The organism is Sorangium sp. So ce1153 (assembly GCF_051521595.1).
Lineage (GTDB): Bacteria > Myxococcota_A > Polyangia > Polyangiales > Polyangiaceae > Sorangium.
Genome location: NZ_CP150361.1, coordinates 980,418 through 1,211,103, shown reverse-complemented (window position 1 = coordinate 1,211,103; position 230,686 = coordinate 980,418). Strand labels below are relative to the sequence as shown.

Annotated in this window: 135 protein-coding genes, 1 tRNA gene and 1 pseudogene (1 of these 137 running past the window's edge); 51 read left to right on the top strand and 86 right to left on the bottom strand. The window is 72.8% G+C overall.

The window, feature by feature from the left end:
- Positions 1-47 precede the first annotated feature (47 nt).
- From WME85_RS04190 to WME85_RS04175, 4 genes are all read right to left on the bottom strand, one after another.
- Positions 48-2,171 (bottom strand): ATP-binding protein, encoded by a 2,124-nt coding sequence (locus WME85_RS04190; protein WP_437835388.1) that lies wholly within the window; start codon positions 2,169-2,171, stop codon positions 48-50.
- Positions 2,172-2,292: 121 nt separating this feature from the next.
- A complete protein-coding gene (locus WME85_RS04185; protein WP_437835387.1) occupies positions 2,293-3,396 on the bottom strand; it encodes a MaoC family dehydratase in 1,104 nt (367 codons plus the stop codon).
- A 96-nt stretch (positions 3,397-3,492) separates the two neighbouring features.
- Positions 3,493-5,265: an acyl-CoA dehydrogenase family protein gene (locus WME85_RS04180; RefSeq protein WP_437835386.1), complete on the bottom strand. Its 1,773-nt coding sequence runs from the start codon at positions 5,263-5,265 to the stop codon at positions 3,493-3,495.
- A gap of 475 nt (positions 5,266-5,740) precedes the next feature.
- Positions 5,741-6,652: a polyprenyl synthetase family protein gene (locus tag WME85_RS04175; protein WP_437835385.1), complete on the bottom strand. Its 912-nt coding sequence runs from the start codon at positions 6,650-6,652 to the stop codon at positions 5,741-5,743.
- Between the two features lie 100 nt (positions 6,653-6,752).
- Here WME85_RS04175 and crtD point away from each other — a divergent pair, with 100 nt between their 5' ends.
- From crtD to WME85_RS04160, 3 genes are read left to right on the top strand one after another with little or no spacing between them, the layout of a single operon-like run.
- The gene (gene crtD / locus WME85_RS04170; RefSeq protein WP_437835384.1) at positions 6,753-8,339 is read left to right on the top strand and encodes a 1-hydroxycarotenoid 3,4-desaturase CrtD; all 1,587 of its coding nucleotides are present in this window, start codon (positions 6,753-6,755) and stop codon (positions 8,337-8,339) included.
- Positions 8,336-9,235 (top strand): carotenoid 1,2-hydratase, encoded by a 900-nt coding sequence (locus tag WME85_RS04165; protein ID WP_437835383.1) that lies wholly within the window; start codon positions 8,336-8,338, stop codon positions 9,233-9,235. The genes crtD and WME85_RS04165 overlap by 4 nt, the downstream gene beginning before the upstream one ends.
- A complete protein-coding gene (locus WME85_RS04160; RefSeq protein ID WP_437835382.1) occupies positions 9,232-10,431 on the top strand; it encodes a glycosyltransferase in 1,200 nt (399 codons plus the stop codon). Before WME85_RS04165 ends, WME85_RS04160 begins: the two co-directional genes overlap by 4 nt.
- Here WME85_RS04160 and WME85_RS04155 read toward each other — a convergent pair.
- Positions 10,388-11,272, bottom strand: coding sequence for a lysophospholipid acyltransferase family protein (locus WME85_RS04155; protein ID WP_437835381.1), 885 nt, complete (start codon positions 11,270-11,272; stop codon positions 10,388-10,390). The two genes, WME85_RS04160 and WME85_RS04155, sit on opposite strands and share 44 nt — an antisense overlap.
- A 62-nt stretch (positions 11,273-11,334) precedes the next feature.
- Here WME85_RS04155 and WME85_RS04150 point away from each other — a divergent pair, with 62 nt between their 5' ends.
- Positions 11,335-11,916 carry a beta-carotene hydroxylase gene (locus WME85_RS04150; protein ID WP_437835380.1) on the top strand — a complete coding sequence of 194 codons (582 nt, stop codon included), beginning with the start codon at positions 11,335-11,337 and terminating at the stop codon, positions 11,914-11,916.
- On the opposite strand, the gene WME85_RS04145 is transcribed toward WME85_RS04150, so the two are convergent.
- The 3 genes from WME85_RS04145 to WME85_RS04135 are packed head-to-tail and all read right to left on the bottom strand — an operon-like array spanning position 11,901 to position 15,923.
- Positions 11,901-13,388 carry a lycopene cyclase gene (locus tag WME85_RS04145; RefSeq protein ID WP_437835379.1) on the bottom strand — a complete coding sequence of 496 codons (1,488 nt, stop codon included), beginning with the start codon at positions 13,386-13,388 and terminating at the stop codon, positions 11,901-11,903. The two genes, WME85_RS04150 and WME85_RS04145, sit on opposite strands and share 16 nt — an antisense overlap.
- A complete protein-coding gene (locus tag WME85_RS04140; RefSeq protein ID WP_437835378.1) occupies positions 13,385-14,341 on the bottom strand; it encodes a phytoene/squalene synthase family protein in 957 nt (318 codons plus the stop codon). The genes WME85_RS04145 and WME85_RS04140 overlap by 4 nt, the downstream gene beginning before the upstream one ends.
- Positions 14,322-15,923, bottom strand: a complete 1,602-nt coding sequence (locus tag WME85_RS04135) for a phytoene desaturase (protein WP_437835377.1) — start codon at positions 15,921-15,923, stop codon at positions 14,322-14,324. Before WME85_RS04135 ends, WME85_RS04140 begins: the two co-directional genes overlap by 20 nt.
- Before the next feature lie 181 nt (positions 15,924-16,104).
- Here WME85_RS04135 and WME85_RS04130 point away from each other — a divergent pair, with 181 nt between their 5' ends.
- Positions 16,105-16,986, top strand: a complete 882-nt coding sequence (locus WME85_RS04130; RefSeq protein WP_437842232.1) for a MerR family transcriptional regulator — start codon at positions 16,105-16,107, stop codon at positions 16,984-16,986.
- A gap of 79 nt (positions 16,987-17,065) precedes the next feature.
- Here WME85_RS04130 and WME85_RS04125 read toward each other — a convergent pair whose 3' ends face one another.
- Entirely contained in the window at positions 17,066-17,647 is a 582-nt protein-coding gene (locus tag WME85_RS04125; RefSeq protein WP_437835376.1) for a YtfJ family protein, read from the bottom strand.
- 422 nt (positions 17,648-18,069) lie between these two features.
- Between WME85_RS04125 and WME85_RS04120 the strand changes: the two genes are divergently transcribed.
- The 3 genes from WME85_RS04120 (at position 18,070) to WME85_RS04110 (ending at position 20,853) form a co-directional block, all read left to right on the top strand.
- The gene (locus WME85_RS04120) at positions 18,070-18,534 is read left to right on the top strand and encodes an Hsp20/alpha crystallin family protein (RefSeq protein WP_437756781.1); all 465 of its coding nucleotides are present in this window, start codon (positions 18,070-18,072) and stop codon (positions 18,532-18,534) included.
- A gap of 85 nt (positions 18,535-18,619) precedes the next feature.
- The gene (locus tag WME85_RS04115; RefSeq protein WP_437835375.1) at positions 18,620-19,006 is read left to right on the top strand and encodes an Hsp20/alpha crystallin family protein; all 387 of its coding nucleotides are present in this window, start codon (positions 18,620-18,622) and stop codon (positions 19,004-19,006) included.
- 572 nt (positions 19,007-19,578) lie between these two features.
- A complete protein-coding gene (locus WME85_RS04110; RefSeq protein WP_437835374.1) occupies positions 19,579-20,853 on the top strand; it encodes a hypothetical protein in 1,275 nt (424 codons plus the stop codon).
- Between the two features lie 58 nt (positions 20,854-20,911).
- Here WME85_RS04110 and WME85_RS04105 read toward each other — a convergent pair whose 3' ends face one another.
- Complete coding sequence (locus tag WME85_RS04105) at positions 20,912-21,634, bottom strand: hypothetical protein (RefSeq protein WP_437835373.1); 723 nt, start codon at positions 21,632-21,634, stop codon at positions 20,912-20,914.
- Between the two features lie 384 nt (positions 21,635-22,018).
- Here WME85_RS04105 and WME85_RS04100 point away from each other — a divergent pair, with 384 nt between their 5' ends.
- The 3 genes from WME85_RS04100 (at position 22,019) to WME85_RS04090 (ending at position 26,907) form a co-directional block, all read left to right on the top strand.
- Positions 22,019-23,893 (top strand): adenylate/guanylate cyclase domain-containing protein, encoded by a 1,875-nt coding sequence (locus tag WME85_RS04100; protein WP_437835372.1) that lies wholly within the window; start codon positions 22,019-22,021, stop codon positions 23,891-23,893.
- Positions 23,894-24,030: 137 nt separating this feature from the next.
- Positions 24,031-25,893, top strand: coding sequence for a glutamate--tRNA ligase (locus WME85_RS04095; RefSeq protein ID WP_437835371.1), 1,863 nt, complete (start codon positions 24,031-24,033; stop codon positions 25,891-25,893).
- Positions 25,894-25,983: 90 nt separating this feature from the next.
- Positions 25,984-26,907 (top strand): glutamate--tRNA ligase family protein, encoded by a 924-nt coding sequence (locus WME85_RS04090; protein WP_437835370.1) that lies wholly within the window; start codon positions 25,984-25,986, stop codon positions 26,905-26,907.
- A gap of 64 nt (positions 26,908-26,971) precedes the next feature.
- Here WME85_RS04090 and WME85_RS04085 read toward each other — a convergent pair whose 3' ends face one another.
- The gene (locus tag WME85_RS04085) at positions 26,972-27,181 is read right to left on the bottom strand and encodes a hypothetical protein (RefSeq protein ID WP_437307708.1); all 210 of its coding nucleotides are present in this window, start codon (positions 27,179-27,181) and stop codon (positions 26,972-26,974) included.
- A gap of 209 nt (positions 27,182-27,390) precedes the next feature.
- On the opposite strand from WME85_RS04085, the gene WME85_RS04080 reads away from it, so the two are divergent.
- The 3 genes from WME85_RS04080 (at position 27,391) to WME85_RS04070 (ending at position 30,629) form a co-directional block, all read left to right on the top strand.
- Positions 27,391-28,674, top strand: coding sequence for an MFS transporter (locus tag WME85_RS04080; protein WP_437835369.1), 1,284 nt, complete (start codon positions 27,391-27,393; stop codon positions 28,672-28,674).
- Positions 28,675-29,015: 341 nt separating this feature from the next.
- Positions 29,016-29,651 (top strand): hypothetical protein, encoded by a 636-nt coding sequence (locus WME85_RS04075; RefSeq protein WP_437835368.1) that lies wholly within the window; start codon positions 29,016-29,018, stop codon positions 29,649-29,651.
- Between the two features lie 300 nt (positions 29,652-29,951).
- Positions 29,952-30,629: a glutathione S-transferase family protein gene (locus tag WME85_RS04070; protein WP_437835367.1), complete on the top strand. Its 678-nt coding sequence runs from the start codon at positions 29,952-29,954 to the stop codon at positions 30,627-30,629.
- 110 nt (positions 30,630-30,739) lie between these two features.
- On the opposite strand, the gene WME85_RS04065 is transcribed toward WME85_RS04070, so the two are convergent.
- From WME85_RS04065 to WME85_RS04050, 4 genes are all read right to left on the bottom strand, one after another.
- On the bottom strand, positions 30,740-32,623 hold the full coding sequence (locus tag WME85_RS04065) for a protein kinase domain-containing protein (protein WP_437835366.1): 1,884 nt from the start codon (positions 32,621-32,623) through the stop codon (positions 30,740-30,742).
- Positions 32,624-32,711: 88 nt separating this feature from the next.
- Complete coding sequence (locus WME85_RS04060) at positions 32,712-34,676, bottom strand: globin family protein (protein ID WP_437835365.1); 1,965 nt, start codon at positions 34,674-34,676, stop codon at positions 32,712-32,714.
- Positions 34,677-36,171: 1,495 nt separating this feature from the next.
- A tRNA-Met gene (locus tag WME85_RS04055) sits at positions 36,172-36,248 on the bottom strand.
- Between the two features lie 170 nt (positions 36,249-36,418).
- The gene (locus WME85_RS04050; protein ID WP_437835364.1) at positions 36,419-38,785 is read right to left on the bottom strand and encodes an ATP-binding domain-containing protein; all 2,367 of its coding nucleotides are present in this window, start codon (positions 38,783-38,785) and stop codon (positions 36,419-36,421) included.
- 281 nt (positions 38,786-39,066) lie between these two features.
- On the opposite strand from WME85_RS04050, the gene WME85_RS04045 reads away from it, so the two are divergent.
- Both WME85_RS04045 and WME85_RS04040 read left to right on the top strand, forming a co-directional pair.
- Positions 39,067-39,567 (top strand): hypothetical protein, encoded by a 501-nt coding sequence (locus tag WME85_RS04045; protein WP_437835363.1) that lies wholly within the window; start codon positions 39,067-39,069, stop codon positions 39,565-39,567.
- Positions 39,568-39,851: 284 nt separating this feature from the next.
- A complete protein-coding gene (locus WME85_RS04040; protein ID WP_437835362.1) occupies positions 39,852-40,907 on the top strand; it encodes a GHMP family kinase ATP-binding protein in 1,056 nt (351 codons plus the stop codon).
- A 147-nt stretch (positions 40,908-41,054) separates the two neighbouring features.
- On the opposite strand, the gene WME85_RS04035 is transcribed toward WME85_RS04040, so the two are convergent.
- Both WME85_RS04035 and WME85_RS04030 read right to left on the bottom strand, forming a co-directional pair.
- Complete coding sequence (locus tag WME85_RS04035) at positions 41,055-42,197, bottom strand: D-alanine--D-alanine ligase family protein (RefSeq protein ID WP_437835361.1); 1,143 nt, start codon at positions 42,195-42,197, stop codon at positions 41,055-41,057.
- Positions 42,198-42,267: 70 nt separating this feature from the next.
- Positions 42,268-42,600, bottom strand: coding sequence for a hypothetical protein (locus WME85_RS04030; RefSeq protein ID WP_437835360.1), 333 nt, complete (start codon positions 42,598-42,600; stop codon positions 42,268-42,270).
- A gap of 291 nt (positions 42,601-42,891) precedes the next feature.
- Here WME85_RS04030 and WME85_RS04025 point away from each other — a divergent pair, with 291 nt between their 5' ends.
- Positions 42,892-43,155 carry a hypothetical protein gene (locus tag WME85_RS04025; protein WP_437307697.1) on the top strand — a complete coding sequence of 88 codons (264 nt, stop codon included), beginning with the start codon at positions 42,892-42,894 and terminating at the stop codon, positions 43,153-43,155.
- Positions 43,156-43,222: 67 nt separating this feature from the next.
- Here the strand turns inward: WME85_RS04025 and WME85_RS04020 are convergent, their stop codons facing one another.
- Complete coding sequence (locus WME85_RS04020; RefSeq protein WP_437835359.1) at positions 43,223-44,209, bottom strand: hypothetical protein; 987 nt, start codon at positions 44,207-44,209, stop codon at positions 43,223-43,225.
- A gap of 264 nt (positions 44,210-44,473) precedes the next feature.
- Between WME85_RS04020 and WME85_RS04015 the strand changes: the two genes are divergently transcribed.
- The 6 genes from WME85_RS04015 to WME85_RS03990 all read left to right on the top strand — a co-directional run bounded on the left by WME85_RS04015 (position 44,474) and on the right by WME85_RS03990 (position 50,402).
- Positions 44,474-45,019: an RNA polymerase sigma factor gene (locus tag WME85_RS04015; RefSeq protein WP_437835358.1), complete on the top strand. Its 546-nt coding sequence runs from the start codon at positions 44,474-44,476 to the stop codon at positions 45,017-45,019.
- The gene (locus WME85_RS04010) at positions 45,019-45,762 is read left to right on the top strand and encodes a tetratricopeptide repeat protein (RefSeq protein ID WP_437835357.1); all 744 of its coding nucleotides are present in this window, start codon (positions 45,019-45,021) and stop codon (positions 45,760-45,762) included. The genes WME85_RS04015 and WME85_RS04010 overlap by 1 nt, the downstream gene beginning before the upstream one ends.
- Entirely contained in the window at positions 45,759-46,466 is a 708-nt protein-coding gene (locus tag WME85_RS04005) for a hypothetical protein (RefSeq protein ID WP_437835356.1), read from the top strand. The genes WME85_RS04010 and WME85_RS04005 overlap by 4 nt, the downstream gene beginning before the upstream one ends.
- 202 nt (positions 46,467-46,668) lie before the next feature.
- Entirely contained in the window at positions 46,669-48,366 is a 1,698-nt protein-coding gene (locus WME85_RS04000) for a DUF1592 domain-containing protein (RefSeq protein WP_437835355.1), read from the top strand.
- The gene (locus tag WME85_RS03995; RefSeq protein WP_437835354.1) at positions 48,363-49,754 is read left to right on the top strand and encodes a DUF1552 domain-containing protein; all 1,392 of its coding nucleotides are present in this window, start codon (positions 48,363-48,365) and stop codon (positions 49,752-49,754) included. Before WME85_RS04000 ends, WME85_RS03995 begins: the two co-directional genes overlap by 4 nt.
- A gap of 327 nt (positions 49,755-50,081) precedes the next feature.
- Complete coding sequence (locus tag WME85_RS03990) at positions 50,082-50,402, top strand: hypothetical protein (protein WP_437835353.1); 321 nt, start codon at positions 50,082-50,084, stop codon at positions 50,400-50,402.
- A 97-nt stretch (positions 50,403-50,499) separates the two neighbouring features.
- Here WME85_RS03990 and WME85_RS03985 read toward each other — a convergent pair whose 3' ends face one another.
- Together WME85_RS03985 and WME85_RS03980 are read right to left on the bottom strand one after the other, a co-directional pair.
- Positions 50,500-51,096 carry a hypothetical protein gene (locus WME85_RS03985; RefSeq protein WP_437835352.1) on the bottom strand — a complete coding sequence of 199 codons (597 nt, stop codon included), beginning with the start codon at positions 51,094-51,096 and terminating at the stop codon, positions 50,500-50,502.
- A 252-nt stretch (positions 51,097-51,348) separates the two neighbouring features.
- Positions 51,349-51,585, bottom strand: a complete 237-nt coding sequence (locus WME85_RS03980) for a hypothetical protein (protein WP_437835351.1) — start codon at positions 51,583-51,585, stop codon at positions 51,349-51,351.
- Positions 51,586-51,974: 389 nt separating this feature from the next.
- On the opposite strand from WME85_RS03980, the gene WME85_RS03975 reads away from it, so the two are divergent.
- Entirely contained in the window at positions 51,975-52,304 is a 330-nt protein-coding gene (locus WME85_RS03975) for a hypothetical protein (RefSeq protein ID WP_437835350.1), read from the top strand.
- Complete coding sequence (locus tag WME85_RS03970; RefSeq protein WP_437835349.1) at positions 52,301-52,840, top strand: hypothetical protein; 540 nt, start codon at positions 52,301-52,303, stop codon at positions 52,838-52,840. Before WME85_RS03975 ends, WME85_RS03970 begins: the two co-directional genes overlap by 4 nt.
- 33 nt (positions 52,841-52,873) lie before the next feature.
- Here WME85_RS03970 and WME85_RS03965 read toward each other — a convergent pair whose 3' ends face one another.
- The 3 genes from WME85_RS03965 to WME85_RS03955 are packed head-to-tail and all read right to left on the bottom strand — an operon-like array spanning position 52,874 to position 55,558.
- Positions 52,874-53,908, bottom strand: coding sequence for a hypothetical protein (locus WME85_RS03965; protein WP_437835348.1), 1,035 nt, complete (start codon positions 53,906-53,908; stop codon positions 52,874-52,876).
- Between the two features lie 23 nt (positions 53,909-53,931).
- The gene (locus tag WME85_RS03960) at positions 53,932-54,606 is read right to left on the bottom strand and encodes a hypothetical protein (protein WP_437835347.1); all 675 of its coding nucleotides are present in this window, start codon (positions 54,604-54,606) and stop codon (positions 53,932-53,934) included.
- The gene (locus WME85_RS03955) at positions 54,551-55,558 is read right to left on the bottom strand and encodes a hypothetical protein (protein WP_437835346.1); all 1,008 of its coding nucleotides are present in this window, start codon (positions 55,556-55,558) and stop codon (positions 54,551-54,553) included. The genes WME85_RS03960 and WME85_RS03955 overlap by 56 nt, the downstream gene beginning before the upstream one ends.
- Before the next feature lie 252 nt (positions 55,559-55,810).
- On the opposite strand from WME85_RS03955, the gene WME85_RS03950 reads away from it, so the two are divergent.
- Together WME85_RS03950 and WME85_RS03945 are read left to right on the top strand one after the other, a co-directional pair.
- On the top strand, positions 55,811-56,992 hold the full coding sequence (locus WME85_RS03950; protein WP_437835345.1) for a sigma-70 family RNA polymerase sigma factor: 1,182 nt from the start codon (positions 55,811-55,813) through the stop codon (positions 56,990-56,992).
- Positions 56,993-57,166: 174 nt separating this feature from the next.
- The gene (locus tag WME85_RS03945; RefSeq protein ID WP_437835344.1) at positions 57,167-57,766 is read left to right on the top strand and encodes an RNA polymerase sigma factor; all 600 of its coding nucleotides are present in this window, start codon (positions 57,167-57,169) and stop codon (positions 57,764-57,766) included.
- Positions 57,767-57,874: 108 nt separating this feature from the next.
- Here WME85_RS03945 and WME85_RS03940 read toward each other — a convergent pair whose 3' ends face one another.
- Entirely contained in the window at positions 57,875-58,465 is a 591-nt protein-coding gene (locus WME85_RS03940) for a Uma2 family endonuclease (RefSeq protein WP_437835343.1), read from the bottom strand.
- An 837-nt stretch (positions 58,466-59,302) separates the two neighbouring features.
- Here WME85_RS03940 and WME85_RS03935 point away from each other — a divergent pair.
- The 8 genes from WME85_RS03935 (at position 59,303) to WME85_RS03900 (ending at position 70,815) form a co-directional block, all read left to right on the top strand.
- Positions 59,303-59,569 carry a hypothetical protein gene (locus WME85_RS03935; RefSeq protein ID WP_437835342.1) on the top strand — a complete coding sequence of 89 codons (267 nt, stop codon included), beginning with the start codon at positions 59,303-59,305 and terminating at the stop codon, positions 59,567-59,569.
- 164 nt (positions 59,570-59,733) lie between these two features.
- Positions 59,734-60,972: a TolC family protein gene (locus WME85_RS03930; RefSeq protein WP_437835341.1), complete on the top strand. Its 1,239-nt coding sequence runs from the start codon at positions 59,734-59,736 to the stop codon at positions 60,970-60,972.
- Positions 60,969-62,324, top strand: coding sequence for an efflux RND transporter periplasmic adaptor subunit (locus WME85_RS03925; protein WP_437835340.1), 1,356 nt, complete (start codon positions 60,969-60,971; stop codon positions 62,322-62,324). Before WME85_RS03930 ends, WME85_RS03925 begins: the two co-directional genes overlap by 4 nt.
- 10 nt (positions 62,325-62,334) lie before the next feature.
- A complete protein-coding gene (locus WME85_RS03920) occupies positions 62,335-65,577 on the top strand; it encodes an efflux RND transporter permease subunit (protein ID WP_437835339.1) in 3,243 nt (1,080 codons plus the stop codon).
- Complete coding sequence (locus tag WME85_RS03915) at positions 65,570-65,764, top strand: hypothetical protein (protein ID WP_437835338.1); 195 nt, start codon at positions 65,570-65,572, stop codon at positions 65,762-65,764. Before WME85_RS03920 ends, WME85_RS03915 begins: the two co-directional genes overlap by 8 nt.
- A 210-nt stretch (positions 65,765-65,974) precedes the next feature.
- Complete coding sequence (locus tag WME85_RS03910) at positions 65,975-66,304, top strand: hypothetical protein (protein ID WP_437835337.1); 330 nt, start codon at positions 65,975-65,977, stop codon at positions 66,302-66,304.
- Position 66,305: 1 nt separating this feature from the next.
- Entirely contained in the window at positions 66,306-67,670 is a 1,365-nt protein-coding gene (locus WME85_RS03905; protein ID WP_437835336.1) for an efflux RND transporter periplasmic adaptor subunit, read from the top strand.
- A gap of 10 nt (positions 67,671-67,680) precedes the next feature.
- Complete coding sequence (locus WME85_RS03900) at positions 67,681-70,815, top strand: efflux RND transporter permease subunit (RefSeq protein ID WP_437835335.1); 3,135 nt, start codon at positions 67,681-67,683, stop codon at positions 70,813-70,815.
- A gap of 13 nt (positions 70,816-70,828) precedes the next feature.
- On the opposite strand, the gene WME85_RS03895 is transcribed toward WME85_RS03900, so the two are convergent.
- The 25 genes and pseudogenes from WME85_RS03895 to WME85_RS03775 form a co-directional block, all read right to left on the bottom strand.
- Positions 70,829-71,884: an AraC family transcriptional regulator gene (locus tag WME85_RS03895; RefSeq protein ID WP_437835334.1), complete on the bottom strand. Its 1,056-nt coding sequence runs from the start codon at positions 71,882-71,884 to the stop codon at positions 70,829-70,831.
- Between the two features lie 129 nt (positions 71,885-72,013).
- A complete protein-coding gene (locus tag WME85_RS03890) occupies positions 72,014-73,303 on the bottom strand; it encodes a hypothetical protein (RefSeq protein ID WP_437835333.1) in 1,290 nt (429 codons plus the stop codon).
- 635 nt (positions 73,304-73,938) lie between these two features.
- A complete protein-coding gene (locus WME85_RS03885) occupies positions 73,939-74,562 on the bottom strand; it encodes a hypothetical protein (protein ID WP_437835332.1) in 624 nt (207 codons plus the stop codon).
- A 171-nt stretch (positions 74,563-74,733) separates the two neighbouring features.
- Positions 74,734-79,824 (bottom strand): RHS repeat-associated core domain-containing protein, encoded by a 5,091-nt coding sequence (locus WME85_RS03880; protein ID WP_437835331.1) that lies wholly within the window; start codon positions 79,822-79,824, stop codon positions 74,734-74,736.
- A complete protein-coding gene (locus tag WME85_RS03875) occupies positions 79,721-81,403 on the bottom strand; it encodes a SpvB/TcaC N-terminal domain-containing protein (RefSeq protein ID WP_437835330.1) in 1,683 nt (560 codons plus the stop codon). Before WME85_RS03875 ends, WME85_RS03880 begins: the two co-directional genes overlap by 104 nt.
- 1,001 nt (positions 81,404-82,404) lie before the next feature.
- Complete coding sequence (locus WME85_RS03870; RefSeq protein WP_437835329.1) at positions 82,405-85,842, bottom strand: GAF domain-containing protein; 3,438 nt, start codon at positions 85,840-85,842, stop codon at positions 82,405-82,407.
- Between the two features lie 81 nt (positions 85,843-85,923).
- Complete coding sequence (locus WME85_RS03865; RefSeq protein ID WP_437835328.1) at positions 85,924-86,769, bottom strand: lysophospholipid acyltransferase family protein; 846 nt, start codon at positions 86,767-86,769, stop codon at positions 85,924-85,926.
- A gap of 28 nt (positions 86,770-86,797) precedes the next feature.
- Complete coding sequence (locus tag WME85_RS03860; RefSeq protein ID WP_437835327.1) at positions 86,798-87,490, bottom strand: hypothetical protein; 693 nt, start codon at positions 87,488-87,490, stop codon at positions 86,798-86,800.
- Between the two features lie 141 nt (positions 87,491-87,631).
- Complete coding sequence (gatB, locus tag WME85_RS03855) at positions 87,632-89,089, bottom strand: Asp-tRNA(Asn)/Glu-tRNA(Gln) amidotransferase subunit GatB (protein ID WP_437835326.1); 1,458 nt, start codon at positions 89,087-89,089, stop codon at positions 87,632-87,634.
- A gap of 186 nt (positions 89,090-89,275) precedes the next feature.
- Complete coding sequence (locus WME85_RS03850) at positions 89,276-89,950, bottom strand: NuoI/complex I 23 kDa subunit family protein (RefSeq protein ID WP_437307672.1); 675 nt, start codon at positions 89,948-89,950, stop codon at positions 89,276-89,278.
- An 11-nt stretch (positions 89,951-89,961) separates the two neighbouring features.
- Positions 89,962-91,728: a complex I subunit 1/NuoH family protein gene (locus WME85_RS03845; protein ID WP_437835325.1), complete on the bottom strand. Its 1,767-nt coding sequence runs from the start codon at positions 91,726-91,728 to the stop codon at positions 89,962-89,964.
- Positions 91,725-93,422, bottom strand: coding sequence for a 2Fe-2S iron-sulfur cluster-binding protein (locus WME85_RS03840; protein WP_437835324.1), 1,698 nt, complete (start codon positions 93,420-93,422; stop codon positions 91,725-91,727). Before WME85_RS03840 ends, WME85_RS03845 begins: the two co-directional genes overlap by 4 nt.
- Positions 93,423-93,509: 87 nt before the next feature.
- Complete coding sequence (locus WME85_RS03835; protein ID WP_437835323.1) at positions 93,510-94,724, bottom strand: NADH-quinone oxidoreductase subunit D; 1,215 nt, start codon at positions 94,722-94,724, stop codon at positions 93,510-93,512.
- Positions 94,725-94,727: 3 nt separating this feature from the next.
- Positions 94,728-95,408 carry an NADH-quinone oxidoreductase subunit C gene (locus WME85_RS03830; RefSeq protein WP_437835322.1) on the bottom strand — a complete coding sequence of 227 codons (681 nt, stop codon included), beginning with the start codon at positions 95,406-95,408 and terminating at the stop codon, positions 94,728-94,730.
- Positions 95,405-95,989, bottom strand: coding sequence for an NADH-quinone oxidoreductase subunit B (locus tag WME85_RS03825; protein WP_437307667.1), 585 nt, complete (start codon positions 95,987-95,989; stop codon positions 95,405-95,407). The genes WME85_RS03830 and WME85_RS03825 overlap by 4 nt, the downstream gene beginning before the upstream one ends.
- Positions 95,977-96,333 carry an NADH-quinone oxidoreductase subunit A gene (locus WME85_RS03820; protein ID WP_437835321.1) on the bottom strand — a complete coding sequence of 119 codons (357 nt, stop codon included), beginning with the start codon at positions 96,331-96,333 and terminating at the stop codon, positions 95,977-95,979. Before WME85_RS03820 ends, WME85_RS03825 begins: the two co-directional genes overlap by 13 nt.
- Positions 96,334-96,587: 254 nt before the next feature.
- The gene (locus tag WME85_RS03815; RefSeq protein WP_437756730.1) at positions 96,588-97,694 is read right to left on the bottom strand and encodes a hypothetical protein; all 1,107 of its coding nucleotides are present in this window, start codon (positions 97,692-97,694) and stop codon (positions 96,588-96,590) included.
- Between the two features lie 551 nt (positions 97,695-98,245).
- Positions 98,246-100,783: an MXAN_6577-like cysteine-rich protein gene (locus WME85_RS03810; protein ID WP_437835320.1), complete on the bottom strand. Its 2,538-nt coding sequence runs from the start codon at positions 100,781-100,783 to the stop codon at positions 98,246-98,248.
- A 256-nt stretch (positions 100,784-101,039) separates the two neighbouring features.
- Positions 101,040-103,955, bottom strand: coding sequence for an MXAN_6577-like cysteine-rich protein (locus WME85_RS03805; protein WP_437835319.1), 2,916 nt, complete (start codon positions 103,953-103,955; stop codon positions 101,040-101,042).
- Between the two features lie 259 nt (positions 103,956-104,214).
- Positions 104,215-105,414 (bottom strand): alpha/beta fold hydrolase, encoded by a 1,200-nt coding sequence (locus WME85_RS03800; RefSeq protein ID WP_437835318.1) that lies wholly within the window; start codon positions 105,412-105,414, stop codon positions 104,215-104,217.
- A gap of 819 nt (positions 105,415-106,233) precedes the next feature.
- Entirely contained in the window at positions 106,234-107,223 is a 990-nt protein-coding gene (locus WME85_RS03795) for a TIGR02757 family protein (protein ID WP_437835317.1), read from the bottom strand.
- A complete protein-coding gene (locus WME85_RS03790) occupies positions 107,220-108,911 on the bottom strand; it encodes a sensor histidine kinase (protein ID WP_437835316.1) in 1,692 nt (563 codons plus the stop codon). The genes WME85_RS03795 and WME85_RS03790 overlap by 4 nt, the downstream gene beginning before the upstream one ends.
- A gap of 12 nt (positions 108,912-108,923) precedes the next feature.
- A complete protein-coding gene (locus WME85_RS03785) occupies positions 108,924-110,972 on the bottom strand; it encodes a GAF domain-containing protein (protein WP_437835315.1) in 2,049 nt (682 codons plus the stop codon).
- Between the two features lie 410 nt (positions 110,973-111,382).
- Positions 111,383-112,975: a thioredoxin domain-containing protein gene (locus tag WME85_RS03780; protein ID WP_437835314.1), complete on the bottom strand. Its 1,593-nt coding sequence runs from the start codon at positions 112,973-112,975 to the stop codon at positions 111,383-111,385.
- A gap of 49 nt (positions 112,976-113,024) precedes the next feature.
- Positions 113,025-113,516: pseudogene (locus WME85_RS03775) on the bottom strand (DsbA family protein); the annotation flags it as partial.
- 477 nt (positions 113,517-113,993) lie between these two features.
- Between WME85_RS03775 and WME85_RS03770 the strand changes: the two are divergent.
- The 6 genes from WME85_RS03770 (at position 113,994) to WME85_RS03745 (ending at position 124,036) form a co-directional block, all read left to right on the top strand.
- Positions 113,994-116,555, top strand: coding sequence for a hypothetical protein (locus WME85_RS03770; protein ID WP_437835313.1), 2,562 nt, complete (start codon positions 113,994-113,996; stop codon positions 116,553-116,555).
- 1 nt (position 116,556) lies between these two features.
- Complete coding sequence (locus WME85_RS03765) at positions 116,557-119,016, top strand: hypothetical protein (protein ID WP_437835312.1); 2,460 nt, start codon at positions 116,557-116,559, stop codon at positions 119,014-119,016.
- A 138-nt stretch (positions 119,017-119,154) separates the two neighbouring features.
- Positions 119,155-119,499: an HU family DNA-binding protein gene (locus WME85_RS03760; protein WP_437756720.1), complete on the top strand. Its 345-nt coding sequence runs from the start codon at positions 119,155-119,157 to the stop codon at positions 119,497-119,499.
- Positions 119,500-119,578: 79 nt separating this feature from the next.
- A complete protein-coding gene (tyrS, locus tag WME85_RS03755; RefSeq protein ID WP_437835311.1) occupies positions 119,579-120,808 on the top strand; it encodes a tyrosine--tRNA ligase in 1,230 nt (409 codons plus the stop codon).
- Positions 120,801-121,841 (top strand): hypothetical protein, encoded by a 1,041-nt coding sequence (locus tag WME85_RS03750; protein WP_437835310.1) that lies wholly within the window; start codon positions 120,801-120,803, stop codon positions 121,839-121,841. Before tyrS ends, WME85_RS03750 begins: the two co-directional genes overlap by 8 nt.
- 38 nt (positions 121,842-121,879) lie before the next feature.
- The gene (locus WME85_RS03745) at positions 121,880-124,036 is read left to right on the top strand and encodes an alpha/beta hydrolase (protein WP_437835309.1); all 2,157 of its coding nucleotides are present in this window, start codon (positions 121,880-121,882) and stop codon (positions 124,034-124,036) included.
- A gap of 162 nt (positions 124,037-124,198) precedes the next feature.
- Here WME85_RS03745 and WME85_RS03740 read toward each other — a convergent pair whose 3' ends face one another.
- From WME85_RS03740 to WME85_RS03690, 11 genes are all read right to left on the bottom strand, one after another.
- Positions 124,199-124,435, bottom strand: coding sequence for an MbtH family protein (locus tag WME85_RS03740; RefSeq protein WP_437835308.1), 237 nt, complete (start codon positions 124,433-124,435; stop codon positions 124,199-124,201).
- A gap of 262 nt (positions 124,436-124,697) precedes the next feature.
- Positions 124,698-133,490, bottom strand: coding sequence for an amino acid adenylation domain-containing protein (locus tag WME85_RS03735; RefSeq protein ID WP_437835307.1), 8,793 nt, complete (start codon positions 133,488-133,490; stop codon positions 124,698-124,700).
- Positions 133,487-145,870: an amino acid adenylation domain-containing protein gene (locus WME85_RS03730; RefSeq protein WP_437835306.1), complete on the bottom strand. Its 12,384-nt coding sequence runs from the start codon at positions 145,868-145,870 to the stop codon at positions 133,487-133,489. Before WME85_RS03730 ends, WME85_RS03735 begins: the two co-directional genes overlap by 4 nt.
- Positions 145,871-145,885: 15 nt before the next feature.
- Positions 145,886-150,535 (bottom strand): beta-ketoacyl synthase N-terminal-like domain-containing protein, encoded by a 4,650-nt coding sequence (locus WME85_RS03725; RefSeq protein WP_437835305.1) that lies wholly within the window; start codon positions 150,533-150,535, stop codon positions 145,886-145,888.
- Between the two features lies 1 nt (position 150,536).
- The gene (locus WME85_RS03720) at positions 150,537-157,331 is read right to left on the bottom strand and encodes a MupA/Atu3671 family FMN-dependent luciferase-like monooxygenase (RefSeq protein ID WP_437842231.1); all 6,795 of its coding nucleotides are present in this window, start codon (positions 157,329-157,331) and stop codon (positions 150,537-150,539) included.
- A 363-nt stretch (positions 157,332-157,694) separates the two neighbouring features.
- Positions 157,695-158,846 (bottom strand): amidohydrolase family protein, encoded by a 1,152-nt coding sequence (locus tag WME85_RS03715; RefSeq protein WP_437835304.1) that lies wholly within the window; start codon positions 158,844-158,846, stop codon positions 157,695-157,697.
- Positions 158,847-159,018: 172 nt separating this feature from the next.
- Positions 159,019-161,724, bottom strand: a complete 2,706-nt coding sequence (locus WME85_RS03710; protein ID WP_437835303.1) for a type I polyketide synthase — start codon at positions 161,722-161,724, stop codon at positions 159,019-159,021.
- A 12-nt stretch (positions 161,725-161,736) separates the two neighbouring features.
- The gene (locus WME85_RS03705) at positions 161,737-166,407 is read right to left on the bottom strand and encodes a type I polyketide synthase (RefSeq protein ID WP_437835302.1); all 4,671 of its coding nucleotides are present in this window, start codon (positions 166,405-166,407) and stop codon (positions 161,737-161,739) included.
- Positions 166,404-169,112: a type I polyketide synthase gene (locus WME85_RS03700; RefSeq protein WP_437835301.1), complete on the bottom strand. Its 2,709-nt coding sequence runs from the start codon at positions 169,110-169,112 to the stop codon at positions 166,404-166,406. Before WME85_RS03700 ends, WME85_RS03705 begins: the two co-directional genes overlap by 4 nt.
- Positions 169,109-171,805 (bottom strand): type I polyketide synthase, encoded by a 2,697-nt coding sequence (locus tag WME85_RS03695; protein WP_437835300.1) that lies wholly within the window; start codon positions 171,803-171,805, stop codon positions 169,109-169,111. Before WME85_RS03695 ends, WME85_RS03700 begins: the two co-directional genes overlap by 4 nt.
- Positions 171,792-181,496, bottom strand: coding sequence for an SDR family oxidoreductase (locus tag WME85_RS03690; protein ID WP_437835299.1), 9,705 nt, complete (start codon positions 181,494-181,496; stop codon positions 171,792-171,794). Before WME85_RS03690 ends, WME85_RS03695 begins: the two co-directional genes overlap by 14 nt.
- A 1,809-nt stretch (positions 181,497-183,305) precedes the next feature.
- Between WME85_RS03690 and WME85_RS03685 the strand changes: the two genes are divergently transcribed.
- Positions 183,306-184,607, top strand: coding sequence for a metallophosphoesterase (locus tag WME85_RS03685; protein WP_437835298.1), 1,302 nt, complete (start codon positions 183,306-183,308; stop codon positions 184,605-184,607).
- Positions 184,608-184,747: 140 nt separating this feature from the next.
- Here the strand turns inward: WME85_RS03685 and WME85_RS03680 are convergent, their stop codons facing one another.
- Positions 184,748-185,524, bottom strand: a complete 777-nt coding sequence (locus WME85_RS03680) for a thioesterase II family protein (protein WP_437835297.1) — start codon at positions 185,522-185,524, stop codon at positions 184,748-184,750.
- 214 nt (positions 185,525-185,738) lie between these two features.
- Here WME85_RS03680 and WME85_RS03675 point away from each other — a divergent pair, with 214 nt between their 5' ends.
- The gene (locus WME85_RS03675) at positions 185,739-186,986 is read left to right on the top strand and encodes a TCR/Tet family MFS transporter (RefSeq protein WP_437835296.1); all 1,248 of its coding nucleotides are present in this window, start codon (positions 185,739-185,741) and stop codon (positions 186,984-186,986) included.
- 141 nt (positions 186,987-187,127) lie between these two features.
- On the opposite strand, the gene WME85_RS03670 is transcribed toward WME85_RS03675, so the two are convergent.
- From WME85_RS03670 to WME85_RS03620, 11 genes are all read right to left on the bottom strand, one after another.
- Positions 187,128-187,736, bottom strand: coding sequence for a DUF2914 domain-containing protein (locus tag WME85_RS03670; protein ID WP_437835295.1), 609 nt, complete (start codon positions 187,734-187,736; stop codon positions 187,128-187,130).
- Positions 187,737-187,978: 242 nt separating this feature from the next.
- Positions 187,979-191,407 (bottom strand): DNRLRE domain-containing protein, encoded by a 3,429-nt coding sequence (locus WME85_RS03665; RefSeq protein ID WP_437835294.1) that lies wholly within the window; start codon positions 191,405-191,407, stop codon positions 187,979-187,981.
- A gap of 286 nt (positions 191,408-191,693) precedes the next feature.
- On the bottom strand, positions 191,694-193,001 hold the full coding sequence (locus WME85_RS03660) for a multicopper oxidase family protein (protein WP_437835293.1): 1,308 nt from the start codon (positions 192,999-193,001) through the stop codon (positions 191,694-191,696).
- A gap of 1 nt (position 193,002) precedes the next feature.
- Positions 193,003-194,472, bottom strand: coding sequence for a TolC family protein (locus WME85_RS03655; RefSeq protein WP_437835292.1), 1,470 nt, complete (start codon positions 194,470-194,472; stop codon positions 193,003-193,005).
- Entirely contained in the window at positions 194,462-194,776 is a 315-nt protein-coding gene (locus WME85_RS03650; RefSeq protein ID WP_437835291.1) for a hypothetical protein, read from the bottom strand. The genes WME85_RS03655 and WME85_RS03650 overlap by 11 nt, the downstream gene beginning before the upstream one ends.
- A gap of 28 nt (positions 194,777-194,804) precedes the next feature.
- The gene (locus WME85_RS03645; RefSeq protein WP_437835290.1) at positions 194,805-195,191 is read right to left on the bottom strand and encodes a cupredoxin domain-containing protein; all 387 of its coding nucleotides are present in this window, start codon (positions 195,189-195,191) and stop codon (positions 194,805-194,807) included.
- Positions 195,192-195,357: 166 nt separating this feature from the next.
- Complete coding sequence (locus WME85_RS03640) at positions 195,358-195,993, bottom strand: RNA polymerase sigma factor (RefSeq protein ID WP_437835289.1); 636 nt, start codon at positions 195,991-195,993, stop codon at positions 195,358-195,360.
- 247 nt (positions 195,994-196,240) lie between these two features.
- A complete protein-coding gene (locus tag WME85_RS03635; protein WP_437835288.1) occupies positions 196,241-197,809 on the bottom strand; it encodes a L,D-transpeptidase in 1,569 nt (522 codons plus the stop codon).
- Positions 197,810-198,015: 206 nt separating this feature from the next.
- Positions 198,016-198,975 (bottom strand): hypothetical protein, encoded by a 960-nt coding sequence (locus tag WME85_RS03630; protein WP_437835287.1) that lies wholly within the window; start codon positions 198,973-198,975, stop codon positions 198,016-198,018.
- 77 nt (positions 198,976-199,052) lie between these two features.
- A complete protein-coding gene (locus WME85_RS03625) occupies positions 199,053-200,672 on the bottom strand; it encodes a S53 family peptidase (RefSeq protein WP_437835286.1) in 1,620 nt (539 codons plus the stop codon).
- A gap of 43 nt (positions 200,673-200,715) precedes the next feature.
- The gene (locus WME85_RS03620) at positions 200,716-201,333 is read right to left on the bottom strand and encodes a hypothetical protein (RefSeq protein WP_437835285.1); all 618 of its coding nucleotides are present in this window, start codon (positions 201,331-201,333) and stop codon (positions 200,716-200,718) included.
- A gap of 358 nt (positions 201,334-201,691) precedes the next feature.
- Between WME85_RS03620 and WME85_RS03615 the strand changes: the two genes are divergently transcribed.
- The 3 genes from WME85_RS03615 (at position 201,692) to WME85_RS03605 (ending at position 205,275) form a co-directional block, all read left to right on the top strand.
- A complete protein-coding gene (locus WME85_RS03615; RefSeq protein WP_437835284.1) occupies positions 201,692-202,639 on the top strand; it encodes a homocysteine S-methyltransferase family protein in 948 nt (315 codons plus the stop codon).
- A 160-nt stretch (positions 202,640-202,799) separates the two neighbouring features.
- Positions 202,800-203,492 carry a glutathione S-transferase N-terminal domain-containing protein gene (locus tag WME85_RS03610; protein ID WP_437835283.1) on the top strand — a complete coding sequence of 231 codons (693 nt, stop codon included), beginning with the start codon at positions 202,800-202,802 and terminating at the stop codon, positions 203,490-203,492.
- A gap of 673 nt (positions 203,493-204,165) precedes the next feature.
- Complete coding sequence (locus WME85_RS03605) at positions 204,166-205,275, top strand: hypothetical protein (protein WP_437835282.1); 1,110 nt, start codon at positions 204,166-204,168, stop codon at positions 205,273-205,275.
- 242 nt (positions 205,276-205,517) lie between these two features.
- Here WME85_RS03605 and purU read toward each other — a convergent pair whose 3' ends face one another.
- The 3 genes from purU to WME85_RS03590 all read right to left on the bottom strand — a co-directional run bounded on the left by purU (position 205,518) and on the right by WME85_RS03590 (position 207,947).
- Positions 205,518-206,414: a formyltetrahydrofolate deformylase gene (gene purU, locus WME85_RS03600; RefSeq protein WP_437307637.1), complete on the bottom strand. Its 897-nt coding sequence runs from the start codon at positions 206,412-206,414 to the stop codon at positions 205,518-205,520.
- 207 nt (positions 206,415-206,621) lie between these two features.
- Positions 206,622-207,353 (bottom strand): histidine phosphatase family protein, encoded by a 732-nt coding sequence (locus WME85_RS03595; protein ID WP_436624951.1) that lies wholly within the window; start codon positions 207,351-207,353, stop codon positions 206,622-206,624.
- Positions 207,354-207,644: 291 nt separating this feature from the next.
- Positions 207,645-207,947 (bottom strand): hypothetical protein, encoded by a 303-nt coding sequence (locus WME85_RS03590; RefSeq protein ID WP_437835281.1) that lies wholly within the window; start codon positions 207,945-207,947, stop codon positions 207,645-207,647.
- Between the two features lie 324 nt (positions 207,948-208,271).
- Between WME85_RS03590 and WME85_RS03585 the strand changes: the two genes are divergently transcribed.
- The gene (locus WME85_RS03585) at positions 208,272-208,877 is read left to right on the top strand and encodes a hypothetical protein (protein ID WP_437835280.1); all 606 of its coding nucleotides are present in this window, start codon (positions 208,272-208,274) and stop codon (positions 208,875-208,877) included.
- A gap of 17 nt (positions 208,878-208,894) precedes the next feature.
- Here the strand turns inward: WME85_RS03585 and mgtE are convergent, their stop codons facing one another.
- Together mgtE and WME85_RS03575 are read right to left on the bottom strand one after the other, a co-directional pair.
- Complete coding sequence (gene mgtE / locus WME85_RS03580; RefSeq protein ID WP_437835279.1) at positions 208,895-210,229, bottom strand: magnesium transporter; 1,335 nt, start codon at positions 210,227-210,229, stop codon at positions 208,895-208,897.
- A 367-nt stretch (positions 210,230-210,596) separates the two neighbouring features.
- On the bottom strand, positions 210,597-211,214 hold the full coding sequence (locus tag WME85_RS03575) for a Maf family protein (protein ID WP_437835278.1): 618 nt from the start codon (positions 211,212-211,214) through the stop codon (positions 210,597-210,599).
- Positions 211,215-211,732: 518 nt separating this feature from the next.
- Here WME85_RS03575 and WME85_RS03570 point away from each other — a divergent pair.
- A complete protein-coding gene (locus tag WME85_RS03570) occupies positions 211,733-213,340 on the top strand; it encodes a right-handed parallel beta-helix repeat-containing protein (RefSeq protein ID WP_437835277.1) in 1,608 nt (535 codons plus the stop codon).
- A gap of 76 nt (positions 213,341-213,416) precedes the next feature.
- Here WME85_RS03570 and WME85_RS03565 read toward each other — a convergent pair whose 3' ends face one another.
- Positions 213,417-215,606, bottom strand: coding sequence for a bifunctional alpha,alpha-trehalose-phosphate synthase (UDP-forming)/trehalose-phosphatase (locus WME85_RS03565; RefSeq protein WP_437835276.1), 2,190 nt, complete (start codon positions 215,604-215,606; stop codon positions 213,417-213,419).
- A 116-nt stretch (positions 215,607-215,722) separates the two neighbouring features.
- Positions 215,723-217,417, bottom strand: coding sequence for a serine/threonine protein kinase (locus tag WME85_RS03560; protein WP_437835275.1), 1,695 nt, complete (start codon positions 217,415-217,417; stop codon positions 215,723-215,725).
- Positions 217,418-217,883: 466 nt separating this feature from the next.
- Here WME85_RS03560 and WME85_RS03555 point away from each other — a divergent pair, with 466 nt between their 5' ends.
- Positions 217,884-218,855, top strand: coding sequence for a tetratricopeptide repeat protein (locus WME85_RS03555; protein ID WP_437835274.1), 972 nt, complete (start codon positions 217,884-217,886; stop codon positions 218,853-218,855).
- 30 nt (positions 218,856-218,885) lie between these two features.
- Here the strand turns inward: WME85_RS03555 and WME85_RS03550 are convergent, their stop codons facing one another.
- A complete protein-coding gene (locus WME85_RS03550) occupies positions 218,886-220,289 on the bottom strand; it encodes a hypothetical protein (RefSeq protein WP_437835273.1) in 1,404 nt (467 codons plus the stop codon).
- Positions 220,290-220,687: 398 nt separating this feature from the next.
- Between WME85_RS03550 and WME85_RS03545 the strand changes: the two genes are divergently transcribed.
- Entirely contained in the window at positions 220,688-221,671 is a 984-nt protein-coding gene (locus WME85_RS03545) for a hypothetical protein (protein ID WP_437835272.1), read from the top strand.
- Between the two features lie 52 nt (positions 221,672-221,723).
- Here WME85_RS03545 and WME85_RS03540 read toward each other — a convergent pair whose 3' ends face one another.
- A complete protein-coding gene (locus tag WME85_RS03540) occupies positions 221,724-222,506 on the bottom strand; it encodes a hypothetical protein (protein ID WP_437835271.1) in 783 nt (260 codons plus the stop codon).
- Positions 222,507-222,549: 43 nt separating this feature from the next.
- Positions 222,550-225,270, bottom strand: coding sequence for a hypothetical protein (locus WME85_RS03535; RefSeq protein WP_437835270.1), 2,721 nt, complete (start codon positions 225,268-225,270; stop codon positions 222,550-222,552).
- Between the two features lie 91 nt (positions 225,271-225,361).
- Between WME85_RS03535 and WME85_RS03530 the strand changes: the two genes are divergently transcribed.
- Positions 225,362-226,888 carry a WD40/YVTN/BNR-like repeat-containing protein gene (locus tag WME85_RS03530; RefSeq protein ID WP_437835269.1) on the top strand — a complete coding sequence of 509 codons (1,527 nt, stop codon included), beginning with the start codon at positions 225,362-225,364 and terminating at the stop codon, positions 226,886-226,888.
- A 23-nt stretch (positions 226,889-226,911) separates the two neighbouring features.
- On the opposite strand, the gene WME85_RS03525 is transcribed toward WME85_RS03530, so the two are convergent.
- The 4 genes from WME85_RS03525 to WME85_RS03510 all read right to left on the bottom strand — a co-directional run.
- On the bottom strand, positions 226,912-227,829 hold the full coding sequence (locus WME85_RS03525; RefSeq protein ID WP_437835268.1) for a hypothetical protein: 918 nt from the start codon (positions 227,827-227,829) through the stop codon (positions 226,912-226,914).
- A 10-nt stretch (positions 227,830-227,839) separates the two neighbouring features.
- Positions 227,840-228,688, bottom strand: coding sequence for a hypothetical protein (locus WME85_RS03520; RefSeq protein ID WP_437835267.1), 849 nt, complete (start codon positions 228,686-228,688; stop codon positions 227,840-227,842).
- Between the two features lie 218 nt (positions 228,689-228,906).
- The gene (locus WME85_RS03515) at positions 228,907-230,478 is read right to left on the bottom strand and encodes a vWA domain-containing protein (protein WP_437835266.1); all 1,572 of its coding nucleotides are present in this window, start codon (positions 230,476-230,478) and stop codon (positions 228,907-228,909) included.
- Between the two features lie 11 nt (positions 230,479-230,489).
- A protein-coding gene (locus WME85_RS03510; protein WP_437835265.1) for a hypothetical protein crosses the window boundary here: on the bottom strand, positions 230,490-230,686 show its 3' end. It continues 1,369 nt past the right edge of the window; only the last 197 of its 1,566 coding nucleotides appear in the window; its start codon lies off the right edge, out of view — the gene reads right to left on this strand; the stop codon is at positions 230,490-230,492.

Sequence of the window (230,686 nt, the reverse complement as noted above, 5' to 3'; positions counted from 1 at the left end):
GGCGCCGCCGCTGCTGCGCGCGCGCCCCCGCTCCCACACGAGCGCCCTCACTGCAGGCGCTCTGCGGCCGCGGGCGCGTCGCCGGCGCCCGGCGCCCGGCGCGCCAGCGCGGCCGCGTCCAGCACGTCGCGCACCGCCTGCGCGAGCTGCGTCGGCGTGTACGGCTTGGACAGGAAGTGGACGGACCCGTCGAGCAGATCGCCCGGGACGAGGGAGTCCTGGGTGTGGCCCGACGCGTAGAGGACGGGCAGCGCGGCGCGCACGCGGGCGAGCACGGCCGCGACCTCGGGGCCGCGCGCGTCCGGGAGGACCACGTCGCTGACGAGCAGGTGGATGGCGCCGGGGTAGGCGGCCGCGAGCGCGACCGCCTCCTTGCCGCTCCGCGCCGCGAGGACCGAGTAGCCGAACGACCGCAGCGAGGCCACGCAGAGCTCGCGCACCTGCGCCTCGTCCTCGACGACGAGCACGGTCTCCGTGCCCCCGACCACGGCCGCGTGCGCCCGCGCGGGCTGCTCGCACGGCGCGCCGTGCACGCGCGGGAAGCAGATCGTGAAGCGCGTCCCCTGCCCGGAGGCGCTGGAGAACCAGATGTGGCCGCCGTGCTGCTTGACGATGCCGTGGCACGTCGCGAGCCCGAGCCCCGACCCCTTGCCCGGCTCCTTGGTCGTGAAGAACGGCTCGAACACGTACTGCTGGATCGCGTCCTCCATCCCCTGCCCGGTGTCCGTGACCTTGAGCTCCACGTAGTCCCCGGGCTCGATCTCCGGCCTCCGCTCCGCGTCGTCGGGGCGGACCGTCGTGTTCGCGGTCTCGATCGTCAGGCGGCCCCCGGCGGGCATCGCGTCGCGCGCGTTCACGGCGAGGTTCATGAGCAGCTGCTCGAACTGGCCCCGATCGATGCGGATGGGCCAGATCTGGCTGCCCGGCAGCACGTCGAGCTCCACGTCCTCGCCGACGAGCGGGCGCAGGAGCGACTCCACCCCGAGGATGAGCGCGTTCGGGTCGACCACGGTGGGCTGGATGAGCTGCTTGCGCGCGAAGGCGAGCAGCTGCCGCGTGAGCGCCGCGGCGCGCTCCGCGGCGGTGCCGATCTGCGTGAGGTGCTCGAGGACGTTCGACGACGGCTGCACCTTGCGCACCGCGAGCTCCCTGTGCCCGAAGATCGCGGTGAGCATGTTGTTGAAGTCGTGCGCGACCCCGCCGGCGAGGCGGCCGATCGCCTCGAGCTTCTGGCTGTGCAGGAGCTGCTCCTCGAGGCGCCGGCGCTCGGTGATGTCGAGGCTCGTGCCGACCAGCCCGATGATCGCCCCGGTCTCGTCGGTGAGCAGCTGCGCCGCCATCTGCACGTGGCGCAGCTCGCCGGTCGAGGGGCGCACGACGCGGCACTCGACCGGGCTCGCGATCCCGAGCGGCGAGGCGCTCTCCGCGCCGCCGAGGACCCGGTGGCGGTCCTCGGGGTGGATGAGGCTCGCGAACAGCTCGAACGTCGGGCGCTTCGACGGGTCGACGCCGAGGATGTGGTAGAGCTGCTCGGACCAGCGGACGGTCCGCGAGGCGAGGTCGTAGGACCAGCTGCCCACGTGGGCGATGCGCTGCGCCTCGTTCAGCATGCGCTCGCTGCGGCGGAGCTCCTGCTCGGCGAGGCGGCGCTCGGTGAGGTCGACGACCACGCCGAAGTAGCGGGACGGCGGGCCCGCCCCGTCGACGATGGGCAGGCTGCTCAGGAGGCACTCCCGCACCGCGCCGTCCCGGCGGAGCACGCGGAACGCGCTCGCGCCCGAGCCCTCTCCGGTCTCGATCGCCCGCTGCAGGAGGGTCGTCATCCGCTCCCTGTCGTCCGGGTGGACGGCCGCGAGGAAGGCCTCCGTGCTCGGCCTGTCCTTCGCTGGATCGCAGCCCATGATCCGGAAGAGCTGCCGCGACCAGGCGACGCGGTTCTGCTCGACCTCCCAGATCCAGTTGCCCATCTGCGCCGCCTGCTCGGCCTCGTCGAGCTGCGCCTCCCACCCGGCGGGCGCGGGGCCTGGCGCGCCGCCCGGGCCCGCCTCCGGCGCGCCTGCGCCCGGGCCGGCGGCGGGCTGACCCGACGCGCGGACGCGGCCGAGCTCCCGCTCCAGCTCGTCGATGCGCGCGCGGAGGGCGTCCAGCTCACGGCTCGCCGCCGCGCTCATGGCCGTCCAGCTCCTCGTCGCGGCGCGGCGGTCGTCATGGCGCCGCATTGTATGCCGCGGCGGGCCCCTCGGGGGGTTCCTCTTCTGCGGGCGCCGGCGCGGCGCGACCAGGCGCCGCCGCTCAGCGTGGTGGCGCCTGGTCGCGCCGGCGCACGAGCAGCGTTCGCGTGATCTCCACGACCTTTTCCTTGACCCTTCCGTCCGTCTTCCCGAGCTCGGGGGTGAACAGGTCGGCCCCGTGCGCGAGCAGCGCGCGCGGCGGGGTGTTCTTCACGCCGATGATCCGGAGCGTGAGGCTCCCTGCGCCGGCGCCGGCTTCTTCCCGGGCGACCACCTTCGACGCGGCGAAGAGCGTGTCGCCCGCGAGCACGCCGCTCGGGTGGGCCCCGTCGTCGAGGCCGAGGTCCCAGACGGCGCGCCCGGCCGTGTCCCTGCTCGAGAGCGCGAGCACCCAGGACAGCACGAGCCCCCCGTGAACGACGCGCGTCTTCGCGAAGGAGCTCGAGCGGCAGTACTGCTCGTCGAGGTGCAGCGGGTGGGAGTTGCGCAGCAGGGTCGCGAGCTGCATGTGCTCGCTGTCGCCGACGGTCCGGCCGACCTCGTGGGTGATCACGTCGCCCACCTCGAAGTCGTCCCAGAAGCAGGCGAAGCCCCCGTGGCTCGGCGCCGGCGGCAGCGGGCCGTCGAGCTCCTTCGGCAAGCGCGCCGGCGGCTCGGCCGGCTGGGCGACGGCGTGCGGCGCGTCCGCGGGCCGCTCCGCGGCGGCGCCGCAGGGCACGAGCGCCTTGCGCTCGAAGGAGCAGACGAGCAGCCCTTCCTGGTTCACCACCTGCGTCCTGACGTGGACGACGCCCTTGTCGCCCGTCGAGACCGGCTTCTTGCCGATGACCATCGAGCTCGCGCGCAGCGTGTCCCCTGGATAGCAGGCGTCGGGGAACCGCACGTCGATGTACGCGAGGTGCGCGATCGCCTGCTCGCTCACGTCGTGGACGCTGAAGGAGATCCCGAGGTTGAGGAGCAGCAGCGGGTTCACCGGCCTGTCCCTGAGCCCGAGCGAGCGGGCCGCGACGCGGCTGGCGTAGGTCGGGATCGCGTCCTGGAACGAGGCCGCGAACAGGGCGAGCATCCCCTCGTCCACGGTGACGTCCCAGGGGTGCGCGTACACCGCGCCGACCGTGAAATCGTCGAGCTTGCGGCCGTAGCGAGGGGAGCGGACGCGGGCCATCGGTCCGCGCGATCATGTCACAGGCGCGGCGCTTTCGACAGCGCCGCCCGCGCGTCCGCGCTCCGCCCGCCCACGTACGCGGGCGGGCGGGCGCGCTCAGGGCAGCGAGCCCTCGAGCAGGGCGCGCGCGATGCCCTGCGCCAGCACCTCGCGCGTGCCCAGGTGGAAGGCGAGGCTGCGGGCGTCGAGCAGGAGCCGCGCCGGGACCGAGCTCTCGGCGTAGCCGTTCGCCCCGTGGATCTGCATGCAGGCGTCGGCGGCGTCCCAGGCCGCGCGGCTCGCGAACAGCGACGCCATCGCCGACGTGAGCTCGCACGGCTTGCCCGAGTCGGCCGCCTGCGCGGCGGCGCGCGTGAGCTGGCGCGCGGCCGCGACGCGGGCGATGAGCCCGCCGAGCCGGTGCGCCACGCGCGGGAAGGAGATGAGCTGCGCGCCGAACTGCACGCGCGTCTTCGCCCGCTCGAGCGCGAGCTCCAGGGCGGCCTGCGCGACCCCGACGCCGCACGCGGCCGCGTAGGTGCGGCCGACCAGGAGCGCCCGGCGGATCTGGCTTAACCCCTCGCCCTCGCGCTCGCCGAGCAGGGCCTCGCGGCCGACGTGGAGCCCCTCGATCCGGAGCTCGTAGTGCCCCATGCCCCGCTGCCCGAGCGCCCGCACCTCGGCCCCGGTGATCCCCGGGTCCGGGAAGTCGGCGCCCGGCGCGCCGCGCCGCTTGGCGACCGCGAAGAGGCTCGGCCCGAGCGGCTGCTGGCCCTGGCCGCCCGGCGTCGTGGTCCTCGCGAGGGTGAGCACGAGGTCGGCGCGGGACGCCCCGGTGACCCACGCCTTCTTGCCGGTGAGCAGGTAGCTGCCGTCGTCCTGCCGCTCGGCGCGCGTGACGACGCGCGCCAGGTCCGACCCGTACGCGGGCTCCGAGAGCGCGAGGGCGCAGCGCGCCTCGCCGCCCGCGATGCGGGGCAGCCAGGTCCGGCGTTGCGGCTCGGTGCCGGAGCGGACGAGGAGGTCCGCCGCGATCGACGCGGTCATGGTGAGCACGCCGAAGCCGAGCGACCCGCGCGCGAGCTCCTCGACGGCGGTGACCATGGCGACGACGCCGAGCCCGTCGCCCCCGTGCTCTGGCGCGATGGCCAGCCGGAACACCCCGAACTCCCCCATGCGGCGGATGATCGACTCCGGGATGAGCCCGTTGCGCCGGTGGATCTCCGGCGCGAGCGGCTCGACGAGGCGCTCGACGAAGTCGCGCATGTTGTGCCGTATCCAGCCGACGCGCTCGTCCTCCGCGCCGCCGCTGCCGGGGATGCCCTGCTCTGCCGCCGTGCGCGCGAGCGACGCCACGGCCGCGCCCGAGCCCGCGTCGCGCGCCCACGCCGTGACGGCGGGGTGTCCGATCGCCTTGGCCACCTCGTCCTCGCGCAGCTCGAGCTCTCCGAGCGGCGCGACCTCGCCGCCCCCCAGCTCGACGCCCCCGCGCAGGGCGAGCAGCAGCGCCCCTGCGTGCGCCTCGGCGACGGCCCTGGCCTCGCCGCCGCCCACCTCCCAGGCCCAGCCGGCGAGCGAGCGGCAGGCCTCGATCTCCGCGTAGAGGTGGGCGAGCGCGTGGGCTGCGAGCTGGTGCTGGTCGAGCAGCATCCGCGACACGTGCAGCGGCACGCCTGGAGCGCCGCTCGCCCTGGCGAGGCTCGCGCCCTTCGTCGCGCCCCGGAGCCCGGCGCTCGCCGCTCCGACGTCCACCACGCGGTCCCGGAGGCGCCCGCGCGCCATGCGCGCGAGCTGCTCGACGGACGTGATCGCCTCGCGCATGCCTCCCGGGCTGTCTGCCTCGAGCTTGCGAGAAACGATGGTGGCGTGCTGCTCCCGGATCGCCCTCATCCCCAATCCCCCCGATCGCGGACAAAGATCAAAGCCAGTCTGTCGGACGCAGGGCATAGCACCTCCGCGCCGCTCAGGGCCTTACCCCCACCGCGACAGGCGCGGAAAGGCTCCCGAGGATGTCACCCTGAAGAGCGTTCGTCGAGCCTGGGCGCAGCCCCTCTCGCTCACATGGACATCGCTTTAAGGCCTCCCCCGATCCCTCATCGCATTTCCGTCCGCCACCCCGCCGACATCGGTGTTCCCCCCGAGCTCATAAGTCCAGAACAGCCCTCGAGTCCGCCGACCGCCCCGCCGGCAACCACGGTAGGCCCCCTGAGGGAGTGCTCGTCGCGCGGGGCGGGCGCGGGCTGGTGTCTGAGCCCAATTGACGTCGTGTGTCCGGCGTGCGCAGCACGTCGGGCACACGACGTCCAAGGCGAGTTCAGCCCGCGCCCGCCCCGCGCGACGAGCACTCTCTCAGGGGGCCGGCCCGCTACATGGAGCTGAGGGTGCTAGGCGCCGCCGCCCGGATCCGGCACGCCCGGAGCAGCCTGTCCCCGAGCTCGACCGCCCACGACCGCACGTCGTCCGCCCGCGGGCACTGCGGCACCGCGTCGATCGCGTCCTGGATGAGCCGCTGCAAGAGCCGCGTCGTCCCGGAGAGCCCGAGCTCGAGCGCCGTGTTCGGCCGCCCGAGCGCCCCGTCGCGCCCCGCCGGCTTGCCCATGTCCTCCGGCTGCCCGATCAGGTCCAGCACGTCGTCCGCGACCTGGTACGCCTCGCCGATGCGCTGCCCGAGGTCGCCCCAGGCGGCCCCGTCCTGCCCCGCGGAGAGCGCCCCCAGCGTCGCCGCCGCCTCGAAGAGCGCCCCTGTCTTCGCGCGCCGGTAGGTCGAGAGCGGCACCTTCCCCTCCGACTCCCACGCCTGCCCCGCGATGATCCCCTGGGGCATCCCGACGCCGCCCGCGAGCACCTCGAAGAACCGCACCGCCCTCCGCGCGTCGGTGACGCCGCTCGCCACCGCGTGGAACGCGCCGCGCGCGAGCGCCTCGAACGCCAGCACGATCAGCTGGTCGCCGGCGAGCACCGCGGTCGGCTCGCCGAAGGCGCGGTGGACCGACGGCTGCCCGCGCCGGATCGGCGCGTCGTCGAAGCACGGCAGGTCGTCGTGGACCAGCGACGCGCAGTGCATGAGCTCCACCGCCGCCGCGGCCGCGTCGGCGACCTCCGGGGCGGGATCTCCGTAGGCCGAGGCGACAGCCAGGCAGAGCCGCGGCCGGACGCGGGCCCCCCCGGGGAAGACCGCGTGGTGCGTCGCCGCCAGGAGCCCGGGGGGCGACGCGGGCGAGGAGAGCGACTCAATCGCGACGAGAAGCACGCGCTCGATCCGGCGATCGGAATCCATGGCGAGCGAGTGTTGGCGACGTACCGAGGTTTGTCAATGGTTTGCACATCAGTTAAACAAAGCCTAGACAAAGGCGGCGCAACGGGTACACTCCGGAGCCATGGCGGACACGAGAGATCGCGTCGTGGTGATCGGCGGGGGCATCGGCGGGCTGACCGCGGCTGCGCTCCTTGCATCGAACGGGCTCGACGTCGTGTTACTCGAGCGGGCGGCGCGCGTCGGCGGAAAGATGCGCGAGGTGGTCCTCGGCGGCCGCCGCCTCGACGTGGGTCCGACGGTGCTCACGATGCGGTGGGTCCTCGACGAGATCTTCTCGTCGCTCGGGCTCCGCTTCGAGGACCACGTGCCGCTCCGCCCGGCCGAGACGCTCGCGCGCCACGCGTGGCCGGACGGCGCGCGGCTCGACCTCTTCGCCGACGTCGAGCGCACCGCGGAGGCGATCGGCGCGCTCGCGGGCCCGAGGGAGGCGGACGGGTACCGCCGGTTCTGCCGGTACGCGCGCGAGATCTTCGACGTCGTGGAGGGGCCGTTCCTGCGCGCCGAGCGGCCCACCCTGCGGACGATCCTGAGCACGGCGGGCAGCCTGGGCGTCGGCGGGCTCATGAAGATCGACGGCCACCGCACCCTCCACCGCGCGCTCGGCGACTTCTTCGCGGACGAGCGCCTGCGGCAGCTGTTCGGGCGCTACGCGACCTACTGCGGCTCGTCCCCGTACCTCGCGCCGGCGACGCTGAGCGTGATCGCGCACGTCGAGCGCGAGGGCGTCTGGTTCCCCGAGGGCGGCATGTACCGGGTGGCCGAGGCGCTCGCCGCGGCCGCGACCCGCGCCGGGGCGACCCTGCGCTGCGGCGCGCACGTCGCCGCCATCGAGGACGGCCGCGGCCGCGCGCGCGGCGTCGTGCTCGAGGGCGGCGAGCGCATCGAGGCCGACTTCGTCGTGATGAACGCCGATCCGGCGGCGCTGAGGAGCGGCCTGTTCGGCCAGCGCGCCGCCCGCAAGGCGCCGGCGGACGCCCCGCGGTCGCTCTCGGCGGTCACCTGGGCGCTCGTGGCCGAGGCGAGCGGCTTCCCGCTCCTCCGGCACAACGTCTTCTTCTCCGGCGACTACGAGGCCGAGTTCCGCGACATCTTCGAGCGCGACGCCCTGCCGCGCGACGGCACGGTCTACGTCTGCGCCGAGGACCGCTGGAACGATCCGTCGCCGGAGCTCGGCGGCGCCGGGCCCGGCGCGCCCGGCGATGGCGCCCCGGAGGCGCGCGCCGGGGAGCGCCTGTTCTTCATCCTCAACGCCCCTGCCACCGGTGATATCCACACCCCCTCATCCACGGAGATCCACGCATGCGAGCAGCGCGTCTTCCATCAACTGCAGCGGTTCGGCCTCTCGCTGAAGAGCGTCGGCCCCTCTCCGGTGGTGACGACGCCGGCGGACTTCGAATGTTTGTTCCCGGCGACGGGGGGGGCGCTGTACGGGCCGGCGTCGCACGGATGGAACTCCCCCTTCGCGCGTCCGGCCACGCGCTCGAAGCTCCGGGGCCTGTACTTCGCGGGCGGGAGCGTGCACCCGGGGGCGGGCGTGCCGATGGCGGCGCTGAGCGGCCGGCTCGCGGCGCAGAGCGTGATGGAGGACCTCGCTTCGACCTCGAGATCCCGCACGGCGGCTATGCCTGGTGGTACCTGGATGCGGTGAGCGACGACCGCCGGAGCGCGATCACGATCATCGCGCTGCTCGGGAGCGTCTTCTCGCCGTACTACGCCAGGGCCCGCGCGCGCGGCGCCGCGGATCCGCTCATGCACTGCTCGATGAACGTCGCGCTGTACGGCCCGCGCCCGCGCGACGACCGCTGGGCGCTGACCGAGCGGCCGCGGGCGGCTGTCTCCAGGTCGCCGTGCGCGCTCGCCATCGGCCCGAGCCGCATGGAGTGGTCCGGGGGCGAGCTCCGCGTCGCCTTCGACGAGACCACCGCGCCCATCCCCTCGCGCCTCGCCGGCACGGTGCGCCTCCGCCCGGCCGCGCCGGAGCCGGCGGCGCCGGGCCCGCGCGGCGCGCGCGCCGGGGTGACGCTCGACCGGTGGGGCCGGCACCGGTGGGCGCCGCTCGCGCCGATCGCGCGCGCCGAGGTCGAGCTCACGCACCCGTCGCTGCGCTTCACCGGCAGCGCCTACCTGGACACGAACGCCGGCGACGAGCCGCTCGACCGCGCCTTCGAGAGCTGGACCTGGTCGCGCGCGGTCGGGGCGGACGGGATCGCCCTCACCTACGACGTCCGGCGCCGCGACGGCACGCGCATGCTCCTCGCGCGCGCGTTCGACGCGGCCGGCGGCGCGCGCGAGCTCCCGCCGCTCGTCCCGCGGCCGCTCGGCGACACGCGCTGGGGCATGGAGCGGAGCATCGCGGCCGACCTCGGCTCGTCGCCGCGGCTGCTCCGCACCTACGAGGACACGCCGTTCTACGCGCGCTCCCTGGCGGCGGCGACGTTCGGCGGCAAGCCGGCGACGGTGGTCCACGAGGCGCTCTCGCTCGACCGCTTCGCCAGCCCCTGGGTGCAGTTCCTCCTGCCGTTCCGCATGCGGAGGGAGGCGTGAGCGCGCTGCTCGACGCGGCCGCCTGCCTGCCCCTCGCCTGGGCGTTCGCCGTCGCGAGCGTCTCCGCCGAGGCGGTCCGGCGCGCCTCGAGGCGGCTGTCGCCGGGCGCGCCGGCCGGCGGCGAGGCGCCCGCGCCGGGCGCCCTGCGCGTGCTCGTCGTGCGCCCCCTCGCCGGGCATGAGCCCCACCTGGAGCGCACCCTCGGCTCGCTGGCCGGCGCGCGCCTCTCTGCGGCGGTGCGCTGCGTCCTGGCCGTGGCGGACGCTGGCGACGGCGCGCTCCCCGCCGCGTCGGCCGCGGCGGCGGCCCTCTGCGCCGCCGGGATCCCCGCCGAGGTGGCGCTCACCGCGCCCGCCGGCCCGAACCGGAAGGCAGGCCAGATCGCCGCGGTCGTCGCCCGGGAACCGGCGCCGTTCGACGTCGTCCTCGTCGCGGACAGCGACGTCGACCTCGACGGCGTGGACCTCGACGCCCTCGTCGGTCCGCTCCGCGACGGCGCGCGCCCCGCTCCGCTCGACGCCGTGTGGGCGCCGCCCGTCGAGGTGGCGCCGGCGCGCTCGCTCGGCGACCGCGCCTCGGCCGCGGTGCTCGGCGGCTCCCTCCACGCCTTCCCGCTGCTCGCCGGGCTCGATCCGCGCGGGCTCGTCGGCAAGCTCTTCGCCGTCCGCGCCGCGTCGCTCGCCGGCGCGGGCGGGTTCGCGGCGCTCACCGCGTACCTCGGCGAGGACATGGAGCTCTCGCGCCGCCTCCTCGCCCGGCGCGGCGCCGTCGGCGCGGCGCCGATTGTCGCCCCCTCGCTCGCCTCGGGCCGGCCGCTCCGGTACGTCATCGCCCGCTACGCGCGCTGGATCACCGTCATCCGCGCGCAGCGCCCCGCGCTCCTCGCGAGCTACCCGGCGCTCTTCTTCGCGACGCCGCTCATCGTCGCGCTCGCCGCGCTCGCCGCCCCGATCGCGCCGGCCCCGGCGGCGGCAGCGGCCGCGCTCGCGGTGGCGAGCCGCGTCGCGGTCGCCGCGCTCGCCTCGCGGATGGCCGGCCGGCGCGCGCGGCTCCTCGCCGCGGCCGCCGACGCGTGCCTCGCCGACCTCGTCCTCGGCGCCGCCTTCGTCCGGGCGCTGTCGACCCGCACCGTCCTCTGGCGGACCAGCCGGTTCACGATCGATCGCCGCGGCGTCCTCCGGGAAGCCGGGGCGTGAGCGGCTCGCGGGGTCTCGTCCAGTGAGCGAGCAGCCGCTCCGCCGCCCGCCCGACGAGCGAGGGCCTGGCCCGGTGGATCCACCGGAAGCCGTCGACGTCGAGCGGCAGGCCCTCCACCCCGGCCGCCTTGCCGATCGCCCGGTGGATGCGGTCGAGCTCCGCGGTGACGGCGAGCTCCTGGGCGGCGCGCACCGCCTCCGCGTCGCGGGGCGCGCTAGCCGGACGCGACACGCGAGCCGCCGCGGCCTGCTCTGGCACGCGCGCCGCGTCCGTCTCGCGCGGCCCGAGCGGCGCGGCGACCGGCTCGCCGATCGCCAGGTAGAGGCGCGGCCGCTCCTCGCCGGCGAACTCGTACCGCAGCGCGACGGGCAGCACCCTGGCCCGCCGCGCCACGCGCGCGATCTGCGCCGCGCCGGCGCGGAAGCCGAGCGGCCGCTCGTCCGAGGGCCGCTCCTGCCCCTGGGCGAAGATCCACACCGCGCGGCCGGGGCGATCGAGCAGCCGCGCCGCGTACCGGATCGCCGCCGTGCCGTCCGAGGGCAGCTCGAGGTCGACGCCGAACGCCCCGACGAGCGCGAAGAACGGCAGCCGGCGGAGGTTGTCCGCGTTCATCATGGCGTAGCCGTCGGCGCCGAGCAGGTGCTGCGACACGTGCAGGACGACCAGCGGATCCCACCACGACGAGTGGTTCGCGACGAGCAGGAGCGGCGCCTCCGCCGAGAGGGCGCGCGCCGCCTCGACCCCCCGCGCCAGCACCGCGCCGAACGCGCCGTGGATCCGCGAGCGCGCGTGCGCCGCGAACCAGGCGTTGAACCACCGATGCTTGCGCGCTGGAATCACCCGGGCTCCCGGCGCGGAGCCTACACCGCCCCGCCTGCGCTTTTGCTCGAGGAGACCGCGCGATGACACTTTCGCACGCCATCTGGATCGTCACGGCGCTGGCCGCCTTCGCGGCCATGGAGGGGTGGGCCGCTCTCCTCCACGGCAAGGTCTGGCACCACGCCCTCTGGAGCATCCACCGCTCCCACCACGCCAGGCGGCGCGGCCTCTTCGAGCGGAACGACGCGCTCTCGTTCCTCCACGCCCCGGTCGCCGTCGCGCTCATCCTGTACGGCTGCATGGGCGCGCCCGGCTTCCTGCGCGAGGCCGCCTTCGGCTTCGGCCTCGGCATGACCGCCTTCGGCTTCGCCTACGTCGTGGTTCACGACGGCCTCGTCCACCGGCGGCTCCCGGTCTCGGGCCTCGCGCGCGTCCCCTACCTCGCGCGCGTCCGCGACGCGCACCGCGTCCACCACAGCACCGGGGGCGCGCCGTACGGCCTCTTCCTCGGCCCCCTCGTCCTCGCGCGCCGCGCGGCGTCCGCGGCGCCGGCCGCGACCGCCGCCGCGCCCTTCCAAGCCACCGCCGCCGCGCCCCATCCTCGGAGCGCCCGCCGCCGCGCCCCTCCAAGCGTCCGCCGCCGCGCCCCTCAGCGGGCCCGGTAGAGCTCCCTCGCGAGCCCCGCTCCCCAGCGGCCGATGGCCCGGATCGGCAGCGCGCTCACGACCTCGCGGTACACCTCGGGCCGCCGCGCCGCCGTCTCCCGCAGGAACCTCACGAAATCGGCCGGCTGCATCTCGTCGCGCAGCAGCGCCGCGTAGGTGTCGTTGCCCATCGCGTGGAGCACGGCGAACGCCGTGTTGAGGAGCGCGTTCATCTCCCCTCCCCTCGCCCCGCCCGGGGGCCTCGCCATGAGCGCCGCGAGCGCGCCCGTCCCCGCGTGCACCGGCGCGTCGCGGGCCCCGCTCGGCGCGCCCGGCTCCCGGACCGCCCGCGCCAGCTCGGCGGCCGTCGCCGCGAGCTCGCGCACGTTCGCGCCGAAGCCGCAGAAGGTCAGCGGCGAGTGCCGCGCCGCCGCGTCCCCCACGAGCCGCACCCGCCGCCCCGGCGCGCGCGGCGGCGCGGAGAGCCGCGACCAGCCCGGGATGAACCCGAACGTCGGCCGGACGAGCCGCGCGTCGCCGTCCTTGTACCGCGAGAGGAGCCGGAAGAACCGCGCGTAGAGCGACAGGAGCGCGCCCGGCCCGACGTCCCCGGAGCGCGCGTAATAGAAGAGGTACACCGTCGTCTCGCCCGGCCGCCCCGGGAACGCCTCCCAGAGGTGCTGCCTGCCCTCCTCGACGTCCTCCGTCGTCGCGAGGATCTCGCCGACGTCCGGCCGGATCTGCCGCTCGCCGTCGCCCTCCTCGAGCCCGGTGAGCACGCCGCCGACCGTGGGGCAGACGAGGTCCGCGGTCGCGTACGGGCTCGCCGCGCCCCGCGCGTCCACGAGGAGCCTCGCGGACAGCACGCGCGGCGCGGCGCTCGACCCCGCCTCGGCCATGGCGAGCGCGACGGTGTCCGGCCCCTCCGCGTGCCCGACGAGCGCGTGCCCGTCGAGCAGCGCGACCCCGAGCGCCTCGGCCCGCGCCCGCGCCGCCGCGAGCAGCCCTCCCGCGTCGATCGCGTGGTCGAGCACGCCGCGCACCGGGTACGTCCCGCCGCCGTGCCACCGGCACAGCCCCTCGGCGTAGCGAGCGACGATGAGCCGCTCGACCTCGTCCGCCGCGAGCAGCCCCGACGCCGACAGCGCGGCCACCTCGGCCGTCCCGGCGTTCCACTCGCGGTGCGCGGCGCCGATCCGCGCCCTGTCGAGCACCGCGACCCGCAGCCCGGCCGCCGCGAGCAGCGGCGCGAGCAGCAGCGACAGCCCGCCGCCCGCGATCGCCACGTCGTAGTCCGCGGCGGCGCCCCGGTCCGGCGGCCGCACCGCGGGGCCTCGCCGCGGCTCGCTCGGCCCGGGGGGCGCGGCCCGCGCCGCGTCGAGGTGCTCGAGCCGCGCGAGCAGCGCCTCGCCGCCCGCGTCGCGCACGCGCCCCCGCGCCGCGTCGAGCTCCCGCGCCGACGCGGCCTGCGGGCTGACGGCCCCGGCCCTCATCGCGCCGCCTCCACGAGGAAGCGGACCTCGTCGAGCGGCGGCGCGGCGCCGTGCTCGCGCTCCTCGTCGGGCGCGGCCGGCCTGGCGATCAGCGCCCGCAGCACGAGCCACGCCTTGCGGCCGGGCGACACGACCGCGCGCGTCGACACCGAGTCGAAGCCGCGGCGCGCGATGACGCGCCCGATGTCGGCGTAGATGAGCCGCGCCGCCTGGATCGCAGCCCGGCAGTCGCGCGGCAGCATCGGGATGCCGGCGCCCGCGCGGCGGTAGAGCACCTCCGCCTCGTCGAGCAGCCGCGCCACGATCCGCCCCAGCCGGTCGTCGAAGACGGGCCGCGCGAGCCAGCCCTCCGGATCGAGCCCGGCCTCCCGCATCCACGCGAGCGGCAGGTAGATCCTCCCGCGCCGGGCGTCCTCGCCGATATCGCGCGCGATGTTCGTGAGCTGCATGGCCACCCCCAGGTCGCACGCCCGCGCCAGCGCGTCGGGCCCGCGCGCCCCCATGAGCGCCGACATCGTCGCGCCCACCGCGCCCGCCACGCGCGCCGCGTAGGCGTTCAGCTCGGAGAGCGTCTCGTAGCGGCGCCCCTCCGCGTCCCACGCGAACCCCTCGAGCAGCGCCTCGATGAACGCGCGCGGCAGCGCGTGCTCCGCCATGACGTGGGCGAGCGCCCGGTCGACGGGGCTGTCGTCCGGCGCGCCCGCCGCCGCGCGCGCGAGCCGCTCCCGCAGCACGGCGACCGCCGCCGCGGCCGCCGCCGGCGGGGCTTGCTCCCCGAGCTCGTCGACCGCGTCGTCGGCGACCCGGCAGAACGCGTAGAAGGCCGCCGCCGGCTCCCTCACGCGCGCGGGCAGGAGGAGCGCCGCCGCGGCGAAGCTCTTCGACCCCTTGCGCAGGAGCGCCCTGCACGCGGCGAAGTCCGCCGCCGACGCCTCAACGGAACTTCGATGCATCCGGGACCACCTGATCCAGCACGCGGGCCGACGAGAGCACCCCGGGCAGACCGGCCCCCGGGTGCGTCCCTGCCCCGACCAGGTAGAGGTGCTCGACGTCCTCGCTCGCGTTGTGCGGCCGGAAGAAGGCGCTCTGCGTGAGCACCGGCTCCGGGCCGAACGCCGCGCCGCGGAACGAGAGCAGCCGGTCCTGGAAGTCCTGCGGCGTGAGGAGGCGCGAGCTCGCGAGCTCGCCCTCGAGCCCGGGCAGGAGCGTCGCCTCGAGCAGCTTCGAGATCGAGCGCCGGTAGCGCTCCTGGGTCGCGGGCCAGTCCGTGCCGCTGAGCAGGTTCGGCACCGGCGACAGCACGTAGAAGGCGTCGCACCCGGGCGGCGCGAGCGCCGGGTCGGTCGCCGTCGGCCGGTGGAGGTACAGGCTGAAGTCGTCTGCGAGCACGTGCCTCTGGAAGATGTCCTCGAGCAGCGCCTTGTACCGCGGGCCGAGGAGGATCGTGTGGTGCGCGACGTCCGGGTACTGCCGTCGCGTGCCGAAGTACCACACGAAGAGGCTCATCGAGTAGCGCTGCCGCTCGATCCGCCTGTCGGTCCAGCGCTTGCGCGCCTCGGGCGGCACGAGGTTCCTGTAGGTCCACGCCGAGTCCGCGTTCGAGACGACGACGTCGGCCGCGAGCCGCTCCCCGGACGCGAGCTCCACGCCGCGGGCGCGGCCGCCCTCCACCGCGATGCGCCGCACCTCGGCGCCGCACCGGACCGACCCGCCCTGCCCCTCGATGAGGGAGACGAGCCCGCGCACGAGCGCGCCCGTGCCGCCGATCGGGAAGTGCACGCCCCAGTTGCGCTCGAGGAACGCGATGAGGCTGTAGATCGAGGTGGTCGAGAACGGGTTCCCGCCCACGAGCAGCGGGTGGAAGCTCAGCACCTGGCGCAGGCGGTCGTCCTTCACGTACTTCGACACGAGCCCGTACACCGTGCGGTAGCTCTCGAGCTTCACCATGTCCGGCACGATGCGCGCCATGTCCTTCCACGACCCGAACGGCACGTGAGCGAGCTCCTCGAAGCCCACGCGGAAGATCGCCTCGCTCATCCTGACGAAGCGCTCGTATCCCTCGACGTCCCCGGGTGACAGGCGCGCCACCTCGGCGCGCATCGCGGCGGCGTCGCCCGTGTAGTCGAACGTCGCGCCGTCGTGGAACCGGATCCGGTAGAACGGCGTCACCGGCCGCAGGTCGATGTCGTCGGCCATGCGGCGGCCGCAGAGCTGCCAGAGCTCCTCGAAGAGGAACGGCGCCGTGATCACGGTCGGCCCCGCGTCGAAGGTGAAGCCGTCCTGGCGGTGCACGTACGCGCGCCCGCCCGGCTCGTCGAGCTTCTCGACGACGGTGACCTCGTAGCCCCGCACCCCGAGCCGCACGGCCGCGGCGAGGCCCCCGAACCCGCTGCCGATCACGACGGCGCGCGGCCTGCGCCCGCGGGCGCCACGGGCGTCTGACGACCGCGACCCCCCCTGGGGCGCGGCCCCCTCGTCGCCCGGCGGACGGCCGGGCCGCTCTTCATGCGCCGAAGAAGCGCTGGTCTTTTGCATGAAGGCGAGTATAATGTTTGTTCCAGCCTTTGACAAAGGCGAAAACATCTTCAGTAGCTGGTCTTTCTGGGCCCCGGTGCTCGTCGGTTCGGCGCTTCGAGCCGACGCTGGCGGCGGCGGCTCGGCGGGCCTCACCAAGGTTGTCCAGTTGAGCCGCTACAGAATTCATGCCGTCTCGAAGATGTGTGGCGTGTCCTCGGCGACGCTGCGGGCGTGGGAGCGCCGTTATGGGGTGCCTTCCCCGGCGCGCACGGCGTCGGCGTACCGCCTCTACAGCGAGGAGGACGTCGCGCTCATCAAGAAGATGCGCGACTACGTGAACGGCGGGATGGCCGCGGCCGAGGCGGCGCGCATGGTGATCGAGACGGCGGCGCCGCACCCGCTGGTGCACACGAACGGCGGCGACGCGTTCGCGGGCGCGAGCGAGCGCATCGTCGAGGCGGCGCTCCGGTTCGACCCTGACGGCCTCGAGGCCGAGGTGAACCGGGCGCTCTCGCTCGGCCCGGCGGTGACGATCTTCGAGCGCGCGCTCGGTCCGGCGCTGGAGCGCATCGGCGACCTCTGGCACGAGGGGAAGATCACGATCGCGCAGGAGCACCTCGCGTCGCAGGTGCTCGGCGCCACGCTGCTGCACCTCCTGCGCCTCGCGCAGCCGGGCGAGAGCGGGCGGCGCGTCCTGCTCGCCGCCTTCGCCGAGGAGGATCACGTGCTCGGGCTGATCGGCGTCGGCCTGCGCTTCTGCGCGTGGGGCTTCCGCTCGGTGGTGCTCGGCCCGCGCACCCCGCCCGCCGCGATCGCGCGCGCGGTCGAGTCGCTCTCGCCGGACATCGTCGCGCTGACGGTCGCGATCCCGCCGCCGCCGCCGACCGCGCGCGAGCTCATCGACGCCTACGCGGACGCCTGCCGGGACGCGGCGTGGATCGTGGGCGGCGCGGGCGCCGAGGCGCTCAGGCCGTTCATCGAGACGCGCGGCGGCCTGGTGGCGTCCGCCGACGTCTCGGAGGTCCGCGCGCAGGTCGAGTCCGCGCTGCTCTCGCGCCGGCGCCGCAGGGACGCGAGCTGAGCGGGCGCAGGCCCGGGCGCGCGCGCCGGCGCCGGGCCGGGCGCGCGCGATGGCGCCGGTCCGGGCGCGCGTGTCGGGCTCAGCCCTCGACTTCCTTGCGGAGCAGATCGAGGACCCTGGTCTGCGCCTCGGGCTTGAGCTTGCCTTCGGCCGCGAAGAGCACCTGGCCGTTCTTGCCGACGAGGATCACGTTGCTGATGCCGCGCCGGAGCCGGTAGGTCTCCCGGAAGGTGCCGTCCCAGTCGCAGTAGATGGTCGCGCCGACCTTCCTCGACTCCTCGCGGATGGCGTCCTTCACGAACCCTTTCACCGGCCAGAAGTCGTAGGAGCTCACGTCGGCGATCGCCGCGAGGGCGATGGCTCGCCGGTAGCGGTCGCCCTTCGCGAGCTTGGCGAGCGCGTCCTTGAACGCCTGGTTCTGCGTCGCCGAGTCCTTGTCCTCGTAGACGATGAGGATCGGCTTGCCCCGCAGCGCCTTCATCTGGAGCTCGCGGCCGTCGGCGTCCTCGAGGCGCGCGTTCGGCGCCCGGTCGCCCTCCGACGGCAGCGCCAGCGCGGCGCCCGAGATCAGCGCCAGGGACAGCGCTGCGGCGGAGGCGGCCGAGAAGAGGCGGGCGGGCCACGGGCGGCGGGGTACGGTCGGGCGGTTCTGCATGTCCATGGTTTGTAACATCTATCGGCCAGTCATCCTAGGGTTGTTCAACCTCGATCGTACCATCAAGCGGGCGCGGCTGTGGATGTCGTTGGGCGCTCTGGCGGCTGGGGGTGTCTCTGGGAGCTCTGGGAGCTCTGGGAGCTCTGGAGGTGTCCTCCTGGGGTTCTCTGGATGAGGTCGTCCGGGCTGCGCTGGCGGCCTTTCCGGGATCTTTTCCGGCCGCTGTGCGGCGCGAGGGGCGCGCGAGAGGACGGATGGCCCGGCTCTTGACAGGTCGGGCACCGTGCGAAGATTGGGCGGTGCGAAGAGACCGGCTCTCGGAGCCAAGGTCCCGTAACGCTACAACAAATCGGCCGTCCCGAGCAGGGTGACGGCGCCGCGGGCGAGGCCCCGGCGCGCGCCTGCGCGGGGGTCATGGAGGAGTCGCCATGCTGAACCGTTACACGGATTTCGATCGCACGTTTGCCATGATGGATGAGCTGCGCCGGCGGATGGATCGGGCGTTCGAGGAGTACGACGCGCCCCGCGCGTCGCTGCGCGGTGATTTCGACCAGTCGCCCCGGTACACGCCTGGCCCGCGCATCCACCTGTTCGACACGGGCAGCGCCCTCGTGGTCAAGGCCGATCTCCCTGGCCTGACGGAGAAGGATGTCCAGATCTCGCTGAATCAGGACGTCCTGACCGTGAGCGGCGAGCGCAAGTCGGACGCGCCGGAGGGCTACCTCGTTCACCGCAAGGAGCGGGGCGCGGTGCGCTTCAGCCGGAGCTTCACGCTGCCGAGCAAGGTCGACCCCGAGAAGACCTCTGCGGTCCTCAAGAACGGCGTGCTGACGCTGACGCTGAACAAGGCCGCCGAGGCGCAGCCGCGGCAGATCAGCGTGACGTCGCGCTGAGCGGCCGAGGGAAGTGGGGAGAGCTGAAGAGAAACGGAGCGAGAGACCGCGAGACGCGACACTGGAAAGGTTCGAGGAAGGAGCGATGAAGATGAACACCGAGCGCAACTTGACCAACCGTGCTGAGAGCAACCCTGAGAAGATCCAGCAGCGCCCTGCCGTGCCCCCGGCGGTCGACATCTACGAGAGCGCCGAGGAGCTCCTGGTCGTGGCGGATCTCCCGGGTGTGACGCAGGATCGCCTGGCGATCCGGCTGGAGAAGGGCGAGCTCAGCTTCGAGGGCCGGCGCACCGACGCGGCCGAGCGCGAGCAGAGCGCGGACAACCTGCCGGACTTTCGTCGCAGCTTCGTGGTCCCGCAGGGCATCGACGCGGAGAAGATCTCCGCGGAGCTCCAGGCTGGTGTCCTCCGGATTCACCTGCCGAAGAGCGCCTCGCTCAAGCCCCGTCAGATCCCGATCAGCGCGGGCTGACGTGGCGGGCGAACGGCCGAGGCACCGCGTCGCCGGCCACCGGTGGTCCCCTGGACGGGCCCGGTGCCGCGCGCGGTGCCTGACGCGCGCTGCGCGCTCGACATGCCCTCTGGGCTGGAGGGGCCCGCTTCGGTTACTGTTCCGGTGTGCCTCTCCTGCGTCCACGTCATTCCCTTCCCTCCCTTCCCCTCCTCGCCTCGATGACGCTGCTCGCCTCCGGGTGCAGCACGATCCTCGGCCTCGACGACTTCACCGACGCCGCGACGACCGGGGCCGGGGGCGACGGCACGGCGCCTTGCAAGCTGGGCGACGCGCGGGCGTGTTACGAAGGCGCGGACGAGACCGAGGGCGTCGGCCTCTGCGCGGCCGGCACGCAGCGCTGCGGCGCGGACGGGACGTGGGGGGACTGCGAGGAGCAGGTGCTCCCGGGCGAGGAGGACTGCGACCGGAGAGGGGATGAGGACTGCGACGGCGTGGGGTGCAGCGATGTCCTGTGGGCAAGGATGTTCGGCGCGGGGCCGTTCCAGTGGCCAACATCGATAGCGATAAGCCCGAAGGGAGATCGCATCGCGATGGCGGGTCTCTACCGGGGCGAGATCAACTTCGGCCCGGATGCCACGACGGCCCTGCCGGAGGATACGAGCGGCGCCGCCTTCCTCGCCGTGTTCGACGGCGACGGCGACCATGTGTACAGCCGCGGAATACCGCTCGGGGGAGATGGCTCTGCCGCGGTGGCGCTGGATGCCGAGGGCAATGTGCTGTTCGCGACCAAGTACGCGGGAACCGTGAACCTCGGCGGCGACGATCTCCCGGCCAGCGGTAGCAGCGACATGCTCGTCGTCAAGCTCGACAAGAACGGCGGGCACGTGTGGAGCGAGCAGTTCGGCGGCCCGGAAGGCCAGACCACACCAACCGATATCACCGTAACGCCGAACGGCGACCCCGTGCTCGTCGGCATCTTCACGAGAGCCGTGACCTTCGGCGGCCCGACGTTCGAGACCGCGGAGGCGTCGGACCTGGACAGTTTTCTGGTGCGCTTGAGCGGTGAGGACGGCGGCCACATTTACAGCGTCCAGATCGGGGATCACACGAGCGATACCCCGGGAGCTCAATGGGCCAAGGGCGTCGCCGTCGATGCGATGGGCCGTGCGGTGGCCGCCGGCACGTTCGTGAACTCCGTCGACTTTGGATCTGGACACACGCGAGACGCCGTCGACATGGGAGTCTTCGGCTGGGTGGCTCAGTATGACGCGGAGGGAACGCTGCGCTGGGATACGACTTTCGGCCATGACAACGACGGAAGCACGGTCGATATCAGCGGCGTCGACGTTGACCCTGCGGGCAATGCTGGCATTGTCGGGCTCTTCTCGGGCACCATCAGGTTTCCGGCCACGAGCGATGTCAAGGTCACGCGCAAGACGACCGGCGCTGACGATATGGATCTGTTCGCCGTCCGCCTTTCAGCGACCGGCACCCACTCGTGGTCGAAACGGTTCGGAGACGCTGCCGACCAGACCGGGCCCCTGCCGTTTCAGGGCGTCGCGTTCGACAGCGAGGGCGAGCTCGTGTTCGCCGGCAGCTTTCGCGGGAAGGTGGATTTCGGCGGCGGCGAGCTGACGGCCGACGACACCGACTGGTTCGTCGCCAAGTTCGATCCTTCCGGAACTCATCAGTGGAGTCATCGGTACGGCAGCGGCGCGGCTTTCCAGGGGGCGACCTCCGCGGCGATCCAGCCAGACGCGCGCGAGATTGTCGTAGCAGGCGTGAGCGATGGTGCGATCAACCTGATCGACCCACCGCTGACGACGGATACTGTCGGCGTGGTCATGACGCGGATATCCCCCTGAGCGCGTCGTTCAAGCGCATCCGATTCCAATCGGGCGGGCGGGCATGCCCCTCAAAGGATCAGTCATCCCCGTCTGCATTGCCTTTGATTTCCAATGTCCATCTCGCATCCTCGCCGCACGCGGTGCCCTCCACGTAGCGCACCTCGAGGACGAACCAGGTTGCATCTTCCTGGCCCCCCACATCATCCCAGATGGTCATGAACGACTCAGGCGTGCCTTGCGCCCTCACACCGGACGCGAAGCAGTCCGTCGCATCGACTCCGGGCATACCTTGGTACACGATAAGATCGAAGTTCATCCCCGGCGGGGAGGTGAGCGTGGCCCCGAAGCTCTCCGTGCTGGTAAATATCTGTGAGTCGTCGACGACATAGACCTTGAACCACTCCGACGTGGTCCCCGTCACTGCCCACGAATCGGTGCCCTCGTCGCCCGAGACCGAGCCGAGATCCTCTGCGCCAACGCACGTGTTCGGCGCCCCATAGTCGCATTCGGGAATCGTTCCTCCGCCGCCGCCCTCGCCGCTCCCGCCTTCGCCCTCGCCGCCCTCGCCCCCGGCGCCGCCCGCCCCGACGGAGCTCACGCTCGAGCTCGAGCTGGATGATCTCGAGCTCGAGGACGCGCTCACCCCTCGGTCGCCCCCCTCGCCGCCGGAGCCGCCCCCGCCGCCGCTTCCGCCGGCCTGCTCCTCGTAACCGGGCTGCAGGTTGTCGGTGCCGTTGGCGCACGCGGCGAGCGTGAGCAGGAGCGCGGGAACGAGGAGTGACCGTCCAGGCGTGTGCATTGACAGGATTCTATCCGGTCTCGCGAGAGCGGTCCAAGGAACCCATGGGGGTGGCGTGAGATGCCGTGGCGCTCCGCATCACGTGCACGTAATGCGTCAGCCAGTCGGGTTTTGCTGATTACCATAGGCCTGGATTTCCGAGGTGACGACCGGACACAGCACTGTCCAGAGCGACCGACGGCAACGTCATCGACACACGTCTGGAACTCGTTGCCTCCCCGCTCCCCGGGTCGACATGCCGTCTCGCCACCAGAGGCCCACCTCGACCCGTCCAGCGAGCACCGGTCATCCGGGAACCATCCTGCACCGCGTCGCCCCCCAGCCCCCGCCCCTCGTCGCCCTCCCCAGCGCCGCCCCGCGTCGCCGCCCCCCACCCCGCCCCGCGTGGCGCTGCCTCGCCCCCGCCAGCTCATCCGCTCCGGCCCCTCCCGCTCCAGCGCTTCCGCGCCGCCCCGCCTTTCGATAGGCTCGGCGTCGCTGACGCTGAAGCCCGCCCTCGACGCCCTGCTCTCGCTGCGCGCGAAGACGCTGCTGGCGATCACCGCCACGCTGCTCGGGCTCAGCTTTGCCCTGTACGGCGTTTCATCCAGGGCGCTCCTCGCCAACTCGATGGCCGCCGAGGCGCAGGACACGCGCCGCACCGCGCAGGTCGCGCTCAACCTCTTCCATCAGGCCAGCCGCGACTTCAACGCGCGCTGGACCGACTGGAGCCAGTGGGATGACGCGTACACGTTCGTGCAGGACGGCAATCAAGAGTTCGTCCGCTCGAACCTCGTCCCCGAGCTCTTCGACATCGCCCGGATCGACCTCGCGGTCTTCGCGGACGCGGACGGAGAGCCCGTGTACAGCGCCGGCTACGACCACGGCACGAAGCGCTGGGCGCCCCTCCCGCGCGGCATCGCGGAGCGGCTCCGCGTCGGCGACCTCCTCTTCGGACGGGACGCTCCGAACAACGCCGTCCGGGGCGGCATCATCCTGCTCCCGGACGGGCCGATGCTCCTCTGCTCTCAGCCCAGCGTCGGCAGCGCCGGGCGCGGTCCGGCGGCCGGCACCGTCACGTTCGGCCGCTTCCTGACCAGCGCCGAGATCGCGCGCCTCGCCGAGCCGGCCGGCCTCTCGCTCGCCGTGCGGCGCCTCGACGACCCCGAGCTGCCCGCCGACTTCCGCGAGGCGCGCGCCGCCATGTCGGACCACGACACGACCTTCGTCCACCCGCTCGGCGAGGACAGGATCGCCGGGTATGCCGTCCTCCGCGACATCGACGGCCGGCCGGCGCTGCTCGTGCGCGTGGACAACGACAGGGCCATCCTCAGCATGGGCCATGACACGTTGCGCTACCTCGTCCTCGTGACGGTGCTCGTGGGCCTCGTCTTCGGCGGCGTCACGCTGCTGCTGCTCGAGAAGCTGGTCCTCTACCGGCTCGCCCGCCTCAGTCGCGAGGTCACCGAGATCGGCGGCGTCGGCGACCTCTCGGCGCGCGTCGCCATGCCGGGCAACGACGAGCTGTCGCGCCTCACCAGCTCGATCAACGGCATGCTCTCGGCCCTCGAGGCGAACGCCCGGCGGCAGAGCCAGCAGAAGGCGGCGCTCGAGCAGGCCAAGGCGGCGGCGGAGCGGGCCCACGAGCGCTCCGACCGGCTCCTCCTCAACATCCTGCCGAGGTCCATCGCCGAGCAGCTCAAGGAGAACGAGCGGCTCATCGCCGAGCACTTCGACGAGGTGACCATCCTCTTCGCGGACATCGCCAGCTTCACCCCCCTCGCCGCGCGGCTGAACCCGACCGAGCTCGTCGGCCTGCTCAACCGGATGTTCTCCTCGTTCGATCAGCTCGCCGAGCAGCTCGGCCTGGAGAAGATCAAGACCATCGGAGACGCCTACATGGTCGTGGGCGGGCTGCCGGTGCAGCGCCCCGACCACGCCCGGGCGATCGCGCGGATGGCCCTCGCGATGGCGGACACCGTGAGCCAGTTCCTGGCCGACGACGGTCAGCCCTTCCAGCTCAGGATCGGCATCAACACCGGCCCTGTGATCGCCGGGGTGATCGGCAAGCGCAAGTTCAGCTACGATCTCTGGGGCGACGCGGTGAACGTGGCGAGCCGCATGGAGTCGAGCGGAGAGCCCGGCCGCATCCAGGTGAGCGAGGCGAGCTATGCGCTGCTCCGCGGGGACTTCGCCCTCGAGGAGCGAGGCCTCGTGGCGATCAAGGGCAAGGGCGCGATGAAGACCTATTGGCTCCTCGGCGAGAGCTCACCGCAGTAGCGCCTCCTCGGCGAGAACACACCGCAGCAGCGCCGCGCGGCGCGGCGCAAGGTGCCCAAGCCCGCGATTGACAAGCCATGGCGGGCGTGCAATGGCTGCGCCCCCGCCCGATGTCAGACCAGGAGCGACGCGCCCTCATGGACAAGCAGGCCCCGACCGAGACGACGCTTCCCGTCACCGTCCGCGAACCGGGCCCCGGAGAGGACCGCGACGAGCTCGTGCGCCTCCTGTTCGGCGACGCCGCCGCGTCGGCCAGGCGGCCCGAGGAGTACGAGGCGCGCTATCCCCGGCGCGCGCTGCCCAAGGGCGCGATGGTCACCCGGTTCGCGCCGAGCCCCACCGGGTTCATGCACATCGGCGGCGTCTTCGTGTCGCTCATCAACAAGCGGCTCTCCGTCCAGAGCGAGGGCGTCTTCTTCCTCCGCATCGAGGACACCGACGTGAAGCGCGCCATCCCCGGCGCGATCGACACCATCGTCGACTCGCTCGCTCGCTACGACCTCTCCCCGCAGGAGGGCGTGCTCCGCGCCCCGGCAAAGGGAGACGGGCCCTCGCCGCGGGGCGAGTTCGTGCAGCAGGGCGACTACGGCCCTTATGTCCAGACAGAGCGCGTCGCGATCTACCGCGATTACGCGATCGACCTCATCCGCCGCGGCTTCGCCTACCCCTGCTTCTGCACGGTCGAGGAGCTCGACGCCATCCGGCAGGAGCAGGAGGCGCTCCAGAAGAAAGCAGTCCAGGAGCAGAAGGCGCTCCAGGAGAAGGGGGTCCAGGAGCTGAGGGCCGTTGCGATCAAGACCGGTTATCACGGCCGGTGGGCGAAGTGGCGCGACGCGCCGCTCGCCCGGGTGAAGGAGGCGCTCGCGAGCGGCACGCCGTTCGTGCTCCGGCTGCGCGCCCCGGACGACGTCTCCGGCCGGGTCGAGTGGAAGGACGGCGTGAAGGGCGTCATCTCGATGCCCGTCAACGACCTGGACACCATCCTCCTCAAGTCGGACGGCATCCCGACCTACCACTTCGCCCACGCCGTGGACGATCACCTGATGCGGACGACGCACGTCATCCGCGGCGACGAGTGGATCTCGTCGATGCCGCTCCACCTGCAGCTCTTCCGCGTGCTCGGGTTCAGGCCGGTCGAGTACGCCCACGTCCCGCCGATCCAGAAGCTCGATCGCGTGGAAGAGGCGGATCCGGAGACGGGCGAGACGAAGGTGTCGGACGCCCGGCGCAAGCTGAGCAAGCGCAAGGACCCGGAGGCCAACATCGAGTACTACCGGGAGATAGGCGTCCCGGAGACGGCCACGATCGAGTACCTGCTCAACATCGCCAACTCCGCGTTCGAGGACTGGCGCAAGGCGAACCCGGACAAGCCGTATACCGCCTTCCCCCTCAAGCTGAACAAGCTCGCCCCCGGCGGCGCCCTGAGCGACCTCGTCAAGCTGAAGAGCGTCAGCCAGGCGGTCGTGAGCCGGATGAGCGCCGAGGACGTCTACACGCAGGGCCTCGACTGGGCGCGGACGTACGACAGGGAGCTCGCCGCGCTGATGGAGCGAGATCCGGAGTACACGAAGCGCGCCCTCGGCATCGAGCGAGGCGGCAAGAAGTCGAACAAGCGCATCGTCACCTGGCCCGATCTGCGGCCCCAGCTCTTCTTCTTCTACGACGAGCTCTACAGCGGCCTCGATTCGTTCGATTTCCCCGAGAACGTCCCGGAGGAGGACCGCAAGCCGCTGCTCCGGCAGATGCTCGACGTCTTCGATCCGGCCGACTCGAAGGAGGCCTGGTTCGAGAAGATCCGGCAGATCGCCGTGGCCTCCGGCTACGCCGGCGAGGTGAAGCAGTACAAGGCCGCTCCCGAGTCGTGGAAGGGCCATGTCGGCGACGTCTCGATGGTGCTCCGCGTCGCGGTCTGCGGGACCCGGAACAGCCCTGATCTCACCGAGGTCATGGCGGTGCTCGGGGAGCCGCGCGTGCGGGCGCGCATCGCGCGCTTCCTCTGAGCGGGGGCGCCGCGTGACGAGCCCGGCGGAGGCCGCGCGCCGAGGGCGCGGGCCGCGGCAGCTCCACGGCCCGCGGCGGCAGGAGGAGCGATGAGCGAGGTGTGCCGGTTCGCGCCGTCGACCACCGGGCCCGCCCACCTCGGTACGCTCGCCGCGGCGCTGCTCTCCTGGCTCGACGCGCGGTCGCGGGGCGCGCGGCTCGTCCTGCGGCTGGAGGACCTGGACCCCGACCGCTGCCGGCCCGAGTTCGCGCGCTCCATCGAGGAGGACCTCGCGTGGCTGGGGCTCGATTTCGACGAGCGCGTCGAGCAGCACACCCGGAGGGCGCACCACGAGGAGGCGATGGACCGGCTCGAGGCGCTCGGCGCGCTCTACCCCTGCGCCGCGACGCGCGAGGAGGTGCGCGCGATCGGCCGGCGCGCGCCCGACGGCGGCTGGGCGTACGACAACCGCGCGCGCGGCCGCGCGCTGCCGCCCGGCGGGTGGCGCGCGAGCGTCGAGCCGATCCGCGCGCGGCTGCCGGACGGGGTGTTCCGGCCCGTCGACGAGGGCGGGCTCGACCTGTCGCAGGAGCCGGCGCTCGCGATGGGCGACCCCGTGGTGCGCCGGCGCGACGGGGCCTTCTCGTACCAGCTCGCGGTGGTGGTCGACGACGGCGCGGCCGGCGTCACGCGCGTCGTCCGGGGGCGCGATATCGCGGCGAGCACGGCGACGCAGGCGGCGCTCCAGGCGCTGCTCGGGATGCCGGCGCCGGTCTACCGGCACCACCTGCTCCTCCTAGAGGAGCGCGGCGGCAAGCTCGCGAAGACGCACGGCGCGGCGCGCGGGGTGGCGCTCGCCCGGAGCGCGCCCGCGCTCTGCGGGGCGCTCGCCTGCTGCGTCGGGCTGCGGGATCGGCCGGAGCCGTGTACGCCGACGGAGCTGCTCGAGGACTTCAGCTGGGCGCGGGTCGCGACGGGGGACCGGGTGGTGAGCTGGAGCGGCGCGGGGCTCGAGGTGCGGACGGCGTCCTGAGGACGGGCTGCCAGGCTGCACGGCTCCCGGTGAGGGGGCTCGTCGCGCGGGACTGGGGCGTAGTTCAGGCGGGGAGCGGCAGCGCGGCGAGGCCCAGCAGCGGAAACAGGGTGACTATCGCGCTCGGCCGCGGCAGGTCGTCGTCGTCGTCGTCGTCGCGCCGACCATCACGCCCGCGGCGCGAACGGCTCCCGAACAGAACCCAGGCTCGCCGCGCCTGCTCGGCGAGGCTGCGCGCTCGTCCCGGAGAGATGTCGTTTCCAGAGGGCATCATGTCGGGCCGGCGCTTACCATGGGTGCAGGCCGGCGCGCCAGCATTCTGTGCCGAGCCACGCAAACGTCGCCGTCCCGAACCACCGTCGCAGGAGTGGAACGGGGTTTTTGCCGAACGGAACAGTCACACTGATTTTGGACGTGCGGGGCGTAACCGCGGTCCTGGCAGCCCACGCTGGAATGCGCCATGAACGTTGCCCGGACTCGTTCATGGCCACCGCCCCTGCCGCCCTGGAACCCTCGTCGCCGATCGCCGCCTTCAAGTCCCGCGATTTTCGCGTGTACGCTGCGGCCCGCCTGCTCGCCACGATGGCGTACCAGATGCAATCGGTCGCCGTGGGGTTCCAGATGTACGCCCTCACGCGCGACCCGCTCGCGCTCGGCTACGTGGGGCTCGCCCAGTTCCTCCCCGTGGCGGGGCTGTCCCTCGCGGCCGGACACACGGCCGATCGCTTCGATCGGCGCGGGATCCTCGTCCTCTGCTACCTCACGTCGTCGCTCGCGGCGCTCGCGCTCTTCCTCATCGCGCGCGCGCCAAGCCCGAACCTGTCGGCCATCTATGCCGTCCTCGTGCTCCTCGGCACGGTGCGCGCCTTCCAGGGGCCCGCAGGCTCGTCGCTGCTGCCCGCGCTCGTGCCGGCCGCGCACTTCCAGAACGCGGCGACGTGGCAGTCGACGCTCTGGCAGGTCGGGGCGATCGGCGGGCCGAGCGTGGGGGGGCTGCTCTACGGCCACTGGAAGGCGGCGGCGCCGGTCTACCTGACCGCGAGCCTCGCGCTCGCCGCGGCGTGCGCCGGCCTCCTGGCCGTGCAGGTGCGCACCGGCCGCATGGAGAAGAAGCCGCCGTCGCTCGCCACGGCGCTCGCGGGGCTGCGGTACGTCTACCGGAAGAAGGTCCTCCTCGCGTCCATCTCGCTCGACTTCGTGGCCGTGTTCCTGGGCGGCGCTGTCGCGCTCCTGCCCATCTACGCGACCGACGTGCTCCACGTCGGCCCGCAAGGGTTCGGCGTGCTGCGCGCGGCGCCCGCCGCGGGGGCCGGCGTCATGGCCGTGCTCCTCGCGTTCCGGCCGATCAGGCGCCACGCCGGGCGGAAGATGCTCCTCTGCGTCGGGCTGTTCGGGCTCGCCACGGTGGTGTTCGGCCTCTCGCAGAGCTTCCTCCTCTCGCTGGCCGCGCTCACCGTGATCGGCGCCACCGACATGGTGAGCGTCGTCGTGCGCATGACCCTGGAGCAGCTCGCCACACCGCCCGAGATGCGCGGCCGCGTGAGCGCCGTCAACATGGTGTTCGTCGGCGCCTCGAACGAGCTCGGAGAGCTCGAGTCAGGCACCCTCGCGAGGCTCGTCGGGACCGTCCCCACGGTGGTGATCGGCGGCCTCGGGACGATGGCCGTCGTGCTGCTCTGGGGCTGGCTGTTCCCCGAGCTGCGCGCCGTCGACCGGCTCGAGGACACGCAGGCGAGCTCCGAAGAGGGCGCCCTCGAACAGGCGTGATGATCGCGGCGCCGCGGCGGCTCACCCGCACACGAGCGCGCAGCACACCGCCGCTCCGCCCCGGGTGACCGCGAGCCCATCCCCGCAGATCGGAAGCGAGGACTCCATGGTTCAGCCCTCGCGCAAAGCCCACGAGATGACTCGTGGTGCGAACTCGTGGCGCGAACTCGTGGTGCGAAAATAATTGCGCACCGCGTACCGTCGTCTACACAATTGGCAATTTGACAAGGACGGTATAAATGCACGCTGGGCGGCGTGCGGTCGTACAACGCACGACGATAATCCCAGCCAGGCTGTCTGAATTGCTTGACGCAGCCAGAGACCAGGACCTTACATATGTCATGGATTCAGTCATCGCGTGGGCTGTCGGCATCATGGTTACATGGGCCCCACCCGGAACGAGCCTGATCAAGGACGCGATCGAGACGCCCGAGGCGGGCCGCGCGCGCTATCATGAGATCGCGAGCGCGGCGGCGAAGGTGGCGTATGATCCCGAATTGAAGCCGCTCTTCGGCGGCCCGCGCGGGCGAGCTGAGACGATGGCGCTGCTCCTGTCGATCGCCTATTACGAGAGCGGTTACCGTCGCGACGTCGATCTCGGCATCGGGAAGCTCTCGCGCGGCTCGGGGCTCGACTCCTGTCTGCTCCAGGTGCGGGTCGGCGCCGGCAGGACCCGGGAGGGCTGGTCGCACGAGGATCTCGTCGCGGATCGCGAGAAGTGCTTTCGCGCGGGGCTCGCGCTCATCAGGAGATCCTTCGGGGCCTGCCGCAAGCAGGACGCGCGCGACCGGCTCAGCGCGTACACGCGAGGCAGGTGCATCGACAATGACAAGCACTCGAGAGCACGTATCGGTCGGGCGCTGAACGTGCCGCGCTCCCCCATGACGGACGAGGCGGTGCTCGCCTCGACCCCGCGGCGCGACCCGATCCCCGCCGCCCCGCAGAGCGGGCCCCGCCCCCCAGGCAACGATAGCTAGGACACCGAGCAGGTTGAAACACCGAGAAAATGAACCACAGAGGCACAGAGGGCACAGAGTTTTTTGGTTGTTCCTCTGTGTCCTCTGTGCCTCTGTGGTTCAAACCTCTTCGTTCCCGGACGTTTCAAGCTGTTCGGTGCTCCAGAGCGGAGCTCGCCCGCTTCGGATACGGGCGAGTTCCGCTCTTCTTCCTTGTGGGAGAGCCGCCTACGATCGAGGCGCGATTCGTGGCCGAGGCGGCGTCCGTTGGAAGGGGGGGCGAGTTGCTGTAGAGTCGCCGCCGTCAACGGAGGACGAGAGATGAAGATCATCTATTTTGCGACGCGCGGGCGTGTCGAGGTGGCCAGGCTCATGTTGGCGCTCCGCGGCGCGCCGTACGAGGAGGAGTTCGTTCCCCTGGAGAGCTGGGTCCAGCCGCAGACCAAGGAGCGATTCCTGGGGTGTACGCCGTTCGGGCAGCTGCCCGTGCTGCAAGATGGAGAGTTCACCCTCTGCCAGTCACAGGCGATCAACCGCTATCTGGCGCGCAAGCTGGAGCTCTACGGCGACACGCTCGAGCAGAGCGCGCGAATCGATGAGGTGGCCGACACCGCCTGCGAGGTGCTCATGGATGTCGGCGCGCTCTTCTGGAACCCGCGCTTCCACGAGGTCCGCGCCGACCACCGCGCCGCCACCGCCAGGAAGCTGGAGCGCCTGGAAGACTACTTCATACGTACCCGCGCCGACGCCGACCACTGGGTCGTCCCGGGCCGCTACACCCTGGCCGACGCCGCCATGGCGTACACCCTCGAGTCCATCATGCCCCTGCACACAGGCCTCGTGAAAGAGCTGCCGGAGCTCTACCGCGCGATGACCGCGTTCTTCGCGGCAGACGGCGTCCGCGAGTACGTGCGCAGCGCCCGGCGGCTCCGCACGTGGACCGTCCCCCTCGCCTCGTTCGGCGGAAAACCCGAAGAGACGCACCAGTGGACCGACTGAGCGGCGGGCGGAAGCCGCGGAGCACGAGAGGACTCCGCGGCGCTCCCGCCAGCCCCATCGCCCGCCGCCTGGCGGAGCCCCATCGCCCGCCGCCTGGCGGGGGGCGCAGCTCAGCCGCGGATCAGGGCGACGGCCGCCTCGGCCGTGAGGTAGCTCTTGCTCTTCATCCCGAGGCGGATCGACGACAGGCTCACCTCGCTCTCGCCCTGCAGCGCGGCGATCGTCAGCGCGTTGTGGCAGAAGATGTTGATGAGCTTCGGGCTCCCGCCGCTCCTCGCGTGCAGCAGCTGCTGTGACGCGATGTCGAGGTTGATCCCCCGCCCGCTCCCGCCGACAGACCGCATCCTGAAATCGATGTACTCGATCATCTCCTGCTGCGTCATGCCGGGGAGCAGGAGCGACTGCGCGCCGGAGTAGAGCTCGCGCGGCACGCCGTTCGACGCGAGGGTCGCGGGGAGGTCGGGGGAACCCACCAGGATCATCGAGAGCCGGCCCACGGGGGCGCAGCGGAGGATGTCGTGGAGCTCCATCAGGAGATCGTGATCGTCCGGATCGACCCCGTCGATGACGAGGACCGCGATGGCGTCCGACCCGGCGCGCTGGAGCGCGTGCCCGAGGAACGTGTCGACGAGGACCTGCTGGCTCAGGGTGGGCGAGACGCCCGACGCCCCGATCTGCCGGCACAGCGCCACGAGCGGCCGCGTCCCGAAGAGCAGCTGCGGCTCGACCGAGAAGACCTGGATCCGGGGCACCTTGTTCTTGATCATCTCGCAGACGAACGTCCGGCCGCTCCCCGGCTCGCCCACGAGGATCGCCGGGCGCTGCCCGGCCACGATCTGCGACGCCAGCGTCCTCAGCACCCAGGCATACGGGCCCGCATCCCAGAAGAAGCTCGGCTGCCGGATGTCGCTGAACGGATACCCCGTCAGCCCGAAGTGGTTGCGGTAGCTGTACTGGCCGGTAAAGTGCCCGACGGCGCCGGCGCTGTTCACCATGATCGTGCCGGTCGGCGTGGCGAGCGCGCTCCGCGTCGCCACCGGGAGCTGGCTGATCCGCGTGTCGGCGAGATCGATCGAGGAGCCGCGCAGCGGGCCCGCGGCGTCCGGCAGCTCCCGCGGCCTGACGCTGCTGCGCCGGAGCATGAGCATGTCCTCGAGGAACGCCACGATGTGCCCGGCCGACGGCCGCTCCTGGGCCCTCTTCGACATGCAGCGGCGGAGGAGCTCCGCGAGGAGCGGATCGATGTCCGGCATCGCCAGCTTCGGATCCGGGACGGCCGCGTGGCAGTGCGCCTGGAAGCAGCCGGCGAGATCCCTCGCCGAGTACGGCGTCCTGCCCACGAGCAGGTGGTAGAAGGTGCAGCCGAGGCTGTAGATGTCCGACGGAGGCGCGATCTCCTGCCCGGTCCATTGCTCCGGGCTCATGTAGAAGGGCGTGCCCTCCAGCGTGCGGGCGGCGGAGGTGGTCCCGAGCGGGCCGCTCTCGGGGTGGGACGCCAGGCCGAAGTCCGCGATCTTGAGCGTGCCCGACGCGTTGAGCAGGAGGTTCGCGGGCTTGATGTCGCGGTGAGAGATGCCGAACGAGGCCGCGAGCTCCAGCGCCGCCGCGGCCTCGCGCATCTTCTCGATCCCGAACTGCTCCGGCACGCGACCGCCGTGCTGCTTGGCCGCCTGCGCCATGGTCAGGCCGTGGACGTACTCCATGGCGATGTAGCGGACCTCCGCGTCCTCGCCGACCTGGAAGATCTGCACCACGTTGGGGTGGAGCAGGCGCGCCGCCGCGCGCGCCTCGCGCAGGAAGCGGTCGCGCCGCTCGGGATCGGTGTCCGCGCTCCCCTTCGCGATGAGCTTCACGGCGACGTCGCGCTGGAGGACGGTGTCCCTGGCCAGGTACACGGCGCCCATGGCGCCGATGCCGAGCAGCTGGATGAGCTGGAATGGTCCCAGCCACTGTCCCGCCATGTGGGTCAGCGTCGCCGCAGGATCCGCCATCATCGGACTCTCATTCTCATGTTGCCACTAAACCCCTGCGCACGCCGGGCGAATGCGTCCGCCCGCGGTCACGAGCCGCGCGTCCACCTCGCTACTGCCCGCCGCCTGCGTCGCCCCGCGCCCGGCCCCGCCCGAGGATGTGCCCCATCGTGAACGCGGAGAGGACGAGCACCGTGACGATGATCGGCACGGCGTAGGTGGCGAGGGACGCGACGCTCGACGAGGCCCGGTCCGCCGCGGCGCCTGCCCCGGCCGCGGCCCGCTCCGGCCCGCCCACCGCGAGCAGGATGGCCGTGGCCATCGAGGCGGCGATGGAGAGCAGGCCGATCGCGAGCCCCGCGACGAGGCCGCTCGGCCCCGTCGACCCTGTCGGCTCCAGCGCGGCGGGCGCCGCGGGGACCACGACGGGCGCCGCCGCCGGGACCGTCACGAGCGGGCTGTCCAGCTTGACGTGAACGTTCACGACCATGTCCTGCCCCGCCCAGGGGATGACGATCCCCTGCGGGCTCGCCGCCGCGGCGGGCGCGGCCCGGTGCTCGTCGGGGCCCAGGCCGCTGCTCGACAGCGCCTCGTGGGCCGGGTTCGTCTGGTAGTGGAGCGTGTCGGCGTCCTCGTCGAGCGGGCCCTTCTGGCGCTTCTTCGGCGGCATCACCTCCGTGACGCTCTGGGGAGCGGGCGCCCGCGGCTCGGACATCGGCGGCCGCTGCGGGCGCTCGCGCGCGGGCGCGGGCGAAGGCGCAGCGCCGGGGGCCGCGCGGCCGACGTGCTCTGCGGCGGCCTTCTTCATGACGTCGGCGATGACGCCGTAGACCTCTGTCCACGCCGTCTCCACGTCGCGCGTGAAGCCGTCGCCCAGCCCCTCGCGCAGCGTCCAGAGCAGCGCCTCGCCCACCACGTCGTAATGGTGGTCCGTCACCATGTAGCCGTGGTGGCGCACGCCGAGCGACTGGAGCACGGGCACGAGCTTGCCGAGGTTGCTCAGCCCATCGACCGCCACGGCGAGCGTCTGCATGAGCTTCTTCTTCTGCTCGGCCATGTCGTTCTTGAACAGCGACCGCGTCGACGGGTCGAGCTCGAACAGGCGCTGGTAGAAGAGCGCCGCCGCGGCGTCCGAGATGGGCATCACCTTCGCCCACGAGCGCTGCACGAGCTCGATGGTGCGCGGGCTGACCGGCCCGCCAGCCGCCGCGGGCGCGGGCGCAGCCGCTGGCGCCGGCGGCGGCTCGCTCTGCTGCCAGGGAGGAACGACCCCGACGAGCGTCCGCGCGGCCACCTTGGCCGACGACGGCGGCGGCACCGACTTGGGCCGCTGCACCGCGTCCGCGCCGCCCGGCCGGCCGCCCGGCGGGGCGTTCAGCCGGGAGCCGCCGCTGAGCGCTGGCGCCGGCGACGTCGCGGCCGGGGGGAGCGCCTGCGTGGTGCCCACGGCCGCGTGCGCGGCGGCGGCCTTCTTCATGACGTCGGCGATGAGGCCGTAGACCTCTTTCCACGCCGTCTCGACGTCGCTCGAGAAGGCGTCGCCGAGCCCCTCGCGCAGCGTCCAGAGCAGCGCCTCGCCCACCACATCGTAATGGTGCTCGGCCACCATATAGCCCTGGTGCCGCACGCCGAGCGACTGGAGCACCGGCACGAGCTTCGGCAGGTTGTTGAGCCCGTCGACGGCCACGGCGAGCGTCTGCATGAGCTTCTTCTTCTGCTCGGCGATATCGTTCTTGAACAGCGGCCGCACCGACGGGTCGAGCGTGAACAGCCGCTCATAGAACAGCGCCGCCGCGGCGTCCGAGATGGGCATCACCTTCGCCCAGGACCACTGCACGAGCTCGATCGTGCGCTGGCTCGGGAGCTCGGACGACGGCGCCGGGCGCGCGGCCTTGCTCAGGAAATCGGGCGCGCCGTACGCCCCGGGCCCTCGCTGGGTGGCGGGCCCCGCCGTGGCGGGCACCGCGCGCGCGGGCGAGGGCGCGCTGATGCCGCGCTGCGGCTTGGCGGCATCCCCCGGCGTCGCGGAGCCGCGCGTATTGGTGGGGGGCGCAAAGGGATCGTTCGGTTTGGCCATCGTGAGTTGTCCGCTGGAGGTTACCGGGATTGCTTCGGTGAGGTGCGCGCCGTGACGCGCGTGTTCAGAGCACAGGAGCCGCCGCTATCGCCATCCTACATCACGGAGCCGGCGCCTGCCTACGCCACGGCGAGCGGGGCGCGAGGGTCGGCAGGGGCAACGGCGCACGGCCGGCAGGAGAGCCGTGGCAGCGCGCGGACCGCGCGCGGTAGGCGCGGCGAACGGTGGCCTGGCCAGCCTGGTGCGCGCGCGGCAGCGCGGCGACCTCGCCGGTGGAGCGAAGATCGCGCTGCCCCGCGGTGTCCACTCCGGCGACGCGGCGCGCTCTTCCCGGCGGCGAGGCCCTGGCGGGGCTTACTTATACAACCCGTCGCTCGCGCGGCGGGTGAGGCCATGGAGCGACACATCGGGGTGCTATTCTGCCAAGGGTTCCATGGGGCTGGACTGCCCGGGGTGCGGCCGCCGCCGCCTTCTCGCGGTCGATACCGCGGCAACGGACGCGGGCCTTGCGCCGCGGCGGCGACCTCCCTGTTGTCAGGAGGATCGCTCTTCGGGCGGCGGGCTGGCGCTCTCGGGGCGGCGCGGCCGCCCTTCCACGTCGGTTCCGCCGCGCCGCACCTCGTCGCCACTCCGCCTGACGTACGGGCGCTGTCCCGGGAAACGGAGGCGCACGAGCCGCTCGCGACAGAGGGAGCCGGCCACTTTGCCGGCCCGATCGAAGCGCGTCACAGGAGGGTCAATGCACGTGTCGCACGCCAAAGGACGTCGTGGGCGACATCGACGCCAGGCCCGGCGGCAAGAGGGATCGGGGATATCGCGGAGGCTCGCGGTGATCTCAGGAGGTGATGCGGTGCTCGGCAGCATCGGGTACAACGACCCGGATAGAGTCCACCGCAAGGACGCCAGGAGAAACCAGAGCTCCTTTCTCTTGGCGTCCTGGCGTTCACCCCCTTCTCGTCCGAGCAGCACACCAGGAGGCGCACGGAGACGCAGCCAGGACTGTTGCCAGGGACACGCGATGAGCTCGGGCGCGATCTAGCGCTTCATCGCCGACGCCCAGGCGCCTTCCCGCCCCCCGGCCGCTCGAGGCCGGCACCCAGGGAATCCCCTCATTCTGCAGCCCCTTTCAGCGGGGAAATTGAACAGGGAGGCGAGGAGACAGGGAGTATTCTGAAGATTTCCCTCCCCGTCTCCCCGTCTCCCCGCCTCCCTGTGATCTTTCCGAAGAATTCGAGGGGATCGCTCAGGGCCGGCACAGCAGAGGCCGGGCGCCACGGGTCTGCCTGGATCCGGTCGAGGAGGACGCTCGGGAGACGAGGCGCGACGAGGCGCGACGAACGACGCTCGCCGACATGGTGAGATGGGCGACGAACCTCGAGGGCCGCTCAGACGGCCCCTCCGGCACCGCGCTCGACGGAGAGGTCGACCCCAGAAACGAAAAACGCGAGGTGGCCAGTTTCGGCCAATCCTCGCGTCCTCAGTACTGCTTGGGTCGTGGTTGCGCGGGCGGGATTTGAACCCACGACCTTCGGGTTATGAGCCCGACGAGCTACCAGGCTGCTCCACCGCGCGAGAGGGAATCTACTCACGGCCCCCTGAAGGTCAAGGATTCTCTCAGGGCCCCCTGTCGATTGTGTCCATCGTCCCTGCCCTGCTGGTGGCGGCCTGCCGAGGACCGCGATCTCGGCTGAGCCCGCGCGGTCCCTTCGCTCGGGCCCTCAGCCCCTCAGCCCCTCAGCCCCTCAGCCCAGCCAGTCCGGCACGAGCGGTGATGGCGCCGCCGTCGAGATCACCCAGAGCTGGTGCGCCGCGCGCGTCGCCCCGATGTGGAGCAGGTGCCGCGACTCGTCGTCCGCCGAGTAGGTCGACGCGTTCACGTCGACCAGCACCACGTAGTCGTACTCCAGGCCCTTCACCTGCCGGATCTCCGTCACCTCGACGCCGGGGCGGAACGCGAACTCGTAGGCGCGCACGCGCCGGAGGTTCGGGATCTCCGCCATCTTCAGGGCGTCGTAGTACACGTCCGCCTGCTCGGGGTGGCGCGCCAGGATCGCCAGCGTGGCCCGGGGCTCGCGGGCGAACAGCGGGCGGATCGCGTCGGCCAGGAACGCGACGGCGGCGCCGGCGCTCGGGAAGTGGTGGTGCTCGACCGGCGCGCCGCTGCGCGGGGCGAGCGGCGGCGTCGGATCGGCCAGGGGGCCGAGCACCGCGCGGGCGAACGCGAGCACCTCGCGCGTCGACCGGTACGCGATGCGCAGCGGCTCGACGTCGACCCGCGACAGGCCAAGGTCGTCGAGCGTCGCTCGCCAGTCGCGGAAGCCGGAGTCCATGAACAGCCGCTGCGCCGTGTCGCCCGCCAGCGTCACGCTGCGCGGCTCCGCCACCACGCCGAGCAGCACCGCGAGGTCGATCGGCGCGAGATCCTGCGCCTCGTCGACGAAGAGGTGCTCGTAGACGAGCACGTTCTTCCCCTTCCGGAGCTCGCCGCGGAGGAGCTGGTACGCCCGCAGGAGCAGCGCGTCGTCCTCGGGGTCGAGCACCGCGCGGTCGTCGCTCGAGACCTCGCCCCTGTCCGCGCCGCGCTCGTCGTCGTCCGCCGGCTCGTCTGCAAGGGCCGCCTTGCGCTCGGCGCGATCGCCGGGGTCGAGATCGAGCACGGCGGGGCAGCGGTCCGCGCACCAGCGCCACGCCCGCTTCACCTGCTCGGGGCCGAACTCGGGGTCGGCCGCCGCCGCGAACGCGGCCGTCACCCGATCGAGGTCGGTGAGCACGTCCGCCCAGAAGGCGAGCGTGCCGCGCGAGTCGCGCCGCGCCCGCGCGTCGTCCTTGAGCTCCGCCGCGCGCTGCTCGAGGAGGTGCAGCATCGCCGGGTGGGTCTTGTAGCGGGTGACCACCGAGGGCGTGTTCTCCTCGACCGGCGCCTCGAGCCACGGGAACGCGCGCTTCCGGGCCGCGCGCGCCCACTCGGAGAACGTCTCGACCGCGATGCCGGCCAGGCCGAGCGCGGGGAGCGCCTCGCTGATGTACGCGCGGAGCGCGGGGCTGCCGACGATGACGAGCATCTTGTCGGCCGTGAAGCGGCGGCCGCCGTTGTAGGCGAGGAACGCCAGCCGGTGGACGCCGATCGTCGTCTTGCCGCTGCCGGCGCCGCCCTGGATGACCACGATGCCGGAGTCCGGCTTCGAGATGAGCTCGAACTGCCGCGGATCGAGGAGCGCGGCGATCTCGGGCAGGTGCCGGTCCTCGCGGGCGTGGAACGTCGCCCCGGTCCCGAGCCCGCCGCGCGCGGCGGCCGCGCCCGCGAGCGCGATGTCGCGCATGTCCTCGGGGCGCACCGCGCTGCCCTGACCGCCGGAGAGCTCGGTCGCCCGCGTCGCGATCTCGCGGAAGCCGCCCGAGGGCCCGCGCACGAGCGTCCCCTGCGGCGCCGAGATCCGGTAGAGCTCGCCCTCGTCGATGGTCACGGTGCGCCGCACGAGCACGGTGCCCTCGACCTCGCGCTCGCCGAAGGTCTCCTCGTAGTCCGCGCCCTCCTCGTAGCGGTAGTAGATCTGGCTGACGGGCGCGTGGCGCCAGTCGACGATCCGCACGCCCGCGCTCGCGTCGACGAGCGTCGTGCGCCCGATGAGCACGTCGCGCTCTGGACGGCCCTTCTCCCGCAGGCGCAGGTGGCCGAAATAGGGCGACTTCGGATCGACGGGCTCGACGACGTTCTCGTTCCGCCGCGCGGCGATCCCTTGCAGGCGCTCCATCTGCTGCACCAGCGCCGGCACGTCCTCCAGCCGGGCCGCCGCGATCTGATCGCGCAGCGAGAGGAGCTGCTCCTCGTAGTTCTCGACGGGCGGCGGACGCGACGGCTTGGTCGCGGCGGCGGCGAGGTGCGCGGTCACGCGGGCGAGCAGGGCCTCCTCCTCGCGCACGATGGCCTCGCCATGCTCGCTCAGCCGGGCGGCAGGTGCGCCGTCCGCGGGGCCAGGTTGACTGGCTTGGTTGACTTGGCTGACCTGGCTGACCTGGCTGACCGCGGCCGTGCTCGCGATGGTGGCCGAGGTCGGCTCGGTGGACTGCTCTTCGGTGTGCGTTGAGGTCGTGGAGCGATTCGCGGTCACGGGAATGCCGATGCGATGATCAGGTGACAGGCCGAGCAGGAGCGTCAGCGCGCCAGACATCCGTCGCGGCCCGCTGACGCAGGAGGGTCGGACCTATTGACCGATCCGCCACAGCTCCGCAACCGTCGCGTGGGGTCCCCCACGTCCGTGGCGCCTCGGCGAGGCGAGGTGCCACGCGGGCGCCCTCGATGCGTAACGCGCCCCGCGGCCGCCGGTCGATCCGCCGCGGGCGGTGGCGTTCTGGATTGAGGTCGCGAGGGTGAACGCCTTAAAAGGCGGCGATGCAAAATAGCGCGACCCGGTCCGACCGGCTCCTCGAGCTGATTCTCTTCTCGCTGCGGGATCGCGGGGCGCTCTGCGCGCTGGTCCTCGCGACCTACCGCGTCGAGCTCACCAGCCTGCTCGACCGCGTCTCTTCCGGCTCGGTCGGCGAGGACGACGATGATCGCGAGGTCGAGGCGTACGTCCAGAAGGAGCGCGCGGCCGGCTCCCCGGCGCGCGCGCGCGGGCGCCGCGCGGCGCCGAGGATCAGCGAGGAGGACGCGTTTCTCGTCTACGATCTCGCCGGGTGCATCGCCGAGGCGGCGGCCGCTGCCCGCCTGCCGGTCGTCCGCCGCGACGCGCTCACCCTCCGCGAGAGGGCGGCCGAGGTGCACGCCGGGGGCGAGCGCGCTGAGCGGGACATGCTCGCGGCCGGGCTCAGGGTGATCGATCGCATCCTCGACGCCGCGCGCGCGCAGCCCGCGCCGCGGAGCGAGCCCGCCAGCAAGGACCTGAACTGATCGCGGCCCGCGGGCGGCGCGCCGCTCGTCCCGCTCCGAGCCCGCGATCTCCGTCCGCGGCTCAATCACTAGGCTCAAGCACGAGGAAGGACGCGCGGCGCATGCACCTCCAGGATGACGGCGCGGTGGCGCTGCGGCGCGAGCCCTGGTCGTGAGCGGCGGTGCGTGCACGCCGGGCGCTCCATCGCTGGCTCGCTCCCTGCACGAGGTGCCGCCGCGGGGCGCGCCGCCTCGGTCCCTGGGATCACCTCGCCGCCCGGCTGGTCGCGCCCGCTGAGGACGACATGAGCACCCCTTGCGCCGGCTCTCTCTCTGCGCCGCGATCGCCGCGGAGCCCGCTCTGGCGCGCGGCCGCGAGCGCCCCGATGCGCGTCTCCTTCGCCGGAGGAGGCAGCGATCTGCCGGGCGTCGCCCGGCAGGACGGCGGGCGCGTCGTGGGCGCGGCGGTCGATCTGCGCATCCGCGTGATCGTGGAGCCGTTCGATCGAGGCTGGGTGCGGATGGAGCTCGCCGCGCGCGGCCAGGAGAGCGCGCTGCGCGTCATCACGAGGCGCCGCTCGGATCCACCGCGCGACGATCTCGCCTTCCGCCTGCTCGAGGCGACGCTCGCCGCGACGGGCGTGGGCGATGGGGTCGCCCTCCGGGTCGAGAGCGAGACATCGCCGGGCGCTGGCCTCGGCGGCAGCGCGTCCGCGGCGGTGGCCGCGCTGTTCGCGCTGCGCGCCGCGGTCGGCGAGGCGGCCGCGCCGGAGGAGCTGGCGCGCGAGGCGGTCGCGATCGAGCGCGAGCGCCTGCACAACGCGTGCGGCGCGCAGGACCAGGTGTTCGCTGCCTTCGGCGGGCTGCTCGATCTCGCCTTCGACGCCCGCGGCTGCTCGGGCGTGCGGCCGCTCGCGATCGGCTGTCCGGATCTCGTGCCCGCGCTCTCGGCCGGGCTGCTGCTCGTGGACACGGCGGTCCGGCGCGTGTCGGGCGAGGTGCTGGATCGGGTGGACGCCGGCGCGGCGTGCGACGCGCAGGCCGAGCTCGTCGCCGCGGCCGGGGAGGTCGCCCGCGGCTTCGAGCTCGGCTCGCTCGCGCTGGTGCTCTCGGGTATGCGCCGCGGCGCCGCCGCGAAGGTGCGCCTCTCGGCGGCGGGGAGCGCGATCGCGGTGTCCCTGCAGCGGCGGCTCGACGGGCTCGGGGTCGAGGTCCTCCGGATGTGCGGGGCCGGCGGCGGCGGGCACCTCGTGCTGTGGGCGCCCCCCGAGCGCCACGCGCGCATCCTGGACGCGCTCGGTCCGTGCCTCGTGCGGCGCCCTGCGCTCGGAGCGCCGGGCGTGCGGCTCGATCCCGGGTGAGCGCGGCGGGCAGCCGCACGCGCGAGGACAACTGGGTCGAGCATGGGGCCAGCCCGCGCCGCGCCCGGCAGCGGCTCCTCCGGCCGGGCAGCTCGGTCGACCTGACGCGCAACCAAGGAGCCAGGGACGAGCTCGAGCGACGAGGTGCTAGGCGCTCGTCCTGAGGCGGGACTTGCGCGCGCCGCGCTCGAGCGCGAGCGCGATGAGGCGCTCGATCAGCGTGCGCGGGGGGATGCCGCTCGCCTCCCAGAGCTTCGGGTACATCGAGATCGCCGTGAAGCCGGGGATGGTGTTGATCTCGTTGACGTAGAGCGAGCGGTCCGGGGCGAGGAAGAGGTCGACGCGGGCCATCCCCGACGCCTCCAGCGCGCGGAAGGTGCGGAGGGCGAGGAGCTGCACGGCGTTCGCCTCGGCCGGGGAGAGGTCGGCGGGGATGCGGATCGTGGCGCCGTCGGCGTCGATGTACTTCGCGGCGTACGAGTAGAAGCCGTCGGCGTGGCCGACGACGATCTCGCCGGGCACGGAGGCGATGGGGTCGTCGTCGCCGAGGACGGAGCACTCGATCTCGCGCACGCCCTCGATGCCCTGCTCGCAGACGATCTTCAGGTCGAACTCGAAGGCGTGCTCGACCGCCGCTTCGAGCTCGGAGCGCGCGGTCACGCGCCGGACCCCGACGGACGAGCCGAGGTTGGCGGGCTTGACGAAGATCGGCCCGAAGCCGCTCCGCCCGGCGGGGGACAGGCCGGCGATCTGCTCGAGGCACGCGCCGCGATCGCGCTCCCACGCGGCGCGGCGGAGCGCGACGTGGGGCACGATCGGGATCTCCGCCTCGCGGAGCAGGCGCTTCATCACGTCCTTGTCCATCCCCACGGCGGAGCCGAGCACGCCGGAGCCGACGTACGGGACGCCGGCGAGCTCGAGCAGGCCCTGGACGCACCCGTCCTCGCCCGTGGGGCCGTGCAGGACGGGGAAGACCACGTCGATCGGGGAGCGCGCGCCGCCGGGCACGGCGAGCGTGGCCTCGCCGCTGGGGCCCGGGTGCGCGTCGAGCGCGATCTCCGGCATCGCCTCGTTCAGCCGGGCGAGGCGGGGGTCGCGCGCCCCGCTGAGGAGCAGCGCCTCCTCCTGGAGGAGCCAGCGGCCGGACTTGTCGATGCCGACGAGCACCGGCTCGAAGCGATCGCGGTCGAGCGCCTCGACGACGAAGCGCGCGGACAGGAGGGAGATCTCGTGCTCGGCCGAGCGCCCGCCGAACAGCACGGCGACGCGCACCTTCGCGGGGTTCCGCATGGCCGCACCCTAGCCGCGATCGGGCGCGGGGGCGAAGAAGCCGGCTACTCGAAGGGGGCGAAGGAGCCGGCTACTCGGAGAGGACGCGGAACGACGTGCGGACCGTCGCCATCGCGACGCGCGCGATGTGGCCGTCGGCGAGCTCGACGTCGACGGCGGTGAGCTGGCCCTGGCGCTCGATCAGCCTGGCCACGCTCACCCTGGAGCCCCGGGCGACCTCGGCGCGCGCGACCTTCACGTCCGCGACCGCCTCCAGCTGAGCGCCGACGGCGATGCCGGTCGACATCTCCGCGGGCGCCTCCTCGGACGCGCCCGCCGCTCCGCCGGGGACGACCACGGCGAGCGCCGCGACGACCACAACGACGAGGCTGCCAGCCGTGCTCCTTCGAGTGCGGGTGAGCATCGGGGGCTGATTCTACGCGGGATGTGGGCGATGTCACCTGCGATGTCGCCGGATCCGACGGTCCGTCCAGGAGGCCATCCGCGACGACATCGAGCGCGCCTGTCGGCGCGGAACGCAGAGGCGCATCGTCCACCTGGCCCTGCTCGCTCGGGCGGCCCCCGGCGGGGAGCTCCGCGCGCGCTGGCCGAGGCCGCCCCGGCGAGCTCCGCGACGCGACGCCGGCGACATCGAGGGCCGCAAGAAGGGTCCCAATGCGCGGTCCTCGCTCGTGTCCGATAGAGGCGAGGAGGCATGATGAAGTCGCGATCGCTTGTTTCAGTCACAGCCGCGCTGCTGTTTCTCTGCGTCTCGATCCCCGAGGCCGCCGCACAGGACAAGACACCGACCAAGCAAGAGAATTACAGCTACACGTTCACTGACGATCTGCTGGATGCCTCGAACAGCTCCGCGACCGGCGCCATGCTCCAGGTCCGACAGCCCGGGCGCCACGACAGGCTGCTCCGGCCGAGACTCCACTTCGTGCCGGAGATGCTCAAATCGGTCGAAGCGATGTGATGGACCGACTCGGCTCCTCGACCACGGAGGAGCCGGAACGAGACGGGCGCGCGTCCTTCCGCTGCCCCTACTGGAGCACCCAGACGCCGAGGCCGCGGAGCGACACCAGCACGCCGACCGGCGCCGAGCGGTACGCGACACCCACACCATCCACCGAGAAATCGCTGCGGCGGAGCGGCAGCAGCCCGGCAGCGCCGACGTCCAGGCCGAGCGGACCTGCCAGGCTCGCCAGCGACAGCTCGAGCGGCACCGCCAGCCAAGGCTTCTCCGCGACGTCATTCCGCGTATAGCCGCTCGCCGCCACCGTCAGCTGGCCTGCGTGAATGCCGGAGCACACATCCAGGCGCAGCGCCGCCGAGCCCGCGACGGCGAAGCAGGCGCGCACGACGCCGCCGAGCATCGTCTCCCGGAGCTCGCCCGGTCCGTGCTTCAGCGTCTGAGGAACGAGCCAGAGCGCGCCAATCGCCGCTCGGAATCGCGCCCCGCCGATGCCGAGCTCCGCGGAGAGCGCGGGAGCGAAGGGGCGCACCACGCCGAACAGGCCGGTGGCGCCGGCCGCCAGCGTGAGCCGCGTGGCGGCGCCATGCTCCGAGCTCGATGCCTCGTCCTTCTGCTCGCCGCCGGCTCCCGTGGGCACGGGCCGCTCGAGCGACGTCTCCGCCAGAGCCGCTGGCGAAGGCGCCGGCGCTCCGGGGGCAGGCGCCGGTGCTTCCCGGGCAGGCGCCGGCGCTTCCCGGGCAGGCGCCGTCTCGTCGCGCGCGTCGGCCTCGGGCTCTTGCAAGGACGGCTCCCGCGCGTCGGAGTCGAGCAGCAGCGCGAGCGTCACCGCCGTCGCCTGCTCGAGCGCGGCGCAGCTGCGGCTGCCGCTGCGATCGCGCAGCTCGCGCGCGTCGCTCCCGCTGCGGATCGACGCGCGGAGGCCGTCAGCACCGCGGGTGAAGCTGACGAGGTAGACGCCGCTCGCACCCGTTTCCGGTCGACCGCGCAGCCGCTCGACGCGCTCGATGAGACGCGCGGCCTCCGGACAGCTCTCGGCGCCAGCGCCGCGCGTCACGCTCAGAAACGGCTCGGTCCCTGCCCTGGCGGCCCCCGAAGCGGCCAGCATCGCGCAAAGGCCGACAGGAAGAGCGCGACTGCTCCGCATAGGAGGGACGACGCGAGATTAGCCGCAGCGCGGTGCACGCGCATTTTTTTGTGATCGCCGCGGGCGGTCGTCCCCACGAGCAGGTTGGGTGGTATCGTTCCTGCACACTTCCGCGCCCGCTCTCGGAGCTCTCGTGGCTTTCGCTCGCTCGCAGGTCACCCGGACGTCACGGGCATGAGCACACCGGACCCGAAGTTCCGAGCGCTCTATGACGCGCATTTCAGCTTCGTCTGGTGCTCGCTCAGGCGTCTCGGAGCGCGCGAGGCGGACGTGCTCGACCTGGCGCAGAAGGTGTTCTTGACCGCGCACGTCAAGCTTCCCGAGTTCGAGGGTCGGTCGCTCGTCACGACCTGGCTCTTCGCCATCTGCCAGCGGGTGGCGAGCGACTACCGGCGCTCCGCGCGCTTCCGGCGCGAGGTCACGACCGACGCCGCGGAGATGGACCTCTATGGCGGCGCGTCCGAGGATCTCGCGCTGAGCGCGGAGTCGCGGCAGCGCGCGCAGGAGGCGGAGGCCATCTTGAACAAGCTGCCGGAGCCGCAGCGCCTCGTGTTCGTCCTGTTCGAGCTCGAGGAGATGTCGGGCCAGGACATCGCAGATCTGCTGGGGATCTCGGTCGGCACCGTGCGCTCGCGCCTTCGTCTGGCGCGCGAAGCGTTCTCGCGCGAGGTCAAGCGCCTCGCCCTGGCACAAGGCACGGCCCGAAAGGAGGCGGTGTGATGGGCGATCCGGAACGGCTGCTGAGCGCGAGGAGCGGAGCGGACCCGCTCGCGCGGGAGCTCCTGGGGAGCGTTCGCCACGTGGGTCCGCCCGAGGGCGCGAAGGAGCGCGCGTGGCGCGGTATCGCCAGCCAGCTGCCTGTCGTCGGCGTCGCGGCGGGCGCCAGCGCGGCTGCGGCTGCTACCAAGAAGGCGGGCGTCGGTTCGTTGTTGTCATCGGCGTTCGCGGTCAAGGCAGCGGCGGTGCTCGTGAGCGGCGGCGTCGCGCTCGGCGCCGGGTACTGGGCGCTCTCGTCGCCGGCCGGGTCGCCAGCGCCCACCCGTGCGCCGGGCCCGGAGGAAGCGCCGGCGGCGGCGCCCCAGGCGCCGGTGGCATCCGCCGCAGCGCCGGCGGCGCCTCCCGAGCCGCGGCCGGAGGTGTCGACCGAGGGGGAGCCGAGCCGGAAGCCGACCGGACCGAAGCCGACCGAGACCGATCTGCTGCGCGCGGAGAGCGCGCTGCTCATGGAGGCGCGCGCCGCGCTGCGCTCCGGGGATGTGGCGGCGGCGGCGGCGATCCTCGAGCGCCTGCGCGTGCAGTTCCCGAAGGGCGTGCTCCGGCAGGAGCGCGAGGTGCTGGCCATCGACGTGCTGGCCGCGCGCGGCAACGTGCAGGACGCGAGGCGGCGCGCCCAGGCCTTCGTCAAGCAGTATCCGAGGAGCCCCCACAGCGCGAAGCTGAAGCGGTTCCTTGATCAGCCGTGAAGCGCTGGTCCACCGCGCGCATCGCGGCGCTCGGCTACCTCGCGGCCTCCGGGTGTGACGCGGAGATCACCTCGGTCGGCGCCTGGGCGCCCGTCGTGCCCGGCTCTTCCTACGTCGAGGCGGAGCTCGGAGAGCTGACCGATGGCTTCACCGTGGGCGAAGATGGCCAAGCTTCCGCGGGCCGTTTCATCGTGCCCCCCGGCGGGATGATCTCGGACGAGGCGCCAGGGCCAGCGCGGGCGCGCTACAGCTTCGAGGCGCCGAGCCGGGCAGAGTACGTGATCTGGGGGCGGATCCACGCTCCGAGCGCCATCAACAACCGCTTCTGGTTCCAGGTGGACGGCGGGGAGTGGTACCTCTGGCGCATCAGCGTCGGCGAGATCTGGTTCTGGGACGATCTGCACGACGACGTGCGCTATGGCGAGCCGCTCCGCTTCTCCCTCGCCGCGGGGACTCACGAGCTCGTCATCGCGAACGCCGTCGACGGCGTCTGGCTCGATCGGCTGTACTTCACGCCGGACGGCGACGAGCCGCCGGGCAACGACACGCCGTGCGATCCACCGCATTCGATCGAGGTCGGCGGTGAATGCCTCCCGAGCTGCGGCGCCTTGAAGGGAACCGAGTGCGGCGCCGTCGCGTGCGCCGGGCGCGAGCCGCTCGAAGCCTACGATTGCTCGGTGTGCTGTCGCGTCGAAGCGCCGTGAGCCGAGGCGCTCCCGCACTCGGGTCGGAGCTCGCCGCCCGGAGGCGCACCTCTTCACACCGATCGAAGCTCCTCCGCGTCTCGACGACGCAAAAGAGTGATCGCGCCCGAGCGGCTCTGCCACCGACCCGGAGAGGCCGATAGCCGGAGCGGAGCCCTGAATGACTACACCATTGATTGATAAGTCCACCGCTCATGGAAGCGTGGTTTTGCTCGCCCTGGCGTTCGCGCTGTCGGCGTGCATCGGCAACCTGGGCGGCGGCGACGGCTCGCCGCCCGCGGACGACACGGGCGGCGGCAGCTCGAGCAGCGGTGGCCCGGGGTCGCCGGGCCCCGGCGAGGCGCTGGCGTGCGACGCGAACGTCGTCGATCCTGGGCCATCGCCGATGCGGCTGCTCTCGCGGGAGCAGTACCTGAACACCGTGCGCGACCTCGCCGGTGACGTGCCCGGCCTGGAGGAGGCGCTCGGTCCCGCGAGCGAGGCGTCGGCGTTCGGCCTCTTGCAGCCGGACGTGACGCAGGTCGAGCTCGAGCACTTCCAGGCCGCGGCGGACGCGATCGCCGCGGCGATCGCCCTGGACCCGACGGCGCTCGGCGAGGTGGCGCCGTGCGAGGGCGGGGCCGAGCCGCTCGAGTGCGCGCGCCGGATGGTCGTGGCCTTCGGCGCCCGCGCCTACCGCGCGCCGCTCACGGACGCGGCGGACATCGATCGACACCTGCAGCTCTTCAGCTTCGGCGCGGAGACGAGCTATGAGCACGGGATCGAGCTCCTGCTCCGCGGCATGCTGCAGTCGCCGCGCTTCCTGTACCGCGTCGAGATCGGCACCTCGGAGAAGGTGGGCGATCGGGCCGTGAAGCTCTCTCCGTACGAGGTGGCCGCCCGCCTCTCGTACATGCTGTGGGGCACCCTGCCGGACGCCAGGCTGAACGAGGCCATCGCCGATGGCAGCCTGGCCAGCAAGGAGGGCGTCGCGGCGCAGCTCGGCTGGATGCTCGAGGACGAGCGCGGCAAGGCGCTTGTCCATCGCTTCCTCGGCAGCTGGACGCACCTGAACGGCCTGTACAGCGTGGTGAAGGACGCGGAGGCCTTCCCCGAGTGGCAATCGCGGTCGTTCCGCGAGTCGCTGCGCGGGCAGGCCGATGCCTTCTTCGAGCACGTGCTCCACGACGAGGGCGGCAAGCTGAGCGCGCTCTTCACCTCGCCGACGGTCTTCTACAACAAGGACCTGGGCGGGTATTACGGCGTCACCGGCGACGACTCCTTCCAGGCGCTGGAGCGCACGGACGGCACCGCCTCGGGCATCCTGACGCTCCCGGCGCTGCTCGCCATTCAGGCGAAGCCCGCCGAGAGCTCGCCGATCTACCGCGGGAAGTTCGTGCGCGAGGTCCTGCTCTGCCAGCAGCTGCCGGCCCCGCCGGCCAACATCCCGAAGCCGCCCGAGGTCGACCAGAGCAGCTCGACCCGCGAGCGGCTGGCGCAGCACGAGGTGGACCCCGCCTGCGTCAGCTGTCACCAGCTGATCGACCCGATCGGCTTCGGCTTCGAGCACTACGACGCGCTCGGTCGCTACCGCGAGCTCGACGGCGGCGAGCCTGTCGACGCGAGCGGCAAGGTCATCGCCACCCGCGACATGGACGGCGAGTTCGTGGGCGTGAAGGAGCTCGGCGAGCGGCTCGCGCGCAGCGCCGAGGTGGAAGAGTGCGTGGCGCGCCAGTGGTTCCGCTTCGCGATCGCCCGCTTCGAGCAGGAGATGGACGGTTGCTCGATGGAGAGCTTGCTCGAGACCTTCAGGGCGGCAGGCCAGGACCTGAACGCGCTCCCCCGCGCCGTCGTGGAGACGGACGCTTTCCTTTACCGTCGCCCGGTGGACGTGCACACGGACGCGCAGGAGATGCCATGAAGCGAAGAGGCCCTATCGATCTCCGGACCCAGATCAGCCGCCGCAAGCTGCTCGGCGGGTTGAGCGCCCTGACGGTCGCGCTCACGAGCCCCATCTGGCGGACCTCGACGGTGTTCGGAAAGGACGAGAACCAGCCGGGCGCGAAGCGCTTCATCGGCATCTTCTCGGCCAATGGCACGGTGCAGTCGTCGTTCTTCCAGCCGGGGGACGCGCACGAGGCGCCGCTCTCGCTCGGCCCGATCCTGGCCCCGCTCGAGGAGCACAAGCAGAGGATGCTGGTGCTCAAGGGCGTGCACATGAACTCGACGGTCGAGGACGAGCTCGGCGTCGCGAGCGCGAACAAGCCAGGCGGCCCGCACATGAAGGGCCCTGGCGCGATGCTGACGGGCGGCTCGCTGCTCGCCGGCAGCTTCACCGGCGCGGGCGGCCCTGCCGGCTGGGCGGATCGGATCTCGGTCGATCAGGTGATCGCCAGTCGCATCGGCGGCGACACCCAGTTCCCGTCGCTGGAGTTCGGCGTGCGCATCGAGGGACAGGAGCCGCTGCGCGTCATCTCGTACCGCGGCCCGAACCAGCCGAACATCGCGGTCGACGACCCGTTCCAGATGTACTCGCGCATCTTCGCCAACGCGGACCTGTCCGACACGGAGCTGCAGCGGCTGATCGCCGAGCGCCAGAGCGTGCTCGACTTCCTCAAGGACGACATCGGCCGCCTGCAGAAGCGCGTCAGCTCCGAGGACAAGGGTCGGCTCGAGGCGCACCTCGGCGGGCTCCGCAACATCGAGCAGCGGCTGCAGAGCTCGGCGGTCTCGTGCACGCCGCTCGAGATGCCGGAGAAGTTCGACCCGCGAGCGATGGAGAACTATCCGAAGGTCGGCCGGCTGCAGACCGACCTGATGCTGCTCGCGCACATCTGCGGCATGACCCGGGTCTCCACGTTCATGTGGGCCAACGCCGATAGCTGGCAGTACTATCCCTGGATCGGCGTGAACGAGGAGCACCACGAGCTCTCCCACGCCGGCGACGAAGACGCGGTCGCGCGCGAGAAGCTCGTGAAGATCAACGCCTGGCACAGCGAGCAGGTGCAGTACATTCTGGATCAGCTGGCGCTCGCCAGGGAGGTGGACGGCAGCTCGGTGCTGGACAACACGCTCTTGCTCTGGGGCAACGAGCTCGGCGCCGGCAACACGCACACGTACAAGGACATCCCCTGGGTGCTCGCGGGCGGCGCGGGCGGCTACTTCAAGATGGGGCGCTACATGAAGTACGCCGATCTGCCGCACAACAACCTGCTCGTGTCGGTGTGCAATGCGATGGGGCTCGACGACGTGACCACCTTCGGCATCCCCGGCGTGTGCACCGGGGCGCTGCCGGGGCTGGTGGCCTGAGCTGGGGGGGCGGCCGGGGGGGACGTCCTTTGCCCCACCGCACGGCGGCGAAGCGTCTGCACGCCGCCGTCGGGCACGGCTTGCGACGCGCCGGCGCCCGCCTCGTCACCGGCGCGGCGTTTTTGTGATCAACGCCACAGCACGAACCAAAAATGGTCCGTCGTCTTCTGCCGCTGATGTTAAAGCTGTCGCTCGCGTGCCGGATTCACGCGCCGTGGCGGGCCCGAGACTGGTGTCCTTGCCTCGCCCACGGCGTGGGTCTCCGTGCGAAACTTTGTCATGATGTGCCTCGCTGGGTCGACGTCGGCGAGGTGCGGAGTGTAGCGGATGCGAAAGATTCACATTGCTCTGGGCGTGAGGTCATTGACGGATTCTATCGCGGATTACACGCAGCGCCTGGCGGCCCAACCGCAGGTGACGGTGCCGGACCAATACGCGCTTTGGCGCACCGACACGCTGAACTTCTCTATTCGTCAAGTCCCCGCTGGTGAAGCTATGGGATTGCGTCATCTGGGGTGGGAGGACGACGCCGCCAGCGCCTTTGGCGAAGCGCGGGATTGCAATGGCATCCTCTGGGAGGAGTTCAGCTCCGAACAACAGCTGCAAGAGATCCTCGGGCTCTGGCCCCACGCCCAGATCAAGCGCTGACGGCCGATGTCCTGAGATGTCCTGATACGGACAGACCTCGGGGATCCGGCGCACGCGGCCGGTGTGGCGGCGGAGCCCCGCCGCGCCCTCTCCGAGGCTACGCTTCGTCTACGAGGGGCAGCGCGCTCGGGGCCGGCGCCGTCTTGCGGCTCTTCCTCGTCGCGGCCGCGGCGGCGACGTTCTTCCGCATGAAATCGATGACCGGCGCCAGGACGTCCATCACCTTCCGGTCGGTCTGCGCGTGCGTCTTCGCGATCCGGTAGGCTGCATAGAGCGTCTCGCGGAACTTGGCGGCGGTGTAGAGCGTCGAGTCGCCGAGCTCCCCGCCGATCGGCGAGAGGCTCTCCGCGACCTTGCTGAAGAGCAGGTGCTTCTCGATGCGGTCCCGGAGCAGCGCGCTCTCGAAGCGATCCGGGTCCGTCCCTTCGTCCTGATCTGCCAGCGACTCGAACAGGGCGGGCTTCATCTCCACCACGTCGAGCACCTTGTGCAGCATCGCGTGCTCGCCGTCACGCAGCCGCGGCGCGGTCTGCCGCTGCTCCTTCGTCAGCGTCACGAGCCCCGGGAAGAGGCCGTCGAGCTTCTCGCCGAGCTCGGCGGCCAGCGCCTTCGCCTTCTCGGCGCGCGCCCGGAACTCGTCGATCGGCATGTCTTCCCACGTGGTCCAATTCGAATCCTTCTTCTTCGAGGGCATTGATCTCTCCTCTCGTGCTGCGGTTGCAAGCGCGTACCGTAAGATGGCGTATCTGGGCTCGCAAGCGTGGCTGGTCACCGGAGCACGAACTCCGCGCCAGGAGGAGAGCGGATGCGACGTGCGCCGGAGGCAGTTGCAGCACAATCGTAGAAGAGCAGAGCGAATACACACCGACGCGCGGGCCCCGCTCGATCGACGCCGGGACTGACCACGAGAAGCGCCTCCTCCCGTTGCCGCCACCTCCAGCCCAGGCTATTTCGCGGCGGCCTCGAAGATCCAGCTCGTCTCGTGCTCGCTCGGGAGCGAGCGCGAACGGCATGCGACCCAGGCGCGTCCGCCTTCGTTCGCCGGGATCCGCCGATGCTCCACGTCCCTGCCGACGACCTCCATCCGGAGCTTCCCGCGCTCCCACGAGAGCCGCGCTTCCGCCCAGCGCCTGGCGCTCGCGTCGCCTGCGCTGGTATCGGGCGGCCCGACGGGGATCTTCATGTTGACGAGGTTCGGGGACCTCTCGCGCGCGTACTTGCTCTACGTGGCGTGTACGCGGGCGCGGGAGCGGCTCGTGGTCACGTACTCGGGGACGCCGAGCCGGTAGGTGGTGGCGCCGGGCGGGTAGGTGGCTGCACCGCGTCGGCCAGGCGGGATGATCGAGGCACGCGCTCGGGCGGCTCGCTGAGTCGAGCATGATGCCGGGCGACCGGCCGGCCGGTGCCGCGACATGCTCGGTCGCGTGACGTGAGACTCTGCCGCCGACGATCGGCCTCCGAGCAGTGCGCGCCGCTGGGTAGGGACGACGCCTCGGGTGCACGCTTGCTCGACGCCCGCCAGCGCGACCACGTCGCGGTTGTCAGGACAACCCTTGGGGGGTATGATCGAGCATGCCCTCGAAGGATCAGGTAGCGCGGGAGCTCATTGCGGAGCACTTTGCGATCGAGCCGCATCTTCAAGCTGTCTATCGCATCGTCGCTGAGAACGAAGCCAGCGCGACGGAGCCTATCAAGCTGCTGGAGGTCAACGCCGCGACCGTGGCCACCGGAGGCGTCACTCCGTTCGAGTTCGCGCCGACCCAAGACGTTCCGTTCCCAACGGTCATCGCTGAAGTGACGCCCGCGGAGTTCGAGGCGATCCAGGCGGACGATTCGAAGCTCCCGAAGGGCTGGAGGCTCGACCGCGCGCAGCGGTTTACGCGCGACGAGCTGGCAGCGTGACGGATGCCGGAGCAAGGCGTCAGGCCTTTGCCGAAGCGTTCGCAGCACAAGGACGATCGGACTGGGGCGTCTACAAGCATCTCTCGGCGCTCACGAGACCCAGCTTTGCGCAATGTCACACGCTGCACTACCTTCAAATGGCGACCGAGAAGATCGCCAAGGCGTATCGCATCCGCGACACCGCCGCTGACGTGGACGAGCTGGTGAGATATCACACCGGGTTCGTCGAGTTCATCAATCAGTTCTTTCGCTGCGAGACGATTCGCGACGAATATCGAGGGCAGGATGCAGTGCTCCAGACTCTCCAGCGGAATGCGACAACCCTCGCTCGGGAAATCGAGAAGCTCGCACCGGCTACCGACCGATTGGCGTCGCCTGAGAACGCCGAGTACCCGTGGGAGCGCGACGGAAAAATCCTCATTCCGTGCACCTTTGATTTCCCGAACCTCACCATGCTGCGGCGGCCAGGCGGTCGGTCGGTGATGAATCTCGTCGAGCGGGCCTTTAACGATTTTGAACGGTTGCGCATCCAGTAGGTCGCCGGTAGCCGGCCGCGGCTCGTGCGAGATTCAACCGGCCGGCCCGCAGCAGTAGGTCACCACGTCTCCCGGCGCGAGCTCGCCCTCCTGCTCGCCGCCGACGGCCGTGCACGTGGCGGTGCGTTCGACGGTGAATGTCGCGCTGATGCTTCGCGGGACAGAGCCGTGGGGCAGGTCGAAGCATACATCGTCCTCCAGGCCAGTGGAGGGAATGGGCTGGGTACACCCCTCGTCCGCGTAGAACGTGAGCGTCTCCGTCGTCTCCCGTGAGCCCGTCTCCTCGACCTCGCACCTGGTGCACCCCTTCACGCCTCGGTGGGCCTGCACGAGATCGGGATGAGAGTCGGGACACCCCTTGAGCGCCTCATCGCCGTAATACGGCAGGCAGTCACGGAAGCCCGGCGCCAGATCCGGAGTACACTGGGTGCCCAGCGCCCCGCAGATCTGGTCCAGCTCCCAGGCACGCCAGCATGCCCGGACGAGGGTCCCCCAGGAGGCCACCACGTCCTCCGGCGAGAACGACACGTCGCAGGTCGGCTCGGATTCATCGTACGTGACGCCGCCCGCGGCGATGTCCACGTCCTCTACGGGGGGATTCAAGATCACCCTCTGGGATAGGCAGCTGCCATCCCACGCGACCGGCAGGACGAACCCGCCGACGTTCGAGGCGTCACCATCTGTCCCGTCGGCGCAGTGACCACCTTTCTCCGTGGTGATCCGCACGTAGGTCCTCTCTCGCCGCGGCTCGGTGACGCAGCGGGGGCAGCGGTCGAGGGATTTCGGATCCTGGTAGGAGTCCCGAGCGTGATAGGCGTTGACCGCCGTACAATCTGGCGCGTCGCGCGGGTCCCCGATCCAGACCATGTATGTATCACGGGCGTTGAAACGCTCGAAGAAGTCGTGGTCCTCGTCATACAGGGGTCGCGAGCAGCGCCAGGGGCAGGTGTGATCCCTGGCGTTCGGGCACGTCCCGTCGCCGCACGGCAAGCTAGTGCACGATGCCCCGACCAGGGCCGCGCAGGCGCCGAGCGAAAGGAGCGCCGCCGCCATCGATATCGTCTGCATACCCGTCCTCCCTGTCGCGCGCATCATGTTCCCTCCGGCATGCAGCACAGCGTCCTTCTCGCCAGGACCAGCTCGCCCACGAGCTCCCCGCCGCTCGACGCGCATTCCCCGGGCGCGTTGACCCGCCACTCCGCGCGCATGCTCCCGAGCGCTGAACCGGGATCGGCGTCATGACAGACGCGCTGTCGGATCACGGTGGAGTCCAGCAGGTCGGTGCACGCCTCGTCCTCGAACGTCGACACGAGCGCCTCGCACGTGCTCGGCGCCGTTTCGGTGCACGCGCACGGCGTGCAGTCGCGGCTGTCGTCGAGCACCTTCCAGAAGGTGAACCGCTCGGAGAACACGTGGCGCTCGGCGCCACCACCGGAGGGGCACTTCGCGTAGTCTCCCTCCATCTCGCAGCGGACAGGGCCATCCGGCTCGGCGACCAAACGCTCGTATTCCTCCAGCCCTACGCCATCGCCACCCGCCCCATCCAGCAAGGCGTCCTTGCAGGAGGGCTGCTCCGAAGCAGGCCCGATCCAGACGATGCGCGGCGGCGCGTCAAAATCAGGGATGTCGGCGTCGACGCACGTGCCCAAGCAGGCCGCGTTGTTCGTGCCGTCCTCGGTGATGTAATCGCACGCCATGAGCTCGTGGCAGTCATACCCGTCGACGGCCCCGCAGCCGCTCGCCGCCGCGATCGCCGCACCGCCCATGCCAGCCAGCACCGCCAGAATTCGCGCTGCATCGCACCGCCTCATCGCTGCTCCTCCTCGACGCCGGACCATCACCACGCGCCTTCGATCCGGATAGCGCCGCCTTGCGCCGTCGCCTGCGGGACCACGCGGACGCCGCCGCGGTGGTCCGGCGAGGGCGCCCACCAGAACGACGAGAGCGCCGCCGCGCCCACCACACCGCTCGCCACGAAGCTCGCGTTCCCCCCGTCGCGGGCCGCAACGCCGCCGACCCCGGCGCAGCCGCCGCGGCGCGCGGCGGTGCCGCCGGCCGCGACGCCGGCGGCTTCTCCTTCAAGGCCAGCCCGATCGCCGGCGTGTCCCCGCGCAGCGCCTCGAACCGCCCCACGCCGTCCTCGTGGCCGTGCAGCGCCGCCCGTGCCTCATGGCCGCCAGGCTCGACATAGACCACGTAGGTGGCGAGCCCCTGGCCGACGCGCCGGCCGTCCATGAACACCTCGGCCTCGGGCTTGCCCACCACGATCGCGACCGCGGCGACCTCGTGCGCGGCGCGCTCCAGCCCCTGCTGAAACCGAGCCCTCACACCGGGCGCGAGCGCGTCCCCTGCGTCGAGCGCCCGGCGCAGGTGCTCCGCGGCATCGCGGTACCGGCGCAGCGCGAGCTCCGCGAGCCCGAGCTCCCCGGCCCATCGAGGGTCGCCGGTCGACTCCCATGCCGCTCGATACGCCGCCGCTGCATCCTCCCAACGCCCCGCGCGCCGCGCCTGCTCCGCGCGGCGCAGCGTCTCCACGGTCGTCGCGGACGAGACGCCCGCGGGTGCAGCGGCGGAGCGCGAGGCTCCTGATGGCGAGACCGTCGAGGGTGAGCCCCCGGTCCCCGTACCGGGCGACTGCAGCGCCTCGGCCAGCGCGCCGCGGCTCCAGCCTGAAGCGCACAACAGGAGCGCAAGCCCCAGGCACCTCGTCAAGCGCATGGGCGGCGAGCCTATGCGGCGCACCGATCGCCCGCAAGCGCGCATCCCGAGCCCGGAGCGTGCGAGATTTTTGATGGCGAATCAGAATACGTCCACGTAATGCAGCGAGAAACCGCCCTCCGCTCACACCTCGCCACGTCGGCTCAGCGCCTGGCGGGGACCCGGAATCCACCAGGAACGCAACATCGTCAGCCCGGCGGCGCAGGAACGATTTCGAGCACCATCGGGTAACCGGCGGATAATGGATCGGGCATGGATGCAAAGGAGCCCCGCGGCGCGCCCGTCGGAGCGACGGTGCCCACCTGGGAGACCCTCGTCCGCGAGCACCTCCGCTACCTGCGCGGCTGCGTCGTCTCAGAGAGGATCCCAGAGGCCGACAGGGAGGATGTCCTTCAGGAGGTGCTGCACAGCATCTCGCGGGCCTTAGCCACCTTCGACCCAGCCCGGGGCGAGCTGCGCGCCTGGCTGAAGGCGATCGTTCGCAACCATGCATCCATGTACCGGCGCCGCGCCCAGCGACGGCGCGAGCAGCCGTGGCCGGACGAGCCGCTGGAGGTCGCCGACGAGGCGCCGAGCTCCGAGGAGCGCCAGATGGAGCACGAGCGGCGGCAGCTCCTGTCGGCGCTGCTCCTCGAGCTGCCGCCGGAGCGGCGCCAAGCGGTGATCGCCCACGAGCTCGACGAGGCGGGGATCGGGCATGTCGCGGAGCTTCTCTCGATACCTGCCACGACCGCGAAGAGCCGAGTCCGCCATGGCCGCGAGGAGCTCAAGGCGGCGGCGCGCCGGTGGCAGGCGCGCCATCACCGCCGCCTCGCCGCCTTGCTGCCGGTGCGCGCGGCCTGTTGCTCTGGGGAGCGTTCCCGCCGCGCGGCATCGTGGGAGCAGCTGCTGCAGCGCGCCGGGCGCGCGGTCCGTGACGCGGTACGCGGCGCGAGGGCACCGCAGGTATGGCCCATCGCTCACGCCTGCGCCTCGGTCGCGGTGAGCGCCTGGAGCGTGGTCCTGACAGCCGGTCTCCTGCTGGCCGGGCACGGCGGCCTCCTCGCTCCCGGAGGCGCGGCGCGGTCGGGCTCCTCTCTCGCGACGCGCGCTCACGCCCCGTCGACCGCGGCGCCGGCGGGAGTATCGAGCGAGCGCTCGTCTTCAGCCGAGGGCAACAAGCTGCCTTCGCCAGGAACGATGGTGGCCTCGCACGACCATGACAGCACGCCTCTTCGTCCTCGATCCATGCTCCGGCTACCGCAGCGCTCGCACGGCGCTCAGGGCGATGAGCAGGAGCGCCTGAGGATGGCCGCCGCCGCGCGCGCCATCGGGGATGACGCGCTGGCGCGGGCGCTGCTGGAGCGGCGCCGCCACGACCTGCCCGGCATCGCCTCCGCGCCCGACGGCGACGTGCCCCTGGCTCCCTCGACGCCAGCGGCGCCCGATCGCTGAGGAAGAGCGCCTCACCGACGAGGCATCACGAGCACTGACGCCCTGAGGGCCTCGACGTGGGCTGACTCGGCCGCGAGCGACGAAGTCCGCCTGCGCGCACGGCGCGGGCGCGGCCGCCACGGGCGCGCGACGGCGTGAGGGCTCCTCGACAGACACTTTTCCCCGAGATCCGGTATGCAGACTCGACGCCGCACGACAACCGCTGTCCACGAGCACAGCGCGCCCCGACGGGGCTATCCCTGCGTTGCGCAGCACCCCGCGGTCCGCATTCCTGTCGAGCGCATCGTCGCCGAACGCCGCTGGATCGCCGCGCTCGTCAGCGCCGGCGGCGTATCGCCCCGCGACCGTGAGGACGTGGTGCAGAACGTGATCCTGGCTGCATGGATGGCTGTCGAGGAGGGCAGGTACCGCCCGGACGCGTCGGTCGACCCGCGGCGAGCGCTCCTCGGCTGGCTGTACGGCATCGTCTGGCGCAAGGTGGGGCACCACCTCAAGCGCGCCTGGATCCGCCGGGAGATCCCGGTGGCTGATCCATGGAGCGTGCAGCCGGAGCCGCCGCGGGACGACGATCTCCTCGTCCAGGCGCGCGAGCGCATCCTCGCCGTGCGGCTCGCCGTATCCAGGCTGCCGCAGCGAGACCGGGAGATGCTCGCCCTCTGCGCCGTCGGCCATGGGCTCCGCGACGTCGCGCGCAGGCTCGGTATGCCGAGCTCGACGGCGGTTCGGCGGGTCGGCCGAGCTCGAAGCAGGCTTCGGGGTCTGCTCGGCCGTTAGGGACCGACGACTGGCAGCCTGCAGCGTGAGTCGCCCGTCCGCCATCGCGCCTGCGTGCGCCGGGAGAGCCCCGTAAAGCGTGCGGCCAGAGTCACCGTGATCACCGTGCTACGTCGCCCAGAGCACGGAGAGGTCGAGCTCGATGGCCTCGAAGGGCACGAGACGGACGCGCGCAGCGTCGCGGTAGACCGGGCCGCGCTCCCACTCCGGACCAGGAACGAGCGAGAAGGTCTCGAGCGTGCGCTTGACGGGATCAACGAGCCAGGCGTGCCGCACGTCTTCGCGTGCGTACACGGGCATCTTCTCCTCGCGATCGACCCGCTCCGTCGACGGGCTCAAGACATCGCAGATCCAATCCGGGGCGAGCGCGAAGTAGGCCGTCTCCGGCAGCTCGGGCATCCTCTCGCGCCGCCAGCCGGCAATGTCCGGCACGACCGCATCCACCTCACCCGGCGCGGCCGGGTCAGGGAAGCGCAGCTCGGGCTCGTCGAGGATCCACCAGCCACCAGGGCCTCCACGACCACGCTGGAAAGGGCCGCCGATCTCGATACCCAGGACCGAGCTCGCGTTCGCGTGTCGCGGCGCGGGTCGGGGCATGACGTGCAGCACGCCCCCGATGAGCTCCGCCACCTTGTTCGGCGGGACGGCCTCGAGGTCGGCGTAGGTGGCGCGGCGGGTCTTCGCGGCGGGCTGACCCATGGTCCAAGCCTGCCCGGGGGCACGCGGCGAGGCAAGACCACCGTGCTCGCGCGCGACGCAATACAGCACCTCCGCTCCGAAGCGAGAGGCTCAATCCGTCCATCAATCTGGAGGCCTTGCCCGGGCGGTTTGCGGCGAGGGTGACGCGCTCGGTCGCGGCGCTCGTGAGCGCCGAGGTCCCGGGTGCGCTCGTGAGCCTGCTCCCGAACCGCCCCACGGTTGCCCCGAACCGCCTCACCGTTGCCCCGAACCGCCTCACCGTTGCCCCGAACCGCCTCACCGTTGCCCCGAACCGCCTCACCGTTGCCCCGAACCGCCTCACCGTTGCCCCGAACCGCCCCACGGTTGCCCCGAACCGCCTCACCGTTGCCCCGAACCGCCTCACCGTTGCCCCGAACCGCCTCACCGTTGCCCCGAACCGCCTCACCGTTGCCCCGAACCGCCTCACCGTTGCCCCGAACCGCTCCACGGCTGCCCCGAACCGCTCCACAGGACCCTTTTTCGCTTCTGCCCCCCGGTGGCCCCCGGGTCTGCCGCCCTTCTCGCCTCTGCCCCCCGGTGGCCCCCGGGTCTGCCGCCCTTCTCGCCTCTGCCCCCCGGTGATCCCCCGGTCTGGCGCCCCTCGGCAATGCAGCGCATGGCTCGCGTGCCGTCCCCTCTCCCTCGGCCCGGCTTCCTTGACGCTCGCCCCGCCCTCCCGCATCCTCACGGCGGATGTCCCTTACCCGGCGACCCCACCGTCCACGCAGCGCGATCCTTCGCTGGATCTGCGCCGCGCTTCCGGTGTTCCTCGTCGTCGGGCTCCTCGCTCAGGGCCACACTCTCCAGGCGCTCGGCATGTCGGTCGCTTGCGAGCACCCGTTGCTCGTGTCCTCCTCCCCGGACGATCGCGATGACGGATCGCCGGACCGCTCGCACCACGACTGTCCACCGAGCTGCCAGGACTGCGCCTGCGGCCGCATCCCCATGATGCTGCCCCTGGACGAGGTGCTGCCCTACATCCTCCTCGAGGCTTACGAGATCGCCGTATCGACCCCGCCGGAGATGCCGGGGCGCTCCCTCACGTACCGCCTCGAACGGCCACCCCGACGCCCGCGCGCCTGAGGCGCCCACATCAGGTGTCGCGATCACGAGCACGGCAGCAGCGTCCAGGTGCATGAGCGCCTCTGCGCGACGCCGCCGGAGGCTCCGTCCCCTCGCGCGAACCTGACCGGGCACAACCGCGGTTCTTCGCGCGAGCGCTCGACGCGCTCGAGGGCTGTCCGTCCATGCTCCGCACGCAATCACGTCGTCTGCTCGTCATTACATCGACCGCTCTCCACCTCCTGATACCGAAGGCGGCGGTCGCCGCCGAGGCCCCGCTCACCCGCGCGCGGGTCGCCGAGCTCGCACGCGCTGCGCCGGCCGCGCGCGTCGCCTCTTCCGAGGCCGCCGTCGCCGGCGCCGCCGTCACCGCCGCGGGGGTCGTCTCGCTCGAAAACCCGGTCCTGTCCGGGATGGGAGGGATCCGCTTCAACCCCGATGGGGGCAGGCCGGCCGCCGCCACGGCCTCGCTGTCGTGGCCGATCGAGCTCGGCGGCCAGCGAGGCGCGCGCGTCGAGGCCGCCAGGGCGGAGCAGCGCGCCGCCCTGGCCACCGCCGAGGGGACCCAGCGGCGCCTGCTGCTGGCCGCGCTCCTCCAGCACGCGCTCGTGCTGCGCGACGAGGCGCAGGTCGCCCTCGCGACGGAGCGCCGCGCGCTCGCCCAGCGGCTCCTCGCCACCTCGGAGAAGCGCAAGAAGGCGGGGGAAGTGCCGGAGATCGACGTGACGCTCGCGAGGCTCCAGGAGGGGCGCGACGCCGCCGCCGAGGCGGCCGCCGTGGGGACGCGCGAGGCCGACACGCTGGGGCTCCTGTCGATGCTGGGCCTCCCCTCGAAGGACGGGAAGGTCACGGGGGCGCTGGTGCCTCCGGAAGCCCCACCTCCCCTGGCGACGCTGCTCCGCGGCGCCGATCAGCGGGCCGACGTGCGCGCCGCCCGCGCGGCGCTGGAGGCGGCCAGGGCCCGGTCCGGTCGAGAGCGGGCCGGACGATGGCCGACCGTCAGCGTGCTCGCCCAGTACGAGCGGGACGACCAGGCCAACATCGGGATGATCGGCCTCGCCGTGCCCGTGCCGATCCTGAACGCGAACCGGGCGGGGGTCGCGACGGCCGAGGCCGAGGTCGACGCCGCGACGGCCCGCCTCGCCGCGAGCCGGGCCAGCGCGGCGGGCGACATCCAGGGGCTCTACGCGCGCTACGAGGCGACGCGGAACGCGCTCGCACATCTCGCGCCTGCCGCGCGCCTCTCGATGCAGGCCGTGGCGCTGTCGACGAGGGGATACGAGCTCGGAGAGAACGACCTCGCGAGCGTCCTCCTCGTGCGCCGCGAGGCGCTCGACGCCCAGGCCGCGCTCCTCGACGCCGAGCACGCCCACGCGAACGCCAAGATCGAGCTGCTGGTCGCGGCGGGGAGGGCCCCGCAATGAGCGCTCCCAAGGTGAAGCCCAAGGTGAAGCCCAAGGTGAAGATCGAGCTGACGCGCGCGAAGATCGCCGCGCTGGTAGGGGGGCTCCTGCTCCTCATCGCCGCGGTGGCGACCGGGACCGTGCTCGTCGAGCACTCGGTTCACGATCACGACGCCGAGGAGCACGAGGGCCACGACCACGGCAAGCCCGGCGAGGCGGCCCACGACCACGGCGAGCCCGGAGAGGCGGCCCATGGCCACGGCGAGCACGCAGAGGGCGAGCACGGCCACGGCGAGCACGCAGAGGGCGAGCACGAGGAAGGCAAGGTCAAGCTGTCGCCCGAGGCGCTCGACAACGCGCGGCTCGAGCTCCTGACGGCCGGTCCGGGCAAGGTCGCGGACACCGTCTCGCTCCCGGGAGAGGTGGCGCTCAACGCCGAAGCCCTCGCCCACGTCACGCCTCGCGTGTCCGGCACGGCGCGCGAGGTGAGGAAGCAGCTCGGCGACACCGTGAAGAAGGGCGACGTGCTCGCGATCCTCGACAGCCGCGAGTTCGCGGAGCTCCAGCGGGAGCTCTTGACCGCGAAGGAGCGGCTCGAGCTCGCGGAGGCGAACTTCAACCGCGAAGAGGCGCTCTGGAAGGAGAAGATCGCCGCCGAGAAGGAGTACCTCTCGTCGAAGCAGGCGCTCGCCGAGGCGAAGATCGAGCATCGCAGCGCCGCCCAGAAGCTCCAGGCGTCGTCCGGCGCGGGCTCCGGCGCGAAGGGGGGCGCGTACGCGCTCATCGCCCCGATCGACGGCACGATCATCGAGAAGCACATCAACATCGGCGAGGTGCTCAAGGACGACACGCAGGCGTTCGTCATCGCCGATCTCTCGACGATCTGGGTCAACGTCACCGTGTACGCGAAGGACCTCGCGCGCGTCAGCGCCGGCCAGCCCGCCCGCGTGCGGGCCGAGGGCATCGAACAGCCCGCGGACGGCGAGATCGCCTATGTCGGCCCGGTCGTCGGGGAGCAGACGCGCTCGGCCACCGCGCGCGTCGTGCTGAAGAACCCCGGCGCCGCGTGGCGGCCCGGTCTGTTCGTGACCGCCGACGTGGCCGTCGCCGAGGTCGACGCGCCGGTCGTCGTCTCGTACGACGGGCTGCAGCGCGTCGAGGGGAAGGACGTCGTCTTCGTCCAGGAGGGCGACGCCTTCGAGGCCCGGGCCATCAAGCCGGGCCGCTACGGCAAGGCGCCAGGCGAGCAGGGCGCCGACCTCGTCGAGGTGCTGGACGGCATCGCCTCGGGGGAGCGCTACGTCGGCAAGAACAGCTTCCTCCTCAAGGCCGAGCTCGGGAAATCCGAGGCGGGCCACGACCACGCGCACTGAGGAGGAACCGATGCTCACCCTCCTTGCGAAGATCCTCGCGTTCTCCGTCCGCCATCGCTGGCTCGTCGTGGTCCTCACGCTCGCGGTCGGAGCGCTCGGCGTCTACAACTTCAACCGCCTGCCGATCGACGCGGTGCCCGACATCACCAACGTCCAGGTGCAGATCAACACCTCGGTCAAGGCGCTGTCGCCCGTCGAGGTCGAGCGGCGCGTCACCTTCCCGATCGAGTGGGCGATGGGCGGCATCCCCAGCGTCGAGCAGGTCCGGTCCCTGTCGCGCTACGGCCTGTCGCAGGTGACGGTCATCTTCAAGGACGGCACCGACATCTTCTGGGCGCGCCAGCTCGTGAGCGAGCGCCTCGCGGCGGCCAAGGAGAGCCTGCCGCCCGGCCTCGGCGAGCCGCAGATGGGCCCGATCGCGACCGGGCTCGGCGAGATCTACATGTGGACGCTCGAGGCCTCGCCCGAGGCCCGGCGGCCCGACGGCAAGCCGTACGAGCTCACCGATCTGCGCACCATCCAGGACTGGATCGTGCGCCCGCAGCTCCGCACGGTCCAGGGCGTCACGGAGATCAACTCGATCGGCGGCTATGAGCAGCTCTACCAGGTCTCGCCCGATCCCGCGAAGCTCGTCGGCTACGGCCTGTCGTTCCGCGACGTGCTCGAGGCCGTCGCGAAGAACAACGCCAACGCGGGCGGCGGCTACATCGAGCACAAGGGCGAGCAGTACCTGATCCGCGCGACCGGGCTCGTCCAGGGCCAGGACGACATCCGCCGCATCCTCGTCGGCCATCACGATGGGGTCCCGATCCGCGTCGGGGACGTCGCGGAGGTGGGCGTGGGCCGCGAGCTCCGCACCGGCGCCGCGACCGAGGACGGGCGCGAGGTCGTCATCGGCACCGCCATCATGCTCGTCGGCGAGAACAGCCGGTCCGTCTCGCAGCGCGTCAGCGAGCGGATGCAGTCGGTCAACAAGTCGCTCCCGGAGGGGGTCACGGCCAAGACCGTCTACGACCGCACCTACCTCGTCGATGCGACCCTGAGCACCGTGCAGCGGAGCCTCCTCGAGGGCGCGGCGCTGGTCGTCGTCGTGCTGTTCCTCCTGCTCGGCAACGTCCGCGCCGCGCTCATCGCCGCCCTCGCCATCCCGTTCTCGATGCTCATCGCCATCACCGGCATGGTCGAGGGCAAGATCAGCGGCAACCTGATGAGCCTCGGGGCGATCGACTTCGGCCTCATCGTCGACGGCTCGGTCATCATCGTCGAGAACTGCGTCCGGCGCTTCGCCGAGGAGCAGCACCGGCTCGGGCGGGTGCTCACCCGCGACGAGCGGATCGAGCTGGCCTACGAGGCCTCGCAGGAGGTCCGGAAAGCGACGATCTTCGGCGAGATCATCATCGCGATCGTCTACCTGCCGATCCTGACGCTCACGGGCATCGAGGGGAAGATGTTCAGGCCGATGGCGGAGACGGTGGTCCTCGCGCTCGCCGGCGCGACGATCCTGTCGATGACGTTCATCCCCGCGCTGGTGGCGCTCGTCCTGACCGGCAAGGTGGACGAGAAGGAGAACTTCCTCTTCCGGCGCGCCAAGCGCGGCTACGAGCGGGTCCTCGGCTGGGCCCTCGCCCACCGCGGCCCGGTGGTGATCGGCGCGCTCGCCCTGCTCGCGATCTCCGGGTTCGCCGCGACCCGGCTCGGCAGCGAGTTCGCGCCCAAGCTGAGCGAAGGCGCCCTGGCGCTCCAGCCGGCGAGGATCCCCTCGATCGGGATCACCACGAGCGTCGAGATGCAGATGCAGCTCGAGCGCGTGCTCAAGGAGCGGTTCCCGGACGAGATCGAGCACATCTTCGCCCGGACGGGGACGGCCGAGGTCGCGACCGATCCGATGGGCCCCAACGTCTCCGACACCTACCTGATGCTGAAGCCGCGAAGCGCGTGGAAGAAGGCGAAGACGCAGGAGGAGCTCGCGGAGGCGATCGAGGAGGTCGTCGAGGAGCTACCCGGGCAGAACTACGAGTTCAGCCAGCCCATCGAGCTCCGGTTCAACGAGCTCATCTCGGGCGTGCGGAGCGACGTCGCCGTGAAGGTCTTCGGCGACGACCTCGACGTCATGCTCAAGGAGGCGCAGAAGATCGGCGGCATCCTCGGAAAGACGCCGGGCGCCGCCGACGTCAAGGTCGAGCAGGTCACGGGGCTGCCGGTGCTCACGATCGACATCGACCGGGACGCCGCCGCCCGTTACGGGCTCAACATCGGTGACGTGCAGGCGGTGGTGGAGGCAGCGGTCGGGGGCATCAGCGCCGGCGAGGTGTTCGAGGGCGACAAGCGCTTCGACCTCGTCATCCGCCTGCCCGAGGCGATCCGCGGCGACATCCGCGCGCTCCAGAACCTGCCCGTCCCGCTGCCGGCGGCGGACGCCCCGGAAGGCGCCACGCGGACCGCCGCCATGACCGGGCGCGCCGGACAGCGCGCGGCGTTCGTCCCGCTCGGCTCGGTGGCCAAGATCTCCATCGAGGAGGGGCCGAACCAGGTGAGCCGGGAGAACGGAAAGCGCCGGGTCGTGGTGCAAGCGAACGTGCGCGGGCGGGACCTCGGGAGCTTCGTGGCCGACGCGCAGCAGCGGATCGACGCCGAGGTGAAGCTCCCGGCCGGCTACTGGACGGCCTGGGGAGGGCAGTTCGAGAACCTCATCGCCGCGCGCCAGCGGCTCGCCCTGGTCGTGCCGGCCGCGCTCGGGCTCATCTTCGGGTTGCTCTTCCTGTCCTTCGGGGCGCTCAAGAACGCCTTGTTGATCTTCACCGGCGTCCCGCTCGCGCTGACCGGGGGCATCTTCGCGCTCTGGATCCGCGGGCTGCCGGTCTCGATCTCGGCGGCCGTCGGGTTCATCGCGCTCTCGGGCGTCGCCGTGCTCAACGGCCTCGTGATGGTGACCTTCATCGAGAACATGCGCCATCAGGGCGAGTCGCTCGACGATGCCGTCTTCCACGGCTCGATCGCGCGGCTCCGCCCCGTGCTCATGACGGCGCTCGTCGCCGCCCTCGGCTTCGTCCCGATGGCGCTCGCGACCGGCACCGGCTCCGAGGTGCAGCGGCCGCTCGCGACCGTCGTGATCGGGGGCATCATCTCGTCGACGGCCCTCACGCTCCTGATCCTGCCGACGCTGTATCGCTTGTTTCATGCAAGAGAGGCGCAAGCCGCTTTGGCGCCTCCAGTCCCCGAACACACCATCGATGAAGGAGATCCCCATGCGTGAGCGACATCGTTATTTCCTCGTGCTTGCCGCCCTCGTCGCCATGGCGGCCGCCGCGAGCGCCGCCGGCTGCGGCGGCGACAACTGCCATGAAGGCGAGCATTGCGAGGAGGGCGAGGGAGGCGGGCCCGAGGGCGCGGGCGGGGCCGGCGGGGGCAGCGAGGCGGGGATGGCCCGCCCCGCACGCTAGCCGAGCGGAGGGCGTGTTCGCGACGCGCCGTCGCGCGCCCGCTCCGGCGCGGCCGTTCGGCTCTGCTCTATTCACCTCGCGCATCACGCTCGTGCGCAGGTCGGCGGGGGAGTGGCAGCGCCGAGCGGCGGTGCGCAGGCGCGCGACAGCGATGGCGTGCCCGAGGCTCATCCGTCACGTGACGTTGCGAACAACAAGGAGAAAAGGTCCATGAAGCTTCGTTCCATCTCGCTCGTGCTCTGTATCTTCGCCCTCGGCGCCGCGTCGTGCTCGAAGGAGGCGCCGAGCTCGGGCAAGGCCGCGCCCGAGCAGACGCAGGCGAAGGCGGCGCACGCGCCGACCGACGTGAAGCCCGGCTCCCACGAGGACTGGTGCGGGGAGCACGAGGTGCCCGAGTCGCAGTGCACCCGCTGCAACCCGGACCTGATCCCGGCCTTCAAGGCCACGAACGACTGGTGCGCGGAGCACGGAGTGCCCGAGTCGCAGTGCCTCAAGTGCAACCCCGACCTGAAGATCGTCAGGCCGCCGAAGGGGAGCTGACATGCCCGGCCGCGTTCACATCGCGATGCTCCTGCTCCTCGCCGCTCTTTCAGGGTGCGGGACCAGAGGGACCGACGACGCCGCGCCGAAGAAGGCCGAGGCGAAGCCCGGCGCGGCGTCGGCGGTCGAGGGCGCCATGTGCAAGGAGCACGGCGTGCTGGAAGCGCTCTGCACGAAGTGCAATCCGAAGCTCGTCCCGATCTTCCAGGCGAAGGGAGACTGGTGCAAAGAGCACGAGTTCCCGGAGTCCATCTGCCCCATCTGCCACCCCGAGCGCGGCGGCAAGCCGGCGGCCGACGTGGCGAGCGACGGCGCGCCGGCAGACGGGACGAAGGTCAAGTTCAAGACCAAGGACACGGCCCGGCTCGCCGGCATCCTCACCGCGAAGGCCGTCGAGCGGCAGGGCGGCGGCGGCATCCCCGCGACCGCCAGGATCGTTTACGACGCGCTCAAGGTGGCGGAGATCAACGCCCGCGCCGCGGGGGTCGTCCGGCAGCTTCACGTGGACGTGGGCGCGGAGGTCAAGAAGGGCGCGCCGCTGGCGATCGTCGACAGCGCCGACGTGGGGGCGGATCGATCGCGGCTGGCCAGCGCGCAGTCGCGCCTCAAGATCGCCGAGGAGAACCTGCAGCGCGAGGAGCAGCTCGAAAAGGAGGGGATCTCGTCGCGCCGGAGCGTCCTCGCCGCGCAGCAGGAGCTCGACGCTGCCCGTGCCGACCGCGCCTCCTTCGCGGCCTCCCTGGCCGTCGTGGGCGCGAGCGCGGGCGGGAGCGGGGGCTATACGCTCACCACCCCGCTCGCCGGCATCGTGACGCAGCGCAAGGCGACCGTGGGCAGGCTCGTCGGCGTCGAGGAGACCCTGTTCGAGGTGGTCGACGTCTCGAGCATGTGGGCCGAGCTCGACGTCCCCGAGACCGACCTTCCGTCCGTCTCGCTGAAGCAGCCGGTGGTCATCGAGGTCGACGGCATCGCGGGGCGCGAGCTCAAGGGGGAGATCACGTACGTGGCGCCGGCCATCGACCCGGCCACGCGCACGGCCAAGGCGCGCGTCCCGCTCGCGAACCCGGACGGCGCGCTGCGGGCCAACATGTTCGGCCGGGCGCGCATCCTCGCCCCCGCGCGCGCCGCGGTGATGGTGCCCCGCGCGGCGGTCCAGCGCGCGAAGACGGTGAAGCTCGTGTTCGTGCGGCTCGCGGAGGACCAGTTCGAGGCGCGGCGGGTCGAGATCGCGGCGACCGAGGGCGACCTGGTCGAGGTGACGAAGGGCGTGCGCCCGGGCGAGGAGGTCGCGACCGAAGGGAGCTTCCTGCTCAAGACCGAGACCCTCAAGGAGAGCATCGGCGCCGGCTGCTGCGCCGAGGATTGAGGCGCGGGTCATGCTGAACGCCGTCATCACCTGGTCGCTCCGCCACCGGTTCCTCGTGATCCTCGCGTCGATCGGCCTCTCCCTGGCGGGGGTCCTCGCGTTCCGCCAGCTGCCGATCGACGCCTTCCCGGACACGACGCCGGTGCAGGTGCAGATCAACACCGTCGCCCCTGCGCTCTCGCCCGTCGAGATCGAGCGCCAGATCACGGCGCCCGTCGAGCAGGCGATCTCGGGGCTACCCAGGCTCGAGGAGGTCCGCTCGCTCTCCCGCTTCGGCCTCTCGCAGGTCACCGCCCGCTTCGAGGACGACACGGACATCTACCTGGCCCGTCAGGTCATCATGGAGCGGCTCCAGACCGTGACGCTGCCGCCGGGCATCGATCGCCCGGAGCTCGGCCCGGTGGCCACGGGGCTCGGCGAGGTGTTCCACTACGTGGTCACCGGCAAGGGCAAGTCGCTGAGCGAGCTGCGCACGGTCCACGACTGGGTCATCGCGCCGCAGCTCCGCTCGGTGCGCGGCGTGGCCGAGGTCAACGCCTGGGGCGGCGACGAGCGGCAGATCCAGGTCCTCGTCGATCCGGCGGAGCTCACGGCGCGGGGGCTCTCGCTCCACGACCTGGCCGAGGCCCTGGAGCGGAACAACGCCAACGTGGGTGGGGGCACCCTGGACCAGGCCGGCGAGTCCAGCCTGATCCAGGGCATCGGCATCGCCACGCGCGTGAGCGACATCGAGGACATCGTGGTCGCCGCCAAGGGCGGGGCCCCCATCCGGGTGCGCGACGTCGCCCGGGTGGTCGAGGGGCGCGAGATCCGGCGGGGCGCGGTGACCGCGGACGGCCAGGGGGAGGTCGTGCTCGGCCTCGGCTTCATGCTGATGGGCGAGAACAGCCACGACGTCACGACCCGACTCAAGGCGCGCCTGGAGGAGGTCAAGAAGAGCCTCCCGCAAGGGATCGACGTCGCCGTCGTCTACGATCGCACCGAGCTCATCGACAAGGTGCTCGGCACCGTAAGGAAGAACCTGCTCGAGGGCGCGCTCCTCGTCATCGCGGTGCTCTTTGCCTTCCTCGGCAACCTCCGCGCGGGGCTCATCGTGGCCTCGGCCATCCCCCTGTCGATGCTCTTCGCCTTCGATCTGATGCTCCGCGCCGGCGTGGCGGGGAGCCTGATGAGCCTCGGGGCGATCGACTTCGGCCTCGTCGTCGACAGCTCGGTGATCATGGTCGAGAACTCGGTCCGGCGGCTCTCGGAGGACGCGAGCGACCGGAGCGCGACCGACGTCGTGCTGGATGCATCTATCGAGGTCCGAAGGCCAACGATGTTCGGCGAGCTCATCATCATGATCGTCTACCTGCCGATCCTCGCCCTCGAGGGGGCGGAGGGGAAGCTGTTCCGCCCGATGGCGCTCACCGTGATCTTCGCGCTCATCGGCTCGATGATCCTGTCGCTCACGCTCATGCCGGTGCTCGCGAGCCTGCTCCTGCCACGCCGCATGAAGGAGCGCGAGAACGTGCTCGTTCGCCTCCTCAAGCGGGCCTACCGGCCCGTGCTGCAGCTCGCGCTGCGCTGGCGCTGGGCGGTGCTCGCCGGCGCCGTGCTGCTGCTCGGCAACGCGGTCTTCCTGGCGACGCGGCTCGGCGCCGAGTTCGTGCCGCGGCTCCGTGAGGGCACCATCGTCGCCAACACCGTGCGGCTCTCGGGGGTCTCGGCGGGCGAGTCGATCCGATACGGCACCCGGCTCGAGCGGGTCCTGCTCGAGCGGTTCCCGGACGAGATCGAGCGCGTCTGGACCCGCACGGGCACCGCGGAGGTGGCGACGGACCCGATGGGGCTCGAGCTGTCCGACATGTTCGTCACGCTCAAGCCGCGGGAGGCATGGAAGCGCGCCGCGACGCAGGACGAGCTCGTCCAGGCGATGGAGTCGGAGCTCGCGGGGATGCCGGGCATGCGCGTCATCTACACGCAGCCGATCGAGATGCGGGTCAACGAGATGGTCGCCGGGATCCGGGCCGATCTGGGGGTGAAGCTGTTCGGCGACGACTTCGACACGCTGAAGCAGAAGGCGCGCGAGATCGAGGCGGTCCTCAAGCGGATCCCGGGCGCCGCGGACGTGGTGACCGAGCAGGTCACAGGGCAGCCTGTGCTCGAGATCGAGGTCGACCGCGGCGCCATCGCCCGGCACGGCATCGCCGCCGCCGAGGTCCTGGATGTCGTCGAGGCCCTCGGCGCGCGGGAAGTGGGGCAGCTCCAGGAGGGCGAGCGCCGCTTCCCCGTGATGCTGCGCATCGACGATCGCTACCGGGAGGACCCCGCCTCGATCGGCCGCATCCTCGTCACCGCGGCCGGTGGAGAGCGCATCCCCCTCTCCAGGCTCGCCAAGATCCGCACGGCCGAGGGGCCGACCGCGATCAACCGTGAGTGGGCGAAGCGCCGGATCGTGGTGCAGGCGAACGTCCGCGGCCGCGACGTGGGCACCTACGTCGAGGAGGCGCGAGCGAGGCTCGACAAGGAGGTCGAGCTCCCGCCCGGCTACTACGTCCGCTTCGGCGGGCAGTTCGAGCACCTCGAGCGGGCCCAGGCGCGCCTGCTCGTCGTCGTGCCCATCGCCCTGGGGCTGATCCTGCTCCTGCTCTACTTCACGTACGGGCGGTTGCTCGACGCGGTTCGCGTCTTCACCGGCGTTCCGTTCGCTGCGATCGGCGGCGTCGTCGCGCTCTGGATTCGCGACCTGCCCTTCAGCATCTCCGCGGGCGTCGGGTTCGTGGCGCTGTCGGGCGTCGCGGTGCTCGGGGACATGGTGCTCGTCTCCACCATCCGGCAGCTCACCTCGGCCGGGATGCCGGTACGGGAGGCCATCGAGCTCGCGGCTGAGCGGCGCCTCCGGCCGGTCCTCATGACGGCGCTGGTCGCTTCGCTGGGCTTCGTGCCGATGGCGCTGAACACGGGCGTCGGCGCCGAGGTCCAGCGCCCGCTCGCTACGGTCGTGATCGGCGGCGTGATCTCCTCCACGCTGCTCACGCTGCTCGTCCTGCCGGTGCTCTACAGCGTGGTGGGCGGGCGGCTCCGCGCCGACGCCGCCAGCGAGACGGACGCCTCCGATCACCCGCCGCGCTCTGGCCCGGTCTTATCGCCCGCCGCGGAGTAGGCGGGCGCGGAGGTCACCAGCGTGGCGAGGAAGGGCGCGGCTCCCGTGTGGCGCGGAGGCAACTCCGCAGCTCGCGCGGAGCGCAGCCGAACCATCGCTGGCATGCGTGGCTGAACGCGGTCGTGTCCGCGAAGCCGAGCTGCAGCGCGACCTCGGTCACGCTGGTCGTCGCCCTCTGGAGCAAGCTGCTGGCGCGCTCGCGGCGCACCTCCTCGACGAGGCGCCGGAAGCTCGTCCCCTCGACTTCCAGCCGCCGGCGCAAGGTCCGCTCCGTCGTACCGAGGGCGCGAGCCACGAGCGGAAGCGACGGGATACCGCCGCCCGCGCTCGTCAGCTCGCGGACGATCTGGTGCCGGACGGCGTCCACGATCGAGCGCGGAGTGAGCGGCTCTGACAGCGCTTCCGCGGACCTGCACAGGTACTCCCAGAGCGTCCGGTTTGCAGAGGGGGGCGCCGCGTCGAGGATCTCGCGGCGGAAGGAGAGCCCGTCGTGCGGAGCGTCAAAGTTCACGGGGCAATCGAAGAAGGCGCTGTGCCCGGCCCGGCGAGGCGGCGCGGGGTGGCGGAAGGTCACCTCGACCGGCGTGAGATCGGCGCCGGCGATCCGCCGCAGGCAGCCGAGTCCCTGCGCGACGGCCGTCTCGTTGGACAACCGGTGTCCGAGGGTGAGGGGCGCCGCGCGGTACCAGCGAACGTGGACGCGTTTCGCGGTCGTCGTCGACTCCCAGCGACCCGAGTCGGTGAGCAGCGCGCCGTAGCGAGCGATCGTGTCGAGCGCGTCGCTCACAGACGGCGCGGTCATCATCGCGAAGCCGAGCACGTGCAGATCTTCGATGGCCGCCCCTTGCGCCACCCGGATTGGCAACAACGGATCATCGAGCGTCTGACCCAGATACGTCCACAGGTCGAGCAGGCGGTCGAGCTCGACGCGTCTTTCGGGGTCCTCGGCGAGCGCCAGCGGCATGCGGGTGGCGCGGCGCATGGCGTCCAGCCGCACGCCAGCCCGCAGCGCGTGGTCCACGACGCGCTGGACCACGCCCGCCGCGACGGTCGGTCGGGGTCGCACCATGCGCTCGGCTCCAGCATTCGGCGTGCCAGATCCCGGTGCGCCTCGTGGACGGCGATTCGGGCGGCGGACGGCGTTCTGGGCGCGTCGGGCATGGCGCTGCGATCAGGGGAGCATGACTGTCGTGCGGGCTCAGGGGCTCGTGAAGCCCAGGATCCCGTGCCCGGCCAGCGCGTGGACGGTGTTCGGGGGGTCTGGCGCGGGGTTCGTGGCGCTCGCCACGCCCTCGCGCATGAACGCGGTCCGGATGCGCGTGATGGAGGATGCCTGATGCGCCTCCTGGAACAGCTGCATCGCCTCGGCCGGGACGGTGATTGAGCCGTCGCCTCCCACGGTGACGCACTGGACCTCGACCTGCTTGTCGGCGGGGGGCGGCATCGCGAACGACGACGCCCCCTGGACGTCGCCGTCGGTGCTGGTGATACGCACGATCGTGCCCTGCGCGGCTCCGCAGCTCCCGCCCTGGCCGCCGCAGCCCAGGGTCATCGGCGTGCCGTCGAGCGGCACTGCGCCGAGGAGGGTTTGCGACGCGTCGTCGAGCTCGAAAGCCTCTCCCGCCACGAGGGGTCCCAGATTGGCGGCCTTGAAGGCCGTCGAGCCGCCGGGCTCGATGGCAACGACGACCTCATCGCCGCTCGTGATCGGATCGTTGGGGTTGCCGGGGACGGGCCCAGCGCCGGCGAGCACGACATAGCTGGCCGCGAACGCTTCCTGGGTCGCGCTCGGATTGGCCACGATCGCCACCTCACTCGACTCCACGGCGACGATGGGGAACGCCCCGTTATTTCCGCTCATCGCCGCGCCGTCCACGCGCAGGGTGCGACCCACGTCAGCGGCCGAGAACATCGCGCCGCCGACCGCGTACGCTGCGGTTCCCATCTCCGCGGCGGTCACGCTCGCCTGGCCCGCTCCACTGTGGGTTGGGCAGACGTAGCTACTGCCTTGAAAGCGGCAATCGATAGGTCCGCCCGCGAGGCCGGAGATCGTGACGACGCCCTGATCGGTGAGCGGCGGCGGTGGATCGTCTTGCGCGTCGTAGACCCATCCCTTGCATCCGGTGGGCTGACCGGGCAGCTCCTCGTAGCGTGGGGGCTTTGCTGAGGTGAACAGGATCTGCACTGTGAGGCCGTGACCTGCCTGCGGCGCGCCGAGGATCGAGATATCCTGGATGGAGATGAGTCCGCTGTGCGTCGGGGCGAGGCCGCTGCCTGCGCCGCCGTCGCCACCCGAGGTGCCGCTGCTGCTCGAGGCGCCGCCGTCACCACCCGAGGTGCCGCTGCTGCCCGAGCCCGCGCTTGTCTGCGCGCCGCCGCTCCCTTCGTGGCCGTCATCTCCCGGGTTTTCGCAGCATCCTGCGACGGCGAACGCCGTGGTGATGAGCACGGCGGCGCGGCGGCTCACTGGGTTCCGCGAGAGTCCCATTCGATACATCATGAGTTACCTCCAGACATCGTGATGAAGCGCGTCCGCCACTACGGGCTGGACGCGTCAGAGGAGGTATAAGGGTGTTGCCGCGTATCGGCTTGGTCGCGCCGGCCACGAACCTGGTCGAAGCGGCCTCACCGCGTCGGGCGGAGCGCGCCGGATGTGCTCTCCGGGTCATGCATGCGCGCAGGCTCTCGCGCAGGTTGCCGTTGTTGCCCCGAACCGCTCCACGGTTGCCCCGAACCGCTTCACGGTTGCCCTGAACCGCTCCACGGTTGCCCTGAACCGCTCCACGGTTGCCCTGAACCGCTCCACGGTTGCCCTTTTCGCCTCGGACCCCCGGTACCCCCCGGGTCTGGCGCCCTGGTCGCCTCGGACCCCCGGGTCTGGCGCCCTTTTCGCCTCGAACCCCCGGTCCCCCCCCGGGTCTGGCGCCCTTTTCGTCTCAGGCCCATCGTACTTCCATTGCGTCAGCCCGTCACGTCCTGACGCACCGGCGGTCGGCCCACCTCATCGTGGCAGTACAGCGTCATCTGCTCCTGGTTGTCCATCTTCGACCGGACCTGTTCAAAAGCGGACCACTATCGCGCGTCTCCCGACGGGATTTGTCAGGTGCTCTTAGCTGGTTTCATTCAGCCTTTACGCCAGTCGAGGCTCGTCGAAGATGACTTTACCGCCCTGCCGACAATAGCAGCGATCTTTGTGGAACGTTCCTGGGCTTCTAGCGGATTGACATGCCGACCTTTCGGGTTGAACTCGGAAGACATTGATACATATATCCCACGCTTGCGCTTCTCGACGAATGCATCGTTGCCTGCCAATACTTCAGCCTGTTGAACTGCTACAGGACCGAGCGATTCCTCGCTCAGGAAGAAGTTGCGAAAAGCAAGACTCCTTGAATCTTGTCGAAGCACCCCAGGCTCCTCCAGAGAATATTCCACCAAGATAGCTCCATAGAAGCAGGGGATCGTATCCACAACCTCCACGAACCGCTCATACGCCTTACGTCCAAGCTTTTTCAGTCGTCCGGCCTTTGTTCGAGCCGCACCGCAGAAGGCCTCACCCTCGGTGCGCAAGACCACGACACCGCCAAGCACCTCAATCTCCTCTGCTTCCTCGATCAGCCCAACCATATTGGGTAGACGAAGCTTCCTGGGTAGAATCCCGGGTGGCAGGTTGGCGACCAGCGCCTCAAGCGCAGGCTTCACTCCTGCGGTTCCAACGTAAAATGACAGCTCTAGGAACGGAGCGTCCATGGATTTCTCACTTCATGGCTGACAGAATTGCACCAAGCTGACTCTGGTTGGGGATGAAAGCCGTTGCCAGTTCACCCGCGCGAGGTCCTCCCTCGTAAAACTGCACGAAGAAGTACTTCCCTTCAATGCGTGCGAGATGACCAACGGTCGCTGCATCGCCGGTACTCCAAGCTATTTGCTTACCGCTCGAGGCTGCTCGCTCCACCATGCCTGCCACTGTGACATGTAGGCGCTGGGCGATACCTCCCTGCCGAACCATTGAGCCGCATGGCGAGAGAATGAGTGTTGCAGCCCTGGTGTGCCCGCAATCTGGCGAACCACGGGCGCTCCCCTCGCTGCGACCCCGACCGACGCCTCCAGCGCCTCCGCGCCGACGCGCGCCGCGCTCCCTGCCTTGCTGGCGGCACCAACGGCCTTGGCGAACTTGATGATGGAGCCCACGGCGACCACGCTCAGCGCGTCGAGCGCGACCGCGATCGCCTTGTCGGTGGGCGTGGCACGCGGATTACTGAAAACCGCCAGGCTGCTCATGCCAGGGAGGGGCATCGCGCCTATCAATGTACGCGTCGTCTCCGGCGACATCGACCATGTAGCAACAGGTCTCTCTTCCCCGAACACGTCGCGCCCTACCTGCCCCAGCGAGCTGTACGGGTTCCATCGTGACCCGAGCGCGTAGCCCGGCTGCAGACCGGACAGATCCATGTTGAGACCCAATCCCAACCCTGGAGGACCAGGCTCGCGATGACCGAACGGCTCGCCCGACGCCGGATCGTTGTGGATGCCCGGCAAGCCAGTCTGCCCCACCTCCTGCCCCACCTCGATGTGAACGCATCCATCACCGAGGACACAGTTATCGAAGGTCAGCCCGGGAGACCCCTCACCGTCCATCCACTCGGAGATCTGCTCGCTTGTCGCCTGGTACCCCGTGGGATCCACGAAGCTCAGCGGATTGTTGAACGCGTAGCTGTAGCGGTTCAAGCTCTGCGAGAAGAATGGCGCCTGGACGAACGGATCCGCCGACAAGAACCTCCCCAGCGCCGGGTCGTAGACCCGACCTCGCATGTTGATGAGCGACAGCTCCTCCTCGTCCTCATGCCCGGTGAACCCGATCGTCTCGCTCGGAGGCACCGCGGCCGGTCCACCGTTCGCCCAATCGGGATTCCGGCGCTGCCCGAACGGGTCGTAGCTGCGCCGCTCCACCACCGTCCCCATCTCGTTCGTGATCACACCCGCGGACCCATCATGGCCTGGATGCAGGTAATGCTCGCTGCGCGTCGCGTTGCCCGCCGCGTCGACCGCGATCGTCACCACCGCGATCACGCCTTCAGGCCCCATCACGCGCATCTTGTGCGCCACGCCACCCGCCGTGTGCTCGTGCCGCTCGTACAGCCCGCCCACGTACGTCGTGCTCTGCGCCGGCGACACCTTGCGCGCGCGCTGCCGGTCGCCGTCGTACTCGTACGTCGTCGGTCCGTGCTCCGCCACGATCCGGCGCGGCTTGTCGAACGGCGTGTACGTGATCGCCGCCGACGCGCTGCTCGCGCCGCGCACGTCGACCGGGCGGGCCGTCTGGTTGCCGTTCTCGTCGTACTCGTACGTCTTGCCGTTCGCGTGCCGCACGGCGTGCGGCCGATCGCCGTCGTACTCGTAGCTGCCCACGTCCGACTTGTACGTGATGTTGCCGAAGTCGTCGTACTCGTAGTGATAGAGAGGCGTCGCTCCGTCTCCGAGGTAGACGTCCTCCAGGCGGTCCAGCTCGTCGTAGTCGAACGTCTCGGTCAGCCCCTGCAGATGGTCTGTCCGATGCTCGACGTTCCGGTTCCCGTCATACCCGTACGACAGCCGCTGCAGGGTGATCAGCGTCGACAGCGGCGCTGACGATGTCCGCCAGCTGGTCGTGCTCTGCTCCAGCATCCCGGTGGCCGGCACGTACTTCCGCGAGGTCATCACCCGGTTGGCGAAGTGCTCCCGGGTGATCCGATTCGCCGCATCGGCGTGGTCCCACCTCCATAGCTCACGGCTGGTCGCCGGTTCCTCCACGGCCGTCAGGTGGCCATAGTCGTCATAACGGTAGACCACGGCGAACGGCGCATCATCGTCCACGGCGGGATACGCCACCCGGCGGAGCTCGCCCCGCGCGTTGTACACCCGCCGGACCGCGAACGACTCGCTCCCCCCTGACGGGCTGGGCAGCTCGGTGGTCTCCCTCCAAGGCCGGCCGGCCTCGTCGTAGTCATGTTGCACGATGACGCCATCAGGGCTCGACATCCTCACCAGCTTGCCGACCGCGTGCGGACCGTCATCGTACGTCCATTGCGTCAGCCCGTCGACGTCCTGACGCACCGTCGGCCGGCCCACCTCATCGTGGCAGTGCAGCGTCGTCTGCTCCTTGTTGTCCGTCTCCGACCGGACCTGATCGAAGGCATCGTAGACGAAGCTCCGCACCCCCGAGTCCGGGTTCCACGCCTCCGTCACGCGCCCGTACGCATCGACCACGTGCGCGAGCGTGTCGCCCCGCGCGTCCGTGATCCGCAAAAGGCCGCCGAACGGCCCGTAGTGGTACGTCGTCGTCTCGTGGCGCGCGTCCTCCGCCCGCACCACCTGCCCTCGGCCGTTGCGGACCACGGTGCTCTGATGCGCCCGTCCGTTCGTGACCGTCGTCCTCGTCCCGGCGTACGTCATGGAGATCGTCACGCCATCCGGCTCGACCACCGAGGCGGGCCGCCCGCGGCGGTCGTAGGCATGCTCGGTCCACCCCGGAGTCGACTCACCTGCCTCGTACGGCAACGACTCCGCGCGCACGCCGCCAAACCCCCAGTAGCGCCGGCGTGTCTCGCTCACCTTCCCCCTCAAACCGTGGCGCTGCACCCAGAACGGGCGACCGAGCCGGTCGAGCCGCGTCGCCGACGTCGCGCCCGTCGTCTCCTGTGCGTGCGCCGTGACCAGCCACTCCGCGCCCACCAGATCGCGCGTCAGCCAGTGCGTCGTCGAGCTCCCGTCCGGGCGGTGCTCTCGTCGCAGATTGCCAAAGCCGTCGTAAACCGACCACGTCGTGTGGCCGTTCGGATCGACGACCGCAGCCAGCTCACCCAGGTAGGGATGATACTTGAAACGCGTCGTATGGCCGAGCCCGTCGCGCACGGCGTGAAGGAACGCGCCGTCGGGCTCGTACGTATACACGGTCTGGCGCGTGACACCATGGGCGTCGACCGTCGTCGAGCGCTCGACGTTCCCATAATCATCGTAGTCGAGCTGGGTGTCGAGCCAGTGCGCCTCCTCCTCTGGGTGGCCTTTTGTGATCCGCGTCGGCAGGCCCGTTGTGGTATCGTAGGTCGTCTCTCCCGTGCGGACTTGAGCGCCTTCGGCGCTGACATCGGTCGTCGTGACCACGCGGCGCAGGCCGATCAGCCACGAGTCGGTGTGGTTGTCGTAGGTCGCGACCGTCGTTGTCGAAGGAGTCACCACGTCGACGGAGGGAGCCCATGCTTGCGTCGCCTCGCTCGTCGGATTGCCGAAATCGTCCACGTCCCTCTCGAGGTCCATGGCCCGGAACGGAACGTTCTCGGCCTGCAAGATCTCGTCCGCGACGAGCAGCCGTCCTAGAGCCAAGGGTGTCGATTGCATGCACTCGTGGTCGCTGCCCTGCACACGGCTCTGGTAGACGAAGTATCTCTGGCCGCCGTTCGTCGCGCGCACCGCCCAGGTCGCCCGGTCCATTGACAGCCACATGCCCGACGGAGCGCTCGGGTCCGGTCCGCAGCTGTCATGCCCGAAGGTGAGCGTCAGGAGCGGCCGCCCCGCGTACGGATAGCTCCGCGTCGCCGCGTCGAAGGTCGTCGGGTCGTAGACCGTCCGCGTCCAGACGCCGCTCCTGCTGACAGGATACCCTTCGGCAGAGCCGCTGAGGTCGTCGGTGTGAGCTGTATGGCGAACGTGCGCGCGAAAGCCGAGCCACCCGCGCCCGTGTCGATCGACGAATGCGTCTTCGTACGAGTGAGCCGTGAGCCGTCGGTTCGTCGATCCCCTCGGGCTACCGGGCTCAGTGCCGACGTCCTCCTGGTGCTCGGCCACCACGTACTTCGGCCCGACGAACCGCTTGCACGGGTAGCTGCACAGTGCGCCAGCGCCCGCGCGGAGGAAGTAGACGGCATCTGGATCGGTCCCGTGCTCGAGCGGCACGCTCGGGCTGTAGGAGCGGATCAGCGGCGCATAGCGGATGGCGACGGTCGGTGGAGCCGCCCCATTGGTATGCACGGTCGGGATCGGAGCGAAGTCATTGCCGCCGTCGCGGATGCTGGCGACCGCATCCGGTCTCCCGCCAGCCTGAGCCCGGTGGAGCCGTACCCGGAAATTTCCCTGATGAACGGTCACCAGGTCATGAAGCCCGTCGCCGTTGATATCGGCGATCCGCGGGCCTCGCCGGCTCGGCCAGGAGGTGCTCGTCTGCTCGTCAGGAGCGGGTTCGTAGGGAAGCCCGGGGTCTTCGACCAGGAAGGCTCGTCCCGACGGCGCCGCCCGGAGAAGGAAGAACTTCTTGAGCTCATCACCCAAGGGCCAAGGTCCCTCGAGCGATGTCACAACGTCATCGAGTTCATAGGGGACCAGCAGATCCTCGCGCCCATCTCCGTCATGGTCAAGGACGAGGCTCGCCTGCAGGTTATGCCGGAGCGCCACGAATCCGCTGGTGGTCGCGGTCCCCTGGTGCACAAAGGATCCTCCATGATTGATCCAGAGAGACAAGCTGTGGTCGGCGGAGCCCACGTACGGTTTGCTCGCGACGATGTCCTTCAGGCCGTCCCCGTTGACGTCCACAGGCACCATCGCCTCCTTGTAGTCCAGGCTTCGATCGATGCCGCTGCTTGTCAGCGTGGTCAGTCCATCGCCGGAGTCTGGCTGCTTCCGCCACCGGAGGATCTGGTATTCCCGCGAGTCAAGAGGCTCGCAGCCTCCGATGGAGTATGCTCCATAATCCGTGCAACGAAACAGGAGAATCTCCTGTGCTCCGTCACCGTCGACGTCGAGCGAGACAACTGGCATCGCGATGCTGGTTCCATCGAGCTCTGGTATTATCACGCGCGGACCGAAGCCGTGGCCATCGTGCAGGCGGTAACCCCACTGACCACCACACACCTCCGGAGTGAAAGGAAGGCAATACTCCTCATCGCCGGGCCAGAAATCGAACTCGAAGAGATCTTTCGATCCCGTCCCCGTTAAGATCGACCAGGTAAATGCCCGCCGTGAGAAAGTCGTACACGGAATCACCGAGCAGGAGTGATCGCGGCGAGCGAGGTATTCCCGTATCCTGAATCGTGAACCCGGTCACCGTCGACTCGAGGACACGCCAGGTCGGCGACAGGTCCGCCAGGAGAAGGTCGGTCTTACCGTCTTGATTGTAGTCGATCGGAAACCCACGCTGATATTCGCCCGCCTGGTACTCGTCCGTGGACGGGGTGTCCGTCCTATACGTTTTGGGAAGATGCTCGTTCGGTGTTGCTTCCCAGCCAGGATCGACGCCGAGCGCGAAGTTCCACCGCTCCATGTCAGGGTAGACGACATCGTCCCTTCCGTCCCCGTTCATGTCCATCACGACGACCTGGGAGGCAAACGCGTCGGCGTTCGGTGTGGTAGCCGTCGCGTCGATGCCCTCCTCGAACCCTGCCTCTGCCTCGGACCATCCGAACCGCGTCGGGCGCTTGCACGCGCCCGCCGTGCACTCGGTCACGCTCTTCAGAAGGCTCTGGCCACTGCCTTCGCTCTGGGTGTACTTGAGCTCGTAGCGGCGAAACGATGTGGAGTCGGGATCCGCCGTGACCCTGATCTGCCACAGGCGCCGTTGCACCGTCGTCTCCAGCCCGTGCGTGTACCGCGTCAGCACGTCGGGGCGCGTCTCGTAATCGAACTGAACGCTCCTGCTGTGCGGGACCCCGCGCACATGGCCGCCGTAGCGGATCTCCTTCGGGTAGTGCTCGGCCGTACCGCCCTCGACCGAGATCCTCTCGTACTCGACCTCCATGAAGTCGCCGACGCGATCGTGAACAGTCCGCAGCGCCCAGCTCCGCGCAACGTTGCCCGTGAGCACCCTCGCGCTGGAGCTGCTGCCCCCATACCTGAGCTTCAGCCCGCTCTTGGTATACGCGGTGAACGACGCTGGCCCGGTGTACACGTCCGGATCTTTCGACCCGCCATGGGACACGACCTTCACGAAGGTGTCCGGGGAGGTGCGGTACTCGGTTCCGTCTGCTCCGTAGGCACCGCTCACAGCGACGAGGCGCTGGCCGTCGAGGCAGAAACGGTCATCGGGCGTGAGGGTGACCCCGTGCAGCGTGTCGTCGTCCGCATACGTGCGTCCGCAGCGGGCGATCGAGGAGAGACCCTGGAGCGAAAACCCGACGCCGAGGAGCCCGTTACCCTTGTCGCTATGATATAGAATCGCTAGCTCGGGTTGGATTCCTCCTCGACCTGGGATAACCTGGATGGGGATCGAATAGGTGGCCGCGCCGTCGCTATCCCCGACCGCGAAGCTTCCGGGCGTCTTGCCGAGCCCGTCGGCCGGCGACAGCGTGCGAAACGGCCAGTTCAGGGCGGTATGGGCAGTCGCCGGAGGGGTGACGCTGGGGGTGTTGTGCGGTCCTTCTTCATCTCCTGGGATCGGGGCACTGTAGGCCGGCACCGTCCCGAATACGGTGTCGTCATAGGGAGCCGCGTCGACCGGCGCATCGGCGAGAGGCGGGCAAAGGTCCGTGGACGCGCTCTGCGCGCGCCCGGTCTCGCCGTCGCTCGTCAGCGTGCAGCCGGCTCCGAGCACGACGATGGCCTGGAATGAAAGCGCCAGGCAGAGCACGGCGATCGCATGACAGCGTGATCTGTGAGTCCTGTCCTGCCGCAGGGACAGGTACTTGCGTGCGGTGTTCGTCGAGATGTTTCCCCTGGCGCTGCGCCGAGGTCGCTGGAGGCATGTGCAGCCTCAATCGTAGTAAAGTTCACTACGTTGGGGGAACTCTGCTGTCAATCATCCCGGAGCGTCGGCGTCGTGCTCATCAGAGCCCTTGAGGCGCAGCCGCGGAGGGCTCCGGGGGTGAACCGGTACAGCCCTTGGGCGCCGCGGCCCTCGAGGTGGCACGGGACGAGGATGACACAGAAGATGCAGTTCGGCGCGTCATCACGTGTGCGAGTCAGGCCGCGTATCTCCAAGTCAGGTATCGAAAGGAAAGACCATGGCTATGGTCATCGTCTCGCGGGCGAGTTCGCGCGCAAAGAGGTGCGTTATACGTTCCAGCACGCGGACGCGTGGGCTTCGATCACCCGCCGGGTGCTCGAGTGGCCGGTACCGCCCGCGGGCGGGTCATCTGCCGCCCCTGAAGCATCCCTCGAGCGAATTCGACCGCGGAACCGAGGGCACGACCGTGGGTAGGGCAGCGGACCACTGGCGCCAGTTCGCTCAACCGCTGGACGATACGAGCGCATTCTTCGCGTACCGCCCCCTTTTCCGTGGTGGCGGCGAACCGGGCCCTCCTTATTATCTTTTCTCAGGAGGCCCGGGGCGGTGAGCGCCGGGGTGGGGGTGTGCGCGGCAGCGCGCGGGGGGCGCGGTGGAGTACCGAACGAGGTGCCATAAGTCCCCCGGTATCTCCACGTCTCAGGCGCGCCTTGTGTGGCGCGCAACGAGACGTCTCAGAGGGCATGGCCCGAAGTGAGACATGCCGGGCGGTGGTCCATGCGTAAGCTCTCCCGCCCCCGTCTTGGCGGATGGCCGAGCGCCCCCCGCGCGCTGCCGCGCACACCCCCACCCCGGCGCGTGCCCCCTGGGAGCTCCGTCTCCGCACGCCCCCCTGGATCCCCCCGTCACTCCTCTCGGGACCACGGCAGCAGCCCGGTAGCCAGGCTCTTCACCGCCGCCGCCAGCTCGATCGGCTCGATCGGCTTGGGCACGTGCATCTGGTACCCCGCCGCCAGCGCCCTCACCCGGTCTTCGGTCCGCGCGTACGGCGTGAGCGCCAGCGCCGGAGTCCGCCCCACCTTGCGCGGCAAGAGATCCCGCACCTTCCGGATCAGCGAGTACCCGTCTTCCCCGGGCATCCCGATGTCGACCACGAGCAGCGCCGGCTCCGACGTCTCCAGCAGCTTCAGCGCCTCGGTGCTCGACGTCGCCGTGCTGACCTCGGCCCCGCAGCGCCGGAGCACCGACGAGAGCATCGCCAGCGTGTCCGGATCGTCGTCCGCGATCAGCACGCGCACCCCGGTGAGCCTCGGGAACGGATTGCGCGGATCCGGCGCGATCCCCGCGCTCGTCAGCGCCGTCGCCGTCGCGCCCGTCGACAGCGGCAGCTGCACCGTGCACGTCGTCCCGCGCCCCGGGCCGGCGCTCGTCATGCGCACCGTGCCGCCGTGCAGCCCGACGATGTGCCGCACGATCGACAGCCCCAGCCCGAGCCCCCCGTGCCGGCGCCCGCCGCTGCTGTCCTCGTGCCGGAAGCGCTCGAAGACGTGCGGCAGCTGATCCGCCGTGATGCCCTCCCCGTCGTCGCTCACCCGGATCTCGGCGAAGCGCTCGTCCTGCGACAGCTGCACCTGGACCAGGCCACCCGGCCGCGCGAACTTCACCGCGTTCGAGAGCAGGTGCCACACCACCTGCTGGAGCCGCGCCGGATCGCCCTCTACGAACACGCCCTCCGGGTCGAGCCGCGTCTCGATCGCCACGCCCTTGCCCGCCGCCGACGGCAGGACCGACTCGACCGCCGTCTGCACCGGCAGCGTCAGCTCCACCGCGAGCCGCTCGATCTTCAGCGTGCCCGTCACCACCTGCGAGGCGTCGAGCAGCTCGTCGATCAGCGTCACCTGGTGCTCGGCGTTGCGCTCGATCGCCGACAGCGCCCGCGTCTCCGCCACCCGGTCGAGCGAGCCCGCCTGCATCATCCTCGCCCAGCCGAGGATCGCGTTCAGCGGCGTGCGCAGCTCGTGCGACACGGTCCCGAGGAACTCGTCCTTGAGCCGGTTCGCGTCCTGCACCTCCCGGTAGAGGCGCGCGTTGTCGAGCGCGAGCGCGGCGCGGTGCGCGACCTCCTCCGCGAACGCGACGTCCGCCCGCTCGAAGAACCGGCCCGACTCCGACGACACGAGCGAGATCGCCCCGAGGATGCGCCCGCGCGCCCGGAGCGCCACGACGATGTACGAGAGCGGCGCGAGCGCGCGGTTCGCCGCGGCCTCCTCGCTCGTCATCGCCTCGTGCAGCAGCACGTCGCCGCGGACGTCCGCGTAGAGCTCCGACCGGCCGGTGCGCAGCACCCGCGCCACCGGGCCCGGCTCGCCGTCGACGCGGCTCGGGTGGAAGTACCGGAGCAGCGGCTCCTTCAGCGGGCTCACGTGCGCGACCGCGACGTGGCGCAGGCCGAGGCCGTCGTCGATGTCGATCAGGCAGAAATCGGCGAGCACCGGGAGGACCAGCCGCGCGAGCGACTGGAGCGTCGCCGTGAAGTCCAGCGACGCGGCGAGCGCGGTGCTGAGCTCGGCGAGGAACGCGAAGCGCCGCGCCGCCTCCTCCGCCTCGGCCCGCGCCGCCTGCACCCGGATGAGCCGCGCGCGCTCCTCCTCGGCCCGCTTGCGATCGGTGATGTCGCGGTGGATGCCGACGAGGAACAGCGGCCGGCCCTCCTGGTCGTGGACCGCGTAGGCCGTGATCTCGATCGGCACCTCGGAGCCGTCCCGCCGCACGCACGGGACCTCGCCCACGAACGTGCGCGCGTCCTCGATCTGCTGGAGGATCCGGCCCGTGCTCTCCTCCCGCACGTCCTCGCGGTGGAGCAGCGACATGCTCTTGCCGACGATCTCCTCCGAGAGGTAGCCGAAGATCGACTCGGCCTCGCCCATCCAGTAGCGGATGTTGCCCTCGACGTCCGTGACGAGGATCGCCTCCGGCATCTGCTTCAGCACCTCGTGCGAGAGGTGCATCGCCTCCTCCGTCTGCAGCGCGGAGAGGCGCGCCCGCTCGAGCGCCTGCGCGCTCTGCTGGACCAGCGCGAGCATGAACGCCCGGTCGTCCTCGGTGAACGACTGCGGCGTCGAGAAGCCGAAGCCCACGGCGCCGAGCACGCGCCCCTCCAGGAAGAGCGGGATCGCGGCGTACGCGTGCTCGCCCGTCGCGGCGCAGCAGGCCGCGAAGCTCGGATCGAACTCGCGGAAGCGCTCCTCCGACTCGAGGAAGATCGGCTGCCGCTCGCGGACCGCGCGCGCCAGCGGCAGCTCCGCGCTGAGGTCGAAGGTCTTGAAGCGCGCGATCTGCGCCTCGAGGTAGCCCGTGGAGCGCACCGTCTCGAGCTCGCCGCCGAGCCCGGCGCGCAGCGCCACCATGGCCGTCATCCCGCCGGCGGCCGCGACGACGTCGCTCGCGAGCACGCGGAGCACCGCGGGCGGCGTGATCGCGTCGGACAGCGCGGCCGTGACCGCGAAGAGCCACGCGGCGCGGTCCGCGCTCCGCTCCGCGGACTGCCGCGCCTCCTCCGCCTTCCGGTAGAGGTAGGCGTTGTCGAGCGCCAGCGCCACGCGGTGCGCGAGCTCGGCCGCGAGCACGAGGTCGTCGGCGGAGTAGATGCGGTTCGACTCGGAGACGCCGAACGACAGCACGCCGAGCTTGCGGCCGCGCGCGATGAGCGGCACCGCCATCGCCGAGCGCGTGCCGAGCTGCTCCAGCGCGGCGGCGCGCTCGGCGGCCTCGTCGCTCTGGCTGCCGTCGAGCTCGTGGAGCAGCTCGGACTCGCCGCTGTGCAGCACCTTGGCGATGCCGAGGCGCTCCTCGGCGTCGGGCGAGATCGCGCGCAGGAGCCCCTCGCGCTCGGGGTTCACGTGCCTCGCCGCGACCCGGCAGAACTTGTGCTTCGCGCCTCCCGCCTGGCCCGCGCGATCGGAGCCCGCCGCCTCGGCCGCGGCGCGCTGGCGCCGCGCCGCGTGGATCCCCGGCGGGGGCGTCAGATCGACCGCGCTCACCCCGGGCGCGAACGGCGGCCCGTCGTCGTCGTCGTCGCGCGGCGCCGGCGGCGGGACGGATCCGACCAGGCCCATGGTGTCCGCGGCGCCGCGCTCGATCAGATCGACCGTGCACCAGTCCGCGAGGAAGGGCACCGACAGACGCGCGAGCCGCTCGAGGATGGTGTGCGGATCCAGCGATCCGGTGAGCTGCTCGCTCGCGTCCGCCAGGAACATCAGCTCATTATGGATCGCTCCACCGCGTGGCTGCTTCAGGACCTGCCACGCCATGGCGGTCTCGCTCGGGTTGCCTTCACGCTCCATGATGGTCGACAGCCGGCCGCATGGTAGCGAGGGGCGATCGCAGAAGCCAGCGGCGCCGGCGCGCGAGCGAAGCGCGGCGCTCTATCCGTCGGAGGCGAGCCGCGCGCGGGCGCGGTGGACCAGCGCCTGGACGGCCTGGTGCGACTCATCACGGACGGCGTCGACGTCCTGGCCGGCGGTGGCGATGGGCGCGCCGACCTCGAGCGCCGCGGGGATACGTCGCGCACGGCTCACCCGGGCCATGTGCGCCGCGAACGTCTCGTCCACGTACGAGGAATCGGCGCCGCCATACGCGAGGCCGACGGGGACGATCTGCGCGCCGACGCGGCACGCCGCGGTGAAGGCGCCGGCGCGGAACGGCCGGACCTCGTCCCCGGAGAACGTGGTCCCCTCGGGGTAGACCATCACACCACGGCCGCGCTTGAGCGCCGCGCACATCGCCTGCACGACCGCGGAGCCGCTGCGCTTGCTCGATCGGTCGACGAAGAGCGTGCCGACGCGGCGCGCCGCCATGCCGACGACCGGCCAGCCGGCGAGATCCGAGCGGCTCACGACCGTCGCCTCGAAGAAGGCGAGCGTGACCATGATGTCGAGCGCGGAGCGGTGGTTCATCACGAACACCCGCCCGACGCCGGCCGGATCGCGGCCAGGGTAGTACTCCGCGCCGGCGGCGGGTCCACCGCGCCCGTGCGCGGGCTCTCCCTGGAAAAGACCGCTCAGACCGCTCACGCGCACGTCGAGGCCGTACAGCTTGAGGAGCGCGCGCCCGTACCGGCGCATCCATGTATGTAGGACCACCTCGCGGTCGGCCGCGCTGGAGAGCGCCGTGTCGACCTCGAGCAGGCCGTACATGCCGAAGGTGAGGCCGACGAAGCCGGCGGCGCGGAGGGGGAAGCGGAGGGCGTCGAGGGGATGTTCGCTGGCCATGCTTCAGGTGTCCGGGTCGCCGGGCTGATCAGGAGGCGAGGCGATCCTTGAAGAGGAGCTGCAGGGAGAGGAAGCCGCCGAGCGCGCCCATGGCGCTGTAGGCGATCGCATAGAACGGGATGTAGATGGCGGTGGCGAGGCTGCCGATCGCCAGGTTCTTGACGAGGTCCGGGGGGAGGCTCGCGTAGAGGCCCCCGAGGAGGGTGCCGAAGAGGACCTTGATGACCAGGTCGAAGACGCCGGCGATCAGGCCGGCCGCCGCGCCGGCGATGGCGCCGCAGAGCGCCGCGTCGTTGCCGGAGAGGCGCTCGTGCGGGTGCTCGTTGAGGTAGAGCGAGACAGCGACGGCGGCGCCGGCGACGTTGAGCAGGCAGAAGCAGCAGTTGAGCAGGTTGACCAGCGGCAGGCCGGACAGCACGCCGCCCACGACGCCCCCGATCAGGCCGGGCTTGAGGAACCGCTCGAGGTTCTGGCCGGTCCCGCCGCCAGGCGGCGCGCGGTAGGGCGACTGCATGCCTGGAGGCGGGCCGTAGCCGCCGCCGGGCGGGCCGTAGGCGCCCCCGGGCGGGCCGTAGCCGCCGCCGGGCGGGCCGTAGCCGCCGCCGGGCGGGCCGTAGCCGCCGCCGGTCGGCCCCTGACCACCTCCGCCGGGCGGGCCGTGGCCGCCCCCCGGAGGCTGTCCCCATCCGCCGCCGTCGCCGCCAGAGCCGCCCTGGTTCATCCCTCGCTCCCCTCCTCCGGCGCGCGCCGCGACCCGGACTCGCCTCGCCAGCGCGCCCCCGTGCAGCGCTGCGGCCGGGATCGGCGGCGAGATCGCCTGAGCGGCTACCCTATTTCACGCCACGGCGCGGAGAAAGCTCCTTCACGCGCCCGCGACGGGAGCGCCCTCGAGCAGCCGCTTCAGCACCTCGTTCACGACCGCGGGGTTCGCGCTGCCCCCCGTCTGCTTCATGATCTGCCCGACGAAGAAGCCGAGCAGCGCGGTCTTGCCGGCGCGGTACGCCGCCGCCTGCTTCGCGTTCGCGGCGATGACCGACGCGGCGATCGCCTCGATCGCGGACGCGTCGCTCATGACGGCCATCCCCTTGTCGCGGACGATGTCGCCGGGCGCCCGATCGGTGCCGGCCATCTCCGTGTACACCTCCTTGGCCTGCTTGCCGCTGATCGCCCCCTCGTCCACGAGGCGGAGCAGCGCGGCCACCTGCGCCGGGGAGACAGGGAACGTCGCCGACAACCCCGTCGTGCGGGTGTCGCGCAGCACCTCGCCCTGGACGAAGTTCGCGACCTTCACCGCGTCGCCGTGGAGGCGCGCCGCCTCCTCGAAGAACGCCGCGATCTGCGGGTGGCCCGTCAGCACCGACGCCGCGTACGGCGTGAGCCCGAGCGACTCGGTGAGGCGGCGCCGCTTGTCCACCGGCGGCTCGGGGAGCGCGGCGCGCACGCCGGCGAGGAACGCCTCGTCCACGACGAGCGGCGGCAGGTCCGGCTCGGGGAAGTAGCGGTAGCCGGACTCGTTCTCCTTGTCGCGGAGGAGGTACGTCTCCTTCTTCTCGGCGTTGTACCCGCGGGTCTGCTGCCGCACCCGGCCGCCCTGCTCGATGAGCGCGATCTGCCGCCGGATCTCGAGATCGATCGCCTCGGCGACGAAGCGGAACGAGTTGATGTTCTTGAGCTCCGTCCGCGTGCCGAGCTTCGCCTCCCCTGCCCTGCGGACCGAGACGTTGGCGTCGCAGCGGAAGCTGCCCTGCTCGAGGTTGCCGTCGTTCACGCCGATGAACATCAGGATCTCGCGCAGCCGCTTCAGGTACTCGGCCGCCTCGGCGCCCGAGCTCAGGTCGGGCTCGCCGACGATCTCGATGAGCGGGGTGCCGGCGCGGTTGAGATCGACGACCGACAGGCCGCCGATGCCGTGGAGGTTCTTGCCGGCGTCCTCCTCCATGTGCACGCGCGTGATCCCCGCCCGCTTCTTCCCCGCCTCGGTCTCGATCTCGAGCACGCCGCGGAGCGCGAGCGGCCGGTCGAACTGGCTGAGCTGAAAGCCCTTCGGCAGGTCCGGATAGAAGTAGTTCTTCCGCGCGAAGATGCTGCTCTCCTGGACGGCGCAGCCGAGCGCGAGCGCGGCGCTCACCGCCATCCGCACCGCCTCGCGGTTCAGGACCGGGAGCGCCCCGGGGAGCCCGAGGCAGACCGGGCACGTGTGCGTGTTCGGCGGGTCGCCGAAGCTCGTCGCACAGCCGCAGAACGCCTTGGTGCGGGTGAGGAGCTGCGCGTGGACCTCGAGCCCGATGACCGCCTCGAAGGAGCCGTACGTCGTCGCCATGGCCGGGTCTTCTAGCAGAACCTCGCCCGGGCGAGAGGCCCGCCGGGCTCCGCCGCCCGGACGAGAGGCGCGCCGGGCCCCGCCGCCCGGCGCCCGGACGAGAGGCGCGCCGGGCCCCGCCGCCCGCACGAGAGACGCGTGGGGCTCCGTCGCCCGGCAGGCCCAGAGCCCGCCGGGCGAACCAGGTCAGTGATCCGCGTGCTCGCGCGTCAGGCCGGGGTGCGTCGGGTCGCCCGGCTCGTGGCGCCGGTTCGCGGTGAGGCGCGAGCCCGAGCGGTCCGCGAGGGTCATGAGGAGGTCGCGCTTGTAGATGAACTGCTCGCGCGAGTCGTAGGGCACCGCGTGCAGGCCGGTGTCCATGCGGATGGCGTCGACGGGGCACGCCTCGACGCAGTAGCCGCAGAACACGCAGCGGAGCTCGTCGATGACGAAGCTGCCCGGGTACCGCTCGTAGCCGTGGCGCCGGTCGCCCTCGGGGTACTCGGCCGGCTCGATCGAGATGCACTGCGCCGGGCACGCCGTCGAGCAGCAGAGGCACGCGACGCAGCGGGGCGAGTTGTCCTCGCGCAGCGTGAGCCGGTGGATCCCCCGGAAGCGCTCCGGGTAGGGGCGCTTCTCCTCGGGGTAGCTGATCGTCGTGACCCCCGGCTGGAGCGAGTCGAGCACCGGGTCCGGCTTCTGGCCGAGCACCATCTCCTTCGTGTTCTTGAAGAAGTGCTTCATCGTGATCCCCAGCCCCTTGACCATCTCGGGGATGTAGGCCTGCACGTCGGCGCTCCGGACGGGACGCGGCACCGGCTTGCCGGTGATCGGCCTGCCGGCCGGCTTGGTCCAGGGGTTGCTGGGAGTAGCTCTCGCCATGGGACTCTCCTCTACGCCTGCTGCGGCGTTGCCTTGGTGCCCCCGGCCGCAGCGGCGAAGCGGGCCGAGGTGGAGTTGACGACGCGGTGACGCTCGACCGGCTCGAGGAGCCCGGCGATCAGCGCCACGACCGCCGCGAAGCCGCCGAGGGCGACGATTGCGTGGGAGACGTCGGCGGCGACCTGGAGGCCGCCGCGGAGCCCCTCGGGCGCCGAGTCGACCGCCAGCACCACGATGCCCGTCACCATCATGTTGACGAGCGTGAGCGGGAGGAGCTTCGTCCACCCGAGCCGCATCACCTGGTCGTAGCGGAAGCGCGGCAGCGTCCAGCGGAAGAAGACCTGCACCCACGTCATGAGGATCGTCTTGCCGAAGAACGCGAGGACGTACGTGAGGCTCACGGCGAAGTGCGTCATCTTGTACTGGAACAGCGTCGTGTCGCCGAAGGCGATGTTGATGCCGTCGCGGTCCAGGAAGGGCAGGTGGTAGCCGCCGAAGAAGAGCGTGACGAGGAGCGCGCTCGACGTGATGAGCTCCACGTACTCGCCCGTCATGAACATGCCGAACTTCATCCCGGAGTACTCGACGAAGTAGCCGGCGACGATCTCGCTCTCGCCCTCGGGCTGGTCGAACGGGATGCGCTTCGTCTCGGCCGCGAGCGCCGCGAGGAACAGGAAGAACGCGACCGGCTGGACGAAGATCCCCCACGCGTGCTCGGCCTGCCACTGCACCATGTCGCCGAGCCGGACGCTGCTGTAGATGATGAAGAGCCCGACGACGCTGAGGCCCATCGCGACCTCGTAGCTGACCATCTGGCTGGCGGCGCGCAGGCCGCCGAGCAGCGAGAACTTGTTGTCGCTGGCCCAGCCGGCGAGCGCGGCGCCGATGATGCCCGTGCCCGCCATCGCGAAGATGTAGAGGATGCCGACGTTGAGGTCGGCGACCTGCAGGTTCACGACGTGGCCGTTGCACGTGAACGCCTGGTCGACCGTGTTCTTGAGGAGCGGGAGGTCGCCGAAGCCGAAGACCCTGTCGCCGTTGTCCTCGAAGCAGAGCTTGTCGCCGAAGGGGATGACCGCGAACGTCACCAGCGCCGGGAACATCGCGAGCAGCGGCGCGAGCGAGTGGAGGAGCCGGTCGGCGTTCTTCGGGATGAAGTCCTCCTTCCAGATCATCTTGATCGCGTCGGCGGCGGCGTGGAGCGTGCCGAGGAGGCGCAGCGGCACCTTGCCCTCCGGCACGCTCAGGGCCGTGAGCGCGCCCGCCGCGAGGAGCAGCGCGCCGAGCAGCACGCACGCGACCCGCGCCGCGGTCGGCGCCGCCGAGAGCGGGATCGCCTGCGTGACGAAGAAGGCCAGCACGTGGGCCAGGACGCCGGCGTAGAAGACGCTGCGCGGGTCGAACCGGGAGAGCGCCTCCTCGACCGCGTTGCTCGGGCCGCTCCGGCGGGCCGACGCGCAGATGACGAGCAGGCTGAGCCAGGCCACGAACACGGCGAACTGCGCGCTGATCACCAGCGTCTCGACCGCGGACGGCCCGGACATCGGGCGGGTCGCGGTGAACACCGCGAGCGCCCCGAGCGCCGCCGGGGGGAGGAAGACGATGCCGCGCACGAGCAGCGACGGCAGGTAGACGACCGCCCGGTTCGGGCCGACGCGGTCCTGCACCATCGCGCCCTGACGCCGGTCGGCCCAGGTCGCGATCGCCGCCATGTTCAGCAGGAACATGACGACGATGAGGATCTTCACGATCGCGAGAGCGAGCTCGACAATGGTCATGCCGTGGCCTCCGTCTTCTTCGGCTCGACGCGCGACCCGTCGGCGAGCGCCGTCGCCGCCGCGGTGTGCGCGGGGGGCGCGGCGCCGAGCACCGCCTCGGGCGCGGCCGCCGCGCCGGCGACAGCGCCGGGCGGCATCGCGCGGCGCAGCTCGGCGAGGGTCTTCCACCCGGTCGCGTACCCGAGCGTGCGCCCGAGCCGGCCGATGAGCTCCCAGGCCGGGCGCGCGTCGCCGTGCGGGAGCAGCCCCCGCTCGCTCCGCTGCGCCAGGCCCTTCCTGTTCACGTACGTCCCCTCGGCCTCGGCCCAGGAGCACGCCGGCAGGGCTACGCGCGCCGCCGTCGCCAGCGGCCCCTCGTGGGCGGCGATCGTCACCACCCCCTTGAGCCGCGACAGCGCCCGCTGCGCCTCGCCCGCGTCGACCTCGAGGTCCGACCCGAGCGCGACGACGTACGCGTACTGCCCCGACGCGATGCCCTGGAGCAGCTCCGCGACAGGGCGCGGCGGGGTCGCCGCCGCGATCTGCACGGCGCCGCGGGTGTTCGGGTTCTTGTCCTCGCTGATCAGGATGTCGTCGCCCTGGCCGAGCGGCTTGCCCGACACGAAGAAGTCGGTGGCGCCGAGGTACGTCGTCGCGAGGTGGTAGAGCGCGAAGTTGTCCTCGTTCGAGTGCTGGGCCGACAGGACGACGGCGACCTTCGACGGGTCGTCGGCGTGGCCGCTGAGCTGCTCCTTGGCCGCGGCGAGCGCGTCCTCGAGGCTCGCGTCGTCGTTGCCGACGAGCGCCGTGAGCAGCCGCCCCTCGACCGCGCGCCGGTACGAGAGCATCCCCTCGTCGCACATCCAGTACGTGTTGACCGCCATGTTCTCGCGCGGGCGGTGCCGGTACGGCGTGTTGTTGCGCGGATCGTAGTCGAGGTACGCGTTGCAGCCCGTCGCGCAGCCCTGGCACACGGTCCGGGCGCTGCGGAGGAACCAGACCCGCGCCTTGAACCGGAAGTCGCGCGACGTGAGCGCGCCGACCGGGCACACGTGCTCGGTCATCAGCGTGTAGTTGTGGTCGAGCTCGCGCCCGGGCGAGACCGTGATCTCCCCGAGGTTGCCGCGCTCGCGGACGGAGAGCACCGGGTCGCGGGCGAGCTCGTTGCAGACGCGGATGCACCGCGTGCAGACGATGCAGCGCTCGGCGTCGTAGACGATGGTCGGCCCGAAGGTGACCGCCTTCGGCTTGTGCACCGGCTCCTGCTGCATCCGCTTGCCCTTGCGCTGGTGCTCGAGCCAGTAGTCCTGGAGGCGGCACTCGCCGGCCTGGTCGCAGATCGGGCAGTCGACCGGGTGGTTCAGGAGCAGGAGCTCCTGCACGGCCGAGCGCGCCTCGGACACGTGGTCGCTGCCCTCGGACAGCACCTCCATGCCGTTCGAGCACGCCATCTGGCAGGCCGGCTGGAGCTTCGGCTTCGCCGCTGGCACGTAGTCCTGCTTGGCCTCGTCCCAGCGGAGGATGTCGAGGCTCATCGCCGGCCGCCCCGGCGGCGGCAGCACCTCGACGAGGCACATCCTGCAGTTGGCGGCGACGCTGAGGCCGGGGTGCCAGCAGTAGTGGGGGATGTCGATCCCGGCGCGGTGCGCCGCCCGGATGATCGTGTCACCGCTCTCGAAGGGGATCTCCCTTCCGTCGATCTTGATCGTAGGCATCGTGATCTCGATTCCCGGCGGGGCCGCGCAGGGCCCCCGCTCCTTAACTCGATGACGGGAGCGCTTCTCTCGCCGTCGCCGCCGTCGCTAGTGGTCGCACTCTCCGCCGATCATGTTGAGGGAGCCGAACGTCGGCACAACGTCGGGGATCATCAGCCCGGTGATGAGCTGGGAGAGCCCCTGCGTCGTGGCGAAGCACGGCGGGCGGATGCGGACGCGGTAGGGCGTGCCGCTGCCGTCGGAGACCAGGTAGAAGCCGAGCTCGCCGTTGCCGGCCTCGGTGTACGAGTAGCACTCGCCGGCGGGCACCTTGATGCCCTCCATGACGATCTTGAAGTGCTGGATGGTCGCCTCGATGGTCGTGTAGACCTCCTCCTTCGGCGGCAGCACGATGCGCGGATCGTCGATGTTGATCGGCCCCTCGTCGGGCATCTGGTCGAGCGCCTGCTCGATGATCCTCGCCGCCTGGCGGATCTCCTCCTGGCGGCACATGAACCGGTCGTAGTTGTCGCCCCGCGTGCCGACCGGCACGTCGAACTCGAACCGGTCGTAGACCATGTACGGGTTCGCCCGGCGCACGTCGTACGGCACGCCCGTCGCCCGGAGCACGATGCCGGTCCAGCCGAGCGCGAGCGCGTCCTCCTTCGAGATCTGCCCGACGCCGTCGAGGCGATCGAGGAAGATGCGGTTCTTCAGGATCAGCTTCTCGGCGTCGTGGATGAGCGCGAGCACGCGCTGGAGGCCCACCCGGACCATCGACTTGAAGTCGGGCGTGGGCGGCCGCGCCATGCCGCCGACGCGGCCGAAGCTGTGCGTCAGGCGCGCCCCGGTCTCCTCCTCGAAGATCTCCCAGAAGATCTCGCGCGCGCGGCACAGGTAGAGGAACGGCGTGAACGCGCCGAGCTCCATGGCCATGGCGCCGCTGCAGATCATGTGATCGCAGATGCGCGCCATCTCGCCGAGGATCACGCGGTAGTACTGACAGCGCTCGGGGACCGTGACGCCGAGCATCTTCTCGACCGCCAGCGCGAAGCCGACGTTGTTGAGCATCGGCGAGACGTAGTTGAGCCGGTCGACGTAGGGGAAGACCTGCGTCCACGTGCCGCGCTCGCACATCTTCTCGAAGCCGCGGTGCAGGTAGCCGATCTGCACGTCGGCCTTGTTGATCGTCTCGCCGGACAGCTCGAGCACGATCCTCACCGTGCCGTGCATCGCCGGGTGGGACGGCCCCATGTTGAGGAGCATCGGCTCACTCGGCAGATCGAGGTGGGCCTCGTCCAGATCGCGATCCAGGGGTTCCATCGGTCAGCTTCGCTCCTGCAGCGCACCCACGCCGATGCCCTGCGGTTTGCCCTTGTCGGACGCCTCATCCCCGCCGGTCGACTCGAGCGACGCCCCCGCCCCGGCGTTGTGCAGCGCGAAGTCGTGCGACTGGCGGCCAAAGCTCATGCCCTCGTCGGGGCCGAACGGCGGCAGCTTGCCCGTGTTCGGCACGTCCCGGAACGGGATGAGCGGCTGGATGCGGTTGGCCGGGTAGTCCTTGCGCAGCGGGTGCCCCTCGAACTCCGGGTACATCAGGATGCGCCGGAGGTCCGGGTGCCCCCGGAACACGATGCCGAGCAGGTCGTAGCACTCGCGCTCGAACCAGTTCGCGCCCTTCCACACCGGGACGATCGAGTCGATCTCGGCGCCGTTGCCCTCCTCGTCGCCCACGCGCGCCTTGATGCGGATGCGGTGGTTCTTCTCGAACGAGCGCAGGTGGCAGACCACCTCGAAGCGGGGCACGTCGCCGCGCCAGAGGTAGTCGACCGCCGTGAGGTCGACGAACATGTTCATCAGCGTCCGCGGGTCGTTGCGGAGGAACAGGGCGACGTCGCGCCACGCGGCCGGGTCGAGCACCGCGGTGTCGTCGCCGAACTGCGAGTGCGTCTCCAGCACGGCGCCCGGGAACTGCGCCGTGAGGATCTCGAGCACCTTCTTGCTCATGTCTGGCTCCGCTCCTTGCGCTGGAGGGTCACGAGGCGCTCCGCCGTCTGCGCAGGGTCCTCGCGCGGCTTGACGATCGCCGGCGTGCGGTCGCCGCGCGCGATCTTGTCCTGGAGCAGCATGAGGCCGTCGAGCACCGCCTCGGGCCGCGGCGGGCAGCCAGGGACGTAGACGTCGCAGGGGATGATCTTGTCGATGCCGGCGACGGTCGTGTAGTTGTCGTAGAAGCCGCCGCACGAGGCGCACGTGCCGAAGGCGAGCACCCACTTCGGGTCCGCCATCTGCTCGTAGATGCGCCTGAGCGCGGGCGCCTGGCGCTGGCTGATGGTCCCCACCACCCAGAGCAGGTCGGCCTGGCGCGGCGAGAAGCGCGGCACCTCGGCGCCGAACCGCGCCATGTCGTAGCGCGGGCTCGCCATGGCCATGTACTCCATGCCGCAGCAGGCCGTCACGAACGGGTACTGGAACAGGGAGTACTTCTTCGCCCAGTTGAGCAACGCGTCCACGCGCGTGGTCGCGAAGCCGTGCTCGGAGCCCTCCATCACCCGCGTGGAGGGGCCTCCGCCCATCATTTCTCCCATTCCAGAGCTCCCTTCTTCCACACGTAAACGAGCGCGACGACGAGCAGCGCGATGAACGAGCTCATCGTCGCGAGGCCCGTCCAGCCGAGCGTTCGGAACTGGATCGTCCACGGGTAGATGAGCACCGCCTCGATGTCGAACACGACAAAGAGGATCGCCGTCAGGTAGAACTTCACGCTCGGCTTGACGAACCGCCCGCCCGTCGAGTCGCTGCCGCACTCGTAGGGCATCATCTTCTCGGCCGTCGGGTTCTTCGGGCCGAGCAGCGACGTCAGCGTGAACATGGCGAGCGCGATGACCGCGGCCACGAGAAACAGCAGGAACAAGGGGATGTAGGTGGCCATCGAGAGAGCACTCCTACGGGTTGGCCCCGGAGGGCCGACCGCCTCGCCGCAGCGCGCGGCTTCTCGGGCGAGACCTCGGGGCCCGCGGCCCCGAACCATGCAGTCCAACAAGGTGAGAGCGACGCGGCGATGCTGCGTTGAAACAGCAAAAATCCGAGCGATCTCGGCTTAATCCGCGCCGGATCTAGTCGGCCGCCGCGGGGGTGTCAATGGAGGCGGTCAGTCAACCGGTGGGCGACCGGCGGGCCGCGATCCTAGGAGCGGTTCGCCACGAGGACCAGCCCTCTCCAGGCGGTGAGCGCCGTCCCCAGGGTGGCCTCGATCTCCCGGATCTCCTCCACCATGTCGGCGTCCGGCACGCCGGCGCTCCGCGCCTCGCGGACGCAGGCGAGGGCGGCGACGAACTTCTTGCGCTGCACGAACGCCCGCGCGAGCAGCGGCCAGATCTGCTTCGGCGGGGCGCCGAGGTTCGCGGCGCGGCGGAGGGGGCCGATGGCCTCGCCCGCCCGGCCGTCGTCGAGCATGGCCTCGCCCAGCCGGCGGAAGATGTCGCCGGCCGCGGCCCCGTCGTGCGCGTACTGGACCGCGAGGCGCATGACCTCCTCGCCCTGGTGCTCCTCGCCGAGCTTGACGCACGCGGTGCCGAGCAGGCCGAGCCCCTTGGCGATGAGGCTGCGGGCGTCCGGGGTGAGCATCTGCCCCTCGGGCGTGCGCAGGAAGATGGCGAGCGGCGCCGGCCAGGTGCCGAGCAGCTGGATCACCTTCGGGAAGTCGCCGCGCTGCGAGGCGACCTCGGCCTCGGCGACCTTGGTGAGGTCGATGGCGGAGCGCGCGCCGGCGGAGGCGCGCTCCAGCTCGTCGCGGACGTGCGAGCGGATGCGGGCGCGGAACTCGTTGAGCTCGTGCGTCTCCTCGATGCCGTCGCGCAGGAGGAGGAGGCGCGAGGTCTTCCCCTCGACGGAGAGCTTGCGGAGGCTGTAGCCGTAGAGCGGGGCGAGCAGCAGGTAGCGGACGCCGATGTGGAGCTGGAGGCCCTCGAGGTCGGTGTCCCGCTCGGGGGCTTGCGGCGTCGTGTCCTCGGTGAGCAGGGCGCCGACGAGGCGGTGGCGGAAGTCCGCGAGCGTGAGCCGCTGGACGTCGCCGTCGATCTCCTCCTCGCCCGGCGGCGCGATCACGAAGTCGACCAGCGTGTTGTCCGGGTTGCGGCGGTCGACGGTGAGCGCCGTGATGCGGGCGCCCGTGATCATCGAGAAGGCAAAGAACGCCTCGCCCACGATCTCGCAGAGCGCCTGGAAGCTGCCGATGCCGTCGCCGATGCGCTCGAACCAGCCGTCGGTCCGGACGGCATCGAGGGAGAACACGCGTTCCTTTGGCATGGTTCGACCTGGATCACAGGGGCGCGTCCCGGATGGCGGACGCATGTCCCAGGGGGGCCGAGACTCGCACGGGCGCGCGCCGCCCTCAAGAAAACTCCTAGTAGGCGCGCGCGTCGCTCGCCGGATCGAAGCGCCGTCCGCCATCCATCGCGCCACGCCGGGCCACCTGCCCCCACGCGCCCCCGCCCTCCGGGGCGACGCGGCAGCGGCCGGCCCGACCCGGCCCTGCCACCGCTCCTCGGTCGCCCAGCCCCAGCCGACCAGCGCCTGCCCGCCGGCCACTGTTGCCCTGCACCTGAGGAACTCCCTCATTTTGCAGCCATTTTCAGCGGAGAAATTGAACAGGGAGGAGGGGAGACAGGGAGTATTTTGAAGTTTTCCCTCCCCGTCTCCCCGCCTCCCTGTGAATTTTTCCGAAGAATTCGAGGGGATGCCTCGGGCCCTGCACCACGGTTCTCCGCTACCGCGCAGCAGAGCGGCACTTCTCCACGCGCAGCGGAGCGCCCCCTCTCCACGCGCAGCGGAGCCGCCGCGCTCTACGGAGCGGCGGTGATGTGCAGCGTGAGGTTGCCGGAGGAGGAGGGGCGGCTGTCGGCGACGATCGTGATCACCTGCCCCGCGGTGAGGGGCACGTTCACCCGCGAGGCGACCCCGACCGCGTTGTCGTTGCACGCGAGCTCGGCGCCGGAGCAGCTGTCGCCTTCGTGCACGTGGAGGACCGTGTCGAAGGTCGAGGACACCGTGTCGATGACGTAGGTCCCGTCCGCCGGCGCGGTGAAGCGGTAGACCCTGTCGTTGCCGCTCGCGCCCGAGGTCGTGCAGCTCGGCGTCCCCGAGTTCGGCTGGAGCAAGGTCGAGCCCGTCACCGTCTGCGGGACCGTCGAGCCGAGGTCGACCGGGCTCACGCAGGTGGCGTTGCCCTCGAACAGGCTGATGTTGAGGTTGAACGCGCCCGAGGCCGCGGCCCCGGAGCCATCCACCACGACGACGGCCACCTGCCCCGCGACGAGCGGCACCGCGACCCGCGACTGGACGCCGGTCGTGTTGTCGTTGCAGCCGAGCGACGTGCCGCCGCACGTGGCGTCGTGCACGTGAACGACCGTGTCGAAGGCGGAGCCGAACGTGTCGAAGATGTACACGCCGTCGGAAGGCGCCGTGAAGCTGTAGGTCGCCTCGGCGCCGCCGGCCACGCCGCACGGCGCGCTCACGAAGTCGCCGAGCCCCGCGGTCGTGCCCGTCACCGTCTGCGGGACGACGGGCTCGAGGGGGATCGCCGGGCACGGGGGCGCGGGGATGCCGGTGACGTTGAGCGTGTAGGCGCCGGCGGCCCCGTACGCGCCGTCCACCACCACGTACGCCGTCTGCCCCGCCACGAGCGGCGTGACGACCTGCGACGCGGACCCGGACCCGTCGTTGCAGCCCAGCGAGGTCCCCGTGCAGCTGCCGTCGTGGACGTGGAGCACGGTGTCGAACGTCGAGCCGGTCGTGTTGAACGTGTACCTGCCGTCAGCCGGCGCCGTGAAGCTGTAGCTGACCTCGGGGGACTCGCCCGACGCGCAGGACGCCTGGAGGTAGTTGTCGAGGCCCGACGTGTTGCCCATGACCGTCTGCGGGTAGGTCGAGCCGAGATCGATCATCGGGCACGGGGGCGGCTCCCACTCGGAGATGTTCAGCGTGTAGGCCCCGCTCGCGCCCTCGAAGCCGTCGACCACGACAACGACCGTCTGACCGGCGCTGAGCTCCGCCGTGATGCGCGACTGCATTCCGCCTCGCGAGTCGTTGTTGCACTCGATCACATCGCCGTTGCACCCGCCGTCTTGCAGCTCCAGGACGGTGTTGTACTCGGAGCCGAACGTATCGAAGACGTACTTCCCGTCCGCCGGGGCCGTGAACGTATAGCTCACGTCGGGGCCGCCCGCGTGGCCGCAGCTCGGCGTGATCGCGTCGCCGAGCAGCTCGGTATTGCCGGTGAAGGTCTGCGGGAGCGCCTCGCTGACCTCCCCCGAAGGGCAGATGGGCGGCCCGGCCTTCGCCAGGTTGAGCGCGAAATCGCCCTCCGCGCCGTCGAAGCCGGTCACCACGATGAGGACCGACTGGCCCGCCTCGATGACCGCGCGGACCTTCGATTGAGCGCCGTCGTTGTCATCGTTGCAGCCGAGCTGAGCGCAGTTGGTCGCGCTCACGACGCCAATGGCCGTGTCGAAGGCGGACCCGACCGTATCCATCGTATACGTCCCCGCCTCGGAAGGCGTGAACAGATACACCCGCTCCGACGAGCCGGCGGCCACGCACGCCAGCCCGTAGTTCGTCTCGCCTCCGACGGTGGTCCCCGTCACCGTCTGCGGGAACGTGTCGCTCAGCTCCTCGTGGGTGCCGATGACGCAGGTGCACGCGCCTGCCTGGCAGAAGGCGCCTCGCTCGCACGCTGTCTCGCAGCTGCCGCAGTGCAGCTCGCTCGTCTGCAGGTTGGCGCACGAGCCGCCGCAGTCCGTGAGCTCGGCGGAGCAAGTGCAGGCGCCCTCGGCGCACAGCTGGGTGGGCGAGCAGCTCGCCTCGCAGCTGCCGCAGTGCGTCCTGTCGCTCTGCACGTCCACGCAGGCGCCGTCGCAGTCCGTGAGGCCGTCGGCGCAGCCGCAGGCGCCGTCCGTGCAGACCTGCCCCTCCGCGCACGGGTCGTCGCATTTGCCGCAGTGGCGCGGGTTGGTCTCGAGGTCCACGCAGCTCGTGCCGCAGGCGGTCTCGCCCTCGCCGCACTCCTCGACGCCCCCCATGTCGCCGCCGCCGCCGTCGCCCCCGCGGCCGCCCTCGCCCCCGCCGCCGCCGCCGCCGCCCCCGCCGCCGCAGAGGCCAGCCTCGCAGCGCTGCCCCTCCGCGCAGGCGTTGTCGCACGCGCCGCAATGCTCGGCGTTCGCCTGGGTGTCGACGCACTCTCCGTCGCACTGCGACTGTCCGTCCGCGCACGCGCTCGGCTCGTCGTCGCCCTCGGCGCAGGAAGCCGCGACGACGACGCCCGCGACGAGGAGCAGCGCGGCGGACGAGAGGGTGGGTCTGAGGCGCAATCCGGAATTGTTCATAGCCATCCTTGGGGGTATCTGGCCGTTTGAGGCGGGGCGGATAACGAGTCGCGCGCCAGGATACGCCCACGTCCGAGGGCTCCGCAACCGGCGGGGCGCTGGATGTGTGCCAGGTTCGCCCTGGCGGCGCGCGGGCGGAGCCTCGGTCGCGCGGCGGCCTCGCGGGCGCTCGCGGCGCCTCGAAGGCGCCGCGGCGACCTCGGTAGATCACGTGGCAGCATCGCCAACCGGGCTTCGGGGAACACGCGGCGTGGGCTCAAGGAGCGGCGATGTTCAGCGTGAAGTTGCCCGATGCCCCGCCATAACCATCGACGACGATGGTGATGACCTGACCGGCGGTGAGCGCAACCGTGAGCCGCGATGGCCCGGAGCCGCCCCCATCGTCGTTGCACGAGAGCGTGGCGCCGCCGCAGCCGCCCGTGTGAACGTGAACGACGGTATCGAACGTCGAGCCGATCGTGTCGATGACATACGAGTCGTCGGCCGGAGCGGTGTACGTGAACACCATCTCCGGAGCGGTCGACCCCGAGGTGCAGTTCGGCGTCACCGAGTTGGGCTGGCCCGCGGTGCTGCCGGTCCTGGTGAGCGGCAGCTCCGAGCCGAGATCGATCGCCGTCGAGCAGGTCCCCACGCCGGCGAACCGGTCCACCTGGAGCACGTACTCGCCGGAGCTCGTGCCGCGGCCGTCGACGGCGATGAGCGCTGTCTGCCCGGCGACCATGTCGACGGTGAGACGCGACTGCCGTCCCCCGCCCGCGTCATCGTTGCACCGGAGCGGCGTCGAGCAGCTCCCGTCGAAGACCTGGAGGACCGTGTCGAAGCTCGACCCGAACGTGTTGAAGATGTAGGTCCCGTCCTCCGCCGCGGTGAAGCTGTAGAGCATCTCCGGCGCGTTGGACGAGCCGCAGGTCGGGGTGACCGCCTCGGGCTGCTCCGCGGTGGACCCGGTGACGACCTGCGGGACTGCGGAGCCGAGATCGATCGGCGTCGAGCAGGTCCCGCCGCCGTTGAACCGCTGGGCGGTGAGCGTGAACTCGCCCGACGCGCTCGCGGAGCTGCCGTCCACGATCAGGATGATCGTCTGGCCCTCGGCGAGCTCCAGCGTCAGCCGCGACTGCGTGGTTCCACCCGCGTCGGTGTTGCACCCGAGCGTCTCTCCGGCGCACTGGCCGTCGCGCGCGAAGAGGGTCGTGTTGAAGCTCGATCCGAACGTATCGAAGATGTACGTGCCGGCGACGGGCGCGGTGAAGCTGTATGTCGCCTCGGCGCCGCCGGCGCTGCCGCAGGAGGGCGTCATGAGGTCGACCGCGCCCTCGGTCGTCCCGGTGACCGTCTGAGGCACCGTCGACCCGAGGTCGATGGCGGGGCACGGGGGGACGAAGGTCTGGCGCACGTTGAGCGTGTAGGCGCCGGAGGCCGATGAGCTGTAGCCGTCGAGGACGACGACGACGGTCTGTCCCTCGTCGAGCAGCAGCTTCACCTGCGATTGCAGGCCAGACGTGTCGTCGTTGCACCCCAGGCTCGACCCGCTGCACGTGCCGTCGTGCACATGCAGCACCGTGTCGAAGGAGGTGCCGAAGGAGTCGAAGGTGTAAAGCGCGTACGCTGGCGCGGTGAACGCATAGGTGGCCTCGGGGCCGCTGCCGCCCGCGCAGGGCGCCGATATCGCGCTCACGCGATCCATGACGGCGGTGTTGCCCGTCGCCGTCTGCGGGAAGGTCGAGCCGAGCGTGAACTCCGGGCACGGCGGCGGCACGTACTCGGTGACGTTCAGCGTGAACGGCCCGGCGGCGCCGTCGACGCCGTCGACGATCGCGACCACCGTCTGGCCCGCGGTGAGGTTCGCGATGGCGCGCGACTGATCGCCCGTCATGTCGTCGTCGCTGCAGGTGATCACCGAGCCCGAGCAGGTCCCGCTGCGCAGCTCGAGGATGGTGTCGAACGAGGAGCCGTACGTATCGAAGATGTACCTGCCCGCGCGCGGCGCGGTGAACGCGTAGCTCGAGTCGGGGGTGTCGATCGAGCCGCAGCTCGGCGCGACGGAGTCGCTGCGCAGGTGCGTGTCGCCGGTGATCGTCTGGGGGAGGGCCGGCTCGATGGTGCCCGACGGGCACTCCGGCGGGGCGAGCGGGTCGATGCTCAAAACGAAGTCGCCTTGCGCGCCGTTGTAGCCCGACACGACGACGAACACCGCCTGTCCCTCGTCGAGGCGCAGCGCGGCGCTCGCCTCGGGCCCCCCGCGATCGTCGTTGCACGCGAGCTCATCGCAGATGTCGGTGGTCAGGAGGCCGATGGCCGTGTCGTAGCTCGATCCTGCGGTGTCGAACCTGTACCCGCCGGCCTTCTCCGCCGTGAACCGGTAGACCATCTCGGTCGAGCCGGCGGCCACGCAGGCGAGCCCGAAATAGGTGTCGGCGCCGAGCGTGGTGCCCGTCACGACCTGCGGCGCCGTCGCGCCGATGTCCTCGTAGTCGCCGACGACGCAGAGGCACGCGCCCTCCTGGCAGACGAGCCCCGGGCCGCACGCGGCGTCGCACGCGCCGCAGTGCGCCGGGCTTCTCGTCAGGTCGACGCACCTGCCGCCGCAGTCCGTGAGCCCCTCGTTGCAGAGGCACGCCCCGTCCGTGCACGTCTGGTTGTCGCCGCACCGGGCCTCGCAGCCCCCGCAGTGCAGCGGATCGCTCGCCAGGTCCACGCAGGCGCCGCCGCAGGCCGCGAGGCCGGGGGCGCAGGCGCACTCGCCGTCCTCGCACAGCTGCTCTTCCGGACATTCGTTCCCGCAGCTCCCGCAATGGCGCGCGTCGATGTCGAGGTCGACGCAGTCGCCGTCGCACTCCTTGAGGCCGGGGGCGCACAGCTCGGCGCCGGTCCCGCTCGTGGCGTCGTCCGCGCCGCCCTGCGCGCCCCCGGCGCCGCCCTCGCCGCCGCCGACGCACTCGCCCGCCTCGCACCGCTGCCCGCTCGCGCAGACGACGTCGCAGTCGCCGCAGTTGTCGGGGTCGGCCTGCGCGTCGACGCAGGCGCTCGCGCACAGCAGCTGGCCCTCATCGCACGACGGGCTCGACACCTCTCCCTGCGCGCAGGACACAAGGGAGACCAGGAGGGCCGCTGCCGTCAGCCAGAGCGCTGTGGGCGACAGCTCGAATCTGGAGCGCAATCCGGGTTGACTCATGAACATCCTTTGGCGGACACGCCGGCCGCCTTGTGGCGCGAGAGACCCGTCCACGAGAATACGCCTCTTCGCTTTCGCTCTGCAATCACGGATCGGCGCGCGACGCCGCGGGATCGTTCGATTTCATCCGTTCATCCAGCTCCAGCTCCATGAACGCGACGAGACTGGATGAGATGGAACGCGCGGGAGCCGCGCGCGCGGCGCGTCGCTGCCGGGACGGTCTCGCCGGAAGATCGCTGAGGCGACCGCGCGCGGCGGCTCATGCGGCCGGGAGATCCGGCAGCGGATCGGCCTCCTCGGACGTCGGCTGGCGCGCCTTGATCGCCTCCAGCGCCGGGGCGCCCGCCTCGGGCCCGGGCGCGTCTTCGGGCTGCTCCTCCGGGCCGAGGAAGCGCGCGATCGGCTCGAAGAGCTCGGCGCCCGTATAGGCGCCGACCGCCAGGTCTCCGTGGCCGTAATCCTCCCGCGCGCCGAAGTCGCGCCCGAGCACGAGAAAGCGCTTCGGGGTCCCGGGGTGATCGCGTCCCCACGCGTCGAACGCCGCGCGCACCGAGGAGACCGGCGCTATCCTGTCCGCGCTTCCGGCGATGAAGAGGGCCGGCGCCGCGACGGACGCGAGGCCGTCCAGGACTCTCTCCCCGTCCACGCGGATCTCTCCGTCGCTCGTCATCCACGCGGCGAAGTCTGCGTTCAGCGCAGCGGGAATGTCCTCGATGCAGTTGACCAGCGCGAGCCGGGTGACGCCGGGAGGCACGTTGCGCGGATTGGCCACGGCGCGGTGAATCGGCGTCGGTAGCCACTCCGAGGCAAACGCGACGCTGCGTGCCATGAGGCGCAGCGGCACGCCCGGGAGCAGCCGGCCCGGCAGGAAGCGCATGAGGCGCGCCGGGCCGGAGACGCGGCCTGGAGAGCCGACGATGACGACGCGGCGGACCCGATCTTCCGGCACGCTCCGTCCCAGCGCGGCATAGAGGAGCATGCCGCCCATCGAGAACCCGACATAATCGAGCGACCGGGCGCCGGTGCGCTTCAGGATCGCGTCGAAGGCGCAGGGGAGATCGTACCGGACCATGGCCGAGAAGCGGACGCTGCGACGCTCGAGGCGGGTGAGGAGGCGGCCGCTCCGCAAGGTGAGCAGCCACACGTCGCGTCCGAGCGCGGCGAGGTGGCGGGCCAGCGAGTAATCGGGGTGGATGTCCTGGTTCCTGTGGTTCGCGGCGATCCCGTGCACCAGCACGATGGGCGGGAGATCCGGCTGCGCAGCCGCTCCGGGCGGGCACGGGACGCGGCGGATCTCGATCGGGGCGCCGTCCTCGGTCCGCAGCACCTCTTCCACGCTGTAGTCCAGCGGGAGGGTCAGCCGTTTGACCCAGTAATAGAGGTGCGCCCACAGCCCGACCGCCACCAGCACCGCGAGCGCCAGCGCGACCAGGAGGTAAGCCCCGAATGTCCAGACCATACGCCCAATCTACTCGCTGGCGCCGCTTCCGCATGCGAGCAGCCTCGACAGCTTGGCGTCTGGACGGAGCGCGGGCCAGCGGGTTGTTGAGACCGCTGTGGCCCGCTCGCCCCGGGGATCATCCGCGGATGCCGGCGACGCGAACTGGATGTTTCGAGATCATTTCTCCCTGCGCGCGAGAAAGACACACTGAGCTCAGGAAGTCACTCCGTCCTCATGAATCGGACTGCTGGCCTCGCGGACTGCCCTTGGCAGATACGCATGCTGACGGCCTCCTTTTCACCCGCGTCGCGTCCGGCGGCGGCACGGCCGTTGTGGCCATGCCCACGGCGGTGCGGCGGCGGAGACCTTCAGCAGGGGCGTGCACAAAGGTTCCACACGCGCCCCCCCGCGCCATGGCATGCGGATCGCATCAGGCCGGGACGAGAGAAGCGGTGAGGATCCCGTAAGCGCCCCGCCAAGAGGGTACGCACGTGAAAGCGCCGCAGCGGAGCTCGGGGGGGCTCCGCTGCGGCGCTCATTTGCGGTACCGGACGGACGCTCACGAGCGGTCCATCGGAAACAAAATGAAAAAAGCGCCTCGCGGACCTGGGGGGGGAAGGTCTCCGCGACGGCGCTCGCGATTCATTAGAGCAGGCTCTGTGCCGAGCTGCTTGAGATGAAGTTTCAAGCAGTTACCATCGATAGCCCCCTTCATCCTTGCACCCTTGCAAATCAAAATTGAAATCGGATGCAAATTCGAAGGCCTTTACGCCCCGAACGGCCTCAGACGGACAGAGGGGGTGCTTGTCCTGGTCGAAATGACCGTGCACGGAGTGCTCACGGCTCCCAGTGCCGGCAGACTGCCTTCACGCCGCAGCCCTCGCAGCGCACCGGATCGCGACGCGACGGGCACTGCTGGAGCATGCCGAGGTGGCAGAGGGCGAAGTCGTACTTGACCGGGTCGACCGGATCGAAGCCGCGGAGGGCGGCGGTGATCTCCTCTGCCGTCTTCCATGTGGCTCCCCTGCGATCGGTGAGGCCGATGTTGTAGCCGAGCTTCTGGATGTGGACGTCGACCGGGATCAGCAGGGCGGAGGGGGCTACCGGCCACAGGCCGAGATCCACGCCGTCGGCGGGGCGGATCATCCAGCGCAGCAGGAGCATGAGCCGCTTGGTCGCGCTGCCCTTCTCGGGGTCCGGGAGGATGTGCGCGGCCCCTCGGTCGCCGGGGCGCCGGTCGAGGCCGCCCGCGCGCCGGATCGCCCGCACCCATGCGCCCAGGGCCTGGCGCAGGTCGCGGCCCTGCGAGAGCTCGGCCGCGAAGGCGGCACCGAGCGAGCCGGAGGCGCGCTGCACGCGCCGCGCGCCGACGAGGAGCGCCGCGAGGTCGCGGTCGCGGTAGACCCGGTGCCGGAAGCCGCGCAGCCGCGCCGAGACGGCCCGGGGATCGTCCGCGGTGAGGGCGATCTCCGGCCCGAGCCGGTCGAGCGCCTCGGCGATCTTCGCGCGCAGCGCCTTCACGTTGCCGAAGGCGAGCGACGCGGCGATGAGCGCCACGAGCTCCTGGTCGGCCGGGTTCGTGTAGAGATGGACGAAATCGACAGGGTCCTGCGCGCGCCGCTCCGCGACGGCGCACCGCGCGCGCACCTCGTCGAGCGCCGCTTGCAGGGCGGCGCTCCTCGCGCCGCGCCGGGGAACCGCCTCGCCGGCACCGCGCCGGGGCGCCGCCGCGCCCGCCTCACCCTTCGCGCCGCCGCGCCGGGGCGCCGCCTCGCCGGCACCGCGCCCGGGCGCCGACTCGCCGGCACCGCGCCGGGGCGCCCTCACGGGACCCCCGCGCCCGACGCCGCGTCGGCCGTGCTCGGCGTGGGCCGCGCCGCCCGCTCCGGCGCCTCCCGGTCGGGCTCCAGCGCGGGGAGCGACACGACGAAGGCGCTGCCTCGCCCGTCTTCGGTGAGCGGGCTCTCGACCCGCACGGAGCCCCCGTGGCTCTCGGCGATGTGCTTCACCAGCGCGAGCCCGATCCCGCTGCCGCGCACCTGGCGCTCGCTCGCCCGCCGCCCGCGCGCGAAGCGCTCGAAGATGTGCTTCTGCTCGTCCGGATCGATGCCCGGCCCCCGGTCGCTCACCCGGATGGCGACGCGCCTCGCCGGGCGCGCCAGCTCGGAGAAGCGACCGCCACCGCCGCCCTCGGCCTCGACCGCGACCTCGACGCGCCCGCCGTCCTTCGCGTACTTGAGCGCGTTGTCGAGCAGGTTCACGATCGCGAGCTCGAGCGCGCGCGCGTCGATGAGCGCCTCCGGCAGCCCCTCGGCGATCGTCAGCTCGACGGTCATCTCCTCGCGCTCGGCGCGGTAGCGGTACATGTCGACCGCGTGCGTCGCCACCTCGGCGACGCTCCCGCGCGCGAACTCGTAGGCGGCCTTGCCCCGCTCGACCCGGGCGAAGTCGAGGACGTTCTCGATGAGCGCGGTCAGCCGCTCGCTCTCGCTCACGATGATCTGCAGGTACTGGCGGCGCTTCGCGTCGTTGGGGACGCGGTCGCCGAGGAGGAGCTCGCCGAACATGCGGACCAGCGACAGCGGCGTCTTGAGCTCGTGGGACACGTTCGCGACGAAGTCGCTCTTCAGCGCCGCGAGCCGCCGCTCGTTCACGGAGGCGAGCACCACGATCGCCAGCCCTGCCAGGGCGACGAGGGCGGAGAAGCCGACCATCAGGATCTCGATCAGGCGCTGCCGCTCCACCTTTTCCCCGAGCTCCTCGGCCGTGGTGAGCGCCATCTGGAGGCGCCAGTTGTAGAGGGTGGTCGGGAAAGGGCGCCCGACGGTGAACTCGCCGCCGATGATGGGCGGGCCGTACACGATGCGGCCCTCCTCGTCGATGACGTTCATCCGGCTCTTCTCTCGGTCGAGGTCGCGGAAGAGCCGGGGCATCACCTCGTGGACCAGGCGGGGGACCTCGTGCCACGCGACCACCAGGAACCGGCGGCCGAGGTGCTCGCGCTCCCAGTAGCTCACGAGCAGGCTCTGCTGATCGATGACGTGGTGGAGGTGACGCAGCTCGGTCGCGTCGCCCGAGAAGTTCATCTGCGGGAGCAGGCGCGCGAGCAGGAGCTTGCGGAACGCGTCGTCCTCCCGGCCGGACGCGCCGCGCGAGGCGAACGCGAGCACGTCGTGGGCCTCGTGGTCCATGTCGAGGACCAGGATGGCGCGCACGGTCGGCGTCTCGCGGGCCGCGGTGGGGAGCCACCGCCGCGCGATGACCGAGAGGTTCGCCACGTCGACGTGCGCGGCGACGACGTTGTCCTGCGCGATGATCAGCTTGTCGAGCCGGTCGACGCGCTCGTTGGCGAGGGTGAGCGTCGCGTCGAAGACGGTCTGCTGGCGGGCCTTCTCGATCTGCAGCGTCGTGCGCAGGGCGATGCCGCCGAGCACGAGCACGGCGACGACGATGGCCGGCACGAGGGCGAAGTACGGGACGCGATGGCGCTTCCCGACCGAGGGGAGGAGGTCCATCGCTGAGCTCCGCTAGCGGGCGGCCCTCTTCGTCCCCGCGGTCACGAGGCTCGGTTCGATGACCACGCCGCGGGCCCCGACGAACTCCGCGAACTGCTGGCCGATGTAGGTGAGCGCGTTGCCGTCGCTCTCGGAGAAGGGCTTGCCGTCGAGCGGGTTCCCGATCTCGAGGAGGCCGAGGTAGCGGCCCGCGAGCTCCACCGGCGCGCAGACGACGCTCCGGAGCTCGACGCCGGTCGCCTTCCACCGGTCGTCCAGGGCGCGCTCGTCCGTGGACACGTCGGGCACCACGACGGCGCGCCGCGACCGCATCGCGGCCAGCGGGAGCGGCGCCCGCTCGGACAGCCTGGCGAGGAGCGCGCTCTTGCCGCCGCGCTGCCGGACGACGACGAACTCGCCCCGGTTGATGTCGAACAGCGACACGAACCCGAGGGCGCACGGGATCTTGTCGAGCGTGAGCGCGAGGATGAAGTCCGCGCCCGCGAGCGTGTCCTGGAGGAAGTGCAGGTCGCTGCACGCCTCGAACAGCTCGGCGATGAGGTCGTCGCCGGAGAGGCGCCCGTTCCTGGGAGGGAAGGACGAGCGCCGCCGCACCGGCTGGCTCGGCGCGGGCGGAGGGATCTCGGCCGACTGCGGCGCGGCCTCGGCGCGAGCCGGCTCTTCGGGCGGCGAGGCGGCTGGCGACACGGCAGCAGGCGGCTCGGCGGCAGGAGGGGACGCGGCAGGCGGCTCGGCGGAAGGCGGCGCGACGGCTGGCGTTTCGACGGCGGCGGCGGGCGGCTCGGCGGCGGCAGCAGGCGTGACGGCCGGCTCGACGGCAGCAGCCGGCGTGACGGCCGGCTCGACGGCAGCAGGCGCGGCTTCAGCCGGCGTGACGGCCGGCGGCTCGGCAGCAGCAGGCGTGACGGCCGGCTCGGCGACAGCAGGCGCGGCTTCAGCAAGCGCGACGGCCGGCGGCTCGGCAGCAGCAGGCGCGGTTGCAGCCAGCGGCGCGACAGCAGCCGGCATGGGGGCAGGCGGCGGCGTGGTGGCGCCGGCGCGCGGGCGGAACTGGATCTCGGGCACGTCCGAGCGCCAGTCCTTCCATGCGAGGGTCGCGAGCGGACCGCGCTGAGGCCGGCCGTTGAAGACGTGGTCGAACACGGCGATGTGGATGAACTTGCCCGGGCGTGCGTCGTCGATGAGCGCCCGGGCCGCCTCGAGCCGTTCGAGCAGCAGCGCGTTGACGAGCTCGCGCGGGGTGCCCGTGGGGACCGCATAGACGAGCTCCCGGTAGGTGAGCGGCGAGCGCTCGGAAGGGTCCTCCCCGCGCTGCGACACGAGCTCGAACGGAGGGAGCACGCTGGGCGCTGGCTGCTCCGCGACGGCGCCAGCCAGCTGCACCGCGGCGCCCGCCGGCTGCGCGGCGCCATCCGGCTGCGCGGCGCCATCCGGCTGCGCGGCACGCTCCGGCTGCGCGGCGCCATCCGGCTGCGCGGCACGCTCCGGCTGCGCGGCGCCATCCGGCTGCGCGGCACGCTCCGGCTGCGCGTCACCAGCCGGCTGCGCGTCACCAGCCGGCTGCGCGTCACCAGCCGGCTGCGCCACGGCACCAGCCGACTTCTCCGGCCGCGCCACGGCGCCCGCCGGCTGCGCGGCGCCAGACGGCTGCGCGGCGGCGCTCGCCGGCTGCGCCACGACGCCCGCCGGCTCCGTCACGACAAGCGCAGCCCCCATCGAGATGAACGGGACCGTCGGCGCCGCCGGGCGCTTCCCCGGCAGGCGCGCCGCGGGCTCTGCGGCCCTGGAGGACGCCCCCGCGCCCGCCGGAGCCCCGGGCTCGTCCGTGAGCGCCTCGTCGTCCGGCGCGCGCTGCACGACGTACCTCACGCGCGTCGCCGGGTCGATCGCCCGGTAGCCGCTCTCCAGGAGATCCACGGAGAAATTGTTGAGCGGCCCGTGATCTCCGCGGAACGCCCGGGCCTTCTGCAGCGCGGGCTGCCACTGCGCGGCCTCGACGCACACCTTCCTGGTCGGCGGTGCGTTCTGGCCTAACGACGAGATCTCGACGAACCAACGCATCGTTTGCGGTTCCCATCCGCGCTGGCGCTGACCGGGTCGCGCGCTCGGGCGCGACGATCTTTCTACTCGACGCGTACGAGAGGGGTCAACGCGCAGGCAGCACAGAGGCAGCGCGCGGACGCCCTTGGAGGAATGCCTGAAATATTCTCAGCCCCGGGGACGGCGAGGAGTACCGGGTCTGCCCCGAGATCGCACCGCCCGCGCGGCGACATGCCGCAGGCGACCCGCTCGTTCACTGAACGGCCGCCGGGTGCTCCCGACCGCCCACGGCCACACGAGCAGGCCGCTGCGCGCGGGACAGCCCGTTCGCGAGGTCGGCGGCGATCCGGGCTCAGGAGACGATCTGGGATGCTCGACTCTGCATCTCCACGCGCGCGCTGATCCACCCTGATGAGATCCGCTCGTGATCCCTACTGTGTCCGCAGGATGACGTGGAAGCCGAACGGCGTCTCCACGACCCCGCTCAGGGCGCCGACAGCGACCTTCTCCAGCGCCTGCTCGAACTCGGACACCATCGCTCCTTTCGGGAATTTGCCGAGATCGCCGCCGCGCGTCCCGGCACCGGGCTCGTCGCTGTACCGGGCCACGAGGTCCTCGAATCTCGCCCCCTGCTGCGCTTCCCGGAGCGCCTGCTCGGTGAGCGCGCGTGCCTCATCCCGGGTGCGCGTGACATGCGGCGGGGCGCGGCGTGAGCCGGCATACATGACAAGCAGGTGCTTGGCCCCCAGGAACCCGGGCATCACGGGCGGCTGGGCTGCGGACGGCTGGGCTGCGGGCTTCTGCGCGCCGTGCAGCGACTCCATCGTGGGGGGCTCGTGCGGGCCGAGCGCCCTTTCCACGATCCGCTTGAAGCGCGCGGCCGGCTGCTCGCCATCGACGAAGTAGTCGTTGATCGCGAACGACGGCGTGCCGTTGATGTGGAGGCTCGCGGCGAGCTTCTGGTCCGCCTCGACCGCCGCGCGGTGCGCGCGCGAGTCGAGCGCGGCGACGAGCTTCGCCACGTCGAGGCCGATCGCGGCCGCGTGGCGCTCGGGCGCCTCACGGCTGAGCCCAGCCTCGGACTGGTCCTCCCACAGCCGCTGCGCCATCGCCCAGAAGCCAGCGTCGCCCTTCTGCCGGAACGCCTCGACGGACGCCTCGGCGGCGAGGGGCGCCAGCTTGTGGAAGGGGAGCGGCATGTGCCGGAAGACCACGCGGACCTTGCCCGGATAGGCGGCGATGATCTCGTCGAGCGTCGGCTGGACGCGCTTGCAGAACGGGCACTGGAAGTCGGCGAACATCTGGATCGTCACCTTCGCGCCGGCCTTCGCCCCCTTGCCCGGGCTGTCCCTGGTCGGCGCCGGGGCGAGGATCCGCTCGAGCGGCACGGCGGCCTTCGCGTCCTTCTGCAGCGCGTCGTAGACCTTCGCGGGCGGCGTGCCCGCGGCGACGAGCTTCGCGGCGCGCGCGAGCTGCTCGTCGATGAGGGACTCGAACACCTCCGCCGGCTGGTCGCCGACGAGCCGCCTGCCGTTGATGAAGAAGTGGGGCGTGCCGCTCGCCCCGATCTCCTCGGCGAGGCGCTGATCGCGCGCGATGCGCGCCGCGTGGCGCCGGGCGGCGATCGCCTTCTGCGCGCGCGCCACGTCGAGGCCCAGCGCCTTCGCGTGCGCCGCGAGGTCCGCGTCCTCCAGGCTCCCCGCCCGCAAGAGCTCGTACGCGCTCCAGAACGCCGCGTCGCCCTTCTGCGCCCTGGCCTCGAGCGCGAGTTCCGCGGCGGGCTCGGCGCGCAGGTGGAACGCGAGCGGGTTGTGCTTGAAGACGACGCGCAGCTGCTCGCCGTATTTCTTCGCGAGCCCGTCCACGACCGAGGCGGCCCTGCGGCAGAACCGACACTCCAGGTCGACGAACATCACCAGCGTGACCGGAGCGCTCGGGTTGCCCCGGGTCGGCGACCCGTCGACTGGCACCTTCCACACGGTCGTGTCCTCGAGGGCCGGCAGGGCCGGTGCGCGCGGCCGCACGGAACGCCGCCTGATCGACGCCCGCCTCGGCGGCCCACGCCTCGAACGACTCCGGTGCGAGCGAGCGCTGGTTGGCGAAGGCGAGCTGATGAAACCTCCAGAACGCCTCGGCCCCGCCGAGCCGGAACACCGTCTCGGCGGCGAGGTGCGCCGGGCGCGCGTTCTTGTGGAAGGACAGCGGGAAGTGCTTCCAGACGACGCGCAGCCGATCGGGCCCGTAGGCCTGCTTCAGCTGCTCCAGCGTCGCCATGTGCCTGGACGTGAAAGGACACTCGAAGTCGCCCCACACCACCACGGTCACCGGCGCGAGCGGCTCACCCCACCAGGGATCCGCGCGGGTGACGGGCACGGCCGTACCGGGCTCCGGCTCTGGCTCGGCCGCCACGACGTCGGCCGGGACGGCGGCCTGAGCCGTGATCTCCACCGTCCTCGGGCGCTCGACAGCCGCCGGCGCCGTCGCCGCGCCCGGCGCGCAGGCGGCCAGCAGGATCCAGAGCAACAGCAGCGGAAATGGCCGGAAAAGCGGCGCTCGCGCAGGCATGGCCCCCCTCGTGTGTCGTGATCCAGCGGCGGATCCTACACGGACGGGGATTGCTCAGGCCGCTGACTGGCGCCTCACCCAACGGCGGACACATCGCGCCGCGCCATGCTGGCTGCACAGCACAAAAAAACAGAGCGCCCATTCGACGGTGGGGGGGGAACCGTCACGGGCGCTCTGCCGTGAACAGTTAGCAGGACCCGGGCCACAACCCATTTTTCCTGATTTCGCGGAGATCTCCCCGGGAGAGAACCCGACACAGTTCAGTCCTGAAACGGGGCCTTGCAAAGCCGCTGGACGGACGCGGCAGGGACGCGCCTGTCATTGCCTGCGAGGCGACCCGTGCCGACGGCTTCTGCGTCAGCCCGCCCCACCGTGCTCATCGTCGCGGTCGGTGGACGGCTGGCGCTCGGCGCCGGCCTCCCCCTGGGATGCGGCTCCGCGGGCTCGGGTCGCGTGAAAGTCGTGTAAAAGAGCCGCGTGTCACCGTCCAGCGCCGACCCTGAGTCCTCCACGCCGCCTGGAGGAGCGGCGCCTCCGTCCCGGCCGAGCAGCTCCTCCCCTGGCGCGCCGGAGACCGCCGCCGCCAGGAGCGCCTTCTCTGGCGCGGAGGCCGCCTCCAGGAGCGCCTTCCCTGCCGCGGAGGCCGCCTCCAGGAGCGCCTTCCCTGCCGCGGAGGCCGCCGCCGCCAGGAGCGCCTTCCCTGCCGCGGAGCCCGCGGCCGTCGGGAGCGCCCCCCCAGGCGCGCCGGAGACCGCGACCGCCGGGGGTGCGAGCCCGAGAGCGCCCGGCGGCTGGCTCGATCGCCTCGTCGCCGCCTGGCCGCGGGTCGATCCGGTCCTGTTCGCCGCCTACGCGGGCGCCTGCGTGCTCTACGCCGCCGTCGCGTTCTACGGCGCGATGCACCAGCAGACGGGCGGCATGTGGTCAGCGCCGCTGGACGACGTGTTCATCCACTTCGACTACGCCCGCGCCACGGCGCGCGGGTACCCGTTCGAGTGGTCCGAGGGCAACGGCTTCTCGAGCGGGAACACCAGCCTGAGCTACCCGTTCGTCCTCGCGCTCGGCTACCTCATCGGCTTCCGCGGCCTGCTGCTGATGCAGTGGGCGGCGATCGTCGCGTGCGCCTCGACGCTCGGCTTCCTGTTCGTCGGCGCGCGGCTCCTCGACCCGATCGGGCGCTGGGCCAAGTACCTGCTGCCGCCCGTGGCGCTCTCGATCGGCGCGCTCGACTGGTCGCTGTTCAGCGGGATGGAGAACGCGTTCCACCTCGGCGTCTGGGCGCTCGCCACCCTCGCCGCGCTCGCGGTCGTCCGCGTGGTCGACGTTCCGCACGTTCCGCACGTCCCGCGCGCGCCGCTCGAGCCGCTCGAGCCGGGCGGCGCACGGGAGCGCGCCGCGGCGCCGCCGGGGCGCATCGCCCGCCTGGGCTGGGTCGCCGGCCTCGCCGGCGCGCTTCTCTACGTCACCCGGCCGGAGTCGGTCGTCTGCGTCGCGGTGCTGAGCGTGTACGCGGCCATCGCCGTGGGACGGGCTCACGGCGCGCGCGCCGCGATCGCGACCCTGCTCCGGACGTCGGTGCCCGGCGCCGTGGCGTGCGTCACCCAGGCGGTCGCCAACCGCGTGCTCACCGGCGAGTGGGCGGCGAGCGGCGCGATCGCCAAGCTGGCGCTCAACAACCCGTACATGACGTCCGAGGAGAAGTGGAACACCTACGAGTTCCTCGCGACGTACGTCGTCGCCCGCAACACCAACCACCACTTCTCGGACGCCCTCCCCTGGGGCTGGCTCGTCCCCGCCCTCGCGCTCGTCCCCCTCGCCTCCCGCAGGACCCGCGGCATCGCGGCGATGCTCTGGATCCAGGTCGTCGGCTGGCTCGCGCTCGTCGCGATGAACGGCCAGGTGCGCTGGCAGAACGAGCGCTACACGATGCCCGCGGTCGCCTGGCTGCTGGTGCTCGCGGCGATGGGGCTCGCCCTGCTCGTCGCGCGGGCCGCCTGGACGGCGCCGGACCGCGGCTACCGCGCTGCCAGCCGCGACCGCGCCGCCAGCCGCGACCGCGCCGCCACCGGCCTCTGGGTCGCGCGCGTCGCTGTCGCGCTCGCCCTCGCCGCGCTCTTCTGGGTCCACCAGCTGCCCAGGATGCGCGACCAGATCTGGTTCTTCGGCCGCGCCAGCCGCAACATCCGCGACCAGCACCTCGTCGCCGGCAAGGTGCTCGCCCAGCTCGACGTGCGCCGCGTCCTCGTCGGCGACGCGGGCGCGCTCCTCTACGCGTCGGACCGGCCCGGGCTCGATCTCATCGGGCTCGGCGGCTACCACGACCTCCCGTTCGCGCGCGCGGGCGTCCACGGCCTCGGCGCCTCGCTGGAGCTCATCGAGCGCATCCCCCCGGAGGACCGCCCCGACGCCCTGGCCATCTACCCGGGCTGGTGGGGCGAGCTCCCGGCCATCTTCGGCAAGCGGCTCCTCGGGGTCCCCGTCGTCGGGAACGTGATCTGCGGCGGCGCCGAGAAGGTCATCTACCGGGCCGACTGGAGCCCGCTCGCGCACGGCGAGCCGCCCGCCTCGCTGCGCGCGGACGAGCAGGTCCTCGACGAGCTCGACGTCGCCGACCTCGTGAGCGAGCGGGAGCACGGCTACGCGTTCCCGAGGCCTCAGGCCGGCTTCGTCAGCTTCAGCGTCCTCCCCGACCCGCGCGGATCCGGGCACGATCGGTTCGACGCCGGCCGCGTCATCCCGGGCGGCAGGAGCGAGACCGCCCGCCTGCGCGCGCCGCGCAACGGCCCGGGCAGGCTCGTGGTCCGCACCGCCTCGCCCCGCCCCGCCGTGGTCCGCGCGACGGCGGACGGCCGGGAGCTCGGCCAGCTCACGCTCCGCGGGAGCGGCGGCTGGACCGAGGCCTCGGTCGCGCTACCCGAGGGCCTGCCCGAGACGTTCACGCTCACGCTCACGCCCATCGAAGGGGAGTGGGTCGATCACCACGTCTGGGTCCTCGAGCGCGCCGCGCGCCCCGAGGCGCGCCCGCTCGCCGGGCCGTGACGTGCGCGCCGGCCTGCCCCGCGACCCGGCGCAATGGATCGCGCTCGCGCTCTCCGTGGCCGCGCTGCTCGCCGGCGCCTGGCTCCTCCGCCGCGGCCGCTCGCCCGCGCTCGCGCGCGCCGACCCGGCGCCCCGCCTCGTGTCCGGCGCGGCCCCGGGCCTCGCGATCGCCGCGGCCCTCGCGATCGTCGCGGCGCTGATCTCGGCCGCGTACGTCGCGGTGTACCTCCGGGGCGGCCCCCGCATCATCGACGCGACGAGCTACTGGCTCGAGGCGCGCGCGATGGCGGCGGGGTACCTCGCGTGGCCGCTCGACGAGCCCGCGGCCTCCGTGCTCGGCCGCTTCCTCGTCCGCAGCGGCGCGTCGGCCGGCGGCGCGGCCCCGGGCGGCGCGGCCCTGGGCGGCGCGGCCCTGGGCGGCGCGGACCAAGTCGCGGTCATCTTCCCCCCGGGCTACCCCGCGCTCCTCTCGCTGGGCTTCCTCGCGGGAGCGCCGCTCGCGGTCGGCCCCCTGCTCGCCGCCGCGCTCGCGCTCGCGACCTACGACCTCGCCGCGCGGTTCGCGCCGGAGGACCCGGACGCCGCGAAGGGCGCCGCGCGGCTGCGCGCCGCGCCGGTCCTCGCCGCGCTGTTCTCCGCGCTCTGCGCCGCGCTCCGCTACCACACGGCCGACACGATGTCGCACGGGCTCGCAGCCCTCTGCTTCACCGTCGCGCTCGCGTCGGCGCGGCGCGCGCTCGACGAGGCCCGCGCCGCCGCGGCGAGCGCGCCGAGGGGTCCGTTCGATCCCGCCGTCCGCGCCGCCGCCCTCGCCGGGCTCGCGGCCGGCTGGCTCGCGGCGACGCGCCCGCCCAGCGCGCTCGCCCTCGCCGCGGCGCTGCTGCTCGTGCTGCTGCCGGGGAGCGCGCCGGCGGGCGCCGCGGCCGGCCCTCGCGAGGGCGACCCCGCGCCCCGGCTCGGGCGGCTCGCCGTGGCCCTGGCGATCGGCGCGCTCCCCGGCCTCGCCCTGCTCGCGGCGCACCAGCGCGCCGCGACGGGCGCCTTCGCCTCGTCGCAGGCCGCCTACTACGCCGTCGCCGACGGCCCGCCCGGCTGCTTCCGCTACGGCTTCGGCGCCGGCGTCGGCTGCCTCGGCGAGCACGGCGACTTCGTCCGGCACAACCTCTCGGAAGGATACGGGTTTCTGGCCGCCGCCGGCACGACGCTGCGCCGCCTGAAGCTCCACCTCGTCGACGCGCTCAACGCCGAGCCGCTCGCGCTGCTCGTGGTCGCCGGCGCCGCGATCGCGCTCCGGAGGCCGCGCTCGCGCGCGCTCGCGGTCGCCCCGCTCTTCCAGATCGCCGCCTACGCCCCCTTCTACTTCGACGGCAACTACCCCGGCGGCGGCGCGCGCTTCTTCGCCGACGTGCTGCCGATCGAGCACGCCCTCGCCGCCATGGCCGCCGTCGCGATCGCGGAGCGCGCCCGGTCCTATGGCGCGGCCGGCGGCGCGGGCGGTGGCCTCTCGCGCCTCTCGCGCCTCTCGCGCCTCGCGCGCCGTCCTTTCGCGCCCCTCGCGGCGGCGCTCGTCGCGGCGGCGCTCCCGCTCGCGGGCTTCGCCTTCCGCGCGGGCTTCGACCACGCCGCGCTCCGCGATCGCGAGGGCGGCCTGCCCATGTTCGACCCGGCCGCCGTCGCGCGCGCGGGCGTCGCGCGCGGCCTCGTGTTCGTCGACACGGACCACGGCTTCAACCTCGGCTTCGACCCCGCCCCGGGCGACGTCGCGGTCCGGCGCTACCGCGGCGACGCGCTCGACCGCATGGCGTGGGAGGCCCGCGGCCGCCCGCCCGCCTACCGCTACGGCTTCGCGATCCCGGACGGCGGCGGCCTCGCCTCCGTCTCGCTCGCGCCGCTCGCCTTCGGCGCTGCCGCGCCCCCCGACGCCGTGATCGAGGGCGAGTCGCTGTGGCCGCCGCGCGCTCAGACCAACGCCTGGGCGCTGCCCGAGCACGCCGGCGGCACGTGCGCGTCAGGGGGGCGCCTCCTGGCCGTGCACGCGGCGGCGAGCGGCGACGCCGTCGTGCGCGTCAGCCTGCCCGCCCCGTGGCTCCGAGGCGCCGGGATCAGCCCGCGCGTGGCGATCGCGGGCGACGGCGGGGGCGAGGTGCGCCTCCTCGTCGACGGCGCCCTGCTCCACGTCTGGCAGGTCGAGCCCACCGCGCCGTCCTCTTCCACCACCCCGCCATCCCCCTCCGCCGCGCCGCTCACCTGCGCCGAGCTCCCGGCCCACCAGCTCCCCGAGCGCGCCGTCGAAATCGAGCTTTCCCTCGAGCGCAGGAGGCCCCTCGCGGCCGCCGCCGGCGCCGCGGCGAGCGCTCCGGAAGGCCCCGGCCGCGCCAAAATCGACAAAATCGACGGCGCCGAAGGCATTTTTGCGCTCGACGCGATCCGGGTCTCGGGCGGGAATTCGGTTGACCGCTAGTCCCGTAACATGCGAGCTTTTCATAGGAATCTGTTGTCATGCGGCTCCTGGACCGGCGCATCCTCCGGAGCCCAGCGGTGGGTGGAAGGCGGTAAGTCGAGCGCCGGCGGCGGTCCGCTCGGGTGGGGGAGGTGGACCATGACGAAAAGCGAGCTCATCGACGCGATCGCGGGACGGGGGGAGCTCACCAAAGCTCGGGCGGAGCTCGTGGTGAACTGCGTCTTCGACGCGATGACGCAGGCGCTCCAGCGCAACGAGGGCATCGAGATCCGCGGGTTCGGCAGCTTCACGGTCAGGCCGTACAAGCCCTACAGCGGCAGGAACCCGCGCACCGGCCAGCCGGTGCCTGTACCAGCCAAGCGGCTCCCGTTCTTCAAGGTCGGCAAGGAGCTCAAGGAGCTCGTCAACGCCAGCCGCGCCTACGCCATCTCGGGCGACGACGACGACGAGGATGACGACGACGAGGAGACGGACGACGAATGAGGTGACGCGCCGCCCGCCCGTCCGCGGGGCCCTCGCCCCTCTGGCGGGCGGTTGCGCAGCGCGGTAGAAGCGGGCCCCCATGGTCCCCGCCGAACGTCAGCTCGAGATTCTCTGCAAGGGTGCCGTCGACCTCCACGTCCGCGCCGAGCTCGAGGAGCGGCTGCGCGAGGGCAAGCCGCTGCGCGTGAAGGCCGGCTTCGACCCGACCCGCCCCGACCTCCACCTCGGCCACACGGTCGTGATGCAGAAGATGCGGGAGTTCCAGGACTTCGGGCACAAGGTCATCTTCGTGGTCGGCGATTTCACGGCCATGGTCGGCGACCCGACCGGCAAGAACGAGCTGCGCCCGCGGCTCTCGCGCGAGGAGGTCGTCGCCGCGGCCGAGACGTACCAGGCGCAGGCGTTCAAGGTCCTCGACCGGGACAGGACGGAGGTCCGTTACAACTCCGAGTGGCTGAACCGGCTCGACCCGGCGCAGATGATCGAGCTCTGCGCGAAGTACACGGTCGCCCGCATGCTCGAGCGCGACGACTTCAAGAAGCGCTACGAGGAGGCGCGGCCGATCTACGTGCACGAGTTCATGTACCCGCTCCTCCAGGCCTACGACTCGGTCGAGCTCGAGGCCGACATCGAGCTCGGCGGCACCGACCAGCTCTTCAACCTGCTCGTGGCGCGCGACCTGATGCCCCGCTACGGCAAGCGCGCCCAGATGGTCCTGACGATGCCGCTCCTCGAGGGCACGAACGCGCGCGTCGAGGACGGCAAGATCGTCGGCGCCAAGATGTCGAAGAGCGCGGACAACTACGTCGGCATCACCGAGCCGCCGTTCGACATGCTGCAGAAGCTGATGCTCGTCGATGACGGCGTCATCTGGCGGTACATGGAGCTCCTCTCATCGCGCTCGCCCGACAAGGTCGCTCGGCTGCGGGAGGCGGTGGTCCGCGGCGAGCAGAGCGTCATCGAGGTGAAGGAGCTCTTCGCGCAGGAGATCGTCACCCGCTTCCACTCGGCCGAGGACGCGCGCGCGGCCCTCGAGCGGCGCCGGAGCGTCGCGGCCGGCGGCCTGCCGGAGAACATCGAGGAGATCCAGGTGGCGAGCGACCGCGACACCCTCCCGATCGGCAACGCGCTCGCGCTGGCGGGGCTCGCCGAGTCGACCTCCGCGGCGCGGCGCCTCGTGAAGGGCGGCGCGGTGCACCTCGACGGCGAGGTCGTGAAGGACGAGCAGCTCAAGCTCGAGCGTGGGAAGCGATATCTGGTCCGCGTCGGCTCGAAGAACCGCCGCTTCGCCTACCTCGTCGTTGGCTGACGCGCCCGGGCGGGGGCTGCGCCGGCGCAGCGTGCTCGGCGGCGTCCTGGGCTGCGTCCTCGGCCTCGGGCTGCCCTCGTGCGGCGGCGCGCCGCGGCCGCCCGTCCGCTCGGCGCCGCCGCTGCCGCCGCTCGGCACGGCGGATCTGACGCGCCTCTTGCCGCAGGCCGGGCTGCGGTGGCTGGTCCTCGCCCGGCCCCGCGAGATCGCGGCGGTGCCGTGGCTCATCCCCTCGATCGGGCTCGTGGCGCCCGAGGAGAACCTGGCCCGGCACGCGCGCGCGACCGGCGTCGACCTGCGGCAGGTGCGCGAGGCGGCGATCGCGTCGTACGAGGGCGCGGCGGGCGAGGCCAGGTTCTACGTGGCGCGCCACAGCGGCGATCCGCGGGCGATCGAGCGGCTCTTCCGGCGGCGGCTCACGGGCAAGGAGCGGCGCGCGCTCGATCGCCCGGACGTCGTGCGCGTGACGGGCGACATCGGCAGGGCGCCGCACGCGCTGGTGCTGCTCGGCCAGGACGTGGTCGGCGTGCAGGAGGGCGGCAGCCCGCTGCGCGGGCCGGCGCGCGTCGCGTCGCTGTACGCGCTCGGCCGCCTCAAGCGCGCGCCGACGGCGCTCTCGGGCGGCCCGCTGGCCGCGCTCGCGGCCCGGTTCGGCCCGGCGCCGGTGCGCGCGTTCGCGCCGGGTCCGTTCGACGAGGAGCTCGCCCGCGGCGCGCGGGGGCTGCTCGCGGCGGCGACGGCCGTGGGCGCGGCGGCGAGGCCGAGCGCGCGCGAGGGGATCGCGCTCGCGATCGCGGTGTCGGGCGATTTCTCGACGAGCGGAGAGGCCGCCTCGGAGGAGCTGCTCCTCGCCTGGAACGAGCTCGCGCAAGGCTCGTTCGGCCACCTGCTCGGGCTCGACGCGCCCGTCGAGCCGCCGCTCGCCACGCACGCGCCGGACGCGGTGGCCGTCGCCGTCGAGCTGAACCCGCAGGCGCTCGCCAGGGGGCTCGCGGCGGCGACGGGCGAGCGGATCGAGGAGATGCTGCGGTAGGCGCGGCGGCGCCGCGCCGGTAAACCTCATCAGAGCCCATGCCCACCACGATCAGCGGCTTCTTCCTGCAATGCGCGCCGCGCGGCGCGCTCGAGCTCGTCGTTCCCGCCGTCGACGCGCCGTTCGGCGTCGAGCACCACCGCCGCGAGGAGGCCGCCGGGCCGTGGCGCCACGCGGCGACGTTCGGCAGAGATCTCGGCCCGGTCGGCGCCGTATCGCTGATCCAGAGCAACTTCGGCGATCCGGGCAACCTCGAGGCGGTCGCGCGCGCCGGAGACCGGCTGGCGGCCTTCTGGTGCGCGCCCGAGGGCGAGCCGTCGTGGAGCGAGCCGCGCTTCTTCGCGGAGGGCGCGGCCGGCGACCCCGCGCTGATCCAGGGCGGCTTCGGGGGCAGGGGCAACTTCGAGCTCGTGGTCCCGCACGCGGGCGGCGGGCTCGCGCACTACTTCCGCGACAATGACACCGCGGAGCTCGGCTGGCATGGCCCGGCGATCTTCGGCGCGGACCTCGGGCACTTCGAGGCGGTCGCGATGGTCCAGCGCGTGCTCCACGCACCGCACGCACCGGGCGCGCCGGCCGCGCCGGGCGACCTCGAGGTCGTCGCGCGCGCCGGCGATCGCCTGCTGATGTTCTGGCGCTCTCCCGGATCCGGGGCGGCGTGGCAGGGCCCCGAGGAGGTGGTCTCCGGGGTCCGGGGGACGCCGGCGCTCTTCCGGAGCGCGTCCAGCGGCGAGGGCGCGGTCGAGCTGTTCTCGCCGCTCGCGGGCGTGGGGCTCGCGCGGTGGTGCCGCGCCGACGGCGCCCGCGGGGCGCGCTTCCGCGGGCCGACGGTGTTCGCCACCGAGCTGGGCCGGTGCGAGGCCGTATCCGCGATCGAGAGCCGGCCGCTCGGGCGGCTCGAGCTCGCCGTGCGCGCAGCGGGGCAGGTCGCCCATGTCGTGCGCGACGGCGAGCTCTGGTCGCGGCGCGCGGTGCGCCCCAGCGGGTCCCCTCCCCTGCCGGCCGCCCCGTCTCCGACAGCACCGCCGCCGTCTTCTGCGCCGTCGACCGAGTCCTCGCCTGCTGCGGCGCCGGCCACGCCCGCGGCCGCGCCCTCGCCTGCTGCGGTGCCGCCCGCGGCCGCGGCCGCGCCCTCGCCTGCTGCGGTGCCGCCCGCGGCCGCCGCCGCGCCCTCGCCTTCTGCGGCGCCGCCCGCGACCGCGCCTTCCGCGCGGGCGCCGCTCCCCACCAGCGCTGCGCCGCGGCTGCGCGCCGGGCCGCACCGGGCGGGGTTCCGGCGCATTGGCGAGCTCTCACTGTCGGCGGACGCCGGCTACCCGGACGTCTGGTCGTTCGAGGGCGCGGTCTACCGCTGCCCCGCGCGCGGCGCTGCGCTGCTCTATTACCCGGCGTCGGCGGACGGCGAGGAGGCGCCGCTCTCGCCGGGAGGCCCGTTCCCCGCCATCGCGATCGCCCACGAGCGACGCCTCGCCACGAGCGCGGCCACCCCCGGGTCGCCCGCGGACATCGGCCAGGATCATCGCCAGCTCGCCGGCGTCATGGCGCACCTCGCGCGCTGGGGCTTCGTCGTCATCGCGCCGGATCTCTCGTGGCTCGCGCCGGACGACGCGCCCCAGCGCCGCGCCGCCGTGCTCCGGGACGCGCTCTCGCACCTCCGGGCCGGCTCGCGGGGCCCGCTCCTGGCCGACTTCGATCGGGTGGGGCTCCTCGGCCACGGGCTCGGCGCGCAGGCCGCCCTCGCGCTGGCGCTCGACGCCGCTTGCCCGTTTGACATCCGCGCCCTCGCGCTCCTCGCGCCGGCGGGCGAGCCCGAGCGAGCCCCGCCCATCGACGCGCTCGCGCCTCGCCCGGTGCTCCTCGTCCACGGCACCGCGGACCCGATCGCCGCCTCCGTCCCGGCGACGCTCTACCACCGCGCGCGCGCGCCGAAGCACCTCGTGACCCTGCCCGGCGCAAGCCACTTCGGCTACACGACGTCGATCGGCCTCGCCGAGCCGCTCGACGGCCCTGACGAGCTCTCGCGGCGCGAGCAGCAGGCGATCGCGATGGGCTACCTCGCCGCGTTCTTCAACGGCTACCTGCGGGACGCGCGCAGGTGCCTCGGCGCGCTCTCCGGCAAGGAGTCGCTCGAGGGGCTCGAAGCGAGGGAGATCGCGGTGAGCGCGGAGATGCCTGGCAGCGGCACCGAGCTCTAGGGCTCGGCCGCGCGACGCGCCGCCGGCCCGCTCGCTCCACCTCGAAAACGCCCCGGTCGAGCCCTGCGCTGATCCCGGAAGGCTGGGGATCGGAACGTCGGACGCCCGCGCGCCCGCGTCGCGGGCGCTCCAGAGGCAGCGGCGCTCGCGGCGCGCTGGCCGTCACCCGCCCTTCGAGGCGCCGTTGCCCTCGGCCTGCTCCATCTGCCGGCGCAAGCTGAGCGGGCGCATGTCGGTCCACGCCTGCTCGATGTGCGCCAGACACTCGTCCTTCGTGCCGGTCTTGCCGGCGTCTCGCCACCCGGGCGGGATCTCGCGGTCGGCCGCCCAGATGGAGTATTGCTCCTCGTGATTCACCACCACGCGATAGGTGAGGTTATCCTGTTCGTCGGTCGGCATGGCTTCTCCTGTTCTCTCTTCGGGTCAAAAGATGTCTTCGAGGAGCCCCGGGGTCGTGCGCTTGCCGCGCGTGAACCCGGGAGGAGCGAAGAGATCTCTCAGCAGATCAGGCCTGAAATCATCGAGTGTGAGCACAATGAGGCCTCGTCCTTTCGTTCTCGCGTTGTCTCGTCCTTTTGTTCTCGCGCTGTCTGGATAACGCGCGCAGAGCGCATAGCGGGTTGAGTTTCCGAGAAGGGACATAAAGCCCGAGCGGCAGCGGCTAACCTCGGCTCGCGAGGTGGTGTCGCAGGCGATCCGCGAGCACGCGCACGTGCGGGTGGCTCATGATCGTCAGGTGATCTCCGGGGACGAGCTCGAGGGAGACGGCCCCGCGCGCGTACGGCTGCCAGCCCCAGGTCGGATCGGCGCGCCGCGCCTCCGGGATCTCCTCGGCGCCCGGATTGAGCTCGGTCGCCCTGAAGAGCGCGATCGGCACCGGCCTACCCGGCGGACGCCGGTAATCCATCTGCGCCTGCGTGCGGTACACCTCGACAAGCCCCCGGGTCTGCTGCCGCTCGGCTCCGGCAGGGACCACCCCGGCCGACTGCAGGGCCTCGGACAGCCGATCGAGCTGCTCGTCCCAGGACAGCCGGGCCAGCGCGTCGCGCGACAGGCCGAACGACCGGTTCCACAGCTGCCCGATGATGTCCGCGATCGCCAGGATCCAGTCCGGCCCGGTCCAGGCCTGGAAGGCGGCGAGATCCCGCTCGCTCGGCGCCACGGTGTCGAGGACGGTGAGCAGCGCGACCTCCTCGCCGAGATCCATGAGCTGCTGCGCGAGCTCGTAGGCGACCCAGCTCCCGAAGGAGTGCCCGCCGAGGTAGTACGGGCCGCGGGGCTGGACGGCGCGGATCGGCTCGAGGTAGCCGGCGGCGATGTCGGCCACGCTCGCGCGGGGCGGCTCGAGCCCGTCGAGACCCACGGCCTGCAGGCCATAGAAGGGGCGGCCCGAGGGCTCGAGCAGGGTCGCCAGCGCGTGGAAGTAGAGGACGTGGCCGCCGGTGCCAGGGACGAAGAACAGCGGTCGCTCGCTGCCCCGCGGCTGGATGGGGACGACGGGCGACGCGACGACCGGCCGCTCAGGTCCCTCGAGGTGCTCCGCCAGCCGGGCCACCGTGGGGGCCTGCAGGAAGAGCGCCGGCGAGATCGGCTTCCCGAGCTCGGCGTGGATCGTGGCCGCCAGGCGGACGGCCAGCAGCGAGTCGCCGCCCAGATCGAAGAAGTCGTCCCGCACGCCGACCGCCTCGAACCCGAGGAGCGCGCCGAAGATGCTGGCCAGCCGGCCCTCGAGCTCGGTCCGGGGCGCGACGAACAGCGTGCTCATCTCGGGGCGGGGATGGAGCGCGCGGGCCTCGCCCGAGGGCTGGCTCGTCGTCGCCTCCTGCCGCCGCAGCCACTGCCCGATCCGGGCCTCCAGCGCGCCGACCGCGACGACGACCTGGCCCGCGCCGGCCCGACGGAGGGCGCGATCGAACGCCTCGGCGCCCTCGTCGGGGGTCATGGCGAGCTCGGTCGCACCAGGCGCCTCGTCGAAGCTCCAGGCGTCCCAGTTCATCGAGAGCCACCGCCCGCGGTGGGCGCGGCCGCGCATCTGGACAAACGCGTCCATGAACCGGTTCGCCGCGGCGTACGGGCCGAGCCCGAGGCCGCCGAGGATCGCCGACGTCGACGAGAGCAGGACGCAGAAGTCCAGGTCGCGATCGCGCAGCAGCGCGTCGAGCACGTAGGTCCCGAGCACCTTGGGCCGGAACTGGGCCTCGCACGCCGCCCGGTCGGCCTGGTCGAGCGGGACCATGAACGTGCCGTCCCCGCGGGTGCCGGCCGCGTGCACGACGCCGTGCAGAGCGCCGAAGCGCGCGTCCACGGCCTCGAGGGCCGCGCGCATCGCGCGCTCGTCGGCGACGTCGGCCTCCAGCACGAGGACCTCGCCGCCGAGCGCCTCGATCTCCCGGAGCGCGCGGATCCTGAGGCTCGTGGGGTCGGACGCGCCGCGCTCGGCGATCAGGCTGTCCCACCGGGACCGGTCCGGGAACGCGGTGCGCGCGACGAGCGCGAGCCGCGCGTTCGCCGCCTGCGCCAGGTGCCGCGCCAGGCAGAGGCCGATGCGGCCGAGGCCGCCCGTGATCAGGTAGACGCCGCGCGGGCGGAGCTCGCGAACCTCGGGATCGCTGGCCTGCAGGCGGACGGGCTCGTACGACGGGACGAGGCGCTGCCGGCCCCGGTACGCGACGGACGGCTCGAGATCGCCGCGCAGGATCTCCGCGAGCAGCGCGCCGGTGAGGTCCGCTTCGTCGCGGCTCCCCTCCTCGGGCAGCTCGACCTCGACGCTCTGGCAGAGCAGGTTCGGGTGCTCCTGGGGGATCACGTGGGCGAGCGCGAGGAGCGGCGCCTTCTCGGCGCACACCCGGTCGCCGCCCTGCGCGTCGAAGAGGCGATCGGCGACGACGGAGAGCCGGCACGAGGAGGCCCGCGCCGACGACGAGAGGGCCTGCGCGAGGGCGAGCAGGCTGTAGAAGCCCGCCTCCTGGCACGCCTCGAACAGCGCCGGGCCGGGGTCCGCCGCCGCGCCGCGCGAGCAGCTCCACAGGTGGAGGATCCGGTCCGGCGCCCGATCCCCGAGCGCCTCGAGCAGCCTCCGGTGGTCGTCGGGCGACGAGGGGCGGAGCGCGAACTCGCGGTCGCCGCGCTGCGCGAAGGACGCGCCGGCGAACGCCGTGAAGACCTCCTGGCCGGCCTCCTCGAGGCGCGCGGCGATGCGCCGGCCGAGCCCGGAGCCGTCCGCGAGGAGCAGCCAGCGGTGCGGCTCCGCCCGCAGCGCGTCGAGGCCGGGCGGCCTCGGCGCGAGGGCGGGCTTCCACGCGGGAAGGTAGAACCAGTCCTCGATCTCGAGGCTCTTCTGCGCGCCGCCCGCGCGCCGCTCCGCGCCGTGCCGGAGCACGGGCTTGTCGACCCAGTAGCGCTGGCGCTCGAAGGGGTACGTCGGCAGGGGGAGCCGGCGCCGGCCCTCGGCGGCGCGCGCCGTCCAGTCGATCTTGGCCCCCGAGAGCCACAGCCGGCCGAGGCTGCTCGCGACGAAGTGCGTCTCCGAGCCCGGATCGCCCGGCAGGGGGCGCTGGTCGCCGCGCCCCGGGAGCGATGCCAGGACGAGCGGCCGCTGCCCCTCGACCGGCAGCCGCCGGACGAGCCCGCCCAGCGCGCGCCCAGGGCCGACCTCGAGGAGGATCAGGTCAGGGACGGACATCACCGTCCGCAGGCCCTCGGCGAAATCGACCGTCTCGCGGAGGTGCCGCACCCAGTAGTCCACCGAGGTGGCCTCCTCGGCGGTGATCCAGCCGCCGGTCACGTTCGAGGCGAACGGGATCCGAGGCGCGCGGAGCGGGATCTTCCGGAGCTCCGCCGCGAACGCCGCGAGGACGGGGTCCATCATGCGGGAGTGGAAGGCGTGGGAGGTGCGGAGCTTGCGGCTCTCCACCCCGCGCGCGGCGAGATCGGCGTGGAGCCGATCGATCACCTCCGTGGGACCGGCGACCACGCACTGCGCCGGGCCGTTGATCGTCGCCAGCGAGAGCTCGGGGCCGAGGAGCGCGCGGCTCTCGACGTCGCGCGCGGCGAGCGACACGGCCAGCATGCTCCCCGGGGGCAACGACTGGATGAGGCGCCCGCGCGCGGCGACGAGGGCGAGGGCGTCCGCGAGCTCGATCACCCCGGCCAGCGTCGCGGCCACGTACTCGCCGATGCTGTGGCCGATCATCGCCTCCGGGCGGACGCCCCAGGACATCCAGAGCTGGGCGAGCGCGTACTCGATCGTGAACAGGGCCGGCTGGGTGAGGCGGGTCTCGGCGAGATCGAGGTCCGCCTGCGCGAGGCCGCCGGCGGGCGGGAAGAGGACCTGCCGGAGGTCGAGGCCGAGCAGCGGCGCGAGCGCCTCGGCGCAGCGATCCACGGCCTCGCGGAAGCGCGGCTCGGCGTCGTAGAGCTCCCTGCCCATCCCCGCGTACTGCGACCCCTGCCCCGGGAACAGGAACGCGACCGCCCGATCGGCGTGCTCCTGCGCCGCGCCCGGGAGCTGCGCGGGCTCCGCGAGCACGGCCGCCGCGCCGGCGAGGTCGCGGCAGACGACGACCTTGCGGTGCGGGTAGCTCCGCCGGCCCACCTGGAGCGTGAACGCGACGTCCGCGAGGTCGAGGTCGGGGCGCTCGCGCAGGTGCCGCGCGAGCGCCGCGGTGAGGCGCGAGAGGCCCGCCTCGGTGCGCGCGGAGAGCGGGAGCACGAAGCAGCCGGGGCCGCGCTCCGCGGGCGCGGGGGCCGGCTCGGGCGGCGGGGCCTCCTCGAGGACGACGTGGGCGTTGGTGCCGCCGATGCCGAACGAGCTCACGCCCGCGCGCCGCGGGGCTCCGCCGTCGACGTTCCAGTCGATGAGGCGGCTGTTCACGAAGAACGGGCTCGACTCGAGGTCGAGCTTCGGGTTCGGTCGCTCGAAGTGCACCGTCGGGGGGATCTCGCGGTGCTTCAGCGCGAGCACGGTCTTGAGGAGGCCCGCGATGCCCGCGCCGGCGTCGAGGTGGCCGATGTTCGTCTTGACCGAGCCGATCGCGCAGAAGCCGCGGCGGTCCGTGGCGGGGCGCGTGGCCTCGGTGAGCGCGGCGAGCTCGATCGGATCGCCGAGCGGCGTCCCGGTGCCGTGCGCCTCGACGTAGGTGATGCTGGCCGGGTCGACGCCGGCCGCGGCGCGGGCCGCGGCGATGACGGCCGCCTGGCCGCTCACGCTGGGCGCGGTGAAGCCGACCTTGCGCGCGCCGTCGTTGTTGACGGCCGAGCCGAGGATCACCGCGTGGATGGTGTCGCCGTCGCGCACGGCGTCCGAGAGCCGCTTGAGCGCGACCACGCCCGCGCCGCTGCCCCACACGGTGCCCTGCGCGCGCGCGTCGAACGCGCGGCAGCGCCCGTCGGGCGAGGCCACCATGCCGTCCTCGTACAGGTAGCCGATGCGGTCCTGCACGCACACGCCGCCGGCGAGGGCCATGTCGCACTCGCCGCCGATCAGGCTCCGGCAGGCCATGTGGACCGCCACGAGCGACGAGGAGCACGCCGTCTGCACGCTCACGCTCGGGCCGGTGAGGTTGAACGTGTAGGACACGCGCGTGGGCAGGTAGTCCTTGTCGCTGCCGATCATCGCGAGGTAATGGGCGTCGGCGCCGGCGCCCTCGGGCGCGACGGCGAGGTTCACGAGGTAGTAGACGCTCTGGCTCGCGCTCGCGAAGACGCCGACCGGGAACGGGAGCTGGCTCGAGCCGTACCCCGCGTCCTCGAGCGCGCCCCACGCGACCTCCAGGAAGATCCGCTGCTGCGGATCCATGAGCGCGGCCTCCCGCGGGGAGAAGCCGAAGAAGCCCGCGTCGAAGCTCCCGACGTCGTCGAGCACGCCGCGCGCGCGCACGTAGCGCGGGTCGCGGAGCAGCCGGCGCGGCACCCCCCCGGCGAGGAGCTCCTCGTCCGAGAAGACCTCGATGCAGTCGACCCCGTCCCGGAGGTTGCGCCAGAACTCGCCGAGGTCGCGCGACCTCGGGAACCGGCCAGCCATGCCCACGATGGCGATGCGCTCGTCGGAGGTGCCCACGGAGCGCGCTGGCGCGGCCGCCGGGGCCTTCGCCTCCTCGTCGCGGCGCAGGCGCTCGGCCAGGGTCCGGATGGTCGGGTAACGGAACAGGTCGACGAGGGCGAGCGACGGATCGAGCTCGCGCCGGAGCCGGGCGTGGAGCTGGGTCAGGAGCAGCGAGTGGCCGCCGAGGTCGAAGAAGCTGTCGTCGATGCCGACGCGCTCCACGCGCAGGAGCTCGCTCCAGATCTCGGCGAGCTGCTGCTCGATCTTCGTGCGCGTGGGCACGAACGCGGCCGCCCGGTCGGCCCTCTGGGCCGCGGGGGCCGGCAGGGCCTTGCGGTCGATCTTGCCGTTCGGCGTGAGCGGGAGCGCGGGGAGCTCGACGAAGAGCGACGGGGTCATCGCCTCGGGCAGGCGCTCCTTGAGCCAGCTCCGCAGCGCCTCGGGCGCGAGCGCGCCGTCTCGCGGCACGACGTAGGCCGTGAGGCGCGCGTCGTCGGCGTGGATCTGGCGGAGCGCGACGGCGCACTCGCGCACCCCGGGGTGCTTGGCGAGCACCGACTCGATCTCGCCGAGCTCGATGCGGTGGCCGCGCACCTTGACCTGCTGGTCGAGGCGGCCGAGGAACTCGAGGGTGCCGTCGGCCCGGTACCGCGCGAGATCCCCGGTGCGGTACATCCGGGCGCCGGGCGCCGGGCCGAACGGCTCGGGGACGAACCGCTCGGCGGTGAGCCCGGGGCGGCCGAGGTAGCCGCTCGCGACGCCGTCGCCGGCGATGCACAGCTCGCCGGCGACCCCGACGGGCACCGGCTCGCCGCGGCGGTCGATCACGTAGATACGCGTGTTGTCGATGGGCCGGCCGATGGGCTCGACGCCCTCGGCCTCCTCGCCGTCCTCGCGCCGGAGGACGCGGTGCACGGTCGACCAGATCGTGGTCTCGGTCGGGCCGTAGAGGTTCCACACCTCGAGGCCGCGCTGGAGGAGCTGCTCCGAGAGCGGGCGCGGCAGCGCCTCGCCGCCGCAGAGCGCGCGGCGGAGCGGGCCGAGATCGGCGTCCGCGGCGACCAGCATCCGGTAGGTCGCGGGCGTGGCCTGCACGACCGTCGCGCCCGCGTCGCGGATCGCCTGCGCCAGGCGGGAGGGGTCGCGGGCCGCCGCCTGGGACAGGAGGACGACGCGGCCGCCGGCCACGAGCGGCAGGTAGAGCTCGAGCCCCGCGATGTCGAACGAGATGGTGGTGACCGCGAGCAGCACCTCGCCCCGGGCGAGCCCGGGCCGCTCGCGCATCGCGATCAGGAAGTTGAGGAGCGCGCCGTGCGGCACCTCGACGCCCTTGGGGCGGCCCGTGGAGCCCGACGTGTAGAGCACGTAGGCGGGGTCCGCGCCGCCGAGCGCCCGCGGCGGCGCGTCCGCGCGGCGCCCGGCGATCTCGGCCCAGTCGCGGTCGATCAGGACCGCGGGGGCGCCGCTCTCTGGCAGGCCGGGCGCGAGGCGCGCCTCGGTCAGCACGAGCGCGGGCCGGCAGTCCTCGAGCATGAAGGCGAGGCGCTCGGAAGGGTACGCGGGGTCCATTGCCACGTAGGCGCCGGCGGCCTTGAGGACGCCGAGCAAGCCGACGAGCATCGCGAGCGAGCGGTCGACGCAGAAGGCGACCCGGGCGCCCGGCTTGACGCCGAGCTCCGCGAGGTGCCAGGCGAGCTGGTTCGCCCGCTCGTCGAGCGCGCGGTAGGTCAGCGACTCGCCCTCGAACTCGGCCGCGATCGCGTCCGGCTGGGCCTCGACCTGGGCCTCGAAGAGCGAGAGGAAGGTCGCGGCGCCCGGGGAGGCGCGCCCGGTCCGGTTCCACGCCGCGAGCAGCTCGGCGCGCTCCGCGGGCGCGAGCAGCGGGAGATCGTCGACGCGGCGGCCGGGATCGCGGGCCAGCGCCGAGAGGAGCGAGCGGTAGTGGCCGATGAGCCGCTCGATCGTGGCGTCGTCGAAGAGGTCGGTGTTGTACTCGATGGCGCCGGTGAGCTGGTCCCCCGCGGCCTCCATCGAGAGCGTGAGGTCCATGCGCGAGGTCGTCCACGTCGGCTTGAGCCATGACAGCTCGAGGTCCGGCAGGCGGAGCTCGGAAGCGGGGGCGTTCTGCAGGATGAACATCACCTGGAACACCGGGTTCCTGCCGAGGTCGCGGGCGGGCTGGAGCTTCTCGACGAGGTGCTCGAACGGCACGTCCTGGTGGGCGTAGGCGTCGAGGCTGGTCGTGCGCACGGCGGCGATGAGCTCGCGGGCCGTGAGGGCGCCGTGGGGCCGGACGCGCAGCGCGAGCGTGTTGACGAAGCAGCCGATGAGCGGCTCGAGCTCGGCGCGGGTGCGGTTCGCGATCGGCGTGCCGATCGCGAAGTCGTCCTGGCCGCTGTAGCGGTGGAGCAGCGCCGCGAAGCCGGACAGGAGCACCATGAACAGCGTCGCGCCGGCCTCCCGGCCGATCCGCTCGAGGTCGCCCGTGAGCCGCGCGTCGAGCACGAACGACCGGGAGTGCCCGCGGAAGGTCTGGAGCCGCGGCCGCGGCTTGTCCGTGGGGAGCTCCAGGGCGGCGGGCACCCCGGCGAGCTCCTTGCGCCAGTGCTCGAGCTGCGTCGCGAGCAGCGGCCCGGACAGGCGGCGGCGCTGCCACGCCGCGTAGTCGGCGTACCGGACCGGGAGCTCGGGGAGCGCCGCGGGCTGCCCGCTCCGGTGCGCCGCGTAGAGGGCCGACAGCTCGCGCAGGAACACGCCCGACGACCAGGCGTCGAACGCGATGTGGTGCGCCGTGGCGAGGACCGCGTGCCGCGTCGGGCTGATCCGGAGCAGCGTGATCCGGATGGGCGCCTCCCGCTCGAGGTCGAACGGCCGGGACACCTCGGCGGTCGCCTGGCGCGCGAGCTCGAGCTCCTCGTCCTCCTCGTCGGCTTGCGGCTCGAGCGAGCGCTCGACGACGGGGCAGCTGGGGTCGTCGGAGACGACCGGCGTCGGGCGGCCGCCCTCGGTGACGAACCGGGTCCGCAGCACCTCGTGGCGGCGCCAGAGGTCGTCGAGCGCCCGCCGGAGCGCGGCGACGTCGAGCGGACCGTCGAGGAGGACGGGGAGCGGCATGTTGTACGTGCTGCTCGGCCCCTCGAGCTGGTGCAGGAACCAGAGCCGCTGCTGCGAGAACGACAGGGGGATCTCATCGCCCTCCGGCACCCTCGCGATGGCGTCCTGGCTGGCCGCCCGGGCCTGCTGCTCCTCGCGGAGGCAGCGCAGGATCTCCTCCTTGCGCAGCGCGAGCTCGGACTTCAGCTCCGGGGTGAGCGCGCCCTTCGTGGCGCGCAGGCGCAGGCTGTCGCCCTCGATCCAGACGGCGATCTCACGCTTGCGGAGGTGAGAGATGATGTCGGACGCTTCTTTCACAGCGTGAAGTCCTCCTCGTCCTCGCCGGGCCCATCTGGCGGGGGCGATCCGGCGGCGACGATCCCGTCGATGTAGTCGGCGAGCTCCCGGATGGTCGGGTGGCCGAAGAAGTACGGCAGCGGGACGCTCACCTGGAGAGCGTCCTGGATCTTCGTGACGGCGCGGGTCGCGCGCAGCGAGTGCCCGCCGAGGTGGAAGAAGTCGTCCGTGACCGAGGGGCGCTCGACGCCGAGGATCTCCCGCCAGATGTCCGCGAGCCGCTGCTCGGTCGGCGTGCCGGGCGCGACGTACGAGGCCGCCGCGCCGGCCTCGAAGTCCGGCGCCGGCAGGGCGGCGCGGTCCACCTTGCGGTTCAGCGTGAGCGGGAACGACGGGAGCGAGACGTACGCCGCGGGGGCCATGTACGCGGGGAGCCGCTCGCCGAGCCAGGCCCGCAGCGCGTCGGCCTCGACGTCGGCGCCGGGCGCCGGGACGAGGTACGCGACGAGCTGGTCCTCGCCGGCCCGGTCGCGCCGGGCGACGACCACGGCGTCGCCGACGCGCTCGTGCTGCTTGAGGGCCGCCTCGACCTCGCCGAGCTCGATGCGGTGGCCGCGCAGCTTGACCTGGTTGTCGATGCGGCCGATGAACTCGAGCGCGCCGCGCTCGCCGTACCGGACCAGATCCCCGGTCCGGTACATCCGGGCTCCCGGCCGGTCGCCGAACGGATCGGGGACGAACCGCTCCGCCGTCAGCCCGGGCCGGCCCAGGTAGCCGCGCGCCACGCCGTCGCCCGCGATGAAGAGCTCCCCGGGGACGCCCGGCGGCACCGGCTCGAGGTTGCGGTCGAGCAGGTAGATCTCGGTGTTCGCGATCGGCCGGCCGATCGGGCAGACGGCGCCCGGCGCGGCCCCGGGCTCCGCGGCGCGCTCGATGCGCTGGACCGTCGACCAGATCGTCGTCTCCGTCGGACCGTACAGGTTCCAGACCTCGAGGCCCCGGCCGAGCAGCTGCTCGGCGAGGTCCCCCGGCAGCGCCTCGCCGCCGCACAGGGCGCGCTCGAGGCGGCCCGGCTCCCAGGTCTCCTCCAGCAGCATGCGCCACGTCGTGGGCGTCGCCTGCATGACGGTCGCGCCGGACGCGCGCAGCGCGGCCATGAGCTTGCGCGCGTCGCGGGCCGAATCCCGCCCGAGGATCTCGACCCGAGCGCCGGCCACGAGCGGCAGGTAGAGCTCCAGGCCCGCGATGTCGAACGAGATCGTCGTCACGGAGAGGAGCACGTCGCGCGCGGAGAGCCCCGGCGACTCGCGCATCGCGAGGAGGAAGTTGCGCAGGTTCGCGTGGGTGACGCTGACGCCCTTGGGGCGGCCGGTGGAGCCGGACGTGTAGAGCACGTAGGCCGTGTCGTCCGGGCCCGCCGCGCGGCCCGCGGAGGCCGGCGTGCGGACGGGGGCGCCCGGCGGGCCCGGGCGCGCGCCGTCGGCCTCCGAGGGCGCGCCCTCGGCTTCCGCGGGCCGCGCGGCGTCGAGGCACACGGCCTGCGCCCCGGTCTCGGGCAGCCGCTCGAGCAGGTGCGTCTGGGTCAGCACGAGCGGGGCGCCGGCGTCGCGCATCATGAAGGCCAGGCGCTCGGGCGGATAGTCCGTGTCGAGCGGCAGGTAGGCGCCGCCAGCCTCGAGGACGCCGAGCAGCCCGACGACGAGGTCGAGCGAGCGCTCCACGAACACGCCGACGACGACCTCGGGGCCGACGCCCATGCCGCGCAGGCGGTCCGAGAGCGCGCTCGAGCGGCGGCGGAGCTCGGCGTACGTGAGCGCGTCGCCGCCGCTGGAGACGGCCACCGCGTCCGGCGTGCGCCGCGCCTGGGCGGCGATCAGCGCGGGCACGAGGCCCTCGCCGGAGACGTCGCGCCGGGTCTGGTTCGGCGCGACGAGGACCTCGCGCCGCTCGGCCTCGGACAGGAGCGGCAGGCGCGCGAGCGGGGCGTCGGGCCCCCGCGCCATGCCCTCGAGCAGGCGCGCGAGGTGGCCGAGCAGGGCCGCGATGCGCGCGCCGTCGTAGCGCGCCTCGTCGTACGAGAGCCTGAGGAGCAGCGCGTCGCCCGGGGCCGCGAAGAGCGTGAGGGGGTAGTTGGTCCGCTCGAGCGCCTGCACGTCGGTCACCCGCAGGAGGCGCTGCTCGTCCGCCGCCGCCTGGCCCACGGGGTAGTTCTCGAAGACGACGAGGCTGTCGAACAGCGCCTCTCCCGGGGGCACGTCGCTCCAGCGCTGGATGTCGACGAGCGGGCAGTGGGCGTGCGGCTCGCGCGCGACCTGGCGCTCCTGGAGCTCGGCCAGGTACTCGACCACGCGGAGCGCCGGGCGCGGCGCCTCCCGGACCGGCACCGTCGCGATGAAGAGCCCGACCATCGACTCGACGCCGGCGAGGGCGGCGGGGCGGCCGGCGACGGTGGCGCCGAAGACCACGTCCGACTCGCCGCTGTAGCGCCCGAGCAGCACGGCCCAGGCCGCCTGCACGACCACGCTCATCGTGACGCGCGCCGCGCGCGAGAGGCCACGCAGCGCCTCGGTGGTCGCGGCGGAGAGCTGGATCTCCCGGGTGCCGTACGAGCGCCCGGCCGCGTGGGCGGCGCCGCCGGCGCGCTCGACGCCGAGGCGGGTCGGCGCCCGGAAGCCCGCGAGGGTCTCGCGCCAGTACCGCTCCGATGCGGCGGGGTCGCGCTCGGCGAGCCACGCCACGTAGTCGCGGAAGGGGCGAGGGCGGCGGAGATCCAGGTCGAGGCCCTGGACCAGGGCCTCGTAGGCGCGGATCGCCTCGCCGAGGACGATGGGCAGCGACCACCCGTCGAGCAGGAGATGGTGGTGGCTCCAGACGAACTGCCAGCCGTCCGCGAGCCGGAGGAGCGAGAAGCGCATGAGCGGCGGCCGCTCGGGGTCGAACCCGCGCCGGCGGTCGCGCTCGAGGAACCGCTCGAGGGCCGCCGGCTGCTCGGCCGCCGGGAGCTCGCGCCAGTCGAGGATCTCCCACGGCGGGGCGACCTCCCGGAGCACCACCTGGACGGGGTCGTCGTCCCCGAGCTGCAAGAACGCGGTCCGGAGCGCGGCGTGGCGCTCGATCACCGCGGCCCAGGCCTTCCGGAGCACGTCCGGGCTCAGGCCGCCGGAGAGGCGGCAGACGAGCTGCTGGCAGTACGCCCCGGACTCCCGGTCGTAGAGCGTGTGGAACAGCATGCCCTGCTGCACCGGCGAGAGCGGGTAAGCGTCCTCGATCCCCCGTCCCCACCGCGAGAAGAGCTGCGCGAGGACCGGCTCGCGGAGGCGCGCGAGCGGGAAGTCGGACGGCGTGTAGCCGCCCGCTCCCGGCGCGCGGCAGTGGGCGATCACCGCCTCCAGCTCGGCCGTGAAGCCGTCCGCCAGCGCCTCGACGGTGCTGTCGCGGTGCGCCTCGGGGCTGTAGACCCAGGAGACCTCGAGCCGCCCTCCGGTGACGACCGCGTTCACCTCGAGGAGGTAACGCCGCGCCTCGCGCGGGCTGATGCCCGGCCCCGACGGCTCGCGGGCCTCGCGCGCGAGCACCGCGCCGCTCGCGCTCCCGTCGAAGCGGCCGAGGTAGTTGAACGTGATCTGCGCCGGCGCGGCCTGCGCGAGCCGCGCGCGCGCGTCGTCCGGGCCGAGGTACCGGAGGAGCCCGTAGCCGACGCCGTGGCGCGGGATCGCGCGGAGGCGCTCCTTGACCGACCGGAGCGTGGTCGCGATCTCCGCGCCCGGGTCCGCCTCGAGCACGACCGGGAAGGCGGACGTGAACCAGCCGACGGTGCGGGAGGTGTCCACGTCGTCGAACAGGTCCTCGCGCCCGTGCCCCTCCAGGTCGATGCGGAGCGCGCTCCGGCCGACGTGACGCGCCAGGGTGCGCGCGAGCGCCGTGAGCAGGACGTCGTTGATCTGCGTCCGGTAGGCGGCGGCGCTCTCGGAGAGCAGCGCGCGGGTCGCCGCAGCGTCGAGCGAGGCGGTCACGGTCGCCGTCGTGCCGGTGCGCAGCGCGGCGACGTCGACGTCGAAGTCGAGGGGCAGCGCGGCGCTCTCGGCCGAGATCTCGAGCCAGCCCGGGAGCTCGGCGAGGAGGGCGTCCGAGCGCGCGTGCTCGACGAGCCGCGCCGCCCATTCCTGGAACGACGTCGTCTTGGGCCCGAGCTGGATCCGGCCGCCGCGGAGGCGCTGGAGGTAGGCGCTCTCCAGGTCGCCGACCAGGATGCGCCACGAGACGCCGTCCACGACCAGGTGGTGGACGACGAGCAGCAGCCGATCGGGCTCGCCGCCGCCGAGCCGGTAGAGCACCGCCCGGCAGAGCGAGCCCTCGGCCAGGGACAGCGCGGCCTGCGCGCGGGTCGCGCTCGCCTCGAGCGCCGTCCGCTTCGCGTCGAGCGAGGCGAGCTCGCCGAGGTCCTCGACCGCGAGCGGGAACGGCTCCTCCGCCGCGACGATCTCCTGGGTCCACGCCTCGGCCCCGTCCCGGCCGGGCCGGAAGCGGGCGCGCAGGATGTCGTGGTGGAGGCCGAGGTGGCGCAGGGCGTCCGCGAGCGCCGCCGGGTCGAGCGCGCCCACGGCCTCGATGAGGACCGACTGGTTGAAGTGGTGGGGCTCCCGCGGCTTGCCCTCCAGGAACCAGCGCTGGATCGGGGTGAGCGCCACCTGGCCCGTGAGCTCGCCCTGGTCGGCGCTCACGCGCCGGCCGGCGACGGCCACCGCGGCCAGCTCCGCCACGGTCTGGTGCTGGAACAGCTGCTTGACGGTGAGGCCGAGGCCCGCCTGCTTGGCGCGGCTCACGACCTGGATGCTGATGATCGAGTCGCCGCCGAGCGCGAAGAAGTTGTCGAGCACGCCGACGTCCGGGGCGCCCAGCACGTCGGCCCAGATGCGCGCGAGGATCGCCTCGTTCGGGGTGCGCGGCGCCACGTGGTCCGCCGCGCGCACGGCGTCGCCCGGGCTCGGCAGCGCCCCGCGGTCGACCTTGCCGTTCGGGGTGAGCGGCATGGCCCCGAGGACCACGCAGACGCCCGGCACCATGTGCGCGGGGAGGTGTCCCTGCAGGTGCCGCCGGAGCGCCTCGCCGTCGACGCTCGAGCCCCCGGCGAGCGCCGCGTACGCCACGAGGCGCCGCTGCCCCGGCCGGTCCTCCCGCACGACCACCACGGCCTGCGCCACGTCGGGGTGCCCGGAAAGCGCCGCCTCGATCTCGCCGAGCTCGATCCGGTTTCCGTGCAGCTTGATCTGGTGATCCGTGCGCCCGAGGAACTCGATGCGGCCGCGCTCGCGGTAGCGGGCGAGATCGCCGGTCCGGTACATGCGGGCGCCCGGCTCCTTCGCGTGCGGATCGGGGAGGAACCGCTCGGCCGTCACCCCGGGCTGCCCGAGGTAACCGCGCGCGACCTGGACGCCGCCTACGTAGATCTCGCCGGCGACGCCGGTCGGGACGGGCTCCAGGTGCTCGTCGAGGATGTACACGCGCGCGTTGGGGACCGGGCGGCCGATGTGCGCGACGATGTCGTCGGGGCCGATCTCGCCGATGGTGGCGGAGACCGTCGTCTCGGTCGGGCCGTACGCGTTGAAGAGGCGCCGGCCGCTCCGCCAGCGCTGGAGCACGTCCATCGGGCACGACTCGCCGCCGACGACGACCGCGCGGAGCTCCGGCAGCTCGCGGCGCGGCAGGCCGACGAGGAGCGAGGCCGGGATCTGGAGGTGGGTGATGCGCTGCGCGGCGAGCCGCTCGACGAGGCCTTCGCCCGGCGCGCGCTCCTCCTGGGAAGAGACGCAGAGCGCGGCGCCGCAGAGCAGCGCCATCACGACGTCCGAGGTCGCCACGTCGAAGCTGAGCGACACGAGCTGGAGGAGCCGGCTCCCGGCGTCGATCCCGTACTGCTCGAGCTGGGCCCGCGCGAGGTTGCAGATCGCCCGGTGCGAGACCCCGACCCCCTTGGGCCGGCCGGTGGACCCCGACGTGTAGATCACGTAGGCCAGGTTGTCCGGCAGCGCCGCCGCGCGCGGCGCGCCCGCGCCGCTGTCGCCGTCCGCGTCGATCAGCACGGCGTCCGCGTCGATCAGCACGGCGTCGCAGCGCGAGGGCAGGCCGTCCGCGAGGTGCCGCTCGGTGAGGACCACGGGCGCCCGGCTGTCGTCGAGCATGAACGCGATGCGCTCCGCCGGGTAGCGCGGGTCGATCGGCAGGTAGGCCCCGCCCGCCTTGAGGATCGCGAGGAGCCCGACCACCTGCTCCGTCGGGTCCTCGACGAACAGCCCGACCAGGACCTCCGGGCCGACCCCCGCCGCCTGCAGCCGCGCCGCGAGCCGGTCCGACCGCCGGTCGAGCTCGGCGTACGTCAGCGCGCCGCTCGTCGCGACGATCGCCGGCGCGTCCGGGGCGCGCCGCGCCTGACGCGAGAACAGCGCGTGCACCGTCTCCGGGCCGTCGTGAGCGCGCCGCTCGCCGCTGAGATCCCCGAGCAGCGCGCCTCGCTCGGCGTCCGCGATCATCGGGAGCCGGCTCACCGGGACGCCGGGGCGCGCGACCATGGCCGCGAGGAGCGCCGTGAGGTGCGAGACCATGCGCTCGGCGGTCGCGTCGTCGAAGAGGTCGGTGTTGTACTCCAGGCCCGCCCGCAGCGCGCGGTCGGTCTCTTCCATCGACAGCGTGAGGTCGAAGCGGGCGATCGGCGAGTCGATCTCGAAGTCCGCGACCTCCACGCCCGCCAGCCCGAGCTGCGACAGCGGGGCGTTCTGGAGGATGAACATCGCCTGGAAGAGCGGCGTGTGACGGAGGTCGCGCTCGATCTGGAGCTCCTCCACGAGGCTCTCGAAGGGGATGTCCTGGTGGTCGTGGGCCTCGAGGCTCGAGGCGCGGACCCGCGCGAGGAGCTCGGTCGTCGAGGGGTCGCCGCCGAGGTCGACCCTGAGGGCGAGCGTGTTGACGAAGAAGCCGATGAGCGGCTCCAGCTCGCTGCGGGTCCGGTTCGCGATGGGGGTGCCCACCACGAGATCCCGCTGGCCGCTGTAGCGCGACAGGAACGCCGCGAAGCCAGAGAGCAGGGTCATGAACAGCGTGGCGCCGCTCGCCCGCGACAGCTCGCGCAGGCCGCGCGTCAGCGCCGCGTCGAGCTCGAACTTCAGCGTCCGCCCGCGGAAGGTCTGGACCGCGGGCCGGGGCCGGTCGGTGCGCAGCTCGAGGACCCGCGGCGCGCCGGCCAGGCGGCCGCGCCAGTGATCGACCTGGCGCGCGCGCGCCTCGCCCTCGAGCCACGCGCGCTGCCAGCGGGCGTAGTCGGCGTACTGGACGGTGAGCTCGGGCAGGGGCGACGCCTCGCCGCGCGCGAAGACGCCGTAGAGCTCGCTGAGCTCCCGCAGGAAGATGCGGATCGACCACTCGTCCGTGGCGATGTGGTGCGCCGAGATCACGAGGACGTGGTCGCGCTCGCCGAGCCGCAGGAGGTGCGCCCGGATCGGCGGCTCCCCGGCCAGGTCGAAGGGGCGGTGCGCCAGCGCGACGGCCCGCGCGCGCGCCTCGTCCTCCCCGCCGGCGACGTCCTCGAGGGAGAAGGGGCAGCGCGCGTCGTCGGACACGACCTGCACCGCCTGCCCGTCCACCTCGACGATCCGGGTGCGCAGGACGTCGTGGCGCCGGACGATCTCGTCGAACGCCCGCCCGAGCGCGCCGGCGTCGAGCGCGCCGCGGAGCCGCAGGGAGCCGAACAGGTTGTAGGTCGCGCTCGGCCCCTCCAGCCGGTCCAGGAACCAGAGCCGCTGCTGCGAGAACGACAGCGGCGCGGCGCCGGGCGCCGCCGTGCGCCGCACGGGCAGCGCGGGGGCGGCCGCCGCGGGCTCCCGCGCGCGGAGCTCTCTCGCGAGCGCCTGCACCGTCCGCGCCTCGAACAGCGAGCGCAGCGGCAGCTCGATCCCGAAGGCGTCGCGGATCCGGGAGATGACCTGGGTCGCGAGCAGCGAGTGGCCGCCCAGATCGAAGAAGTCGGAGGTGACGCCGACGCTGCCCACGCCGAGCGCCTCGGCCCAGATCGTCGCGAGGCGCGCCTCGTCCTCGGTGCTGGGCGCGACCTGCTCGGCCGCGCGCGCCTTCTGGTCCGGCGCGGGCAGGGCCTTGCGATCGACCTTGCCGTTCGGGGTGAGCGGGAACGCGTCGAGGCGCACGTACCTGGACGGGACCATGTACGCGGGCAGGTGCCGCTCGAGGTGCGCGCGGAGGCCCTGCACGAGCGCGCGCTCCCGCCGCCCCGCCAGCGGATCGTTGGCGAGCGCCTCGGATCCGGCGGCCGCGCAGCGCGGCCAGCCGCCGAGGATAGACAGCGCGCTCGACGGCGCGCTTCCCCGGCGGAAGAGGGCGTCGAACCGCGCCCTCGGGTCCGACCCGGACCACGCGATCTCCACCGCGTACCCCAGCGACTCGCCCAGCCGGAAGACGTCCTCGGGGTCCACGCCGGGCGCCGGCTGGGCCGCGAGCGACGCCCGCAGGGCGCCGGCCGTGGGCTCGGCGCCCGCGCCCTCGAGCCACGCCATGACCCGGGCGTCGTCCGCGACGCGCGCGTTGGGGAGGCCCTCGACGATCACGGCGTCCGGCGCCTTCCCGGCGAGGAGGCTCTCCAGCCCGTCGCGCGGCGAGGCCCAGCGCGAGGCGTCGATGGCGTCGACGGTGGACGGCGCGCGCTGCGCGGCGCCCGGCCGGCCCTTGCGGAGCACGACGTCGTACCGGAACTTGCTCATCTCGTTCCAGCGCGCGCCGCGCCGGAGCTGGATCTCGACGCCCGCGAGCCCGCCCAGCCGCTCCGGCAGGGACGCGAAGAACGCGGGGTGGATGAGGAGCTCCTGCTCGTGGGCGACCTGGCGCTGCACCGCCGCGCGGATCTCGTCGCGCGACGCGCCCGGGCTCGCGCGGTGGAGCTGCACGGAGGCGTGCTGCATGCCGAGGTGCAGGAGGCTCCGCACGTCGCCGAGCACGATCGCGCCGCCGTCGTCGAGCAGCGCGAGCGCCTGCTCGATCACGTGCGCCAGGTAGTCGAGGCTCGGGAAGTACTGGATGACGGAGTTGAGGACGATCGCGTCGAACCCGCGCTCGCCCAGCTGGTCGAGCTCGGTGGCGGCGCCGCGCGCGAGGCGCACGTGCGCGAGGCCGCGCTCCTCGACCTTGGCCGCGAGCTGCTCGAGCACGACGGCCGAGAAGTCGACGCCGACGTAGCGCTGCGCGTGCGGCGCGACGCGGAGCAGGATCATGCCGGTCCCGCACCCCACCTCGAGCACCCGCGCCGGGCCGAGCGCGAGGATCCGCCCCGCGGTCGCCTCGGTCCACTCGCGCATTTCTTCGGCCGGCAAGAGCTCGCCGGTGTAGCTGCTCTTCCACCCGACGGTGTCGAGCGCCGCCGGCGCCGCCTCCCGGTCCTCCCGGTAGGTCTCGTTCCAGATGGTCTGCCACTCGCCGGTGAGCTGCTCGCGGAGCTCGGACCCCTGCTCGCTCCGGGCGACGAACGCCGGATCCTCGACGACGTAGGCGACGAGCTCCTTGTGCGCGAGGCCTGCGTCGCGGCAGACGACGGCGCTCGCCTTCACCGCGGGGTGCTGGTCGAGGACGGCCTCGATCTCCCCGGTCTCGATGCGGTAGCCGCGCAGCTTGATCTGGTTGTCCGCCCGGCCCAGGAAGTCCACCGCGCCGTCGGGGCGGAAGCGGGCGAGGTCGCCCGTGCGGTAGAGGCGCGCGCCGGGGACGCCGCCGAAGGGATCAGGGACGAACCGCTCGGCGGTCAGGGCGGGGCGGTTGAGGTAGCCGATCGAGAGCCCGTCGCCGCCGATGTAGAGCTCGCCGGGCACGCCGATCGGGACGGGGCGCCCGTCGCGATCGAGCAGGTAGATCTGCGTGTTGGCGATGGGCCGGCCGATGGGGCACGCGGCGTCGGCGCTCCGCCCGTCGCGGGGCGCCGGGCGCACGCGGGACGCGGCGGACCAGATGGTCGTCTCCGTCGGGCCGTAGAGGTTCCAGACCTCGGCGCCGGTGCGGAGCAGCCGCTCGGCGAGCTCGCGCGGCAGCGCCTCGCCGCCGCAGAGGATCTTCCGCAGCGCGCCCGGCGCGAGGCCCGCCTCGAGGAGCGACCACCACGTCGCCGGCGTCGCCTGCATGCACGTGGCGCCCGACCGCTTCAGGGTCGCGAGGAGCGCGACCCCGTCGGACGCCACCTCGCGCGACACGAGCTCCACGCTCGCGCCGACGCACAGGGGCAGGTAGAGCTCCAGGCCGGCGATGTCGAAGGAGACGGTCGTCACCGCGAGCAGCCGGTCCTCCGGCGACAGCCCCGGCTCGCGCGCCATCGACAGGAGGAAGTTGCCGAGGGCGCGGTGCGTGACCTGCACCCCCTTCGGCTTGCCGGTCGAGCCCGACGTGTAGAGGACGTAGGCGCGGTCGTCCGCCTGGGCGCCCCGCGGCCGCTCCGCCGGGGCAGCCTCGATCGCCGCCCGCTCGCGGTCGAGGACGACGAGGGTCGCCGCGCTCGGCGGCAGCGCCGAGGCCAGGCGCTCCTCGGTCAGGGCGACCGGGGCGCCGGAGTCCTCGAGCATGAACGAGAGCCGATCGTGCGGGTAGGAGGGGTCCATCGGCACGTAGGCCCCGCCTGCCTTCTGGATGGCGAGCAGCGCGACCAGGAGGTCGAGCGAGCGGTCGAGGAAGACCGCCACGAGCGTCCCCTGCCCCACGCCGAGCCCCGCGAGGTGCGCCGCGAGCTGGTTCGCGCGCGCGTCGAGCGCGCGGTAGGTCAGGCTCTGCCCCTCGAACCGGGCCGCGATCGCGTCGGGCGTCCGCTCGACCTGCGCCTCGAACAGCGCGGGCGCCGTCCCCGGCCCCGCGTGCTCGACGCGCGTCTCGTTCCACGCGACGAGGCACTGCGCCCGCTCTGCGGGATCGAGGATCGGGAGATCCGAGATGCGGCGGTCGGGCCCGGACCCGAGCGCCTCGAGGAGGGTCCGGTAGTGGACGACGAAGCGCGCGATCGTCGCCTCGTCGAACAGGTCCGTGTTGTATTCCACCGCCCCGGCGAGCCCGTCCTCCTTCTCCTGGATGAACAGCGTCATGTCGAACATCGACGTGCCCGTGTCCGGGTCGAAGATCGACAGCTTGAGGTCGGCGAGCTGCGTCTCGTCCGCCTGCGCGTTCTGCAGGACGAACATGACCTGGAAGACGGGCGAGTGGCTCAGGTTCCGCTCGGGCTTGATCTCCTCGACCAGGAGCTCGAAGGGCAGCTCCTGGTGGGCGTAGGCGCCGACGCACGCCTCGCGGACGCGCGCGAGCAGCTCGCGGACCGTGGGGCGCCCGGCGAGGTCGATCCGCATCGCGAGCGTGTTGACGAAGAAGCCGATGAGCGGCTCGAGCTCCTTGCGCGGGCGGTTGGCGCTCGGCGAGCCGATGACGACGTCCGCCTGGTGGCTGTAGCGGGACAGCACGACCGCGAACCCGGACAGGAGGGTCATGAACAGCGTCGCGCCGGTCTCCCGGCAGAGCGCCGAGAGCCGGTCGCGGAGGGCGCGATCGAGGTGGAACCGGAGCGTGCGCCCGTGGAAGGTCTGCGCCGGCGGGCGCGGCCGGTCGAACGGCAGGTCGAGGGTCGCCGGCGCGTCCTTCAGCTGGGCCTTCCAGTACGCGATCGCCGGCGCGAGCCGCTCGCGCGAGAGCGAGCCCTGCTGCCAGCAGGCGTAATCGGCGTACTGGATGGGCAGCGGCGGCAGCTCGGGCTGCCTGCCGTTCGCGTAGGCCTCGTAGAGCGCGCACAGCTCCCGGAAGAAGACCGCGATCGACCAGCCGTCCGAGACGATGTGGTGCACCGCGAGCAGGAGCACGTGGACGTCGTCGCGCAGGCGCAGCAGGGTCGTGCGGGAGAGCGTCCCCGCGAGGTCGAACGGGCTCCGGAGGTGCTCCGTCGCGAGCCGGCGCACCTCGGTCTCCTGCGTCTCCGCGGGGAGCGCCTCGAGCGAGACCCTCTCGAGCTCGCAGCGAGCGTCGGGGGAGATGAGCTGGACCGGCTTGCCGTCCCGCGCGACGAAGCGCGTGCGGAGCGCCTCGTGGCGCCGGACGATCTCGAGGAGCGCGCGCTCGAGCGCCGCCGCGTCCAGCGGCCCTTCCAGCCGCATGGCGCCGCCCATGTTGTAGGTGGCGCTCTTGCCGTCGAGCTGGTCGAGGAACCAGAGCCGCTGCTGCGACGCGGACAGCGGCGGCGCCTCGCCGGGCGGCCGGGGGCCGATCGCGTCCTGCGGGGCCGCGCTCGGCCGCGGCTTCGGCAGCGGCTTCTGCATCAGCTTCTGGAGCAGGGCTCGCTTCGCCGGAGAGAGGGCGTCGAGCCGCTCGCGCGCGTCTTGGTTGGTCTTCATCGAGGCACTCGGGTTTCAGGCCGGATCGAGCCGGGCGTCGTGCGCCCGGCCGTTCGTTCCATCGTTCATGCTCGGGTGGTTCGCCGACGCGCCCGCCGAGCCCTGCCCATCCAGGTCCAGCGCCGCCAGGGCCTCGTCGTCGGACATCCCCTCGACCTGGGCCAGCAGATCGGCGAGCTCGGCCGGGTCGACCTCGTCGGCCGCCGCGCCGCGCGCGAGGCCCGCGAGCGCCGCGATCGTCGGGTGCTGGAAGAAGTCGGTGATGGTGAGCTGCGTCCCGAGCTTCTCCTCCAGCCGCACCAGGAACCGCGTGGCCAGGAGGGAGTGGCCGCCGAGCTCGAAGAAGTCGTCCTCGACCCCGATCTGGGCGATACCGAGCAGCTCCCGCCAGACCTCCGCGATCGCCGCCTCGGCCTCGTCGCGCGGGGCCACGTAGCGCGTCGACAGGTCGGGGCGGTCGCCCCCCTCCGCCGCGGGGCGCGCGTCGCCGTCCGTGCGCCGCGCCGGCGCCGCCGCGTCGCGCTCGGCGCGGCGGCCCTGCTCGAGGCGCGCCACGAGATCGCCGGAGCAGACGGCGACCTGGTCGAGCTCGGGGCCCGCGAGGAGGCGCTCGAGCGCGCGCAGCGCCTGCGCCGGGTCGAGGCCCTGGGAGGGCCCCGCGGGCGTGCCGTCGAGCCAGCGGTCCCAGTTCACGGCGATCCACCGCTGCGGGGACCGCTGGTTGTGCCGCCGGACGAACGCGTCGCGGATCAGGTGGCACGCCGCATAGGCGGCGAGCCCGCGCCCGCCCAGGATGGCCGAGAGCGACGAGCTCACGGCGCATAAGTCGAGCGAGCGCCCCTCGAGCGCGGCCTCCAGCGCGGCGAGCCCGCGGCCGTGGCGGGCCAGCCGCGCGACGACGTCCGGAGCCCGGAGATCGCCGATCCCGCCGAACAGCGCGGCGTCCTCGATCCCCGCCGCGTACACGACGCCGTCGAGCCCGCCGAGCCGCGCCTCCGCCTCGCGCACGCAGCGCGAGAGCTCCCCGGGGTCGTCGAGCCGCGCGCGGATCACCTTCACCGAGGCGGCGCGCGGATCGGCCGGCGCCGGGGCGTCGGGGTCCTCGGCGAGGAGCAGCTCCGCGGCGAAGGCGCCGGCGAGGTGCAGCGCGATCGCGAGCCCGGCGCCGCCCAGCCCTCCGAGGACGAGGTAGCGGCCTCGCTGCCGGAGCCCGCCCCCGGCCTGGCCTTCCTCGTCGACCGCGACCGGCTCGTACGAGGCCTCCCACCGGTGCTTGCCGCGGTACGCCACGAGCTGCGCCGGCGAGCCCGAGAGCGCCTCCGCGACCAGCCGGTCCGGGAGCCACGCGGCGCGTCCGAGCTCGCGGTCGCTCACGTCGACGCTGCGGCAGGTGAGCCACGCGTGCTCCTGCCCCGCCGCCCGGACCAGCGCGAGCAGCGCCGCGCCGCCCGGGTCGAGGTCCTCCTCGCCCGTGACGGACTGGGCGCCGTTCGAGACGACCGTGAGCTCGATCGGCTGGCCGTGACCGCCGCCGGCCGGCTCGCGCCGCCCCAGCGCGCCGATCAGCGAGGCCAGGCTGGCGAACGCCGTGAGCTGCGCGGCGTCGCCGCCGTCCCCGCTCGCCGCCCGCTCGACCCCGACCAGGTGGACGATGCGCCGGGGCACGCCCGCGCCCTGATCGAGCGCCTCGAGGAGCTGCCGGTGGTGCTCGGCGCTCGCGGGGTCGACGACGAAGTCGCGGCCGCCGTCTGCCTTGAACGCGGCGCCGGGGCGCACGACCACGACGTCGCCCTCCCCCTGGCGGAGCCGCTCCGCGAGCGCCTCTCCCCACCCGCCCCGGTCGAGGAAGACGAGCCAGCGCCGGTCGCTCGCCCCGCCCGCCGCGCGTCCCGCCGCGCGGCGGACCCACGACGGCGCGTAGACCGTGGCGCCCGCCCGGGAGCTCCCCGGCGCGCGGCCTCCCTCGGCGGAGCTCCCCGGCGCGAGCGCGCGGCCTCCCTCCGATCGCGCGGGGTCGACCCAGCACCGCTGGTGGTCGAACGCGTAGGTGGGCAGCGGCACCCGCCGCAGCTTCTCCTCGGCGTGCACGGCCTTCCACGCGATGTCATGGCCGCGCACCCACAGCTTGCCGAGCGCCTCGGCCAGCGTCCGCTCGTCGCCCGCCTTGGTCCGCGGGTGCGGCAGGCTCGGCACGATCGCGCCCGCCCCGCTCCGCCCGGCGTTCCGCTTGAGCATCGAGCTCAGGGCCTGCGCCGGGCCGACCTCGATGAAGGTGCGCCCCGGCTCCTCGGCGAGCAGCGCGTCGATGCCGTCGGCGAACCGCACCGTCTGCCGGAGGTGCTTGCCCCAGTAGGCCGGCGACGCCGCCGTCGCGGGCTCGATCCAGGTGCCGGTGACGTTGGAGATGTACCGCTTCTGCGCCGGCCGCGGCGCGCAGCGCGCGACCTCCTTCACGAACGCCTCGACGACCGGATCCATCGTCGTCGAGTGGAACGCGTGGGACGTGTGGAGCCGGCGGTGCGAGATCCCCCGCGGCTCCAGCGTCCGCTCGAACGCCGCCATCGCGGCCTCGGGCCCGGAGACCACGCAAGAGCTCGGCTCGTTGACCACGCCGACCGACAGATCGGCCGGGAGGATCGCCCGGAGCTCGCCCTCCGGCAGGTTGACGGCGAGCATCGAGCCGGGCGCCGTGCTCGCCATGAGCCGCCCGCGCAGCGCCACGAGGCGCAGCGCGTCCGGAAGATCGAAGACGCCGGCCAGGCAGGCGGCGACGAGCTCGCCGATGCTGTGGCCGATCATCGCGTCCGGCGTGACGCCCCACGACGCCCAGAGCTGCGCGAGCGCGTACTCGACCACGAACAGCGCCGGCTGCGCGATCGCCGTGTCGCGCAGCCGCGCCTCGTCGTCCGGGTGGGTCGAGAACATGAGCGCCCGGAGGTCGAGGTCGAGCGCCGGCCGCAGGATCTGCGCGCACCGGTCCACCTCCGCGCGGTAGGTGGGCTCCGCCTCGTAGAGCTCGCGCGACATGCCGAGGTGCTGCGAGCCTTGCCCCGGGAACATGAACACGACCGACGGCGGGCGCTCGGCGGCGGCCCCCGTGAAGCCCTGCCCCTCGCGGAGCGCCGCGACGAGCTCCTCGCGGGCCTGCCCGACGAGCCCGACGACCGCCGCGCGGTGCTCGAACGCGCGCCGGCCGAGCTGCAGGGTGTGGGCGACGTCCGCGACCCCGTCCTGCGTCCCCTCGAGGTGACGCGCGAGGCGCTCCCGCGCCTGCCCGAGCGCCGCCTCGCTCTTCGCCGAGAGCGGGAGCACGTGGACGCGGCGCCGGCTCTCCGACGGCTCGGGCCGCGGCGGCTCCTCGACGATGACGTGGGCGTTGGTGCCGCCGATGCCGAGCGAGCTCACGCCCGCCCGGCGCGGCGTCGCGCCGGCGGGCCAGTCGCGGGTCTCCGTGCACACGTAGAAGGGGCTGCTCGCGAAGTCGATGTTGGGGTTCGGCTTCTCGAAGTGCAGCGACGGGACGAGCTGCCCGTGCTTGAGGCACAGCGCCGTCTTGATGAGCCCGGCGACCCCGGCCGCCGTGTCGAGGTGGCCCAGGTTCGACTTCACCGAGCCGAGGCCGCAGAAGCCCTTCCTCGAGGTCGTCTCGCGGAAGGCCTGCGTGAGCGCGGCGACCTCGATCGGGTCCCCGAGCACCGTCGAGGTGCCGTGGGCCTCGACGTACCCGATCGAGTCCGCGTCGCACCCGGCCATCGCGAGCGCCTGGCGGACGACGTCGGTCTGCCCCTCGATGCTCGGCGCCGTGTAGCCGACCCTGGCCGCGCCGTCGTTGTTGATGGCCGACCCCAGGATGACGGCCCAGATCGTGTCGCGGTCCCGGAGGGCGTCGTCGAGCCGCTTCAGCACGACGATGCCCACGCCGTTGCCGTCGACGATGCCGCGCCCCGCGGCGTCGAAGGGCCGGCAGCGGCCGTCGGGCGCGTAGACCATCCCCTCGCGGTAGAGCATGCCCTCGTGCTGCGGGAACTCGACGGTCACGCCGCCCGCCAGGGCCATGTCGCACTCGTAGGTGAGCAGGCTCTGGCAGGCCATGTGGACGGCCACGAGGGACGCCGAGCAGGCCGTGTTGACGCTGACGCTCGGCCCCCGGAGGTCGAGGTGGTACGAGGCCCGCGTCGGGACGAAGTCCTTGTCGTTCAGGATCGACGCCTGCCAGCCGCCGAGGAGGCTCATGAGCCGCGCGTCCCGCGTGACGTACCGCAGCCAGTAGGTGTTGAGCCCGACCCCGCCGTAGACGCCCACGCGCCCGCCCCGGTCGTCGCCGCCGTAGCCCGCGCTCTCGAGCGCCTCCCAGGAGCACTCGAGGAACATGCGGTGCTGCGGGTCCATGACGCGCGCCTCGAGCGGCGGGATGCCGAAGAAGCGCGGGTCGAACTGATCCGCGATGTCGAGGATGCCCTTGCGCCGGACGTAGCGGGGGTCCCGGTGCTCCTCCGGCGAGACGCCGGCCGCCTCGAGCTCCTCGTCGGAGAGCGTGCGCACCGACTCGACGCCGCCGCTGAGGTTCCGCCAGTACTCGTCCGGCGTGCGGGCCCCGGGGAAGCGGAGCGCCGCGCCGACGATCGCGATCCGGTTCTGCTCCACGCTGGTCTCCTCCGTCGTCATCTCAGCTCCTCCCCTTCTGGGCGCGCTGGCGCTGCCCCTCCAGCGCGAGCTTCCGCGCGCGCGCCCGCGCGTCCTTGTCCTCGCCGGCCGCCCTCTCGCGCGCGCCCTCTGCGCCGGTGTCCCCGAACAGCGTGGCCAGGGTCGCGACCGTCGGGTGGCGGAACATCTCCACGACGGGGACGCTCCGCCCCGTCTCCTCGACGAGGCGCCGGTGCGCGCGCACGACCAGGTGCGAGTGCCCTCCCAGGTCGAAGAAGTTCTGGTGGATGCCGACGCGATCGAGCCCGAGCAGGTCGCGCCACACGGCCGCGATGCGCGCCTCCAGCTCGCTCCGCGGCGCCCGGTCCGCCTCCGCCGCGTCGGGGTTCTCGCGGCTCGGCTCGGGCAGCCGCGCCGCGTCGACCTTCCCGTTCACGGTGAGCGGGAGCGACGCGAGGACCACGATGTCGCCCGGGACCATGTGCGCCGGCAGGGCCTCGCGCAGCCGCTCCCGCAGCGCGCTCCGCAGCGGCGCCTCGTCGCCGGTGCCGGCCGCGTCCGAGCCGACGTAGGCGACGAGGTGCTCGCCGCGCACGACCGCCACGGCGCCCTGGACCCGCGGGTGCTGGCCGACGACGGCGGTGATCTCCCCGAGCTCGACGCGGAAGCCGCGGATCTTGACCTGGTCGTCGCGCCGGCCGAGGAACTCGAGGGTCCCGTCCGGGAGGAAGCGCGCGCGGTCGCCGGTCCGGTAGAGCCGGCTGCCGGGCGCCGCGCCGGGCGAGCGGCCGGCGAACGGGTTCGGCACGAACCGCTGCGCGGTCAGCGCGGGCGCCTGGTTGTAGCCGCGGGCGAGGCAGATCCCGCCGATGTAGAGCTCGCCGATGACCCCCGGCGGGAGCAGCCGCATGTGCTCGTCGAGCACGTAGAGCTGCGTGTTCGCCGCCGGCCGTCCGATCGACGCGCCGCCGGACAGGGGGAGCACCTCCCAGCCCTCGTGGAGGGCGCAGCCCACGACGGCCTCGGTGGGCCCGTACTCGTTCAAGACGCGGAGGTGCGGCGCGCGCTCCTTCCACGGGGCCAGCGGCGCCTCGGTGAGCGCCTCGCCCCCGAGGATGACCGCCCCGGTGCGCTCCAGGAGGTTCGCCCCGCCCGAGAGCTCCGCGAGCAGCCCGAGGTGGGACGGCGTCAGCTTGACGAAGCCGAACCGGCGCCCGCCGCGCAGGGCGCGCACGAGGCCCTCGATCTCGTGGTCGTCCGGGACCACGAAGACGGAGCGCCCGGCGCACAGCGCGGGGAAGATGCTCGTGAGGGTCGCGTCGAAGGCGATCGAGCCGTGGAGCGGCGTCCCCTCGCCCTCGGTCACCGGGTAGACGTCGCGGCACCAGCGGAGGTAGTCCGCGAGCCCCTCGTGCGAGATCATGACGCCCTTGGGCCGGCCGGTGGATCCGGAGGTGTACATGAGGTACGCGAGGTTCTCCGGCAGCACGCCCGCGCCGGGCTCCGCCGCGGTCGGGGCGCCCGCCGCGCCGGCGGCGATCTCGTCGACGAGCACGCGCTCGGCGGTGGCGCCGGGGAGCGCGCCCGCGTGCGAGCGGACGGTGACGAGGAGCCGCGCGCCCGCGTCCTCGAGCATCCACGTGAGGCGGTTCGCCGGGTAGGCCGGGTCGAGCGGCAGGAACGCGGCCCCGGCCTTGAGGATGCCGAGGAGCCCGACGATCAGGTCGGGGGACCGCGGCGCCAGGATCGCCACGCGCGACTCCGGCCCTGCGCCCTTCGCGCGCAGCGCCGCGGCGAGGCGGCTCGCGCGCCGATCCAGCTCGGCGTAGGTGAGCGCCTGGGCGGGGACGCTGCTGCCGTCCGCGAGGTCGGCCTCGACGGTGATCGCGATCGCGTCCGGGGTCTCCTTCGCCCGGGCCTCGATCTGCCGGTGGACCGGGAGCCAGGCCGGGGCGTCCTTCGCGGTCGCGTTCCACGCGACGAGCAGCCGCTGCTCGTCCTCGCCGGCCACGACGCCGTACTCCGAGAGGCGGCCGCGGGGGTCCTCGCAGATCTGCTCGAGCAGACCGGCGTAGGCCTCGAGGTAGCGGCGGATGGAGGCCGGATCGAAGAGGTCGGTGCTGTAGTCGCACTCGAGCTCGACCTCGCCGCCGACGGTCATGACGTTGAGGTAGAGGTCGTACCGCGCGTACCCGATGTCGCGGGGCAGCGCGCGGGCCTCGAGGTCCGCGAAGCCGGGGACCGAGAGCGGCCGGTCGTAGTTGAAGACGGCGCTGACGATCGGCGCGCGGCTCAGGTCCTGGCCGGCCCCGAGCTTCTGGACGAGCCGGGCGTACGGGTACGCCTGGTGCTCGAACGCCTCGAGCAGCGCGCCGCGCGCCGCGCGGAGCAGGTCGGCGAACGCGCCGTCCCGCGGCCCGTCGAGCCGGATCGGGAGGAGCTGGCTCATCGAGCCGACGAGCCCCTCGCCGAGCTCCGCGGGCCGCCCGCCCACCGCGACGCCGACGAGCAGGTCGCGCTGCTGGCAGAGCCGCCGCAGGAGGAGCGCGTACGCGGCGAAGAAGAACATGAACGGCGTGCAGCCGTGCTTGCGGGACACCTCGCCGGCGAGGCGCACGAGGCGGGCGTCGAGGTGGAGCGTCTGGCGCTCGCCGCGGAACGACATGACCGCGGGGCGCGGCCGGTCGGCGGGGAGCTGCGGGGTCGGCAGGGGCCCGGACAGGCGCGACAGCCAGTAGGCCTCGTCCTCGGCCCAGCGCTCGCTGCCCTCGAGCGCCGCCTGCCATCGCGTGAACTCGGAGAACTGCGCCGCCGGCGGCAGCTCCGCGGGGCGCCCCGCGCGCCCTTCCGTGTAGAGGTGCCCGAGCTCGCCCACGAGGTTGCCGAGCGACCAGCCGTCGACGAGCACGTGGTGGGCGCGCAGGACGAGGACGTGCCGGCGATCGCCGAGCGCGAGGAGGTGCACCTGGAGCACGGGGGCGCGGTGCAGATCGATCGGGGCGGCGCTGTGCGACCGGAGCCACGCGCGGGCGGCCTCGTCGTCCGGCAGCGCGACGACCGGCACGTCCAGCGTGACCTCGTCCTCGCCGGCGATGAGCAGCGTGAGGCCGTCGTCGCTGACCCAGGAGCGGAGCGCCTCGTGCCGGCGGACGAGCGCGTTCAGGGCGGCCTTGAGGGCGGGCACGTCGAGCGCGCCGCGGAGCTCGATGGCCGCGAGGTCCGTGTAGGAGATCGCGCCCTCCGGGCTGATCTGAGAGAGGACCCACATCTGCTGCTGCGAGGCGAGGAGCGGCTGTCGCCGGGGCGCCCGGCCGATCTCCGGCGCGGCGCCGCTCGCGCGCGGCGCGGGCTCCGCGCGCTCGCAGCGCCGCCGCACCTCGTCGAGGAGCGGCAGGCTGTCCATGACCTTCTGGCCGCCGACGCCGAAGTCGATGAACGCGGCGACCTCATCGACGCCGAGGGCCGAGAGCCCGCGGGCGACGGCCTCGCACGAGGCCGGCGAGCCGACCAGGAGGGAGCCGTCGAGGTAGCGCGCGAACGCCCTGTCGCAGATGTACTCGCGATCGTCGGCGGTCAGGTCGTCGAAGTCGATGTCGAGCTGCTCGCTCTTCACGAGGTTGCGGAACAGCCCGATCGACGACTGCAGGTACTCGTTGAAGGGCCGCCGCGCGGCCGCGCGGGCGGCGTCGTCGGTCTCGGCGACGAAGGTGTGGACGAGGACGGTGACGTGGCCTCGCTCGGGGGCCCACCCGTTCTCGGCGAGCGCCTTGCGGTAGAGGCTGATGTTGCGCGCGAGGTCCTCGTGGCTCTGCCCCATGAGGTTGGTCAGCACGCCGAGGCCGAGCTGCCCGGCCTTCACGTAGGTCTCGGGGTTGTTGACGATGGTGAGCCAGAGCGGCAGCTCGGCCTGCATGGGCCTCGGGTGGATGCGGACCTCCACGGGCTTGCCCGTCCCGCCGGGGAAGCTGACGGGCTCGCCGCGCCAGAGCTTCCGGAGGACCTCGGCGTCGCGGAACGTGATCTCCCGCTGGCTGCCGTAGTTCCCTGGCGCGAAGACGAAGTCGTCGGGGTGCCACCCCGACGCGAGCGCCACGTCGACCCGGCCGCCCGAGAGGTTGTCGACGACGGCCCACTCCTCCGCGACGCGGATCGGGCTGTGGAGCGGGAGCACGACGCTGCCCGCGCGGAGGCGCAGGTTCTTGGTCGTGCGCGCGAGCGCCGCCGCGAGCACGGAGGGGTTGGGCGACAGGCCGCCGAAGGAGTGGAAGTGCCGCTCGGGCAGCCATACGGCGGGGAACCCGCGCTGATCTGCCCACTGGCAGCTCTCGAACAGGAGGTCGTACTTGTCGCGGCGGAAGTCGGCGTCGTACTTGCCGAAGAACGAGAGGCTGAGCTCCACCGGCCGGCCGGTGGTGCGCGGGGCGACGATGGCGCCCTCGCCGGCCATCGCGGCGCTCTCGCCGCGGCGGCGCTCGACGAACCGGGGGATCCCCCGCGCGGAGGGCTCGACGATCGTCACGGCAGCAGCCGTCGTCACGGCAGCGGCCGTCGTCGCGGCAGCGGCCGTCGTCGCGGCAGCGGCCGTCGTCGCGGCAGCGGCCGTCGTCGCCGCGGCCGTCGTCGCGGCGGCCGAAGCGGAGCCGCTCTTCAGCGCTGCGGGCGAGGTCTTCGCCCGGAGGGGCGAGTCGATGGGGACCGGGCCCACGCTGTCCAGGAAGCCGCCGCTCCGGAGGTCCTCGAGGCTGCTCCGGAGCGCGCCGAGCACGAAGGACATGTCCTCGGCCGTGTGGGCGGTGGACAGGAAGCAGTTCCGCCACTCCCAGATGTAAACGCCCCTCTCCAGCAGGTGGTAGAAGAGGAGGTCCATGTTGCCCGTGGTACCGAACCGGAACTGGGACCCGAAGTGCTCGATCCGGACGGGCGCCGCGAACTCGCTGAAGATCTGGTTCGCATCGCGCGCGAAGTCCGAGGTCATCCGGCTCACGCGCTGCTGGAGGCTCGGCCCTTCGTCGCGGAGGCGCTGGAGCACGGCGCGCGCGGCGACCATCGCGAGCGGGTGCTGGCAGAAGGTCCCGCCGAAGAACGTCATGTCCTCCTTGGGGTACGACCGGTCGCCGTACTGCCAGGGCCCGCCGTCGATCCCGTTCAGGTACTCGGCGCGGCCCGCGACGACGCCGATCGGCATCCCGCCGCCGACGATCTTGCCGTAGGTCGCGATGTCCGCCTGGACGCCGAAGTGCCCCTGCGCGCCGGCGGGGTGCACCCGGAAGCCGGAGATCATCTCGTCGAAGAACAGGGCGGTGCCGGTCTCGCGCGTGACCTGCCGTAGCTCGCGCAGGAACTCGCCCGGCTGGAGATCCAGGTGCCGGCTCTGCACCGGCTCGACGAGCACGGCCGCGATCTCCTTGCCGTGCGCTCGCAAGAGCTCGATGGACGCCGGCGCGCCGTAGTCGAGCACGACGACGTCGGAGGCCACGCCGCGCGGGATCCCGGGCGCGACCGGGGACGAGTCGAGGGGGCCGCCCGTGGTGTCGCGCTCGGCGAGGGTGCCGTCGGAGTGGCCGTGGTACGAGCCCGAGAAGATCGCGATGCGCGAGCGGCCCGTGCGCGCCCGGACCAGCCGGATCGCGGACATGATCGCCTCGGTGCCCGAGTTGCAGAACACCGCGCGCTCGTGCCCCGTGAGCTGGCAGACGAGCTCTGCCACCTCGCCGGCGGCGGGCGACCGGGGCCCGAGGTCCACGCCGTTCTCGAGCTGCTGCCGGATCGCCTCGCTGATGAACTCCGGGCGGTTCCCGAACAGGTGGACGCCGAAGCCCATGGTCAGGTCGACGTACTCGTTGCCGTCGACGTCCCAGATCCGCGTGCCGGCGGCGCGCTCGCCGACGATCGGGTAGAGCATCTCCTTCGTCGAGAAGCGGAAGCCCACGGTCGCGCGGCTGTCCGCCAGGTGCGCGCGGTGGCGCTGCGTCAGCTCCTTGGAGCGGCGGGTGCGCCGGTTGTAGCGCTCGACCAGCGCCTCGAGGTGCTGCTGCTGCCGCGCGCCGAGGCCGCGCGATGTGACCAGGGGGGCTGCCTGCGCCGCGCCGTTGGTCGACGCGCCCTGGCTCGCCGCGCCGTTGGTCGGCGCGCCGTTGGTCGGCGCGCCGTTGGTCGACGCGCCGTTGGTCGACGCGCCGTTGCTGTGGCCCGGCGCCGATCCCTGGGATGGCGGCGCCGGCCGAGGCGGCTCGGCGGTCGAGGCGGGCGCAGGCGCGAGCGCGGGCACCTGGGGATCGGCGCTCAGCGTCACCGCGCGGCCGCTGAGCAGCGCGAGCTGGCGGGAAACGAGCTGGGAGACGACCTGCAGTTGCTGTCCGAGGAGCGCCGCGATCTCGCTGCGCGGGAGCTGCAGCCCGCCCGGAGAGGAGGATGGGGGGGCGAAGACGACCGGCGCGAGCGCCATCGCGGGTGCCACAGCCGGCAGGACCGCGGGCAACGGCGCCTGCGCGACGGGCAACGGCGCCTGCGCGACGGGCAACGGCGCCTGCGCGACGGGCAACGGCGCCTGCGCGACGGGCTTCTCTGGGCTCGGCCCCGACTCCGCCGGAGCAGAAGCGAGCTTTGTCCACCCGTCCGGCAGCCGCTCGTCGATGTAGCGGGCGAGAGCCGCCAGCGTCGTCGTCTCCTCGAAGAACTGCCGAATGCTCAGCTTGAGACCGTACGTCGTCTGGATGATGCGCACGATCTCGGTGAGGGCCAGCGAGTCTGCGCCCATCTCGAGGAACGGCGCGCGTGGATCGATTTCGTCGATTCCCGTGCGGAACATGCGGGCCATGGTGCTCCGCATGTCATGAAGCAACATCTCGCGCCTGCCGCCCGACGCAGACGGCGTAGAGCCACCAGCGGGAGCCCCAATCTCGTGCTTTTGCATCACAATCCCGGAGTTACGGGCGCCTGAGCAGCCACGTGAAACTTCAGCGCACGAGAGCCCGCCCTGGCGACCACCAGGCTGACAAGCCGTGACGCTACATTCAACGATAGCTGACTCAACCGCCCATGTTCAATAGCATTCCCCAACCGACTTCACACGGCCAGCATGACACCAGTAGATATCAGTCGACGCCAGTCGGCCAGTCGACCAGTCAAGCTGCCGATCTGCCGACACCGAATCGACGCTGAGAGGGTATTCTTCATCGGATCAGCTGAGCGCGGGGAGCACCCATTCGGCGTTCTTGACGAACAGCCTCTCGGCGGCGCCCTGGCCGAGCCGCTCGATGTTCCGGCTGAACTCCTTCAGCGGCTCGACGCCGCCCTCGGGGTGGGGGAAATCGCTGGAGAAGCAGTAGCACTCCTCGAATCCGTAACGATCGATGTAGGTCGCCACCGGCTCGAAGCGGAACGGCGTGACTCGGACGTTCCTGCGAATGTAGTCGGACGGCTTCATCGACAGCACCGGCGCGAGCCGCCGCGCGTACAGGTTCGCCACGTGGTCGAGGCGCTCTGCCATCGGCGCGAGCCAGCCTGCGCCGACCTCGATGGCCCCGAACCGGAGCTCGGGGAAGCGCTCGAACACGCCCCCCAGCACCAGCGTCGAGATGAAGTGCTGCGGCGCGTAGTGGAACGCGGAGAAGGTGTAGGTGTTGATCTGCTCGGTCTCGGAGGTGAAATCGTGCGGCTGGAACTCCAGGTGATCCACGCCGCGGGCCCAGGCGTCCGAGGCCATGAATCCGTGCTCGCCGCCGATATGGAGGAGCGCCGTCGCGCGCGCCTCCGAGAGCATCCCCCAGATGCGGTCCATCTTCTGGTGGGCCGGGGAGAGCTGCCCCGGGGGGACCGAGCTGGCGAACACGAACGCCCGCCCGCCCGCCGCGAGCACCCGCTCCACCTCGGCGGTCGCGATGTCGACGTCGTGGGTGTTGACGAGCGCGGCCACGCGCAGGCGATCCGGATCGTGACTCCCGAACCGCACGACGAACTCGTTCCAGTGGCGCATCGTGGCGAGGCCGATCTCGCCCGGAGAGAACGCGACCCCCTGGATGCCTGGATCCGAGAAGATGAGCGCGCGGCGGACGCCCATGATGTCCAGGGTCTTGAGGCGCCCCTCGGGAGAGAACGCCCCTGGCGCCGAGGCGCCCTTGATCTTCCACACGGTCTCCTCGTTGAACTCGGAGCTCTCGTCTCCGATGAGCACCGCCAGCTTCTGCGCCGCCTCCGGGGGGAGCGACTGGAGCGCATTGCGGATACCGTTCACGAAGTTGCGGCCGGTCTCCCCGGCGGCCAGCTCGTAGTTGGTGAGCGACGGCTGGATGTGAGAGTCGAGGTCATTGAGGCGGCCGTGAAATTGTTTCATGTCGAGCATTGCACCCTCCGCAAGATAGGTATTTGGGACACGGTATGAACTTGAATTGAAACGCGCTACCTCTCCGGCGCGCGGACCATCACCACGATCCGCGCGCTTTGCATCTCGACAAAAGCGATCTCCGTCGCGCCCGCGCGCGGAGGAGGCCCGAGCGGCGGCGCGATCAACGGCTGTCCAGCGGGACACCCGCCATCTGCTCGAGGAAGCCGAGCTGCTCGGCGAGCACGTGCGACAGCGTCCGCAGCTGCTCCGCCATGATCCTCTCGATCTCGCCCCCGGGAGACGCCAGCACACCGGCCTGCACGATGCTCAGCTCAGCCGGCAAGGGCAGCATGTCATGGCTGGATGAGCGGCTGTCGACTCCCAACTCGGCAGCCTGGGGTGCGGCGCCGTTCACCGCGACGCCGTTCACCGCGACGCCGTTCACCGCGGCGCCGTTCACCGCGGCGCCATTCACCGCGGCGCCGTTCACCGCAGCAACGTTCACCACGGTATCGTTCACCACGGCGCCGTTCACCGCCGCGCTGATCTCCAGCGGAGCTTCACGGAAGACCGCATCTTCAACCCAGCATCGCCGTCGCTCGAAAGGATATGTAGGCAAACCTACACGCTTCCCCTCCGCGCCGCGGGCGAACGCCTCCCAGTCGATCGGGCACCCCTCGACGTGCAGGGCAGCCAGGCGGTCGCAGAGCAGCTGCCATTCGTCCCGCCCCGGGCCTACCGGCCCGACCTCGAGTAGATGCGCGCTCCCCTCGAGATCCTTCGGGCCAACGCACAGGGTCGTCCGCGGGGCGCGGTCCCCGGCGGGGAGCACCGGCGCGCCGCTCGCGTCCGCGGCGCGCGCGAGCGCTTCGTCCAGCGGGATCACGCCCGCGACGCACGCCGCCGCGAGCTCGCCGACGTCGTGCCCCGCCACGGCCCGCGGCGCGACGCCGAAGCTCCGCCAGGTCTCGGCGAGCGCGACCTCGAGCGCGAGGAGCGCGGGGCCTGCGAGCCGGGCGTCGATGCGCCCCCCCGCGGCCTCCTCGCCCCACAGGAGGCGCGGCAGCGGGTGCGGCAGGCGCGGGCGCAGGAGCTCGCCGCAGCGGTCGAGGGTCTCGCGGAAGACCGGCGCGCCCTCGTAGAGCGCCCGGCCCATGCCCGCGTGCTCCGCGCCGCGGCCCTGGAACAGGAACGCCGCCCGGGGGAGCGGATCCGCGACCCGCCCCACGTGGAGCGCCGGATCGGCGCGGCCCTCGATGAGGGCGTCGAGCGCCGCGATCGCCCCGCGCGCGTCGGCCGCGCGCACGACAGCGCGACGGGCAAAGTGAGCGCGGCCGACGCTGGTCGTGTACGCCACGTCGGCGAGCCGCTGCTCCGGGCGCGCCGCGAGGTGCGCGCGCAGGCGGCGCGCCTGCTCGACCAGCGCCGCCTCCGACCGCGCCGACAGGCAGAGCAGGTGCCAGGGGCGAGGCGCCGCGGACGGCGCCTCCGCGGGCGCCGCGGACGGCGCCTCCGCGAGGAGCACGTGGGTGTTCGTCCCCCCGAGGCCGAACGCGCTGACCGCCGCCACCCGGCGCCTGTCGCCCCGCGGCCACGGCGTGCGCTCGCGCGGCACGCGCACCGGGATCTCGTCCCAGGGAATGTGCGGGGACGGCCGCTCGACGTGCAGGTGGGCCGGGATCTCGCCGTGCTCCAGGGCCAGCACGACCTTCATCACCCCCGCCATGCCCGCCGCCGACTCGCAGTGACCGAGGTTCGTCTTGGCCGAGCCGACGAGCAGCGGGCGATCGGCCGGCCGCGCCTGCCCGAGGGCGCCGACCAGGGCGCGCATCTCGACCGGATCGCCGAGCTCGGTCCCGGTGCCGTGCGCCTCGACGTAGTCGACCTCCGAGGGCTCGACGCGCCCCTCCTGCCAGACCTTCCGGATGAGCGACTCCTGCGCGCGCCCGTTCGGGACCGTGAAGCCGCTGCTCGCGCCGTCGTGGTTGACCCCGGAGCTGCACACGATCGCGCGCACGCGGCACCCGTCGGCGAGGGCGTCCTCGAGGCGCATCAGCACGAGCACCCCGCAGCCCTCCCCGCGGGCGAACCCGTCGGCCGACGCGTCGAACGTCTTGCACCGGCCGTCCGGGGCCAGCGCGCCGGTGCGGCACAGCGCCGTGGTCATCTCCGGCACCATCAGGAGGTTGACCCCCGCGGCCAGCGCCCACCGGCACTCGCCGTTGCGCAGGCTCTGGCACGCGAGGTGGAGGGCCGTCAGCGACGACGAGCACGCGGTGTCGACGCTCATGCTCGGCCCGTGCAGGCCGAGCGTGTAGGAGAGCCGCCCGGCGGCGGAGTAGAGCGGCGTGCCCATGAGGCACTGGCCGTCGAAGCCCGCCGGCCCGCCGTGCCGGAGGAGCAGCGTCCCGTACTCGCCCGACGTGATCCCGACGAAGACGCCGGTGCTGCTGCCCCGCAGCGCCTGCGGCGCGAGGGCCGCGTCCTCGAGCGCCTCCCAGCCGACCTCGAGCAGCAGGCGGTGCTGCGGGTCCATGGCCGCGGCCGCGCGCGGCGAGACGCCGAAGAAGCCGGGGTCGAACGACGCGATGTCGTCGAGGAAGCCGCCGCGCCGGACGTTCATCTTCCCGGGGGCGTCCGGGTCGTCCGAGTACCAGGCCTCCACGTCCCACCGCGCGCGCGGGACGTCCCGGGTCGCGTCCCGCCCCTCGCGCAGGAGCTCCCAGAGCGCGGCCGGGCTGTCGGCCCCGCCCGGGAAGCGGCACCCCATGCCGACGATCGCGAGCGGCGCGCGCGCCGCGGACTCGGCGCGCCGGACGCGCGCCTCGAGGCGCTCGATGGCGAGCAACGCTTGCTTGAGGGGAGAGAGGGTGGCGTCGTTGGACATGGGTTCGCCTCGTCAGGGGCTGTCGCCGAGGGAGGAGAGCTTCGCGAGGAGGAGCGCCTCGGCCTCGTCCTCGGACATGTTCCGCACCGCCTCGGCGCGGCGCGCGTCGTCGGCGCCGCCCCGCGGCGCGCCGGGCTTCGGCGCGAGATCGAGGACGTCCGCGAGCACGTGATCCGCGAGCGCGCCGAGGCGCGGGTAGTCGAAGATCACGGTGGTCGGGAGCTTCCTGCCGAGCGCCGCCGCGATCCGCTTGCGGAGCTCGACCGCCATCAGCGAGTCGAACCCCATCTCGAACAGGCCCTGATCGATGTCCGGGAGGTCCTCGGTCTCGAGGATCCGCCGGGCCTCGGCGCGCAGGAACCCGAGGATCTCCGGCCGCCGGTCGGCCTCGGGCAGCTCGGCGAGCCGCCGGGCGAGCGGCCCGATCCCGCCGTCCTCCGGCGCGCCCGCGCCCTCTGCGCCGCCATCCATGTAGGCGAGGAAGGGGCGCGGGCCGCGCGCCTCGTAGTTGGCCTTGAACGTGGGCCAGTCGACGTCCGCGACGGCGATGCACGCCGAGGCGCTGCCGAGCGCCCGGTCGAGGCAGGCGAGCGCCGCGCGCGGCGGCAGCACGGACACGCCGATGCCCTCGATCGCCTTCCTGGCCTCGGCCCCCGTCATGCCGCCGCCCTCCCAGGGTCCCCACTGGACGCTCACGCCGGGCTCGCCCCGGGCGCGCCGGTAGGCGGCGAGCCCGTCCAGGAACGCGTTGGCCGCCGCGTAATGGGCCTGCCCGCGTGACCCCCAGAGCGACGCGATCGACGAGGTGCAGACGAAGTGATCCAGCGCGCGGCCCTCGCAGGCCTCGTGCAGGTTCCACGCGCCCCGCCACTTCGGCGCCAGCGCCTCGACGAGGGCGCCTTCGTCGAGCGACAGGAGGTCGCGCGCGCCGCCCACGCCGGCCGCGTGGAAGACCCCGCGGAGCGGCCGGCCGGCGCGATCGATGCTCTCGAGCACGCGCGCGACGTCCTCGGGGCGCGCGACGTCGGCCTGCGCGACCACGCACGCGACGCCGCGCTCCTCGAGCTCCTGGCGCACGGCGTCGGCCTCCGCGCCGCCGCCGCCGCGGGAGACCAGGACGAGGTGCCGGGCGCCGCGGTCGGCGAGGTGCCGCGACAGGTGCAGGCCGATGGCGCCGGTCCCGCCGGTCACGAGGTAGACGCCGTCCTCCCGCAGGCGGGGCGCGCCGTCCGGCGCCTCCGCCCGCGTCAGGCGGCAGACGAGCGTCTTGCCGTCGCGGATCGCGATCTGGCCCTCGCCGTGCGGCGCCGAGAGCAGCGCGTGGAGCTCGCGGCCGAGCGCGACGCCCGGGCGATCGACGTCGACGAGGGTGTGGCGCAGCTCGGGCAGCTCGAGCGCCACGGCGCGGGCGAAGCCCCAGAGCGGGCTCTGCGAGGGCTCGATCGGGCCCGCGCCGGCCGCCACGGCGCCGCAGGTGACGAAGGCGAGGTGGGCCCGGAGGCCGCCCCGGCGCGCGAGGGCCTGCCCGAGATCGAGCGCGCTCGCGCACCCGAGCTCGACCGCCCGCGCGATCGATGTGTCCGCGGAGCGCGCAGCCTCGCCGTCGAGCAGGGCGTCGAGGCTCCACAGGTGGACCACGTGGGTCGGCGGCCCCGACGCCGCCTCCATCGCCGCGAGCGCGCGCTCGAGCGGCTCCCGCTCCCCGGCGGAGGGCCCAGGCGCATGGACCACGCGGGCGGAGCCGCCGCGCTCCCGGACGACCTCGGCGAGCGCCTCGCCGACGCCCCCGCGGTCGCCCAGGATGAGCCAGCGGGCCTCCGCCGCGGCGCCGGCCGAGGCCTTCCCGGCGAGCTCCGGCGCGGGCTCCCAGCGCGCCTCGTAGAACCAGGGCGGCGCCTCGGCGGCCGCGGGGCGGGACGGGTCGGGCCAGCGCCGGGCGGGGTTCGGCACGGGGTGCCGCTTGCGCTCGAACGGGTAGGTCGGCAGCGTCACCCGGCGCCGCGGGTAGTCGCGCTCGAACCCGGCCCAGTCGATCGCCACCCCGGCCCGGTACAGCGCGGCGACGGCGCCGAGCAGAACGCGCCAGTCGTCCCGGCCGGCGGCGAGGCTCGGGACCCAGCTGAGGCGGCTGTCCTCGTCGAGGCACTCCTGCCCCAGCGCGAGGAGCATCGGGCGCGGGCCCACCTCCAGGAAGACGCTGCAGCCGAGGTCGCGCAGCGCGCGCACGCCGTCGGCGAACCGGACCGCCTCGCGCGCGTGGCGCGCCCAGTACGCGCCCCGGGTGATCGAGGCGTCCACGAGCGCGCCGGTGACGTTGGACACCAGCGGGATCGCCGGCTCTCGCAGCCGCGCCGCGCCCGCGGCGCGCGACAGATCGTCGAGGATCGGGGCCATGAGCGGCGAGTGGAACGCGTGCGACACGCGGAGCCGCTTGCTCGAGACCCCCTGGCGCGCGAGCTCCGCCACGACCGCGTCGACGGCCTTCCGGGCCCCGGCGAGCACGGTGCTGCGGGGCGCGTTGATGGCGGCGATGGAGACCTGGTCCCGCCGTGCCCCGAGGGCGGCGGCCGCCTGCTGCGCGTCCGTGGCGACGGTGACCATCGCCGGCTCCAGCTCGGGATCGCCGCTGCCCGCGGCCGGCAGCGACTGCATGAGGCGCCCGCGCTCCGCGACGAGCCGCAGGGCGTCCTCCAGCGGCATGGCGCCCGCCACGCACGCCGCCACGTACTCGCCGATGCTGTGGCCGAGCACCGCCGTCGGCTTGACGCCCCACTGCCGCCACAGCTCCGCGAGCGCGTACTCGACGATGAACAGCGCCGGCTGCGTGAAGACGGTCTGCCCCACGGCGTCGCCCGCGCCCTCGTCGAACAGGACCTCGCGGATCGGCCGGGGGAGGAGCGGGTCGACGACCTCAGCGCAGCGGTCGACGCAGCGCCGGAACGACGGCTGCGCCTCGTACAGCCCGCGCGCCATCCCCGCCTGCTGCGAGCCCTGCCCGGTGAAGAGGAACGCGATCTTCGGGGGCGCGGCCGGCGCGACGGCGGCCTCCGCGAGCGCCCGGTCGAGGTCCTCACGCAGCTCCTCGGCCGTCCGCCCGATCGCGCAGGCGCGGTGCCGGAGCTGCGCCCGGCCCGTGTTCGCCGTCGAGCACACGTCCCCCACCGGCGCGTCCCCCGCGCCCAGCCGCTGCTGGTACGCGGCCGCGAGCGCACGCAGCGCCCCGTCCGACTTCGCCGACAGCGCCAAGAGGTGCAGCGGCCGCTCCACCGGCGCCTCGGCGGGCGCCGCCTCGGGCGCCTCCTCGAGCACCACGTGCACGTTCGTCCCCGAGAACCCGAACGAGCTCACGCCCGCCGCGCGGGGCTCCCCGTCGCTCGCCCAGGGCTGCGCCGCCGCCGGGATCTCCACCGGCAGCCGGTCCCAGAGGATGTACGGGTTGCGCTCGCCCACGAGCGGGTGGGGCGGCACCACCTTGTGCAGCAGCGCGAGGACCACCTTGATGAGCCCGGAGATGCCCGCGGCCGACTCGAGGTGGCCGATGTTGGCCTTCACCGAGCCGAGCAGCAGCGGCCTCTCGCGCGAGTGGCTCTTCCCGAAGACCTCGCCGAGCGCGTTCACCTCGATCGGGTCGCCGAGCGAGGTGCCCGTCCCGTGCGCCTCCACGTAGCCCACGCGCGCCGGCTCGATGCCCGCCTGCCGGAGCGCGTCGCGGATGACCTTCACCTGCGCGACGGCGTTCGGGACCGTCAGCCCGCTCGACGGGCCGTCGTGGTTGACCGCGGAGCCGCGCACCACCGCCAGCACGCGCTCGCCGCGCGCCAGCGCGTCCGACAGGCGCCGCAGCACCACGACCCCGCACCCCTCGCTCCGCCCGTAGCCGTCGGCGCTCGCCGCGAACGTCTTGCAGCGCCCATCCGCCGAGAGCATCCGCGCCTTCGAGAAGCTCACGCTGACCTGCGGGCCGAGCAGCAGGTTCACGCCGCCGGCCAGCGCCAGCTCGCACTCCCCCGCCCGCAGGGCCTGGCACGCCAGGTGGAGCGTGACGAGCGACGACGAGCACGCCGTGTCCACCGCCAGCGAGGGCCCCATCAGGCCAAGGAAGTGGGAGAGGCGCCCCGCGGCCACGGCGAACGTGCTGCCCGTGCCGTGGTACGCGTCGATGCGCTCGACGCTCGTCGAGTCGAACACGTTGCCCCCGTGCTGGCCGCTGCAGATGCCCACGTAGACGCCGACGGCGCGCTCCACGAGCGCGTCCGTCGCGATCCCCGCGTGCTCCAGCGCCTCCCACGCCACCTCCAGGAGCAGCCGCTGCTGCGGATCCATGCCGCGCGCCTCCCGCGGCGACACCCCGAAGAAGGCCGCGTCGAACGCGTCGACCCCCTCGATGAACCCGCCGCGGCGCGACGTCATCTTCCCCGGCGCGTCCGGATCCGGGTCGTAGTAGTCGCTCGCGTCCCAGCGCGACGCCGGCACCTCGGTGATGGCGTCGCGGCCCTCCCGCACGAGCTCCCAGAACGACGCGGGGTCGTCCGCGCCGCCCGGGAACCGGCAGCCTATCCCCACGATCGCTATCGGCGCGTCCCGCGCGGTCTCAAGCTCCTTCACCCGCGCCCGCAGCTCGCGCAGCTCCTTCACCGCCTTCGCCATCAGCTGGCGCGGGTCGTTCGCGTCGATCGTGGTCAAGGGCTCCCTCCATTGACGCTGCAATGCGGATCCGCCGCGCCATGCTCGACGGTGAGCGCGCGGACCTCGCTGACGCTGTGCGCGCCGGCCTCGCCGGCGCTGTGCGCGCCGGCACCGCTGGATCGGGCGGACCGCCGCCGAGCGGGGATCGGCGCCGGGTAGTCCTTGCGCTCGAACGGGTAGGTCGGCAGCGTCACCCGGCGCCGCGGGTAGTCGCGCTCGAACCCGGCCCAGTCGATCGCCACCCCAGCCCGGTACAGCGCAGAAACGGCGCCGAGCAGCGCGCCCCAGTCGTCCTTGCCGGCGACAAGGCTCGGGACCCAGCGCGCTTTGCCGCTGTCCTCGAGCTCTCGCTGCCCGCGCTCGCTCAGCGCCGCGCCCGGGCCCACCTCCACGAACACGCCGCAGCCAAGCTCGCGCAGCGTGCGCAGCCCGCCCGCGAGCCGGTCCACCTCGCGCCCGGCGCGCGCCCAGTACGCGCCCCGCGTGATCGCCTCGTCCGCGAGCGCGCCCGTCACGCTCGACACCAGCGGGAGCGCCGGCGCACGCAGCCGCGCCGCGCCCGCAACGCGCGACAGCTCGTCGGGGCTGCCCGCGACCGGCGGCGACTGCATCGAGCGCCCGCGCGCCACGACCAGCCGCAGCGCGTCCTCCAGCGGCATGACCCCCGCCACGCACGCCGCCACGTGCTCGCCTACCCCGTGGCCGAGCACCGCCGTCGGCTTGACGCCCCACTGCCGCCACAGCTCCGCGAGCGCGTACTCGACGATGAACAGCGCCGGCTGCGCGAAGGCGGCCTGCCCCGCGGCGTCGCCCGCGCCCTCGTCGAACAGGACCTCGCGGATCGGCCGGCTCAGCAGCGCGTCGACGACCTCAGCGCAGCGGTCGACGCAGCGCCGGAACGACGGCTGCGCCTCGTACAGCCCGCGCGCCGCACCCGCCTGCACCGGGCCCTCTCCGGTGAAGAGCAACGCCACCTTCGGGACCGAGGGCGGCGCGACGGCGGCCTCCGCGAGCGCCCGGTCAAGGTCCTCGCGCAGCTCCTCGGCCGTCCGTCCGATCGCGCACGCGCGGTGCCGGAACTGCGCCCGGCCTGTGTTCGCCGTCGAGCACACGTCCCCCACCGGCGTGCCCCCCACCGGCGTGCCCCCCACCGGCGTGCCCCCCACCGGCGTGCCCCCCACCGGCGCGTCGCCCGCGCCCAGCCGCTGCTGGTACGCGGCCACGAGCGCACGCAGCGCCCCGTCCGACTTCGCCGACAGCGCCAGCAGGTGCAGCGGCCGCTCCACCGGTGTCTCGACGGGCGCTGCCTCGGGCGCCTCCTCGAGCACCACGTGCACGTTCGTCCCCGAGAACCCGAACGAGCTCACGCCCCCCACGCGGGGCTCCCCGTCGCTCGCCCAGGGCTGCGCCGCCGCCGGGATCTCCACCGGCAGCCGGCTCCAGGGGATGTACGGGTTGCGCTCGCCCATGAGCGGGTGGGGCGGCACGGTCTTGTGCTGGAGCGACAGGACCAGCTTGATGAGCCCGGAGATGCCCGCGGCCGCCTCGAGGTGGCCGATGTTGGCCTTCGTCGAGCCGAGCAGCAGCGGCCTCTGCCGCGTGTGGCTCTTCCCGAACACCTCGCCGAGCGCGTTCACCTCGATCGGATCGCCGAGCAGGGTGCCCGTCCCGTGCGCCTCCACGTAGCCCACGCGCGCCGGGTCGACGCCTCCCTGCCGGAGCGCGTCGCGGATGACGTCCACCTGCGCGTGACCGTTCGGAGCGATGAGCCCGCTCGACGGGCCGTCGTGGTTGACCGCGGAGCCGCGCACCACCGCCAGCACGCGCTCGCCGCGCGCCAGCGCGTCCGACAGGCGCCGCAGCACCACGACCCCGCACCCCTCGCCTCGCCCGTAGCCGTCGGCGCTCGCCGCGAACGTCTTGCAGCGCCCATCCGCCGAGAGCATCCGCGCCTTCGAGAAGCTCACGCTGATCTGCGGGCCGAGCAGCAGGTTCACCCCGCCCACCAGCGCCAGCTCGCACTCCCCCGACCGCAGGGCCTGGCACGCCAGGTGGAGCGCCACCAGCGACGACGAGCACGCCGTGTCCACCGCCAGCGAGGGTCCCTTGACACCGAGGAAGTGGGAGAGGCGCCCCGCGGTCACGGCGAACGTGCTGCCCGTGCCGTGGTGGGCGTCGATCTGCTCGATGATCGACACGTCGAACACATTGCACGCGTGCTGACTGCTGCAGATGCCCGCGTAGACGCCGACCGCGCGCTCCACGAGCGCGTCGGCCGCGATCCCCGCGTGCTCCAGCGCCTCCCACGCCACCTCCAGGAACAGGCGCTGCTGCGGATCCATGCCGCGCGCCTCCGGCGGCGACACCCCGAAGAAGGCCGCGTCGAACGCGTCGATGTCCCCGATGAACCCGCCGCGGCGCGTCGCCATCTTCCCCGGCGCCTCGCGATCCGGGTCGTAGTAGTCGCTCGCGTCCCAGCGCGACGCCGGCACCTCGCTGATGGCGTCGCGGCCCTCCCGCACGAGCTCCCAGAACGACGCAGGGTCGTCCGCGCCGCCCGGGAACCGGCAGCCCATCCCCACGATCGCTATCGGCGCGTCCCGCGCGGTCTCAAGCTCCTTCACCCGCGCCCGCAGCTCGCGCAGCTCCTTCACCGCCTTCGCCATCAGCTGGCGCGGGTCGTTCGCGTCAATTGTGGTCAAGGGCTCCCTCCATTGACGCTGCAATGCGGATCCGCCGAGCCATGCTCGACGGTGAGCGCGCCGACCTCGCTGATGCTGAGCGTGCGGACCTCGCTGACGCTGAGCGCGCGGACCTCGCTGATGCTGTGCGCGCCGGCCTCGCTGACGCTGTGCGCGCCGGCACCGCTGGAGCGGGCGGACCGCCGCCGAGCGGGGATCGGCGCCGGGTAGTCCTTGCGCTCGAACGGGTAGGTCGGCAGCGTCACCCGGCGCCGCGGGTAGTCGCGCTCGAACCCGGCCCAGTCGATCGCCACCCCAGCCCGGTACAGCGCCGCGACGGCGCCGAGCAGCGCCCCCCAGGCGTCCTTGCCGGCGACAAGGCTCGGGACCCAGCGCGCTTTGCCGCTGTCCTCGAGCTCTCGCTGCCCGCGCTCGCTCAGCGCCGCGCCCGGGCCCACCTCCACGAACACGCCGCAGCCGAGCTCGCGCAGCGCGCGCAGCCCGCCCGCGAGCCGGTCCGCCTCACGCCCGGCGCGCGCCCAGTAAGCGCCCCGCGTGATCGCCTCGTCCGCGAGCGCGCCCGTCACGCTCGACACCAGCGGGAGCGCCGGCGCACGCAGCCGCGCCGCGCCCGCAACGCGCGACAGCTCGTCGGGGCTGCCCGCGACCGGCGGCGACTGCACCGAGCGCCCGCGCGCCACGACCAGCCGCAGCCCGTCCTCCAGCGGCATGACCCCCGCCACGCACGCCGCCACGTGCTCGCCTACCCCGTGGCCGAGCACCGCCGTCGGCTTGACGCCCCACTGCCGCCACAGCTCCGCGAGCGCGTACTCGACGATGAACAGCGCCGGCTGCGCGAAGGCGGCCTGCCCCGCGGCGTCGCCCGCGCCCTCGTCGAACAGGACCTCGCGGATCGGCCGGCTCAGCAGCGCGTCGACGACCTCAGCGCAGCGGTCGACGCAGCGCCGGAACGACGGCTGCGCCTCGTACAGCCCGCGCGCCATCCCTGGCTGCAGCGGGCCCTCTCCGCTGAAGAGCAAGGCCACCTTCGGGTCCGAAGGCGGCGTGGCGGCCGCCTCCGCGAGCGCCCGGTCGAGGTCCTCGCGCAGCTCCTCGGCCGTCCGCCCGATCGCGCAGGCGCGGTGCCGGAACTGCGCCCGGCCCGTGTTCGCCGTGAAGCACACGTCCCCCACCGGCGCGTCCCCCGCGACGAGCCGCCGCTGGTACGCGGCCGCCAGCGCCCGCAGCGCCCCCTCCGACTTCGCCGACAACGCCAGGAGGTGCAGCGGCCGCTCCACCGGCACCTCGGCGGGCGCCGCCTCGGGCGCCTCTTCGAGCACCACGTGCACGTTCGTCCCCGAGAACCCGAACGAGCTCACGCCCCCCACGCGCGGCGCCCCGTCGCTCGCCCAGGGCTGCGCTGCCGCCGGGATCTCCACCGGCAACCGGCTCCAGGGGATGTGCGGGTTGCGCTCGCCCACGAGCGGGTGGGGCGGCACGGTCTTGTGCTGGAGCGACAGGACCAGCTTGATGAGCCCGGAGATGCCCGCGGCCGCCTCGAGGTGGCCGATGTTGGCCTTCGTCGAGCCGAGCAGCAGCGGCCTCTGCCGCGTGTGGCTCTTCCCGAACACCTCGCCGAGCGCGTTCACCTCGATCGGATCGCCGAGCAGGGTGCCCGTCCCGTGCGCCTCCACGTAGCCCACGCGCGCCGGGTCGACGCCTCCCTGCCGGAGCGCGTCGCGGATGACCTTCACCTGCGCGTGGCCGTTCGGGGCGATGAGCCCGCTCGACGGACCGTCGTGGTTGACCGCGGAGCCGCGCACCACCGCCAGCACGCGCTCGCCGCGCGCCAGCGCGTCCGACAGACGCCGCAGCACCACGACCCCGCACCCCTCGCCTCGCCCGTAGCCGTCGGCGCTCGCCGCGAACGTCTTGCAGCGCCCATCCGCCGAGAGCATCCGCGCCTTCGAGAAGCTCACGCTGATCTGCGGGCCGAGCAGCAGGTTCACCCCGCCCACCAGCGCCAGCTCGCACTCCCCCGACCGCAGGCCCTGGCACGCCAGGTGGAGCGCCAGCAGCGACGACGAGCACGCCGTGTCCACCGCCAGCGAGGGCCCCATCACGCCGAGCAGATGGGAGAGGCGCCCCGCGGCCATCGAGAACGCGATGCCCGTGCCGTGGTGGGCGTCGATCTGGTCGATGCTCGACGCGTCGAACACGTTGCTCGTGTGCAGGGTGCTGCAGATGCCCACGTAGACGCCGACGGCGCGCTCCACGAGCGCGTCCGCCGCGATCCCCGCGTGCTCCAGCGCCTCCCACGCCACCTCCAGGAGCAGCCGCTGCTGCGGATCCATGCCGCGCGCCTCCGGCGGCGACACCCCGAAGAAGGCCGCGTCGAACGCGTCGACCCCCTCGATGAACCCGCCGCGGCGCGTCGCCATCTTCCCCGGCGCCTCGCGATCCGGGTCGTAGTAGTCGCTCGCGTCCCAGCGCGACGCCGGCACCTCGCTGATGGCGTCGCGGCCCTCCCGCACGAGCTCCCAGAACGACGCGGGGTCGTCCGCGCCGCCCGGGAACCGGCAGCCCATCCCCACGATCGCTATCGGCGCGTCCCGCGCGGTCTCAAGCTCCTTCACCCGCGCCCGCAGCTCGCGCAGCTCCTTCACCGCCTTCGCCATCAGCTGGCGCGGGTCGTTCGCGTCAATTGTGGTCAAAGCTGCCTCCACTGCGCCGCGGTTCCGAAGACTCGAGCTCACCGGCGAGGAGCCCGAGCAGCTCTTCCTCCGAGAGATTTTCCAGCTCGTTTGCAGGGGCATCCCGCTCGATGGCCGCCTCCTCCACCGGCGCCGACACAGGGACGAACAGGTCGCCCAGCGTCGACGTCAGGTAGGTCGTGAGGTGCTGGACCGTCGGGTTGTCGAAGATCAGCGTGAAGGGCAGCGTCGTCCCGAGGCCCGAGCCGAAGCGGTTCTTGAGGTCGATGGCCTGCAAGGAGTCGAGCCCCAGCTCCGACAGCCGCTGGTTGTCGCTGAGCTCGTTCGCCGCGGCGCTCCCGAGCACCTTGACGACCTCCGCGCGCACCAGCTTCTGCAAGACGAGGGTGCGGGCCGCGGCCGGGGTGACCGTGAGCTCGTCGCGCATCCACGCCCGCCGCACCGGAGCGGCCGCGCGGCTCGCGAAGGCGCGGAGCAACGACGGCAGGACGCCGCCGGGCGCCGACCGCTGGAAGGCGCTCCAGTCGGCGGAGAGCACCGTCCGCTGGGCCGCGTCGCCGCCGACGAGCGCGTCGAGCGCCGCCAGCGCGGCGTCGGGCTCGATGACGAGGAGCCCCTGGGCCGCGATCCGCTCGCGGTCCCGCTCGGAGATCGACGCCGCCATGCCCGAGCCCGCCCAGGGGCCCCAGTTGATGCTGAGCCCCGGCCGGCCCTCCGCGCGGCGCAGGTGGCACAGCGCGTCCTCGAAGGCGTTCGCGGCGGCGTAGTTGCCCTGCGCGGCCGAGCCGATGACCGACGCGATCGACGAGAAGCAGACAAAGAAGTCGAGCGGCAGGTCCCGGGTCGCGTGGTGCAGGTTGAGGGACCCGTCGATCTTCGGGGCCATCACGCCGCGGAAGCGCTCCCAGGTCTGCTGGAGGAGCACGCCGTCGTCGAGGCCGCCGGCGAGGTGCAGGACGCCCTTGATCGGCGGCATGGAGGCCTGCGCCCCGGCGAGCAGCTCCGCCACGTGACCCGGCTGCGCGACGTCGGCCGCCACGATCCGCACCTCGCAGCCCCGCGCCTCGAGCTGCGCGAGCTCGGGGATGGGTTGCTCCGGCGCGCGGCGGCTCGTCAGGATCAGGTGGCGCGCGCCCTTGTCGCAGAGCCAGCCAGCGACCCGCCGGCCGAGCGCGCCGAGCCCGCCCGTGACGAGGTAGGCCGCGTCCGGATCGATCGCGACGCCCTGGCGCGGCCCCCGCGCGGCGGACCGCACGAGCCGGTGCACGTAGCGCCGGCCGGCGCGCCAGAGGACCTCGCTCTCGTCGCCCGGGCGCGCGAGCTCGCCGAGGAGCCGCTCGGCGTTGTCGTCCGCCCCGGGATCGAGGTCCACGCGGACGCAGGGCAGGTCGGGCTGCTCCACCGACAGCGCGCGCCCAAGGCCCCAGACGGGCGCCTGCGCGACCTCGATCCGCTCGCTCCCGAGCGACTGCGCGCCGCGGGTCGCGATCCACAGGCTCGGCATCTGCTTCCAGCCGGCGCGCCGGATCGCCTGCACGAGGTGGAGGAGGCCGCCGCACGCGCGCTCCTGCGCGGCGGTGACGTCGTCGAGGAGGACCCCCGCGGCGGGCAGCGGTTCGGCCGCCCAGAGGTGGACCACGCCGACGACCGGCTCCTCGACGCGACGGAGGAGCCCGGCGAAGCCCTCTGCGTCCAGCGGATCGACGCGGTGGTGGTCTTCGTCGACGTGGCCGGCGCCGTGGCCGTTCACGCCGTTCTGGCCGGGCTTCCTGGGCGTGACGAGGTGGCACCGGAGGCCCTGGGCGCGCAGACGCGCCGCGAGCTCCGCGCCCGTGACGTCCTCGCCGCCGAGGACGATCCAGCTCCCGCGGGCCACGCTGCCGTCGCCCGGGGCGGCCTCGTCCGGCTGCCACGCGAGCTCATAGAGGAGATCGCGCGCGCTCGCGCCGACGTCGGGCACGAGGGCGCTCTTCGCGATCTTCCGCGCCGCGAGCCCCTCGATCTCGAGCACCGGGCGGCCCGCCGCGTCGAGCAGGCTCATGCTGCCGGAGAAGCCCTCGCTCCCCGCGATGTCGACGCGCGCGTGCGCCTGGAACGAACGGTCCTCGGGCATCCGGCGCGCGCGGACGCGGGCCACCTGGAACGGCACCTGGGTCTCGTCGCCCTCGAGATCGCCGCAGGTGAGCATGAGGCCGAAGCAGGCGTCGATGATCCCCGGGTGCAGGTGGCCGAACCAGCCGTCGCGGAGCTTCGGCGGGACGTCGAGCCGGCCGAGCGCCTCGCCCTGCCGCCGCTGGACAGCGGTGAGCCACTGGTAGCTGTCGCCGAGGTGGATGCGGCGCCGCTCCTGCAGGGCGTAGAAATCCTCGGCGGGGATCTCCTGCGTGCACCGGCCCCGGATCTCGTCGACGCTCCTCGCGCCGTCGACCATCGGCTCCGGGCGGGCCACGAGGATCCCCTCCGCGTGGCCGGTCCAGCTGTCCGGCCGGTCGCCGTTCAGGCTGATCAGCTTGAAGGCATAGCGGTCGTTGCCCTGCGGCTCGAGCACGAGCTGGACGCGGACCTCGCGGCCCTCGGGGATGACGAGGACGCGGGTGAACACGACGTCCGAGAGCTCGCAGACCTCCGTACCGAAGTACCGGGTGGCCGCGTCGATCACCATGGCGACGTGGCACGCGCCCGAGATGACGACCTGCTCGAACACGAGGTGGTCGCCGAGGAAGGGCGCGGTCCGGACCGAGAGCTCCCCGTTGAAGAGCAGGTGCGGGATGACAGGCGAGAGCGGCACCGGGTCGAGCAGCGAGGCCGCCCCGCGCCGCCCGCGGAGCGCGCGGGCCGGCTTCTGCTCGGCGCGCGGCTCGATCCAGTGGCGCTTGCGCTGGAACGGGTAGGTCGGCAGGACGACGCGCCGGCGGTCCGCCCCCGCGTGGAACCGCGCCCAGTCGATCGGCTGGCCGGCCTCGTACAGGCGAGCCGCGGCCTCGCTGACCGTCTTCCAGTCGTCCTCTCCGGGGCGGAGCGTCGGGATCGAGGCCACGGCGCCCGCTTCGAGGACCGACTGCGAGAGGCCGAGCAGCGACGGCCGCGGGCCGAGCTCGACGAAGTGATCGCACCCCGCCCGCCACGCGGCCTCCGCGCAGTCGGCGAAGCGCACGGGCTCCCGGAGGTGGCGCGACCAGTAGCCCGGCTCGGTGATCTCGCTCCCCGCCGCCTTCCCATCGAGGTTCGACAGGAGCAAGAGCTTCGGCGCCGATCGGACGCGCCGCGCGACGAAGCGCTCGAGCGGCTCGCGCGCGCCGTCCATGAGCGGCGAGTGGAACGCGTGCGAGACGCGCAGCGCCTGGTGCTTGATGCCCGCGGCGGCGAGCTCGTCGAGCACCGCCTGGACCGCGGCCGCGTCGCCCGAGATGACGGTGTTCGCGGGGCCGTTGACCGCCGCCACCGAGACCCGCTGCCGGTGCCGCTCGAGGCGCGCCGCCACCTCGCGCTCGGGGGCGAACACCGCGGCCATGGCGCCGTGGCCGGGCTGCGCCGCCATGAGGCGCGCGCGCTCGGCGATGAGCTCGAGGCCGTCCTCGAGCGAGAACACCCCGGCCGCGCAGGCGGCGACGTACTCGCCGACGCTGTGACCGACGACCGCGGCGGGCTCGACGCCGAACGAGCGCCACATCTCGTAGAGCGCGTGCTCGATCGCGAACAGCGCCGGCTGCGTGTACTCGGTCCGATCGATGGGCGAGGCCTGCCCCGCCTTCGGATAGAGGACATCGAGCAGGCCCACCTCCAGGCGGCCGCGGAGCAGCTCGTGGCAGCGCTCGAGCGCCGCCCGGAAGGCCGGCTGGGTCTCGAACAGGACGCGGCCCATGCCCGCCTGCTGCGATCCCTGCCCCGAGAAGAGGAACAGGATCTTCGGCCGCGCGCCGGCGGGCCGCGCCGCCGCGCCCTCGGCCGACCGCGCCGCGAGGCCCTCCCGCAGCGCCTCGATGGACCCGGCGGCGAGGGCCAGGCGGTGCTCGAAGTGGCTGCGCCCGACGTTCGACGTGTAGCAGACGTCCGCCAGCGCCGGCGCCTCGCCGCCGCGGCGGTCGAGGAACGAGACGTAGCGCGCCGCGAGATCCCCGAGCGCCGCCGGGCTCCGGGCCGAGAGCGAGAGGACGTGGGTGGATCGGGCGACCTCGTCGCCGCGCGGGGCCGGCGCGGGCGCTTCCTCGAGGATGGCGTGGGCGTTGGTCCCCCCGATGCCGAGCGAGTTCACGCCCGCCCGGCGGGGCCCCTCGCTCTTCCAGGGGAGCGCCTCGGTGTTCACGAAGAACGGGCTCGACGCGAAGTCGATCGCGGGGTTGGGCCGCTCGAAGTGCAGGGTCGGTGGGATCACCTTGTGGTGCAGGGCGAGCACCGCCTTCATGAAGCCGGCGGTCCCCGACGTGATCTGCAGGTGACCCACGTTGGTCTTCACCGAGCCGACCGCGCAGAAGCTCTTGCGATCGGTGCCCTTGCGGAAGGCCTCGGCGAGCCCGGAGATCTCGATGGGGTCGCCCATCTCGGTCCCGGTCCCGTGCGCCTCCACGAAGCCCACGGTGTCAGGCGTGACGTCCGCCACCGCCATCGCCTCCGCGACGACGGCGGCCTGACCGTCGCCGCTCGGCGCCATGTAGCCGACCTTCACGCCGCCGTCGTTGTTGACGGCCGAGCCCTTGATGACGGCGAAGATCGGGTCGCGATCCCGGATCGCGTCCTCGAGGGGCTTGAGCAGCACGGCGCCGGCCCCGCTGCCGAAGATCGTGCCGCGCGCCTTCTCGTCGAAGGCGCGGCAGTGCCCGTCGGGGGAGACGATCATGCCCTCCTGGTAGAGGTGCCCCGCGTGCACCGGCGCCTTGACGGACGCGCCGCCCGCGAGGGCCATGTCGCACTCGCCGGCGAGGATCGCCTGGCAGGCCATGTGGATCGCGACGACGCCCGTGGAGCAGGCCGTCTGCACGTTGATGCTCGGGCCGGTGAGGTTGAGCCTGTAGGAGACGCGCGTCGGCAAGTAGTCCTTGTCGCCCGCGACCATCAGCTGGAAGCCGCCCATCGAGTCGAGGGTCATCGCGGAGAGATCGTCGTTCGCGTCGACGTCGCCGCGGCTCGGCAGGACGTTGTTGATGAAGTACGTGTTCATCGCGGCGCCCGCGTAGACGCCGACCGGCCCCTCGTGCGCGACCGGGTCGTACCCGGCGACCTCGAAGGCCTCCCACGCGCACTCCAGGAACAGCCGGTGCTGCGGATCCATGAGCTCCGCCTCGCGGGCCGTCAGGCCGAAGAACTCGGCGTCGAAGCGCTCGACGTCGGCGAGCATGGGGCTCGCCTTGACGTAGCTCGGGCTCTTCGCCGAGGTCGGGTCGACGCCCGCGGCGAGCGCCTCCGCTTCGGTGAACGACGAGATGGTCTCCCGGCCCTCGACGAGGTTCTTCCAGAACGTCTCCAGGTCGCTGGCGCCGGGGAAGCGGCAGGCCATGCCGATGACGGCGATGTCGCTCCCTGCGGCCGCGCGGCGCCGGCTCCTCACCTCCGCGCGCGCCACTCCCCGGTCGGAGGCGGTCTCGCGCGGCTTCCCCTCGCCGATGAAGCGAGCGAGGGACTCGATGGTCGGGTACTTGAAGAGATCGACCAGCGTGACGCGCGATCCGAAGATCGTGCTCAGGCGGTGCTGGGCCTGGGTGAGGAGCAGCGAGTGCCCGCCCAGCTCGAAGAAATTGTCCTGCACGCCGACCGCGTCGAGCCCCAGCACGTCCTTCCAGACCTCCGCGATCTGGAGCTCGATCGAGGACATCGACGTCTGGTCCGGCGCGGCCTGCCGCTCGACCCCCTGGGCGACGGCGCGCAGGCGGTCCCGGTCGGGCGCGCCCGACGGCGACAGCGGCAGCTCGGGCAGGTGCTGCAGCGGGCTCCCCGGCGCGTGGCTGGAGCCGGCGCGCTCGGGCTCCCGCATGGGCACGAGGTCGAGGCGCGCCGGCGTGCCGTACCGGTCTACCAGCGCGAGCGCGCGCAGGTGCTCCGAGGGCGCCTCGTCGAGCGCGCCCACGAAGAGCCTTGTCCGCTCCACCTCTGGCGACTCGCCCGCGAGCCGCGCGCGCAGGCGCGGCGCGTCGCCGTCCGCGAGCGCCACCACGCGGCCGCCGAGCAGCAGGGCGCCGAGCGCGAGGTCGAGCGCGGCGCGCCCTGACGGGGCCCCGGCGAGCTCCACCGCGTGCACGGGCCGGTCGCCGCGCTGCTCGAAGTGCGCCGCGAGCCCGTGCTGGAGCGACGCCGCGGCGCCGAGGGCGCCCGCGCCCGCGCCCGTGACGCCGACGGCGACGAACGCTGCCCCCGGGTGCTCGAGCGCGATCTCCGCCAGGGCCGCCGCGGCGGTCGCCTCCTGGCCCAGCGCCGCCGCGAAGCCCTCGGGGGTCTCCTCGGCGAGCGCGCGCTGCGCCGCCGGCTCGGCCACGTGGATGCAGCCGTCGAGCACGCCGCCGCGGTCGACGACGTGCTCCCGCACGGCGCAGAGCAGCGCCGCCGGCTCCCCGATGTCGGCGTCGAGCAGCGAGAGCTCGCCGCCCAGCTGCCCCAGCCGCTGCAGCGCGTCCTGCGCCGCGCCGTCGTCGCGCCGCGCGCCCGCGCCGGCGAGGAGCACGTGCGCCTCGAACCGGCCGAGGAGCACCTCGAGCAGCTGGAGGCTCACCCCGCCGAGGTCCCCGTGGACCACGTACGTCCCGCCCTTCCGGAAGGGGAGCTCGCGCTTGCTCTCCGGGGCGACGGCGGCGCGCCGGTAGCCGCGCACCCAGCGCTCCCCGTCGCGGTACGAGACCTCCTCGTCGGCCGACGAGCCGAGGACCTCGGCAGCGATGACCCGCGCCTGGTCCTCGGCGCTCGCGGTGTCGAGGTCCAGGTGCATGCACTGGATCCAGGGGACCTCGCGCTGGACGGCCTCGAGCAGCCCCCGCACGCCGGCGCACGCGAGCGCGACCTCGTCGCCCGGCGGGAGCGCGTGGTCGTGGCTGGACACCACCAGCAGCCGGATCGGCTTTCGCGTCTCACGCCTGCCCTGGAGGGCGTGCACGAGCTGGAGCAGGCTCCCGGGTCTCCGGGTCGGCCCGCGCCCGCTCGCCGGCTCGTTCGAGAGCGCGTGGACGATGGTGCTCACCTCCGTCCCGGACTCGTCGAGCCACCGCGCGAGCGCCCGGTGGTCCTCCGCCTCGCCGAGGCGCATCTCGATCGCCGCTGGGCCGCGCTGCGCGAAGCTCGCCCCGTCCGTCACGGTCACGCACGGCGCGCCGCGCCGGGCGAGCACGTCCACCGCGCGCTGACCGAGCCCTTGCGGGTCGAGCAGCACCAGCGTCACCCCGCCGCGCCGCCGGTCCGCGTGCACCAGGTCCTTGCGCTGCCATGCCTCCCGGTAGAAGCCGTCCGGCAGCGTGTTCTGGTTGCCGAGCAGGAGGTCGACCTGCCGGATCAGCGCGTCGAAGCCGCCCTGGTTGAACTGCGCGGTCAGCTTCTTGTGCTGGATCTTGCCGATCTCGGTCTTCGGGATGGCCGAGCGCTCGACGGGCAGGAGGAAGTCCGCCTTGATGCCGAACCGCTTCGCGAGCCGCAGCTGGACGGCGCCGAGCAGCGCCGGCAGGAGCGCCTCGTCCTGGCTCGCCGGGTGGAAGAACACCGCGAGCTTCTGCTCCGCGCTGTCCGCGGGCCGCACCGCGCAGGCGGCCACGAACGACGGCGCGACGCCGCCCGTGCCCTCGACGACCGCCTCGATCTCGCTGTTGCTGAAGTTCGCGCCGTTGATGATGATGCCGGCGTCGGCGCGCCCGGTGAGCACGAGCTCCCCGTCGGCGAGGAAGCCCATGTCGCCGGTGTCGAACCAGCCGTCGTCGCCGAAGGCCCGGTTGGCCTCGGCGTTCTGGTAGTACCCGGGGGAGAGCGCGGCGCCCTTGAACTGGAGGCGCCCGCACACGCGCTCGGGGAGCACGCGGCGCTCCGGGTCCACGATGCGCATCGACACGCCGGGGATCACCGTCCCGAGGCTCGCGAAGGCGATGCCGGCCGGATCGGCCGCGTCGACGTAGCGCACCGCCTCGCCCACGGAGCCGCGGTCGATGGTGTGGAAGCGGAGGGAGCTGCCTTCGGTGGGCTGGTGGTAGGTGACCCCGGAGCAGAGCTCGGCCATGCCGAAGGCGGACTGCACCGCGGAGGGCCGCAGGCCGAACCGCGAGAGGTCGGCGATGAACCGCTGCACGGCGGCGGTGGTGATGAGCTCCCCGGCGTTGAGGAGCATGCGCACGCACGACAGGTCCCACTGCGCGGCGCGCTCGCGCTCGAGGGCCGCGCTCACGAGCGAGTACGAGAAGTTCGGGGCCCAGGTGTGGGTGATGCGGTGCCGGTCGATGAGCTCCAGCAGCCGCAGCGGCCGGCCGAGGATGTGCTCCTTGGGGGCGTAGACGAGCTTGCAACCGAGCACGACAGGGCGGAGGTGCCCCTCGGAGATGCTGCCGATGTGATCGAACGGCAGCCAGTTCAGGACCACGTCCTCGGCCGAGTAGCACTTCGCGTTGACCCCGCGCGCGCGCGCGATGAGGTTCCGGTTGGTGAGGGCGATCGCCTTGGAAACGCCCGTGCTGCCCGAGGTGAGGGCGTAGAAGGCGACGTCGTCGGGGGAGACGTCGTGCTGCCGCGCATCGCGCGGGCCCTCGCGGAGCTCCTCGACGGTGGCGACGCGCGCGCCGGCGAGCGGCGTCTTGCGGGTGCCGGACCGGAAGGCCTCGATGCGGGAGGCGTCGGTGACGATGGCGGGCCGGTCGAAGAGCTCGTAGACGTGGGCGAGCTGGGCGCCGGCGCGGCTCTCCTCGTCATAGGAGACCGGGCACGGCGCGATGATCACCTCGAAGCCCCCCAGCATCGACGCCCAGAAGAGCGGGACGATGTCCTCCGATCGCTCTAGCTGAAAGACGATGCGGTCGCGCGGCGCGAGGCCGAGCCGCCGCAGGCCGCCGAGCAGCCGCTCCGCGTCTGCGAGCTGCGAGCCGTACGTCTCGGCGCGCTCGGCGCCGTCGGCGCCGACGTAGAGGATCTCCTGGTCGGCCGGCGCGGCGTGGAGCACCTGCCCGATGACCCACGGCTCACCGGCGCGCTCCGGCAGCGGCGCGCCGTGGCGGAGCGCCGGCGGCGCCTCGGGCGCGCTCGCCGCCGCGTCGCCGTCCGACGCCGCCGCGGCGCCATCCGGGGCCGGGCGCGCCTCGGGGCGGGCCCTGGGCGCGGCGACCGGCGCGGAGCGGAACAGATCGGCGCGGTGGAGCCGCCGCTCCGGCGCGCGCCACGGCCCCGAGATGGCCGCGGCGCGCCCGATCCCCGGCAGCGCGGCGACCTGGCCTTCCCATTCGGCCTCGATCTGGCGCTCCCGCACCGGGATCTGGGCGAGCGCGTCGACATCGACGGCGCCGCGGTCCGTGACGGGAACGCGATGGACCGGCACGAACGCCGCGAGCCGGTCCTTGTGGGCGTCGGACAGCCGCCTCCGGAGCTCCTCGGGGTCGTCGCCCGGCGCGACGACGACATAGGCGACGTGCTCGTGGCTGCCGTCCTGACGCTCCCGCTCCAGGACCACGCACTCTTCGAGCGCCGGGTCTCCGAGCAGCTCGGCCTCGAGCGCCGTGATGCGCACCGGGGTCGCGGACGCCGTCATTGCATGATCGGCCGAAAACCCGTCCTGCGCTCGAGTCGATTCGTGACGCTTGTCCCGCACGAGTCCTCCTTCAAATGCTGAGCCGACCCGCGAAGCCAATCGATCTGCGCGCGGGCCACGCCCGCGCCATCGAGTCATCGGCGACGACGATGGCCAGGCAAACCTGAATTTCGAGCCGCGCAAACGGCGGACTTGCGCCGCCGCCGGCGTACTCAGGGGCGCTGCGCCCCCGTACAGAACGGAGCTCTCCGGCGCGCCGCCCAGATCAAAGGGATCGGCGGCCGTGGCACCGGTTAGGTGCCGTGATCGTCAGACATGCTGCCCCATATCACCGGGTGATCCGGGACAATGGCGCCCAACAGAATGTAAGTCCCAACGCTTCCCAAAAAAAAGAAAAATCTTCGAGAACCGATATGTCCTCTACCCCCTCCTCCTGACATCCGGTCTCACGAGGCCACCAGCTCGGCGGCCGGCACGCGTTCGCGGCAAAGATTCTCAAATGCAACAGAGACGTAACAGTTCGAGATCACGCGCCGGTTGCTTTTGAAAGAACTCTTACATCGCACTTCGCCCGCCCTTCCCTGAATGCCCCCAGTGGCGCGGCCCTTCGCCAAATCGTACGTGAGCTGCCTGCTGTTCTTCCCGGCGGCTCTCGCGAGAAGCGCGGATGACCTGGGGAGGCCACGCCGGCGGAGCTCTCCCACGGCCCGCAAAACCAGGGGATGCACAGGCCCGAGGAGCGTCGCCGCCCTGCGACCTTCGGGCAGGGCACGGGACCGTTCGCCGTCCGTGAACGGAACGGTGGCAGCAGCGATCGAGGGGACCGTCGCGGAGATGACGGTATGAACGGATGAAAACTGAGCCGGCTAATATAGCCTGGACGTTCAGAGGCTTGTTCTCGGGCGAGGTATCCAAAATCTGCAATCCCATGGCAATGGATTCCAGGAAGGAGATCTTCGCAGCCAGCAGGGGCCTGAAGCGCGCGCCCGATTCGTGCGCGCGAGTTGCGGCTCCCGGAGCCTCGGAGATCGGCGTCGTCGATAGCGGCTCCCGCGCCTCCGCGGATCGCGATGGGGAAGGGACGCCGCACCGGTCGCACGACGCCTGGAATCGCGCCCGGAATATGCGATGCCGCCCGGGGCGGCGCCAGACGACGCCGTGGAACGGCCGTGTTCGAGGAGTGGAACATTGAGAGAGCTCGATGATCTGGCCAGTTTGTCGATGTTCTGCGCATCGTCGAGGAAGGCTCGCTCAGCCGGCCGGCAGGGCGCTCGGCCTGCCGAGATCAAGAGCCACAGTGCGGCTCCCTCCGGGCTGCTGCGTATCGCCGCGTCGGTCGCCTAGGGCCAGGCGGCGATCGCGCCTCGCCTGCTCTCGTTCATGAGGCGTTGTCCTGCCGTTCGCATCGACCTGCACCTCCAGGAGGTCGCGTCAACCTGATCAGCGGCGGCGATGATCTGGCCATCTGCACGGGCACGATCGTCCGGCGCTTCGCCCGCCCGCGGCCTCGCCCATCGGCGAATCACTACGGCCAGCGTGGTTCGCGGTTTCTCCGGAATCGATGGCGCGGGCTCGGGCGGGCACCGCCGCTCAGGTGGGCGCGGCCGCCCCTCTCCTCTCGTTCATCTCTTCCAAGGAGGAGCGATATATAAGTAGGAGCCATCGATCTTATAAGGAGCCGTTTATAAGGAGGAGCCATCGCTCTTATAAGGAGGAGCCATCCATGAGGAGGAGCCATGCCCACCTGCCCCCTCCGGCGTGCGCCCGCGGCCGGCCGCACGAGCAACGGGATGCTAGGGTTCCCGGCACGTGTTCCAGCTCGGCGGAATCGTCGTCACGCTCGTCAACGGGCTGCTCGGTCTGATCTTCTGGCGGCGGCTCCGGGCAACGTTCCCGCGGCACGGCGCGTGGATCGACCTTGCGTGCCCTGCGGGCCTGCTGCTGCTCGGGCACCCGGCGCTGCTCATGGCCGTGGCGAGCTGGCCGGGGCTGAGGGCCGCCCAGCGTCACTTGCCCGACCCGCTGTCGATGATCGCCATGGGCGCCCAGGTGAGCTTGCTCCTCTCCGGCCTGCTCCTCGGCGTCGCCGCGACCGCGCGCGCGCTCGTCCGGGCGCTCCGCAGGCGCCGGCCGCCCATGGTCGTCCGGCCGCCCACGGACGGCCCTCCTGCCACGCACGCCGGGGCCGGCCCGGCTCCCGGCATCGTCGAGGCCGAGCCGGAGGCCGTCGACGCGAGCCGCCGGCGGCTCGTCGTCGGGGCGACATGGGCGCTGCCCGCGGCGGCGGTCGCCGCGTCGATGGGCGGCGTGCTCGCCTCGCGGCAGCGGCCCGTCGTGGTGCGGCTCGCGCTGCCGGTGCGGCGCGGGCTGACGAGCCTGCACGGCGTCACCATCGCGCAGCTCAGCGACATCCACGTCGGCAGCTTCATGGACGCGGAGCGGCTCGACGAGCTCCGCGACGCCATGAACGCGCTCCGCGCCGACATCCACGTCATCACCGGCGATCTGCTCGATCACCACGTCTCCCAGCTCGATCTGTCCGCGCGGCTGGTCCGGGGCCTGCGCCCCGCCCGGGGACAGCTCTTCTTCTGCATGGGCAACCACGAGTACATCGCCGCGCGGTCGGCGGACGTCGGGACGATCGTGAAGGGCCTCGAGGAAGCAGGCGCCCAGGTGCTCGTCGACGAGGCGCGGGAGGTCCGCCTCGGCGGCGATCGCCTGTGGATGGGCGCCATCGACTACCCCAGCCGCGCGCGGCCAGGCGAGCCAGCCCGGCGCCCGACGGCCGACGGGCTGGCGCGCGCGCTCGCGCAGATGCGGGACGACGGCGCGCCGCGGGTCCTGCTCAGCCACCACCCGGGCACGTTCCGCGCCGCGCGCGAGCTGCCGATCGATCTGATGCTCTCCGGCCACACGCACGGCGGGCAGATCTCGCTGGGCCGGATCGGCGATGTCGCCCTCACGCCGATGTTGGCCGCCGGGCTCTACCACAACGGGCTCTACGAGCACCGCGGCCGGCGCCTTCACGTCAACGCCGGCGCGGGCGGCTGGCTGCCAGTCCGCATCAACTGCCCGCCGGAGATCACGCTCGTCGAGCTCGTGCCCGCCTGACGCGGCGGCGCGACCGCCGCCGTGCCGCGCGGCCAGGTGTCTCCGGGCAGGGCCGGTAGCGGGCGGCGGTCGTCAGCGCCGCGCGCCGCGAGCGCACGGCCGCCGCTCCACGCTCCGCGCGTTCTGTCCTCGCGCGGCCATCACGCCGGGAGCTCGCGCACCACATCGTCGAGGAGGGCCGACAGCGACCGGAGGAGCGGCTCCCGGGCGCTCTGCACGAAGAAATGGCCGCCGGGGAACATCTCTACCCGGAACGGCCCTCGCGTGTACTGGCGCCAGGCTTCGAGATCGGCGCGGCTCGCGCGCTCGTCCTCGAGCCCCCCGAACGCCGAGATCGGGCAATCGAGCGGGTCCTCCTCGACGAACGGCCCGCACTCGTTGACGCCGATGTCGGCGCGCAGGACCGGCAGGATCATCGCCAGCAGCTCCGGCTCGCGCAGCACCTCGTCGGGCGTGCCCCCGGTACGGCGGAGCCACGCCACGAGCTCCCGATCCGACACGCCGTGGAGCCGCTCGGGGCCGGGGGACATATGAGGCGGGCGCCTGCCAGAGACGAAGAGATGGCGCGGGAGCGGAGCGCCCCGGCGGCGCAGCTCGCGCGTGAGCTCGAGGCTCACCAGCGCGCCGAGGCTGTGGCCGTAGAAGCCGAACGGCTTCGTCAGCCAGGGAGCGATCCCGTTCGCGAGGGCCTGGACGAGCGGCGTGAGGCGGTCGAAGGGCGGCTCGCGCACGCGCGCCTCTCGGCCGGGGAGCTTGATCGCGCAGAGCTCCACGTGCGCAGGGAGCTGGCGCTGCCAGGAGTTGTAGGCGATCGCGCCCCCGCCCGCGTAAGGTAGGCAGAAGAGCCGAAGCCGGGCCGCGGGATTCGCTCGCGGACAGTTGACCCACGTATCGGAGGAGGAACCTGTGCTCGTCACCTGATGTGCAGCATAGCTCGCCTGGACCGGATTCGCTCGGTCTCCTTGCTCCCCGTGGGCTGCCCAGGGCGACGCGAAACGAGAACGATGAGAGTGGCGATCGGCCGCGAGCGCCAAGGGCCGCGCGCCCCCTCGCGGGCTGGCGGCGCGATGCTGTCATCCGATCGTCGTAGACGCGCGCGGCCGCGCGCGTCACACTGCGCGACACCCTTCGATGAGCTTTCCGCGGAGCGCGAGCACCTTTTTCATTCTGGTCACCCTGCTGCTCGACACGCTGGGCATCGGCCTGCTCATCCCGGTCCTGCCGACGCTCGTCAGCAGCTTCACCGGGGACGACGTCGGCGCCGTGTCTCGGTATTACGGCGCATGGGTGGCGGTCTACTCGGTGATGCAGCTCGTGTTCGCGCCGATCCTCGGCGCGCTGAGCGACCGATTTGGCCGGCGCACGGTGATCCTGCTGTCGCTGCTCGGCGCGACGCTCGATTACCTGCTCCTTGCCTTCGCGCCGAGCCTCACGTGGCTCTTCGTGGGGCGCATGCTCGCGGGCATCACGGGCGCCAGCTTCTCGGCGGCGAGCGCGTACATCGCCGACGTCTCTCCGCCGGAGAAGCGGGCCCAGAGCTTCGGGCTCATGGGCGCCGCGCTCGGGCTCGGGTTCATCCTCGGACCCGCCGCTGGCGGACTGCTCGGCAGCGTCCACCTGCGGCTCCCGTTCTTCGTGGCGGCGGGGCTCAATCTGCTGAATTTGCTTTATGGCGTGCTCATCCTCCCCGAGTCGCTCCCGCGCGAGCACCGCCGCGCGTTCTCCCTGCGCCGCGCGAACCCGCTCGCATCGCTGCGCAACCTCGGCCGCCACCCGTTCGTCTTCGGGCTCGCCGGCGTCATCGTCTGCAACTCCATGTCCCAGGGCATCCTCCAGAGCGTCTGGGCGCTCCACACCGAACAGCGCTTCGGATGGCAATCGCTGGATATCGGCATGTCGCTCGCCCTGGTGGGCATCTGCAACGCGGTCGTCCTCGGAGGGCTCGTCCGCGTGGTGATCCCGCGGCTCGGAGAGCGCCGGTCGCTCGCGGTAGGGCTCGGGCTCAGCGCCATGAGCTTCGTGGCTTTCGGGCTGGCCCACCGGGGCTGGCTCGCGTACGCGCTCATCGTGCCATTTTCGCTCGGCGGCATCGCTGGTCCAGCGGGGCAAGCGCTCCTCTCCCGGGAGGTCGGCCCGTCCGAGCAGGGCGAGCTCCAGGGCTCGCTGGCCAGCCTGCAGAGCCTGATCTCCATCGTCGCCCCGCTCCTCGGCACGAGCCTCTTCGCGCGCTTCGCCTCGCCGACCGCCGCCCCGTACATCCCCGGCGCGGCCTTCTTCGCGGCCGCCGGCTTCTGCGCGCTCGGGCTCCTGCTCGCGCTCCGCCTCTTCGCGCGCGGAGGCGGCGCCGTGGTCGTGGACCGCTCCGTCACCGACGCCTGAGGCACGACGCCTGAGGCACCGACGCCTGAGGCACGACGCCTGAGGCACCGACGCCTGCCTTCATGCTCAAGTGACTGCACCACCCTCGCTCGCCGGTTCACCCGCCCCCGACAGCGTCTCTCGCCCCCAGCCCATGCTGGCTTACAGCGTCACCTCGAACGGCGCGCGCGCGAGCTCCTCGCCCGTCTCCGACCGCACGACCGCCGTCCACTCCCCCGCCTTGCGCGCCCCGCGCGTGAACGCCCACGTGCGCCACCGCGGCGACGGACCGACCCCGAGCGTCACGTTCCCGACCGGCGCGCCGCCGTCCGGCGGGACGAACGCGACGGTGATCTCCCCCTCGCCCTCGCTCCGGTTCTCGAGCTCGATGAAGGCATAGAGTCGCTCCGTCTCCGGCGCGCGGAACGTGGTCCCCGGCGCCACCGGCTCGCGGTCCTTCACGCCCGCGGCGACGACGAGCCGCTTCACCTTCAGCTCCGCCGCGCCCCTCGCCTTCTCCTTGCGCTCCCTGATCCCCGCGGCGCCCGCGGCCGGCGGGGGCGCCGTCATGGGCGCGGCCGCAGTCACCGTCGCAGCAGGCGCCGCCGCGGGCGCCGCCGCGACGGCGACAGGCTCGGGGCACTGCGCCGCCGTAGGGCTCGCGGCGGCGGCAGGCGCCGGGGGCCGCGCGTCGTGCCGCTCACCGCAGCCAGCGAGCGAAACCGTGCAGAGCGCCAGAAACATCATCCGTCGAGCCATCTTCGTCGCCATGGAAGCACTCCTCCGTGAGCCGGGGCGTCCCCGTAGGGCGGTGTTCTGGCAAGGCGCGGACCGCTTCTGCGACTTTGAAATCGTTGAGGATTTTGCCGGGGCCTGTGGTCGCCCGACCGCGCCCCGTGTGTCCGGCGCGACGAACGACCACGCTGCCGTCTCGACCTGACCCGAGGCGCCGAGGAGAACCGCCTGCGCGTCAGGCCGCGCGCCGCGATCGGCGCCGCGTCGCGCGGCGACGGTCACTCCGCTGCGTAGTAGCAGACATCGAGCTTCGGCCGGCGCGCGACGTCATGATACTCGCTCGCGCGGAAATCGGTCCTGTTCACCGCGTCGATCAGCGCGACACCATGGTTCGGGAGCGCGCCGTCGACCCAGGCCTGGACGAGCGAGGTCAGGCCGACGGAGGCCCACGCGTCGGTCTGCGAGAGCGTGGTGAGCGAGGCCTCGACAGCAGGGCTGTAGCCGCTGAAGTTGCCGGCGTTGACGGTGGGCTCGCCCCAGGCGCCGCTCACGCGGTGCACGGTGACGGCGCTGCCCGCGGGCTTCCAGCCGTAGGAAAGGGAGAGGACCGCTGACGCCACCCTCGAGCCCGCGGGGATGAACGACAGATCGTGGGCGATGAGCGCCGTCAGCGGGCGCGCCGCGCCCGCGCTGGTGAGGAGATAGGGATATCCGCCGTACGACCAGCCCGTCACGCCGCCCTCGACGATGGAGTCCTGCGCGCCGCCGAAGGTGCCCCGTTGCACGCTGACGCACTCGAGGTCGCAGACATCGCCGAGGCCGTCGCCGTCCGAGTCCGCCTGGAGCGGGTTGCGCACCGTGGGGCAGCTGTCGAGCGCGTCAGGGACGCCGTCGCCATCCATATCCGGCGCGACGCGGAACCGCGCCACGCCGGGATCGTGATCGCTGGCCTGGTCAGCGAACTCCGCGTTGACGTGCACGACGTCGAAGCCCACGAGCTTCGGTCCAGCCAGGCTCGCGCTGACCAGCACGTGATCGAGCACCTGGCCATTGCCGTCGTACACGTACGAGTAGCGCTCCTCCGGCGGGAGCGTCTCGATGAGCGTGGTCAGCCCCGCGTCCTTGAGGATCCCGAGGGGCGACGAGAACTGGAAGTCGTTCAGGTCGCCGAGGACGACCACGTTCGCGGAGGGGTCGCGATCGAGGATCTGCCGCACGAAGCCGGCCACCACGGTGGCCTGCTGCAGCCGCTGCGCCTCGCTGGAGAGGATCGGGGGCTGAAAGCGCCCGTTCAGCGGCTGATCGCCGCCCTTGGAGTTCCAGTGGTTGGCCACCACGAACAGCGGCTGGCCGTTCCAGCGGAACTCGCCCGCGAGCGGCTTGCGGCTGCTGTCGAAGGCCGGGTTGCCCGGATCGACGCGGCCCGGGCTGTAGCGGAGCGACACGCCGCCCGCGTCGCCGACGACCTCGTTGGGCGTCAGCGCCGATGCGCCCGGGCGGTCGACGAACTGGAGCCCGCGATCGGTCCGGAACAGGAAGCCGACGCGGATGTTGCCGCCCGGCTCGCCGCCGTCCGCGCCGTCCACCGGGTCGACGCTCCGGAACGCATAGGTCGGCGCGCCCGGCACGGCCGCGATCGCGCCGATGAGCCGCGCGAACGTCGCGGAGGCGTCCACCACGGCGTCGTTGGTCGCACCGCTGTTGTCCTGGACCTCCTCGAGGGCCAGGAGGTCAGGGCTGCCGAGGTTGTCGGCGATGATCCGGGCGAGTCGTTCGAACTTCTCCTGCGGATCGCCGGCGTCGAGGTTCTCGACGTTGAACGCGGCGATGTCGAGCTCGTCGGTGCTCCGCGCTCCGAGCGACACGGTCTCGCGCGCGAGCGCCGAGGTCGCCGCGGGGATCGCGTCGTCGACCGGAAGGAGCTTGTAGTTGGCGAAGTTGTAGTCGATCGTGCCCAGGACGGGCCCGGCGAACGTCGCGCCGACGTCGAGCATCGGCGGTGAGGCCCGCAGAGGGAGCTGGAGCAGGATCCGCTCCGGGTTGAAGTCGCCGGGGCTGAGGACGATGGCGCCTCGCGCGCTGCGCACGCCGGCCGCGGCGCCGGTGACCTCGTCGCGATCGCCGGGGATCAGCGCGATCTCCGCGGTGCCCGAGCTCGCGAACGTGCGGGTCGGGCCCACGACGACAGGACGGCTCAGGCTCACCCGCATGCCCTCGAGGCTCTCCCAGAAATCGATGCCGTCGGCCTCGGGATCGAAGTCGCCCGACGTCTCCACGTTGCCAGCGGTGTCGTCCTCGATGACCTGCGCAGGGGGCCTCCGCGCGCCGGGCGCGAAGCCGATCGAGACCGGAGCCGGCAGCGTATGGCCGCTCGAGAGGACGAGGATCTGCGGTCGGCTGAGCTCGGTGACGGTCAGGTTGTTGTACCCGCTGCCTCGGGAGGGCGTGCACGGGTCGGCGCAGCCGCCGCGGAACTCGACCACCTCGCCCGAGAGCTCGACAAGGTCGCCGGTCCTCACCGCCGGGGCGGAGCCGGTGAACACGAGCAGCCCCTCGGATGTCGCCGGATCGCCGTCAGGCGCAGGCGATTCGACGGTGAAGCCATTGCCGCGCAGGCTCGTCACGATGCCCGTCGTCTTCACGACGGTGCCCGAGAGCGGCGAGAGGTGCGCGCGCCCCTGGATGTCGTGGATCGCGACCGCCGTCGCCTCGCGCGCCGTCGTGAACGAGATCGAGACGTCGGCCGGCAAGGGGTCGAACGTGCCGTCGAGCCCCGCGTCGCGCTCCACGACGCCGCTCGCGCGGATGGTGAGGGTGCACGAGGCGCTCGCGGGGAGGGCCTCGGTGGGCGCGAGCGTGAAGCCGACGGGGCCGCCGCTGACCGTGATGGGGCGCGCGGCGCCCGCGCAGGAGAGCTCGAATGCGTCGCTCGCGACCACCGGCTCGCTGAACGCCACGCTCAGGTCCGCGGCCGGGTCCACGCCGGTCACGCCGTCGCTGGGCGTCGTCGCGGCGACCCCCGGCGGGGTATCGGCGCCGCACGGGGACGTTGCGGTCGAGGTGCTGCGCGGGGCGGGCGTCCCCGTCGAGAGGTCCTCGGCATTGCTGGACGTGTCCTGGCAGCCGGCGCCTCGCCGGATCGAGGCCGTCGCGTTGGCCGTCGCCGGAGCCGGCGCGGAGCCCTCGAAATAGTTGGCTCCGCCGTAGCCGACGAGGTCCTCGAGCGACGCCTCCTGCGCCGCCGAGCACGGCGAAGACCCGCCGTTGCAGCCGAGGCCTGCGGCCTGCCGGACCAGCGCGATCTTCCCCGCCGAACCGCTCAGGTTGATGGGGGTCGCGTCGGCGACGTCGACGGCGGGGAGCGGCGCGCCGCTCCCCGACCCCGCGGCCCCCTGCACGAGCAGGTACCGGCCAGGCTGCAAGGTGACCGCAGGCAGCTCCGTGAGCTGCGCGGTCGTGGCCCCGAAGGCGCCCGTGCCGGTGGCGCTCGCGTACTGGATGGACCACCCCGCGAGCGACACGGGGCCGCTCGAGCGATTGAACAGCTCGACGAAATCATGGGTGTACGCGGCGCCGGCGTTGCCGCCGCCGCCGTACACCTGGCTGATGACCACGCGCCCGCCCGGGAGCGAGACGGCCTGCTGGGCGCGCCCGAGCTCGTCGGGAGCCGTCGAGTCGCCGCAGCCGCAGGCGGTGGCAAGCGCCATTGCGGCGGTCCACCGGGCAGGGTGACTCCGGAGAAGAAAATTCCACACGCATGAGTCCGCGCGCGCGGACGAGGAGAGGTTTCGCACGATGACACCTACTGGCGTTGGAGCGAGGAGGAGGAAGCGGGCACTGCAGGCAGCAGTGGTCACGATGACACTACACCGCCTCAGACATCGTGCGTGCGACGTCTTCATGGAGCATTCATGACCCGAGCGATCGATTCCTCTTCGGGGACGAGGAACGCCGGTCAACCCACCTGCGCGCTCACCGCGGCTCGCGTCGAGTTCAGCCGCCGCGCTTCACGCCCGCCGCCGGGTCGATCCCGTCCGCCCGCATCCGCTCCGCGCTCGCCGGGCCGGCCACCGTGCCGGCCGGGTGCGCGTACCAGCCGTTCGGGTCCGCCTTGTCCGGGTCATCGCGGACCTTGAGCACCGTGAACATGCCGCCCATGTCGATGTACGAGAACGGGCCGGCACCCCCGCGCATCGGCAGGCTGTTCGCGGGCATCGCCATCTGCATCTCGCCCATGCCGCCCATTCCCGTGGTCCCCATCGTCATGTAGCCAGGCATCACGCGGCTCATCCGCCGATCGAGCGCGCGGGTGTCGGCGCCGACCATGTTCGGCAGGCCGTGGCCCATCTGCATCATCGTGTGGTGGGTCATGTGACAGTGCACCGCCCAGTCGCCCGCCTCCTCGGGGACGAACTCGATGACCCGCGTGCTCCCCACCGGCACGAGGACCGTGGTCTCCGGGTACTGCGCGGACTCGGGGACATACCCGCCGTCCGTCGCCGTGAGCTGGAACGACAGGCCATGAAGGTGGATCGGATGGTGATCCATCGGGCCGAGGTTCCCGAGGCGGACGCGCACGCGCTCGCCGCGGCCGACGAGCAGCGGCGCCGTCGCGGGGAACGACTTGCCGTTGAACGTGAGGACGTTGAAATCGCTCATCGCGTTCGGATCCGGCCGGCGCGCGCCCGCGTTGATCTTCCACTCGTGCGTCATCAGCACGAAATCCCGGTCCACGCGCGGGCCGCGAGGCCGCTTCGGGTGCACGACGAACATCCCCACCGCGCCCAGCGCGATCTGGGTCATCTCGTCGAAATGCGAGTGATACATGTACGTCCCCGGATACCGGAGGACGAACTCGTAAACATACGTCTCCCCGGGCAGGATCGGGCGCTGGTTGAGCCCGGAGACCCCATCCATGCCGTTCGGCAGCACCAGGCCGTGCCAGTGGACGGTCGTGGCCTCGGGCAGGGAGTTCGTCACGTAGATGCGCAGCCGATCGCCCTCGACCGCCTCGATCGTCGGGCCCGGCGTGCTCCCGTTGTAGCCCCACACCTCGCACTTCAGGCCAGGCGCGAACTCGTGCTCGAGCGGGCCCGCGACGAGGTGGCCGACCTTCACGCCGTCCACCACCCGGAGCGGGAGCGTGCTGCCGTTCGGCGTCACCACCGCAGGCTGCGCCCCGGGCGCCGACGTCCGGCGAGGCGGGGCGCCCGGGCGCTCCTGCGCATGGGCGATGCCGCGCGTGATCAGGGCGGCGCCGGCCGCCAGGCCGCCCGCGTGGATGAAAGAACGTCGATCCATGTCAGTGCCCTCCTTCGCCGGTGCCCGAGGCCCTCGGCATCGCAGCGGGGGCCTCCGCCCCCCCAGCCTCGACGCGGCGCCCTGAAAGGAGCGCGTCGAACGCAGCCTTCGCCGTCCAGTACTCGCGCAGCGCCTCGACCGCCGCGAGCTCGGCGTCGAGCTGCTGGCGGTGCGCCTCCAGCAGCTGGAAGACGCCGACCTGCATCGCGTTGTACTGGAGCAGCGCCTGCTCCAGCACCCGCCGGCGCGCGGGGACGATGACCCGCTCGTGCTGCCGCGCCCGCGCGTGCGCGGAAACGAGCCGGCTGCGCGCCTCGCGGAGCGCCGAGCGGATGTCGATCGCGCGCCCGTGGTAGCGCTCGAGCAGGCCGTCGAACTCCGCCGTCTGCGCCGCCTCGGCGCCCCGCTGGCGGTTGAAGATCGGGAGCGACAGGCGGAGCCCCGCGCCGAAGACCCAGGGGTGGTCTGCCCCCACCTCGCCGCTCCCGGGGAGCTCCCGCTCGCCGTGGACGCCGACCGACATGTCCGGCACCCAGCCCTCGGCCCGGAGCGCGCCGGCGCGGTCGGCCGCCGCGTCGAGCCGGCTGCGCAGCTCCGCGAGCTCGAGGCTCGCCCGCAAGGCCCGCGCCTCCGCGCCCGACGGCGTCGAGGGCGCCGCGGGCGGCCGCGGGAGCGCGCCGGCCATCGTCCAGGCGGTCGACGGGCCGGAGAGGCCGAGCAGCCGGTTCAGCCGCTCGCGCTGCGAGAGGAGCTCCAGCTCGATCTGGGCGGCCGTGACGCGGGCCTCCTCGTAGCCCGCCTCCTGCGTCGCCACGTCGAGCTCCGGGACGTTGCCCGCCGCGAACAGCGCGCGCGCGGCGTCGCGGGCGGCGGCGAGCGCGTCGAGCGCGCGGTTCGCGATGCCGAGCCGCTGCTCCGCGGCCTGCGCGGCGTAGAACGCGGCGCGCACCTGGTAGCCGAGCTCGACGACCGCGCCGGCCGCGCGGTAGCGCGCCGCCTCGTGCTCCGACCGCGCCGCCCGCGCGCGGAGCGGCGCCAGGAGCGCCGAGGTCAGGTCGATCTCGACCGAGAGCTCGACGTGCGCGTGCTCGAGCCCCTCCTGCCGGGGCGTCACCTCGACCTCGATCTCCGGGTTCGGCAGCGCGCCCGCCTGCTCGATGTTGCCCCGGGTCACGCCGATCTCCTTGAGCGTGGCGCGCAGCTCGCGGTTGTTGAGCAGCGCGACGCGCACCGCGGCGTCCGCGGTGAGCGGCCGCTGCGCGAGCGCCCGCGCGTCGCCAGCCGACTCCGGATCGACCTCGGCCGACGTGGCGCTCGGCGGGAGAGTCGCGCCGGAGAGGCGGCGGACCCGCGCCATGTCGGTGGCCGCCGAGGGGACGGCGCAGCCGGCCGAGAGGGAGAGCGCGACGCCCGCCGCGAGCGGCAGGAGGCGCGCGGCGAGGGAGCGCGATCGCGGGCGTTCAGTGCGCATGGACGGGCTCCGGGGTCTGCGGCGGCGCGTGGCCTTGATGGTGGTGGTGCTGGTGAGGATCGGCGCCGGCGCCCGGCGCCTTGGCCGGCTCCAGGCCGACCCAGCCGGCGGCGGGCGCGCCCGGCAGCGGAGGGTCCTCCGAGAGGGCGACGCCGATCCGCGGCGTGGGGGCCTCCGCGGCCTCTGGCGAGGCGGCGGACGACGCGGGGAAGCTCGCGGGGCGGCTGCGCGGGGCGCAGCTGGCCAGCGCGGCGACGACGACGAGCAGCAGGGCGTTCAGCCCGGGGGGGTGAGGTGCATTCATGGGAGCCGCTCCAGCGTGGGCAGTGCGATCACTTGCGAGGCTCGACGACGATCACGCCCCGCAGCATGTTCATGCCGCATTTGAACTCGACCTCTCCAGCGCTCAGCGCCGGGAGGTCGATCACCACCGGCACGTCCGTCGGCAGCTCGCGCCGGATGTTGAGGGAAGCGAAGACGATCTCCCGCGAGCAAGGCGAGTAGTCCCGCCGGATCAGCTTCAGGCGGACCCGCTCGCCCTCGGCGACGACGATGCGGCTCGGCTTGTAGCCGCCGTCCACCACGATCTCGATCTCCCGGACCGCCTGCGGCGAAGGGGCGGGGGCCCCCTCGGCCGCGGCACGCGAGACGAGCAGCGAGGGGGCGAGGAGCGAGGCGGCAGCGAGACCAGAGGCGACGAGGAGACGCGTCATGAGCATGGGACACCTTCCGTTCGGGGTTCTGCACGGCCGACGCGCGCGGCGCGGCGGTATTACACGCCTCGCGCAGCGGGTGGATCACACGCCGCCGCCCGGGCTGGCCGATCGCCTGATGAGGGGGTGGCTCGGCTCGCCGGTCGGCTCCGCCCGGCTGCCGCGGGGCTGGTCAGCGCCCGGCGCCGTGAGAGCAGCCGCCGGCCGGCGCGGGCGCCGCGTCCGCCGGGAGCGGCCCGCAGGAGCAGTCGAGGCACCCCTCGGCAGCGCAGGCGCCGCACGTCGCGGCCACGCGCTTGCGGAGCGCCTCGCGCGCGCGGAAGAGCCGCACCGCCGCGTTGTTCGGGGTGATCGACGCCTCCTCGGCGAAGGCCTGCACCGAGAGGCCGTCGATCTCCACGCGCTGGAGCGCGGCGGCGTACTCGGGCTTCAGCACGCCGGCGAGCCCCCGGACGCACTGGCACACGGCGCGCTGCATCTCGACGTCGGGCTCGACCGCCTCGTCGAGCTCGGCGGCCAGCGCGGCCATCGCGCGCTCCGACGCCCCGCGGCGCCGGTAGTGGTCGATCACGGCGTTCCGGAGCGCGCGGTAGAACCAGGCCGTGACGGACTCGTCGCTGCGCAGCGCGCCGATGCGGTCGATGCCGCGCGCGAAGGCCTCCTGAAGGATGTCCTCGGCGACGGCCTGGCTGCCCACCCGGCGCTCCAGGAAGCGGCGAAACTCGCTGTACCCCTGGACGAGGGTGGCGATGGCGTCGCCCGACATCGCGCGCTCGACGTCGCTGTCGGGACGCTCCGGATCGCTCATCGCCCGAAGCTAACCTCGCTCCCGGTCCGGCGCTACACGCCCCGGGCCAGCGCGTCCCGCCGGGCGCCCCTGGGCCGCGGTCGCGTCCGGCGTCCGGCGTCCGGCGAGCGGTGCGCCGGCGCCCGCGCGCGCCGCGGACGCGCTCCGGCGGCTCCCCTCCGGCCTCCTGGCGGTTCACCTCTCTCTCGCCTGACGAACCGCGCTGCAGCTGCCCTGCCTGTGGCCTCCGGCTGAGCCCGCACGCCGGTCAGGCGTGGATGTACACGAGCGTCCCGCCCTTGTTGTCGTTGAACGCCGCGTGCCACCCCTCGGGCACGGCGGGGTCGGTCCACTCGAACAGCCACGCGGCGTCGGCGGGCGCGAGGTTCACGCAGCCGCTGCTCCGCACCTTGCCGAACGCGTCGTGCCAGTAGACGCCGTGCAGCGCGTAGCTGTTGTGGAAGTACTGGACATAGGGCACGTCGCGCAGGTCGACGGAGGTCTCGCTGAGATCGTCGCCGTCCATCGTCGCGGTGACGTGCTTCTCGCGGATGAAGAACGTGCCCTGCACGGTGGCGCTCGTCGTCGCCGGGTCGCCGAGCTCGCCGCGGCCCGTCGAGACGAGCGTGGCGAACACGGGGCGCGTGCCCTCGTAGGCGACCAGCATCTGGAGCTCGATCGAGATGTCGATCCACTTCCTGCCGCGCGCGGCGTGCCCCCAGAAGTCGCGGCCCAGCCGGGCGACGCGCAGCGCGGACGCGGGGATCCACACGCCCGCGTCGGTCTCGGCATAGGCGCCGCCGGCGGCCGTCTTGCCGGTGAGCACCCAGCCGGAGCGGTGCGCCGCCCAGCCGTCCGGCTTGAGCTCGCCCGAGGCGTCCGGCTTCAGCGTGCGCACGCCGTGGTGCATGACGAACGCGGGGGTGCCCTCGGTCTTCACCTCCACGCCGCGCATCGCCGTGGGAACGACGGCCGAGGTGCGATCGATCGGGATGAGATCGAGCTCGGTCGTCAGGCCGAAGCGCCGACCGGTCCACTCGAACGTGGAGATCAAGCCGAACGCCGAGTCGGCTCGCGCGCGCCCGCGGTGCGCGGGGAACCGGACCTTCTCGGCGGCGCCGAACGGCTTCGGCAGGTCGCGGCGGCTCGCGAAGAAGGGCGTGAGCGGGTCCGGCTCGCCGAGGAGCGCCTCGTCGCGGCGGGACCAGGCAGGGGTGCCCTGGCTGCGCGAGCGCCCCTCGACGCGCCGCTGCTCCGCCTCGCTCGGGAGGTGCACATAGAGGTGCGGCGGCGGCTTGCGCGAGACGACGTAGCGGTACGGGTACGGCTCGCCGCGGCGCGGGCCGGCCGGCGTGGCGGCGACGATCTCGTGGCCGAGCTCCAGCGAGGCGCCCCGGCCGACGCACACGAAGCCGCGCGGGTGCACGGCGTACCAGCCGCCGGGACAGCCGTCGTCGCCCGACGGCGCCGCGGCGCGCTCGACCAGCGCGCCGGCCCTCAGGTAGCCCAGCTTGGCCGCGCGACGCTCGGGCGCGGCGTACACGAACGTGCGCATCGCGATGCTCGCGAGCCTCTCGCCGCGCCCCGGCCGCAGCGCCTCCCGCGCCGCCGCGGGCTCGGCCTCGCCATCGGGGCCGCCGTCCAGCGGCTCCGCCACGACCGTGGCGGCGGGCGCCGGCTCCGGGGCCATCGCCTGCACGGCGGCCGAGCGCCCCGGCGGCTCCTCGCCTGGGCCGCAGCCCGCCACGAGCGCCGACGCAGCGAGCGCCGACGCGCGCAGCAGCCGATCCAGGCCACCGCGGCGCCGCGCGCGCGCATCCGGGAAAGAGCAAGCCATGACGAGCAAGGACCCCTCGTCTAGCTCAGAGCCCGCCCGCCGGCCAGACCGCGCCGGCGCGCCGCCGCGTCGGCGCGCCGCCGCGTCGGCGCGTCGGCGCGTCGGCGCGTCGGCGCGTCGGCGCGTCGGCGCGTCGGCGCGTCGGCGCGTCGGCGCGTCGGCGCGGCGGCCAATCAAGCAGACGCGGCAGTCCGTCGCGCGCCCCCTCACCCCCCGTCGGCGAGCCAGCGCGGATCTCCTTCGAGGATCCAGCCGAGCGCCCGCTGGGTCTCCTCGGCGACCGGCCCGTCATAGCGGTGTCCGGCCTCCTTGCCGCGCACCACGCGCGTGAGCACCCCCGCCCTCTCGAGGCGCGCGGCGGCCGCCGACGCGGCCGCGCCGCAGCCGGCCTGCGCGCACACGAAGAGGACGCGCTGCCCGCCGCCTTCCGCGAACGCCTTCGCGGTCGCCGGGGTCCACTTGTCGTGCCCGCCCTCGACCAGCACGAGGCGCGGGAAGAGCGCCGCCCGGCGCGCGGCGATCGCGGAGCCCATGATCGCGCCCAGCGAGAAGCCCGTATAGAGCACCGCCCCGGGGTCCACGTGCTCGGGGAAGCGCGCCCGCAGCGCCGCGAGGCCCGCGTCGATCTCCTGCTCCAGGCGGGCGTTGCTCTCGTACGTGAAGCGGACGTCGCTCGCCGACGGCGAGTCGGAGCGCGCGACGCCGCGCGGACACAGGATGAACGCGCCGTCCCCCGCGATGCCGCGCCACACCTGACACTGCCACTCGGGCCGGTCGTAGTTGCCGTGCGACGCGATGAGCACGGGGCGCCGCGCCGTCGCGCCGATCGGCACCGACACGACCGCGCTCGGGAACCCCTCGACGGCGAGCTCCACGAACGGCCCCTCCGCGCGGAGCGGCGCGATCTGCGCGGCGAGCGCCGCCGCGCCCGCGGCCGGCGGCGCGGCATCCGCGGCCGGCGCCGTCACGCCGCCGTCTGCGGCAGGGGCCGCCGCCGTCGCGCCGCCCGCGGCCTGCTCCGCGCCGCCGCGCGCCGGGGCCGACGACGCGCCAGGCGGCGCGGGCGCGGTGCCGGCGGCGCGGCCCGGGCGATCGCAGCCGGGCGCCGCCGCGAGGAGCGAGAGGCATGCGAGCGAGCGGTAGAGGAGCGCGGCGGGGAGCGTCATCCAGCGCAGGATGACGCATCCGCGCCGCCGGGACGACGAGCAGGGCGCTACCGCAGCGACCGCTCTCTAACCGCTCTCTATGGGAGCGCCTCGGCGAGCTTGTCCGCGAGCGGCGCGCCCCAGCCGGTCGGGTAGTCCCAGCCAGGCCCCGCGCTGAACCCAGGGGCGTACTCGTTGCTGGGGGTCTTCCCTTCGGTGATGTCGCGGAACGCGGCCTGCACGTCCTTGCGCTCGTAGAGGGTCTTGTTCAGCCACCCCGCGACTGGCTTGCCCTCCGCGAGCCGGTAGCTGTTCACCGACGCCATCATGCCGGCGAACACCGGGGCAGCGAACGAGGTGCCGCTGCGGCGGTCCCACTCGCCCAGAAAGTAGAGCCAGTACGTCGAGTCCGGCGATGCGTTCAGCGCCACATCGGAGACGGCGCGCTGGCCCTGCGCGTCCGTCACGACGTCCTTCTGCCAGCTGGGCGTCTTGAAGGAGCGGGACCGGCCCGACCCCGAGCCGCTCCACGCCACCTCGCGCGCGACCTCGCCGTCGTCGCCGAGCTCGAGCACCGTCCCGCCGACGCACGTCACGTACGGGCTCGACGACGGCACGTCGGGCCTGCTCGAGTCGCCGCTCGCGACGACGATCGTCATCCCGAGCGCCGCGCCCATCCGCGCCGCCTCGTTGTACTGCTGCCGGATCACCTCGGCTTCGGTCTCCTCGCGGTGCGCGAACGAGGTCGAGAGCACCGACACCTCGCCGGCCGCGATCGCCTCGTTCCACGCGTAGAGGATGGAGAGGGTGCGCGCGTCCGGCCCCTCGTACGCGATGACCTGCGCCTCGGGCGCCATCACGCCCGACCACTGCGTGTCGAGCGTCGTCTCCACGTAGCGCGTCGAGACGGGATCCGCCGTGAGCACGACCTCCGGGTTGTCGCGCGAGACGCCGAACGTTCGCCAGAACGACTGGAGATCCCTGGTCTTGAACGTCGCCCCGACCACGACGCCGAGCTTCACGCCCTGCCCGAGGTGCCCGCCCTCGTGCAGCCTGTCGACCTCGTAGGCGCGCGCGATCTGCGCGGGCGTGAACCCCTGCTCCACTTGCTCCGGGAGCTCCGTCTCGATCGAGCCGCCCTCCTGCGAGAGCGGATCGGTGTCCGCGGGGACGTCGACGGCGATCACGCCCGACGTCAGATCGATGATCTTCTGCGGCGGCCTGAGCGGGTCGAGCGCGCCGAAGGTGCGGAGCGGCCGACCGCCCGCCGACGGGTTCTCCCGCTCGAAGTCGCGGAGCTCGACGTCAAAGGCGGTGTTGAACTGCTCGACCGTGCCCGAGAACTCGAGCAGGAGCCGGTTCCGGGACCGGCGCCTGATCTCCATTCCCTGCTCGGTGAGCCACGCCTCGACGGCCGCTATATCGCTCTCGGCAGGGGCGTGGCGCTCCATCCAGGCCTCGACCGACATGTACTTCCGGAAGCTGTCGGGCTTGTCGGGATCGTACATGGCGTCGATCGCGCCCTCGAGCCCGGAGACGTCCCGGGTCGGGAAGCCGATCAACGCGCGGAAGCGATCTCCCTCCGGCGCCGGGCCGAAGTCCAGGTAGATGCCCTGGACCGGCCCGGGAAGGCCGCTCGGGAGCACCGGTCCATCGTCTCCGCACGCCGCGCTCGCCAGGGCGAGCGACGCAACGCACCAAACCGAGAGCGAACGCATCGACGAGGCCTTGCCGGGGGGATGGGTGAACGTCAGGCCAGACTCAGCACCACACGTGCTCGATGTAGTAGCAGGTGTACGTGCCCGGGTACCAGGTCTCCGGCCAGCCGCCGGTCTCGTTGTCCACGCAGATCTCGCAGTACGCGTGGATGCAGTCGGGGTCCTCGGTCTGCGGATTGGCGCTCGGGGCCGTCGCGGGCTTCTCCGAGTAGAAGAACCCGTTGGCCTTCAGCTCGCCGAGCTCGCTGTCCGACAGCTTGCCGAAGGCGGTCTCATCCGAGGAGATGCTGAACCGCTGGTCCGACGCGTCGGTCAGGACGGGCTTCGGGTAGTCGCCGTAGTCGGCGCTCTCGATCGCGCGCATCTGGTCCTCGAGCAGGACCTCCTTGCCGCTGGGGGCAGAGAGCTTGATGCGGCTGTAGTCGATCGGCGCCGCCGCGTAGTCGAGGGCGTAGACCGTGCTCTGGCTCAGGTCGAGGCTCAGGAACTCCCCGGCCTGGAGGGCGGCCACATCGGACTGCGTGATGCGCTCGTTCTCCACCACCGGTTCATCGGCGACGGGCTCCGACGCGTTGCATCCGGTGAAACCGGCCGCTGCGACGACGCCGAGCGCAACACAGAGAGCGAGCGACTTGGAAGAACGGATGGACTGTCGGATCATGATGGCGTTCCTTTCTATAGTCTCACTGACGGAGGTCACCTGGCCCCGCGCTGGCCAGAGGGAGCTCCACCCCTGTCGGTCCTTCGAGCGATCGCTGCTAGTTGGACCCCCACGACTCCCGCGAGTTGAGTGGAATGAGGGGAAGAAGATTCATATCAAACGGTGCCGCAGCACCCCCATACCTGGCAAGTAAATTCCCGGCGCGGAAGAGAATTCCATCGTTCTTTCTGCGGCGCAGTGGTCTGGACGGTGCGCTGTGCGGGTGCCGCTCACCTGCGACGATACAGCGGGGCCAGGGCAGCAATCAGGGATTGCCTTGAGCGCTGGCCGCGGACATACCGGAGCCTACATGGAGGACATGCTCAAAGAGCCGTCCGGGCCAGCCACGCAGGCCGCGCAGGCCGCACCGGCCGTGGTGGCTGACGTCGTGGTCCTTGACGGCCCGCTCGGGACCGAGCTCGCCGCGCGCGGGATCGAGACGCCGTCGCCGCTCTGGAGCGCCGCGGCCCTGCTCGACGCGCGCGGCTGCGACGCGGTCCGCGCGATCCACCGCGACTACGCGCGCGCGGGCGCGGCGGTGCACACGGCGAACACGTTCCGCGCCAGGCGGCGGCAGGCGGGCGCCGCGTGGGCCGAGCTCGCGGCGCGCGCCGTGTCCCTCGCGCGCGAGGCCTCGCGCGATGCGGGCTCGGGGCGCCGGGTCGCCGGGAGCATCGCGCCGCTCGAGGACTGCTACCGGCCGGATCTGAGCCCCGCCAGCGCGCGGCAGGAGCACCGCGAGCTCGCGCAGGCGCTCGCGTCGGCCGGGGTCGACGTCCTGCTCTGCGAGACGTTCCCGCACGTGGGCGAGGCGCTCGTGGCGCTCGAGGAGGCGGTCGCCACGGGCGTCGAAGCGTGGGTGTCGTTCACGGCGGGCCCGGAGGCGGACCTGCTCTCGCCCGAGGACATCGGGGTCGCCGCGCGGGAGGCCGCCGCTCGCGGCGCGCGGGCGGTGCTCGTCAACTGCACCCCTGCGACTCGCACGCTCGCGTACGTCGAGCGGCTCGCGGCGTGCGGCGTCCCGTTCGGGGCCTACGCGAACGCGGGCGCCGCCAGCGAGGGGCTCGGGTGGCGCGGCGGGCAGGGCAGCTCGGCGGCGTCGCGCTACGCCGACCTCGCGCGCCGCTGGCTCGAGGCGGGCGCCACGATCGTGGGCGGGTGCTGCGGGACGGGGCCAGCGCACATCGCGGCGCTGCGGGCGCTGGTCGACGGCGAGCGCGCGCACGGCGCGGGGGCGGCGCGCGGGCCGTCGGGGTCGCCGCGCTGAGGGGTCGATCGCCGGTTGCTCCCCCCGGGGCGACGTGCCACCGATGCTCGCGGAGCCGGGCGACGCCGGCGCGCAGCGGCGCGCCCTGCTGCACGACGATCCAGAGCCTGAGACAGCACGCCGTCGCGATCGGCGAACCATCACGGAGACGGAGCGTACGATGATCGATCTCTATTACTGGCCCACCCCGAACGGCTGGAAGATCAGCATAATGCTCGAGGAGACGGGCCTCCCGTACAAGCTCATCCCGGTCAACATCGGGCGGGGCGACCAGTTCCAGCCGGAGTTCCTCGCGATCAGCCCCAACAACCGGATGCCCGCGATCGTCGACCACGAGCCGGCGGGCGGCGGCGCGCCGATCTCCGTGTTCGAGTCGGGCGCGATCCTGCTCTACCTCGCGGAGAAGGCCGGACAGGGCATCCCTTCGGATCTCCGCGGCCGTTACGAGGTGACCCAGTGGCTCATGTGGCAGATGGGCGGCCTCGGCCCGATGAGCGGGCAAGCGGGCCACTTCGGCCAGTATGCGCCGGAGAAGATCCCGTATGCGATCGAGCGCTACACGAAGGAGGTGCGCCGGCTCTACGGCGTGATGGACAAGCGGCTTGCGGACCGGCCCTATCTCGCGGGCGAGTACTCGATCGCCGACATCGCGAGCTTCCCCTGGGCGATCCTGCACGACCGGTATGGCATCGCGCTCGACGAGCTCCCGAACTTCAAGCGGTGGCTCGAGGCCATGCGCGGGCGGCCGGCGGTCGAGCGCGGGCTCGCGGTCGGGAGCGAGCTGCGGAATCAGAGCCAGCAGCTCGACGACGAGGCGAGGAAGTGGCTGTTCGGGAAGAAGCCCGAGGCGTGATCCTGCCGTCCAGGTCGCGCCCGGGACGCGCCGCCCATGCGCTCGGCGCGAGCGCGTCCTTCCGCCGTGGGCGCAGCGTGAGCCATCGATGACGCTGCGATCGGGGCGAATCGCTCGATCTCGGACGAACCGACAGTTCCGGCGCCTCGCCGGTGCACACGCGATTCCACACAGCGCTTCCTGAGCAAGGCCGCGCCATCGCGTCGGCGCGACCTCCGCGCAGGCCCCCGCCTGATGCCTCGCGCGCCTCGCCATCGCGATGTGCCCTGGATAGACCTGCGACGTCGCGTTCCGTCTGCTCTGGCGGTGCGCTCCGTCTGTCCTGGCGGTGAGGTGCGCGCGTCACGCGCGCGGAGCGCCCTCGGGCGCGACCCGCACGGGGCGCCCGGAGGACGCAAGGGGGCGCGGCTCCGGCAAGCGCGGTGACGAGCGACGATGCGTGGGCGGCGGGCCGGGGGAGCGCCTACCCCGGAGGTCGGTTTTGCTCGGATCGGGAGAACTCCGCCGCGGGGTGCAGAATCGAGCAAGCGCGCTGGATCGCCCGCCGGGCGAACGTCAAGCACCCTGTGAGCGGAAACGTATGCACACGCCTACCAGGCACACAGTCTGCTCTGCGGTGAGCCCGAGATGTCCGGGCCTCGTGGGCCCTGGCGGACATCGGGGGGAACCAATCATGTCGATGCATACCAAGTTGCTGGTGCCTGCGATCCTCTTTGCTGCGCTGGCCGCCGGCTGCGCGCTGAACACGGACGAGGCGGACCTCGATCAAACCGGGCTCGATGAGGAGGCGGTCGAGTCGGTCGATCAGGCGCTCGGAGAGGCGAGGGGCGGGTACGCGGGGATGGGCACGGCCCAGCTCGCGCCCGGGCAGGCCACGCTCGGCTGGAGCAAGGGCGCATATGGCCCCAGCAAGGGTGCATACGGCCCCAGCAAGGGTGCTTACGCCCCCAGCAAGGGTGCTTACGCCCCCAGCAAGGGTGCTTACGGCCCCAGCAAGGGTGCATATGGCCCCGGTAAGGGCGTGTTCGGTCCGAGCCAGCGTGGATACAACCCCAGCAAGGGTGCTTTCGGCCCCAGCAAGGGCGAGCTCGGCCCCAGCAAGGGTGCATACGCCCCCAGCAAGGGTGCCTTCGGCCCCAGCAAGGGCGAGCTCGGCCCCAGCAAGAGTGCCTTCGGCCCCAGCAAGGGCGAGCTCGGCCCCAGCAAGGGTGCCTTCGGCCCCAGCAAGGGCGAGCTCGGCCCCAGCAAGGGTGCCTTCGGCCCCAGCAAGGGTGAGCTCCCCTCGAAGGCTGGGCTGGGCGGCTACGCCGGTCAGCAATCGGGTCACCAGGCCGGATATGGCCAGTCGGCCACCGGTCAGAGCGCCGCCATCGGCCAGTCGGCCATCGGACAGCTGGGCGTCGGCCAGAGCGCCGCCATCGGCCAGTCGGCCGTCGGGCAGCTGGGTGTCGGACAGAGCGCCGCCATCGGCCAGTCGGCCGTCGGGCAGCTGGGTGTCGGACAGAGCGCCGCCATCGGCCAGTCGGCCGTCGGGCAGCTGGGTGTCGGACAGAGCGCCGCCATCGGGCAGCTGGGCGTCGGACAGAGCGCCGCCATCGGGCAGCTGGGTGTCGGACAGAGCGCCGCCATCGGGCAGTCGGCCATCGGGCAGTCGGCACAGCTTGGCCAGTCGGCCGTCGGCCAGAGCGCCGTCGTCGGGCAGCTGGGCGTCGGTCAGACGGGGGCCTTCGCGCCCGGCGTCACGGGCCAGGCCTCGCCGTTCGGCCAGCAAGGCCAGCGGTAACCCCCGGCCGCCCCGCTCCGGTCTCTGTCGGACGATCTCGCTGCGCGATCGAGCTCGGCCCGCTCGCGCCGCCGTCCGACAGAGTCCGCCCCACCTCCCGCCCGACCCCGCCCAGAGCGGCGGTCACCCGCACAGGAGACGGGTCCAGCTCGGCGTCTTCGGCGCGCAAGCGCACTCCAGTGCGCTGAGCACCGAAGGCGCCGAGATGGGCCCGTATCCGAAGCGGGTGCCCGCCGCTCGCTCTAGAAAACGATGGTGCGGCGGCCTTCGACGATGACCCGGCGCTCCAGGTGCGCCCGGACGGCGCGCGAGAGGACGACGCGCTCCACGTCGCGCCCCACCCGCGTCATCTCCTCCGGACCCAGCTGGTGATTCACGCGCGCGACGTCCTGCTCGATGATCGGCCCCTGATCCAGGTCCCGGGTGGCGTAGTGCGCCGTCGCGCCGATGAGCTTCACGCCGCGCGCGTGCGCCTGGTGATACGGCTTCGCGCCCTGGAACGCCGGGAGGAACCCGTGGTGGATGTTGATGACCGGCGGCCCCTCGTCCAGCAGCTGCTCGGAGAGGATTTGCATGTACCGCGCCAGCACCACGAGATCGACATGGTGCTTCTTCAGCAGCTGGATCACCTGCTGCTCCTGATCACGCTTTGTCTCCGGGGTGATCGGGAGGCAGAAGAACGGGATTCGAAAGCTCTCCGCCACCGCCTCGAGCGTGGGATGGTTCGAGATGACAAGCGGGATGTCGCAGCGGAGCTCGCCCGCGCGCTGCCGGAGCACGAGGTCGTAGAGGCACGCCGGATCCCGCGTGACCAGGATCGCCATCTTGGGGATGTGATCGCTGTAGTCCACCGACCAGCGCGCCGAGAGCGACGTGGCGAGCTCGCGAAAGGAGGCCTCGATCGCGCTGCGCGTGGCCGAGCCGCCCAGGGCGGTGACCGCGGCCGGCGACGAGAGGCCCGACAGATCGACGACGAGGCGCATGAAGAAGCGGGGGCCCTCGTCCGTGAACGCATCGGTGTGATTGCTCGCGTCGATGATGTTCAGGCCGATGTCGTAGAAGAACCCTGCGAGTCGCGCGACGAGGCCGGGCTGGTCGGGCGCGGCGACGAGGAAGGTTGCGTGAACGGGACCCATCATGCGCGTCATGTAGCTCGCCCGGAGGCGGACGTGCAAGCGCGGGGAACCGAACGTCAGCCCAGCGTCAGCCGACCCTGAGAGGCCCGCTCCGGTGCGCCTCAGACGCAGGGCGCGCGGCGCGCCGTGCAGGGCACGACGACGCGCTCGCGCCGCCAGGGACGGCGTGACGTGAATGACGCCAGAGGATGAGCCCCTGGCGGCGCGAAGCTAGCGGCCCTCGCCGCTCTCCGACGACGGCGGCCCCTCATCGGCGATCCTGGGAGCGAGCGTGGAGAGCTCCGCCCAGGGGATGCGCACGGTCCGCTCGACGTCGCGCAGGTGAGCGCTGTCGTTGTAATAGATGAGATGCCAGGCCTCGGCCCGGCCCCAGCGCCGCCGGCGCTGCCAGTGCGTGATCGACGTGTGACGGGTGGCGAAGTGCGCTACCGGGAAGGCGAGCGCGTTCATCTTGAAGAAATGGAGGAACGCCACGTCGATGAAGCCGCCGTGCGTGAACACGACGATCGTCCGCCCCTCGTGCTCGCGGGTGATGCGATCGAGGGCGACGGAGACCCGGAGCATGAACTGAGCCCAGCTCTCCCCGCCGGGGCTCGCCGGGCGGAACGGCTCGCGCTCGAAATCGATCGCGTAGCGCACCATCGCCTCTCCGACCGGCATCCCGTCTGCCTCGCCGGGCCGGAGCTCCTGCACCTCGTCGTCGAGCGTGAGGGGCAACCCCAGGGCAGGAGCGACGATCTCGGCGGTCTGCTGCGCCCGGCGGTAGGAGCTGGCGATCAGGACATCGGCGGCCATCTCGCGCGTCGCGGCCAGGCGATCGCGCAGCCGCTCCGCCTGGAGGACGCCGAGCGACGTGAGCCCGGTGTCCCCGCGCATCCCGCCCACGATATGGTTCACGTTGACGAGCGCTTCTCCGTGCCGGATGAGGTAGAGGTTCGTCACGATGGGAGCCTCCGAGGCGCGCAACCAGGCGAAGGGAAGGGCCGCGCGGGGCGATCCGCGCCCGCTAGGAAGAGCAAGGCCCCCCTCGGATGTCAAGCGTTTGTACCTCCGCCGCAGGAGCGCGATGGCGCCGGAAGAGGGTAGACGAGCGCCCTCCGGCGGCGCGCCGCGAGATCGCGCGCGCGGCTTCGTGGTCCACGCTCGCAGCGCCGCCGGGGACATCGAGTTCGACCCGCTCGCCTGGAGGGCTCGCGCGCGCGCCGCGCGGCGCAGGAGGCCGCGCGGCGCGGCTCAGGGACAGCCCTGGAGGAGCGCGAAGAACGCCGCGCTCTCGGAGCAGACCTGCTCGGCGCGCAGGGCGGTGCAGAACTCGTCCTCCGAGCGGAAGGTCTTCTTTCCCGTGCTGCCCTCGATGCAGGAAATCGAATAAAAATACCGCGGAACGCTGTCGCCGGGCGAGGCGGGGTCCTCGGGCTCGGGGTCGCCGCTCACCTGGGAGCCACCGCCGGCGTCCCCCGGCGGATCGAACCCGAACAGCGGAAATACAACGAGCGGCAAAAGGCCGAAGAGGCCAGCTGCGAAATGCGGGACCATGAGTTCACCTCCAACCTCGATGGAACACCCATCGATCGTCCGAGATGGCTATTGCATCTCACAGGCCAGCTCGGGCCATGTCCGCCCATTGCACAGGAGGGCACGAGCGCGGGGCGAGCCGCCGCACGCCAGCGAGGGAGCCGCCCCGTCCAGGTCGGAGGGGCGCCGCGGTGGCGCGGTCGTGCGCGTGCGGACCGGGTCGCCACGGCCGCGCGGCTGCGCAGCCGCGCGATCCGCCGGCGCGCCGGCGGATCGCGCGCCCTCTGGCGCTTGCCAACGCGCTCGGACCTGGCCTACAAGGCGGGCCCTCTGAAGGAGCCCCTCATGCACCGTCGCAGCTTCATCGCGGTCGCGCTGGTCGGCGTCGCGGCCCTCGCCGGGTGCGCTCCGCGCTGGCGCGTCGTGACCCAGGCGAACCCCGATCCGTTCGTGGGCCAGCGGTATTTCGCCCTGGTGCCCATCGACTACGTGGGCCTGACCCTCATCGACGAGCCCGAGGACATGTACCTCGCCAAGAAGGACGCGGACGAGCAGCGGAGCTTCGTGCAGGACAAGGCGTCCGTGAACGAGGAGTTCGCGAAGACGCTGATCTCCCACGCCAAGGAGCAGGGCATCGACGTCGCCGAGGTCAGCGATCCCGCCTCGTCGCCGTTCGTGATCAGGCCCTATGTCGGCTACATGAACCCCGGCTTCTACGCGGTCGTCTCCTCGGCCCCCAGCCAGATCATGCTGACGCTCCGGATCACGACGGCGGACGGCAAGGTGCTCGATGAGGTCCAGTTCTCGAGCCGCACGGCGTCGCCCAACCCGAACACGGCCCTCAGCAGGGCTGACTCGGACAAGCTGTCGAGCGGCGGCCGCTGGCGCGAGGACGCGCGCATCATCGGCGAGGCCGCGGCCGGCTACCTCGCGTCGCGCGTCAGCCCGTAGCCCGGGAGCGCCGCCCTTCAGAGGAGCAGCCCCCGGAGCAGGAGCTCGGCCACGCTGAAGTAGATGACGAGGCCCGAGACGTCGACCAGGGTCGCGACGAACGGGGCCGAGGCGCTCGCCGGGTCGAAGCGGAGCGCCCGCAGGACGAACGGCAGGAGCGCGCCCGAGAGCGTGCCCCACGTCACGACGCCGACCAGGCTGATCGCGACGGTCATCGCGAGCGGCCGGTAGTGCTCGCCGTAGGTCCCGAAGAGCTCCTCCCAGACCATGACGCGCGCGAAGCCGAGCGCGCCGAGGATCCCGCCGAGCGCGAGGCCCGACGCGAGCTCTCGGCGGCAGACGCGCCAGAAATCGACGAGCCGGATCTCGCCGAGCGCCATGGCGCGGATGACCAGCGTCGTCGCCTGAGAGCCGGAGTTGCCCCCGCTCGAGATGATGAGTGGCACGAAGAGGGCCAGCACGACGGCGCGGGCGATCTCGTCCTCGTAGTGCCCCATCGCCGTCGCGGTGAGCAGCTCGCCCAGGAACAGCGCGGAGAGCCAGCCTGCGCGCTTTCCGACCATCCGGAGGAGCGGGGTCCGGAGGTACGGCGCGTCGAGCGCCTGCATGCCGCCGAGCTTCTGGATGTCCTCGGTCGCCTCCTCCTCCACGACGTCCACGATGTCGTCGGCGGTGACGATGCCCTTCATGCGCCCCTCGGCGTCGACGACGGGGATCGCCACGAGGTCGTGCTCCGCGAAGCGCCGCGCGACGGCCTCCTGGTCGACGTCCTCGTTCACCGACGCGACGTCGGTCTTCATGATGTCGCTGACGCGCCTGTCGCCGGGGGCGATCATGAGCTGCCGCAGCGACACGACGCCGAGCAGCCGCTGCTCGGCGTCGAGCACGTAGCCGTAGTAGATGGTCTCGAGGTGGTCCCTCGCCTGTCGCTTGAGGTAGCTGATCGCCTGGTCGACGGTCGCCTCCGGCCGCACGCGCGCGAACCACGGGCTCATGAGCCCGCCGGCCTCGTCCTCCGCGTACGCGAGCAGCGCGCTCGCTTCTCTCCTCGTCGGCTCGTCGAGCAGCGAGAGGAGCTCTTCCTGCTCCTCTGGCGAGACCTCCAGGAGGATGTCCGCCACGTCGTCGGGCGCGAGCAGGCGGAGCCACAGCCTGCGCTCGCCCTTCGTGAGCGCGGCGAGGAGCGCGGCCTGGTCGGCGGACGGGAGGCCCTGGAAGAAATCCTCCGCCTCCTCGCGCCGGAGGCGGCGATAGGCCTGCACGCGCTCGTCGCTTTCGAGGGCCGACCACGACATGGACAGCTCGGCTGCCGTGATCGTCTCGGCCCCCTTGGAGGGCGGGCGTTCCGTCATCGCCTCACCTCATCGAGCGCCTGGCCCGCCCTGTCGGCGCCGCCCGGCAGAAGGTGCTCAGTCCGAAGGGCCTCGTGGCAGGCTTGGGCCACGAGCAGCGATTAGCAACGCGCGCGCCACGGCCGCGCTCCCCGGGCGGCCGCTCCCCGGGCGGCCCAGCGCGCGGCCGCCCGGGGAGCGACCGCCGACGCCACGCGCCGGCGCCGGGCCGTCGGGCAGCGCGACGCCTGGGGCGGCCAGGTCGCGTGACGCGCGGTGCGCGGCGCGGAGCGTCGCGCAGGGCAAGCCAGGGTCTCGCGGCTGTCGCGGATCCACCCGCCGGGAAGCGCCCCTCGGCCCGAGCCCGGGTGCTCACGCGATCACGCGATCACGCGCGCGCGGGCGCGTCGAGCGGATCGACCCCGAAGCGGCGCAGGAGGCGGCAGAGCGGGACGAGCGGCAGCCCCACGATGGCTGTCTCGTCGGGGTGGCGCACGTCGTCGAAGAGCCACGGCCCGTGCTTCTCGAAGAGGTACCCTCCCGCGCTCCCGATCGGCCGATCCAGCTCGACGTAGCGCCGGATCTGCGCGCGGCCGAGCGGGCGGACGCGCAGCTCCACGGTCGCGATCTCGGTCAGCGTCCGCGGCGCGTCGGGGGCGAGCGGCAGCCCTGGCGGGGCGTGGACCGCGACGGCGGTGTGGAGCGCGTGGGCGCGCCCCGCGAGCCGCGCGAGCTGGTCCGCCGCCTCGTCGAGCGTGGCCGGCTTGCGCAGGAGCTCGCCGTCGAGATCCAGCGCCTGATCCGCGCCGATGATCAGGGCGTCGTGGCACGCAGGCGCGAGGCTCAGCGCCTTCCCCTCGGCGAACAGGCGGGCGCATGCGGGGGGCGGCATCCCCTCGGGCGCGATCTCGTCGAACGCCGGCGCGACCGCCTCGTACGCGAGCCCGAGGCGATCGAGGAGCGCCCGCCGAAAGGGAGACGTGGAGGCGAGGACAATCCTGGACATGATCGGCTCCATGGCACGGAACGACGCAGGCGCCGAGGGGAACCGTTCTGCCGGTGCTCGGAGAAGGAGAGAGAGATTAACCGCCAAGAACGCCAAGAACGCCAAGAAGAGATTTTTGATTTACCTTGGCTTCCCAGGCGTACCTTGCCTTCTGAATCTAGATTTTCTCTCTATCTCTCTTGGCGTTCTTGGCGCTCTTGGCGGTTAAATCTCTCGATCCATTGTTGATTCACCTGGGCGTCCCTGGTGATTTTCTCTCTTCAATGATCGCGCCATACCCGCCGTTCGCCGCCAGAAGGGTCCTGGAGCCCTTCGTGCCTCGCACCGGCTCGCTTCGATTTACAGCGATTCCCTCGGGCGTGACAGCTGGCAAGGAGAGTCGGCAATGGCGAGAACGCCAGGGGACCACGAAGGACTGGCAGAGGTTGCCTGTCGTCGGGTGTCTCCTGAATTACCCATCGTGCATTTCATTAAAAAGCAGCTTGCACTACCATTGCACCACAAGCGACATTGCGGCGATGCAGCAACTCAACACAAGGCACCTCGTCACGCTCTCTCTCGTCGCGCCGGGCATCGCGCTCTCCGTGCTGCTCGCGGCCTCGCCGGCGAGCGCGGCGACGTACGAGGTGGGCCGAGGCAAGCCTTATTCTAGCCTCGCGGAGGTTGCCCCTCGCCTCGCTGCCGGGGACGTGGTCGAGGTCGAAGGCGGCGCGACCTATCCCGGGGACCTGATCTTCAAGAAATCTGGAACTGAAGCGCAGAAGATCACAATCCGTGGCGTCCGCGCGAACGGCCGCCGCCCCGTGCTATCCGGCGGAACGAACACGGTGGTCTTCGGTGGTAATCATTACGTCTTCGAGGGCTTCGAGATCACCGGCGGCTCGAGCCGCTGCGTGTTTAACCGCGCGCACGACGTCACGATCCGCGACGCGGTGGTGCACGATTGCCCCGGGCACGGCATCCTCGGCGCCGACTCGGAGTCGGGCTCGTTCACCCTGGAGTACGTCGAGGTCTACGCGTGCGGCTCGGGCGACAGCCGGCATCCGATCTACATCGCGACCGACGAGGAGACGCGCCTCGGCTCGGTGTTCCGCATGCGGCATTGCTATGTGCACGACGGCAATGGCGGCAACAACGTGAAGAGCCGCGCCGAGCGGAACGAGATCTATTACAACTGGATCGAGGGCGCGAAATACCACGAGATCGAGCTGATCGGGCCGGACGGCCAGGACGAGGGGCTCGCGCGTGAGGACTCCGACGTGGTCGGCAATGTCTTCCGCAAGACCGGCAAGCACTTCGTGGCGCGCGTCGGGGGCGACGGCACGGGCCAGACGTTCGGCCGCTTCCGGTTCGTCAACAACACGTTCCTGCTCGCCCCCGGCTCGAACGTGGCGATCAGGATGTTCGACGGGATCGAGAGCGTCGAGATGAGCAACAACGTGTTCTACCGGACCGGCGGCGGCGGCGTGGAGGTCTACGTGGACCGGTCGGCGAGCTGGGCGACGGGCGCGGCGCTGATCTCGGGCGCGAACAACTGGGTGCCGCGCGGCTCCTCGTCCATCCCCGCAGGGTGGACGGGCACGCTGCAGGGCGCCGAGCCCGGCTTCACGAACATCGACGCGCTGGACCTCCGCCCGTCGGCAGACAGCCCCCTCGTCGACGCCGGGTCCAAGTCGACGCCGAGCCCCGCGGGGCACCCGTTCCCGGGGCCGCTCGCCGCGCCGCGGTTCGCGCCCGCGCGCGCCGCGCGCGCCGCGCGCACCGCCGGCGACGCGCCGTCGCGACCGACCGCGGGCGCGATCGACATCGGCGCCTACGAGCACGGAGGCGGGCTCATGGCCATGAACGCTGCGTACACCCTCGGGGACGCCGAGAGCGGCGATCGGGACACCGCCGGGAGCGATCGGGACGCCGACGGGAGCGATCGGGACACCGCCGGGAGCGATCGGGACGCCGACGGGAGCGATCAGGACACCGCCATGAGCGATCAGGACACCGCCGGCTCGTGCAGCGTCGGCGGGCCGATCGCAGGCCGCCCGTTCGCCGGCGCGGGCGCCGCCCTCGCCGCGGCGACGGCGATCCTCGGGGCCGTCCTCCGGCGGCGCGGCCGCCCCTCCAGGGCGTGAGCCGCCGCGCGCGCGCCCTCGCGACGAGCGCGCGCCCTCGCGACGAGCCCCCACGCGCCGCCCTCGCGACGAGCGCTCACGCGACGAGCGCGCGCAGCAGCCGCCTCGCCGAGGCCGGATCGGGCAGCTGAAACGCCGCGGTGCTCTCCCCGCCGCCCACGTGGACCGTGAGCGCCGTCGGGGGGAGCGCGGCGAACAGGTCCTCGTCGGTCCTGTCGTCGCCGAGCGCGACGACCATCGCGTCGGGCGTCACCGTCGAGAGCACCCGCGGCACGATCATCCCCTTGTTCACCCCGCGCAGCCGCACCTCCAGCACCTTCCGCCCAGGGACCAGCTCGAGATCGCGCTCGCGCAGCACCTCCTCGAGCCTCGCGGGCACCTCGCGGGCCATCTGGCTGGCGAGCTCCGGATCGGCGGTCCGGTAGTGCCACGCGATCGACACCACCTTCTCCTCGATGAAGCTGCCCGCCGTGCGGTCGACGAAGTCCTGCAGGATGTCGCGGACCCTCGGCTTCCAGTCGAGCGAGACGTCGCGGAGCGCGACCCAGGGCTCGCCGGGCGCCGAGCGGGAGAAGAACCCGTGCTCCGCGTGGAGGCTGATGGGCAGCTCGCCGAGCCACCGCTCGAGATCCTCGCGCGGCCGGCCGCTCACCACGTGCACCTGCGTCCGCGGGCGCGCCGCCAGCGAGCGCAGATCGGCGATGAGCTCCTCGTCGGGCGGCGCGAGCTCGGGCATGGCCGCGAGCGGCACGAGCGTGCCGTCGTAGTCGAGCATCACCACGAGCGACGGCGCGCTGCGCGCGCTCGCGATCGTGCTCCGCTGGGGCGCGTCGGTGCGCCGGCGGGCCGCCCCCACCGCGGGCGCCGCGCCGCTCGCGCGCTCGAGGTCGTTCAGGAAGCGGTGCGACCAGCGGTGCGCGTCGTGCGCCATCACGCGGCGCCGGAGCGCCTGCATCCGGACGCGCTGCTCGGCCGGCGGCATGACGAGCGCCCGCTTGATCGTCGCGGCCACCGAGTCGATGTCGTACGGGTTCACCGGGAGCGCCTCGATCAGCTCGGCGGCCGCGCCCGCGAACTCGCTCAGCACCAGGGCGCCCGTGTCGTCGATCCGCGACGCCACGTACTCCTTGGACACGAGGTTCATCCCGTCGCGCAGCGGCGTCACCATCATCACGTCGGCCGCGAGGTAGAGCGCGACGACCCCGGCCATCGGCATCGACCGGTGCAGGAAGTGGATCGGGACGTCGTCGAGCGTCGCGTAGGCGCCGTTGATCCTGCCGACGAGCTCGTTCACCACCCGCCGGAAGTCGGCGTAGGCGTCGACCTGCTCGCGCGTGGGCACCGCGAGCTGGATGAACCGGACCTTGCTCCGCAGCTCGGGCTCGCGCTCCAGGAAGCGCTCGATCGCGAGCATGCGCCGCGGGATCCCCTTCGTGTAGTCGAGCCGGTCGATGCCGAGCACGATCTTCCGGCCCTGGGCGCGCTCACGGAGGCGCCGCGCCTCGGCCCGCACCTCCTCGTCCTGCGCGAGCCGCACGAACTCCTCGACGTCGATGCTCACCGGGTAGACGCCGAGCCGCACCTTCCGCCCCTCGTACGCGAGCGTCTCGAGGTCGGGATCGAGGCCGAGCACGCGCGCGGCCGAGTAGACGAAGTGGTACCGATACGACGTCGTGTGAAACCCGACGACGTCGGCGCCGAGCATGCCGCGCAGCACCTGCTCCCGCCACGGCAGGATCCGGAAGACCTCGGCCGCGGGGAAAGGGATGTGCAGGAAGAAGCCGATCCGCGCGTCCGGGATGCGCTCGCGCAGCATCGCCGGCACGAGCGTGAGCTGGTAGTCGTGGACCCAGACCCTGTCCCCCGGCCTGTACCGGGCGGCGACAGCGTCGGCGAAGCGCTCGTTCACCGCGCGGTAGCTCTCCCAGTCGCGCCGGGCGTCGACGTGCACCTTCTCGACGAGGTAGTGGAACAGCGGCCACAGGACGTCGTTCGAGAAGCCGTCGTAGTAGCGGCGGACCTCGGACGCGGTGAGGTGGACCGGGACGGTGCCGAGCCGCGCGAGCTGCTCTTCGACCTCCTGGCGCTGCTCCGCGCTCAGGCGCGAGACGTCGCCCGGCCAGCCGAGCCAGAGCCCGCCGTGGCGCTCGTGAGGGCCCCGGATCGCGGTGACGAGGCCGCCCGTCGAGGGGACGACCGCGACATCGCCCTGCTCGACGCGGACGGTCACGGGGAGGCGGTTCGAGACGATGAGCAGGCGGGACATGCGCCGCCAGAAGCTAGCGCATGGCGCCTTCACCGCGCCTCGCGGCGCGGTGAAATCAGGGATGAGCTGAGCGGCTCATCGGGCGTGTCCTGATCGTTGCTGGTCGATCCGGATCGTTACCGGTCGATCCGGATGGAGGGCGCCGAGGGCTCCGTCGCGGTCGGCTTCGACGTGGGCTGCGTCGGCGGCGTGCGGGGGGCGGTGCGGCCCCAGTTCCGCCGGCCGCCCGAGCCCTGCGACGGCTGCTCCTCGGTCTTCGGCGGCGTGGCCGCCTGCGCGAGGCGCGCGACGGTCTGCACGGACATCTCCGACGGCCCCTGGACGATGGAGTAGGGCTGGAAGCCCTCCTTCTGGAGCGTCAGCCGGCGAGGCGCCGCGCGCACCTGCTCGTTCTCGATCGAGAGCTGGAGCGGCGTCTGCCCGAGCGACTTGCCGTCCTCGAGGACCTCGGCGCCCGGCGGGATCGACTCGATGATGAGCATGAACGAGGGCGCGCCCTTGTGCTCGGTGGGCGTGGCGGTCGGCGCGGGCCCGGGCGTGGGCGGGGTCGTCGTGGCGACGCTCTCCGCCGGGCTGCGGGTCAGCACGAACACGACCGCGGCCACGACCACCGCGCCGATGGCGGCGAGGATCATCGCCTTGCGCCCGCCGGGGCGCGCCTCCTGCGCGCCCGCCCCGTCCTTCGCCGTGTTCGCCGAGGCCGCCGCCACGCCGCCGGGGCCCGTCCCGACGCCGGAGGTGCGTCCGCTCGCCTCGTCGTCCGTCGACGGCGCCGGGAGCGTGACCGCCTCCTTGAGCGCCTGCATCGTGGACGAGCGCGACGAGATCTGCACGCCGGGCAGCGACTCGAACGAGGTGATCTGCGTGCCGCCGAAGGCGGTCGTCACGCCCATGCCGCGCGCGCACTCGCCGAGGCCCTGGATGAGCGCGTCCATCGTCGCGGGCCGGCCGTCCGGATCCTTCGCGAGGCAGCGCATCACGAGCGCCTCGAGCGGCTCCGGGATGTCGACGTCCGGGTTCCGCTCCTTCATGCGCGGCACCGGCTGCTGGAGGTGCGCCATCAGGATCTGGATCGACTTCTCGGACTCGAACGGGACCTTCCCGCAGAGCATCTGGTAGAGGATCACGCCCAGCGAGTAGATGTCGGTCCGGAGATCGACCTTGCCGTGCGAGATCTGCTCGGGCGACATGAAGCGGGGCGATCCGAGGAACGCGCCCTGCTGCGTGAGCTCCTCCGAGTCGTCGCCGAGCTGCTTCACCAGGCCGAAGTCGAGGATCTTGACCGCCTCCTCCGAGTCCTCGTTGGAGACGAGCATGATGTTCGACGGCTTGAGGTCGCGGTGGACGACGCCGTGCTTGTGCGCCTCGCGGAGCCCGCGCGCGATCTGCCGGGCGATCCGCATGGCCTCGGGCGGCGGCAGGCGCCCCTGCCGGCGCACGCGCCGGAAGAGCGTCTCGCCCTCGAGGAACTCCATCGCCATGAAGAACCGCTCCTGATCATCGGCCTCAATCTTGCCGTAATCGAAGACGGTGACGATGTTCGGGTGCTGGAGGCGCGCGAGGATGCTCGCTTCGAGGAAGAAGCGCTTGTGGAAGTTCGGGTCGAGCTGCCGCGAGGCCTGGTTCGGGATCAAGACCTTGATCGCCACCGGGCGCCCGAGCGGGATCTGCTCGCCGCGGTAGATCGTGCCCATGCCGCCCGTGGCGAGCATGGACAGGATCTTGAACTTGCCGTTGAGCACCTTTCCGAGCAACGGATCGATCGGCTCGCTGCGCGCTACTTCATCGACGACGTTTTCGTTGGCACTCATATGAACTCCGTCGCCTTCCCCGTGCGGGCGCGGGCGAGCCCTCCCCTCGTTGTCGATGCCTCGCGATGCGTGAGCTTGGACCTCATGACCGTGGGGGGCTTCGACGCGTGGGGCCGTCGGGGCAGTCTAAACGGAAGAAAAGTCCTTGGCGACCTTTCCTCGATCGCCCCGCTCGCGAGGCCGATGTCCCCGTACCGGAGGCCGCGCGGGAGGCCTTGCGGGAGGCGCTGCACCATGCGTGTTGCGCCATAGCCCCGATCCACGGGAACCGCCAGTTGCTGGCATCGAGCGTCCGCATCCCACCTTCGCGCCACGAGATCCTGCGAGCAGATTACACCGCTCCGCGTCCGCGCGATGCCCTTCTCCGACGGTCCGTGCGCCGCCCCGCCGCCGCCGTCCTCGGACGTCCCTCGCCCCCCCGCGCCGGTTCTCGCCCCGACGGGCGGGGGCGAGGTAGTACAGGGGGATGCGACCCGATCGCGCCGTGCGGCGCTGGTGGAGGGGGAGAGAGTACCGACGCCTACTCGACGAGGCGGCGTCGGCGCTGGCCGGCTCCCGCCACGCCGACGCGGAGGCGATGTGCGCGCGGGCGCTCGGGATCGCCGAGGAGATCTACGGCGCCGAGGACGCCGAGCTCACGGGGCCGCTCTACGCGCTGAGCTCGGCGCAGCTCGCGCAGGGGCGGCTGGACGAGGCCCGCGCCAGCTCGGCGAGGGCGATCGCCATCGCCGAGGCGGCCGGGGCGAGCGCCGATCCGCCGCTGCCGAGGCTGCTCGAGCAGCTCGCGGCCATCCTCGAGCGGCAGGGCAAGGCCGAGGACGTCGAGGCGCTGTTCCGGCGGATGCTCGCGGGGTACGAGCGGATGCGCGACCCCGATCCAGCGCAGCTCTCGGCGCTGCTGAACCGGCTCGGTCTGCTGCTCGGCAGGCGGGGGGCGCGCGCCGAGGCGGCGCCGCTCTTCCAGCGGGCGCTCGCGCTGCGCGAGGGGGCGCTCGGCGCCCGTCACCCGCTCGTCGCGGAGGCGCTCTACAACGCGGCCACCTTTCTCGAGGAGGACCGCCCGGTCGCCGAGCGGGAGGCGATGCTCCGGCGGGCGCTCGAGATCACCGACGCGGACCCGTCCGCGGAGGGGGCGCTCCTCGCGTCGATCCTCCACAACCTGGCGGCCGCGCGGGAGGCGCTCGGCGACATGGCCGAGGCGGCGGCGCTGTACGAGCGCGCGCTCGCCGCGCGGGAGGCGCTCGGCGGGGCCTCCCACCCGTCGCTCCGGCCGACCCTGGTCCGGCTGGCGCAGGTCCACCACGCGGCGGGGCGGGTCTCCGCGGCGCTGCCGCTCTACGAGCGGGCGCTCGCGCTCGCCGAGGCGGATCTCGGGTCGGATCACCCGGTGACGGCGGCGATCAAGGCCTGGATCGACGAGGCCCGGAGCCGGAGCTGAGGCGGCGGCCCGGCCGGCGGGCGAGCGCGCTCAGGGGCCCTGCGGAAGGGGATCGCCGCCTTCGCGCCAGCGCTCGACGAGCTCGGGGAGCACGGTCGACGCCATCTGGAGCAGGTGCGCCATGTGGTGCTCGGGCGTGTTGCCCCGGAACCCGCGGACGTGGAGCCCGCCCAGGCTCGCCTCGGTGGTCGGGATCATCTGCTTCTCGAGCTTCTTCGAGACGGCGCCCTCGGCCGCGCGCAGGCGCAGGTGCGGCGGCGCGTCCCGCGCGGGCTCCCGCTCGACGGGGTGCCCTGCCGCGGCGCCGAGCAGGTAGCTGGCCGTGGCGCTGGAGCTGGCGTACGCGATCGGGTCGATCTCGGAGTGCGTGATCGTGAACAGCAGCTGACCGGAGGCCGCGAGCTGCGCGGCGCGCGCGAACGAGGCGAGCTGGAGCGTGTTGAGCCCGCTCGGCTGCTCGGGGGCGAAGCCGCAGTGGATGCCGTCGGTGATGAGGATCGCGTCGAGCGTGTCCGTGCCGCGGCGGAGCTCCAGGATCTTGGCGACCGCGCCGTAGCCCGCGCTCCACGAGGAGAGGGCGACGCGGCGGAGCCGCGGGGTCGGCAGCCCGCGCTGCGCGAGCGCCCTGTCGATGTCGGCGAGCAGGCTCTCGTAGACGCCCGGCTGCGCGTAGAGGTCCTCGTAGGCCCCCGAGCCGATGCCGAGGTTGATGACGGCGACCGCGGCGTTCAGCCCGGCGACCTCGGCGCTCTCGCGGACGAGCTGCGTGTTGCCGTGGAAGTGCAGCAGGAGGTCGTAGCTCGACCCGGTCGGCCTGAACGAGTCGGGCGTGAAGAGCACGCCGCCGCGGATCGACGCGTAGCCGTCGTGCCGGATCGCGGGCGGCGGGGTCGACCCCTGCCAGCGCGCGAACACCTCGGGCGCGACGAGCACCTTCGCCGCGGCGCCGTCGCGCGCGGAGCGGGACGCGAGGAGCAGCGCGCGGCTCACCGGCGTCATGGCGAAGGCCTCGGCGGTGACGCCCGGCATCCTCGCGGCGATCGCGCGCGCGGCGATGGCGACGACGAAGATCACGCTCGCCGCGGCGATGGCGAACGCCGCGAGGGCGCGCCACCAGCGGGCGCGGCGCTCGGCCGGCGACGGAGCGGACCAGCTGCCGTACGGCGCGACCCCGGCGAGGTGGAGCGGCGCGGGCCCCTGCAGCGCGGGATCGAGGCCCGGAAGGAACGCTTGCTCCTGCGGGGCAGGCGCCGCGCCGAGGGGCGGCGGATCGAAGAGAAACCCTTGCTCTTGCGGGGCAGGCGCCGCGCCGAGGGGCGGCGGGTCGAGGGGAAGACCGCCATCCAGGGGCTCCTGGATCACGGTGACGGGCGGCGGCGTGGGCGTCAGCGAGAGGTCCGCAGGCAACCTGTCAGCGCGCACGTTTCCCTTCATTTCGGTACGGCTCCTCCCAGCGGGGACATAGCGCTCGGCCTTCGCTGGCCAGGCGCTGCTTCGTGTTCCCTGAGCGCGTTGCACTGACGGCGCCGCGCTGCGTCTCTGCTCCTGCCATGAGCCTGGAAGGCGCCGTGGCAGCGGGAGCATCGACCAGCACGGTAATAAGCTCAAGCGGCAACCGTGCCGTGCGCGCAGATTCAAGCGAGACCGGAATACTCTGTATCCTGCTGGATCACGCGTGATCACGCGTGGGTGAGCACGCCGGGCCGCAAAGCGAGGGGGCGCGCGGGATGTGCTCGCAGCTGTGCGGGTGTGGAGCGGGCGCCGGAGCGAGCACGACGGCGATGAAACGCGCACTTGCACCTCCCTCGCGCCCCCTCCAAGGTGCTGCGCGCTTGCTCCCTCGTGAGGCCCGCTTCCTGCTCGCAGCGACGCTGCTCCACGCCGCCATTCCATGGCTGGCGCGGGTCGTGAGCAGCCCGGCGCCTGCGCTCGTGGCCCGCTCGAGCGGCGCGGGACGCGAGGTGGAGATCGAGGTGGAGCCCGCGGCGCCGCTCCGTCCGGAGCCGGACGAGGCGCGGGCCGCGCCGCCGCGATCTCCGGACGAGGCGCGGCCGCGCGAGGAAGCGGAGCCGCCGGTGCGCGGGTGGACGGCGCGGCGCGAGCGGCGCGAGCGGCGCGACGTGGAGACGACGACGCCGCCGGATGCTGCGGGCGCGCCGCGGGAGGGCCCGGCGGCGCCGCCGGGCCCGGCGCCCTCGACGGAATACGACGGTCCGCCGAGCGCCGAGCGGCCGCCGAGCGTGGCGGGGCTCGACGGCGTGCCGGTGTGGCAGCTGCGCGGCGTGCTGCCGGATCGCTCGGCGGCACCGCCGGCGCCGACGGCGCCGCCCGCGCCGCGCGAGACCTCGATGGACAGGGCCGGCGAGGTGGTGCGCGAGGCGATGCGCGACCGGGATAAGGCGCTGGGGCTGGACTTGCCCGCCGCCGGCACGATCGCGTCCGTGCTGGCGGACGCGGTGCGCGCCTCCGAGACGCCCGCGACGGCGCGCGCGGTGTTCGAGGTGCAGCTGAGCGGCGCCGGCCTGGTGCTGGGGGTGCGCGCGCTCTCCTCGACGGCCGGAGCCACCGCGCTCTGGGCGCTGGTGGCGCGCGAGGCGGCGGCGCGGCTCGCCGGGCGCGCGCTCGCGATGACCGCCGCGTTCGCCAAGGGGGCGCGGGTCTACGTCACGGTGAGCTCGTCGGTGAAGATGCCGAGCGGCGCCACGTCCGGCGGGATCCACCAGCAGGGCGCGGGCTTCGGGTTCGACGTCGCCGACCTCGGCGCCCGGCCCCACCGGCTGGTCCAGTCGAGCTTCCGCGTCGAGGCGATCGACTGACGGGCGCGGTGGCCTGCGGGCGCGCGCGGTGGCCTGCGTGCGCGCGCGGTGATCAGCGGCCCCGTCGCTCCGTCCAGCGCCGGTAGCGCGCGGCGCTCGCGGCGAGGCCGATCCAGAGCAGCGCGAGCAAGCTCAGCGCCGCGGGGACGCCGGCGAGCCACACGAGCGCGGGCGGCGGGGGGCGCGTCGGGCACGGGCGCCGCGTGGCGAAGCGACAGGCGTGGCGCTGGTCGAGCTCCTCCGCGGCAGCGCGGACCTCGGGCACGTCCTGGGGCAGGACGCGCATGGCCGCCGACGCCATCATGTAGGCCGCGGAGGCCGCGCGGTCGTGCGCCGGGTCCGCCGGTACGTGATCGCGCACGAGCTCGAGCAGCCCGGCGGCGCGCGGCGCCGGCTCCTGCTCGGCCAGCGCTCCGGCGAGGCGGCGCGCGAGCGCCTCGTCGAGCTGGAAGGCGCAGGCGACGGCGCGGTCTTCCCCGGGCGTGAGGTAGACCGTCTCGCCCGACACCGTCTGGCGGGGCTCGGTGCCGGACGCCGCGACCGGCCTGCGCAGCGCGACCCGCGCCCCCCGGACGCAGGTGGGGACCTTCGGCAGGGCGCGCAGGTGCACCGCGGCGTAGCGCTGGTACGCGACGCCGGCGACCGCGCCGAGCGCGAGCGCCAGCGCCACGAGCGCGGCGATCGAGCGCGCGCTCACGCCTGGGCGCGCCGGCCGCGCGGCGCGGCCGGCGCGCGCCTCCAGCTCGGCGCGTTCTCCACGCTCCGCCGGTCCGACGCGCTCCTCGCCGGCCTCCGCATCGGGAGCCGGCTCGCCGGAGGGCCCTCGGGACGACATGGCCGCGGGTATGGACAGCCGCGGCGACGCTGTCAATGCGCTGTCACGAAGGAGGCGCCGCGCCGGCGAGGCGCGCCACCTGCGCCCACGCGCGGGCCGCGTCCTCGTGCCCGGTCGCGGCCGCGAGCTGCGCCAGGAACCGCGCGCACGCCTGCTCGCCGCGGCGGTCCTCGGCCTCGCGGGCGCGCGCGAGGGCGCTCAGCCCCTCGAGCAGGGCGCCCTCCGTGCGGCCCGCGGCGGCGAGCGCGACGCCGTACGCGAGCAGCGCCCGGGCCCGCTGCGCGGGCGACGCCTCGACCTCCGCGGCGCTCCGGAAGCGCCGGAGCGCGTCGTCCTTCGCGCCGCGCCCGAGCGAGACGAGGCCGCTCATGCGCTCCACGAGATCGGCGTGCTCGCCGGTGCGGCGGAGCTCCCCGACGAGCCGCTCCAGCGTGCGGAGATCGCCTTGAACGAGCGCCTGCTTGGCCAGCTCGGCGAGGCGGACGGCGATGTCGTTCATCGACAGGACCGGCGACTCCGAGGTCTTCGCGAGCGGATCCCCCGCGGCGTCGCCGAGCGAATGGCCGAGATCCAGCGAGGTCGCGTCGGGGAGACCCGCGGGCGCCTCGCGCGCGAGCGCCGCCCGGCGGTCGTCCGGCCGCGGCGCCGGGAGCGTGCCGCCGCCGGCGGCGTCCGGCGAGGCGGAGCTCAGCCGCCCCGCGCGCGCGGCGCTGTCCGACGCCACGCGGGGCGCGTCGGCCTCGGGGCGCTCGTCGACTGGCGCTGGCGGCCCGCGCTCCGGATCCGGCGCGTCGCCGACCACCTCGATCGGCGTACGGAAGGTGGGCGGCTGGCTGGAGGTGCTGTCCGGCGCCTCGTCGGGCCGGTGCTCCCTCGCGGTCTCCTGCTCGTCGGCGAACGCGAGCAGCTCGGCGGCCGATGACTCGAGCAGCGCGTCGCCGGCGGCGCGCGCGGCGCGGGCGGCGAGCTCGGCCGCGGAGCGCCGGTCGCCCGCCTTCGCCGCGTGCCACGCGGCGTCGGCGAGGCCGAGCACGCTGGCGTGCTCCTCGACGACCCGCGCCGCGGCGAGGTGCCACGCGGCGCGCTCGCCCGGCGGGACGGCCGCGAGCAGCGCGTCGCGCAGCGTGCGCGAGGAGAGCTTCAGCCACCCGGGCTCCGGGCGGAAGGCCCAGCCGGCGCCGAGCAGCGCGGGATCGAGGGAGGCGACCTTCGGCGCGCCGGTGCCGTCGCACAGGCCGTCGATCGCCGCGTCCGACGCGTCGCCGCCGAGCGTCGCGAGCGCGGTGAGGATCGTGCGAGGGCCGACCGCGAGCAGGCGCAGGCGGCCCTCGATCGGGCGGAACGCGGGCGGCGCGGCGAGCTCGGCCCCGGTCATCGTGCGCGCGGGCCGGCCCCGCCCGGCGCTGCGCCGGCGCGGCGCGACGCTCCTGCCGATCCAGCGCAGCACGCCGCTCTCCAGGGCCTCGCAGAGGAGCTCGCGGATCGCCAGCGGGAAGGCCGGCGCCCGCGCGGCCCACCGGCGCGCGCCCGCCTCGTCGATGCAGCCGTCGAGGAGGCGGCGGACGAGGTCCTGGGCGCTCGCCGCGGGCAGCGGGCCGAGCGTGACCGCCGCGGCCGGGGTGATCGCGGTGAGCGGCGCGGGGAGCGGATCCGAGCGCCCGAGGCGGACCACGGCGCGGAGGCCGGTGCCCATCTCCATCGCGATGGCGATCGCGTCGAGGCTCACGGCGTCGACCTCGGCGGCGTCGTCGACGGCGAGCAGGCCGAAGCGGGCGCCGGACGGGGCGAGCCAGGCGGCGAGCACCTCGGCGGCGGTCCACGGCTCGACGCCCTCGCCGGCGAGGAGCCGCGCGAGCGCGGGCTGCAGCCGATCCGGGAGCGCCGGGGCGCGGGCGCGGGCCTTCTCGGTGCGGGGCGCCGCGCGCGCGAGCGCGCGCCGGAGCGCGCCGAGCGGCTCGCGCGAGGCGCCGATCGGCGCGACGAAGAGGCTGCGCGACGGCGAGAGGAGCCGGAGCAGCTCGAGGAGCAGCCGCGAGCCGCCGGCGCCGGCCTCGGCCCGGACGACGGCGAGGGAGCCGGGGGGCACGGCGAGCTCCGCGAGCTCGCCGTCGCGGCCGAGCAGCGGCGGCTTGCACAGGCGCGCCACGCTCTCGACGACCTGCCGGCGCAGCGGCTGCTGCGCGTCGAGGCGCAGGCCGCGCACGCGGCGCGCGCCGTCGATCCCGCGGTGGAGGCCGAGGGTCATGAGCTCGCCGGAGAGCACGGCGGGGAGCGCGGGATCGAGGAGCACGTCGCCCGGGAGCGCGACGCGGGCGAGCATGACGGCGACGAGCAGCGGCTGCCCCCAGGAGAGCGCGGTGAAGCGGCCCGCCTCGCCGACGTAGGTCATCTCCCCCTGCGCGATGCCGGCGGCGAAGCGCGCGTCGGGGTGCACGGCCGCGTCCTCCGCGGCGAGCGCGGCGAGCAGCACGGCCTCCTCGATGTCCTCGGGGGTGAACTCGAACGAGAAGGTCTGCGCGCTCCAGGCGCACAGCGTGGCGCCGAGCGCCTCGGCGCGCTTCTTCAGCGCGAGCGCCCTCGCGAGGTAGGTCTCCTCGCCGCGCGCGGTCGCGCCGGCGTCGCGCGGCGCGCTCCTGTGGCGCGACGGCGGCACCGCCGGGCGCGGCGCGCCGCGGCGGCCGGCCCACGGCGTGACCGCGTCCGTGCTGTCCGGCTGCGAGAGGGCCGCAGTACCTCGAAAGGACACGACGATGCGCTCCGGCATTGCGGCGGCGAGTGTAGCGGGGCGCCGGGAGAACGTGGGGCTCGGCGATGATCGACGCCCGCCGCGCCCGCCGCGGTAGGATGCGTCTTCGATGCTGTCCTCTTCCTGGCCTCCCCGCCGGCCGAGATCTCGCCCGGCGCGCGCCGGCCTGCTCCTCGCCGCGGCGCTCGCGTCGCTGCCCTCCCCCGCCGCCGCGAACGGCGTCTTTCCGTCCGCGGACCAGCTCGTGTTCGACCCGGCGGATCCCGCGCGCGCCGTGGCCCGGATGACGTACGGCCTGCTCACGACGCAGGACGGGGGCGCGAGCTGGCGCTGGATCTGCGAGGGCGCCGTCGGGTACGACGACACGGGCGGCCAGGCGCCGCCCATCGCGGTGGCGGCGGACGGCCGGGTGCTCGCCGCGCTGGGCGACGGGCTCGCGGTCGGCGCCGAAGGCGGCTGCGCCTGGACCGGCGCCGAGGAGCTCGCCGGGAAGGCGGTGGTCGATCTCTCCGTCCGGCAGGGCGACCCGTCGCACGCCGTCGCGGTCACCGCGGGGGACCGGCACGCGCTCTGGGCGTCGCGCGACGGCGGCGCGAGCTGGGCGCGCGCGGGGACGCCGCTGCCGGCTGGCTTCCAGGCGCGCACGGTCGACGTGGCGCCCTCGGATCCGCGGCGCGTGTACGTGAGCGGCCTCGAGAGCGCGGGCGGCTCGGTCAAGGGGGCGCTCGCGCGTTCGATCGACGGCGGCGAGACGTGGGAGACCGCGACCGTCCCGGGGAGCACGACGTCGCGCGAGCCCTACATCGCGGGGGTCGATCCGCTCGACGCCGACGTGCTCTACGTGCGGATCGCGAGCGCGCCGGGGCGGCTGCTCGTGTCGACCGACGGCGGCGCGTCGTTCGAGTCGGCGTTCGAGACGCAGGGCTTCGTGCGCGCCTTCGCGATCTCGCCGGACGGCGCGACGGTGGCGGTGGGCAGCGACATCGACGGCGTGTTCCGCGCGCCCTCGTCGACGCTCGCCTTCGAGCGGGTCTCGGGGATCGCGCCGCGCTGCTTCGCGTGGACGGAGGCGGGCCTCTACGCGTGCGCGAGCGAGTTCCTGGACGGCTTCACGATCGGCCTCTCGCGCGACGGCGGCGCGACGTTCGAGCCGCTGCTCCAGCAGGCGTGCCTCGGCGGCCCGCTCGAGTGCGCGGCGAGCACGGCGGTGGGGGCGCGCTGCCCGTCGGACTGGCCGCGCATCGCGCTGATGACCGGCCACAAGGATTGCACGCCGGACGCCGGCTCACCCGCCGCCGGCAGCGGCGCCACCGGAAGCGCCGGCGCGGGAGGCGCGGGAGGCGCGGGAGGCGCGGGCGGGGCGACTGCAGCGAGCGGAGGCGGCGCGAGCGCTGCCGGCGGCGCGGGCGCGGGCGGGGCGCCCGGGGCGCCGGGCGGAGGCGCCGCGCCGAACGCCGCGGGCGGCTGCGGGTGCGGCGCCGCCGGCGCGGGCGCGGGCTGGGGAGGCGTGGTCGCCGTCGCGGGCCTCGCGGCCGCGATCGCGCGGCGGCGATCCGCCGGCCGCGCTCGGTTCAAGGGACGAGCCGAGCCCTCTCGACACGATCGCCGACGACGTGCTCGGCGTCAGACCTCGTGACCCGCCAAGGAGCGAGCGCTCCGTCAGGGCGAGATGACGACCCGCTGCGCAGCCGTGGCGACGTCGCCGTCCGGGTCCTCCAAGGCGATCTCGACGTCGAGCGCTCGGCCCCGCACCGACTCCACCGGGAGGCCCCGGTCCACCTGAAAGCGTATCCCGTAGATCTCGCAGCCGGCGTCCCCTGCCTTGCGCAGCGTGATCTGCGAGGTGAAGGGGAGCAGCTCGAACGCCAGCTCGGGGAAGCGGCCCCCCACCGTCAGGCGCGAGCCCATCTGGCGGAGGCCCTCCACGCGCAGCGCGAGCCACACGTGGTGGCCCCCTTGAGGGCCCGCCTCGATCGGCACCACCTCGCCGTCCTCCAGCGGGGCAAACGCGCGCTCGCCTTGCCCGACGACGATCGCCGGGAGGCCCGCTGACGGCGTCTTGCACGCGTCCCTCGCCGACGCGAGCCACGCCGGGTCGTGGTCCGCGAGGGCGGAAGGCGCGATGAAGGGGTCGACACACGCCCCCTCCGCGCAGGTCGCGCTGGCCGCGCAGGAAGCCGCGGAGCACGCCTCGTCGAGCGAGACGGGCAGGAGCAGCGTTCGCCCGCCGACCGCGCGGGTCGCGGCCCTCCGCGTCACGACGGGCGACGCCTCGCGGCCGCGGAACGCCGCGACGGTCAGCGCGATCTCTGCGCCGTCGTGCGCCGGCCCGACCGCGAGCTCCGCCGGGAGCGACAGCTCGCCCCCGCCATAAGAGCGGCTCTCGACGCGCGCGATGACGCCGTCCACCTTCGTGGTGCTCTCGACGCGGTCGAGCTCGAAGCCGACCGCCATATCCGTCGTCAGGCCGACAACCACGAGCGCGTCGGCGTCCTCGCTCGCGCAGCCGCTCGCGCAGCCGGCGGCGCAGAGGACGAGCATCGCGAGCAGCGCCCCGGGGGCCCTCGGCACGGTCATCGGGAGACCGTCAACGCGAGGAGCGGCGGCGCCGCCGCGAGAGCCAGCCTGCCGCCGCGGCCAGCGCGGCGAACGGCGCGGCGAGGGACGCCCCGCCTCGTGGGCTGTAGGCGCACATGCCGGCGGCGAGGTTCCCGTCGATGCCGTCTGGACCGATGGTGACCTCCGCCTCGGCCTTCACGGCGATCCCTTGCTCGAGCAGCGCGCTCACGCACGCCGGGACCTGCGAGCCCGAGATGATGTACTCGCCTCCGCAGAAGAGCGCCCCGTCCCCGCTGCAGGAACCCTCGCAGTTCGCGCGGAACTCGTGCTCGCACTCCTCGAAGATCTCGTCCTGGCAGGTGGTCTGGCAGTCCATGTTCGCGTCGGCCGTGCACGACCCCCCGCAGCACTCGATGCAGTGCTGATAACAGCCTCCGTCCACCGTCACGCACTGGGCGTCGCACTCGCTGTCGCAGTTCGCGTCCCAGGTCGCGGCGCACTGCACGGCGTCGGTGGCGCCGGAGCACTCGACGTCCCGGGTCGTGGTGCACTCGGCGAAGCAGTTGTGAGAACAGATGACGTTGACGCCGTTATCGCAGTCCGTCTTGCACTGCGTGGTGCAGCTGTCCGTGCAGGTCGGCGTCGCGGAGAGGGAGCACTCCGTCTTGCAGACAGGCACGAGCTTCGTGGCGCACGCCGTCTTGTAGATCCCGAGCTCACTGCAGCTCGCGGAGCACTGGGCAGTGACGCGCACTTCACAGTTCGACAGCCCCTCGAACCGGATATTGCCGCACTCTTCAACACCGGCGCTCGCCGGGAGCGCGGCCGTCAGACCAACGGTGAACCCCATCAACCCAAGAAAACCGGTTCTTCGCATGGCGAACCTTCCTTCTCGACAGCGTTAAACACAGGATTCTACACAGGGGCCTTGCCATGGGAAGCGCCATCTCCTCTGCGCACACTCGAGACGCGCGCGGCGCGCTCCGGGACACGTCGAGCGCTCATGTACGTGTGGAATCGTCTGTTGATAGGTCGAGTGTGAACGCCGGGCGACAGCGAGCCCGCCGCGGCCTGCGCCGCGGCGGGCTCGCGGGTTCAGTCGGCGGGCCAGGGGTTCGGCGGGTCGGCCGGCGTGTAAGGCTGCACGTTCGCCTCCGCCTCGATGAGGTTCGCGATGAACAGGTCGACGTAACGCAGGTCGTCCTCGACGTCCGGATCCGGATTCGCCTCGAGCCACGCCTCGACGTTCGGGCGCAGCGCCTCCAGCGTGCGGCGCGCCGTGCGCGGGTCGGCGTCCGCGGCGAGCTGCGCGGCGAGCTTGAACCCCGCGTAGAGGTTCAGCATCACGAAGCCCTTCTCGACCGTGTCGTCCGAGAAATAGCCGGCCTTGGGCGGGGCGTCGGGCGCGGTCGGCGCCTCGATGTCGACCTCTTGCGAGCGCGCCTCGCCGGTCAGCGGGTGCCTCCAGGACAGCTCCAGCGTGCCGACGGCGTGCGGATCGTCGACGCCGGCCTGGTCCTGCCGCGGCACCAGCTCGAGCAGGATGGCGCCGCCGCCGCCGCGCCGGCCGGAGCCGACGGGCTCCGCGGCGCTGGTCCGCCCGGCGAGGAAGAGGCTCGGGATGTGCACGGTGCCGCCGCCCTCGGCGGCGCTCCAGCCGTTCGTGCCGTAGGCGCCGCGCACGACGTAGCCGTCGCCGAGCGTGACGTCGAGATCGACGTCGAGCGCCACGGGCACGAGGAACGTCTTCACCTCCTCGGTGAAGACCTCCTTCACGGCCTTCGGGTCCTCCAGGAAGTAGAAGTTGCCCGCGCCGACCTCGCTGATCCCGCGCATCGCGTCGACGTCGAACTCGCTGCCGACGCCCACGGCGGTCACGCCGATCCCCAGCTCCGCGTAGCCCGCCGCGAGCGACTCGAGCCGCTCGGGCGAGGTGAGCCCGGTGGTGGCCATTCCATCGGACAGGAAGATCACGCGGTTCTGCCATGCCGGATCGAGGTGCCGCTCGGCGACGGCGAACGCGGTGAAGAGCCCCTCGTACAGGTTGGTCGACCCGCTCGCGGTGAGGCCATCGAACGCCTCCGCCAGCGCTTCCGTGTCCGAGGCCTCCGCCTGCTCCAGGACGACCTCGGCGGTGTCCGCGTAGCGGACGAGCGAGATCCGGTCGGCCGGCCCGAGGGCGTCGATCATCTCGACGAGCCCCGCCTTCACGTAGGTGATCGGATCGCCGTTCATCGAGCCGCTCGTGTCGACGGCGACGACGAGGTGAAGCGGCGGCCGCTCGAGCGCGGCGAGGTCCACGGGCGAGTTCATCCCGATCTGGATGAGCGTGCAGGGCGACCCGCTGATCATGTTGCCCATGATCCCGAGCAGGCCGTGCATGCACACGTCCTCGCCGCACGTCGCGGCCGGGTAGTCGAGCTTGTGCTCGGCGAAGAAGCCGACGTCGTCGAGCGTGCCCGGCCCGGGGATCTCGCCGTCCTCGAGGATCTGGCGGAACAGACCGAAGTCCTGCGCTCCGCCCTGCGAGACGCCGACGCTGCCCGGGGGCACGGGCGCCCCGGGCGCGGCGAGCTCGCCGGAATCGGAGCCGTCCATGCCGCAGCCGGCCGCGCCGAGCGCGACGGCGGCGCCCAGTGCGAGAACATCATGGATTCGAAGCTTCATGGCGTGACCTCCTACGGCGCCGCGGTGGCGGCGACCAAGACCGACTCGATCAGACGGGGTTCATCGATGGGAGCGGTGAAGCACTCCGCGTCGCGCACGGGCATGTCATCGGCGCGCACGAGGAGGAGCGTCCCGGCGCCGTCCTCGAGCTCCGCGCGCCCTCCGGCGCGCAGCGAGGCGATCCCGGAGACCCCCTCGCCGAGCAGCG

Coding starts and splice junctions, on each gene's coding strand:
- WME85_RS04190 (WP_437835388.1), bottom strand. CDS start 2,171: ATGAGCGCGGCGGCGAGCCGTGAGCTGGACGCCCTCCGCGCGCGCATC.
- WME85_RS04185 (WP_437835387.1), bottom strand. CDS start 3,396: ATGGCCCGCGTCCGCTCCCCTCGCTACGGCCGCAAGCTCGACGATTTC.
- WME85_RS04180 (WP_437835386.1), bottom strand. CDS start 5,265: ATGAGGGCGATCCGGGAGCAGCACGCCACCATCGTTTCTCGCAAGCTC.
- WME85_RS04175 (WP_437835385.1), bottom strand. CDS start 6,652: ATGGATTCCGATCGCCGGATCGAGCGCGTGCTTCTCGTCGCGATTGAG.
- crtD (WP_437835384.1), top strand. CDS start 6,753: ATGGCGGACACGAGAGATCGCGTCGTGGTGATCGGCGGGGGCATCGGC.
- WME85_RS04150 (WP_437835380.1), top strand. CDS start 11,335: ATGACACTTTCGCACGCCATCTGGATCGTCACGGCGCTGGCCGCCTTC.
- WME85_RS04145 (WP_437835379.1), bottom strand. CDS start 13,388: ATGAGGGCCGGGGCCGTCAGCCCGCAGGCCGCGTCGGCGCGGGAGCTC.
- WME85_RS04140 (WP_437835378.1), bottom strand. CDS start 14,341: ATGCATCGAAGTTCCGTTGAGGCGTCGGCGGCGGACTTCGCCGCGTGC.
- WME85_RS04135 (WP_437835377.1), bottom strand. CDS start 15,923: ATGCAAAAGACCAGCGCTTCTTCGGCGCATGAAGAGCGGCCCGGCCGT.
- WME85_RS04130 (WP_437842232.1), top strand. CDS start 16,105: ATGTGTGGCGTGTCCTCGGCGACGCTGCGGGCGTGGGAGCGCCGTTAT.
- WME85_RS04125 (WP_437835376.1), bottom strand. CDS start 17,647: ATGGACATGCAGAACCGCCCGACCGTACCCCGCCGCCCGTGGCCCGCC.
- WME85_RS04120 (WP_437756781.1), top strand. CDS start 18,070: ATGCTGAACCGTTACACGGATTTCGATCGCACGTTTGCCATGATGGAT.
- WME85_RS04115 (WP_437835375.1), top strand. CDS start 18,620: ATGAAGATGAACACCGAGCGCAACTTGACCAACCGTGCTGAGAGCAAC.
- WME85_RS04110 (WP_437835374.1), top strand. CDS start 19,579: ATGGCGGGTCTCTACCGGGGCGAGATCAACTTCGGCCCGGATGCCACG.
- WME85_RS04105 (WP_437835373.1), bottom strand. CDS start 21,634: ATGCACACGCCTGGACGGTCACTCCTCGTTCCCGCGCTCCTGCTCACG.
- WME85_RS04095 (WP_437835371.1), top strand. CDS start 24,031: ATGGACAAGCAGGCCCCGACCGAGACGACGCTTCCCGTCACCGTCCGC.
- WME85_RS04090 (WP_437835370.1), top strand. CDS start 25,984: ATGAGCGAGGTGTGCCGGTTCGCGCCGTCGACCACCGGGCCCGCCCAC.
- WME85_RS04085 (WP_437307708.1), bottom strand. CDS start 27,181: ATGATGCCCTCTGGAAACGACATCTCTCCGGGACGAGCGCGCAGCCTC.
- WME85_RS04080 (WP_437835369.1), top strand. CDS start 27,391: ATGGCCACCGCCCCTGCCGCCCTGGAACCCTCGTCGCCGATCGCCGCC.
- WME85_RS04075 (WP_437835368.1), top strand. CDS start 29,016: ATGGATTCAGTCATCGCGTGGGCTGTCGGCATCATGGTTACATGGGCC.
- WME85_RS04070 (WP_437835367.1), top strand. CDS start 29,952: ATGAAGATCATCTATTTTGCGACGCGCGGGCGTGTCGAGGTGGCCAGG.
- WME85_RS04065 (WP_437835366.1), bottom strand. CDS start 32,623: ATGATGGCGGATCCTGCGGCGACGCTGACCCACATGGCGGGACAGTGG.
- WME85_RS04060 (WP_437835365.1), bottom strand. CDS start 34,676: ATGGCCAAACCGAACGATCCCTTTGCGCCCCCCACCAATACGCGCGGC.
- WME85_RS04045 (WP_437835363.1), top strand. CDS start 39,067: ATGCAAAATAGCGCGACCCGGTCCGACCGGCTCCTCGAGCTGATTCTC.
- WME85_RS04040 (WP_437835362.1), top strand. CDS start 39,852: ATGAGCACCCCTTGCGCCGGCTCTCTCTCTGCGCCGCGATCGCCGCGG.
- WME85_RS04035 (WP_437835361.1), bottom strand. CDS start 42,197: ATGCGGAACCCCGCGAAGGTGCGCGTCGCCGTGCTGTTCGGCGGGCGC.
- WME85_RS04030 (WP_437835360.1), bottom strand. CDS start 42,600: ATGCTCACCCGCACTCGAAGGAGCACGGCTGGCAGCCTCGTCGTTGTG.
- WME85_RS04025 (WP_437307697.1), top strand. CDS start 42,892: ATGATGAAGTCGCGATCGCTTGTTTCAGTCACAGCCGCGCTGCTGTTT.
- WME85_RS04015 (WP_437835358.1), top strand. CDS start 44,474: ATGAGCACACCGGACCCGAAGTTCCGAGCGCTCTATGACGCGCATTTC.
- WME85_RS04010 (WP_437835357.1), top strand. CDS start 45,019: ATGGGCGATCCGGAACGGCTGCTGAGCGCGAGGAGCGGAGCGGACCCG.
- WME85_RS03995 (WP_437835354.1), top strand. CDS start 48,363: ATGAAGCGAAGAGGCCCTATCGATCTCCGGACCCAGATCAGCCGCCGC.
- WME85_RS03990 (WP_437835353.1), top strand. CDS start 50,082: ATGCGAAAGATTCACATTGCTCTGGGCGTGAGGTCATTGACGGATTCT.
- WME85_RS03985 (WP_437835352.1), bottom strand. CDS start 51,096: ATGCCCTCGAAGAAGAAGGATTCGAATTGGACCACGTGGGAAGACATG.
- WME85_RS03980 (WP_437835351.1), bottom strand. CDS start 51,585: ATGAAGATCCCCGTCGGGCCGCCCGATACCAGCGCAGGCGACGCGAGC.
- WME85_RS03975 (WP_437835350.1), top strand. CDS start 51,975: ATGCCCTCGAAGGATCAGGTAGCGCGGGAGCTCATTGCGGAGCACTTT.
- WME85_RS03965 (WP_437835348.1), bottom strand. CDS start 53,908: ATGCAGACGATATCGATGGCGGCGGCGCTCCTTTCGCTCGGCGCCTGC.
- WME85_RS03960 (WP_437835347.1), bottom strand. CDS start 54,606: ATGGGCGGTGCGGCGATCGCGGCGGCGAGCGGCTGCGGGGCCGTCGAC.
- WME85_RS03955 (WP_437835346.1), bottom strand. CDS start 55,558: ATGCGCTTGACGAGGTGCCTGGGGCTTGCGCTCCTGTTGTGCGCTTCA.
- WME85_RS03950 (WP_437835345.1), top strand. CDS start 55,811: ATGGATGCAAAGGAGCCCCGCGGCGCGCCCGTCGGAGCGACGGTGCCC.
- WME85_RS03945 (WP_437835344.1), top strand. CDS start 57,167: ATGCAGACTCGACGCCGCACGACAACCGCTGTCCACGAGCACAGCGCG.
- WME85_RS03940 (WP_437835343.1), bottom strand. CDS start 58,465: ATGGGTCAGCCCGCCGCGAAGACCCGCCGCGCCACCTACGCCGACCTC.
- WME85_RS03935 (WP_437835342.1), top strand. CDS start 59,303: ATGTCGGTCGCTTGCGAGCACCCGTTGCTCGTGTCCTCCTCCCCGGAC.
- WME85_RS03930 (WP_437835341.1), top strand. CDS start 59,734: ATGCTCCGCACGCAATCACGTCGTCTGCTCGTCATTACATCGACCGCT.
- WME85_RS03925 (WP_437835340.1), top strand. CDS start 60,969: ATGAGCGCTCCCAAGGTGAAGCCCAAGGTGAAGCCCAAGGTGAAGATC.
- WME85_RS03920 (WP_437835339.1), top strand. CDS start 62,335: ATGCTCACCCTCCTTGCGAAGATCCTCGCGTTCTCCGTCCGCCATCGC.
- WME85_RS03915 (WP_437835338.1), top strand. CDS start 65,570: ATGCGTGAGCGACATCGTTATTTCCTCGTGCTTGCCGCCCTCGTCGCC.
- WME85_RS03910 (WP_437835337.1), top strand. CDS start 65,975: ATGAAGCTTCGTTCCATCTCGCTCGTGCTCTGTATCTTCGCCCTCGGC.
- WME85_RS03905 (WP_437835336.1), top strand. CDS start 66,306: ATGCCCGGCCGCGTTCACATCGCGATGCTCCTGCTCCTCGCCGCTCTT.
- WME85_RS03900 (WP_437835335.1), top strand. CDS start 67,681: ATGCTGAACGCCGTCATCACCTGGTCGCTCCGCCACCGGTTCCTCGTG.
- WME85_RS03895 (WP_437835334.1), bottom strand. CDS start 71,884: ATGGTGCGACCCCGACCGACCGTCGCGGCGGGCGTGGTCCAGCGCGTC.
- WME85_RS03890 (WP_437835333.1), bottom strand. CDS start 73,303: ATGGGACTCTCGCGGAACCCAGTGAGCCGCCGCGCCGCCGTGCTCATC.
- WME85_RS03885 (WP_437835332.1), bottom strand. CDS start 74,562: ATGGACGCTCCGTTCCTAGAGCTGTCATTTTACGTTGGAACCGCAGGA.
- WME85_RS03870 (WP_437835329.1), bottom strand. CDS start 85,842: ATGGAGCGTGAAGGCAACCCGAGCGAGACCGCCATGGCGTGGCAGGTC.
- WME85_RS03865 (WP_437835328.1), bottom strand. CDS start 86,769: ATGGCCAGCGAACATCCCCTCGACGCCCTCCGCTTCCCCCTCCGCGCC.
- WME85_RS03860 (WP_437835327.1), bottom strand. CDS start 87,490: ATGAACCAGGGCGGCTCTGGCGGCGACGGCGGCGGATGGGGACAGCCT.
- gatB (WP_437835326.1), bottom strand. CDS start 89,089: ATGGCGACGACGTACGGCTCCTTCGAGGCGGTCATCGGGCTCGAGGTC.
- WME85_RS03850 (WP_437307672.1), bottom strand. CDS start 89,950: ATGGCGAGAGCTACTCCCAGCAACCCCTGGACCAAGCCGGCCGGCAGG.
- WME85_RS03845 (WP_437835325.1), bottom strand. CDS start 91,728: ATGACCATTGTCGAGCTCGCTCTCGCGATCGTGAAGATCCTCATCGTC.
- WME85_RS03840 (WP_437835324.1), bottom strand. CDS start 93,422: ATGCCTACGATCAAGATCGACGGAAGGGAGATCCCCTTCGAGAGCGGT.
- WME85_RS03835 (WP_437835323.1), bottom strand. CDS start 94,724: ATGGAACCCCTGGATCGCGATCTGGACGAGGCCCACCTCGATCTGCCG.
- WME85_RS03830 (WP_437835322.1), bottom strand. CDS start 95,408: ATGAGCAAGAAGGTGCTCGAGATCCTCACGGCGCAGTTCCCGGGCGCC.
- WME85_RS03825 (WP_437307667.1), bottom strand. CDS start 95,989: ATGGGAGAAATGATGGGCGGAGGCCCCTCCACGCGGGTGATGGAGGGC.
- WME85_RS03820 (WP_437835321.1), bottom strand. CDS start 96,333: ATGGCCACCTACATCCCCTTGTTCCTGCTGTTTCTCGTGGCCGCGGTC.
- WME85_RS03810 (WP_437835320.1), bottom strand. CDS start 100,783: ATGAACAATTCCGGATTGCGCCTCAGACCCACCCTCTCGTCCGCCGCG.
- WME85_RS03805 (WP_437835319.1), bottom strand. CDS start 103,955: ATGAGTCAACCCGGATTGCGCTCCAGATTCGAGCTGTCGCCCACAGCG.
- WME85_RS03800 (WP_437835318.1), bottom strand. CDS start 105,414: ATGGTCTGGACATTCGGGGCTTACCTCCTGGTCGCGCTGGCGCTCGCG.
- WME85_RS03790 (WP_437835316.1), bottom strand. CDS start 108,911: ATGGACCTCCTCCCCTCGGTCGGGAAGCGCCATCGCGTCCCGTACTTC.
- WME85_RS03785 (WP_437835315.1), bottom strand. CDS start 110,972: ATGCGTTGGTTCGTCGAGATCTCGTCGTTAGGCCAGAACGCACCGCCG.
- WME85_RS03760 (WP_437756720.1), top strand. CDS start 119,155: ATGACGAAAAGCGAGCTCATCGACGCGATCGCGGGACGGGGGGAGCTC.
- tyrS (WP_437835311.1), top strand. CDS start 119,579: ATGGTCCCCGCCGAACGTCAGCTCGAGATTCTCTGCAAGGGTGCCGTC.
- WME85_RS03745 (WP_437835309.1), top strand. CDS start 121,880: ATGCCCACCACGATCAGCGGCTTCTTCCTGCAATGCGCGCCGCGCGGC.
- WME85_RS03740 (WP_437835308.1), bottom strand. CDS start 124,435: ATGCCGACCGACGAACAGGATAACCTCACCTATCGCGTGGTGGTGAAT.
- WME85_RS03730 (WP_437835306.1), bottom strand. CDS start 145,870: ATGAAGACCAACCAAGACGCGCGCGAGCGGCTCGACGCCCTCTCTCCG.
- WME85_RS03725 (WP_437835305.1), bottom strand. CDS start 150,535: ATGACGACGGAGGAGACCAGCGTGGAGCAGAACCGGATCGCGATCGTC.
- WME85_RS03720 (WP_437842231.1), bottom strand. CDS start 157,331: ATGGCCCGCATGTTCCGCACGGGAATCGACGAAATCGATCCACGCGCG.
- WME85_RS03715 (WP_437835304.1), bottom strand. CDS start 158,846: ATGAAACAATTTCACGGCCGCCTCAATGACCTCGACTCTCACATCCAG.
- WME85_RS03710 (WP_437835303.1), bottom strand. CDS start 161,724: ATGTCCAACGACGCCACCCTCTCTCCCCTCAAGCAAGCGTTGCTCGCC.
- WME85_RS03690 (WP_437835299.1), bottom strand. CDS start 181,496: ATGACGGCGTCCGCGACCCCGGTGCGCATCACGGCGCTCGAGGCCGAG.
- WME85_RS03675 (WP_437835296.1), top strand. CDS start 185,739: ATGAGCTTTCCGCGGAGCGCGAGCACCTTTTTCATTCTGGTCACCCTG.
- WME85_RS03670 (WP_437835295.1), bottom strand. CDS start 187,736: ATGGCGACGAAGATGGCTCGACGGATGATGTTTCTGGCGCTCTGCACG.
- WME85_RS03665 (WP_437835294.1), bottom strand. CDS start 191,407: ATGGCGCTTGCCACCGCCTGCGGCTGCGGCGACTCGACGGCTCCCGAC.
- WME85_RS03660 (WP_437835293.1), bottom strand. CDS start 193,001: ATGGATCGACGTTCTTTCATCCACGCGGGCGGCCTGGCGGCCGGCGCC.
- WME85_RS03655 (WP_437835292.1), bottom strand. CDS start 194,472: ATGCGCACTGAACGCCCGCGATCGCGCTCCCTCGCCGCGCGCCTCCTG.
- WME85_RS03650 (WP_437835291.1), bottom strand. CDS start 194,776: ATGAATGCACCTCACCCCCCCGGGCTGAACGCCCTGCTGCTCGTCGTC.
- WME85_RS03645 (WP_437835290.1), bottom strand. CDS start 195,191: ATGCTCATGACGCGTCTCCTCGTCGCCTCTGGTCTCGCTGCCGCCTCG.
- WME85_RS03640 (WP_437835289.1), bottom strand. CDS start 195,993: ATGAGCGATCCGGAGCGTCCCGACAGCGACGTCGAGCGCGCGATGTCG.
- WME85_RS03635 (WP_437835288.1), bottom strand. CDS start 197,809: ATGGCTTGCTCTTTCCCGGATGCGCGCGCGCGGCGCCGCGGTGGCCTG.
- WME85_RS03630 (WP_437835287.1), bottom strand. CDS start 198,975: ATGACGCTCCCCGCCGCGCTCCTCTACCGCTCGCTCGCATGCCTCTCG.
- WME85_RS03625 (WP_437835286.1), bottom strand. CDS start 200,672: ATGCGTTCGCTCTCGGTTTGGTGCGTTGCGTCGCTCGCCCTGGCGAGC.
- WME85_RS03620 (WP_437835285.1), bottom strand. CDS start 201,333: ATGATCCGACAGTCCATCCGTTCTTCCAAGTCGCTCGCTCTCTGTGTT.
- WME85_RS03615 (WP_437835284.1), top strand. CDS start 201,692: ATGCTCAAAGAGCCGTCCGGGCCAGCCACGCAGGCCGCGCAGGCCGCA.
- WME85_RS03610 (WP_437835283.1), top strand. CDS start 202,800: ATGATCGATCTCTATTACTGGCCCACCCCGAACGGCTGGAAGATCAGC.
- WME85_RS03605 (WP_437835282.1), top strand. CDS start 204,166: ATGTCGATGCATACCAAGTTGCTGGTGCCTGCGATCCTCTTTGCTGCG.
- purU (WP_437307637.1), bottom strand. CDS start 206,414: ATGATGGGTCCCGTTCACGCAACCTTCCTCGTCGCCGCGCCCGACCAG.
- WME85_RS03590 (WP_437835281.1), bottom strand. CDS start 207,947: ATGGTCCCGCATTTCGCAGCTGGCCTCTTCGGCCTTTTGCCGCTCGTT.
- WME85_RS03585 (WP_437835280.1), top strand. CDS start 208,272: ATGCACCGTCGCAGCTTCATCGCGGTCGCGCTGGTCGGCGTCGCGGCC.
- mgtE (WP_437835279.1), bottom strand. CDS start 210,229: ATGACGGAACGCCCGCCCTCCAAGGGGGCCGAGACGATCACGGCAGCC.
- WME85_RS03575 (WP_437835278.1), bottom strand. CDS start 211,214: ATGTCCAGGATTGTCCTCGCCTCCACGTCTCCCTTTCGGCGGGCGCTC.
- WME85_RS03570 (WP_437835277.1), top strand. CDS start 211,733: ATGCAGCAACTCAACACAAGGCACCTCGTCACGCTCTCTCTCGTCGCG.
- WME85_RS03565 (WP_437835276.1), bottom strand. CDS start 215,606: ATGTCCCGCCTGCTCATCGTCTCGAACCGCCTCCCCGTGACCGTCCGC.
- WME85_RS03560 (WP_437835275.1), bottom strand. CDS start 217,417: ATGAGTGCCAACGAAAACGTCGTCGATGAAGTAGCGCGCAGCGAGCCG.
- WME85_RS03555 (WP_437835274.1), top strand. CDS start 217,884: ATGCGACCCGATCGCGCCGTGCGGCGCTGGTGGAGGGGGAGAGAGTAC.
- WME85_RS03550 (WP_437835273.1), bottom strand. CDS start 220,289: ATGAAGGGAAACGTGCGCGCTGACAGGTTGCCTGCGGACCTCTCGCTG.
- WME85_RS03540 (WP_437835271.1), bottom strand. CDS start 222,506: ATGTCGTCCCGAGGGCCCTCCGGCGAGCCGGCTCCCGATGCGGAGGCC.
- WME85_RS03535 (WP_437835270.1), bottom strand. CDS start 225,270: ATGCCGGAGCGCATCGTCGTGTCCTTTCGAGGTACTGCGGCCCTCTCG.
- WME85_RS03530 (WP_437835269.1), top strand. CDS start 225,362: ATGCTGTCCTCTTCCTGGCCTCCCCGCCGGCCGAGATCTCGCCCGGCG.
- WME85_RS03525 (WP_437835268.1), bottom strand. CDS start 227,829: ATGACCGTGCCGAGGGCCCCCGGGGCGCTGCTCGCGATGCTCGTCCTC.
- WME85_RS03520 (WP_437835267.1), bottom strand. CDS start 228,688: ATGCGAAGAACCGGTTTTCTTGGGTTGATGGGGTTCACCGTTGGTCTG.
- WME85_RS03515 (WP_437835266.1), bottom strand. CDS start 230,478: ATGAAGCTTCGAATCCATGATGTTCTCGCACTGGGCGCCGCCGTCGCG.